Source organism: Devosia soli (genome assembly GCF_000970455.1).
Classification (GTDB): domain Bacteria; phylum Pseudomonadota; class Alphaproteobacteria; order Rhizobiales; family Devosiaceae; genus Devosia; species Devosia soli.
This window is the reverse complement of record NZ_LAJG01000022.1, coordinates 113,163-289,715: the sequence shown is the minus strand read 5'-3', so window position 1 is coordinate 289,715 and position 176,553 is coordinate 113,163. Positions and strand designations below refer to the sequence as shown.

The window sequence follows — 176,553 nt, the reverse complement described above, 5'->3', positions numbered from 1 at the left end:
TGCACCCATCGAAAGTCTTGTAACAACTTCCACCGGAATTGCTTCCAGCTTCAGTTCGCAAGAACCTCGCCGTCCACGTTTCTCTTTCTTCTTTCTTCACAATGTCAAAGAGCTGACCTTCACCCCACAAGGGCCGAACGTCGGTGAGGCAACCGCCTCGGATTTTTATCTCGGCAAAACAAACGCGCCTTCCGGTCGCCCGGCAGCCAGTCTGCCCTGTCAGATTTCGCTAATCAGTGGGAACAACATAACGTCGTTCGCGTCGTCAGCGTCGCGGTTTCTAAGTCAGTCTAAACGAACTGTCAACACCGTTTTTAGAAAATTCAGCAGCGCTGATTTTTCTATGTCGCTTAATTTTCGAAATCTCTTTCGTTTTCAGCGACTTGCTTCCGTGCCCGCCGCCGTTTGGCGCCGCGCTCTTCAGCGATGAGCGGGTTATAGGGGTCACCCGTTTTTCTGTAAACCCCCTTCAATGACAAAAACGACATTTTCGTTCCCGAGCCGCCGTCAGTATGTGGAAAACCCGACTGAACTACCAGAGATTGCAGGCCGTTCCACGCTTTTCGCTTTTGCCCGCAATTTCCTCTCCCGCTTCGGCTTTCATTCCGGCCCCGCCCTCACGTGTGCGCGCGATCAATAACCCGTCCCCGCTTTCGCCGCATTTGCCGATGATATGACAGCCATTGTCATCGGGGCCCGGTCTCCTTAGGCTGCGGCACGCTCCAATGCGAGAGGCGCACCGAAAAGGGCCCCGGGGGAAGACCATTTCATATCAAAGGACGGCGCGTTGAACGCTGCGCAAAGAAATCGCCACGCTTCCCTGCTGCGCGCCAGCGGGTTCGAAGACGGCCCGGCCCTGACGCTCCAGTCGACCGACGGTGACATCCCGCAGGGCCGCGAACTCAGCTTTGCCTGGCTCAGCGGCACGGTGATGACCGGCCTGACCTCCGTGCTCTTGATGGGCGCCGCGCTCTACGTTTCCTTTCAGGGGCAGGACACCTTTTCGACCGCCTATAAGGCGCTGCAGCTCGCTGCACCAAAGATCGAACAGCGCGTCGTCGACAGCACGGCGAAATCCTCGCGCGTTCGCCCCGTCGCGGCAACGCGTTCCGACCTTGAAATAGTCGAGGCTTCGATCCGCCAGGTTGTCGATGGCCGCGAGATCATCCGCAATCAGCCGTTCACCCGGCTGCGGGCGACCCTTGCCACCACCGCGACCAACCTGTCGGCCGATGCACCGGCTTACGATCCGGTCGCAATCCTCAATGCCACCCAGCCCCTCCAGGCCGTGGCGCTTGATCTTAATGCCGACGTTTATGGCACCGATGTCGATGGCGAAGTCGCCGTGCGCCAGGCCGACATGCCCCTGACATTCGTGCCGCCGACCGCGGTGACCGACCAGGTCGCTGCCGACTTCGTGCGCGGCATGGCTGAAGCCACCTTCTATACCGAAGACGCGCCGCCGACTTTGGCCTATGCCGCGCTCGGCCCGAGCCTCAGCGATCTCGCCAAGCAGGACGACGCCGTTACCGCCAATGGCATTGCCGAAAACGTCACCGTGGTTCCCAAGACCACGCTCGGCGGCGATACCGGCCCTGCCCGCACCGAGCGGTTCCTCACCGTGCGCGAAATCGGGCCCCTGTCCGACACGCTGATCCGCAACGGCTTTACCAGCGCCCAGGTCGCGATGGTGCAGAACACGCTCGCCAATCTCATTCCGGCGACTGGCCTGCCGGCCGGCATTCGCCTGCGCATTCTCTATGGTCCGCTGACGAGCGGTTCCAACAGCCTCGTGCCCTATCGCATGTCGATCTACCGGCCTGAGGGCGCCCAGGGCGATCCGCATATCGCCACCGTCGCCCTCAGCGACAATGGTCAATATGTCGTCGGCCTCCAGCCCGACTGGGTCGAGTTTCCGCAGGAAGACATCGAGCAGATCAATGTCGGCAACCTGCCCACCGTTTATCGCTCGATCTGGGAAACCGGCCGCAAGCACGATCTCGACGACGAAACCATCCAGCGCATCGTGGGTATGTTCGCCTATGACGTCGACATGACCAAGCGCATCTCGGCCGGTGACACCATCGATATCCTCGAGACCCAGGATTCGCCCGATGCCAAGCCCGAGCTTCTCTATGTCGCCCTGACCCTGTCGGGCACCAAGCGCCAGCTTTACAGGTTCGCGACCGAAGACGGTACGGTCGATTTCTACGATCCGGACGGGGAAACCGGAAAACGCTTCCTCAACCGCCGTCCGCTCGAAGGCGGCGGCACCCTCCGCTCGCGCTTTGGTTATCGCGTCCACCCCATCTTCCATACGCGTAAGCTTCACACCGGGGTCGATCTTGCCGCCAAGTCCGGCACGCCGATCTATGCTGCCGGCGACGGGGTGATCTCCTACTATCGCTGGCAATCGGGCTACGGCAACAAGATAGAAGTCCAGCACGTCAACGGCTATGAAACCGCCTATGGCCACCTTTCGCGCTTCGTCGATGGCCTCGGCGTCGGCTCGAAAGTCCGCCAGGGCCAGGTCATCGGCTATGTCGGCTCCACCGGACAATCGACCGGCCCGCACCTCCATTTCGAAATCCTGATAAACGGCAATCTCGTCGATCCGCTCAGCGTCAAGCTGCCCAAGGACAACGTGCTCGCCGCGCAATACAAGGACTCGTTCCGTCAGACCATGGCGCAGATCGACGAATTGATGGCCCGGAACGATGCCACCCCTGTCAAAGTCGCCGACGCCCATTAGCTATTCGGGCCGCGCCACCCAGACCGCGAGTTCATTGCCGCCCGGCTCGCGGAAATGAAACCGCCTGCCGCCTGGAAAATCGAACTGCGGCCGCGTGATCACGCCACCCGCCGCCACGACGCGCCGCTCGGCATCGTCGAGATCGTCGCTGCGTATGATCGCCATGGTGGCGGCAACTCTTTCGGCCGCCTGATCGACGCCCCCGTCGATCCCCGCGCCTTCGATTCCGTCATAATCAGGACCATAGCTCACCGCGCCCCAGCCGAAGGCCGCGCGAAAAAACCCGCTCGTCGCCGCCCGGTCGCTTGATGGAAATTCGATATAGTCGATCTTATCTGCCACACCCGCCTCCCGTTGTTCCCATTTTGTTCTAGTCCAGAGTCGTGTGTGGGACAAGCCGGATTCCGAATCCGCATTCAAAAAAGGGCTGGTCTGTCGACCGGCCCTTTCTCGATTTGATCAGCTCACGCTGCGGCGTCTTGCTGTCCGGCCCCGCCGGGGCGTAGCACGATGCCCTCGTCGTCCGCATCGACCAGCACGTGTGCGCCATCCGAGACCTTGCCCGAGAGAATCTCCTCGGCCAGTTCGTCCTGCACTTCGCGCTGGATGACGCGCTTGAGCGGCCGGGCGCCATAGGCCGGATCATAGCCCTCATGGGCGAGCCAGTCGCGCGCCTTGCCGGTGAGCTCGAGGGAAATATCCCGATCGCGCAGCAGCTTTTCGAGCCGCCCGAACTGGATATCCACGATCGAGCCCATATGCTCGCGCCCGAGGCGATGGAACAGCAGGATTTCGTCGATGCGGTTCAAGAATTCCGGACGGAACGCCCCCTTGACCGTATCGAGCACTTTGCCGCGCACCAGCTCCACCGATTCCCCATCCTTGAGATCGACGAGGTACTCGGCACCAAGGTTGGATGTCAGGATGATCACCGTGTTGCGGAAGTCGACCGTACGCCCCTGCCCGTCCGTCAGCCGCCCATCGTCGAGCACCTGGAGGAGAACATTGAACACGTCCGGATGCGCCTTTTCGATCTCGTCGAACAAAACGACCTGATAGGGCCGGCGCCGCACCGCTTCGGTGAGGACGCCGCCTTCGTCATAGCCGACATAGCCCGGAGGGGCGCCGATCAGCCGCGCGACTGAGTGCTTTTCCATGAACTCGGACATATCGAGCCGCACCATGGCGGTCTCGTCGTCAAAGAGGAATTGCGCCAGCGCCTTGGTCAGCTCGGTCTTGCCGACGCCGGTTGGCCCCAAGAACATGAACGAGCCGATCGGCCGGTTCGGATCCTGCAGGCCTGCCCGCGAGCGGCGCACCGCCTTGGCCACGGCCGCCACGGCCTCCGACTGCCCGATGACCCGGGCGCCAAGCGAAGTCTCCATATGAAGGAGCTTTTCGCGTTCGCCTTCCATCATCCGGTCAACCGGAATGCCGGTCCAGCGCGATACCACCTGCGCAATATCGGTCGGCTCGACGGTTTCCTTGGCCATCACCGGATCGGGCTTGCCATCGCCATTCGGATCATCGGCCGTTTTCAGCCGCTTTTCGAGATCGGGAATGACGCCATAGGCAAGCTCACCCGCCCGCGCCAGATCGCCCTGCCGCTGCGCGATTTCGAGTTGCGAACGCGCCGCGTCAAGCTCTTCCTTGAGCTTGGTCGACCCTTGCAGCCGTTCCTTTTCCGCCAGCCATTTCGACGAAAGCGCCTGCGCCTGCTCTTCGAGCCCAGACAGGTCATGTTCGAGCCGTTCGAGCCGGGTCTTCGAGCCGTCGTCGGTTTCCTTCTTCAGCGCCTCGCGCTCGATTTTGAGCTGCATGATGCGCCGATCGAGTTCGTCAAGCGCCTCGGGCTTCGAATCCACAGCCATACGCAGCCGCGCTGCCGCCTCGTCCATCAGGTCGATGGCCTTGTCGGGCAGGAAGCGGTCGGTGATATAGCGGTTCGACAGTGTCGCCGCGCTCACCAGCGCCGAGTCGGCGATGCGAATGCCGTGATGCAGCTCGTACTTTTCCTTGAGCCCACGCAGGATCGAGATCGTATCCTCGACCGTGGGCTCGGAGACGAACACTGGCTGGAAACGCCGGGCCAATGCCGGATCTTTTTCGACATGCTTGCGATATTCATCAAGCGTCGTCGCGCCGACGCAGTGGAGCTCACCGCGCGCCAAGGCGGGCTTCAAGAGATTGGACGCATCCATCGCCCCGTCCGCCTTGCCGGCACCAACGAGCGTGTGCATTTCGTCGATGAACAGAATGATCTGCCCTTCGGCCGACTGCACTTCCGACAGCACCGATTTCAGACGCTCTTCGAACTCGCCGCGATATTTCGCGCCGGCAATCAGCGCGCCCATGTCGAGCGCCAGGAGGCTCTTGTTCTTCAATGATTCCGGCACGTCGCCGTTGACGATGCGGATGGCGAGGCCCTCGGCGATCGCCGTCTTGCCGACGCCGGGTTCACCTATAAGAACGGGATTGTTCTTGGTGCGGCGGCTCAGCACCTGAATGGTGCGGCGAATTTCCTCGTCGCGCCCAATGACAGGGTCGAGCTTGCCTTCGCGCACATCCTGGGTCAGGTCGCGGGCATATTTCTTGAGCGCATCATAGGCGTTCTCGGCCGAAGCGGAGTCGGCCGTCCGGCCCTTGCGGATTTCTTCAATCGCCGCATTGAGCCCCTGGGGCGTTAGGCCGGCGGAGGCAAGGATCTTGCCGGCATCGGTATCCTTTTCGACCACGAGCGCCAGCAGCAGCCGTTCGGCCGTGACATAGCTGTCACCAGCCTTCTGCGCGGCGCTTTCGGCCGTGTCGAACACACGGGCAAGCTCGCGGCTGAGATAAAGCTGGCCGGCATCGCCCGAAACTTTTGGAATCTTGTTGAGCGCCGCTTCGACTCCTGCGCGCGCCGCCTTGGCGTCACCGCCGGCGCGTTCGATCAGACCAGAGGCAAGGCCCTGATCATCGTCAAGAAGCACTTTGAGAAGATGGACCGGCGCGAACTGCTGATGGCCCTTGCCCAAAGCTGCCGTTTGCGCGCTCTGGATAAAGCCGCGCGAGCGCTCGGTGTATTTTTCGATATTCATTCAACTCTCCTTGTCTCGCTCGCCACCCAGCCCTCAAAGGCACCGGCATGACGACGGAAGCGTCGGTGATGAAACGCCCGGACCGGACGTTTGGCAGCTCAGGTGATGTCCACTTTCAGCGTCGCCAAACGACCAGCTTCGATGTCGGCACGCCGCATCATCGAAAAGATATATGGGAAGGATTTTTGGGGCGGCAATGGTCCTGCCGCAGCCAAATAGGCGCAAAAATCGGAGCCTCGATCAGCGCGCACCAGGCTGCAGAAAACCATTGCAACGGCCGGTGCCGCGCGCCATCACATCGTGCCCAAAGCACCGCCCAGCAAAAAGGCCGGGCACACCGCCCGGCCTTCTCGTTTCAAATCGCCTATGATCTTTGCCACCACCGCCCCGCCTCACCCTTCATTGGGTAAGGCTGGCAGGGAGTGCGGGAGAAGGTATTTCACCCACCAACCCAGCGGCCAAAAAATCACTCGGCAGCGTTCGCCGTGCTGCCACCGGTCAGGAAGGCCGGCAATTCGCCGACATCTGGCTGGGGTGCATTGGCCGGGTCGACATTGCCGTCCTGGCCTGTCGGACGACGGCGGCGCGGGCGGCGTTCGCGCTGCTTGCGCGGCGCGGCTTCACCTTCGGCGGCCGGGGCCGCGGCACCGGCTTCGGCCGGTTCGGCCGCTGGCTGGTCGCCGTCTTCCGCCACCGCAGGAGCCGCGACGGGCGCCGGCTGGGCAGCCTCTTCATTGGCGTCGTTGCCGCTATGGTTCTGCACCGGCTGGGGCGAGGAGAAGCGCGAATTGATGTCCGAGACATCGTCATCGAACTCGTTGTCGTCCTGGCTCTGGCCATCGCGCTGGCCATTCATGGCCTGCTGGGCGGAGGAAACGATGCGGAAATAATGTTCGGCGTGCTGGAGATAATTCTCCGCCATCACCGAGTCACCCGAGGACTGGGCATCGCGCGCCAGCTGCAGGTATTTTTCGGCGACATGAGCCGCATTGCCGCGGACTTTCACGTCCGGGCCGTTGCTCTCATAGTTACGCGACAGCGGGTTGACGTGCTTGCGTCCGCCGTTCCGGCCACGCTGCCGGTTCTTGTTCTGGTTTGGTCTCATCGGGTCGCTTTGTCTAACTCTAGATCGGTAAGCGTCACATCTGGGCGGACCGGATATCATCCGGCCTGGCCCCACATCCCGCGGTCATCGCTGTGGATGGGGTATACTGGTTTCATGAAAACCGTATGCTCTCGGGCGGCGCTTCCCGGAAAATTCCGCCCTGATCTTCTACTTGCGCCGAGCCTTCGGACAAGCGCGGCTCAAGCCGCATCACTATTGAGATCGGGTGTGATCGCCGCGGCGCCCATGATGCGCCAGTGACAGCACGGTCAAACTAGCCGCTTTGCGCAGTTTTGACCAGCAGAAAGTGTCTTTCTTCAGTCTAGGACGCTTTTGTATCTTTCAGGTGGTGCGCCGAAACCACACGATCAAGCCCCGCAAGGTCCTTGTGAACCGAAATCTCGGAAAATCCCGCAGCCGCGAAAAGCCCGCTGACTGACTCGCCCTGGTCGAAGCCGATCTCGACCAGCACCCGCCCATTCGGCCGCAGCCAGTCCCGCGCTCCGTTCGCTATCACCCGATAAGGCGCCAAGCCATCCGGCCCGCCATCGAGCGCCAGAAGCGGATCGAAATCCTTCACCTCCGCCGCCAGCGTCTCGACCACGGCAGTTTCGATATAGGGCGGATTGGAGAGAATGAGATCGAACCGCTCTCCGGAACCAAGAGCCCCAAACCAATTCCCTTGAAGCAAGGTCAGCCGCCCCTCGACCCCATGCCGCTTGGCATTATCCCCGGCCTGCGCCAGCGCCTCCATACTCAGATCCGTCGCGACCCCGACCGCATCGGGCCGATTGATCAGAACCGAGATCGGAATACACCCGGTCCCGGTCCCCATGTCGAGCAGGCGACCGCCCTCGGGCAAAGCCTCAAGCGCCAGATCGACCAGCAATTCCGTATCCGGCCGCGGCTCGAGCGTCGCGGCATTGAGCCCGAAATCGAGCCCATAGAACTCCCTGTGCCCAATGATCCGCGCCACCGATTCACCCGAAAGACGTCGTTCGAACACTTCGGCGAGGCTCGATGTTAACGTGCTGCTAACAGTTTCGCCCTCTTTGAGGGCCAATTGCAGTGCATCGAGCCCGAGCACATGCCCCACCAGAAGCTTGGCGTCGAGCGTCGGCGTCGCAAAGCCTTTTTCGGTCAATTCGTCCCGCCACCGCCGCCAAAGCGCGCCGATGGTGACGGTCTCGCTCAGTTCGAATTCTCCATCGCGGCCAATTGCGCCGCCTGGTTCTCGGTGATCAGCGCCTCGATCAATTCATCGAGCGCTTCGCCCGCTATCACCTTGTCAAGCTTATACAAAGTCAGGTTGATACGATGGTCCGTCACGCGTCCCTGCGGGAAATTATAGGTGCGGATCCGCTCTGAGCGATCGCCCGAACCCACCTGCCCCTTGCGCTCGGCCGAACGCGCGCTGTCGCGCTCTTCGCGCTGCATTTCATAAAGCCGCGAGCGCAACACCACCATAGCCTGCGCCCGGTTCTGGTGCTGCGACTTCATCGCCGAGGTGACAACTATCCCCGTCGGCAAATGCGTGATGCGAACCGCTGAGTCGGTGGTGTTGACGTGCTGTCCGCCAGCGCCCGAAGCGCGCATCGTATCGATGCGGATATCTTCGTTTCTGATTTCAATATCAATGTCTTCGACCTCGGGCAGCACCGCCACCGTTGCTGCCGACGTATGAATGCGCCCCGAGCCTTCCGTCGCCGGCACGCGCTGCACGCGATGGACGCCGGATTCGTACTTCATCCGCGCATAAACGCCCTTGCCCGAGACATTAGCGATGACTTCCTTATAACCCCCCATTTCCCCGGGGCTCTCCTCCATCAGCGTGACTTTCCAGCCGCGCAAAGAGGCATAGCGCTCATACATGCGAAAGAGGTCGCCCGCGAACAAGGCCGCCTCGTCGCCGCCCGTGCCGCCGCGGATTTCAAGGATGATCGACTTTTCGTCCGCCTCGTCCTTGGGCAGCAGCATGATGAAGATCGTTTGGGTTAATTTCTCAATCTTTTCATCGAGTTCCTCGAGTTCCGCTTCGGCCATTTCGGCCATTTCCTTGTCCGCGCCCTTGGCCAGGGCTGCGGCTTCGGCGCGGTCCATCAGCGCCTTTTTATAGGCATTGATCTCGGCAACGATGGGGGAAAGGTCGGAATGCTCTTTGCTGAGCTTGGCCAGTTCGTCCGGGCTCGCGCCGCCCGAAAGGGCCGCCTCGATGTATTGGAAACGGGTGGCAAGCGCGTCGAGCTTATCCTCGGGCAAAGCGGGCATGCAATAATCTTTCGGGCACAAGAGCGGCCTTGGATAGTCGCGAGCGCCAGCAATCGCAAGAGGCACCAAGGCCAATGGAAGATGGATGGACCACCTCACCCCATGGGCAAGTTTTGTTTTTCCACCCATTCGGTCAGCAATTCACGGATGGCAACACCGTCGGCGCCCACGGTCAAAGCTGCAGCCACCGAGTCCTGGATCGGCTTGAGATCGAGGTTGAGCACCATTTCCTTGATCGGCCCGATCGAAGCCGGCCCCATGGAGAGCCGCGTCATGCCGATCGCCATCAGTGCCAAGGCTTCCATCGGCCGCCCGGCCAGTTCGCCGCACATGGTCACCGGCTTATTGTGCCGCCGCGCCGCATCGACAACGAGCCTGATCGCCCGCAGACGCGGCAGGCCGATCGGATCGTAGTTCTTGGAAACACGGGGATTGGCGCGATCGGCGGCTGTCAAAAACTGCACGAGATCGTTCGAGCCGATCGACACGAAATCAGCCTCGGGCATGATCTGGTCGAGCTCGAAGAGCAGCGACGGCACCTCCACCATGGCGCCCAGCTCAAGCCGCGACGGCACTGGTTCGCCCGCGCGCCGCAGCCTTTCCATTTCCTTGAAGACGACAAGCTTGGTCTGCCGGAACTCAAAAGTTTCCGTGACCATGGGCACGAGGATTTTCAGCTGGCGCCCGCGCGCGGCGAGCAGCAACGCCCGGACCTGCGTGCGCAACAGACCCGGCCGATCGAGCCCGAGGCGGATCGAGCGATAGCCCATGGCCGGGTTTTCCTCGGCCATCGAGCGGAGATACGGCACGACCTTGTCCCCGCCGATATCGAGAAGGCGGAAGACAATCGGCCGATCCCCGGCGATTTCCATCGCTTCAGCGTAGAGATCGACCTGTTCCTGCAAACGCGGCAGCTTGCTCGCGATCATGAACTGCAATTCGGTGCGGAAGAGCCCGACCCCGGCAGCGCCGGTATCGTCGAGCATGGGCAGATCAGCCACGAGCCCGGAATTGTGGAGGAGCGTAATATCGACGCCGTCTTTGGTGACGCTCGGCTTGTCCTTGAGCGCGGCATAATGGGCCCGGCGCTTGGCCGAAATCCGCACCTTGTCGATATAGGTCTGCTCGACATCGGGCGTCGGCCGCAGATGCACCTGCCCTGCCGAGCCATCGATGATGATATCGTCGCCCGTTTCACACATCGAAACGATCGAATCCGCCTGGCCCACGGCAACGAGCCCGAGCGAACGCGCAACGATGGCGACGTGCGCCGTCGATCCGCCCTCTTCGAGCACGAGCCCGCGCAGCTTCTTGCGATCATATTCGAGCAGTTCCGCCGGCCCCATATTGCGGGCAACGAGAATGGCATTGTCCGGCAGCTCGCGCTGCCCCTGCTGGTTGGTATTGGTCAGGACGCGCAAGAGCCGATTGGCGAGATCGTCGAGATCATGGAGCCGATCGCGAATATAGGGATCGGTCTGGCGCAGCATGCGCGCGCGCGTGTCGTTCTGCACGCGCTCGACCGCGGCTTCCGCCGAAAGTCCGTTCTCGATCGCCTCGGTCAGCCGGTTCACCCAGCCGCGATCATTGGCGAACATGCGATAGGTTTCAAGGATCTCGCGGTGATCCGAGCTCGGCTGCATGTCGCCATGGTCGAGCATGGCATCGATCGAGACGCGCATGCTGGCCAAGGCGTTGTCGAGCCGTAGCTTTTCAGCGTCCGTGTCCTCGGCGATAAAGTTGACGACGACGACGCGCGGATCGTGGAGCACGACCGTGCCCAGCGCAATTCCATCGGTAAAGCTGACGCCGTTGAACATGCGGGGACGCCTGAGGTCGATATCGGAGCCCGGCTTGATCAGATTGTCGAAGTCGGAAGTGGCCACCATTTCCGCAAGGATTGTGGCCGTAGTCAGCATGGCCTCGGTTTCGTCTTCGCCGTAATGCCGGCGCTCGGCATTTTGGACGACCAGAACCCCCAGGGTTTGCCCCGCTCTCAGCACCGGCACGCCGAGGAATGAATTATATTTGTCCTCGCCCGTTTCCGGCCTATAGGCAAAGCCGGGATGGCTCGGCGCATCGTCAAGGCTGAGCGGTTCAGCCTCTGATGCGATGAGGCCCACGAGCCCCTCGCCGAGGCGAAGCGTCGTCATGTGGACCGATTCGGCCTTGAGACCCTTGGTGGCGAAAAGTTCGAGCGCGCCATCGTCGCGCAGCACGTAAAACGAGCAGACATCGGCCCGCATGTTTTCGGCGATCAGGCCAACAATCTTGTCGAGGCGCGCCTGCGAAGCCAGAGGCTCCGCCATGGTTTCGCGCAATTGCCGCAGCAGCACCCTTGGGCCGCCTATGGTCGTGACCATCCCGTCTTCGGCAGCCCCGCCGAGCCGCCCCCCTTGATCGGACGCGGCCCCATTCCCCCTCGAAACGGGATCAGGCGTCCTTCTTATCCAATCCGTAATAGGTGTGCAGCGCGCGAACCGCAAGCTCAGCATATTCTTCGTCGATCAACACCGAGGTCTTGATTTCCGAAGTCGTGATCAGCTGGATATTGATGCCCTTGTCGGCCAGCGCCTTGAACATGGTCGACGCGACACCGGCATGGCTGCGCATACCGACGCCGACGACCGAGACCTTCGCCCCGCCCTTCGAGCCCGAAAGGCGCGCATATTCGAACTTGCCGCCGTTTTCTTCGAGCGCGCGAACAGCCTTGTCATATTCGCTGTCGGGCACGGTAAAGGTGATGTCGGTCGTCGCGCCATCATCGGCGATGTTCTGGACGATCATGTCGACGATAATGCCTTCGTCGGCGAGCTGGCCGAAGATGGCTGCAGCCACACCGGGCTTGTCCTTGACGTCGCGCAGGGTGATCTTGGCCTCGGCCTTGGCGAGCGTCACGCCCGAAACGATCTGCTTTTCCATGATCTCATCCTCATCGCAAACGAGCGTGCCGGGAACACCGGGCGACCCATCGGGCGCAATCTGGGGCGCATTGGGGTCATCAAAACTGGAGCGCACCAGAAGGCGAACCTTGTGCGCCATGGCCATTTCAACCGAGCGGATCATCAGGACCTTGGCGCCGAGCGAGGCCATCTCAAGCATTTCCTCAAAAGAAATCTTGGTCATGCGCTGGGCCTTGGGGACGATGCGCGGGTCGGTCGTGTAAACGCCGTCCACATCGGTATAGATATCGCAGCGATCCGCACCGACGGCTGCCGCGACCGCCACTGCGGAAGTGTCCGAACCGCCACGGCCCAGCGTCGTCACCCGGCCATGGGGCGAAATGCCCTGGAAGCCGGTAATCACCGGCACCCAGCCATCGCTCATCCGCTTGTCGAGTTCGGTCGGATCGATCCCGGTGATCCGCGCCGCGCCATGCGAGTCGTCGGTATGGATCGGCACCTGCCAGCCCGCAAAGGAGCGCGATTGAATGCCCATTTCTGAGAGGACGATCGCCATCAGGCCGGCTGTCACCTGTTCGCCAGAAGCCACGACGGCATCATATTCGCGCGCATCGTGGAATTTGCTCGCGTCATTGACCCAGCCGACCAGTTCATTGGTTTTGCCCGACATGGCCGAGACGACGACGGCGACTTCGTTGCCGGCTTCGATCTCGCGCTTCACATGGAGAGCGGAATGGCGGATGCGTTCGATATTGGCCATCGAAGTGCCACCGAACTTGACGACGATACGGGCCACTGGCTTCCCCGGCTAAAGCGATAAGTCAAAGCACTCTCCGCCGAACCCGGCGGTACGCTTTCATTAGCGCGGGGAAATGCCACAAACCGGCGATGGGATCAACTGGGATCGCAACCCCTGCGGCACCGCGTGCCTTGAATGGTGGCCTCAAGCTGGGCCATATGAGGACAAAGGAGTGCCCCATGTCCGAAACCACCATCAACGACGCCGAAATCGCCAAGTTTACGGCCATGGCCGAGGAGTGGTGGAACCCCAAGGGCAAGTTCAAGCCGCTGCACAAGTTCAACCCGGTGCGCCTGAGCTATATCCGCGACAATCTCATCAGCCATTTTGCCCGCGACACGACCGTGATGCGCCCGCTCGAAGGCTTGAAGATCGTCGATATCGGCTGCGGCGGCGGCTTGCTCTGCGAGCCGCTGACCCGGCTCGGCGCCACGGTCACCGGCGTCGATGCAGCCGAGCGCAACATCACAATCGCCAAAATCCATGCCGAAAAATCCGGCCTCGACATCGACTATCGCGTGACGACCTCCGAGGCCCTCGTGGCGGCCGGCGAGAAATTCGACGTCGTCCTCAATATGGAAGTCGTCGAACATGTCGATAACGTCCCGCTCTATATGAAAAGCTGCGCCGATCTCGTCGCGCCAGGCGGCCTGATGTTCACCGCCACCCTCAACCGCACCGCCCGCGCCTATGCTTTGGCCGTGGTCGGTGCTGAATACGTCCTGCGCTGGCTGCCCAAGGGCACACATGACTGGCGGAAGTTCCTGACGCCTGACGAGATCCACAGCCTCATCACGCGCAATGGTCTGAAAGTGATCGAAGACAAGGGCGTCGTCTTCCACCCTATCGCCGATGAATGGAAACTCTCGGACGATACGGGCATCAATTACATGGTCCTCGCCAACCGTCCCGCCTAAAAAAAAGAGCCCGCTCGATGCGGGCTCCTTATTCACGCCTTGAGGAGATCGTCCTTGCGCACGTTGAGGATCAACCGATCCCCCTCGACGCGATCGATGTGCTCGGGGAAAATATAGCGGTCCGACGCAAACAGCCCGTCGGCATCGAGCCGCACGAAGCCTTCGCGCAAGGCTTTTTCCTGCAGTTCGCGGGGCAGGTTGTCGCTAGGGTTGAAGATATCGGCGAGCAGTGTCGACATCGTATTGGTCTCTTCTTCGAGCACCGGACTCACGCCTGCCGCATCGACCTCTGGTTGGTCTGGCGCTTCATCGGTAATGCGGAACGTCTCGACCTTGCCGATCGAATGCATCGCGCTGTCATAGACCTTCATGCCCTCGGCGATTGTGTTTGGAATGGCGTCCATAATGTTTCCTCCAGTTCAATGGAGGGCGAACGCAGGGCCGAGGGCGGCGTTCCATTAACCATATCGGGCTCAAGATGTGATCGGACGATTCGGGAACGCGCGGATGCTCGTTGCATTCTCCACGTGTCGATTACGAGTTTGCCCATGCTGCGTTTTGCCAAGGCTGTCGCCATTTTATGCCTCAGCGCCACCACGCTCTGTTTCTCTGGTGCGGCACAGGCGCAGGCGACTTGGGACAACCCCGAAGAAGCCGTGTTCGTCATGGGCGGCCGCTTTACCAGCGACTATTTCTCCGATGCGCTGACCGTCTGGGACAATGCCTACGAAGACAACTTCTTCGCTGGCGTTGGCTACCAGCGCTTCATCTACGAATATTCCGACTTCAAACTGGGTTTTGAAGCCGGCATTGGCCTTCGCGGCGGATACCGATCGTCACTCGAAGTCTGGACGGGCGCCGTCGCGCGGCTCGATATGTTCCAGATCGGCGACATCAGCATCGTTCCATCCCTGACCGCCGGCTTTTCACTCGTCACAGATACGATCGGCGTTGAAAGCGAACGCGCGGCCCGCATCGGCCACAACGTGCCTATCCTCTACTACCTCGGCCCCGAAATCGCCATCGGCCACGCCGCACACCCCGAATACGAGGGGTTCTTGCGCCTGCAGCACCGCTCGGGCGGATTCGGCACCATTGCCAACATCGACGGCTCCAACGCAGTCGTCGCCGGTTTTAGATACAAGTTCTGACGCGGATTCTGTTTTGAGGTACAGCCGACAAGCCGATCCGCACCGGAGCGAATTCGGTGCTGGGTCGGGCCGTGAGATACCCACTCTGTCGAACTTGGTCTATCTTTGGCCGATCTGGCTTCATCCCGGCCAATCTTGCCCGATACAGCCAAGTCTCGCCTAACGCGGCTCGGACTAGCCTAACTTCGCCGAACCCCTTCCTCTGCCACGCTCAGCACACTCCCTCTGCTTACCCCACGCACGCTCCCCTTACCCAACTCCCGCCAACCTCCCCACCCTCCGTTACCCCTCAAGTAAACAGCACCGTACCTCCGTACCCCTCAAGTAAACAGCACCGTACCGTACGGTACGGTACGGAAAATCCTTGAAGCCGTCCTGGAATGGGTCTAAAGAAGTCGACCAATTCCGGCCCCACCGGCGAAAACTTCGAGGAACCGCCATGCCCGTCTATCGCTCCCGCACCACCACTCATGGCCGCAACATGGCCGGCGCTCGTGGCCTGTGGCGCGCCACCGGCATGAAGGACGGCGATTTCGGCAAGCCCATCATCGCGGTGGTCAACTCCTTCACCCAGTTCGTGCCCGGGCACGTGCACTTGAAGGATCTCGGCCAGCTTGTGGCCCGTGAAATCGAAGCCGCTGGCGGCGTCGCCAAGGAATTCAACACCATCGCTGTGGACGACGGCATCGCCATGGGCCACGACGGCATGCTCTATTCGCTGCCGAGCCGCGACATCATCGCTGACTCGGTCGAGTACATGGTCAACGCCCACACTGCCGACGCCATGGTCTGCATTTCCAATTGCGACAAGATCACGCCCGGCATGCTGAACGCAGCCATGCGCCTCAATATCCCCGTAGTCTTCGTTTCCGGCGGCCCGATGGAAGCCGGCAAGGCCATCGTCAAGGGCAAGCTACAGGCGCTCGACCTCGTCGATGCCATGGTGATGGCTGCCGACGACCATTACACCGACGAGGAAGTGCAGGCCGTCGAAGAAGCTGCCTGCCCCACCTGCGGCTCCTGCTCGGGCATGTTCACCGCCAATTCCATGAACTGCCTCACCGAGGCCCTGGGGCTTTCCCTGCCCGGCAATGGCTCGACCCTCGCGACTCATTCCGATCGCAAGCGCCTCTTCCAGGAAGCCGGCCACCTGATCGTCGACCTTGCCCGCCGCTACTACGAGCAGGAAGATGAGTCTGTCCTCCCGCGCTCTATTGCAACGAAGCAGGCCTTCGAAAACGCCATGGCCCTCGACATCGCCATGGGCGGCTCAACCAATACCGTGCTCCACATCCTCGCCGCAGCCCATGAAGGCGGCGTCGATTTCACCATGGACGATATCGACGCCCTGTCGCGCCGCGTCCCGGTGCTCAGCAAAGTCGCGCCGGCCAAGAACGACGTGCACATGGAAGACGTCCACCGCGCCGGCGGCATCTTTGCCATCCTCGGCCAGCTCGATCGCGCCGGCCTCATCAATCGCAAGGAGCCGACCGTTCACGCCGCGACCATGGGCGACGCCATCGACAAGTGGGACATCTCCCGCACCAATTCTGAAAGCGTGCGCCAGTTCTACATGGCTGCCCCCGGCGGCGTGCGCACGACCGAAGCTTTTTCCCAATCCAACCGCTGGGCCGAACTCGACACCGACCGCACCAATGGCGCCATCCGCTCGCCGGACCATCCCTTCTCCAAGGATGGCGGCCTCGCTGTCCTCAAGGGCAATATCGCGCTCGATGGCTGCATCGTGAAAACCGCAGGCGTCGATGAATCGATCCTCAAATTCACCGGCCCCGCCCGCGTTTTTGAATCGCAGGACTCGACGGTGAAAGCGATCCTCTCCAACGAGATCAAGCCCGGCGACGTGCTGGTGATCCGCTATGAAGGCCCCAAGGGCGGCCCTGGCATGCAGGAGATGCTCTATCCCACGAGCTACCTCAAATCGAAGGGCCTCGGCAAAGCCTGTGCGCTTCTGACCGACGGCCGCTTCTCCGGCGGCACCTCGGGCCTGTCCATCGGTCACGCCTCACCGGAAGCGGCCGAAGGCGGCGCCATTGGTCTGGTGCGCGAAGGCGACATCATCGAGATCGACATCCCCAACCGCACTGTCAACGTGCTGGTGTCCGATGCTGAAATGGCCGCCCGCCGCGCCGAGCAGGACAAGCTCGGCTGGAAGCCGGCTCACCCGCGCAAGCGCAAGGTGACCACCGCGCTGAAGGCCTATGCAGCCCTCGTGACCTCCGCCGCCAAGGGCGCCGTCCGCGACACCAAGGCCATCGACAAGCTCTGGAACTAGCGCTTGGTCTTTATCGCCTACATAAATTTGGCGCGCCGCACCGATCGGCGCGCCACCATGGAGGCGCAATTCGACCGTCTCGGCCTTGACGCCGAGCGCATCGAAGCCATCACCCCGGCTGATATCCCGCCCGCCCTGATCGAGCGCCACACGAGCCGCCGGCATGTCGAACATGTCCGATTGACCGAACTCAGTTGCACCCTCAGCCACCACAAGGCATTGAAGGCCTTCCTCGCGACCGAGGAAAATCACGCCTTGATCCTCGAAGACGACGTCGTGCTCGCGCCTGCGGTCAAATCACTGATCGCCACCGATCTCGCCGGCTTCGATATCCTCCGGCTCGAAACCTTTTTCGATCCCCAACACCATTTTCGGTCCGGCGCGGTCGCTATCTGCCCCTTCAAGCTCCATCGCATTGCCAGTCGCTGCGCCGGCACTGCCGCCTACATCGTCAATCGCCATGCCGCGTCCGATATCCTGCGCCACGAAGCGGCCCGGTCTCGGTCCTATGATTTCGTCCTGTTCTTCCCGTTCAGGCCGCCCGGCTCGCGCCTCGCCGCCATGCAGGTCATCCCCGCTCTCGCCGCCCAGGATCATCGGCTCCAGCCAGAAGCCTATGCCAGCGACATTCAGCAGGCAGCCGACACCCGCCCGCCCAAGCCGGCCCACCTTCGGCCGTTTCACGCGATCGCCGAATTCTGGCTCTCCGATCTCAGCATCAACTTGGTCAAGACAGCCAACCGCGCGCTCGGCCGCACTCGCCGCGAAGTTGTGCCCGTAAGCCTTGATTGATCGACCGCACGAGGCGCCCTATAGGATCGCGCATCCTTCCGCGATCGCCGCGCCGAGAGCTCTTCATGCGCCTCTACTACATCAATCTTGATCGCCGCACCGATCGGCGCGCCGAGATGGAAGCCAAGTTCACCCGGCTTGGATTGACCGCCGAGCGCGTGTCCGCCGTTACCCCAGCGGAAATTACCGCTGCGCAGCGCGAAAAATATTGCGATCCGCGCCAGCGCCATTGGATGACCGATGTCGAGCTCTGCTGCAGCCTGAGCCATATCAAGACACTGGAGCGCTTCCTTTCGGAGGGCAGCAGGTACGCTGTGGTGCTCGAAGACGATGCGATGCTGTCCCGGCGGCTGCCGGCATTCCTCGAAGCCTTTCAAAAGGCACAGCCGCCAATCGATCTCTTGCGCCTTGAAACCGACCTTAACGGCCAGCGCCTCATGCCAAAGCCGGAATCAACTCTGGCCGGCATAGAGATCCGCCGCGCCTGGAGCTGGGCCGCCGGCAGCGCCGCCTATGTGGTCACGCGTGACGCCGCCCGGACGATCGTTGACAGCCATGATCTCCTGCGCCTTCAGGTCGATGGCGCCCTCTTCAATCCTTATACGGCCCTCGGCCGCCGGCTCGTCATGCGCCATTGCCTGCCCGGTCTTGCAGTTCAGGACGATCGCCTCGATGCTTCGCGCAAGGATAGCGATATCGCCATGGCCCGCGCAGCGCATGCGGCCCCTCGTCCTCTACCCTTGCCGACCCGTGCCTGGCGTACAGTTTCCGGCATTTTCGAAACCGAAATACTGCAGGGATCGCAGCGCCAGTTTCACACGCTTTTCGGTGGCGCGCGCAAAATCCCGGTACCCTTCGCAGCCGAGTGAATAAGGCTGCGACATTTCCGTGACAGCCCGGTCCGACCGTGCTAAAGCCGCGCTCAGCCACTCAGCGGTCTGCCAAGACAGCTGATCTGGTCAGGCTCGATAGCGGGGATTCCACCCTCCCTATCGGGCCGACCCTGATCCCTTACATCATCGGCTGGCCCTGCTCTTTCAAGGATCGAGCGGGAAGCCCATGTCGTCGCCTAGGCTCCGATCAAAGAAGTCGAAAGAGCCTTGGGCGACAGGCTGCGCCTCTTGTCGCCTTGGGCGACAGGCTGCGCCTCTTGTCGGCATCGAGCCGTATGCCTTTGTCGGTCGTGCTGAGCGAGAAAGCGCCGCCATCCCCGTCGAAACGACCGTGAACGCGCGGCGGCTAAGCTGATAGGTAACAATAGGGGCCGGAGACTCTAGCCTCCGGCCCTGCGCTGGATCGCGCCGCCTACTTGCTCTTGCCGGCGATCGCGTCGAGCGTGGCAAAATCTTCATCGCTGAGTTCGAGTGCAGCGGCAGCGACATTGTCTTCGAGATGCTTGACCTTGCCGGTGCCAGGAATGGGCAGCATCACCGGCGAGCGCTTCAAGAGCCAGGCGAGCGCGATCTGGCTGCCTGAGGCATTATGCTTCTTGAGGATTTCGCGCGCCTTTTCGTGGCCTTCGACCAGCTCGCCGCCGGCCAGCGGGAACCAGGGGATGAAACCGATCCCGTTCTTTTCGCAATAGTTCAGTACCTCCTCGCTCTGCCGGTTGGCAAAGTTGTAAAGGTTCTGGACGGTCGTGACCTTGAAGTATTTTTGAGCTTCCTCGATGTCGGCAACGCTGACTTCGGAAAGGCCGGCATGGCGGATGATGCCTTCCTTCTGCATGTCGGCGATGACGCCGAACTGGTCCGGCCGGGGCGTCTTGGGGTCGATGCGGTGGAGCTGCCAGAGATCGAGGCGCTCGAGCTTGAGACGACGTAGGCTCATCAGCGCGCCCTGGCGCAGGAATTCCGGCCGGCCGAGCTGCGGCCATTCGTTCGGGCCCGAACGTGTCAGGCCGCCCTTGGTGGCAACGATCGTGCCTTTGTCATAGGGCGCCAGCGCCTCCCCGATCAACTCTTCGCTGATATAGGGGCCATAGCTTTCTGCAGTATCGATGAAATCGACGCCGATCTCCGGCAGGCGCTTGAGAACGCGGATTGCTTCTTCGCGATCTTCCGGCGGGCCCCAGATGCCCTTGCCGGTGATGCGCATGGCGCCAAAGCCGAGGCGATTGACCTTGAGGTCGCCGCCGATGGCAAAGCTGCCCGACAGGCTTGCGTCGAGTTGAGCCATCTTAGTCTCCATTGGTAAGCTGAAATTTGAAAACGTCAGTTGTCCTCGCCCACATCGGGCAAGGGCAGGAAATCAACGCCGTCTTCGATCAAACCCATAACTTCGTCGCGGGTTGCCTCGCCGTAGATGCCGCGGGCCTCCGCTTCCTCGAAATGGATCTTGCGCGCCTCCTCGGCGAATCGCTCGCCGACATAATCGGCTTCCGTCACGACCTTCTTGCGATATTCGCGCAGCATCTCGCGGAACTTGATCGCGTCGGGATGGGCCGCCGAAAGTGGGATGCGGGGGTTATCCGTCCTCGCGACGGCCGGCGCCATCGGCGCTTTCTCGATCTTTGCTTCCCCGCAAACCGCGCAGGTGACGATGCCGCGGTTTTGCTGCTCTTCATAGGCTGCAGCGCTCTTGAACCAGGCGTCGAAGCGATGCCCGTTCGAACATTGAAGTGCGTACTGGATCACGGTGTTATCGTTCGTTGGAGGCGCCAGGGATGCGCCCTCTCATCACCATATAGGGGCCGCAATCAGGCCTGCAAACCCGGCTTGGCAAAATCGCGCGCATTGGCGAGGGCTGGAATGCGCTGACGTGCTTCGGCCACGGCCTTGGGATCGATCTCGACAGCGAGAATGCCGGGCTCGTCATGGTCGAGCTCGCCGACGATCCTGCCCCAGGGGTCGATCACCAGGGAGTGACCATAGGTGGCGCGGCCATTGGCATGGTTGCCGCCCTGCGCCGCCGCAATCACATAGGACCCGGCTTCGATGGCCCGCGCCCGTAACAGCACATGCCAATGGGCCTGTCCGGTTGGTACCGTGAAGGCTGCCGGAACGGCGATGAGATTTGCGCCGGCATTGGCCAGCGTATTGTAAAGGCGCGGGAACCGCATGTCGTAGCAGATCGAAAAGCCCAGTGTGAATTCGCCGACCGGCGCCGTCACGGCCGCATCGCCGCCTTTATAGGTCGCGCTTTCGCGATAAGCGTTGAGGCCGGCAATGTCGGCGTCGAAAAGATGGATTTTGTCATAGGTCGCAACCTGCTCTCCGCCCGGCCCGAAAAGCACCGAGCGGTTGGCAAAGCGCCCGTCCTCGAGCGGAATGGGCAAGGATCCGATATGGATATGCATACCCAGTTCCTTGGCAAGGCTGCCGACCTTGCCCAGTTGCGGATGCCCATCGAACGGCGCTGCCACCGAGCGGAGCTGATCGCGGTTCTCCGGAAAGATCATCGTCACTTCCGGGGTCAGCGCATATTCGACGCCCTGCGCCGCCGCCTCCTTCAGAAGCGGCACGAGCGCGGCAAAATTGGCTTCCGGATCAAGGCCGGAACGCATCTGGATGGCGGCGATTTTCATGACGCTGGAACCGTGGAAGACTTACTGGGCAAGAAGCGGGTCGAGACCGCCCGCGCGATCGAGCGCGGCCATATCGTCATACCCTCCGACATGGGTTTCGCCGATGAAAATCTGCGGAACGGTGCGCCGTCCATTGGCGCGCTGTGTCATCTTTTCGCGCAGCGCCGGATCGAGCACGGTGATCTCGGTATAGTCCGCACCCTTTTCGTTCAGCAGCGATTTGGCTGCATGGCAATAAGGACAGGTCGGGGTGGTATAGATTTCGATCTTGGCCATGGCCGGGGCTCCGGAAAATCAGGGTTTGGTTTATCTTATATGGGTACTTCCTCGCCCCTGACAACGCGGGCGAAGGTCAGAACGTCTACGGCTTCCGCCCCGCCGCGCAGCAGCGTGCGGGTCACGGCCTTGACGGTCGCGCCGGTCGTATAGACGTCGTCGATGAGCACAACGCGCCGCCCGCGCAATCGTACCACCGCGTCTGCATGCGTCGAAAACGCCCCCTGGACATTGCGCGCCCGGCTGTCGCCCGAAAGGCCGATCTGTGACCGGGTCTTGCGGTGGCGCCTGACGAGATGGGGATCGACATCGAGCCCAAGGTGCCGCCCGAGCTGCCGCGCCAGCAGCAGCGATTGATTGTAGCGCCGGAACCGGATGCGGCTTGGATGCAGAGGCACCGGCACGAGCAGCGGCCGCGCTGCCCAATAGTCGTGGCCCGCCCGCGCCATCAATCGCGCGCAGATGTCCGCCAGTTCGGTGCGATCGCCATATTTGAGCCGTGTCACTAGGCTCTGCGCGGTTTCGCCATAGCGCACCGCAGCCCGGGCGCGCGCAAAGGGCGGCGGATCGGCCAAGGCTTCGGCACTGAGGGCATCGGGCCCGACAGCCACCTCGAACGGAATGCCGAGCACGGGGCAAAGCGGCGCGGTGATGGGCTGCAGGGTGCGAAAACAATCCGGGCACAGCCCGTGGCTCGCAGCGATCGGCCCACCGCAGGCCGCGCAGATCGGCGGATAGAGCTGGTCGATCAAGGCGCCGATGGTCCACCCCAGGCCGCGCCGCAATCGGTAGGGCAGACCTGCTGCTTTGACTTCCCGCTCGCCGCTCTTCATAAGATCCCCCATGCCCAGGCCCGCCCGGCCAGTTGTTTTCGGAAGTTCCGGCATGTCCCAGCCGCCCCGCCTCTTTGACCCCGGCCAGATCGCCCGCAATCTCGCGCGCCGCAAAACCCGCGACAATTTCGTGCGCGATCTGGTGTTCGATGATCTGGCGGATCGTCTCGGCGCGCATATGCGGGATTTTACCGATGCGGTGCTGATTGCGCCCGACGTCGATCTCCTGCCCGATCGCATCGCCACCGGGTCCGGCATCGTCACTCTCCATCGTGTCGAGGCGTTCGGTTCGGACGATTTTCCCGCACTTCCCCATGGCGAATTCGATCTCATCGTTTCGCTGCTGCATCTCCAGGCGGTCAACGACGTTCCTGGCCATCTTGCCCGCTTGCGCGCGCGGCTGCGGCCCGATGGGCTGCTGCTGGTCGCCATGATCGGTGGGGATAGCTTCAGCGAATTGCGCGAAGCCTTTCTCGCCGCCGACAGCGCCGTCACTGGTGGCGCCTCGGCGCGCATTGCGCCGATGATCCAGGTGCGCGATGCCGGCGCCCTCCTCCAGCGCGCAGGCCTTGCCTTGCCCGTCGCCGATGTCGAAACCCACACGGTGCGCTATGCCAATGCCTTTGCCTTGATGGGCGAACTCAAGGCGCTGGGTGCGGCCAACCCGTTGACCGACCGGCCCCGCAACTTCGCGACGCGCACGCTTCTCACCCAGTCCGCCGCCGCTTATCAGGAGGCCGCCGGCGATTCGGATGGGCGCATCCGCGTCACCCTCGAAATCGTCTGGCTCGCCGGTTGGGTGCCGCATGAAAGCCAGCAAAAGCCGCTGCGCCCCGGCAGCGCCAAGGTCAGCCTCGGGGATCTGCTGAAAAAGGACTAGAATGGACCAGCTCAAGGGCCACATCGTCATCATTTCCGGCTCGCCCGGTTCGGGCAAGACCACCACCGCCCAAGCCATCGCCCATCACCCCGGCATCGCCAAGGTTCATGTCCACAGCGATGATTTCTGGGGCAACATCAAGACCGGCCATATTCCGCCCTGGCTGCCTGAAGCCGACGCGCAGAACCATATGGTCAATCAGATTGCTGCCGATGTCTGCGCCCGCTATGCCGAAAATGGCTATCTCGTCCTTCTCGACGGCGTCGTCCGCCCCTCGTGGCTCCCCGCCTTCGAGGCACTTGGGCTTCCGGTGCATTACCTCGTCCTCCGCACCTCGGTCGAAGACGTGGTCACCCGCTGCCTCGCGCGCGGCGGCGACAGCCTGACGGATCCGGCGGTCGTCACCGACCTTCACGGCCAGTTCGCCGCTCTCGGCGCTTATGAAAACCATGTCCTGCCGACCACTGGTCTTGATCGCAAAGCCACCATCAACGCCGTGATTGCCGCCCTTGAAAGCGGAGCTTATCGTCTCTCCTGACGGCTTTGGGAGGACAGGATGAAGCAGTGCAAGGTGATCCGCGGCGGCGCGGGGTTTCATGGCAAGCAGGGCATGGACTATTTTGCCGGCGTCTCGGCCGAAAGCGCTGGCGCCAGCGGCATTTGCCTTCACATGCTGGTCCTGCCCCCTGGCGGCAAGGCCAAGCCGCATTTCCACGAAAACCACGAAACGGCGATCTTTCAGCTCGAGGGTTCGACCTCGTTCTATCATGGGCCCAATCTCGAATTTCTCGATGAGGTCCGTGAGGGAGACTATGTCTATATCCCTGCCGGCGTCCCCCATCAGCCCTTCAATCCCACCGGCAAGACGGCGCGCGCCCTCATCGCCCGCACCGATCCCAAGGAACAGGAAAGCGTCGTGCTGCTGCCCCAGAGCATGAGCCGTATCTAGGGGACTTACCAAAAATTAGCCTTGCTCGCTTAAAACCGGGGACAAGGCCCAAAAGGGCATCAGGGGGGATACGATCGAGTTGGTCCGCGAAGGCGGTCACAGGAGCCCCATGTCCCTCAAACATATGCCGATCCTGCAGAAGTTTCTCCTCACCATCGTGGTTATGGCCGCTGCCGCCGTGATCCTCGGCACGGTGAGCTGGCGGGAAATTACCACTCTCAAGAACACCATGCTCGAAGTCGGCGCCAAGGAAGAAGCCGCGCGCGAAGCCATGGACCTGCGCATGGATATCATCGCCATTTCACGCATGACCTATCAGCTGGCCATGGCGCCCGAACGCGCGGCGGATTTTACCGCCGAGCGCACCCGCCGCACCGAGGAGATGCTGGCCCGCTTCCCCAAGATCGAAGCCGCGGCCGATGCCCGCGAGCTCGAGCTACTTGCCAATATCAAGCCGGTCATGTCGGCCTATTTCGATAAGATCGACGCCATGCTCGCGGTCGCGCCAGGCGGCGACATGACCCGCATTCGCACTACCCTCGATGAAGCGCTGGCGGCCCAGAAGGTCGTGACCGACACGGTCAAACTCTACAGCACCTATTCGGGCGAGTTGATGGCTTCGATGCGCGCCGACGCCGAAGCCAGCGCCTATCGCGGGCTGACGATCGTCATCGCTACTGCCGCAACCGGCATTCTCCTGGGCCTCATCCTCTCTATCCTCATCGGTCGCCGGGCCATCGTGGCCCCGGTGCGCGCCCTCACCGAGAAGATGGAGCTCCTTGCCGATGGCCAGCTCGATATCGAGATCGAGGAAGCCACCCGTCGCGATGAAATCGGCAATATGGGCCGGGCCGTCGAAATCTTCCGCGAAAACGCCCGCCAGATCGCCGCCCTCAGCGCCGAAGAGGCCGAGCGCGCCCGTGGCCTTGCCGATCGCGCCAGGGTCATGGACCGCATGGCAGGCGAGGTGCACACCGTCGTCAGCGCCGCCAGCCGCGGCGACTTCTCCCATCGCGTCTCGACCGATTTCGGCGACAATGGCCTTGATGCCATTGCCTCGAGCGTCAATGGCCTCATCGAAACCGTTGATCGCGGCATTACCGAGAGCGGCACGGTGCTTTCCGCGCTTGCCCAGGCGGATCTCAACCAGCGCGTCAACGGCCACTACGAAGGCGCCTTCGCCCGCCTCAAGACCGACACCAACGCGGTGGCCGATCGTCTTGCCGAAATTGTCAGCCGCCTTCGCTCCACGTCGCGCACGCTCAAGACGGCGACCGGCGAAATCCTTTCCGGCGCCAACGATCTTGCCGAACGCACCACCCGCCAGGCGGCAACGATCGAGCAAACTTCGGCCGCCATGGAGCAATTGGCCTCAACCGTGCAGCAGAACGCCCAGCGCGCCGGCGAAGCCAGCCGCGCCGCCAGCGCCCTCACCCAGGCAGCTGAACAAGGCGGCGCGGTGATGGCCGATACGACCTCCGCCATGGAGCGTATTTCCGGCTCCTCCGCCAGCATTTCCAACATCATCGGCATGATCGACGACATCGCCTTCCAGACCAATCTCCTCGCGCTCAACGCTTCGGTCGAAGCTGCTCGCGCCGGCGAGGCAGGCAAGGGCTTTGCGGTGGTCGCCGTCGAAGTGCGTCGTCTCGCCCAATCGACAGCCGAAGCCTCGCGCGACGTTAAGCAATTGGTCGAGCAAAGCACCCGCGAAGTTGCCGCCGGATCGCAACTCGTCATCGATGCGGAAAAAAAGCTCAACTTGATGCTCGACATGGCTCGCTCGAGCAATAGCCTTCTCGATGGCATCGCCCGCGACAGCCGCGAGCAGGCCTCCGCCATCGACGAAGTCGCCGTCGCCGTCCGCCAGATGGACGAAATGACCCAGCACAACGCGGCGCTCGTTGAGCAGACCAATGCCGCGATCGAACAAACCGAAGGCCAGGCGACCGAGCTCGACCGCATGGTCGATATTTTCAAACTCGGTCACGACGCCGTCCCGGCACAACGCGCCTCGGCTCCTCGCGCCTCAGCCCCGCGGGCCAAACCAGCACCGCAAAAAGCTGCCGCCGGCCGCTACTTGTCACAGGGCAATGCCGCCATCTCGGAAGACTGGAGCGAATTCTAGGCGCTCGCGCCTGCCAATCCCCCCTGTCCAACATCCTCCAGCAAAAGGGGGAGGTGCGAAGCTGTTGGGTGAGGCACCATCCAACCTCGACCGCGATCCAACACCTCCCCCTTGATAGGGGAGGATGGATGGGGGTTCGGATGCCTCAGCCCGCATTTGCGGCGCACTCCCTTTGGCCAACGCTGCCATCCCGTAAAGCCAAGGCGCATTCCAGACTGCTGTAGCCTGAGGATATCTCAGTCGACCTCGCCGACCCGGTCCGCCCGCTGATCTTCCCTCGGGCCTGACCCGAGGGCCAGCGCGAGAGCCAAAAGCGCCTTGGCGTGGACGGGCGACCCGCGGGTCAAGCCCGCGGGAAGTCCGGAGGGTCGGCCAGATCCGTCCAGATGAGCCCCATTCAGGGGCGCTGCTCCTATCAACCGATCGCTTGCACCAAGACCACGGCGCCGCACCGGCCGCTAACCGTCGCAAGGCAATCCAGCCATTTCGGGAGACGTGAGCGCGTTTCAGGCCCTCGCGCTTGCGAAACAAGCCAAATAACAAAAAGACCGGCATCGCTGCCGGCCTTTTCAACTTCCGTTCCAAAAAACCGCTTATGCGGCTTCTTCGTCGCTTTCGCTTTCCGCGGCATCGGCCTTGGTGCGCTTCGGGCTCTTGGCGAGCTGCTTTTCGATGAGCTGCACGGCCTCGGTCAGCGTCAGCTTGTTGACGGCGCTGATTTCACGGCTCATGCGGTCCATGGCCTGCTCGAAGAGCTGGCGTTCGGAATAGCTCTGCTCGGGCTGGTCATCGGAGCGATAAAGGTCGCGCACGACTTCCGAGATGGCGATCAAATCGCCCGAATTGATCTTCGCTTCATATTCCTGGGCGCGGCGCGACCACATGGTGCGCTTGACGCGAGCACGGCCGGTGACGGTGTGCAGAGCGTTGTTGACCTCGTCTTCTTCGGCGAGCTTGCGCATGCCGACAGACTTGATTTTACCCACGGGCACGCGAAGGGTCAGCTTGTCTTGTTCGAAGCTGATCACGAACAGCTCGAGCGTCAGGCCAGCGACCTCTTGCTCTTCGATGTTGGCGATCAGGCCGACGCCATGGGCTGGATAGACGATATACTCACCCGTCTTGAATCCGAGCCTCTGCTGAGACTTCTTGGCTACCATAAGCTGGAACTCCTTGTTGACGCCCCAGAATGACCAGTTCTTCGCGGCAAAGACTGTCCATCCACACTACTGCCCCTTGTGAGGGCCGGATTGCAGCACGAGCACCCATGGACTTCGGTTCCGCTTTGTTCCGAAGCACCACGCAACAGGAGATGTTGTGTCAAAAAAATCGTGCCTTGCGGCACGCTCTGGGTGAAGGGCTTGACTGCATTTAGAGGGACCATAGCACAAAAAATCAGCAAAATCAAAAGGAACGAATCGCGGGCCTCCGCGTTCGCTCGACTTCGCCTCCAGTGCGATGAATCTGTGACGAATCCAGGCGCCTCTGCCACTTAACTGGCGGAAAGGCAGCCTCAAGGAAGCCTCAGTCGCCTTCGCCGGCCTTTTCGGAGAAGTACTTCTCGAATTTGCCCGTTTCACCATCGCGTTCCTTGGCCTCGGGCAGCTCGTCGCGGCGCTCGGTCAGGTTGGGCCAAACGGCAGAATATTTCCGGTTGAGTTCGAGCCAGTTGTCGAGCCCGCTTTCGGTATCCGGCTTGATGGCTTCGGCCGGGCATTCCGGTTCGCAGACGCCACAATCGATGCATTCATCGGGATGAATGACCAACATATTCTCGCCCTCGTAGAAACAGTCCACCGGGCACACTTCCACGCAATCGGTGTATTTGCAGGCGATGCAATTGTCAGTGACGATATAGGTCATGGAAAGGGCAGTCCTTGGCGGGCATCGCGGCCGGGGCGGGCCGGCGACAGTCTCAACGGATTTGGTGCTAAACTCTTTTGGCTTTTCGGGCAAGGCGCTAGCGCGAGACGGATTGGCGCAGAAATCGGGTCTCGCAGAAATTCCTGTCTAGTCGTCTTCGTTCCGTAAGGCGTCGGTCTCGCGGCGCTCTTTTTTCGTTGGCCGCCCGGCGCCCGTCGGGCGCTCGGCGATGGCTGCATCGAACGCGCTGCGTTCGTGCCGGGGCGGCGCAGGCGGGGACATATCTTCGTAAAGCCCCTGCGCCTCGCTCGCCGGCCCGCGCCGCGTTCCGGGATCGAGAATGCGCCAGACGAGCACCCGGCCATGGAGCGACATCGTCAAGACATCGCCCGCCCCGATCTTGTGATCGCTGCGGTCTGTCTTCTCCGAATTGACGCGAATGGCGCCCGATTCGATGATTTTTTGCGCCAGTGTCCGCGATTTGACGGCGCGCGAGAAAAACAGGAACCGGTCGAGCCGCTCCTTGTGGAGAGGTTCGCCCGGCCCGGTCAAAAAGGCTTACTCTGTCTTGCCGCGCAGGGCGGCAAGAGCGGCGAATGGACTGTCCGGATCGAAGGCAACCTTACGTTCCTCACGCGGCGGGCGCGCATTGCCGCGATCGGGGCGCTCGTTCTTGTCCGGACGCTGGCGATCTTCGCGCTGGGGACGGGTATTTGCCGGGCGGGTATTGCCATTGGGACGCGCTGCAGTTGCTTCACCCTCCGGACGACGCGGGCCCTTGGGGCGCGAGCGATCCGGACGGCCACGACCTCCCCCCTTGCCTTCGGCGCCCTCGCCATTTTCAGGGCGACGGTTGTTCTGCCGGCGGCCATTGTGGTTGTTGTCGTTATGGCGACGACCGCCGGGGAACCAGATCTCGTCGAATTCCGGCTCGGCGGGCACGGCAGCTTCAGCTGCCTTGGCTTCGTCGATGACGCCTTCGTCGGCAGCGGGCGCTTCTTCTACAACTGCTTCCACAGCCGCTTCTGCGACCGGCACTTCTTCGCTTGGAGCATCGATATCCGTCGTGTTTTCAGCCAGCACCGCGTCGAGCGCCGGCGCTTCCGCCCCGATTTCGGCGTCGGCAACGGGCGCTGCAGCCTTTGGCGTGCGGCGCACGCGATAGCCGAGCGAAGTCAGGATCGAGGCAAAGTCTTCGCCCGAGCACCCCAGCAGGCTCGTCATTTCAACTGTCACGCGGAAGCCATTGCCTTCCGCGGCGCCAGCCGGCGGCTCGCCCTGGAACCGGGTAGGGTCGATGGCGATCAGCGGCCGGATGATATCGGCAAGACGCTCCAGAATATCGACGCGCACCGCGCGCTTGCCGGCCACCTTGAAGCCGGCGATCTCGTAAAGCCGCGTATCGACTTCCGGATCGACAAGGAAGGAGGTGCGACCCGACAGCACGATATGAGGAATATCGGTCACGCCCGGCTGGCGGATGCCGCCATTGCGCAATGCAAAGAGAATCAGCGCCAGTTCGCGCGGCGCCGGCTTGAGCGAAAGCGGCAGATAGATGTGGTAGGCGCCGAACTTGATGCCGAGCTTGCGCATCTTGCCGCGGACGTCCTGGTCGAGGTTCTTGACCTCGTCGGCCACCTGCCCGCGCGGCAGAAGGCCCAGATGCTCGAAAAGCTGGAAGGCGATACCGCGCGCCGGACCATCGAGATCGGCTGGCGCTTCGAGCGCCATGACCTGTTCGAGCGTCGTATTGATATGGTGGCGCAGCCAGAGCCCCAGACGGTCCTGCACGCGCTCGAGATCGGTGCCGGTCAGCGATTCGTCGGCAAGGATCAGGATGCGCGGGCGATAAAGGCTGTCGCCCTCGACCAGTTCGGCAACGATGTCGCCGCGCCAGCGCAGGCGCCCGTCGGTTGCCAGCACGAACTCTTCGTTCGGCGCACCCGCCAGCCTGTCGGCGCGATTGCGGATCTCTGGAGCCACGACCTGATCCGCGGCATTGCGCGTGCCCTTGGCGTCAAGTTCGCCATCCATACGCGCCAAAGTGAAGCGGAAGCCTTCGAGCGTGCCGAGAAGATGGCCCTCAAGCCTCACTTCGCCGCGCTCATTGATCTCGGGAGATACCATACGTTTGTCTTTCAGATGGCGGAGCAGCACGCTGGTGCGCCGGTCGACGAATCTCTGCGTGAGACGCTCGTGGAGCGCATCACTCAGGCGATCTTCAATCTCTCGGGTCTTTTCGCGCCAATGTGATGGGTCTGCAAGCCAGTTTTTGCGGTTGGCGACAAAGGTCCAGGTCCGGATCTGCTTGATCCGGTGACTAAGTGTCTCGATGTCACCCTCTGCATTGTCGCAAAAGCGCACCTGCTCGGCAATCCAGTCTGCATTGACCGATTCATTTTGCCTCAAATCCGAAAAAATCCGGGTGACGATCTCGCCATGCGCGGCCGGCGAAATTCCCTGGTAGTCGGGAATCTGACAGCATTCCCAGAGGAGTTTGACCGCTTCGTGGCCGCGCGCCAGCGCGCCGGCTTCGTTGCGCGACAAAAATTCCAGCGCCAATTGATCGGTGGCGATCGGCACGCGGGTCAGCGTCTTGTCGTCCGGGGATTTCTCAAGGCTCGAGCGCAGCCGGTCGATCGAGGAAAAATCCAGCACCGAATTGCGCCACTGCAAAACCTTGATCGGCTCGAAGTCATGCGTTTCGAGCTGCACCACCAGCTCCTCGTCGAACCCATCGGTGCCGCCGGTGACCCCAAACGTGCCATTGCGCTTGTGCCGCCCTGCGCGCCCGGCGATCTGCCCCATCTCGGCCGGTGTCAGCGGCCGGCTCTGGCGCCCGTCGAATTTCATGTCGTCGGCAAAGGCGACATGGTGGATGTCGAGATTGAGCCCCATCCCGATGGCATCGGTCGCAACGAGAAAATCCACGTCGCCATTCTGGTAAAGCTCGACCTGCGCATTGCGCGTGCGGGGGCTAAGCGCGCCCATGACCACCGCCGCCCCGCCCCGCTCGCGGCGGATCAATTCGGCGATCGCATAGACCTGCCGCGCCGAGAACGCGACGATGGCGCTGCGGCTCGGCTGGCGCGAAATCTTTTTCGATCCCGCATACATCAGCTGGGAAAACCGCGGCCGCTCGATGATCTCGGCATGCGGCAACAGCTTGCGGATGACATTGGCCATCGTCCCCGAGCCGAGCAGCAGCGTCTCGTGAAAACCGCGTGCCTTGAGGATGCGATCGGTAAAGACGTGTCCACGATCGAAATCCGTCGCCGTCTGGATTTCGTCGACCGCCACGCAGTCGACGTGAATATCCATCGGCATGGCTTCCACCGTCGCCACCCAATAGCGTGGCTTTGCCGGCACGATGCGCTCTTCGCCCGTCACCAGCGCCACGGCCCCCTCGCCGACCCGCTCGACGACGCGGGCATAGACCTCGCGCGCCAGAAGACGCAGGGGCAGACCGATCATCCCGGTGGGATGGGCCAGCATGCGCTCGATGGCAAAGTGGGTCTTGCCGGTATTGGTCGGCCCCAAGATGGCCTTAACCGACTGGGAAGGTGCAAAAGTCATTGCTTCTCAATGTAGGGTGCCAAACCGCCTCTGGCGAGAGGGCGGAAACATTGTCCCACGAAAGCACGTCTTTTTGTGACACCTGCCCGCCCGGTTAAGCTTTGGAACGCAGCAGGAACGAACAGGGACAGAATCGGTTTCGCAGCGATAATCCCGGTTTGTTCACCGCCACAGGTGGTGGTGCGCCACCACGGGACCCACTACCGCCTCATCAAAGCCCGCTTCACGAGCACGACTAGCAAAAATCCGCTTCATCTTCCCTACCAAATCGTAAAAATCGGCTCGCTACGGCCCTTCGTGAATGCGCCCTTACCGTGCCCATCCACCAAATTTTCTCACCCATTAGTCCTTCGCTTCCCAGTCTCTGCCCGGGAGCTTGGACAATCTTTACCCATTTTCATTTGACCGTCCCAACTTGGGTCGCTCCAGCATCGCTGGCCAATCCGAATTGCTCTAGAAAGGTCCTAAAATCTCCGCCGTCCCAGGACGGTGCAGTTTTGGCAGCACAATGCTCCCGGCCTTAACCTTCGGTGCAAACCCGGAACGAACAGGGTCAGAATCAGGGCCAGGCCCGAAATGCCCGTTTGTTCCCGGCAACCCTTGGGGGTGGTCGGCCCGCCGAGACACAAGTCCGCGGTTGCGCGCCCTCAACCGAGCAAAAACCCGTTCACCCCGCTGAACAAGGCGTTAAATTCGGTTCTCGACTCGCCTTTCCTGCTGCTTCGTTAGTGCAAAGAAAAAGGGCGCCGCAGCGCCCTTAACGTTTCGATCCAGCATTTCCGCGGAACAAAACCCGCAAAATTGGCAAAAAACCCTTTGACCGTCCCGCCCCGGGACAGCGCCTCAGCTTTCGGCTTTGACCAGAACCATCGAGAGATCCCCCATCGAAGTGCCCAAAAGCACGCGGTAGGGGATATAGAAGCCTGTTTGGCCCAGTGGCATGTACCAGACGAGGATGCGGCTCTGGTCGGCCAGATAGGCGGTCATCTCGTTGCTTTCGTAATGTCCCGAGATCGGCTGATAATCGATCGAGCAGAGCACCACAGGGCCCTGATAGCCCGTCCGCGGCGAAGTCGCTTCGTCCTCGCTCACATAGCTCATGTTGAGGTTGAACCGCTCGACGCCGGTAAAGATCTTCATCCGCTTGTCGCAAAGCCCCTTGTCGAGGGCGCCTGCCTTGAGGACGAAAGCCGAAACGAAATCGCCCACGCCGGTCAGGTGGCTGCGCTCGATGGGAACGCGATCATATTCGACGACCGGCGGCTCGACCTTGAACGAGGATACGTTCTGCCCGGAAAAGCCGACATCGACCGTGAAGGTCTCGCCATTGGCCCGCGTTTCGAGCGCAAAGGTTTCCGAGCGCAATGCGTTGCCGGCTGAGCTCCCCTTGGCCGTGACATTGGCCGTGCCGCTCGCAACGATCGCCCCAAGGCCTGCGACATTGGCCTTTACGTCGAGCGTATAGGTGCTCCCCGTATCGTTGAGGTCCACTTGCATCATGGCGACATTGATGCCGCCAAGGGTGAGGATATAACTGGCCGAAGCATCGACTTCGGCGGCATGGGCCCCGTAAAGACCAAGAACAAGGGCAAGGGCGGCAAGGCTGGTTCGGATCAAGATAGGCGTCTCGTCTCGTGGCGGAGGCTCGACTGCCGGCCGTTCCGCGAATCACCGGTGAGGGCTCAACGTGCCGCCCTCGCGCATGACTGGCAAGGCGCTCGCAGGCCTTTGAGGCCGGTTTGGCTTGACGCGCCGGGTCATATTCTCTAAGACCCCGGCAGATTTCATCACAATCGAGGCCCGTTGCGGGATTTCCCGCCACGCAGGACCTTTACACAAATAGGAATTCTATAGATGGCACGTCGCTGCGAACTCACCGGCAAAGGCGTTTTGATGGGCAACACGGTTTCCCACGCGCTCAACCGTCACCGTCGTCGTTTCCTCCCGAACCTGATCAACGTCACGCTGATCTCCGACGCGCTGCAGCGCCCGGTCAAGCTGCGCGTTTCCGCAGCTGCCCTGCGTTCGGTCGAGCACCGCGGTGGCCTCGATGCGTTCCTCCTCAAGCAGGATGATGGCGATCTGTCCCCGCTGGCTCTCGGCATCAAGAAGGAAGTGCGCGCGGCCCTCGCCGCCTAAGCGCCTCCGCTCCCAGGTTCAAGCCGCGCGTGCCAAAAGCCGCGCGGCTTTTGTTTTATGTAAGCCCATCAATGCCGCTCCGGTCTGTTGCCGGCCCGCGGCTCACAGAGGTGCATTCTGATGCTGTCTCGTTTTTTCCTGGCGGTTCTCGCCATGGTCGTGGTCGTTGCCGCGTCCAATATCCTGGTGCTCTATCCGTTTCAGGTGCAGCTTGGCGGGGTCAACCTCGCCGATCTTTTGACCTGGGGCGCTTTCACCTTCCCCTTCGCCTTTCTCATCACCGATCTCACCAATCGCTATGATGGGTCGCGCAATGCCCGCCTCGTCGTCCTCGTCGGTTTCCTCGTCGGGCTTGCGGTGTCGTTCTATCTCAGCTTCAATCCACTGCCTTGGAACGCTGGCGGCCCGCCGGCCACCACCCAGCGCATCGCGCTTGCCTCGGCCTCGGCTTTCGTTGTCGGCCAATTGCTCGATATCGGCGTCTTCTCGCGTCTTCGCGCTGCACGGTCATGGTTCCTGCCGCCGCTGATCGGCTCGCTCCTCGGCTCCATGCTCGATACCGGCATCTTCTTCACCGTAGCCTTCTCGCCGGCCCTTGCCGGGGTCGATACGCTTTTCGGCCTGCCCGATGGTTCGCTGCCCTTCCCCGCACCCTTCCTCGGCGTCGGGCCTGAAGTGCCGCTCTGGACTTCGCTTGCCGCCGGCGACTTCCTGGTAAAATTCCTCGCCGCGCTGGTGCTGCTCGCGCCTTACCGGGCGCTGATGGGGCGGTTCAAGCCGCTGCCGCCGCTCGGCAAGACGACGCTCGCCTGAGGGCGTCAGCAGCTGACGCGAATTTCCGCAAAGCCGGTGGTGGCCTCGTCGCCACCGGAGGTCACCGCGATCATGCAGGCAGTGCCATTGAGCGGCACGCTCGAGCCGGATGGCACGGTCGTGCCGTCCTTGAGCGAAATATAGCCATTGCTGACATTCATCACGTCAACGCTCGCTTCGGTGCCGCACACGGGATAGCTGTCCCCGGCTGCAACCAGCAGCCGCGTGCCCGAAGGCAGGCAGTCGCCATCGCTCTCGGCTGAAACGACCGGCGCGCCGGCAATCGGCGGCAGCGTCGCCGGCTGGGTGCCGCCGGCGCCTGGTTGGGTGCGCCAGTTCTGTTCGAGCACCGCCAGACGATTTTCGAGCGCTGAAAGGGCTGAGGTGTCGGCGGGCGCTGCAGCTCCCGGGCTCGCCGCGGCATTGGTTCGCTGCGCATAGAGATCGAGACTGAGGCGCACCTGCGCGATTTCCTTGGAAACGCGCAGCATTTCGCGCTGCATCTCGGTATAGATCCAGACGCTGGTGCCCAAGGCCGCCAGTCCGACGATCGCGGCCACCCCGGCAAGAAAAACCCCTGGCCGCGCCCGGCGGCGCCGGCGGTTCGGCACGTCGAGAGCGATCGCGCCGAGCTTTTCGCTTGCGGCAACACGCATATCGGGCGTTACCGCACCAATTTCGACTTCCGGCACTTTCGGCTCGGTCGGCTTCGGGTCCACCCGGCAGCTCCTCGCTTGATATGCGGTTGCAGGTCCCACCAAAGTGGGGCCGAACTAAGCCCGCCGCAAGCTTACTGGGACACCGGCGGCAGCGGCGCCGGGGCGGGCGCAGCAGGTTGAGCCTGGCCAGCGCCAAAGACATTGCCGATGCTGCCGAAAAAGCCGCTCACCGCTTCGCCGCGCGCCTTGATGGCCGCCTGTTCGGCCACTTGCCGCTCGACCACATTGGCCGCGTCGGCTAGCGCCTTGGTGTCGGCGACCTTGCGCGCTTCGACTTCGGCATTCTGCGTCACTGCCGGGCACGGCCCCATGGCATCGAGACCGGTCGCAGTCGGGTTGAACACATAGCGCTTTTCACACACATCCCAGGCCGGCGGCGTCTTGGTCACGTCAAAGAGGTCGTAGCCTTCCTTGATGTTGCGCCAGAAGTCGACATGCGGGCTCGAAGCGTTCTGTGCCAGCGCCGCGGTGGTCATCCGGAAGGGAAAGATCTGCACCTGAAAGCTCGGATTGCCGCCCTTGAACGACTCGCGGGCAAGGGCATAGATTTCGGCAATACCGGCATCGGTCATGGCGTAGCAGCCGACCGACTTGCAGTCCCCGTGCACCATCAGGTTCGAGCCGGTGCGTCCATTGGCCCGATCGAACTTGTTGGGAAAGCCGGTGTTGAAGGCGAGGTAATAGTTCGAGTTCGGGTTCATCAGGCCCGGCGAGATATTATAAAAGCCTTCCGGACTCTGATAATCGCCTTCCTTGAATTTCGGGCCAAGATTGCCCGAATAGGAGCAGATCTCGTAGGTCTTGAAGATCTTGTACTGCCCCGAGGTCGTGCGCTTCCACACCTCGAGTTGCGCTTCTTTCTTGAAGATGCGGATCACCATACCCTCGCCGGGCGAGGATCCCATGTCCTGCAGCGCCTTTACCAGCGCCGGGGCGAGCGGAATATTATGACGATTGTCCCCGCCCTTGACGAAGTTGGAGCAGGCGGCAAGGCCGATGCCCAACCACAAAATGATGATGATTGCGCCGACACGGTTAAAAAAGCTGGCAGTCACGAAACAGGGCCCAAAATTCGGCCTCCGGTGGAGGCAATGGTTAGCGCAGCATGAGTGGGCTGGGTGAATGAAGCCTTTACCACGGGCATTTCCTTGCCGAAAAGCACCCGCTTTTCACGCAATAGTGTGTGCACGGTTGGCCCTATGGCTAGCTGAGAATGCCCCGGCTCGGCCGTCATTGCCGGGCATGTCCCGGCAATCCATCTCCTCTCCGCTCAATCATGCCGAGAGATGCTTCAAGCAAAACCCCCGCTCTCGCGGGGGTCTTTTTAAGTTCAGATATTCGTGCCGATCGCCAGAAACTTTTCGCGGCGATGCTCGCGCGTTTCGAGCCGCGACTTGTTGCCGAACTCGTTGAGGAAGTCCTGGATCGCGACGCGGGTCGATTCCATTACCTGGCCATGATGGCGGTGCGCACCGCCCGTCGGCTCGGGAATGATGCCGTCGATCACCTTGAACGACAGCAGGTCCTGCGCCGTGATCTTCTGCGCCGTCGCCATGTCCTGCGCCTTGGCAGCATCGCGGAAGAGGATCGAGGCGCCCGCTTCCGGCGAAATCACCGAATAGATGGCGTTTTCGAGCATCAGCACGCGATTGGCCGTGGCAATGGCAATCGCGCCGCCCGAGCCGCCTTCGCCGATGATGATGGCGATGTTCGGCACGCCGAGTTCGAGACCCTTCTCGGTCGAACGGGCGATGGCTTCCGCCTGCCCGCGCTCTTCCGCGCCGATGCCGGGATAGGCGCCGGCCGTGTCGACAAAGGAGATCACCGGAATATTGAACCGGTCGGCCATGTCCATGATGCGCACGGCCTTGCGATAGCCTTCGGGGTTGGCCATGCCGAAATTGTGCTTCAACCGCGTTTCGGTCGAATTGCCCTTTTCCTGGCCGAGAATGGCAACTGGCTCGCCGTTGAACCGGCCGAAGCCGGCCTGCAGCGCCGCGTCCTCGCCGAACTTGCGATCGCCGGCAAGCGGCGTCCATTCGGTAACGAGCGAAGACACGTAGTCGGAAAAATGCGGCCGCTGCGGATGGCGCGCCACCTGCGTCTTCTGCCATGGCGTCAGGCGGCGATAGATTTCCACCAGCGCTTCTTCCGCGCGAGCGGAAAGCCGGTTCACTTCCTCGTCGATCGACACCGCCTGGTCGGTAGCGGCCAATGACTTGAGTTCGGCGATCTTGGCTTCGAGATCGGCGACCGGCTTTTCAAAATCGAGATAAGACTGCATCCCACCCGCCAGTATGGGTCGCTCAGCTGACCCTGATTGTTTGAGGCACGGCTCTTGCGCCCTAAAGTGGCCGGAAAGTGGCGACGGTTCAATGCCGAGTCAAGTTTGAGAAGGCAAATGCCTGGGAATTACCGCGTGTTCCCGCTTAACGGCGGCTCAACGTTAACGCGCTGCTAACGGATGATGCGTCTCGACCAACGTTTTAAGCTTCTCGTCGAGCACGTGCGTATAGATCTGCGTCGTCGAAATATCGGAGTGTCCGAGGAGCATCTGCACGACGCGCAGATCGGCCCCACCGGCCAGCAGATGGCTCGCAAAAGCATGCCGCAAAACGTGCGGAGCCACCCGCGAAGACGAAATTCCCGCCCGCGCCGCCAGCCCCTTCAAGTCCCGTGCAAACACCTGCCGCGACAGGTACCCTGCCTCCCCCTTGGCCGGAAAAAGCCAGGGAGATCCGGGCTCTAGGCTTGCAAGCCAGGCCCGTACCGCGTCGCGCGCCCGATCGTTCATCGGCACCACGCGCTCCTTCCCGCCTTTGCCGCGGACGGTCAGAAAACTCGCTTCCCGCATCACCGAGGCACGCTTGAGCGCCACCAGTTCGGAAACGCGCAACCCCGTCGCATAAAGCATTTCGAGCAGGCAATAGAGCCGCCGCGCCGCATCCTGCCGCGCCGGCGTCGTCTCCTCATTCGCCTCCGCCTCTGCAAGGCTCAAAAGCTTGTCGACCTCGGCCACCGAAAGCACTTTCGGCAATGGCTGCCGCGTCTTGGGGCTTGCAACGATTCGCGTCGGATCGTCCCCCCGCAGGCCATCGGCGCATAAAAACTTGTGGAACTGCCGGATCGCCGACAAGTGCCGCGCACTCGAAGACGCCGACAAACCCTCGGCTTTCAACCCATCGAGATAGGCCATGACCGTCTCGCGCGGACAGGTCAGGAGCGTCTGTTTCTTGCCCGCGACGAACCCGGCATAATTCGCCAGATCCCGGCCATAGGCGGCAATGGTATTGGCCGCCGCCCCGCGCTCGGCGCTCATCATTTCAAGAAAAGCACCGATCAGGTCGCGGCTCATTGGGCCGGTGTCTCGCTCGGCGTACTGGTCACGTTCGGCGCCGGCAATCCCGGCCGTGTCGGCGCCGTTTCACCCAAAAGTTCGCGTGCCGGCACGTTTATCGTCCGCTCCTTCGGCTGCGGCTCGACAAAGGAAACGAGCGCGAACATGCCCGCATAAACGAGCCCGGCCAGAAAGAGGATGGTGATGAGCAGGCGAAAGAGTGTCGGCATGTCAGTCCAATCGGCATTGACACCAACTCTGGCACAGAAAGGTTTCGTTTCGGTAGGCAAAATCGCAGGGCGCTTGACTTCCCACACCCGGACCGGTTCAAGCACAATTGTACGGAGGGCGTCGCGCGTGAGCAAATCGGAGACCAGTGCGCGCTCGGCGCGCGCCAAAGCACTGGCCGAGCGCCTTGCTGGTAGGCCGGTTGTTCTCGTGGGCATGATGGGCGCGGGCAAGACCACCGTTGGCCGGCGCCTTGCCACCCGTCTGGGCCGCCGTTTTCTCGATAGCGACGAGGAGATCGAGAAAGCCGCGCAAATGACCATCCCGGAGATTTTCGCCCAGCGCGGCGAACCTGAATTCCGGGCGGGCGAAATGCGGGTCATCTCCCGGTTGCTCAAGGAAAACGATCTCGTCCTCGCAACCGGCGGCGGCGCTTTCGTCAACAGCGAAACCCGGCGGCTCGTCAAGGACGGCGCGGTGTCCGTCTGGCTCAAGGCCGACCTCGACATCCTTTTCGAGCGCGTATCCCGTCGCTCCAACCGCCCGCTGCTCAAGACCGCTGACCCCCGGGCCACGCTCGAAAAGCTGATCGAAGATCGGTACCCCATCTATGCGGAGGCCGACGTGACGGTCTTGAGCCGCGATGTGCCGCAAGACAGCGTCGCCGCTGACATCATCACCGCCCTCCTCAACCACCTGCGCTGAAAGCTTGGTTCATGGCCCAAATCTCTCACACAGTGCACGTCGCCCTGGGCGAGCGGGCCTATGACATTCTGATCGGTCCCGATCTGCTCGACCACGCCGGTGCGATCCTTGGCGAAAAATTCCCCGGCTGCCGCTATGGCATCGTCACGGACACCGAGGTCGCCAGGGCCCAACTGCCGCGGCTCCTCGCCAGTCTCGATAAGGCGGGCCTCGCCCACCAGACGATCACTGTCCCGGCCGGCGAAAGCACCAAGAGCTGGGAGCACGTGCAAATCGTCGTCGAAGGCCTCCTTGCCGCCAAGCTCGAGCGCAACGATCTCGTCATCGCGCTCGGCGGCGGCGTGGTCGGTGATCTTGCCGGCTTTGCTGCCTCGATCACACGCCGCGGCATGGATTTCGTCCAGATGCCGACCTCCCTCCTGGCCCAGGTCGATTCTTCGGTCGGGGGCAAGACAGGCATAAACTCACCCCATGGCAAGAATCTTGTCGGCGCCTTTCACCAGCCAAAGCTGGTCTTGGCCGATCTTTCGGCGCTCGACACCTTGTCGCCGCGCCAGTTCGCTGCCGGCTATGCCGAAGTCGTCAAATATGGCCTCATCGATGATCCCGAATTCTTTGAGTGGCTGGAAGCCAACCACGCCGAGATTTTTGCCGGCGGCCCGGCCCGAGGCGAAGCCATCGCTCGGTGTTGCGCCCATAAGGCGCGCGTCGTGATCGAGGACGAGCGGGAAACCGGCGTCCGTGCCCTCCTCAATCTCGGGCACACCTTTGGCCATGCGCTCGAGAAAGACACCGGCTATTCCGACCGCCTACTTCATGGTGAGGGCGTGTCGATCGGCATGGTGCTGGCCCATACCTTCTCCAACCGCCTCGGCCTCGCACCCGGTCAGGATGCGGGCCGCGTTGCCGCCCACTTGCGAAAATCGGGGCTACCCACCACATTGGCCGACATCCCCGGATCCTTGGGCTCGACGGAAACGTTGATGGCCGCCATCGCGCAAGACAAAAAAGTCTCGCGCGGGGCACTGACTTTCATCCTGACGCGAGGCATAGGACAGGCCTTCATCGAAAAAAATGTCGATCCCGCCAAGGTTTCGGCATTTTTGGAAGAGATGCGGAAAGCCTGATCGTTTCGCTGCGGTTTGCGAGCGGCGTTATGAAGTCGGTGGATTGCCGGGATAAACTCCGGCAATGACGACAAAGGGCTAAGCCTGCTGCTGACCAGCCGGCAGAACCTCGATATTGAGTGCATGGACGCGGTCCTTGAGCTCGGCGTCCAGCGTTTCGAATACCGCGCGGTGTTGCGCCACGCGGCTCAAGCCGTCAAGATCGCGGGTCGCGATTCTGACTCGGAAATGGGTCTCGCCCCCTTCGCGCCATCCGGCATGGCCTCGATGTTTGTTCGATTCGTCGATCACTTCGAGGTGGAGGGGTGAGAACCGCTCGGTGAGTTTTGTTATGATCGTGTCCCTCGTGGACATGAGGCAGGCTCCGCTTGAACTTTTGTGCTTTCACCTAGGTGCTATGAAACAGCAATCCAAGCTTTTTGAATCCATCCGCATCCGACCGCGCCGGGAAGAAAAGCCCGAGCCGGCTGAATTCACCTGTGAATGGGAGGGATGCGAAGAGGCCGGCGAGTATCGCGCGCCCAAGGGACCGCGCAGCGAGGGGCAGTACCATCACTTCTGCCTCGAGCACGTCCGGCACTATAATAAGGCCTTCAATTTCTTTGCCGGCATGAGCCAGGAAGAGTTGGACGAAGCCCTGACGACCCCGCCCAAGGCCGAGTCGCGATCGAGTTTTGCCACCGGCAATCCGCAGAATGCCCGCGCCGCTGGCCGCACGGCAAGCATGCGTCCCGGCGACAAATATGGCGACCCTTTCGGAGTCTTCGCCAAATATCGCTATCGCCAGTCCCAGCGCCCGGCCGCCGAGCGGGTAAAGCCTCTCAACGAAAACGATCGGCGCGCCCTGGAACAACTGGGCTTTTCCGGACATGCCAAGTCGGACGACATCAAGCACGCTTACAAAAACCTCGTGAAGATGCACCATCCCGACGTCAACGGTGGCGATCGTTCATCGGAAGAAAAGCTGCGAACCATCATTGCCGCCTATTCCCATCTCAAGAAATCGGGCTTCGTTGCACGCTGATTGCAGTCTGGCGCGGCGGGTCGCAAACGTGACAGTTTGGCTACCAGCACGTCAGCATTGCTGCTATAGAGCCCCGGGCGAACGCGCCTCCCGCCAAAGAATTTTCGAAATCCACGAGCCCTAGCCATGACCGAGTTCACCAATCTCCCCGACACCGAATACAAGGCACGCGACCTTTTCGGCATCGATACCGATATGGTGGTCAAGGGCTATGCCGAGCGAACCGATCACGTCCCGCCTGTCGACCCCGATTATCTTTTTGACCGCAACACCACGCTCGCGATCCTTGCCGGCTTCGCTTACAATCGCCGCGTAATGATCCAGGGCTATCACGGCACCGGCAAGTCGACTCACGTCGAGCAGGTCGCGGCGCGCCTCAACTGGCCGCTGGTCCGGGTCAATCTCGATAGCCACGTGTCGCGTATCGACCTCGTCGGCAAGGACGCGATTGTGCTCAAGGACGGCAAGCAGATCACCGAATTCCGTGATGGCATCCTGCCCTGGGCCGTGCAGAACAACATCGCGCTCGTCTTTGACGAATACGACGCCGGCCGCCCGGACGTGATGTTCGTGATCCAGCGCGTGCTGGAGCAGTCGGGCCGTCTGACGCTCCTTGACCAGAACCGCGTGATCGTGCCCCATCCGGCCTTCCGCCTGTTCTCGACCACCAACACCATCGGTCTTGGTGACACCTCGGGCCTCTATCACGGCACCCAGCAGATCAACCAGGGTCAGATGGACCGCTGGAGCCTCGTCACGACGCTCAATTACCTGCCTCACGACAAGGAAGTCGGCATCGTTCTGGCCAAGAACAAAACCTATGCCGAAACCGAAAAGGGCAGGAAGCTCGTTTCCAACATGGTGCGCCTAGCCGATCTGACGCGCTCGGCCTTCATCAATGGCGACCTTTCGACCGTGATGAGCCCGCGCTCGGTGATCACCTGGGCTGAAAATTCCCAGATCTTTGGTGGCGATGTCGGCTTCTCGTTCCGCTTGACCTTCCTCAACAAGTGCGACGAGCTCGAGCGCCCCGTGGTGGCCGAGTTCTACCAGCGCGTGTTCGGCGAAGATCTGCCGGAATCCTCGGCGAACCTCGCCGTCACCGCTTAAGAAACAGCCTCCCGAGCGCTCGGGAGGCCCCCTCATGCGGCCCTGCGGGCCACCTTTTCCTCCGGGAAGGGCAACGCGGCGGCCGTTCCAGCTCCGAAGCGCATCCTCGAACTGTTCCGCGAGAGGGTTGGGCAAAGGGGTCAATCGGACGAGACGACCATGGCACAGCCCCCGCGCAACAAGCCCAATAAGCCCGACCAGACCCAGGCCTTCAAATCGGCCATGGGCGCCACGGTGCGGGCCATTGGCGCCAAGGCTGAACTGGAAGTCACCTTCACGGCCGACAGGCCGCTGCTGACCTCGGACAAGGCGCGGCTCGCCAACCTGCCGCGGCTGCCGACCAAGCGCGATATCGCCATTGCCCGCGGGCAAGGCGATGCCATGGCCATGCGTCTTGCCAGCCACGATGCCGATGCGCACCGCAAGCGCTCGCCCATGGATCCGCAGGCGCGGGCCGCTTTCGATGCGCTCGAACAGGCCCGCGTCGAATCGCTCGGCGTTATCCGCATGCCGGGGATGGGCGGCAACATTCACGAGATGCTGGAAGATCGCCTCTTCCGCGCCAATTTTGCAGAAATCGACGATAAGGCCGAAGCCCCGCTCGCCGAAGCGCTGGGCTTGATGCTGCGCGAAAAGCTTGCCGGCGTGCCGGTGCCGCCATCGGGTCATGCGCTCGTCGATCTCTGGCGGGCGGAAATCGAATCCAAAGCCGGCGGTTCGCTCGACAAGCTGCTCGCGACCTATGAGAACCAGGAAGATTTTTCCAAGGCAGTCAAAGCCGTTCTTCGTGATCTCAATCTGATCGCTGAAAGCGACCTCGACGACGGCGATGCCGCCAACGAAGACGAGACCAATGACAGCCAGCCCGAGCAGGCCCAGGGCTCGGACCAGTCGCCCGAGCAGGGCGAAGGCGAGAACGAGCAATCCGAGGCCGAAGAAGACCAGCAGGCCGGCGAGAGCGAAGAAACCGGCGACGTCGAAGGCATGGAAGCCGATATGGCCGACACCGACGACGACGCGGAGGCCGAGGCCGGCGAAGATGCGCCCATGCCACCGCCCGCCAAGGACGGCGGCGAGCGTCTTTCCAACCAGTTCAACTATAAGGTCTTCACCACCAAGTTCGACGAGATCGTCAAGGCAGCCGAACTTTGCCCGCCTGACGAACTCGACCAACTGCGCGCCTTGCTCGACAAGCAGCTCGAGAACCTGGCTGGCGCGGTTGCCCGTCTCGCCAACAAGCTGCAACGCCGCCTGATGGCCAAGCAGAACCGGAGCTGGCAGTTCGATCTCGAAGAAGGCCTGCTCGATACCGCGCGTTTGACGCGAGTAGTCACCGATCCCATGCAGGCCCTGAGCTTCAAGGTCGAGAACGACACCGATTTCCGCGATACGGTCGTCACGCTCCTGATCGACAATTCCGGCTCGATGCGCGGCCGTCCGATCACCATTGCAGCGATCTGCGGCGATATCCTTGCGCGGACCCTCGAGCGCTGCGGCGTCAAGGTCGAGATCCTTGGCTTCACCACCCGCGCCTGGAAGGGCGGCAAATCGCGTGAAGCCTGGCTCGAAGCCAATCGCCCGCCCAACCCCGGCCGCGTCAATGATATCCGCCACATCATCTACAAGGCCGCAGACGAGCCGTGGCGCCATGCGCGCCGTAATCTCGGCCTGATGATGCGCGAGGGGCTCCTTAAGGAAAACATCGATGGCGAGGCGCTCGAATGGGCGCGCAAGCGCCTGATGGCCCGGCCCGAGCAGCGGCGCATCCTCATGGTGATTTCGGACGGCGCGCCGGTCGACGATTCCACCCAGTCGGTCAACGCCGGTAATTATCTCGAAGCACACCTGCGCCAGGTGATCGAGGATATCGAAACGCGTTCGCCCATCCAGCTGGTTGCCGTTGGCATCGGCCATGACGTCACGCGCTACTATCGCCGTGCGGTGACCCTGCTCGATGCCGAAGAGCTTGCCGGCGCCCTGACCGACGAACTGGCAGCGCTCTTTGACGAGGAAATGCCCGGACCGGCAAGGCGGCGCGCCCGCTGATGTTGCGTCGGGCCGCCTCGCTTCTTGTGGTCCTGGCCGTGGCACAACCCACCATGGCGCTCGATGTCACGGTGACGGCCGCTCAAGTCAGCCGCTTCAAGGGAGCGCAACTCGACCAGCCTGTCGACAAGCTAATCTTTCGGGGCGGCCTGACGCTGCAGTCGCAGGACGATCTTTTCGGCGGCGTTTCGAGCATTACAACGACCGGACCCGACCAGAACGTTGCGTTCGTCACCGATCGTGGTCAGTTCGTCTCCGGCAAATTGGCCTACGACCAGGACGACCGGCTCCTCAGCCTCATCGGTGTTACCATGGACCCGATACAGAATTCGCGCGGCGCGCCCCTCCCCCGCCAATATGCGCGCGACGCAGAGGGCATGGACACGGTTTATCGCGATGGACAGCCGGTGGCCGTTCGCGTCAGCTTCGAAAATCTGACGCGCGTTGCCGATTTTGCCATCACCGATGGGCGCCCGGGCGGCCCGGCGCGGGAACTCACCATTCCCCAATGGATGACCGACCTTCGGACCAACAAATCCCTGGAATCGATCTGCATTGCGCCTCCGGCATCACCCATCGCCGGATCGACCTTGCTCCTCACCGAAGAAGCGCTCGATGAGAACGGCAATCATCGGGGCCACTTCCTTGGCCAGAACGACAAGGGGCCGGTGACTTACCGCAATTCCCCGATCGTCAATCCCACCGACTGTGCTTTCCTGCCCAATGGCGATCTTCTCGTCCTCGAGCGCGGTGTCGCTCTTTTCAGCTTCGTCATGAACCTCCGCCGCGTTCCGGCTGCCGAGGTGCGCCCCGGCAACCTAATGCAAGGCGAGCTTTTGCTGTCGGCCGAAGGCGGCGAGATCGACAACATGGAATCGATCATGGTCCACGTGACCCCGGGCGGGGAAACGCGCATTCTTATCGGCTCGGATAACAATTTCAACGATTGGCAGCGTCAGTTGCTGCTGGAGTTCGCGCTCCCGGACTAGGGCACTGGCCTGGACGCAGCCTACACCTTCATCGTCATCACCCGGATTGTCCGGGCAACCCGTTTCGCCTCTGTATGGACAACAATGACAAGCCCGGTGGTAACGACGCCGGACTCATCGGAGGCACCATAAAACAAAAGGAGCCCCGGATTACTCCGGGGCCCCACTCTCGATAGGACACGAAATCAAACGAAAGCGCCGTGGCAGTGCTTGACCTTCTTGCCTGACCCACAAGGACAAAGTGCGTTGCGCGACAGCCCCACCAGCAATTTGGGATCGAGCGGCTTTAACGACGGGTCTTCGCCCGTGGCGCCAAGGCTCGCCGCGATGGTCGGGCTGACGTCGTCCGCATCGTTTTCGCCGGTGATCGGATCGATATGGGTTTCGGTCAGACCGCTGAGATCAGGGGCCGGCGCCGGATCGGGCTGGCGCATCTGGATTTCGATGTGGCTCAACTGCGTGGTGACGAGTTCGCGGAGGTTGCCAAGCAGCGCCTGAAAGAGCTCATAGGCTTCCTGCTTATATTCGTTGAGCGGGTCGCGCTGGGCGATGCCGCGCCAGCCGACGACCTTGGAGAGATGGTCGAGCATGACGAGATGCTCGCGCCAGAGCCCGTCAATCGACTGGAGGAGGATTGACTTTTCCACCTGGCGCATCACCGGACCATATTTGTCCGCCTTGGCCTGGATGAGCCCATCTGCAGCCTCGCGGATACGGGTTTCGACCGTTTCGGCATCGATGCCTTCTTCCTTGGCCCATTCGGCCATTGGCACATCGATATTGAGATAGGTCTTGGCCGCTGCCTGCAGCTGCTCAGTGTTCCACTGTTCGGGGTAGGAGCGCGGCGGAATGGCCTTGGCGACGATATTGTCGACCACGTCATGGCGCATTTCGGTGACCGTCTCGCTGACGTCTTCGGCATCCATGAATTCAAGGCGCTGTTCGAAGATCACCTTGCGCTGATCGTTCATCACGTCATCGTATTTGAGGATGTTCTTGCGAATGTCGAAGTTGCGGCTTTCGACCTTGCCCTGCGCGCGCTCGATCGCCTTGGTGACCCACGGATGGGTGATGCTTTCGCCCTGTTCGAGACCGAGCTTGCCCAGCATGGAATCCATCGATTCCACCGGGAAGATGCGCATCAGGTCGTCCTGCAGCGACAGGTAGAATTTGGAGTGGCCCGGGTCGCCCTGGCGGCCGGAGCGGCCACGCAGCTGGTTGTCGATACGGCGCGATTCGTGCCGTTCGGTGCCGATCACCATCAGGCCGCCGGCAGCAAGAGCCTTCTGCTTTTCATCGGCGATCTTGGCCTTGATCTCGGCGATCTTGGCTTCGCGGGCCTCGCCCTCGAGATCCTTGGCCTCGCGCTCGATGCGCATTTCGAGGTTACCACCGAGCTGAATGTCGGTGCCGCGGCCAGCCATGTTGGTTGCAATGGTGATCGCACCCGGCAGACCGGCATCGGCGACGATGAAGGCTTCCTGCTCGTGGTGACGCGCGTTAAGCACGTTCATCTGCCCAACGTTCTTCTTGCGGAGAATATCCGCGAGCATTTCCGATTTTTCGATCGAGGTCGTGCCCACGAGCACCGGCTGGCCGCGGCTCTGGCATTCCTTGATCAGCTCGGCAATGGCATCGAACTTTTCTGCGGCGGTGCGGTAGATCGCATCGTCTTCGTCGATACGCTGCACCGGCAGGTTGGTTGGAATGGTGACGACGCCGAGATTGTAGATATCGGCGAATTCTTCCGCTTCCGTCGAGGCCGTACCGGTCATGCCGGCAAGCTTTTCGTAAAGGCGGAAATAGTTCTGGAACGTGATCGACGCGAGGGTCTGGTTTTCTGCCTGGATCTTGACCTTTTCCTTGGCTTCGAGCGCCTGGTGCAGGCCTTCCGAATAGCGGCGGCCCGGCATCATGCGGCCCGAGAATTCGTCGATGATGACGACTTCGCCGCCCTCGGGCGTATCGCGGACGATATAGTCCTTGTCCTTGCGGAAGAGCTTATGGGCGCGAAGAGCGGAATTGGCGTGGTGGACGAGCGCGACGTTTTCGACGTCATACATCGATGCGCTCTTGAGTAGTCCTGCTTCCGATAGCGCGGCTTCGAGCTTTTCGACGCCCTGGTCGGTGAAGGTCGCGGCCCGATGCTTTTCATCGAGCTCGAAATCGCCGTCCCCGATAATCGGCATCAACGCGTCGATCTTCATGTAAAGCTCGGAGCGGTCTTCGGAGGGGCCGGAGATGATTAGCGGCGTACGCGCTTCGTCGATGAGGATCGAGTCCACTTCATCGACGATCGCGAAAGCATGTCCGCGCTGCACCATCTGGTTGCGCGCATATTTCATGTTGTCGCGCAGGTAATCGAAGCCGAATTCGTTGTTGGTGCCGTAGGTGATGTCGGCCGCGTAGTTTTCGCGCCGCTGCTGGTCGGTCAGGCCATGGACGATGATGCCCGTCGAAAGACCAAGGAAGTTGTAGATCTGGCCCATCCAGCCGGCGTCGCGGCGGGCGAGGTAATCGTTGACGGTGACGACGTGAACGCCCTTGCCGGCCAGCGCATTGAGATAGACGGCCAGCGTTGCAACGAGCGTCTTGCCTTCACCGGTGCGCATTTCGGCGATGGCGCGATCGTTGAGCACCATGCCGCCGATGAGCTGCACATCGAAGTGCCGCATGCCGAGCACACGTTTCGAGGCCTCGCGGACCGTTGCAAAAGCGGGGACGATGAGATCTTCCAGATCGGCCCCCTGCTCGAGCTGGGCCTTGAACTCGGCAGTGCGCGCACGCAGTTCCTCGTCGCTCAGCTTGGCCAGCTCAGGCTCGAGGGCGTTGATCGCGGCCACCTTGCCCTGGTAGCGCTTGACCTGCCGATCCGACGGCGATCCGAAAATCCGCCGAGCGAGCGCAGCGAGAGCCATGGGTGTTCATCCTTTAATTTCTGTGGCGTGGCGAAAGGGGCGGGCAGCTAATGAACCACGGGCGCCATCGGCCCATCTCGCCTCGTCACAACTCTGGGAGGCCGTTTTGGCTCCCCGTGTGGATTGATCCGTGGAAAGCGAGGGCAGACGGCCCAGCTCCACGCTTTGAAAAAGCGGCTGAGATGTAAGAGTGGGGTCTTGTCTTGTCAATGTTGGCGAAATGGGCCACACCTTGCCCGCCCGGCTTTCCCTGACCTGTGCACGGTTCGGTGAAGCGCCCGGCGAGCGGCACATTTTGGCCCCCTTGTCGTGTGAGGCAGGGGCGCATTAGAGGTGGCGCCCAGCGCCAATCGATCACACCGGTCCGCAGCCGACCGGCCAAGGAGATCCCGGATTCTCATGTTGACCCTGTCCACGCGTTTCATGCGCACCATCAGCCTCGCCGCCCTTTTGCTTGCTGCGCCGGCCGCGGCCACCTACGCGCAGGACGCAGCCGCGCCCGCCGAGGCTCCTGCCGCCGAGGCACCGGCAGCGACCGTAACGCCTGAAACCGTCATTGCTACCGTTGGCGGCGAACCGATCACGGAGGGTGATCTCAGCTTCGCAGCCGAAGACCTGTCCCAGGATCTGGCGCAGATGCCGCCCGAGCAGCGCCGGGCCTTTCTGCTCCGCGTGCTCATCGACATGAAGGTCATGGCTGGCGCCGCCAAGCAGGCTGGCATGGACCAGACCCCGATCTTTGCTCAGCGTCTCAAATATCTTGAAGAGCGCGCTCTTCGCCGCGCCTACTTCGCCGATGCGATCGCCAACCAGGTGACCGAAGAAGCCGTGCGCGCCGAGTACGACACCTATGTCGCCCAGTTCCAGCCGCAGGAAGAAGTCCACGCCCGCCACATCCTGGTCAAGACCAAGGAAGAAGCCGACGCCATCAAGGCCGAGCTCGACGCCGGCGGCGATTTCGAAGCGATCGCCAAGGAAAAGTCGATCGACCCGGGTTCAGGCGCCAATGGCGGCGACCTCGGCTTCTTCTCGAAGGGCATGATGGTCCCCGAGTTTGAAACGGCCGCCTTCGCGCTGGCCAATCCGGGCGACGTTTCGGCACCTGTCGAATCCCAGTTCGGCTGGCATATCATCAAGCTCGAAGAAAAGCGCGAAAGCCAGCCGCCCGCCTTTGAACAGGTTGCCCCGCAGATCCAGCAGCAGGTGCTGATGCGCGTCTTCAACGAAAAGGTCGAGCAGCTGATGTCCGGCGTTACCGTCGACGTCACCGATCCCGAACTCAAGGCCGCCATGGAAGCCGAGGACGCCGCTGCCGCCGCTCCTGCGGAAGGCGAAGCAGCGCAGCAGTAATTTGCGCCCATATTGATTTTGAGCCATCCGGTTTCGATCGGGTGGCTTTTTTGTGGGCGGGCCGAAGCTGGTGCTAGCGCTTGTAGCCCGCGCAGCCCATCAACACGCCGTCCACCACGCCTTCGATCGAGCCCATCGCCTCGTCGAGCCGGTTGATCAGCAATTGGTGCCAGGCAAAGGAAACGACCATGTCGATGATGAGCCGTCCATCGACATCCTTGGCAACCTCGCCGCGCGCCTTGGCGCGCTCGATGATCACTTCGGTCGCTTTCTTGCGCTCCTCCTGATAGGCGTAAAGTGCCTTCGCCGCGTCCGGGTCGTTTTGCGCCTCGACGATGATGGCCCGATAGACCGTGCCGCAAAGACTATCCTTCCAGAACCCCAGCAGATGGTTCTGCAACAGCGCGATGAGATCGCCACGCACCGAGCCGGTGTCGGGAAACCCGCGTGCATTCTTGAACCGCCGATAGACGTCGAGCATGAGGAGCGTCCGGTTGGGCCACCAACGATAGATCGTCGGTTTTCCTGCCCGCGCCCGCCGCGCCACTGCTTCGATTGAAAATCCACCGATGCCGGATTCCTCGAGGACGGCTTCTGCGGCATCGAGGATGGCTTCCTGGCTCGCCGGATTGCGCCGCGCGCCGATGGATCGGCGGGCTCTGTCGTCGGTGTCTTCAGTTGTAGTGTTCATGGCTTCTATATGGGTCAAAATAACTTCGAAGAAAAGACTTGAACGAAACGGCTCGTTTCGTTATTTAACGGAACGTACCGTTTCGATAGAGGTTCTAGCATGTCCTTCTCCGCCCGCGCCCGCATGGCCTTCCTGATGACTTTTGCGGTCTATCCCGTCGTTGTCCTTTATGCCACCGTCGTCGCCGCGCTCACGCCCGGCTGGGAATTCTGGCAGCGCAGCATGATCCTCGTCCCCTTCATGGCAACGACGATCGTTTTCTTTATCGTCCCCTTCATCCAGACCCGCTTCGGCGCCTTTATCGCCGGCAAGAAAAAAGCCATCGCCTGACCGGTGCTATCCCTCGGGTCCATCCCGAGGGCCACTTCCTTGGGCTTGTTCGTCTTGCGTCTGCCACACCTTTGGGGCACACCGGAGCGGTTCGATTTACCGCTCAAGGTTCTGACATGGCTGCGCATCCGGTTTCCCCCCTTGCTCCAAAATCCTATCCGGATCTGCCGGCCATCGAGGGCGTGCGCTTTGCTACGGCCGAAGCTGGCATCAAGTACAAGAACCGCACCGACGTTCTGCTGATGACCTTCGATGAAGGGACAACCGCTGCCGGCGTTCTCACGCGCTCGAAATGCTCTTCTGCAGCCGTCGATTGGTGCCGCACCAACCTGCCCGGCGGCAGGGCGCGCGGCCTCGTGGTCAATTCGGGCAATGCCAATGCGTTTACGGGCAGCAAAGGCAGGGAGAGCGTGCAGCTCACCGCCGAATATGCGGCCAAGGCCCTTGGATGCTCGACCGAAGAAATCTTTCTCGCCTCGACCGGCGTTATCGGCGAACCCCTGCCTGCAGCCAAATTTGCCGGCGTGCTCGATGAAGCTGCGACGCGTCTCAATCAGACGCCTTGGATAGAGCCAGCCAAGGCCATCATGACGACCGATACGTTCCCCAAACTATCGGGCGCCTTGCTCGACATCGATGGGGTCTCGATCAAGATCAACGGCATTGCCAAGGGCTCGGGCATGATCGCCCCCGATATGGCGACCATGCTGTCCTTCGTTGTCACTGATATGCCGATTGCGGCGCCCGTGCTGCAGGCGCTCTTGTCCAAGCACGTGCAAAAGAGCTTCAATTCCATCACCGTCGACAGCGACACCTCGACCTCCGACACCCTTTTGGCTTTTGCAACAGGCAAGGCCAAGATCGATCCGATCCAGAGCCTTGATGATCCGCGTGCTGAGATCTTCGGTCAGGCCCTTTTCGACGTTCTGTTCGAGCTCGCCATCCTGACTGTCCGCGATGGCGAAGGCGCCACAAAGCAAGTTGCCATCAATGTCGAAGGCGCCACTGACGACGCCTCCGCTTTCCGCATCGCCAAGGCCATTGCCGATAGCCCGCTCGTCAAAACCGCCATTGCCGGCGAAGACGCCAATTGGGGCCGCGTTGTCATGGCCGTGGGCAAAGCCGGCGAACCGGCTGACCGCGACCGCCTCGCCATTCGCTTCGGTGACCTGCTCGTCGCCGAAAACGGCGAACGTGCCGCCGGCTATGACGAAGCGGCAACCTCCGCCTATATGAAGGGCGAGGAACTTGAGGTAACCGTCTCCCTTGGCCTCGGCACCGGCGCAGCCACTGTCTATACCTGCGACCTTACTCACGGTTACATCACCATCAACGGCGACTATCGGAGCTGATTTTTTCGGCGACGATAGCAACTAGGGGCAAGAGCCCATGGCCCTCACCCACACGATGTCACCCCGGCGAAGGCCGGGTCCCATCCTGAGATCTCAAGATGGATCTAGGCCCAATTCTGGGATGACAGCCGGTGATTTTGGCCGGAAACCAAGAAACCCATGACCCAATTCCCCCTTCCCTCCGTCGACACCTTCGAGCGCGCCGGCCTTGAATGCTGGCCCGGCATTGACGTGAAATGGGACGGCAATTGGGTGCGTCGCGCCGCCGGCGGCTATACCAAGCGCGCCAATTCGGTTCAGTGCTTTGATCCCAATGACGACGCCGATGTGGAAGATCGCATCATCGGCGCCAGCTCCTGGCTTGTTGTCCGCGGCGTTAAGCCGGTCTTCCGCATCACGCCGCTCTCTGCTCCAGCCCTTAATGAGGCTTTGGACGAAGCCGGATGGCAGACCATCGACCACTCCTATCTCTACGCGATGGAACTTGGCGACCACGCGCCCGATCCGAAGGGCAGACTGCTTCCTCTTCTCGATCCGGCCTTTCTCGCCGCCCAGCAAAAACTGCAGGGCCATGACGATGCGATGATGGCACGGATGACGGCGCTTCTCGCCGTCATGGCTGTTCCGGCCACGGGAATTGTCATCGAGCGAGACGGTCAAGCCGTGGCTGCAGGCCTGATGGCTATTTCCAACGGCATCGTCATCACCGGCAATGTCATCACCGACCCCACGCGCCGCCGCCAGGGTCTTGCCGGCGCCATGATGCGCACTGGCCTTCATTGGGCAAGGGAGAAAGGCGCTAAAATCGCTGCCCTCAATGTCCAGGCGGATAATCTCGGCGCCCAGGGCCTCTACCAGGGCCTCGGCTTTGCTCATCAATACGACTATAGCTATCGCATCCCCGGAGCCGCCAAGTGAGCGAAGCCAAACCGATCCTTCTCGTCGTCGCTTGCGCGCTGGTGGACACCGACCGTCGGGTCCTCATCGCGCAGCGCCCCGAAGGCAAGCATATGGCCGGCATGTGGGAATTTCCCGGCGGCAAGGTCGAGACCGGCGAAACCCCGGAAGCCGCATTGATCCGCGAATTGCGCGAGGAACTGGCCGTCGAAACCAAGGAGGCCTGCCTCGCGCCGCTATCCTTTGCCAGCCACTCCTACGAGCAAATGCATCTCTTGATGCCGCTCTATGTCTGCCGTCGCTGGCAGGGCACGCCGACGACCAATGAACACAAGGCCCTCAAATGGGTCCGCCCGCAGGCGCTGCGGGATTACCCGATGCCGCCCGCCGACGAGCCGCTCATCGCGGCTCTCTGTGATTTGCTTTAGCAAAGCCTAATTCGGCCCTACGACCTTGTACCGCTCGCCAACTTTGACCGGATCACCCGGATAAAGGTTGTTGAGGATATAGAAGAGGTCGCGTCCACCCGGAATGCCGGCCATCTGCGCGGCGAGCTTGTCTGCCGTATCGCCGGCCTTGGCCGTCACCACGCGCATCGATAGCTTGCGGATCTGGTTGAGATCGGCGGCTTCGGCGCGGCGGAAACTCTTGATCGTCGCGTCGGCTCCGGCTGCAAAGCGCTGGCTGTCGGCCTTGGCCGCGAAGATGAAGCGATAGACCGCCCCGTCGAGCCGCATAACCGCCACGCGGAAGAACCACTGATCCGTCTGCGCCAGGCCCGACGCCATCTCGATGCCGTTATAGGTATGCGAAGTGACCGTTTCGGACTTGAGCCCGGCAATCCAGCCCGACTTCAGATAGTCCGTCAGAGGCATGTTCGGCTGCACATCGGCGCTGTCGAAACGCACCGCTTCGCCGTCCCCGGCTACGCCGACCACCGCGCTCTGCGCCGTTTGCAGCGTATAGCCCTGCGGCACGGTGAAGGTGAACTTCGAACCCGACTGGATGAAGCGATTGCCAACGATTGAGCCCTGCGATGGGCTGTCGCCAAAAGCCAGTCCCGAAATCGCCGCCATGTAGCCGTTGCGGTCGGTTTCGCCGACACTGGCCGAGCCAAACATCTGCTGCGACGTTTCCACAGCCTTCTGGATGCGCTGCGGCGTCGACGGGTGCGACGAAAGGAACCCGTCGTCTCCCGCCTTTTCGCCAGCCGAGAACGCCGCGAACCGGCTCATGACACCGAGGAAGCGCGAGGCCGCCTGGGGGTCGAACCCTGCCTTGCCGGCAAACTTGATGCCCTCGCGGTCGGCCTCCAGCTCCTGGCTCTGGCCGAAAGCAGCGAGGGATTCACGCGTCCGGTTTGCCGTCGCATCCGTCGACGTGTCGCCGCCAAAAATGCCGGTGACGACGCGATCGACAATCTGCGTCGTCCGCGTCTTGTCTGTGCGTGCCCGCGCATGGCGCAGTGTTACGTGGGCGATTTCGTGCGCCAGCACTGCCGCCAGTTCGCTCGTATCCGAAGCCAGCGCCAGAATACCGCGCGTCACATAGATATAGCCGCCCGGCAACGCGAAGGCATTGACCTCGGACGTATCGAGAATCGTCACCTGGAATTGCGCATTGGGTTGATTGGCGGCCGCGAGGAGCCGTCCGACGATCCGCGCCACCATGATCTCGGCTTCGCGGTCGGAATAAACCCCACCATAGGCAGCAATAATGCGCGGATGCTCGCGACGCCCGATAACGACGTCGTCGGGTTCGGTCCCCTCCGGCACCACCATGGGGGCGGGATTATCCCCCGTCTTGGTGACGGCAACGGATTTCCCGGTCAGCGACGAGCACGACGCGACAACCAGGACGGACAGGGCTAGCGCGCCGAGGCGCAGGGACTTGGACAGAGAAAGCGCCGTCATCGCGTCGCCAAAACCTCGATCTGCTCGGGATGGGTAATTTCGATGCGTGGACCATCCCGATCGTCCACCCATCCTCTGATTCGAACCAGCGCCCCCTCAAGCACTGTCGGATCCATCCCATCCGCCTCGAAAAGGCGCAGGGCCGGACCCTCGATCACGGCGGTAAAGTCTTCTTTCCAGAAGCGCCCGAAATTGAGATAGACACGAGAGCCGGATCGGTCGGCCAGGAGCACCCGGCCTTCGACCAGTTCGTAATGTCCAACCCGATTCAGTAACTCGCCCGGTCGGTCCGCCGCCCGCACGCTGTAATAGGGATTGGTCCAAATGCCAAGCCGGTCCGTGCGCGCCCGTGCCTCGGCGGCGAAAAGCAGATCGAGGCAAGCCCGGTTGTCAGGAAAGGAATAAACCCTGGCGAGCCCCTTCTCGACCATGAAAAGCTGCGCCCAGATTTCTCCGTCTGCCGTCTCGACGAATAGATGCGCAAGGGTCCGGTCGTAGCGGTCGATTCTCTCTCCTCCAAAGCCGAGGCGCACCGATTTATCGAGCGTCAACTCGGAAAGGACCTTTTGCGCCTCAGGGGCCAACGGCCACGTTTCAAAACCCTCCCGGCCGAGCGGCAGTTTCGGCGCCTGCGTGCCGATCATCCTGACCCGGCGCCCATCGTCGAGCACCACGGTATCCCCATCGGTGACTTCGACGACCCTCCCGCCCGGGGCCATGTCGAGGGCTTCGCAGGCAATGGCGGAATTGGCCAGCAGGGCAAAAGCGGCAGTCGACAAAAGCGTGGTCACGCGCAATCCCGGCCTTTGAAACACTTCGTTCACCATAAGGACTAATAAGGCAAAAAAGCATTACCAGAACCTGACCACAGCCCAACACAACCCCAAGATTGCCAATCACATCGCACTCAGCCAAGCTTGCGGCGAAGGGAATGGGGCCATGAGCAAGACAGGAACGATCCGCACGGGAACGGCAGGCTGGGTTTTCGCACCCTGGCGCGGCACTTTCTTTCCAGAAGGCCTCGTTCAAAAGAAAGAGCTCAACTATGCGAGCCGGCATCTGACGAGCATCGAGATCAACGCCACATTCCGTGGCAACCAGAAGCCCGAGAGTTTTTCCAAGTGGGCGGCTGAAACGCCTGAAGGTTTTCAGTTCTCCGTCAAAGGCCCGCAGCTTGTCACCCATATCAAGCGGCTCAAAAACGCAACCGATGCGCTCGCCGGCTTCTTCGCCTCCGGTCCCTTGGCCCTTGGGGATCGCCTGGGGCCTTTCGTCTGGCAGTTGCCGCCCAATCTCAGCTACGATCCCATAAGCTTTTCAGTTTTCCTCGCTGCTCTGCCACGCGACATCGACAGTTATCTCGCCTTGGCGAGCAAGGCGGACGGCGCTAAGGCGCCGCCCTATCTTGAGGCCAATGGCCTCACAGCTTTCCGCCACGCCATCGAGATGCGCCATCTGAGCTTTTATACGGCAGAGGTCGATGCGCTGCTGCGCGAACATAACGTCGCCCGCGTCATTGCCGATACGATCGACAATCCAAGCCGCGAGCTGACCGCCGATTTCGCCTATTGCCGCCTGCAAGGCCCAGCCCGCCCAGAGCCCACTGGTTACGAGGACGCAGACATCGACGATCTCGCCACAACCATTACCGGCTGGCGCGATGGGGGCATAGACACCTATGCCTATTTCGTCCACGAGGACAAACTGCATGCGCCGGCAAATGCCATGGCGCTTGCGGCCAAACTCGGTATCGCCCCAAACACTTGATCACGTCCCCGTGCTCCGCTGGTTTTTGCCGCAAAGCGGGGCTATCGCACCAACTCCAAGCGTCACTTGAGAATTTTCATGGCAACTCTGGCCTCTCGCCCCCTCGACAAGCTCGCCACCGGCGCAGCATTTTTCCTCGGCTTCGCGACCATTCTGGGAGCCCTTGGCAGCCAATATATCGGGGGCTTGCAGCCGTGCGAGCTCTGCCTCGAACAGCGCCTTGCCTATTATTGGGGCCTGCCGCTCCTCGCGCTGATCTTCATTCTCTGGAACCGCCTGCCGCTGCCTGTCTGGTATATCGCCATGGCCATCGCCACCGCGATCTTCGCCTGGGGTACCTATATGGGCGCCTACCATGCCGGCGTCGAATGGCACTTCTGGCCCGGCCCAACGGCCTGCACCGGCGTCGGCGGCCCCATGAGCTTTGACCAGCTCAACAACATGACGCCCGTCATCGGCTGCGATGTTGTCCAGTTCCGCTTCCTCGGCATTTCGCTCGCCGGCTACAACGCCCTGATCTCGCTGGTCATGGTGGTGCTCCTGATCGCCGCGATGGTGTTTCAGGCACGCCGGAAGGGCTAGTCAGCGATCAGTTTTGCCCAAGTGCAATATCCACATCCATTGCACTAGAAATGATGCGGACGATGACAACTTCTGCGCCATTGACCTGATAAATGATGGAATATCTTTCATAGATACGCCTTCGGTATCCAATGGCCTCGTAGTTCTCTAGCTGTGCGAATCGGAAAGGTGTGTCGGCTAAAGCTAGGCACACCTTCAAAAGCTCTTTGGCAAATGAGAGGGCGCGCAGCGGGTTATCTGCCGCGATGAAATCCGTAATCGTCTCGATGTCCGCTTCCGCAAGGTGAGAGACGGTTACATGCATCAGCCACTCACCTTCGCCATGGATTCATACTTGGCGATAAGGCGCTCGAAAACTTCCTCGATCGGCTTGGTTTTACCAGCGTCGATATCCGCTTGCCCCGCCGCCAGCGCGGCGTCCAGTTCCCGCAATCGCGCCTCGCGCTCCTGCACCAGCCGCACGCCTTCGCGCAAAACTTCGCTCTTGGAATTATACCGCCCGTTTTCGACGAGATCATTCACGACCTTTTCGAGTGCTGCACCCAGATCTGCACTGATCGCCATGGCTCAATCTCCATCATTGGCACCAGCCAATAATAGTTATTAAGACCAAAACCCGCAAGCCTAGGGCTCGAGCTCGATGTCCCAATAGAGATAATCGAGCCAGCTCTTGTGCAGGTGATTGGGCGGGAAGGCCCGACCATTATTGTGGAGATCATGCACGGTTGGCGCAAAGGGCGCCTGGTGCGGAAACATCTTGATCTCGCTCGGCAGCCGGTTGGCCTTCTTGAGGTTACACGGGGCGCAGGCTGCCACCACGTTTTCCCACGTCGTCAGCCCGCCCTTTGAGCGCGGAATGACGTGATCGAAGGTCAGGTCATCACGCGAGCCGCAATATTGGCACTGGAAGCGATCGCGCAAGAAGACGTTGAAGCGGGTAAAGGCCGGATGCCGCGCCGGCTTCACATAATCCTTGAGCGAAACCACGCTCGGCAATCGCATTTCGAAACTGGGCGAATGGATAACCGTGTCATAATGCGACATGATGTTTACACGCTCGAGGAACACCGCCTTGATCGCGTCCTGCCAAGACCATAGCGAGAGCGGGTAATAGCTGAGCGGCCGAAAATCGGCGTTCAACACGAGAGCGGGACAGGCCTCAGGCGACACATGGATGGTCACGAGAGTCTCCCGGAACGGGAATCTGTTAAGTCCATAGCCCCTTTATACTAAGCTCTTTGTGTCAGAGCTGTGAAGCGGGGATGAAGGACTTATTTCGGGACAATTTTCGCGATGAAATCGCTGGCAAAGCTCAAGCCATCGGGCGAAATCCCATGGCCTACGCCGCGACTGACATGATAGTTCACATCGAAACCCGCCTCGGTCAGCACGGCATTGGCATCGCTTGAGAGATTGGGATCGACCACCTGATCTATGTCCCCGTGAACAAGGCAGATCGGCGGCTTGGCGAGACTATCGCCACCGAGCCCGTCGGGCGGCAGATAAGCGCCTGAAAAGCCGATAACGCCCATCAGTTGCTCCTTGAGCGCGGTGCCGGTGTGAAGCGCCATCATGGCCCCTTGGCTAAAGCCAGCAAGAATTGTGCGCTCGGGCGCAATGCCAGTCTGCGCCCAGAGATCGCGCAGAAATTCCTCGATCACCGGCCGCGCTTCCAGAATGCCGCGCTGCCGCCCAGCGACGCGATCACCGGTCCAGTCGATCGAAAACCACTGAAACCCGCTCATTCCCGTCGGCGTCGGCGCATTGGGCGCGACGAACAGCGCGCCCGGCAGCAGGTTCTGCCAATGCGGCGCCAGGCCAATGAGGTCATTGCCGTCGCTGCCATAGCCATGCAGCAGCACCACTGCGCTATCGGGCGCCTGCCCATTGGCCGGCGCCATCATCGGACCCGAAAGCTTGGTCATAGGAGAATTCCTTCCCGGTCCCGCATCATCGCGAAATAGCGCCAGAACAATAAAGCCGCCGCCGAGCGATGCGGCGACCAGTTTTGGGCCATGCCGATCATCTCCTTGATCGTCGGACGCTCGTCAAGGCCAAGGCCATGATGCGCCGCCTTGAGCAAAGCCAGGTCGCCAGCGGGAAAAATATCGGGATGCGCCGCACAAAAGAGCAGATAGACCTCGGCCGTCCAGGGCCCGATACCCTTGAGCGCCACCAGCGCCTTGATCGCCTCTTCCGCAGGAAGCGCATCCACTTCGGCAAAGTTGAGTTCGCCCGCCATCACCGCTTCGGCAATCGTCCGCACTGCAACAAATTTGCCACGCGAAAACCCAGCGCCCCGCACCGTCTCCTCGTCGAGCAGCAGGTAACTCTCGGGCTCCAATGCCCCGGGCAATTGTTCGAACCGCCCCCAGATCGCTGCCGCGCTCTGCACCGAAAGCTGCTGCCCGCAGATCACCTTGGCCATGCCGGCGAAACCCTTGGGATTGACCCGGGGCAAGACCGCTCCGACCCGCTCGCGCAAGGGGATCAACTGAGGCACCAAAGCCATCAGGCTATCGAGATGGGCTGCAACGCCCTCCGGCGTATCGATCCGCGGTGACGCGCCCGGCGCGAAAGTGCTAACTGCAACAACCATGTCAAACCAACCGCTTCTTCGCTTCGCCCCGAGCCCGAACGGGCGCCTCCATCTCGGCCACGCTCTTTCTGCGTTCGTCACCTGGACGGCCGCCAAAACCTGGGGCGGCACCGCGCTTTTGCGCATCGAAGACATCGACATCAACCGCTGTAAACCCGAATTTACCGAAGCGATTGTCGAGGATCTCCATTGGCTTGGCCTCTCCTGGCCCGAGCCGGTCATGATCCAGTCCGAGCGCTTTGAAGTTTACGCCGATGCCGCGAACCGGTTGCGCCAGCGTGATCTAATTTACCCCTGCTTCTGCACCCGCGCCGAAATCGTCGCCAATGCCGACGCCACCGATCCCGATGGCGCGCCGATCTATCCGGGCACCTGCAAGCATCTCTCCAATGCCGAGCGCATCGAGCGCTTCCAGCGCGGCGACCCCGTCCAGTTCCGCCTCCATACCGATCTTGCGATCGAGGAGGCCGGCATGCTGACCTATACCGTCATCGGCCCGACGCTGACCGATCGTCCCCAAATTCGCTACGCCCGCCCCCAGCGCTGGGGCGACGTCGTCCTTCAGCGCAAGGACATCGGCACCAGCTATCACTTCAGCGTCGTCGTCGACGATGCGGCCCAAGGCATCACCCACATCACCCGCGGCCGCGACATGGAAGCGGCGACCGACATTCACGTCCTCCTCCAGATGGTGCTGGGCTATTCGACGCCCAACTATTACTTCCACCGTCTCCTCCTCGGCGACGATGGCCAAAAACTCTCCAAATCTAAAAACAGCCAAACCCTCGCCGATCTGCGCAGCGAGGGTTGGACACCTGACGATGTTAGGCGAGCTGTCGGCTTCTAAATTGCCCGTCCAATAGGCTGAATGTCCTCTCACACTCCAAACGGTCCCTCTTCCTACCAAGGGGAGGCTAGGTGGGGGTCATGCCGCCTTCTTCGCCTCCACCAATTCCTCGACCGTCGCCGCAACAGCCACTTCGAACGGCGTCGCAAAATCCGCCCCCAGGATCGTATCGAACTGCGGATCGACGAGCTCCATCTCATGGGTCCAGAGATAGCGCATGCGGTGCAAATCCCGCATCACGGGATTAACGAGCCCCATCATCGCCAATACCCACCATGGGAAAGCCGCCACTTTCACCTTTTGCGGCAGCGCCGCTTCGATCGCCGTCATCACCTGGCGATGCGAGACCCAATTCCCGGCAAAGTGGAAATTCTCGAACGCCTGCAAGCTCTCGCGCTTTTCAGCCAGCACCGCAAAGGCCCGCGCCAGATCGGGCAGATAGGCCCAGCTATGGCGCATATCGAGATCACCCATGTGATAGATCCGGCCCTTGCTCAGATCCATCAACATGCCATCGCCGAACCATTCGCCGCGATTGCCCGGCCCGTAAAAATCCCCGCCCCGCAAGATAATCGCCTGAAACTTGCCTGCCGCCGCAGCCTCCCGCAGCATGGTTTCGAGTTTGATGCGGATCTCTCCGCGCGGCGCCTCGGCACTTTGCCGCGTCGCGGGCGAAACGACCCGGTCTTTAGCCCGATAGTTGTAGATCGTGCCCGGAAACAGCAGCGTCTTGCCACTCGTCCCCAGCGCGTCGATCACCACCTGCAATTGCTTTTCCGACCGCCCATTGCCCCATTGGTCATAGGGCAAGTGCAGTGCATAGACGACGACATCGGCTTCCGCGATCGCGGCCCGCACCACCGCCACATCATCGGCATCGCCCGCGAAAAACGCCGTGCCGCTGACCGGACGACGATTAGTCCGCCCCAGTCCCGTCACGTCCCACCCCGCATCGCGAAACGCGATCATCGCCGCATTCCCGATATGGCCATTGCTGCCGAGGACAGTCACTTTACCCTTGCTCATTCTTCAGCTCCATTGTGCGATTGCTGAAGCGCACTCTGCGCGCTACAGATATCTATAGCGATTGCGCAAATTTCGAGATTTGATATTCACCAATGAATAGAGAGCCAGACTGGTCCCTGTGGCGCAGCTTTGCCGCCGTCATCGAAAACGGCTCCCTCTCCGGTGCCGCGCGTGCCCTTAGATCCAGCCAACCCACCATTGGCCGCCACGTCGAGCTCCTCGAAGACCAACTCGGCGTTCAGCTCTTTGAGCGCAGTCTTTCCGGCCTAAAACCCAATGAAACCGCGCTCAAACTTTATGGTCCGATTTCCCGCGCCAAGGGCGAATTGGCCGAAGCCTCAATGATGGCTGAAGGCGCGCAGGACGATACCGGCGGCACAGTCCGCATCACCGCGAGCACCATGATTTCAAACTACGTGCTGCCCGAAATTCTCTACGCGATACGCCTTCTCTACCCCCGCATCGCGCTCGAGATCGTCCCCACCGACGCTGCCGGCAACATCCTCATGCGCGAAGCCGATATCGCCGTGCGCATGTTCCGGCCCACGCAGCTCGAACTGGTCACCAAACACCTCGGCGATATTCCGGTCGTTCCTGTCGCCCATCAGCGCTATCTCGCGCGCCGCGGCCGGCCAACCCGCATCGAGGACCTCTGGCAACACGATCTTCTCGGCTTCGACCGCTCCGACGCCATCATCCTCCACGCCCAAAAGCTCGGCTTTCCGCTGACGCGCGACAATTTCGTTCTCCGTTCGGATGATCAGCCCCATCTCTGGGAAGCCATCCGCGCCGGTCTCGGGATCGGGTTTGGTCAGGCCAATCTGGCGCGGCAAACGCCGGGGCTCGAAGTCCTACCCATCGATCTGGCGATCCCGCCCCTCCCCATATGGCTGACGACGCACCGGGAACTGTTCACCTCGCACAGCATTCGTGCCATCTATGACGCATTGGCGGAGCGCCTTTCCGCCTATATTCAGGGCTGAACGCCACAAGTCAGGTCTTCATGGACACTCTTCTCAATATCGGCATCGCGCTGGCCCTCCTGTTCGTCATCATCGTTCTCGGCATGGGCCTCTGGAACATGACCAAGGGCGGTTCGGCCAATACCAGCCAGCGCCTCATGCGCCTCCGCGTCATGGGCCAGGCCGTCGCCATCCTCCTTCTCATGGGCGCCCTCTTCTTCTTCGGCGGCCGCGGCGGCTAAGCCATCATCCCACCCACAGACGCACCCCTCCCCCTAGAGGGGGAGGTCGGGTGGGGGTGGCGCAGAGCCACTGATGCAGCACGCAAACAACTGACGTCTTGGCGAAAGGAAAAAACCCTGTTCCTCCCCCTCCATGACGTCAACCCGCACCGCCACGTCGGCTTCCCCTATGTCACCTATGGCCTCATTGGCCTCAACATCCTGATCTTCGCCATCCAGATGCTGATGCCGCACTCGGCCGTCGACGAGGCGGCCATCCGCTTCGGCATGATCCCGATAGTCGTCCGCGATCTCTACCCCGCCCCGCTGCCCTGGCTGCCGGATTGGGCAACGCTCTTTACTTACGCCTTCCTCCACGCCGATTGGCTGCACCTTCTCACCAACATGCTTTTCCTCTGGGTCTTTGGTGACAACATCGAGGATGCGCTGGGCCACATCCGCTTCCTCGTCTTCTACTTCGCCTGCGCTGTCCTCGCCGCGCTCGCCCATCTTGCGTTCAACTGGTCCGGCAATGGCCCCCTCATCGGCGCGTCCGGCGCCGTCGCCGGCGTCATGGGCGCCTATATCCTCCTCTTCCCCCATGCCCGCGTCTTTGTCCTGGCGCGTATCGTCATACCCATCCCGCTGCCCGTCCCTGCCTTCTGGATGCTCGGCTTCTGGGTCGCCACCCAGCTTTTCTATGTCCTCATAGGATCGACTGAACCCGTCGCCTGGTGGGCCCACATCGGCGGCTTCCTGGCCGGCATCGCCCTCGCCCCGCTCATGCGCCGCAAAGGTGTCCCATTGTTAAGCGGGCGCTGACGCCTGGGCTCCGCAGATACTTTCTTTACCCAAAGCTCCTAACCTGACCCGCGTCTCGTAAGTATCGCGTCAGGACAAGCAGAAATGGATACCGACCTCGCCTCCAGCCTCATGGCGGCTCGTAGCGCCCAGACGCATCAGTCGGTCCAGATCGCGATCGTCAAGAAGCAGCACGACATGCAGACCCAGCTTCTCGATATGCTGCTGCAGCCAGCCCAGGCCGTTCTCCCGCCTGGTCAAGGCACGCAGATCGACAAATCGGCGTAACGCCGATGGCCAGCGCCATCGCCACCAATCCACATGCCATGGTCACCCGCCTCGCTCTCCGCGATGGCGCCAGCACCAATTCGCTCCTCGCCCAGGTCGCCAAATCCCGTGGCGAGATGCTCTCCGCCCAAGCCGAAGCAGCCCGCTCGGAAACCCCGAGCAAAGCCATGCTCGCGCCCACCAATGGCGCGGAAGTCGATCTTTTGGTTTAAGGCGCTTCCCGCATTGCCTGCATTAGGCTCATGCCAAAACTGATCCACCGTCATTGCCCGGCTTGTCCGGGCAATCCATTGCGCTGCTAGATGGACCACCGGGACAAGCCCGGTGGTGACGATGGTGCGCATTTAACGAGCACTTGGCCTCAGCGCCGCGACAAGCCTGGCGCTCTCCCGCGGCCACCAACCACAGCCTACCCCCTGAGCCCAATCAACGCCTCGATCACCGCCTTGCCATCGCGGCTGTTCCACTCAGCCGGTCCCTGCAACACCGCGATCTCACACCCTTCCGGATCGAGCAGCAGCGTCGCCGGCAGGCCCACCGCCACCGCCTCGCGCTTGAGCCGGTCGAAGGCCGCAAACGTATTATCCGCATAAAGCGGCAGGTTCTGGAATTTTCCCTCGGCCAAAAACTCTTCGGCCTTGCCGAGCCCACCCTCGCCGATATCGAGATTGATCGGCACGACCTGGAACTTGTCCGAATTGTATTCGCCGGCAATCGCGTCGAGCGCCGGCATTTCTTCCCGGCACGGCACGCACCAGCTCGCCCAGAAATTGACGAGCAGCGACTTCCCCGAAAAGTCGGCCAGCGTCATCGCCTTGCCGCTCTCGTCCTTAAAAGCCATGTCTGCATAGCCCCGGCCTTCCCCTGTGCCCATGAGCGCGGCGAGTTCACCTGTAGCTGCCGCATCGACCACCTGCGCCTGCGCGATCTTGGCGGGGCAGGAGTTGGCCGAGGCGGTGTTGCCGAGATAAACCCACGCCGCTATAGCTAGCGCCAAGCCCGCGACCCCTACGCCCAGAAGCGCCGGTACTGTCCGGCGGGCTGGTTTGGGCTGGCTGGATTCCGACATGGGTAACTCCCGAAAGGCATAAGATGAGCAACAAGATGTGGGGTGGCCGTTTCGCTTCCGGCCCCGACGCCATCATGGAAGAAATCAACGCTTCGATCGGTTTCGACCAGCGCCTTTTCCGCCAGGATATTGCCGGATCCAAAGCCCATGCCACAATGCTCGCTGCCACTGGCATACTGACGCAGGCCGATCGCGATGCGATCCTTGCGGGTCTAGACGAGGTGCTCGCCGAAATCGAGAACGGCTCGTTCAAATTCTCGCGGGCCCTCGAAGACATTCACATGAACGTCGAATCGCGCCTCCGCGAAAAGATCGGCGATGCCGCCGGCCGCCTGCACACGGCTCGCTCCCGCAACGATCAGATCGCGACCGATTTCAAGCTCTATGTCCGCGATACCATCGATCACCTGGTCGCCCAGATCCACACACTGCAGCTGACCCTCGTCAAGCGCGCCGAGGAAGAGGCCGAGACCATCCTGCCCGGTTTCACGCATCTCCAAAACGCCCAGCCGGTGACCTTCGGCCATCATCTCCTCGCCTATGTCGAAATGCTCGGCCGCGATGCCGGCCGCCTCACCGATGCGCGCCGCCGCCTCAACGAAAACCCGCTTGGGTCAGCCGCCCTCGCCGGCACGCCTTATCCTATCGATCGCGACATGACGGCCACGGCCCTCGGCTTTGACCGCCCCACGGCCAATTCTCTCGATGCCGTCGCCGACCGCGATTTTATTCTCGAGACGCTCGCCGCCGCCGCCATCTGCGCCATGCACCTTTCCCGCTTTGCCGAAGAAATGGTCATCTGGTCCTCGGCCCAGTTCGGCTTTATCCGTCTCTCGGACAAGTTCACCACCGGCTCGTCCATCATGCCGCAAAAGCGCAATCCGGACGCCGCTGAACTCGTGCGCGCCAAGATCGGCCGCATCATGGGCTCGCTGAATTCCCTGCTTGTCGTCATGAAGGGCCTGCCGCTCGCCTATTCCAAGGACATGCAGGAAGACAAGGAAGTCGCCTTCGACGCCCTTGACGCCCTCTCCCTGTCCCTCGCCGCCATGACCGGCATGGTCGCCGACATGGCTCCGAACCGGGAAAAGATGCACGCCTCGGCCTCCGCCGGCTTTTCGACCGCCACCGACGTGGCCGATTGGCTCGTCCGCGAACTCAACATTCCCTTCCGCGACGCCCACCACATTACCGGCCAGATCGTCGCCCTTGCCGAACAGAAGAACTGCGGTCTTGAAGGCCTCACCATCGAGGATTTTAAGACCATCGATCAACGCATTGATAGCCGCATCCATAAGGTGCTGACCGTCGAGGCCTCGGTCGCCGCACGAAAATCCTACGGCGGCACTGCCCCGATCAACGTCCTCGCCCAGGCCGCCCGCTGGAAATCCACCCTCACCGGCGAAGACCATGAGCCCCGCCCCCTCTCCAAGAAGAAGCATGGCGGCCATGGCGATGGCGGGGTTGAGTAAAGCGGCGAACTAGCCCACATTTTTCCTTCTCCCCCAAAAGGGAGAAGGAGCCCCGCATGCCCAAGACAAAGCGACAGATGCGCCTCACGCCGCGCCATGTCGCCTATCTCCAGCCCGAAGTTATCGTCGAAACACTGCCGGCTCCGCCCGAAGGCCTGACCGAAGCCACCGAAGCCGATCACCGCGAAACCATCGCCAAGTTCTTCGGCCCGGAAAGTCACGACGAAACCTGGATCTTCGCCTATGGCTCCCTGATCTGGAAACCGGCCTGCGATTTCGTCGAAGTCCGCACCGGCCTCCTCCATGGCTGGCATCGCGCCTTTTGCCTCGGCTGGAACAACCGCTTTCGCGGCTCGGACGAAAATCCCGGCCTCATGCTCGCCCTCGATCGTGGCGGCGCCTGCAAGGGCGCCCTCTATCGCCTGCCATCCAAAGGCCGCGACGAAAATCTGATAAAACTCTTCGAGCGCGAAATGGGCTGGAAGCCCACCGCCTTCCCCCCGCGCATGGTCAATGTCCGCACCGTCGATCGCACCATCCGCGCCCTCACCTTCTGCATCGATCGCAACTCGGGCCGCTACGTTTCCAGCCTCTCCGAAGCCGAAATCGCCGACGTCCTCGCCAAGGCCACCGGCACCCGCGGCTCCATGGCCGAGTACCTATTTTCGACCGTCGAACACCTCGAACAGATGGGGCTCCACGACCCCCACCTCTGGCGCCTCCAGAACCTCGTCGCCGAACGCATCGAAGCCGTTTATGAGACGGATCGAGAAGTCTGACTTTTGTTTTTTGGGCGCTTCGCTTACGACAGCCCCAAGTACATCCACACACTCGGTTGTCATCCCGGCGAAGGCCGGGACCCATCCTGAGATGCAGCAAAAATCTCAAATCTCAAGATGGGCCCCGGCCTTCGCCGGGGTGACAGTCTGAGCGGGGGATAAAAAGGGCAAAAATGGTCCACCACTTCAACCACCGCGACGGCACGCTTTATGCCGAGGACGTCAATATCAACGACCTCGCCGAAAAGGTCGGCACGCCACTTTACGTCTATTCCGCCGCGACCCTGCGCCGCCACGTCCGCGTCGTCCGCGAAGCCTTTGAGGGCATCCCGACGCTGATGGCCTATGCCATGAAGGCCAATTCCAATCAGGCTGTTCTCACCCTGATGGCCAAGGAAGGGTGCGGTGCCGACGTCGTTTCGGGCGGCGAACTCCAGCGCGCTCTCGCCGCCGGCATTCCGGCCGAAAAGATCGTCTTTTCCGGCGTCGCCAAGACCGTCGCCGAAATGCGCCAGGGCCTTGCCGCCGGCATCAAGTGTTTCAATGTCGAAAGCGAACCCGAGCTTGAACGCCTTTCGATGATCGCGAGCGATATGGGCCTCACCGCCCGCGTCTCCGTCCGCATCAACCCCGATGTCGATGCCCGCACCCACGCGAAAATCTCGACCGGCAAGAGCGAAAACAAGTTCGGCATCCCGTTCAAGCGCGCCCGCGAAGTCTATCAGCGCATCGCTGAACTGCCGAACATCGAAGCCGTCGGCGTCGACATGCATATCGGCAGTCAAATCACCGATCTCGAACCTTTCGGGAACGCCTTCGGCCTCATGGCGGAACTCGTCGAAACGCTCCGCGCCGATGGCCACACCATCCACCATGTCGACGTGGGCGGCGGCCTCGGCATTCCCTACCACCACGATCAGGAAGCCCCGCCGCATCCGGAAGCCTATGCCGCCGTCGTCCGTGACAAGGTCGGTCAGCTCGGCTGCACCCTCGTCATCGAACCCGGCCGCCTCCTCGTCGGCAATGCCGGCGTGCTGATCACCAAGGTCGAGTATGTCAAGGAAGGCGCGTCCAACTTCATCATCGTCGACGCCGCGATGAATGACCTGATCCGCCCCACCCTCTACGAAGCTCACCACGATGTCGAACTAGTAAACCAGTCCAACCTGCCGCCCATCACTGGCGACATCGTCGGCCCTGTCTGCGAAACCGGCGACTACCTCGCCAGGGGCCGCACCATCCCCGGTGTCAAGGAAGGCGATCTGCTCTCCATCATGAGCGCCGGCGCCTACGGCGCCGTCATGGCCTCCACCTACAATTCCCGCCCCCTGATCCCCGAAGTTCTGGTCGACGGCCCCCGCTGGCACGTCATCCGCCCGCGCAAGAGCATCGAGGAATTGCTGGCGCTCGATAGCGTCCCAGATTGGCTGTGAGATACTAACTACCCCAAGCACAAGGTCATTTTAGCGCAAGTGGGAATCTCATTTTCGGCGCACTGGAATGTCAAACCATCGTCACCACCGGGCTTGTCCCGGTGGTCCATGCCTCCGCAAGATGGATTGCCGGGACAAGCCCGGCAATGACGGGTCATTAGGGCCAAAACCCGCCCTACTCTTCCCGCGCCTGCCTTGCCAGCGACAGCACTTCGACCGGCCGCCCCTCGAGCGCATCCTCGACCTTGGCCAGCAGTTCCGCCAGCGTAAACGGCTTGACGATCACGTCATAGACCAGCGCCTCGAGCCCATGCGCCCGCTCGCGTTGGTCGGCAAAGCCAGTCATCAGCACGATCGTCACATCCGGAAAAGCCGAGCCTACCTGCAAGGCCAGCGCAATGCCATCCATCACCGGCATCTTGATGTCCGACAGCAAGAGGTCGAACCGCCCCCCTTCCGCTTCCATAGTCTCGGCGGCAAGGCCGCCATCTTCTTCGGCAACGACCTCATGCCCCTTCATCGTCAGCGCGCTGACGACAAAGGCGCGGACGGAGGGATCATCTTCAGCGACAAGAATACGGGCCATAGCCATTCTCCGCGCGACAGCCAGACCGCTTCAATAAGCGGTAACGAGCGCCACGCCTGTGGTGAATATAGGAAATTGCAGCTCAGTGGTGAACCGCAGGGGCTGAAGCTTCAACAGGCGATTGCGGCGCGCCATGCGCCTGTTCGGGCGCTGGTTCATGCGGCGGAATCATGCCGCCGGGTGAGGGAGCCGGTTCATGTGCACCAGCCTCTCCATGCGCCTCCTGAGGCGGAGCACTCGGCGGCGGCGGCGCCTGTTCGCCACCGGACCCGGAAGATCGTCCGCCGGCAAAGCTGATCCGCACGCGCGCGGCATCGGGCGGCGGCAGCGGCAGCCGCGTATCGAAAGTGGCTCTCTCCCCCGCCATCAGGTCGCGAATGCGCGGCGCGACGCTCCACTCGTAAACGGGGTGCCCCTGCGCATCGAGCAGGCTGACGAGAACCGGCGGCACCGCGACCGGATCGGGCTTTAGCCCTACGATCTGCGCCGAAACCACCAGCACTTCCTTGCCTTCGCTCAATTGCCGCATCGATTGCAGCGTCGACAGTTCGAGCCCGACGACATTCACGCCCAACCCGACTGCCTGATAGATCCCGGCAAGATCGGGATTGCGCTCGACGATCGGCACCCGGCCGAAATAGGCCCCAGCCAGGAGGGCAACGATAAGGAAAGCGCCCGCCCCGCGCGCATAGCGCCGCAACCGCGCCATCGGCAGGCGCGACACCATCGCGTTCTGGCGCCGCGACAGCGCCTTCTGCCGCTCGCGCACTTCCGCCGCGCTCTCGCGCTTTTGCGCGGGCCGCGTCACTTCGACCGGATCGATCGGCCGCGTCACATCGCCGACGACGGATTTTTCCTCCGTCTCGATCGCTGCGTCGAGCGCGTCTTCGGCCATGTTTTCGAAAAGCTTGTCCGATTCGGCATCTGGAACCGACGGCACGAGCCTCAGATCGGGCTTGGGATCGGCCGGGAGAGCCGCCTGCTGCCAGGATTGGTGGCACGAGGCGCATTGCACCTTACGGCCAGCCGAGCCGATGGCCTCATAGGTCACCTGGTATTTCGTCTGGCAATTGGGGCAGGTAATGATCATCGAACCGGCGCAACCGTATGAGGCTTGCCCAGACCCTATCCCCGCTTGGGTTAATACTCCTCAAACCCATGAAAGAACACAATTGTGCCGCTTTCCCCCATGCAAAGCGGTAGCTCATGCCGCGTGGTGCGCCCGTGGCTGCTATGATTGGCCGCAATGTGATTCGCACGACGCGGCAAGACCACCGGACGAGCTGGGGAGCACCCGTTCTTGATCGAATTTTCCGATGTCGGCCTGCGCTATGGCAATGGTCCCGAAATCCTTCGCGATCTGACCTTTTCCATTGAGCCCGGCTCGTTCCATTTTCTGACCGGCCCGTCGGGCTCGGGCAAGACCAGCCTCCTGCGGCTTTTGCTGCTGGCGCTCAAGCCCAGCCGCGGCAAGGTCACCATGCTCAATGAGGACGTCGGCAAGCTCGACCGCGACAGTCTTCTGCAGATGCGCCGCCACATCGGCATCGTCTTCCAGGAATTCCGCCTTCTGGACCACCTGACGACCTTTGAAAACGTTGCCCTGCCCTTGCGCGTCCTCGGCCAGCCGGAAAGCGAATATCGCCCCAACGTCACCGAACTTCTCGAATGGGTTGGTCTCGGCGAGCGCATGCACGCGCTCCCCACCGTGCTTTCGGGCGGCGAAAAGCAGCGCGCCGCCATTGCCCGTGCCGTGATCGCGCGCCCAAAGATACTTCTTGCCGACGAACCCACCGGCAATGTCGATCCCGACCTCTCGAGCCGCCTCGTCCATCTCTTTGCCGAGCTCAACCGCACCCTTGGGATGACCATTATCCTGGCCACCCATGAATTACCGCTGCTTGAGCGCTTTTCCTATCCGCGCATGGTGCTCAACAAGGGGGCACTGACCATCCATGATTAAGCAGCTCCTCGCCCGCTTCACCCGCCGTGGCGCCGCAGCCCCCATCGTTCCCGAGCATTCCGTTGCCGGCCGCACGCTTTTGCTGCTCATCACCATCATGAGCTTTCTTTCGGCCGTGACGCTTGGCGGCGTGGTGCTGGTGCAGAAGTCGGCCATCGCCTGGTCCGCCGATGTTGGCCGCGAGATGACCATCCAGATCCGCCCCGTCGAGGGCGAGGTGATGGACAGCAACCTTCGCACCGCGGTCACCCTGGCCCAGACGACCCCCGGCGTTGCCGGCGCCCGTGCCCTGACTGTCGAGGAAAGCCAGGCCCTCCTCGAGCCCTGGCTCGGCGCCGGTCTTGATCTTTCCGCCATCGAAATCCCGCGTCTCATCGTCGTGCAGCTCGCCGATCCGGTGGATGCCGATATCGAACAGCTCCAGCGCAACCTCCAGGCCATCAAGGGCGCGAGCCTTGATACCCATGCCGCCTGGCGACAGCAGCTCAACACCATGGCCGGCACGGTCGTCGTCTCCGGCCTTCTCGTCCTCGGCCTCATCGGCGTTGCCACCGTTCTCGCCATCATCTTTGCGACTCGCGGCGCCATGGCGTCCAATCGCGAGATCGTCGACGTGCTCCACTTTATCGGCGCCTCCAACAAGTTCATTGCCGGAGAATTCCAGGGCAGGTTCCTCTCCATCGGTCTTCAAGGCGGCTTTCTCGGCGCTCTCCTCTGCGCGCTGTTTTTTGCGCTCATCAGCATGGCCGCTGGCTCGGTCTTGCCCAGCGAGGCAACGACCCAGGTCGGCTTTATCTTCGGAGCCTTTGTCCTCGGCATTGATGGCACGATCGGCGTGGCGCTCGTCGTCCCGGCAATCGCCGCACTGACTGCGATCACCTCGCGCCTCACCGTGCGCCGTTATCTTAGCGAAGCCTCCTGAAGGGCATGCCTCTCGCCTTGAGGCGTCATCACCGCTATGGAGTGAGCCACCTATTGATGCGTCCGGAGACCCAATGCCCGTCAAAACCGTGATCCAGGCGATCCGCACGGCGCTCTTTTATGTCGTCTTCATCGGCCAGACGGCCGTCATCGCCATCGTCATCGGCATTATCGGGCTCATCGCCGGCCGCACCCGCTTCACCTGGGCCCTCGCGCGGTACTGGTGCTGGTCGAACCTGCAATTCCTGCGCTTCATTGCCGGGCTCAAGACCGACGTTTCAGGCGCGGAAAACATCCCGCCCGGCGGCTGCATCATCGCCTCAAAACACCAGTCGGACTGGGACGTCTTCGCCATTTTCCCCCATACGATCCGCCCGGCCTACATCGTCAAGAAAGAGCTGATGAACATCCCGTTCTTCGGCTGGGCCGCCCGCTCGCTCGATTGCATCGAGATCGATCGCAGGAAAGGCGCCGGAGCCATTCCGCAGATGATGCGCCAGGCGCGCGAGGCCTTGGACCGGGGATGCCGGATCGTCATCTTCCCCGAAGGCACGCGAAAGGCGCCGCTGGCTCCGGCCGATTACCGTCAGGGGATCGTGCGCATGTATACCGAGCTCAACGTCCCGGTGGTTCCGGTTGCTCTCAATTCGGGGCTCTTCTGGGGGCGAAATTCGCTTGTCATCTGGCCAGGCCTCGCCCAGGCCGAGTTTCTCCCCGCCATCGAGCCCGGTCTTGCGCCGGATGTTTTCGTAGAGCGAATGCGCACCGCAATCGAAGTGCGATCGACCCAATTGAGCCTTGATGCCGTCGATTCGGGGCTCGCGCGTCCCATCGATGCCAGGCTTGCGGAGCGCATCGCTGTGGCCCGCGCAACGGCATCCGCATCTTGACCCGATAAAGCCACAAAGCACCACATCTAGTAGCATTTATTCGCAACTTGACTGAGTCGCGAGTTTTGTTCTAATTTTGTTCTGCTCCGGCAGGGGGAACAATATGCTTTCTTGGATTGATGCGGGCTTCGAGCCGGCTGGGCAGCAGGAGCGGATGGTATTGTGGCTGGGTTTGTCCGGCCGCACCTATAAGCTCGAAAGCCAGAATCTGCGCACCTTCATTCTCAATGGTGCCGATCTCTATCTCATTGCGCGCGGCAACACCGTGCTCTGGGTCGGCTGCGGCCTCGATCTTGTTTCCGAGCCAGCCATTCGCCTGCGTTTCCGCAATGCCTTGCGTCGGGCAGACGGCGTCCATCGCCTCCAGCGTCCGGAAGCAGACAACGAACGTCTGTCGCTGATTGCCGATCTTGAAGGCGCGGTGCCCGTTCCGCTCGATCAGGCGGCCTGACCGGTCTCGTCGTCTGTCTCGAGCCGCCGGGCGAGATCCATGAGCACCCGATCACGAATGCCGAGGCTCTCGAGATGCCGCGCGGTATTGATCACATAATCGACGTTTCGGCCCGAAATTCCCACGCCAACCCGTACCATGGCGAGCTGTTCTTCAAGGGAAAGCTGTCCGGCGAACTGCTCGTGCCGTTCGTCGACGACAAAGGTGAGCGCTGATACCCGCCGTCCGTCATCGAGCACCACTGGCCGCATGACGTCGCGGTAGACCATGGTCACCTGTTCGCGCGCTTCAAGATAAGCCCGGACCGACACCCAGTTTTCATCGGCCACTTCGAACACCATGCCGCGCACCGAACCGCCACGCGTCAGGCCGAAGACCAGTCCGGGCCGCTCGATCGTACCGCGGTGATGATGGGAAATGATCGAGAGAGACCGATGCGCGCCTTTGAGGCGGCCAAGATGGGTCGACACAAAGGGAAAACCGGGGTTCCAGATCAGGGAACCATAGCCGAAAACCCAATGCGATGATGCTTCGGTCGTGTCCTGCATGCTCATCTCGCCGCAAGCGTAATGGGGCCTCTTCTTGGCCACAAGCCTAACTTAGTCAGGTCTACTATGAACAAAGGCGGAAGCATGACGACCCGCTTTTGCATTTCCCGCCCTCAGAGATAAAACCGGTTCATGAAAAAGCGAATCATCATTCTCGCCGCCTTTATCCTGGTCGTCATCGCTGCAGCGAGCGGCGCCTGGTATTACTTTGCCGGCCAGGTACGCCAGCAGATCGAACTGCTCGCCTTCGCCGACGGCGAGACCAGCCCGCAGCTAAGCTGTGCCAGCCTTGGCGTCACCGGCTTCCCCTTCGCTTTCGATGTCGATTGCACAGACGCCGTGATCGTCAGCGGCGACGTGATGATGGAAGTGCCTGGCATTCGCGCCAGTGCCATGGTCTATGACCTCACCCATTTCCTCGCTTCGGCCAAGGGGCCGGCCGAAGTTTCCGATGCCTTTACCGGTCAACGATCGGAACTCTCCTGGACTGGGCTTGAAGGCAGCCTGCGCCTTGTCGGCAATCGCATTGCGCGCCTTTCCCTCGTTGGCGATGAACTCGCCTGGACCGATCGCCTCGTCGGCGAGACGCTCCTTGCCAAATCCTCTCACGCAGAACTCCACCTTCTCGATATGCCCGAGGCGTTCGACGCGACCAACAATCGTGCAGGCCTGGCGCTTTTCATGACGGCCGACGCACTCGAACTGCCGCCGCTCGCCCTGACCGATACCCATGTCGAGATCGAAGCCGAAGCGACCGGGCTTCCTGGTGATCTGTCAACCCTCGGCGCCACGCCGATCCTTCCAGCGTGGCAGCAGGCTGGCGGCGCTCTCAAGATCGTCGCCATCCGCATGAACGACGCATCGGGTGATCTCACTGCCTCGGGGGATCTGGCACTCGATGCGCAGGGCCTCCTCAATGGCTCGATAGCCATCGACTCCCTCGGGGTCGCTGAACGCATCGGCCCGATGATCGAAGAGCCTTGGCGCACTCTCGTTCTCGGCGTCCCCGGCGCCGATGGCCGCCACACCAACCAGCTCAATTTCCGCTCCGGCGCCCTCTCCTCGGGCCTCATCCCCATCACGACCATCCCGCCACTCTTCTGATTTCAGGCACGCAAGTCCCCCCACCAGCACGCCCTCTCCCCATACAAGGGGAAGCTGGGCGGGGATGGCGATAATGAGCGGTGGGCAAGGCGAGCCTCGCCGAATCCGCCAAACCCCATGTTGCCAAAGTCCGGCAACTATTCTATAGAGCCCGCAATCCCAACAGAGACGTGTCTCTGGGCCGCTTTCGGCGGCGCAACGATTTTGAATTCGGAGTACCGACCATGGCAGTGCCAAAACGAAAGACCTCGCCGATGAAGCGCGGCTTCCGCCGCTCGCACGACGCGATTGCCAACCCCACCTATGTCGAAGACAAGGATTCGGGTGAGCTGCGTCGTCCGCATCACGTCGACCTCAAGACCGGCATGTATCGCGGCCGGCAGATTCTCGCCGTCAAGAGCTAAGCCGAAAGGCTTGCGACGCTGATGCGCGCGACCTGATTTTTGAAGCGGCCGATCTCGCAAGGGATCGGCCGCTTTGTTTTTTCAAAGACTGATCCCGCCGACAAGAGCGGCAAACTCCGGAGAGCCTTCCATGACCACACGTGTTGAATCGGACACGATGGGCACCATCAATGTGCCGAACGACAAGTACTATGGAGCACAGACGGCCCGGAGCCTCGCCAATTTCGACATTGGCGGGGAAAAGATGCCCAAGGAAATCATCACTGCCTTTGCCATCCTGAAAAAGGCGGCGGCGATCACCAATACCAAGCTCGGCCTCCTCGACGAACAGCTGCGCGACCTTATCGTCGCTGCAGCCGACGAAGTCATCGATGGCAAACTCGACGATCATTTCCCGCTTGTCGTCTGGCAGACGGGTTCCGGCACCCAATCCAATATGAACGTCAACGAGGTCATCTCCAACCGCGCCATCGAAATGGCCGGTGGCACCATGGGTTCGAAAAAACCCGTGCATCCCAATGACCACGTTAACATGAGCCAGTCGTCCAACGACACCTACCCCACGGCCATGCACATCGCTGCGGTCGAGGCTGTGGTCAATTATCTCTTCCCGCGCGTCAAAATCCTGCGCGATACGCTTCATGCCAAATCCGAAGAGTTCATGGATGTGGTCAAGATCGGCCGCACCCATCTCCAGGACGCGACGCCCCTCACCCTTGGCCAGGAAATGAGCGGCTGGGTCGCGCAGATTGACCTCGCTATCAAGGCCATCGAAGCGACGCTCCCGCAGCTGCGCGAATTGGCGCTGGGCGGCACCGCCGTCGGCACGGGGCTCAACGCCCACCCCGATTACGCCGTCGCCGTCGCTCAAGAAATTTCGACCCTTTCGGGCCATGAATTCGTCACCGCCCCCAACAAATACGCCGTCATGGCCGGCCACGATGCCTTTGTGGGCACTTCGGGCGCCTTAAAGCAGCTCGCCGTCGCCTTCATGAAGATCGCCAATGACGTGCGCTGGCTCGCTTCCGGTCCTCGCTCGGGCCTTGGCGAACTGACCATTCCGGAAAACGAACCTGGCTCCTCGATCATGCCGGGCAAGGTCAATCCGACCCAGTCCGAAGCCATGACCATGGTTGTCGCCCATGTCATGGGCAATGACGCCGCCATCGGCTTTGCCGCTAGCCAGGGCAATTTCGAGCTCAACGTCTTCAAGCCAGTCATCGCCTACAATTTCCTGCAGTCCGTGCGCCTCCTTGCCGACGCTGCCAAGTCGTTCAACGACAATTGCGCCATCGGCATCCAGCCCGACCGCAAGCGCATCAAGCAGCTCGTCGATCAGTCCCTCATGCTGGTGACCGCGCTCAACCGCAAGATCGGTTACGACAACGCCGCAAAAATCGCCAAAACCGCGCACAAGAGCGGCGGCACCCTGCGCGAAACCGCCATCGACCTCGGCCTCCTCACCGGCGAAGAATTCGACGCCGAAGTAAAGCCCGAACAGATGGTCGGCCCGCTAACGATCAAGAAGTAGCCCGCCTCTGATCGCGCCTCATGGCGTGAGCGTTCAGTGACCGTCATTGCCCGGTTTATCCGGGCAATCCACCTCGCCTCCGCATGGACCACCCGGACAAGCCGGGTGGTGACGATGAGAGGCGCTTACAGCGTGTCTTCCGGAGCATCTCGTCATGACCTCGCGCCCCATGGCCAAAACGAGCCTCAAATGGTCGATGGTCGAGGAAAACCTCTCCATCCTCGACAAATTCAAGCTGCTCACCGATCTCGGCTTTGACGGCATCGAACTCGATTCGCCAAACGATCTCGATCAGGCGCAAATCCTCGCCGCCCGCGATGCCACCGGCCTCGCCATCCCCGGCGTCGTCAATTCCGCCCACTGGAAAACGCCGCTCACCGATCCCGATCCCGCCGTGCGCGAAGCCTGCGTCGCCGCCAGTATCGAAGCTATGAAACAGGCAAAGAGCTACGGCGCCGAAACCATGCTTTTGGTCCCCGGCGTCGTCAACGCCACGACAAGCTACGCCACCGCCTATGACCGAGCCGTTGAAGGCATCGACCGGCTCCTGCCGCACGCGGAAGAAATCGGCATTTCCATCGCGCTCGAAAACGTCTGGAACAACTTTCTTTTGAGCCCGCTCGAGGCCGCCCATCTCATCGACGGCTTCGACAACCCCCGCCTTGGCTGGTATTTCGACGTCGGCAACGTCATGCGCTACGGCAGCCCCACCGACTGGATCGAAGCCCTCGGCAGCCGCATCTTCCGCGTGGACATCAAGGAATATAGCCTCACCAAAATGAACGCCGAGGGCCCCTGGAAGGGCTTCGAAGTTGAACTCGGCGAAGGCGACATCGACTGGCCCGGCGTCAACAGCGCGCTGTCCAAGATCGGCTATAACGGCTGGGTCTCCGCCGAAGTCCCCGGCGGCAACCGCCATCGCCTCGCCGACATCAAGGCACGGCTCGATCGGATCGTCGGGCTATAAGTCGCCAGACAATGGTGAGGTCAAACCCTCAACCTTCCCCACCGTCATTGCCCGGTTCATCCGGGCAATCCATGCCCCCACAAAAATGGACCGCCCGGACAAAACTGGCGGTGACGACGGATTGAGATATCGAGTTGAAAAACCTCAGCCCCCCAACTCCGCCAGCATCCGCCTGATATTGTTGAGCCCCACCTCACACCCAAACAGCGTCGGCTCCGCCCCCTCATATTCCAGCGACAAGAACCCATCATACCCTGAAGCTACGAGACTTCTCAGCAGCGCCGCGACATCGAGATCCCCGTATCCGAACACCGACCCGCGAATAAACTGCCCGCCATGGGTCCTGAGCCAACCCGGCCCCGGCTCGCGCGTCCGCACATAAAAATCCTTCACATGCACAAACGCCGCCCGCCCCAGCGTCCGCTCGGTCGCGACATAGGGATTGTCGTCGACGCATAAAAAATTCCCCACATCGACCGTCAGCTTGAAATTGGGATGGTCCACGGCATGGACGAGCCGCAACAGCCGCTCCGCCCCGTTCATGAAAAACCCATGGTCCTCGACGCTGGTGACGACCCCATGCTCGGCCCCAAAAGCAGCGATTTCCCGGCAGACCGCGACCAGCCCCTCGAACTCGCGCTCGAATTCAGCTGTATCGGCTAGCCGATGCGCCCAGGGCACCACGTCATGGCGCAGAAAACCCGCGCCCAACCGCTTGCAAAGCAGCACGTGTCGCTTGACGGTTTTGATTTCGGCGCGGCGCGCCCCATTGCTCGAAAGAAAATTCGCCCCAAGGCAAATGCCTGAAACCGGCACACCCGTCCGCGCCGCCGCGGCCTCGATCCGGCGGAGCGTCTCCTCCTCGGCGCTAAGATCGTACCCAGCTTCCTTGCCCGCCCCGGCAAAGGAAAAGGTCGCGATTTCGAGATGCTCTGCACCTTGCGCCTCAAGCCAGTCGAACAGACCTTCGATGGTCAGGCTGCCATTCGCGAGCAGCGGGCGGAAGCTGTATGACGACAAACCCAGTTTCATGGCGCGCTCCTCAACGAAAATCCGTGTTCGCCGCGATCGCGGCTTTACATACCAATCCAAACCATTAATACCAATTACATACCAGCATTTCGGATGGGAATGAAAGCCATGGCTCCGCAATCAACCGATGTCGTGATCATTGGCAGCGGCCCCACCGGCAGCGCTTATGCTCGGATCATCCGCCGCGATTGGCCTGAAGCGCGCATCGTCATGGTCGAAGCCGGCCCGCAGATCCTGCCCGAAGTCGGCGGTCACCTCGACAACGTGCTCGATCTCGCCGAGCGCGCAAAACTCGAAATTCTCGCCCAGGGCGGCGATCGCTCCCCGCGCATGTCGATCAGCAAGGAAGAGTGGGAAGCCCGCCGCGCCGGCGGCTTCGACGCCTCCCTCCTCCGCCGCTCCGGCCTCTTCATCGCCAATGAAGGCGATGACGGCGAAGGCCTCTTCGCCGGCTTTTCCGCCGCCAATGTCGGCGGCATGGGCACCAAATGGTCAGCCGGCACGCCGACCCCGTCGCAAGCCGAGCGCGTGCCCTTCATCCCCGCCGATGAGCTCGAAGCCGCCCTCCGCACCGCCGAAGGCCTCCTTGGCGTCCACAAAGACCCGCGCGGTCCCGATCCCGTCGCGGTGGCCATGCGGGAGCGTTTGGGCCAGCAATTCAATCCCGGCCGCACGCCCGATCGCTTCGTCCAGCCCATGCCCATGGCCGCCACACCCGGCCCCAATGGCCCGCGCTGGCATGGCACCGACGTCATCCTCGGCAACCTGGTCAAGGAGCCGGAAGACACCTTCCGCATCCTTGCCGACACCACCTGCCGCAAGGTGATCCACGAAAGCGGCCGCGCCACCGGCGTCGTCCTCGCCCGCACCGGAACCGACGAAACCTGGACGCTCTCGGCCGGCACCGTCGTCGTCGCCTGCGACGCGCTCCACACGCCACAGCTCCTCCACGCCTCGGGCGTTCGCCCCAAGGCACTCGGCCACTATATCAACGATCACTATATCGTCTCGCAGATCGCCGAACTCGATACCGACGCGCCCATGCAGGCCATGAGCTGGATCCCGGCGACCAACGAACTTCCCTTTTCGGTCACCATCGCCCCGGCGAGCCTTCACACCATGCCGAAATCGGCGGACCTTTCCGGCCAGCCTATCGGCATGGGGGTCTTCTGCCCCGCCGATATCGACGAGAAAAACCACGTCGCCTTCGACGATTCCAAACTCGACTGGCATGGTCTGCCCGCCATTTCCATCCGCTGGACCCAGTCCGAAGGCGACAGGAAACGTCTCGAATGGGCCAAGCAAACCGCCCTCAAAGTCGCAGAAATCATCGGCCGCCCCGCTCCGGGCTTTGCCACCTTCGTCCAGCCCGTCGGCAGTTCGCTCCACTATCAGGGCACGGTCCGCATGGGCGAAAAGGACGACGGCACCAGCGTCTGCGACCGCAACAGCCGCGTCTGGGGTTTTGACAATCTCTATGTCGCCGGCAACGGCGTCATCCCAACGGTAACGGCCACCAATCCGACGCTCTATTCCACCGCCCTCGCCACTTTCGGCGCCCGCCAGATCGCTGCCGCACGCCGCAGCCTATAACCGAAACCGGCCGTGTCACCGGCCCGTCCCCTCTCCCCTGAGGGGAGAGGGTTAGGGTGAGGGGTTCACCCCCCTCTGGCGACCAAAGATTTTCAACCCCTCATCCGGCGCTTCGCGCCACCTTCTCCCCTCAGGGGAGAAGGGAAAGGGCCCCAGCGCCCCAATGTTTCGGGAGACTAAAATGACCGAGAAAAAGCTGAAAGTCCTGGTCGTCGGCCTCGGCCAGATGGGCAAGAGCCACGCCATCGCCTACCATACCCATCCCGGCTTCGAGATCGTCGGCCTCGTCAATCGCTCGGCCCCAACCCTGCCAGCCGAACTGACTGGCTATCCCCTGCGCACCGACTACGCCGCTGCGCTGGCCGAGTTCCAGCCGGATGTCGTTGCCATCGCAACCCACACCAATACCCATGCCGACTACGCCGTCGCCGCCATCGAAGCCGGCGCCCATGTATTCGTCGAAAAACCCCTCGCCGCCACCACGTCCGATGCGCAGCGCGTCGTCGACGCAGCGACCGCCCACAACCGCAAGGTGGTCATCGGCTATATCCTCCGCCACCACCCCTCCTGGACGAAGCTCATCGAAGAGTCGCGAAACCTCGGCGGCCCCTATGTCTTCCGCATGAATCTCAATCAGCAGTCCTCTGGCCCCGCCTGGGACATTCACCGCTCGACCATGGAGACCACCTCCCCGATCGTCGATTGCGGCGTGCACTATGTCGACGTCATGTGCCAGATCACCGATGCAAGACCCGTCGAAGTGCGCGGCATGGGCGTCCCCCTCGCCAGGGGCCTGCCGGCCGGCATGTACAATTACGGCCATTTCCAGGTGCTCTTCGACGATGGCAGCGTCGGCTGGTATGAAGCTGGTTGGGGCCCGATGATGAGCGAAACCGCCTTCTTCGTAAAAGACGTCATCTCGCCCAACGGCTCCGTCTCCATCGTCATGGACCAAGGCGCCGCCTCTGCTGACATCAACGCCCACACCCAAACTTCGCGCATCCTCGTCCACCACGCGGGCCTTGACGCCAACAACAAGCCTTCCCGCCCCGACGACTGGCTCGACATGCACGGTGAACCCGACCACCAGGGTCTTTGCGATCGCGAACAGGATTTCGTCTACCGCGCCATCACTGACAATATCGACCTGACCCGCCACATGAACGACGCCGTCACCTCGCTCCACATCTGCCTCGCAGCGGACGAGAGCGTCCGGACAGGGCTTGCGGTAAAGCTCTAGTCGCTACCAACGCGTCCGCCGACACCCCCTCCTGCGCCCCCCCTAATCAAGGGGAACGTGTCGGGCATTGCCCAACACTCGATGCCGCACCTCCCCCTTGATGGGGTAGGCCGGGAGGGGGGCGGGAGCCACTATGCCAACCGCTCCTCCACCGCCCCGTGATCCACCCACAATTTCATCCCAATCCACCGTGTCATCGTGAGTTTGGCGGGCCCGTTGCCCATAAAAATTGAACCGCCTCAACCCCATCTTCCACCACCCTGGTGGTTGCCATTTCGCGCGGCGCGCCTTAGCAACCTGATCACCCGAGGAGGAAGGCCATGACCGATAGAGTCGAAGGCCGCTGGGCTGAAATCTTCACCCCGCGCTATGCAACCGTGACGCTGATTCTGTGCCTGGGCGTCGCCCTTCTCGCCTTCAATGCTTTTCTCGCTTCGATTTCCCTGCCCACCGCGGTGCAGGAAATGGGCGGGGTAGCCCTGATCTCCTGGGCCCTTACGCTTTTCCTCGTCTTCGCCATCGTCGGCGGTTCCGGCGCGGCGCTCCTTAAGCAGCGTCTTGGTTCGCGGACGGCACTGCTCGTTTCGGCCGGAATTTTTCTCCTCGGCACCCTCGTTGCCGGCACGGCCACCTCCATGCCGCAGGTCCTTTTCGGCCGCGCCCTGCAGGGTCTTGGCGAAGGCGTCGTTTCCGCCGTCTGCTTTGCGCTGATCCCTGAACTCTTTCCCTCGCGCCTCGTCCCCAAGGTCTTCGGCCTTCAGGCCATGATCTGGGCCATCGCGGCTTTTGGCGGTCCGGCGCTTGCCGGCGTCCTCACCGAAATGGTGTCTTGGCGCGCCGCATTTCTTGTCAATGTGCCGCTGGTGCTGATCTTTGCCGCCATGGTCATGGTCAAGGTGCCCGCGCAATTGGCTGAAGATCGCAACAGCGTCCGTTTCCCTGGCCTGCGCCTTCTGGCCATCGGCAGCGGCATTATGCTTGTCGCCCTCGCCGCGCTGGCGGCGCCGCTTCTCGCCACGGCGCTCCTTGCCGGCGCCGTCGCTCTTCTCGTGCTCGCCGTCATCCTCGATGGTCGCGCCCAAACCCGGCTGATGCCGCCAGATGCCTTCCGGCCGATCTCGGTGGTCGGGACGGGCCTCTGGATCGTTCTTCTCATCAATATTGCCGGTGCCGGATCAGCCGTGTATCTCGTCCTGGTGGTCCAGGAGATCTGGTCCTACGGCCCGACCGCTGCAGGCGCTCTTGCCGCCGTTTTGGCCGTTGCCTGGAGCGGATCGGCGATCACCGTTGCCAATGTTCGTAGCAAGGAAACCCGCAAGACGCTGATCCGCATCGGCCCTGCCATGATCGGGACCGGACTTCTCCTGGTTCTGGCCGGTCTCCAGCTCGATCAGGTCGCGGTTCTGGTCATCGGGCAATTGGTCATCGGCTCAGGTTTTGGCATGTGCAATGGCTATATCAACCTGACGATGATGGAAGCGGCGAGCGATGCAGAACGCGACCGCACCTCGGCGCTTGTGCCGACGACCCAATCGGCCGGCAATGCGATTGGAGCGGCTCTAGCCGGCGTTGCCGCCAATTTAGCTGGCCTTGCTGCCGCCGGTTCGGCAGAAGCGGTCAAGTTCGCCATCATTCCCGTCTATGCTCTGGGCGTAGCAACTGCGGTTCTGGCGCTTGTTGCGGCCTGGCGCATGGTATCGATGATCCGTCCGCAGGACGCTGATTCGAGCTTTGCCGTCGGCTGACCGAGGAGGTTTTCTTGCCCAGTCTCGCCATTGTCGGTACCGGCGCCATCGGCGGCACCGTCGCTGCCTGGCTTGCACAGGATCCTGCGCTCGACCTGACGCTCTGCGCTCGCACGCCTTTCGATAGCCTCGAAGTGACGACCCCGAACCGCCTGCTGAAAGCCGCGCCCCGTCTCGTTACCGACCCGGCGGACGTTGAACCGGTCGATTGGGTGCTGGTGGCCACTAAGACCTATGATGCGGATTCCACCAAACCCTGGCTCGACCGCCTCCTCGGGCCGCAAACGCGGGTGGCCGTCATCCAGAATGGGGTCGAGCATCGCGCGCTTTTCGCCCATCTCGTGCCCGCCGAACGCATCTTGCCCGTCATTATCAATCTGCCCGTGGCGCGGACCGCTCCCGGCCGCATGGTCCAGCACCGCCGCGGCGTCGTCGCTGTTCCCGACACCGCGGAAGGACGCACCTTTGCCGGCTTTTTCGCCAACACTGAAATCGAGGCGGCAGCCCATCGCGATTTTACCACCCAGGCCTGGCTCAAGCTGACCGGCAATGCGATTGCCATCGTGCCAACCCTGACGCTCCGCGCTACCGGTCCCGTCTGGTCGCCTGAGCTTGAACGCATCGTGCGCGGTGTCGTTGAGGAATGTGCGGCGGTTGGCCGCGCAGAAGGCGCCATCATCCCGCAAGACTTCGTCGAAAAGACTATCGAGACCTCGCGCACCATGCCCGAAGGCGCCACCGGCGGATCGCTGCACGCCGACCGCCTCGCCGGCAATCGCCTCGAACTCGATGCGCGCAATGGCGTTATCGTCCGGCTGGGGCGCCAGCACGGCATTTCGACGCCGATGAACGAACTTCTCGTCACCCTACTCGGTGCGTCCGGCGCCCCCTGGATAAAAGGGCAAGCGCTCTAAGCGCCCTTCCACCGCCGGACAACCTCTGGCATCCTTACCGGACCAATCGGAGCCTTGCCATGACGGAAACCGTCGTCTTGCCCACACGTTCGGCGCCGCGCCGCAGCAACAGCCTCATCGTGCCGCTGCTGGTCGTGCCGTTCGTGCTTTATAATATCGTTGTCTTCTTGTTCTTTGGCGCCAATCCGATCAATTGGGGAGCAGGTCTCTTCTCCATCCCCATGCCGTCCAATATGCCATGGGCCGTCACCGCCGGCGATCTCTTGCTGGTTCTTGGCATCATCATGCTCTTTTTCGAAGTGCTGAAGTCGACCCAGACGGCGCGCAACTCGATTATCGAGCACATGTTGTCCATGCTGCTCTTTGTGGTCTTCCTCGTCGAATTCCTGCTGGTCGGCGCTGCCGCCAGTTCGGTATTCTTTTTGTTGATGGTGATGAGCCTGATCGATGTGGTTGCCGGCTTCACCGTCTCCATCACCAGCGCCAGCCGCGACGTCTCGATGAACTGAAACAAAATTCCCCGCTTTTGGGGCGGGGATTGATTTCAGGCGACGACCGTCTTGCGATAGCCTTCCGGCATGCGACGAACCGCACTCGTCGCGCTCTGGCGATAGGCACCGACCGCATTGATCGGCCGCCGCTGTGCCACTGGCGCCGCGCGTCCGACGATAAGCTGGCTCACGAAGGCGGCAGTCGGCGCAAAGCGCGGGAGCGACGACTGTTCACGCGAAATGTCGATGCGGATGGGCAGGCCGGGACGAGCTGTTTCGCGATCGGTCATATCTGGCATTCCCTGTTCCGTTTCGGGCCGCCCGTCTCGTTTTGAGACGAATTGACGGCCCCATGCCCCTTAAGGAGCAAACGGCGTGCCAGATGTTAACGGATTGTTAACAGATTACGATCCCCAAACCTCAGAAATTGTCCTTTCCCTTGCGGATGGCGGCAAAAACTTCGGCGGGGTCTTTGCCCTCGAGACCATAATGCCGGGCTAGTTCCGGCGCGTCGGCACGCAGGAAGGGATTAGCCCGCTTGTCCTCGCCGAGCTCGAACGGAATCGTCGGTTTTCCCCCTTGCCGCAAGGACTTAACGACATCGGCGCGCTGCTGCAGCGCCCGATTGTGCGGGTCGATGCTGAGTGCAAAGCGCGCATTGCTTTCGGTATATTCGTGGCCGCAATAAACCAGCGTATCGTCGGGCAGCGCGCGGAGCTTCTTCACCCCCTCCCACATCGGTCCCGGCGTCCCCTCGAACATCCGTCCCACCCCGAGCGAAAACAGCGCATCGGCAGAAAAGAGATGTTTTCCAATGGGTTCGAAGTAGACGATATGCCCAAGTGTGTGACCGGGCGTTGCAATGACGTCGAAACGCGTTTCACCCAGCTCGACCTTATCCCCGTCCCCAACCAGCACATCGAGCCCCTCGATCTTGTCCGCCTCCGCCCGCGGCCCGACCACCCGGCAGCCAAACGCCGCCTTGAGTTGGGCAATCCCTTCCACATGGTCGACATGGTGATGGGTGATAAAGATATCCGACAGCGTCCAGCCGGTGCGGATCAGCGCATCCTCGATCGCATTGGCCTCCGGCGCATCGAGCGCCGCCGTGCGGCCGGTTGACTCGTCATGCAGCAGGTAGCCGAAATTATCGCTGCGGGCGGAAAAGACATCCACGATCAATGCCATAGCCGGCTCCTCGGGTTTGGTCGATGTTGTTGAACTGACCTTGAAAGGTAGGGCTGCGGCTCCGAGATGACAACCGCAGGGTTGGACAACTCCACCGATCCTTGGCTAGAGTTTGTCCATGACCAGCGATGTAGGCCGCCTGATCGAATATTATCGATCGCCCCTCGGGCGCATTTCCCGCGCCCTCGTGCGTGAGCAGATCATTTCCCTCGCTGGCGACGTTAAGGGCAAGCGCATCCTGGGCCTAGGCTTTGCCACCCCTTATATGCGCTTCGCACTGAAGCCGGCAGAACGGGTCTTGGCGCTGATGCCGGAGCGCCAGGGCGCTTCCGCGTGGCCGCGCGAAGGCCCGTCTCACACCGTGCTCTGCGATCCGCTCGAAATGCCGCTGACCGACGCCGCCGTTGATCTGACCATCGCTGTGCATGCGCTCGAACATGTGTCTGACGCCGAGGAACTAATGCGCGAACTCTGGCGCGTCACGGCACCAAATGGCCACCTGATCATCGTCGTGCCACGGCGGCGTGGCATCTGGGCCCAGCGTGACGCCACCCCTTTCGGTCAGGGCAATCCCTATTCCGGCGGCCAGCTTGAAAAGCTTCTCCGCGACCATTCTTTCGTGCCCGAAGCCTGGCGAGATGGACTGTTCATGCCGCCGATGCAGTCTTCCCTCGTCCTGCGCTCGGCACGCTTTTTCGAACGTGTCGGCCGCCTCTTCGGCCCGGCGATGAGCGGCGTGATCTGCGTTCGAGCCCGCAAGGAAGCGTTTCCGGCGGTCCCCCGTCGCAAGCGCGCCGAGCGCTATGTCCGCCTTCCCGGCATGGCGCCGGCAACGGCGCGCTCAGGCTCCTGAGCGAGAGAGGCTTTGCCTTTCACACCCCTTTTGCATATGGTCCGCGCGGCCTTTCCCGCCCGTCATCAAAGTGCGCCATGACCGATCCTATCCGCCCCACCCCGCAGCCCGGAATCTTGGACATTGCCCCCTATCTTCCTGGCAAATCTGGCGCGCCCGGCAGCAAGGTGGTCAAGCTTTCAGCCAATGAATCACCACTTGGCGCCAGCTCGAAGGCCATCGCCGCCTTTGCGAGCGCTGCCGAGCATCTCGAGATTTATCCGGAGGGCTCTTCCCGCATCCTGCGCGACGCCTTGGGTGAAGTGCATGGCGTCGATCCGGTCCGGATCATTTGCGGCAATGGTTCGGACGACCTCTTGCACCTTTTGGCTCAGACATATCTCGGCAAGGGCGATGAGGCGGTGATGAACCGCTTCGGCTTTTCGGTCTATCCGATCATCACCATGGCCACCGGCGCAAAGATCGTCATGGTCGATGAAGACGATTACACCGCCGATGTCGACGCCATTCTCGCCGCCATCACCGAACGCACCAAGATCATCTGGCTGGCCAATCCGAACAATCCGACAGGCACCTACCTTTCGGATAAGGACGTACGGCGCCTTCACGCGGCCTTGCGTCCGGATATCCTCCTCGTCATCGACAGCGCCTATGCCGAATATGTCACCGCCGCCGATTATTCGGTCGGCCTTGACCTCGTCGGCGAAGCTGAGAACGTGGTCATGGTCCGCACCTTTTCCAAGATGGGCCTTGCCGCCGCGCGGATCGGCTGGATGGTTGGTCCGGAGCACATCATCGACGCGCTCAATCGTATCCGCGGGCCGTTTAACGTCAATTTACCCGCGCAATTGGCCGGGGCTGCCGCAACGCGGGATGTGGAGTTCACCGACAAGCTGCGCGCCCATAATGCCAAGTGGCGCCAATGGCTGACAGCCGAGCTTGATGGCAACGCGATGCGCGTCTTGCCCAGCCAGGCCAATTTCATCCTTGTGCTTTTCCCCGATGCCGAAACCGCTGCACGCGCTTTCGGTACGCTGCTGGCCGGTGGCTATGTCGTGCGTGAAGTCGGCCAGTCCTACGACATCCACAACGGCCTTCGCATCTCCATCGGCTCGGAAGAGGCGATGCGAGGCGTTGCAAGAATCCTCAAATCGATGGAAGCCGCCCAATGAGCGCCCATTTTCGCAAGCTTGCGCTGATCGGCATCGGGCTGATCGGATCGTCCATCGCCCTTGCCGCGCGGCGCCAGGGCCTCGTCGATGTCATCGCCATCGCCACAAGGCGCCAGGAAACGCTCGACGAAGCGCGAGACCTCAAGCTCGGCGATATCTATACGCTCGATGCGGCTGAAGCCGTGCGCGGCGCCGACCTCGTCATTCTCTGCGCGCCAGTGGGTGCCTACGACGCGCTGGCCCGCATCATCGGCCCCGTGCTGGAACCCGGCGCCATCATTTCCGACGTCGGCTCGGTCAAGGAGCATGTGGTAAAGGTCGTGGCACCCCACCTGCCGAAGACAGTCTATTTCATCCCTGGCCACCCAATCGCCGGCACCGAGCATTCCGGCCCCTCCGCCGGCTTTGCCGAACTTTTCGCCGGCCGCTGGTGCGTGCTGACACCCGGAGCCGACGTGCCCGCAGACAAGACCGAGAAACTCGCTGCCTTCTGGCGCGCCATGGGCTCGAAGGTCGAGAGCATGGATGCGGCGCACCACGACATGGTGCTCGCCATCACGAGCCACATTCCGCATCTTGTCGCCTACAACATCGTCGGCACCGTCGCAGACCTTGAAACCGCGACCCAGTCCGAAGTCATCAAGTTCTCAGCCTCGGGTTTCCGTGACTTTACGCGTATCGCCGCCTCCGATCCGGTCATGTGGCGCGACGTGTTTCTGACCAATCGCGATGCCGTCCTCGAGATGCTCGGGCGCTTCCTTGAAGATTTGTCGGTGTTGCAGCGCGCTGTCCGCACTGGTGACGGTGCGTCCTTGGAAGCGATGTTTACCCGCACGCGTGCCATTCGTCGCTCGATCATCGATGCCGGCCAGGAAACGACCGCCCCCGATTTTGGCCGCCCGCACGAAGCACCGCCGGAGCCAACTGTGACCTTCGTGCGTGAGCACGGCGGCGGGGATGACGCCTAATCGCTAATATGACGTCAAAAGTTGCAAAAATTGCGCAAGTTGCACCTTGAATGGTAGGCGCAATGCGCATTTTATAGGCGGGCTTTGATTTGCCCGATCGCTGGCCGACGGTTCTTCCCGCCACCCCTTCGGGTCCCACATTTTTGATGTCTGGATACTGTCTTGCCTACCCTAAAGGCTGGCCGCGCCCGTTCACGCGGCGATGCGCGGGTTCATGTCGCCGCCGTCCATGACGGCAAGGGCCGGAACCCATTGGTGCGGATCACGATCTTCTCGCTGCGGCACTATTGGCAGGCGAGTCTCGCCATCGGCGCAACCATCATTGCTTCAGTGCTGCAGCTGATGATCCCACGCCTTTTGGGGCATGCTGTCGATCAGGCACAGAATGTTTTGAGCGTCGCGGCAGACGGGGCCCAGCAGGCCCTCCTCTGGAGCGCAGCGACATTGCTGATGGTTTCTGTGGCGCGCGGCTTTTTCACCCTCGTCCAGAACTATTTCTCGGAATCGGTGGGGCACCATGTCGGCTATGAGCTGCGCCTCGCGTTCTACGACAAGGTGCAGCGGCTTTCCTATTCATACCATGACCGGGTCCATTCGGGTGACTTGATCACGCTTGGTCTCTTGGATCTTGATGGCGTCCGCATGTTTTTTGCGACAGGGCTTGTGCGCACGATACTGCTGACGGTGCTGATCGGTGTTGGCGCCTATATGCTGCTGACGACAGATGTGGTGCTGGGCCTCTTGGCCCTGAGCTTTGTGCCATTTGTCGCCTGGCGCTCCTCGGTCGCGCAGCTGACGCTGCGGCACACCTGGATCGTGCTGCAGGAAAAGCTCTCGACCCTCACCCGCGTGATGGAAGAGAACCTTGGCGGCATCCGTGTCGTTCGCGCGTTCTCAAGCCAGAAATTTGAACTCAACAAGTTCGATTCTGCCTCGGAAGCCGCCTTGGCTCTGGCCCATGACCGTGTGATGATCCGCGTCAAGAACACGTCGATGATGACCTTTTCATTCTTTGCCGCCATGGGGCTCGTGCTCTGGGTTGGCGGGACAAAGGTGATCGCAGGCGAGATGACGGTCGGGACGCTCGCGAGCTTTTTGACCTTCATGACCATCCTGCAGATGCCGGTGCGGCAGCTGGGGTTGATGGTCAATTCCTTTGCGCGCGCCGATACCTGCGGGCAGCGGTTTTATGATTTCATCGACGAGGCCGAAGAGATCGTCGACAAGCCAGGCGCCGTGCCGCTCGAAGTCACCAAGGGCACGCTGCGCTTCGAGGATGTGCATTTCACCTATACCGGCGCAGTGCATCCGACATTGACCGGTGTCAGCTTCGAAGGGCATGCGGGTCAGACCATCGGTATCGTCGGCGCGCCGGGGAGCGGCAAGTCGACCATCGCCCACCTGATCCCACGTTTTTACGATGTCTCGTCTGGCCGCATCACCATCGACGGGCAGGACGTCCGCGACGTGACGGTTGAATCCTTGCGCCGCCAGGTCGGCGTCGTGCAGCAAGACTCGTTCCTTTTCACGACAACCATCGAGAACAATATTGCCTATGGCGATCCGTGGGCTAAGGAAACAAAGATCGAGCGGGCGGCCGAGAGCGCCCAGCTCCACAACTACATCATGGGGCTTCCCTCCGAATACGACACCGTGGTGGGCGAACGCGGTGTCTCGCTTTCGGGCGGCCAACGCCAGCGCCTGTCGATTGCGCGCAGTCTCGTTTTGCAGCCGGCGGTGATGGTATTCGACGATTCGACTGCTGCCATCGATGCGGGAACCGAGCATCGGATCCGCGCAGCCATCAAGGCCTATGCCAACGATCGTGTGACCATCATCATCGCCCACCGGCTTTCTTCGCTCATGCACGCCGATGTCATCCTCTTCCTCGAAGATGGCAAAATCGTCGAGCGCGGCAGCCATGCCGAACTCCTCGCGCAAGGCGGACGCTATCGGGCGCTTTATGATCTGCAGACACGGCCGACCGAGGATGTTGATATCGATATCGGGGAGGCTGCCCAATGAGCGTGATCGAGGACGACGAACGCGACAGCGCCCGTTTCCCGGGCCAGCGGCCGCCACGCGCAAGCGTCGGTAGTCACAAGATCGAGGAAGAGGTTTTCGGCAAGGCCTATGATCCGAAAACCGTGCGCCGTATCTGGGCCTTCGTAAAACCTTATCGCCGCAAGATCTATCTGTCGGTTGGCGCGGTGCTGGTCTTTACCGCCACCCAGCTCTCCATCCCGCTCATTATCGGCTGGGCCATTGATGGCGGCATGGTCGCAGGCGGCAATACCAATAATCTCGTCACCGCGGTTATCGCCTTTGCCATAGCTGTGCTGCTCAATTTCGGCGCTTCCTATGTGCAGGAAACCCAAGTGGGCGAGGTCGCGGAAAATGTGCTCTTCGACATGCGCCGGGCCATGTTCGCGCAGCTTCAGCGTGTCTCGCTCAGTTTCATGGACAAGACCGAAGTCGGCCGCCTGATGAGCCGCCTGCAGGGCGACGTCAATTCCATGCAGGAATTTCTCGAAACCTCGGTCATTTCCGTGGGCGACATCGTGCTGCTGATCGGCATCGTCGTCGTCTTGCTGACGCTCGATCCATGGCTGGGACTTCTGACGCTCGTCACCATGCCGATCCTTTTCATCGTCCGCATCTTCTGGCTGCCGCCAGCCAAGCGCGCCTTCTGGGCGGCACACGAAACCAATTCGCTGACCAACGGAGCCATGGCCGAAGGCATCAATGGCGTGCGGACGGTGCAGAACCTGGAACGGCAGAAGGTCAATTTCGATCTTTATGATGATAAGGCCTATCACAACCTCGAAACGCAGCTGACCGGATCGAAATTCGCTCAGGTCATGGTGCCCATCGTCGATAGTCTCACCGGCATCTCGATGGCCACGGTGGTTCTCGTCGGTGGTTCTCTGGTGCTCAACGGCTCGCTGCAGGTCGGCGTCATTGTCGCCTTCCTTTTCTATATCCAGCGTTTCTTCGATCCGATCCGCTCACTGACCATGCAATATTCGATCATGCAACGCGCCATGACCTCTGGCCGCCGCATTACCGAAGTGCTCGACCTGCCAGTGACCATCACCGACAAGCCGGGCGCGGTGGAATTAACAAGCGACATGGACGGCTCGGTCGCCTTCAACGACGTGGTCTTCGGCTACGACCCCGATCGGCCGGTGCTCAAGCATGTCTCTTTCCGCGTCAATCCTGGAGAAACGGTCGCACTTGTCGGGCCTACGGGTTCGGGTAAAACCAGCGCCATGGCGCTTGTCCATCGCTTTTACGAAGTTCAGGGCGGCGCAGTGCTGGTGGGCGGGCACGACGTACGCAATGTCACTCAGGAAAGCCTGGGCGAGCAGGTCGCCATGGTGCTGCAGGAGCCATTTCTCTTCACCGGCACCGTGTTTGAGAACATTCGTTACAATAAGGCGTCAGCAACCCGCGACGATGTTATCGCAGCGGCTAAGGCGGTGGGCGCGCATGAGTTCATCGAACGCCTGCCGGATGGTTATGACAGCAAGCTCGAACAGCGCGGCTCCAATCTGTCGCTGGGCCAACGCCAGCTTCTCAGTTTCGCCCGTGCACTGGTCGCCGACGCGAAGATCCTCGTGCTCGACGAAGCGACGGCCAATATCGACTCCTACACCGAGCGGCAAATCCAGAAGGCGCTCGAAACCCTGCTCGAAGGCCGCACCGGCCTTGTGATTGCACACCGCCTCGCGACCATTCGCGGCGCAGATCGGATCATCGTCCTGCAGAACGGGGAAAAGATCGAGGAGGGCAACCACGACCAGCTCATGGAGCTGGGTGGGCTTTATTCGCGGCTTTACAATATGAACTATGCCAGCTTCGACGACATTCCGGACGAGCTGGTGGCAAAAGCCAACGCAAAGGCGGCGAGCACGTAAAACAAAAAAGGCGCCCGACAGGACGCCTTTTTCATATTTTCAAAAATTAGAGCCGGCGAGCACGCCCATCGACGGTATTGCCGTATTTGCCAGCATAGACGCGGGCCGGCACAGGCAAGCGGGAGACGATCCAGCTGACCATGAGCGGGACGAGAACGATATCATCGACCCAGCCCACGAAGGGGATGAAGTCCGGGATGATGTCCAGCGGATTGACGAGATAGAAGGCAACAAACAGCGTCGCCGCCTTCAGATAGAGCGGGGTCTCGGCAGCCCAAAAAGCCTTCCAGAGCTGCACAATTTCCTTGCGGAACAGAACGAGGCGGGGGAGGAGCATCTTTATCATGCACCTTAAATGGCCCCGCATGATTTCGGTTCAAGAGACGCTCGATCACGAATTTGAGTCGCGTGCAGATTTGCCGTCCGGTGCCGGCCCGAAATGCGCATCGACAAAGCTGAGAGTTTCGCCGATGCGTGCCCGCCAGAGGTCCCAGGAATGGTCGCCGTCATAGATGCGGAAGGCAATAGGAACGACATCGGCCATCAGCGTTTGATAAAGCGCGATGGCGCCGCGCCAGAGCTTGTGGCAGAGTTTGCTGCTTCCTGAGGGCGTTGGCTAAAAGCGTAAAGACGTTCTCCGCATTGAATCGGCGGGGATCGAAGGGTTCACCAAAAGCGCCGGAAAAATGCGGCCCGGCCGGGGGCAGGTCCACGCCTGTGGTTAGCGTATCCTGATCGGCCCAATGGAAATAGGTGCTATCGATGATGAGGTCGATGTCCTCGGGCGGCTTGTCGAGGTCCTCGAAAGGCACGTTTTCCCAAATGGCAGGGGAAAGCGCGGCGATGGACGAATAGAGGTCGGCGTGACCTATGCCGAGCCGCAGCGCGCCGGCGCCGCCCATAGAAAGCCCGGCAATGGCTCGACCCGCTTTGTCGGCGCGTACCGGGAAATCCACCTCGATCTTCCGGCGCAGTTCTAGCGTTATGGCGGCTTCGACATCGTCCTTGCCGCCTAGAGGACGTGTATTGACATACCAATTGTTTCCCGCGGCCGGCATCACGACCAGCATGGGCTTTACCGTACCTTCTGCGATCAGCGCATCGAGCGTTGACTGCAGGTTTCCGGCACCGATCCAATCGTTCTGATTTCCGCCAAGGCCATGCAACAGGTAGAGGGCCGGCCAGCCTTCCTCCGGCGGCGTGCCATCCGGTCGATAGACATTGACCGCCATCGGCTGAGCCATCGAGCCAAGATTATAACTCTTGGTCACGATGGTGCTTGCTTGGGCAGCGCTGGCCGATAGCATGCAAAGGCCGACGGCAAGCGTGGCCCAGAAGTGTTTTGCGCCGATCAAGTTCATGAGACGGTGCCCAATCCTTGCTAGAGACACGAAACGGCAATATTGCGCGCCCATCTTGTCGGGCTTATGTGTCTTTGAGCAAGTTCGAAGGTGATCTCATGGCCGGTCCGGCACCCCGCAGAAAATCGGTAGGCGTCAATGTCGGCGGGGTCATGGTCGGTGGCGGCGCACCGGTCGTTGTCCAGTCGATGACCAATACCGATACGGCCGATATCGATGCGACCGTAAAGCAGGTGATGCAACTGGCGCGCGCCGGTTCGGAGATCGTCCGCATCACCGTCGACCGTGACGAAAGCGCAGCAGCAGTACCGATCATCCGCGATCGCCTTGCCGTCATGGGCTATGACGTGCCGCTTGTCGGCGATTTTCACTATATCGGCCACAAGCTTCTGACCGACCACCCTGCCTGCGCCGAAGCGCTGGCCAAATATCGCATTAATCCGGGCAATGTGGGCTTCAAGGCCAAGCGCGATACCCAGTTCGCAACGCTGATCGAGATCGCTAATCGCTATAACAAGCCGGTGCGGATCGGGGTCAATTGGGGCTCGCTCGACGAAGAGCTACTGACAAGGCTAATGGATGAAAACGCCGTTTCGGAGGCGCCGATTTCCGCTGCCGCCGTGCAGCGCGAGGCGATCATTCAGTCTGCGCTTCTTTCAGCCGCCCGTGCGGAAGAACTGGGCATGCGCCGCGACCAGATTCTCCTCTCGACCAAGGTGTCGGATGTCCAGCATCTGATCGCCGTCTATCAGGACCTCGCGGCCCGTTGCGATTACGCATTGCACTTGGGACTGACCGAAGCAGGCATGGGCTCAAAGGGCATCGTTGCGTCTTCGGCTGCCTTGGGCATTTTGTTGCAGCAAGGGATCGGCGATACGATCCGTATTTCCTTGACCCCAGAGCCGGGTGGCGATCGCACGACGGAAGTAAAGGTCGCCCAGGAGCTGCTGCAGACCATGGGCTTCCGCCAGTTCCTGCCCGTCGTGGCTGCGTGCCCGGGGTGCGGACGGACCACCTCGACGACCTTCCAGACGCTCGCGAAAGATATCCAAGACCATCTTAATGTCTCGATGCCCGAATGGCGCGAGCGCTATCCGGGCGTCGAAACGCTTTCGGTTGCGGTGATGGGCTGCATCGTCAACGGGCCGGGAGAATCGAAGCACGCCAATATCGGCATTTCCCTGCCGGGCACCGGCGAAACCCCCGCAGCGCCTGTCTTCGTCGACGGCGAGAAGGTCGCGACGTTGCGCGGTGCGGACGTCGCCGACCAGTTCAAGGTCATGGTAGCTGACTATATCGAGCGCAAGTTCGGCACAGGGCGACAGAACGCGGCCGAATGAACGAACGCAACACACGGCGCATCTTCTGGATCGCTATTCTCATCATTGTCCTCGGCGCGCTTAAACTCACCGGGCATCTGGGCTGATCAGGCCGCTTCTTTCCATTCGGGAAGCGGGAAGAGGCGGTCGTAGACCCAATTGAAGACGAATGCATAGGCCATATAGAAGATCGCCAAGGCGATATCCATGATCAGCGCCTGCCAGATCGAAATCTGCAGATACCAGGCAACGAGTGGAAGCATGATCGCGAGAAGCCCGAGCTCGAAGAGAACGGCGTGCGCTACACGGATGCCTGTGGTTTTGGCCGTGCCACCCGTGAACCGCTGCATCGCGTGGTCGAAGCCTAGATTGTATATATAGTTCCAGAGCATCGCGACAGTGGCGCTGGCAACGACGACCACGGCGGAATCGCTACCGGGCAGGTGAAACGCCAAGGCGGCCAGCGGTGTCGCGATAATGATTCCGATGAGCTCGAAGCTGACGGCGTGTCGGATACGATCTGCAGTTGTCCGCATGGGATGTCCCCTTGAATATCGGGTCGTCCCGAACGTGCACCCAATCAGGGGAGGTCGTCCTCACGAGCGAAGATATAGATTTTGCCCCTCCAGCCGGCAAGGTTTTAACGAGCATTTCCGATATTCGGCGGGCGCAAAGCAAAGACTCCGGCGCGCACGGGGGCGCCGCCACCCATGTCTGGGACGCGATATTCGGCAAGAAGGTCGAGATGATCGAGCGGCAGATCGCGGCGAAAAGGATCGCCGACGAGCACCGTTGTGGCTAATGCCTCCGCTTGGAGGATAGGCAACGTATGGCTGGCGACAGCTGCATCATAAAAGATATCGCCGGCCAGAATCAGGTCCACGGCGGGGACAGCCGAACCGCTCCATGGGGCCAGTGCGACACCATTGGCTTCGGCATTGAGCGTCATAGCGGCGAGGGCCAGAGGATCGGTCTCCAAGGCCCAGACTTTTGCCGCCTGAGCCTTGGCGGCCGCAATGCCGACGAGGCCCGAGCCGGCACCGAAATCGAGCACGGTTTTGTTCGCGACGATCTCCGGGTGCTGCGCCAGATGAACCGCGAGTGCCGCACCGCCAGCCCAGGCATAGGCCCAATAGGGTGGGTCGTCCGCACGGCCCCGTTGCGCCAAAAAAGAGATCAATCCGCTTTGCGGCGTTGGGCGATAGAGCGCTATATCGGGGCGGAAAGAAAGCGGGGCGAGCGTGAACCGCTCGCGAATATAATCTGCCGGGCTCACTCGGGCAGCTGGCAAGCATCCACCCAAGTGTTGCCGCAGAGCTCAGCGAGCCGAGGGACCGTCAGGCGGACCGAAGCATGGGTGTCTCCGCCCGCCGGGATGACCACGTCGTAAATTTTGAGCGAGGTGTCGAGGTAGATTGGGAGCGCAGCGGGCAAGCCGAAGGGACAGACGCCGCCAACCGGGTGGCTCGTCAACCGCAACACATCCTCGGCGCCCAGCATGCGTGGGCGACCGCCAAAGGCGGCTTTGGATTTCTGATTGTCGAGCCGTGCATCCCCGCGCGTGACGAGCAAGACTTCCTCGTCCCGGATACGAATGCAAAGCGTCTTGGCGATCTGGCCGGGTTCGACGCCATGGACAACCGCGGCGAGCGGGACGGTGGCCGTCGATTCGCTCGTGACTTCCACAGCGAGGTCCGGGGCGCGGACAGCAAGATCGGCGCGGACGGATTCAAGACTCATCGGCAAGGGACTCAAAAAAGATCGGCAAGGCGAGTTTCGTATTTGAACCGCGTCTTTTCGCGGATCGGTGTCGTTACGGCGCGGCGGAGGAAATCAAGCGGAATGTTTTTGGTCGTATCGAACGCCATGAGTTCGGAAACGGTGATTCGTTCGCCGGCATAGGGCGTAACTGTGATCTCCATTCCAGCCTCGACGCGACCGGGCTGCAGCACCCGGCAATAGGCGCCGGGACGGTTGGCCCGATGGAAACGCTTGACCCAGAACTTGTCGCCCATTTTGGCGGCGAAGGTCATGCAGGGCGTGCGGTGGTAGGTCACCTCGAGCAGGCAGTCACCGATTTGGTAGCGGTCGCCAATGGCCGTTCCAGCGCTGACCGGGCCCTCGATGACGAGGTTCTCCCCGAAGAGGCCCGGTGCGGTCGCTATGCCGTCCCGCGCCCACCAATCATAGTCGCCCTGGAAATAGATGTAGATCGCCTGATCGGCCCCGCCATGGTGCTTGCGGTCGAGGATTGCGTCATCGGCAATACCATTGGCGCCGATCGTCACAGGGCCATCAAGCGGATGTTTGTTGATGCCGGTAAGCGGGGAGTAATCGGCGATATGTTCGGCTTTCCCGGAGCACACGGCGAGAACCTTGGCCATGTCAGTTTTTCCGGCTGGCAAAGAATCTTGCCGTCGCGCGAAGGCCGTCGGCCTTGGGACCGAAAGTACGCAGGGCAAGAAGGGCCTCATTGACCGTGTTGTCGAGCACTTTCCGCGCGCCATCGAGGCCGAGGGTCGAGACAAGTGTCTGCTTTCCAGCCTCGGCATCCTTGCCCGTCGCCTTGCCCATGGCTTCGGGGGTGGCCGTAACGTCCAGAATATCGTCGGCAAGCTGGAAGGCCCGGCCGGCCGCTTCTGCGTAAGCGGTAAGGGCAGACAGGGCGCGAGCATCCGCCCCGCCAATGATTGCGCCCATACGCACGCTGGCCCGGATCAGGGCGCCTGTTTTCATGGCCTGCATGATGCCGATTTCGCCATCGGAAAAGCCGCCCTTTTCCCCTTCGATGTCACGCATCTGCCCGCCCACCATGCCGCCGGCACCGGCGCCAAGCGCCAGTTCGGTGACAAGGCGGATCCGGACGGCCGGATCGGCATGGGTAGTGGGTTCTCCGAGAAGGGCGAAGGCGTGGGTAAGGAGCGCGTCGCCAGCAAGGATGGCAGTGGCGTCGTCATAGGCCTTGTGAACAGTGGGCCGGCCCCGGCGCAGGTCATCGTCGTCCATGGCGGGCAGATCGTCATGGATCAGCGAATAGCAATGGATCATCTCTACCGCGAGGCCGGCAGGCAATGCCGCTTCGGGCGCAACCGAAAAGATCGCCGCGGCCTGCCGCACCAGAAGCGGGCGCAGGCGCTTGCCGCCTTCAAGGCTGCCGTGGCGCATTGCGGCGACGACGCGATCGGCAGCCGGACCAGGACCGGAAAGCCGCGGCCCAGTCAGGTAATCGGAAAGGCCGGCTTCAACGGCCCGGGCGCAGGCAGCGCTGTCGGTGGAAAAGTCGTACATGCCATGTTGCTAACCCGTTGCCGATGAAGCGGCAAGGGCTTGGCCGCAGAGGCAAGCCTCGCTATCACGATCGCATGGCAAAGCGGACAAAAGGCATCCGGCGCATATTGCGCCTTCTCGGCAGTGCCATTGTGCTGCTTGTCGCGATTCCTGTCGTGCTGACGCCGGCTTATCTTGTCGTGGACCCTGTTTCCGTGCCGATGATCGAGCGCTATTTGACCGGTCGCCCTGTAATCCGGACCTGGCGCGATATCGACGCGATTTCCGACCGTGTCAAAGCCTCTGTCGTCCTGTCCGAAGACGGGCAATTCTGCCGGCACTGGGGTGTCGATCTTGGCGCGCTGCGCGAAGAGGTCGATAACTTTATTGCCGGTCGCCCCGCCCGTGGCGCCTCGACACTGACCATGCAGGTCGCGCGCAATCTCTTCTTGTGGAATGACCCGGACCCTATCCGCAAAGTGCTCGAAGTGCCGCTTGCGATCTATATCGACTTTGTCCTGCCCAAGAAGCGGATCATGGAGATTTATCTCAACATTGCCGAATGGGGACCACAGGGCCAGTTTGGCGTGGTTGCCGGCAGCGAGAATGCCTTTGGCCGGGAGCCGCAGAATCTCGATTGGCGGACAGCGAGCCTCCTCGCCGTGACCCTGCCCAATCCGCTGGTGCGCAATCCAGCTCGGCCAAGCAATGGCCTGTTGCGCATTGCGGCAATTGTCGAAGAGCGCGCTCGCACCTATGGCGAGCGCGCAGGCTGCGTCGGTCCTTCGGGGCGCCTGTCCCTCTGACGGCGCCCTGCCCTAGTCGAGCCGAACCAAAAGGTCTTTGGCGTCGATCTGATCGCCTGGCTTGATCAGCAGCTCGGCGACGACGCCATCGACCTCGGCGTGGATCGCCGTTTCCATCTTCATGGCTTCGATCGAGCAGAGCACGTCGCCCGCCTGAACGCTCTGGCCTTCCTTGACGGCAAGGGTCGAGATAACGCCCGGCATGGGTGCGCCGACCTGCTTGGGATCGCCCGCTGCTGCCTTGGCGCGCGCCTTGACCTCGCCCGCCTTCAACCGGTCCGGCACGGTGATGGTACGCGGCTGGCCGTTAAGATCAAAGAAGACGCGGACTTCGCCCTTTTCATTTGTCGGAGCTCGGCCGAGATAGTTGACGACCAGCGTCTTGCCCTTCTCGATATCGACGAGCAGTTCGTCGCCTTCTTCAAGCCCATAGAAATAGACCGGGGTGGGCAAGACTTCGGTTGGCCCATAACGCTCCTGGGTCTTTTCGAAATCGGTATAGACCTTTGGATACATCAGATATGAGGCAAGCCGGAAATCATCGACCGGCACGCCGACCTCTTGCGAAACCTTCTTGCGCTCGGCTTCGAGATCGACATCCTTCAAATAGGACCCCGGCCGCTCGGTCAGCGGCGTGCGCCCCTTGAGCACCTTCTTCTGCAGCTTTTCCGGAAAACCGCCGGGCGGCTGGCCGAGATCGCCGGCAAAGAAGCCGACGACAGAGTCGGGGAAGGCAATGTCCTTGTCCGGATTTTCGACGTCAGAGCGCGAAATCCCGGCCGAAACCATGGCCAGCGCCATATCGCCGACCACCTTAGAGCTTGGCGTCACCTTGACGATATCGCCGAACATCTTGTTGACGTCCGCATAGGTCTGGGCGACATCGTGCCAGCGCGTTTCAAGCCCGAGCGAGCGCGCCTGTTCCTTGAGATTGGTGAACTGACCGCCCGGCATTTCGTGGAGATAGACTTCGGATGCGCCGCCCTTGAGATCGCTCTCGAAGGCGCGGTACTGGGTGCGCACCGCTTCCCAATAAAACGAGATCTGGCGGATCGCCTTGGGATCAAGCTTGGGATCGCGATCACCACCTTCGAGCGCTGCGACGAGCGAGCCCAGCGTCGGCTGCGAGGTGGTCGATGAGAGCGCATCCATTGCCGCATCGACAGCATCGACACCGGCTTCCACTGCCGCCAAGACCGTCGCCGCCGAAGCGCCTGAGGTGTCGTGGGTGTGGAGGTGGATCGGCAGATCGGTCTCGTTGCGCAGCGTCTCGATCAGCTTCTTGGCGGCAGCCGGCTTCAAGAGGCCAGCCATGTCCTTGATCCCAAGCACATGGACGCCAGCGGCCTCAAGCTCCTTGGCGAGGCCGACGTAGTACTTGAGATCGTATTTGGAGCGATCGGGATCGAAGAGATCGCCGGTATAGCAGATGGCGCCTTCCGCCACCTTACCCTCTGCCGCCACCGCTTCGATCGAGACGCGCATGTTCTCGACCCAGTTGAGGCAGTCGAAGATGCGGAAGATGTCCACCCCGCCCTTGGCCGCCTGCTTGACGAAGAATTTGACCACATTGTCGGGATAGTTGGTGTAGCCGACGCCATTGGAGCCGCGCAGCAACATCTGCGTCAGGATGTTCGGCGCGCCTTCGCGGACCCGCGCCAGGCGCTCCCATGGATCTTCGTTGAGGAAGCGCATCGAGACGTCGAACGTGGCGCCGCCCCAGCATTCGAGCGAGAAGAGGTTTGGCAGGCCACGCGAATAGGCCTGAGCAATGCGCGTGATATCGAACGAGCGCATGCGTGTCGCGAGCAACGATTGGTGCGCGTCGCGCATGGTGGTGTCGGTAAAGAGCACGCGGCCCTGACTCTTCATCCATTTGGCGAGACCGACCGGACCATCGCGATCGAGCACCTGACGACTGCCTTCGATGGCCGCGAGCGGCGGGAAATCCGGCACGAAAGGCGCAGCGGCATCGGCCGGGGGCCGCGGACGATCGCGCACCTCGGGATGGCCGTTCACCGTCACGTCGGCGATATAGGAGAGGAGCTTGGTCGCGCGGTCGCGGCGCGGCTTGAAATTGAAGAGTTCCGGCGTCGTGTCGATGAACCGCGTCGTATAGCGGTTTTCGACGAAGTCCGGATGCGTAATGATGTTTTCGAGGAAAGCGAGATTGGTCGCGACGCCGCGGATACGGAATTCGCGCAAGGCGCGATGCATGCGGGCGATAGCTTCTTCAGCGCTCGGCGCCCAGCACGTCACCTTTTCCAAGAGCGGATCATAGTAGCGCGTGATGACAGCGCCAGCATAGGCGGTGCCGCCATCGAGACGCACGCCAAAACCGGTCGCGCCGCGATAGGCGGTGATGCGGCCATAGTCCGGAATGAAATTCTGTTCCGGGTCTTCCGTTGTCACGCGGCACTGAATGGCATTGCCGTTGAGCCGGATGTTTTCCTGAAGCGGCACACCGGATTCGGGCGTCCCGATCACTGCGCCATCGAGCAGATGAATCTGCGCCTTGACGATATCGATGCCGGTCACCTCTTCGGTAACCGTATGCTCAACCTGGATGCGCGGATTCACTTCAATGAAGTAGAACTTGTCGGTATCGGCATCCATCAGGAATTCGACGGTGCCAGCCCCGCGATAATTAGCGGCATTGCCGAGGCGCACCGCGGCATCGGTCAGGCTCTTGCGCACTTCGTCGGAAAGATACGGCGCCGGCGCGCGCTCCACCACCTTCTGGTTGCGACGCTGCACCGAGCAGTCGCGCTCAAAGAGATGGACGAGATTGCCATGGTCGTCCCCGATGAGCTGCACTTCGACGTGGCGGGCCCGCTCGATCAGCTTTTCGAGATACATCTCGTCCTTGCCGAACGCGGCTTTGGCCTCGCGCTTGCCTTCGGAAACTTCGTTGACGAGATGAGCTTCGTCCATGATCCGGCGCATGCCGCGACCGCCACCGCCCCAAGAGGCCTTAAGCATCAGCGGATAGCCGATCTCGGCGGCCATACGCTTGACTTCATCCATGTCGTCCGGCAGCGCATCCGTCGCCGGCACGACCGGCACATCGGACTTGATCGCCATATTGCGCGCCGCGACCTTATTGCCAAGATCGCGCATGGTCTGGGCGCGCGGGCCAATGAAGATGATCCCGGCATCGTCGCACGCATCGACGAATTCAGGCGATTCCGACAGGAGGCCATAGCCGGGATGAATCGCATCGGCGCCCGAAATGCGGGCGATCCGAATATACTCTTCAATCTGAAGGTAAGCTTCGACCGGGCCCTTGCCCTTGCCGATTAGATAGGCCTCATCGGCTTTGAACCGGTGCAGCGCCAATTTGTCTTCTTCGGCATAGACCGCGACGGTCTTGAGCCCGAGTTCATTGGCGGCACGAAACACGCGGATGGCGATTTCGCTGCGGTTGGCAACGAGGATTTTCTTGATTGGCATCGATTTAAATTCCGAGCGAGAGAGGGCGGGGACTTGTCTTGGAGTCCGGCTCAGCTAAGTCAGTGGCTCGGATGGCGGGCCATCCTTGCCGCCAAAGTCGTTCGTGTCAGCTTCTCGAAAGCATGCCGGCGAGATGGCTCATGTCGTAGCCGGCCTCGGCCGCCTGCGAGATGATCTCGGACGCATCCATTTCACCCGCCTGGCTCAACGCCCAAAGAGTCGTGGAGCGCGTCCCGGAACGGCAGAAGCAGAATACCGGGCCGTCGTTCCCCTCGAGCGCGGCCTTGGTTTTCTCGACGAGGTCGGGATTAACCCCGTCTCGCCCCAGCGGAATGGCATAATAGGCGAGACCGGCGGCCTTGGCGGCCACTTCAATCTCGGCGCCCGCCGGCTGGTCAGGCGATTCACCATCAGGACGGTTATTGACGATGGCAGTAAAGCCGAGGGATTTGAGCGTGGCGACATCTTCCGGGTAAATCTGCCCCGAAACGCTGACGTGATCGTTGATCCGCTTCAAGTCCAAGTCGCTACTCCCATTTCGCCCATTGGCTTCCCGCCTTCCTTATATCCACCGCGACGCAAGCCATGCAACTGCTGCGTAGGTCGGAGAGGGATGCACTGGATGGATCAAGCGGCAGAGGCAATATCGAGGCGCGACAAAGCCTGCGGCCGCCCAAGGAAATAGCCTTGGAAAGCAGAACATCCGGCGAGGCGCAGCTTTTCGAGCTGCTGCTCGGTCTCGACGCCCTCAGCGATGACATCGACCTGCAGCGACCGAGCGATGTCGCAGATCGCCCCGACGATCATCGCGTCGATCCGGTTGTCGCCGAGATTGGCGACGTAGGATCGGTCGATCTTGATGATGTCGAAGGCGAAACCACGCAGATATTGAAGGCTGGCGTGCCCCGCCCCAAAATCGTCGATGGCCACCTTGAGCCCGAGCGTACGAATGGCGTCGAGGTTGGCCTGTTCGACCGCGCCTGCGATCATCGGCACATTCTCGGTAATCTCGACGATCAGCCGTGTCGGATCGATCCCGGCTTCCGCAACCATCGCGCCCAGCTGGCGGGCAAAGTCCGAGCGGCGTAACTGGGCGGGCGATACATTGACGGCAACCGGCGTGCCCAGCACGGCAAGATCGGCACAAGCGCGTCGCACCACCCATTCGCCGAGCTTGTCGATTAGGTCGCTTTCTTCGGCAATGCCGATGAACTGGATCGGCGGAATCATGCCGCGCACCGGATGCCGCCAGCGCAGCAGTGCTTCATGCGAGCGCACCCGCATATCCGTGCCGAAAACGGGCTGATAGTGCAGTTCCAGCTCGTCCATCAGCAGCGCCGCCCGTAGTTCGCGCTCGACGAAGCGGCGATGGCGCTCGTCGCCTAGCATATCGGGATCAAAGGCGATGACCTGCCGGCGACCGGCCTTCTTGCCCTTGTAGAGCGCGAGATCCGCCTTGGCGATGAGATCATCGACGTCAGATGCATCGATCGGCGCGAGGGCAAGTCCGATGGTGGCTGAAAGTCGCGTCGGACGGCCCGCGATTTTGACGGGCTCGTCGAGCCGACACAGCAGTTCTTCGGCTAGGCGACGTAACGCGCCGCGGTTGTCGCAATCGGCAATAGCGATGCCGAATTCGTCGCCGTCAAGCCGGCCGACCAGCGCGCCGGGCATCACTTGGGCAATGGTCTTGGCCAGATGCGCCAATGCGGCATCCCCGGCGCTATGGCCGCTGCCGTCGTTGAGGACTTTGAGATTGTCCATGTCGAGTAGCATATAGCCCAGTGACTTGTCCGAGCCGTGATGCACGTCCTTGCGCAGCGCTTCCATGAAATAGGAGCGCGTGAATACGCCGGTCAACGCGTCGCGATGGACAGACGCCAGAACCGCGCGCGTTTCACGTCCGGCATGGCGGAGGCTGAGGCGGATCATGCGATGGCCGATCACCAGTGTCCCGAGCCCGGCCAACACGAGCCCAAAGGCGAAGAAGATAAGCAATGGATCGACGGCACCAGTACGCGACCCAGCCGAAATCAGCGCCGTCCCGGCCGCCCCAATCAGCATCAGGCCGACAAGGATGGCAACGGTTCGATAGTCGGAGAGGATCGACATAAACTGGTCGACCTGACGGATATCCTGTTCGGTCGCCTTGCGCAGCAGGGCCCGGTTTGGTCGGGAAGATCCGCGCGCTGAACGGAAAACACCGCGCGTTTTGATCACAAAATTCATAACAAGATCACAGGCATATATCAGACCTGGCTTCACACTACGCGAAACCACCCGTCGTTGAATGACGGTTCCGTGACAAAACTGCAGCGCCGCTTTGAATGGTCAAAGACTAGTAAAATACTAGGGGGTTGTCCCGACCCAAGCACCCCATAGATCGCGCCGTTCGGACACGAACCGCTCGGCAACCGCTTCAACAGTCGCGCCCGGCTCGCTCGCTTGGGCAAGAAGCGTGTTCATTTCGCTCAAGGCAATGGACGAGCGCTGGAAGTAGGAGGCGATGGTGGGTGCCTCCGTAAATACCCACTCGGCAACCGCAACAACGACCATTTCGGCAGGGAAAGAGGAAGGCTGCGGCGTGGTGCAGGAAGCCAGCGCCAGGCACTTCATCGCCTCCTCATTGTAGGCACCCATGTCGAGCGCGCGAAAATCGAGCTGCGCCAGGATGGCGTTGGGCTGCCAGTAATAGAAAACGAAGTTCTCCTGCCGGCTGACTGCCTCGGCAATCAGCGCATCCATTTCGAAGCGATTAGCCGGCACCACCACTTCGACGAGATCATCGAGTTCATAGGCGGCGATCAGGTTGCGATTGATCACCGAACAGGCCCAGTCGGCCGGACAGGAAATGAAGCGCACCGGCGTTTCGCTGGTCTTTGTCGAAAGAAGCGGCTGCAGGCCCGCCGCAGCAGGCGTTTCGGGAAAGCTGCTAGCCATATAGGCGGGGATGAACCACCCTTCGACCGTCGTCTCGGCGAAGGTCGGCGCCCCGCTACGCAGCATTTGCGCCTCGATGGCGCCGTTCCAGACATCGGCGATCCGGGTCACCCACATCTCGGGCGCCACGGCTGGCTGGCCGGTCGATCCCATTGACGATGTGGTGGCCGCAAGATCGCCGGGAATGACCCGCGCCTCGCAGCCGAAAGTCGTGTTGAGAATGCGGGCATGGATTTCGGCAAGAAGCGCTGCGGACGGCCAGGTCATGCGCGCAATAGTCATCGGCTGGGTGCCGCAGACCGGCGGCGGCGTGGCCGGCCCGGCTTCAGCCGGTTCCGTCTCATCCTGCGTCTGGTCCTGCGCGCTATCGAGAACGGTGATCTGCGCCAGCGCCGGGCCGGCTGTCAACGCCAGCAAAAGGCCGCCAATGAAAGAGTGCAAATGCCGCATGCGGATCCTCATTCCAACGCTGCAAGTCTATGCGCAATCCACTTTGCTTAAGCAACCGCGAGCGTTCACCATTTTGCCCAAGACCCCCGGTGACTCGCCCCACGAAAATGTGCAACAGTCCCTGCCAGCGGGGCGCGTGGGCGCCCCCGACATCCGTTGCGCCGCCGCAAGAAGGAGGCCGTGTAAGGCCACCCGGCGCGCAATGCAAACAGAGGGACGTTCATGTTCAAGAAAACCTTGACCCTGGCGGTCGCCGCCACGACCCTGGCCATTGCCGCTCCGGCACTGGCCCAGGACACCGGCGCCACCATCGGTTTCATCGGTGGCTTTACCGGTCCGATCGAATCGCTGACCCCGCCGATCTTTGCCGGCGCACAGTTGGTCGTGAACCAGATCAACGAACAGGGCGGCATTTTGGGAGGCGAACTCAAGCTCATTTCGGCGGACGGCGCTTGCGACGCGACTGCTGCCGCTGCCGCGGCTGACAAGCTGATCAACACCGACAATGTGACCGGCATCGTCGGCGCACTCTGCACCGGCGAAACCATCGGCGCGTTCAACGGCTCGGGTCTTTCGGGCAATGTCGTCTTCATCTCGCCAGCCTCGTCCGCTCCGGCCCTGACGACGCTCGAAGACAACGACCTCGTCTATCGCACCACCCCGTCCGACGCGCTCCAGGGCGTCAAGATGGCGGACCTGCTGCTCGCCAAGGGCATCAAGGACATCGCCATCACCTACGTGAACAACGACTACGGCAAGGGCTTTGCCGACGCACTGTCGGCCGCATACACTGCTGGCGGTGGCACCGTTGCTGCAAACCTCGCACACGAAGAGGGCAAGGCAGACTATCGCGCCGAACTCGGCAACCTCGTTGCGTCGCAAAACTTGGTGATTCTCGCCTACGCAAACGCGTCGGGCAACACGATCCTGCGCCAAGCCGTTGAATCGGGCAATTTCACGACTTTCGTCGGTGGCGACGGCATGGTCGGCGATGACCTGCTCGCCGGTATCGATCCGTCCGCCGTCGAAGGCCTGATTGCAACCCGCGCCGGTGCCCCGACCGGTGAAGCCGTCGACATCTACAACGCCTTCACTGCCGATGGCTTTACCGCCAACGCCACCTACGCTCCGCAGGCCTATGACGCAGCCTTCCTTCTGGCGCTCGCCATCGAGAAGAACGGTTCGGCTGAGCGCGAAGGCCTGTCGGATGCGCTGCGCGACGTCGCTTCGGCTCCTGGCGAAAAGATCCTGCCCGGCGAATGGAAGAAGGCTGTCGAGCTGATCAAGGCCGGTACCGACATCGACTATGAAGGTGCCGGTGGCGCCCTCGACTTCGACGAAGCCGGTGACGTCGACGGCATCATCGTCGAACTCGCCGTTGAAGGCGGCGCATTCGTCGAGAAGGGCCAGATCCAGTAAGCGGGGCCCGCTGAAAAACGGAAGCCCGGGAGCGATCCCGGGCTTTTTTGTTTGGTAGCACAAAACCCGAAACGCCGATTGCAGCATCTCTATGTCTGACCGAGATACCAAGCCTGTTCTGTCGTCCTTGCCCGGCCTGTCCGGGCAATCCATTTTATCGCTGCGTGGACTACCCGGACAAGACGGGTAGGGACGATGCGCCGAGGGGGCACATCAGTCAATCGACGGTCCCTTGTCCCAGCCCGCCGGAAGCCGCTCCACGACGACCTGCCGCATGTCGGTCCGCACGGTGATCGAAAAATGCTCAGCCTGCATGACATCTAAAATCTTGCGTGGTCGATATGCGCAAATACAAATCCCGCCGCCGTGCCGAAGGCTTGGATAGACCACGCCATCCTCGCCCGCAGCCCGCAGACCCTCGCCAAAGGCCTGGCTTGGTCCATAGTCCTCGGTGAACAATTCGGGCCGTTCGCCTGCGCTCGTCTCCCGATACGTGCCCTCGATGCGCGCTCTGTAGACCCTAAAGGTCCGCTGACCTTCAGCCTTGCCGCGCGCAAAAGCCTCGCGCCGCAAATGATGGCCCACTTCGGCAATGCCGGTCTCGACCCGCGCCGCAGCATACCAGGCGCCCAAATCGGGCCCCGAAAACCGCGCGCCCATGGGCGGCGCATGGAGAAAGGCCGCCATGACGATGGATGCATTGGGCCGGCCGAAAACCCAATCCGATTTCGGCAGACGTGCAATTCGCTCCGTCACCTGCCGGTCATTGGTCCAACCGGCCAGTTCCAATACCGCCTCAAGATCCTCGGCCGATGCAACAGTTTCAAAAAGCCCGATCGGCGGAAATTGCGAGGGGATAAGCCGATAGCTGACCTCTGGCGTGGAAACATCCATCGTCAGCGCCAAACAATATCGGCGTCCGTTGTCGGGTTGAAGACGGCGTCGATGCCATTGGGGGGCATATAGAGCCCGCCCCGCGCCGCATCGAGGAACCGCCGCACCTGCATGATCCCGTCCATGCTGCCATTGGTGATAAGCGCCAGCGGCGTCTGCCCGCCAAAGACTGGTGCAAGATGCGGCCCCTTGAGCCAGTCGAGGCCAGCCGTCTTTGTGGCGAACAGCACGCCCAGCGCCTGATGGACACCAAGAAGCGCCGACAGCCGCATCAGCGTATCGACATCAAGCGTCACCGACCCGCCCTCACGCGCCAACCGCATCCAATTATGATAGGTCGAGCGTGAGGGGTAGCCGAGCACCAGCCGCCGCTGCTCTTCGCTCAAACCCCAATCCTCAGCAATATTGAGAAAGGTGCGCAGCGCCGGGCCGCTCAGCCGCTTCCGATTGGCTGGGGCAAAGCGCTCCGCTACCAAGAGTGGCACATCCTGACCGACGAAGGGCCGATGGCTTTCTGCTAGTCCTGATCCACGCATCTCGATCTCCTGACACCAACCTAGTCCAGAAGACCGCATTCTTCAAGCCAATAGTCCAAATTTGGACATCAGCCTTCGCGTTTGACCACTTCGGGTATCAGGCCGCGCGGGGCAAAGCGCAGAGCAATGGTGATCACCAAGCCAAGAACAAAGACGCGCATCTGTGCTGACCGTGCTTCGATCTCCGGGATGGCGCCCCAGCCGAACTGGGTCGACCAGCTGCTGACGAAATCGAACACGGCCTTTGAGAGCGGTTCGGAAATCACCCAGATCAACCAGAGAAGAATTGCGCCGAACAGCGCCCCCCAATTATTGCCCGCGCCGCCAACAATCACCATGACCCAGATAAGGAAGGTGTGGTTGATCGGCTGATAACTTGATGGATCAAAGATCTGCACGAAGCTGACCAGCATGGCGCCGCCAATGCCCATCAATACCGAGCCGAAAACAAAGATTTCGAGCTGTCGCGCAGTGACGTTCTTGCCCATGGAGGTTGCCGCGATATGATTGTCGCGGATGGCGCGCATCATCCGGCCCCATGGACCGGCATAAGCGCGAGAAATCAGCCACATGACGAGCGCAAGAACGATGATTGCGAGCAGCAGATAGCCGGCTCGGGCCGAGAGCAGCGCGCTATAGCCATCCATGCCATCGGCCTGGAAAGCCTGCGGCAGCGGGGTGGGCCACGGGATCGGCGAAACGGTCAGGGTGCCGCGGGTCAGCCAGTCCATATTCTTGATCAGCGCCCGGATGATTTCCGAAATACCGATCGTGGCGATGGCGAGATAATCGGTGCGAAGACCAAGACAGATTTTCCCGACAATATAGGCGATGCCCGCAGCAAGAATGCCGCCAAAGATCCAGCCGAGAACCGGATGGCCGCCAAGCCCACCGACCCAGCCGCCGCCCGCGGCCGATTCGATATAGGCCGCGGCCGGATCGATCTGGCTGCGATAAAGGCAATAGCCGACGAACCAGGCTATAACGGTCAGCGCGGTCTTCCACTTGCCGCTGATACCAATGCGATCCGATTTCCGGGCCGCCAACACGATCAATGCCCCGACCGCAAAGGCCAGCAGCGCCTTGCCGAGCATGGCCGGACCTTCACCGGCCCAGAAGGCCGGATTGACCGGGAAGGAGATGAAGGTGACGGCCGCCCCGCCCACCATGAGAAAGCCCATGATGCCGAAGTTGAAGAGCCCGCCATAGCCCCACTGGATATTGAGCCCAAGCGCAATCAACGCATAGGCTGCCGCCTCGACGAGGCGTGAGGAGGTAAAGGGCAGACCCATCACCCAGCCGACCAGAAGGATCAGGACGAACAGGCCGCCGAAAAGCGTCAGGGAACGCTGGATCATGAGGAGGCTCCCTTGAAGATACCGGTGGGCCGGACGAGAAGCGTGACGACGAGGATCACGAAGGCCACGGTGAGCTTATATTCGGTCGGCACCAGCGCTAGGGTCGGCGGCAGCTGCATCCAGTCCGGCAGGATCGCATTGAGCGGCCGCAGCACCATGGTCCAGTTGAACACGGCCAGCGTTTCGGCAAAACCGATGAGCAGACCGCCAGCAATGGCGCCATAGGCCTGGCCAAGACCACCAACGATAGCGGCGGCAAAGATCGGCAGGATGATGTTGAAGGCCAAGTCCGGCTTCAGCGTCACGTCGAGCGCCAGCATCGTGCCGGCCATGCAGCCGAGCGCCCCGGCGATGATCCAGGTGACGCGGACGACGAGCGCGGTATTAATGCCCGAAACCTGCGCGAGATCGGCATTGTCCGCCATGGCGCGCATGGCCTTGCCGAGACGCGAACGCGTCAGGAAGAAGTGCAGCGCCAGCACCGACACGAAGGTGACGAGGATCATCAGAATCTGCGGCTCGGTGATCACCAGCGGCCGGGTCGAACCGATGCTCGCAAGGTCAAAGCGAAAGACTTCCTTGGGTTCATTTTCAAAAAAGGAATACGAGCCGGCGCCGAAGAACAGGCGAATAAGACCCTGGATCATCAGCGTCACGCCGATCGAGGCGATCAAGAGCGTCACCGGCTTGGCGCCACGCTTCCTGAGCGGAGCATAAAAACCCTTGTCGATGCCGAGTGCCAGGATGGCGGCGAGAACCATGGCGATGGGCAGGACCACGAAACCGGTCGGGATCGGCGTCACAATACCCCAGGCCGCAAAGGCAGAGGCAAGGAGAAAAGCGACAAAAGCGCCGCCGGTCATCAGCTCGGAATGGGCAAAGTGCGCAAAGCGCAAAATGCCGAAGATCAGCGTGATGCCGATGGCCCCGAGCGCATAGATGCAGCCCAGAACCAGACCGGAGATGATCACCTGATTGGTGAAGAAAACGAGTTCGGTCACGGCTCAGCCCCCGAGGAAAGACTTGGCGACTTCCGGGTCGGCGATCAGCTCCGCCCCGGTGCCGGTGAAGCGGTTCTGACCGCTGGCGAGGACAAAGCCCTTGGACGCGAATGCCAGCGCTTGCCGCGCATTCTGCTCAACCATGAGAATGCCGACGCCTTCCTTGTTGACGCGCTGAATGGTCTCGAAAATCTCGATCACATAGCGTGGGGAAAGACCGGCCGAGGGCTCGTCGAGCATCAGAAGGCTGGGCTTGCTCATCAGCGCGCGGCCCATCGCCACCATCTGACGCTGCCCGCCCGAAAGCTCACCCGCCGGCTGCCGGCGCTTCTCGCGCAGCACGGGAAACATCTCGTAGACCCATTCCATCGTACTGGAAAAATCATCGGTCCGGGTAAAGGCACCCATTTCGAGATTTTCTTCCACCGACATGGAGGTGAAGACGTTCTTTTCCTGCGGCACGAAGCTGAGGCCCTTGGGCACAAGCTTGTCGGGGAGGGAATTGGCAATGTTCTCGCCACCGAAATCGATGGTGCCGCCAGTGACCTTGAGAAGGCCAAAGATCGCCTTGAGCGTTGTCGATTTGCCCGCGCCATTGGGGCCGACGATGACGCCGATATCGCTCTTCTCGATGGCAATATTGACGCCATTGAGGATCGGCGCGCCGCCATAGCCGCCGACGACATGTTTCAGTTCAATCAAAGGCATCAACGGGTCTCCCCGACCCAGAGGGCCGCGTAAGCGAACAGTGGGAACCGGTTTTCGGACAAGGAGACCCGCATTAAGAGACCACCTCGGCAGGCGAGCCGAAATAGGCTTCGACGATTTGCGGATTGGCGCGGATTTCGGCCATCGGGCCTTCGGCGATCTTTTCGCCCTGTGCCATGACAATGACGGGGTCGCAGAGCCGGCCGATCAAGTCCATGTCGTGCTCGATGACAAAGAACGTATAGCCGAGCTCACGATTCATCCGCTCGATGTTCGAGGCCAGATCGTTGAGGAGACTCTTGTTGACGCCCGCTGCGACTTCGTCGAGCAGCACGACCTTAGCATCGACCATCATGGTGCGGCCAAGCTCGAGCAGTTTTTTCTGGCCGCCGGACAGATTGCCGGCGAGTTCGTTGCGCACATGCCCAAGCTTCAAGAAGTCGACGACATCGAGTGCCTTCTTGCGCACGGCCGTTTCGCGGCTTTTGACCAATCCTGGCCGGAACCAGGTATCGAGCAGATGCTCGCCTGGTTGATCGCCCGGCACCATCATCAGGTTTTCGAGCGCGGTCATCTGCGAAAATTCATGCGCGATCTGGAAAGTGCGCAGCATGCCGATGCGGAAAAGCTGGTATGGTTTCATACCAGTGACATCTGCCCCGTCGAATATCACCTGGCCGCTATCGGGCACGATATTGCCAGCGACCATATTGAAGAGGGTCGATTTGCCCGCGCCGTTGGGGCCGATCAACCCCGTGATCGATCCACGCCGGACCGAAAGCGAGCAGTCGTTGACGGCCAGGAGGCCGCCAAATCGTTTTGTGACGTTGCGAACGTCAATCACCAAGTCGGTGGTCACCAAACGGCCCCGAATGTTCCTGAAATGTCATGCCTGCCCGGTTCAATCCGGGCAAATTTGCGGCATCTGTTCACAAGAGCGCCGGGCGGTCAACGCATTGCAGCCGGCGCGCTGGACAAAAAGCCGCCAGCCGCGCGTTTTTTCCGCGAGAACGGTTTATTCCGAATCCGTTCGGTCTACGAGGAAGGCCAGGACCGCATCGGCGGTCGAGCGGTTGTTGGCGAGCGGCACGTCGTAAAGCGTTGCCAGACGGGTCAGCGCCTTGACGTCGACGTCGTGCGGTTGGGCCGAGAGCGGATCGATGAAAAAGATCAGCATGTCGAGCTTACCTTCGCAGATCATCGCCCCCAGCTGCTGATCCCCGCCCAGCGGGCCGCTCTTGAGCAGGCTTACGGTCATCCCGGTCGCCGCCATCACGCGGCTGCCGGTCGTGCCTGTTCCCCAAAGCTGATGCTGGCTGAGTTTGGCCTTATGCCGCTCGGCCCAAGCACAAAGATCGTCCTTCTTGTCGTCATGCGCCACAAGGCCGATTCTTGCCATGCTGTTCTCCCCAGCCCCGAGGTTTCAAAGCACGGCTCAGGCAGAAAAGGCAATGGCTTTCAGGCAGCCAACCCCCGCTGCATTGGACGTCGATCCTGGCGGAAAATGTCGACAATGGTGTCGAGCTTGACCGCCTGCGCCTCGGTCTGCTCGATGGCGGCATTGGTTTGTTCAACCAGCGCCGCGTTGTGCTGGGTCATTTCATCCATCACGCGAACGGCGTCCGCCACCTCATCGAGCGCGCCTGATTGTTCGCGGCTGGCGCGTGCCATGGCGTCGATCAATCCAAAGCTATCCTCAGCGCCCTTCAGGATATCTTCGAGCTTTCGCGCTGCCTGATCGACGAATTGCGCGCCTGTGCGCACTTCGCCGGCGCTCGTCTCAATAAGGGCTTTGACGTCTGCGGAGGCCTGCGCGGCTGATTGCGCGAGGCGCCGCACTTCGACGGCAACGACGGCAAAACCCTTCCCTGCATCGCCCGCACGCGCAGCTTCCACTGAAGCATTGAGGGCGAGCAGATTGGTCTGGAATGCGATGTCGTCGATAAGTCCAATGATGTTGGAAATCTTGGCCGAGGACGCTTCGATTGCCGCCATGGCGTTGGTCGCATCATGCATCACGGCTCCGCCGCGGGTTGCGTCCTGCGCCAGATTGCGCGCCGTCTCGCTGGCCGTTGCGGCACGCTTGGCATTTTCGGCAACGGTCGAGGCAAGCTGCTCGACAGCCGCCGATGTTTCTTCGATGGTCGCCGCCTGGCGCGTCGTCCGCTGCGACAGATCGTTGGCACCCGCCAGAATCTCAGAGGTGGCGGTGCGAAGCGACTGCGAAGCGCTGTTGAGGCCCGAGACGATCTCTTCCAGCTGAGTCAGCGACCGGTTGAAAGCTTTCCGCAAATCCTCGTACTGGCCGGTAAAGATGCTGTCGATGCGCCCGCCGAGATCGCCATTGGCCATGCGCGCGAGGCTTTCGGTGAGGAGCGCGATAATGCCTTCGGCGCGCTTGCGTTCCGAAATGTCTGTCGCAAACTTGATGACTTTGACGACTTTGCCAGAAGCGTCGAATATTGGATTGTAACTCGCCTGGATCCAGACTTCCTTGCCGCCCTTACCAAAGCGCTGGAACTCGGCTGACACATATTCGCCGGCGCGTAGCCGCGTCCAAAAATTCTTGTAGTCGCCGCTTGCTGCATAGTGCGGATCGCAGAACATCGCATGATGCCGGCCGACGATCTCGTCGAGGCGATAGCCGACCGTTGAAAGGAAATTTTCGTTGGCTTCGATCACCGTACCATCGAGTTTGAAGGCGATGACCGCCTGAACCCGGGAAATGGCGTTGATCTGGGCTGCATGGTCTGCCGACAGGGTCATTTGCTGGGTAATGTCGGTCGCGAACTTGATGACCTTGATCGGCTTGCCTCGCTTGTCGAAGACCGGATTGTAACTCGCCTGGATCCAGACTTCGCGTCCGCCCTTGGCGAAACGCCTATAGGCACCCGATTGGAAACTGCCGCTGCGCAGGCCAGCCCAGAAAGCCTTGTAGTCCTCGCTTGCCGCATGGTCGCGGTCGCAGAACATGGCGTGATGCTTGCCGGCTATTTCCTCAAGCCCATAGCCCATCGCGTCAAGAAAGTTCTGGTTCGCAGTGATGATCGTGCCATCCAGATCGAACTCGATCACCGCCTGGCTCCGGGAGATGGCCGCACATCGCGCTTCAAGGTCACGCAGCGAAGCGTTCTGGCCGATGCCCATGGTCCACATTGTCTGCCTCTTTCCGAGGGCGACAACCCGCGCTGCCCTCTCGTTTGAGGCTGCGCCGCTGCAGTTAACAAAGGCTTTCAGGCGAAGTAATTTTTACCCGAACACGAATCCAACAAATAGATTTCGCGGGCAGACTAACAACCATTCACGATGGCATAGTCGAGCGATCCACAACGGAATAAATACGGTCCGTATTTTTGCCGATTGGCGAGCTTATTCCGTGTTAACGCCTATCATTCTAGCGTTTGGGCGCCTCCAACAGGCTCTTGTCCCAGAGAAAGCAAAGAGGCGCCAGAAGGCGCCTCTTTGTGTTGGAGATCATCTCACCCTTTCAGAATTCGTCCCAGTCTGCCGAAATCGCGGCGCTGCCTTGGCTCAGATACTTGTTGGCAGCTTTGGCTGGGCCAACCGGCCGAGCATGCGCGGTGGAACGCAAAGCGGCGGGCGCGGCATTTTCGGATCGATCACCAGTGCGGAATACCGCAACGATCCGATCGAGTTCGCTGGCCTGGGACTCGGTCTGCTCGATGGCGGCGTTGGTTTCTTCCACCAATGCCGCATTATGCTGGGTCATCTCATCCATCTGGCGGACGGCAATTGTGACTTCTTCGATGGCTGCTGCCTGCTCCCGGCTATCGCGAGCGATACCCTCCATTAGTGCGGAGTTGGACCGCGCCGCTTCGAGCATCGCAGCGAGTTTGGCCGCGGCTTCCTGAACGAGCTTGGTGCCGGCATTGACCTCGCCCGAAGACGTCTCGATCAGGGCCTTGACGTCGGATGAAGCCTGCGCAGCCGATTGGGCAAGACGGCGCACTTCCACCGCCACCACGGCAAAGCCCTTGCCCGCATCGCCAGCACGTGCCGCTTCGACGGACGCATTGAGCGCCAGGAGATTTGTCTGGAAGGCGATGTCGTCGATAAGCCCGATAATGTTGGAAATCTTTGAGGAAGAGGCCGAAATCTGCTCCATCGCCTCGGTGGCGCGGCTCATCACCTTGCCGCCCTCTTCAGCTGTCTTGCTGACGAGTTGCGTGCCGGCATTGGCGTCGCGCGCCCGATCGGCGTTCTGCATTACTGTGTTGGCGAGTTGCTCCATGGCGGCCGATGTTTCTTCGATGGTCGCCGCTTGCTTCGTCGTGCGCTCGGAAAGATCGTTGGCGCCCGAAAGGATTTCGCCGGTGGCCGTCTTGATCGAGCGAGACGTCATCTTGAGTTGGCCGACGACGTCGCTCAACGTTTCGGCTACCGCATTGGCGTCATCCTTGAGCTTGGCGAAGGCCCCGGTGAAATTGCCCTGCATGCGGACGGTCAGATCGGTGCGAGCCAGCGCGCCGAGAACGATTCCGGTCTCGGACACACCGCTATCCACGGTTTCGACGAGCGCATTGACGCTCCGGGCAAGGCCGTTGAGCTCGGCATCGGGAAATTCGGCATGGACGCGCTTGCTGAAGTCGCCGGATATAGCAGCGTCCACCACTTCGCCGAAGGCCGCCTGAAGATCGGTCATCATCGCCCGGCGGCTTTGTTCGTCTGCAACGATGCGCGCGGCTTCCGCCTCGGTCATCTGGCTGATCTTGAGCCCGTTTTCCCGGAAGACTTCGACGGCGCGCGCCATGTTGCCGATCTCGTCTTTGCCCTGCTGATTAGGCACGGTGAGATCATACTTGCCAGACGCGAGTTCGTGCATGATGGCCGTCATGCGCTGAATGGGCTTGGAGATGAAGCCAGCACCGAACCAGACAAGTCCGAGAGCGGCCACGATCACACCAATCGAGGCGAGAATAGCGAGGTTCCGCGTCCGGTCGACCCCGGCATAGATCGCTGAGACCGGCACGGTCATCACCATGGTCCACTGCTCGGGCACGCCTGCAAACCGCATCGGCGCCGTCAACGCCATCTGCGTCACGCCATTTTCGTCGACATATTCACTTCCGGCCTGGAGACTAGGATCCGCCAGTGCTGCAGCAATCTCGGGAGCCACGGCGGTACCGGGCAGCGCCGGATCGGGGTTGGCGATCCAGAGATTGTTATTGCTGACGATCTGCACCGACCCGACATCGAGCGGCTTGAGGGCATTGACGACATTGGCGATGGTATCGAGCGCGATGTCGGCGGTAACGATGCCTATCGGCTTGTTGTCCTTATGGACGACCGCGCTGACGGTACTCATCAGGACCGTCTTTCCGCCAACGGTATAGCTATATGGCGGGGTCAGGGTGTTGCGATCTTCCTTGAGCGGCGTGTCATACCAGTCGCCGGTGCCGGCCTCGGGCGACATGTCGAGCTGCTCGACGATGATCGACCCGTTGGGACGGGCGAAATAGGGCACCATACGGCCCGTCGCGTCCGAATAGGCATGGCCGATGAAATCGGCATCGCGACCGTCCGGCTGGTTAGGCTCAAAGGCCAGCGTCACGCCCATGAGATCCGGGCGCCGTTCGAGCGCACGGGTCATGATGCGGCCTAGTTGATCGCGATCTACCGGCGCGGTTTCGATAGCGCCTTCGATCGAAGCGACGACGCCTTGCGCCATGCTGACAACGCCGCCGATCTGGCCTGACGCCATTTCGTTATAGGCGGCCAGCTGGGCAATCGCCCGCTCGCGCGCTTCTTGGCCTGCGGTCTGATACATCAGCGCAATGCCACCCGCGACGATGCCGGCCAGCACAAGCGCAAAAAGCACGCCGGCCCCAGTCACCAGCTTGGCCCGAATGGAAAGATCGGAAAACTTCATTTCAACGCTTTGCCCCACCACCCTGCGGGTGAACATTCCTATCCAGCAGCACAGTACCGATCGGGCAGTTCAGGCCAAAGCGCACAGCACCTGTTACGGTGCCGGCCAAGGGCCGCCATGTGGACGAGCCGCGATCTGCAATGTCCTGCGTCTAGCGGGAAGAAAACCACGATTTAGGTTAAGCGCGGGTAAAACAAGCGCCGGGCAAAGTGGGTTTTGTCAGTATTTCCGGGCCTTTGCGCCAGTTTCCCAACCCCGACAAAATCAGTAGATCGGGGCCGATTTTACGACGCAAAGTCCTGTCGGAAATTAAAATTCATCCCAGTCGGCAGAGATAGCGGCATTGCCCTGGCTGCGCAGAGCAGGTGCGGGATGTTTTATTTTTGCAGCTGCTCGCGCCGGAGCAGCTCGCGACACATGTCCGTCGAGCCTGAACACATCAACGATCCGATCGAGCTCACCAGCCTGCGCTTCGGTTTGTTCGATCGCCGCATTCGTCTCTTCGACGAGAGCCGCGTTGTGCTGGGTCATCTCGTCCATCTGCCGCACGGCGGCGTTGATTTCCTCGATGGCCCCCGCCTGGTCGCGACTGTCCTTGGCGATTGCTTCGAGCGATGTGGTGTTGCTGCGGATGGCCCCGAGCACCGAAGAGAGCGTCTTAGCCGCTTCCTCGACGAGGCGCGAGCCGGATGATACCTCGGTCGCGCTTTGTTCGATCAGCACCTTCACTTCGGCCGAAGCCTGTGCTGCCGACTGGGCGAGGCGCCGCACCTCGACGGCAACCACCGCAAAGCCCTTGCCGGCATCGCCTGCCCTTGCTGCCTCGACCGAAGCGTTGAGCGCCAGAAGGTTGGTTTGGAAGGCGATGTCGTCGATCATGCCGATGATGTTTGAGATCTTGCCCGAGGATTGGGTAATCCGCTCCATGGCATCGGTCGCATCGCGCATGGCTTGACCGCCCTGTTCCGCGGTGCGCGCCACGTCTCCTGCGGCATGGCTCGCATCCTGGGCCCGCGCTGCGTTCTGCATCACGGTGGTCGCGAGTTGCTCCATGGCAGCAGACGTTTCTTCGATCGTCGCGGCCTGCCGTGTGGTCCGTTCGGAAAGATCGTTGGCGCCGGAAAGAATCTCGCCAGTCGCCGTCTTGAGCGATCCTGACGTCGCCCGCAATTGGCCTACGACATCGGTCAATCGATCGGCGACGGCGTTGACGTCGGACTGAAGCCGGGCAAAGGCGCCCTGGTAGTCGCCTTCCATCCGCAGGGTCAGGTCGGTATTGGCGAGCGCTGAGAGCACCGTTCCGGTTTCACCGACGCCGCGGTCCACCGTTTCGACAAGGCCATTGACAGAGCGCGCCAGCGAATTGAGTTCGTCATCCGGGAATTCGGCATGGACACGCTGCGAGAAATCTCCTGCAATGGCGGCATCGACAACATCGCCAAACGCGCGCTGCAGTTCCGTCATCATCTGCTGGCGGCTTGCTTGTTCGTCTATGATGCGGGCGGCTTCTGCCTCGGTCATCTGGCTGACACGAAGGCCATTCTCGCGGAACACCTCGACATGCCGCGCCATGGCGCCGATTTCGTTGCGGCGATCAAGATACGGCACTGGCGTTTCAAAGCGCCCCTCGGCGATGGCTTCCATGGTGGCGGCAAGTCTTGGCACGGGCTTTGTCAATTGCCGCGACATCAAGAGAGCAAAGGCTCCGAGGACGACGAGCAACACGGCGCCGACCGTGATCATGCCCGGGACTGAGGCACGCGCGACCTCTTCGGCAGCGTCGATATCCCCACCGACCCAGAAGGCGCCCAGCAAGGTATTGTCGAGCTTATGGATCGGATAGAACTCGCCCCAATAGCTTTTGCCCAAAAGTTCGATGGTGCCTTCATAAGGCAGGCCCTGCGCCAGCGCCGTCTGGGCCGGACTATTGGGATCGACGGGAAAATCGACCGCCCTCTCCTCCCCTTCCCCGGCAAAGCTCGATGTCTTGGCAAAGAACTGCCCGCTCGTCGCATCGAGCGAAAAGATCGCGGCCTCTCCGCCAGTCACACGGGTCACCGAGTCGATGGTCTGGTTGTCGTAAAAGCGCGGAATGCTGTAAGTCTGGAAGGCGCCGATGCTGTTGTCTTCCGCCCACGTTACGATCGAGCTCGCGAGGCGTTTTTCGAGGATGGTGGCAGCCGTCTTGAGATCGGTTCGCTGCTGCTGCTGGGACTGGCTCAGCGCCTGCGCCCGCATGTTCATGTAGTTGCTGACGGAATATGCGGTAATGGTCACCACTATGCTGCCGACGACGAGCGTGGCGATGGCAGTCGTGAGCTTGATACTGCTCAGCGCAGAAAAGATCTTCATTATGTCCCCCGAACGCCTTGCCCGACTTTCCTCCGCAACGCGTAGGCAACACTGTAGTGAGTTTGAGGTTAAAAGAGCGTTTCTAGTATGGTAGCAAAGGTTTACCCAACAAAAAGGGCGCCGGAGCGCCCTTTACGATTGCAGTTCCGAAGCTTTTAGAATTCGCTCCAGTCGTCGGCTTTGACAGCGGCATTGCCGTTCGTCAGATAGGATCTTGTCACCGACTTGAGTTTGTCTTGCAGACCACGGGCGCCGCTGGCCGGCGGTTCCGCCAAGTTTATGCGCGACGAGCTCTGCTCGGTTGTCGTGAAAATATCGACGATGCTGTCGAGCTTGGTCGCTTGGGCCTCGGTCTGCTCGATAGCTGCATTCATCTCTTCGACAAGCGCCGCGTTGTGCTGGGTCATTTCGTCCATCTGCCGGACGGCTGCATTGACCTCCTCGATCGAGGAGGCTTGCTCGCGGCTCTCCTTGGCGATGCCGGTCATCAGCGCGTTCGAGGACCGCGCCGTTTCGAGCATGGCCCCGAGCTTGCCGGCGGCATCGCCGACGAGGCGCGTGCCGATCTGCACCTCACGTGCGCTCTGCTCGATCAAAGCCTTGACGTCGGACGAGGCGCTGGCTGCCGACTGGGCGAGGCGCCGCACTTCGACGGCAACGACCGCAAAGCCCTTGCCCGCTTCCCCTGCCCGCGCCGCCTCGACCGAGGCGTTGAGCGCCAGGAGATTGGTCTGAAAGGCGATATCATCGATCATGCCGATGATATTGGAGATTTTCGACGAGGAGCTGGTAATTTTTTCCATTGCCTCAGTCGCCTGCGCCATAACCTGGCCGCCCACTTCCGCCGAGCGAGTGACTTCGCTCGCTGCGGCGCTGGCTTCCTGCGCGCGTGCTGCATTCTGCATGACGGTCGCGGCAAGTTGCTCCATCGTGGCTGACGTTTCTTCGATCGTCGCGGCCTGCTTGGTGGTGCGTTCCGAAAGATCGTTGGCGCCGGAAAGGATTTCCCCAGTTGCCGTCTTGAGCGTTCCCGATGTGGCGCGCAGTTCACCCACCACATCGCCGAGGCGATCGGCCACCGCATTGACGTCGGCCTTGAGCTGGGCAAAGGCGCCCTTGAAGTCGCCTTCCATGCGATGGGTGAGGTCGGTATTGGCAAGCGCGGAAAGCACGATACCCGTCTCCCCGACGCCGCGATCGACCGTCTCGACGAGGCCGTTGACCGAGCGCGCCAGCGCATTGAGTTCGTCGTCGGGAAATTCGGTATCGACGCGGCGGGAGAAATCGCCGGCGATCGCTGCATCCACCACGGCGCCGAAGGCACGCTGGAGCTGCTGCATCATCGCGGCGCGCTCTGCCTGGCCACGCACGATGGCGGCCGCTTCGGCCTCGGTCATCTGCGCGATACGCAGTCCGTTCTGGCGGAAAACCTCGACGGCCCGGGCCATTGCGCCGATTTCGTCGCCGCGCTGGCCGCCGGAAACGTCGAGCGACAGGTCGCCTTCCGCGATGGTTTCCATGGTGTGGGTCAAGCGCGAAATGGGACGGCTGATCGAGCGGGCAAAGAAGAATCCGACGATCGCTGCGATGGCAAGGAGCACGCCTCCGACAAGGAAAGTCATGTTCCGCATGCTAACGACGGGGGCGTAAGCTTCCTCTACCGGTTGTACTGCCGTTACCACCCAGTTAACGTTGGCGACGCTAACGGGTGCAGCGCGCACCACCATGGGTGCGCCACGGTAGTCGGTGCTGATGCCCTCGCCGGTTTGCCCTGAAAAAGCACCGGCGACGACATCGGATGTCAGCGTTGTCGTCAGAACGTCCGTCCCTTCCGTCCGCGGCGACTCACTGCGCAGGAGCCCGTCCTGTCCGACGAGAACCACCTCGCCGGTCGTGCCCATGCCCGAAAGGCTCGCGATACGGGTACTCAAGGCGGCGGGCGAAATCGCCAGCACCATGACGCCCATGTTCTCGTCCTTGTCGAAGACCGGCATGGCCATGAAGCTTTCGGCGATGCCGGCCGGACCATAAACGGAGAAATCGATGAAAGCGGCGGCGCCGTCCGGCAAATCCTTGGCGGCGGCAAAGACCTGGCCGAGGCCCGAGGCGGCAAGCGCCGGATCGGTCACGACATTGCCGGCAAAGTCCATGTTCTTGGCGACCGAATAGACCACATCGCCAGCCGCGCTGATAAGCAGCACGTCAGAATAACCCCGCTCTTGCTGGAGAGTGCGGAAACCGGGGTGGAAACGCTTGTGTGGCGCATCATAGGTCGCGCCCTTGGCGCCGACGCTGTCGACTGCGGCACGATCGGAAGGATTGGGGTTCTCTGTGACATAGGCCGCCTGCAGCTGCTGCGCAGCGCGTTCCTTAAGGCCCATGCGCAGCTCTTCGACGGCACGCGTCAGGTTCTTGATAGCGGTGACCGTGTCCGAACGCTGCACGAAGAGGCGAAGATCAACCTCGGCGCTGTCGAAGTATTCGGTGACGAGCGTCGACGCGGTGGTGAGGGATGCCTGCATGGACTGGTCGCGCTGTTCCTGCACGGTGCCAAGACCGATCAGGTAACTCGCAATGCCCACGCCTGCACTGACAACCAGCGCCGAACCAACCAACGCCAACGGCAGCTTCTGCGCAATTTTGAGTTGCGGAAAAAATTTCACTCTTGCTTCCCCCCGAGAGCCGGTCCGCCTTGTTTGCGTTGTGCCCGGCTGCGTCCCCAGCATCGGTTGCACCGCCACCAGGTCGGACAAATCCTTTCTGCAATCGTTACATATTTAGGTTTAACTACTTATTACGGCCGTATCTTCCGAAGCCAAAAAGCAAAACGCCCGCAGACCTTGCTGCGGGCGTTCAAGAACTGGCTGAGCGATGAACTTAGGTCAGCGCGCCGATGACGGCTTCGATACGCTTCTTCATTGTCGAGACGTCGAACGGCTTGATGATGTAATTGTTCACACCAGCCGAGATCGCTTCCTTCACCTGCTCTGCGTCAGACCGGCCGGTTGCCATGATAAACGGCATTGCCTGGGTTTTCGGGTGCTTGCGGATAACCTTGAGCAGCGTCAGACCATCGATATCGTCCATGTTCCAGTCGGAAATGATCAGGTCGATATTGGTGGATTCAAGCTTGCCGAGGGCATCGCGGCCCGACTTGGCTTCGGTGATTTCCTTGAAGCCGAGCTGATTGAGAATGTACTTACAGATGCCACGCATGGACTGCTGGTCATCAACGATCAGAACGCTGACAGCACTGGCTTTGGGCATGGATCTCTTAAACCTCTTAAGCGCCGGGGCTGGGGGACCCGGTATTTCAAGCCATCCTAGGCAACAAGGGTTACAATTCTCTCAATCCAAACCCGCAGATAGTCTGGGTTTCGATCACGCTGCCGACCGCAGGCGGACAAGCGCATTGGCGAGCTTTCCGGCGATGAGTTCGACCGGCGCCTGCTCGACCACCGCGCCCTCTTCGAAAGCGACGCGCGGCATGCCATAGACCAGTGCCGAGGCCTGGCTTTGTCCCACCGTATAGGCGCCGGCATCGCGCATCAGCTTGAGACCTCGCGCCCCATCCCGGCCCATGCCGGTCAGGATCGCGCCGACAGCCATGGAGCCGACAGCCTTGGCGACCGATTCAAAGAGCACATCGACGCTTGGACGATGGCCGCTTGCGAGTTCATCCTGGCTGAGGCGAGCCTTGAGTTGCCCCGAGGAGCGCTCGACGCGGAGGTGATAGTCGCCCCGCGCGACATAGGCGTGACCGCGTTCGAGCGGCTGGCGATCTTCCGCTTCCGTCACCTTCAGGGCGCAGAGCTCGTCGAGCCGCGCAGCAAAGCGGCCGGTAAAGCCGGCCGGCATGTGCTGGGCAATAACGATGGGCGGGCAATCGGCAGGCATATTGGTCAGAACGGTGCGGATGGCTTCCACGCCACCGGTCGAGGCGCCGATGGCGATCAAGGCGCCTTCGGGCGCGGCGGCAGTCTTGACCGCAACCTTGGGCGCTTCGATACGGACGGCGGCGCCCCGCACGTCGGTGCGGGCGGCATCGCGGATCTTGTCGCGAAGACCCGCGCCGAAGGCGTCTAGCCCACCGGCAAATTCGGCACTTGGCTTGGCGACGAAGTCGACCGCGCCAAGTTCGAGAGCGAGCAATGTTTCACTCGCGCCTTTCTTGGTCAGCGTCGACACCATCACGACCGGCATCGGCCTCAGGCGCATCAATTTTTCAAGGAAATCGAGCCCGTTCATGTTGGGCATTTCGATGTCGAGCGTCACCACATCGGGATTGAGCTGCTTGATCTTTTCGCGCGCCTCGATCGGATCGGTCGCGGTGCCGACGACGGTGATGTCGCCGTCCCGGGTCAGCATGCGCGCGAGCACCTCGCGGATAAGCGCCGAATCGTCGACGACCAGAACCTTGATGGTCATGCTGCTTCTCGTTTTTTCATGCCCGTGCGGGACTGATAAATGGTCTTGCCGACGAGGCGGAAACCCTCGCCGCCCGAACCAAGGTTTTCCGAATGCCCGATATAGAGGAAGCCCTCGGGCGCAAGGAGTTTGCCGAAGCGGCCGAACACCATGCCCTGCGTCGGCTTGTCGAAATAGATCGCCACGTTGCGGCAGAAGATGGCGTCGAACGGCCCTTTCATCGGCCATTCGGCGATCAGATTGAGAGGCTTGAACGAAATCAGTTCGCGCACGGCCTCTGGCACCTGGATCGTGCCGTCATTGAGCTTGTGGAAGGGGCGCGCGCGCTCGGCACTGAGCCCTGAAAGTTCGTTTTCAGGATAGATGCCGCGTGCGGCCTTGGCGATCACGGCGGTATCGATGTCGGTTGCCAGGATTTTGAAATCCCAGCGCTTGAGTTCGGGCAACGCACCGAGAAGGTCCATCGCGATCGTATAGGGCTCCTGCCCGGTCGAGCAGCCGGCCGACCAGATGCGAAGGCGGGAGCCGCGTGGCCGCTCGCTTATCAGCGAGGCGACATAAGTGCGCAGATGATCGAAATGGTGATCCTCGCGGTAGAACCGCGTCAGATTGGTCGTCAGCGCGTTTACGAATTCCTGGCTGTCCGCTGCCGATGCGCCTTTTTCGAGATAATCGACATAGGCATCGAAACTGCCGAGCCCGAGCGCCCGCACGATCTTGGAAAGGCGCGAGACCACCAGAGTGCGCTTGGCGTCGCTGAGGGAAATGCCGGCGACCTTATAGACACGACTCTTGATGCGCGAAAACTCGCGCTCGCTGAGGGAAATCTCTCCCTGATCCATGCAATCTTCCCCGACCGTTCCGCTCGTGGCGCCGCGGCGAAGTTGCCGCTACGCAAGTCTGTTTCGCTTTGAGCGCCAGGCTGTCGAGCGAAGACGATAGTGGCTGGATCATTCCTTAGATTGAGTAAATTCGCGGCTCTGGCGCACACCAATATTTGGTGGCGAGCAAACGAACACTCAGAACAATTCGATATCGTCGACCGGCGCCGGCACGACGACGCGGCGACTGGCGAGCGCCATTTCCTCGCGCGCCACCGTTGCACCCACATCGCTATCGAGACGCTTGATGAAAGCCCGGCCCGAATGGGGCTTGAAGAGCACACGCCGCGCATAGGTGCCACCGAGATCCGTCCCCACCGCGACATAGCCTTCGTCGGCTAGAAACTGGCGGACGAACTCGATGTTCTTGGCGCCGACATCGTCGAGTGCAGAATTGATCTTGCCGCCGCCGAAAACCTTGATCTCGAGGTTGGATTTCTTGCCGGTGCCCTGCGACAGCACCTTGTTGATGAGCTGTTCCATCGCAAAGGCGCCGTAGCGCGCCGAAGCCCCATACCGGTCCTTGGCTGAACCGGATTGTTCGGCGAGGAGAAAATGGTTCATGCCCCCGACATTGGCGACGCGATCCCGGACGCAGGCAGAAATGCACGACCCCAGGACCGTCGAAAACGTCACGTCAGGCGCTGCCGACACGTGACAATCTCCCTGGTGGACCGTGGTCACAACGCCTCTGTCGAATTCGGGAGGCAGGGAGCTGTTCTGACCCATTTGTCTATGAGTATCCGTCTGGTCTATTCGTTCCGAGCTTAGCTTTAACTCGTTAGCCAAACGCTAACCACGACCCGCGCAGAACCGCTGTGCTGCCCGACTGGCAAGAAGCGGTTTAGGAATAGTGGGCTAGGGTCATCCGGTAGGTTCAAGGATAGACGGTATGTCACTGCAGAAACTGGCACGAGAGCTGGACGAGACTGCCCGTCAGTCCGCCGCCATGATCCAAGGCATTACCGAAGCCCTCGACCTTCTGACCGAAGCCAATGCCAGCAAATCTGCCTCCGTGCGCGAAGCGATGAACATGATCGTCACCGCCCTTCAGGGTCAGGACCGCATCGAGCAGCGCTGCCGCAACATGGCCCTTGCCGCCCGCCAGTTTTCTCTGCTCCCCCCGACCGCGCCGGAAAGCGTCTATGATGAGATCTGGCAGGGACTGACGCTCGATGAACTTCGTGTGCCGGCGCTTTCAGGCGTTGCCGCCAATGCCGCAAGCGGCGAAATCGAGCTGTTCTGACGCCTCGAATCCGCTCCTACGCCCTTTTCTATCCCGGGCTCAAGCGTCTCGCCGCATGCCACAGAATAAGCCCATGAGCACCGATCGCGACGGCGAGCGCCAGAACGTGCCAATACCACGCGACGCCCTTAAGGCTCACGGCGGCGATCAGCCAGACCGAGAGCGGCAATAACAGGAGGACAGCAGTGACAAGACCGGGATTGGACCGCCTCATCTTTATTGCCGGTGCCACATGGGCCGGAACATTGAGAAGTGCGGCATAGGCTGGAACAAGCCCAAACCCGATATCGACCGCAGCCGCGAGGGCCATGGAGAAGGCGAAAAGGGCCCACACACCGGGCACATTGACGACGAAGATGTCAAAATTGGTCAGTACGGACCGTCCACCGCCGATCTCGCGATCGAGGAAATCGCGAAGCCGGTTGCCGAAATGCTCCTCTGCCTGATGGAGCATGTAGGCCGGCATCATGAGAAAGACCAAGAGGAGCGGCAACGGCAGATATCGAGCAAGACCGATTGAGCTGATTGCGAGCATGAGCGCGGCAAGAAATCCGCCATAAACCCAATCATCAACGAGCTTGCTCACCACCGGTCCTTGCCTCCACGCCAAACAAAAGGCGCCTTGCGGCGCCTTTATCTTCGACTGACTTGCGCTCTGCTTATGCGTCGAGCTTGGCGCCACTGACGACTGAGTGAAGGTCGATCAGGCCAACCATGCGGCTGTCATGGGTGACGATGCCGTTGAGGAGTTCGGTGTCGATGGCATTGCCTTCGGGCACATTGTGGATGTCGTCGCGGCTGACGGTGAGAATGTCGCTGACAGCGTCAACCAGGATGCCCACCCACTTGTCGCCGACGCTCATGACCACAACCACATGGTTCTTGGTCGGGGAGGTCTGGCCATCGCCGAAGCGGGCACGCAGATCAAAGATCGGCACGATGGTGCCGCGCAGGTTGATGACGCCGCGCACGAATTCACGCGTATTGGGCAAGGGCGTCGCGCCGTTCCAGGCGCGGATTTCGCGCACGGTGGTGATCTCGACGCCATAGGTCTGTTCGCCGATGGAAAAGGCGATCAATTGCAGGGTGTTCTGGCCCGCAAGAGCCGTCTTGTCACCATTGTCTTCGCGGAGGCTGAGCGCTTCCATTTGTCTGGCCTTTCTGCCGCCCTTTGGGCCGGTTACTCACTGCGGCGGCCAGCGGCCGCCGTTACTCGCATCGGCCCTAGGCCGCCTTCTGATGAATATGGGTTGCGCGCAGGCCCTGTACGTCGACGATCAGCGCTACATTGCCATCGCCAAGGATCGTGCCGCCGGCAATGCCATCGACCTGCTCGAAGTTCTCTTCGAGCGACTTGATGACGACCTGCTGCTGGCCGATGATATCGTCCACCACCAGCGCCACCTTCTGACTGCCTTCGCTTTCGCACAGCACGACGAAGCGATCGTCGAGCTGCTTGGTCGAATGCATGGAGAAGCGCTGGGCCACATCGATGACCTGCACATATTCCCCGCGCACCTGCAGCACCTGGCCGCCGGACGGAACGCGCTCGAAATTGGCGCCGGAGCACTGCATGGTCTCAACGATCGAGGAGAGCGGCAGCACATAGGGACTTTCGCCGACCTTGACGAGCATGACATCGAGCACCGCCAGCGTCAGCGGCAGCCGCAGCGTCATGCGCGATCCCTTGCCGGTCCAGGAGCGGACATGGACGGAGCCGCCGATCTTCTTGATGTTGGACAAGACGACGTCCATGCCGACGCCGCGGCCGGAAATATCGCTAACCGCATCGGCGGTGGAGAAGCCCGGCGCAAAAATAAGCTGGTCGATCTGCTCGTCGGTCGGGGTCATGTCGGCTGCAACGAGTCCCTTGTCGCGGGCAAGCTGCAGCACCTTTTCGCGGTTGATGCCGGCGCCATCGTCCTCGACGATGATGAGGATATTGCCGCCGGCCTGTTCGGCGGAAAGCCGGATGGTACCGATTTCCGACTTGCCCATCGCCTTGCGCTTTTCCGGACTCTCGATGCCGTGGTCGGCAGAGTTGCGGATCATGTGCGTCAGCGGATCGGACAACTGCTCGATCACAGTCTTGTCGATTTCGGTGTTTTCACCGATCGTTTCCAGCTTGATCTTCTTGCCGGTCTTGGTCGCGAGTTCACGCACAAGGCGCGGCATGCGCGAGAACACGGATTTGACCGGCTGGGCACGGATGGCCATGACCGAATCCTGGAGGCCGCGCGTCGTCTGGGCGAGAACCTCGAGACCACGAACCAGTTCGGTGTAACGGGCGCGAAGATTTTCATCCATCTGCTGGGTCAGCATGGATTGAGTGATGACGAGCTCGGAGACCATGTTGACGACGCGGTCGACCTTGTCGAGATCGACGCGGATCGACTGTACGCCGACACTGCGATTGCCGCCGTCTTCGCCGCCTTCGGCCTGGGCCGCAGGCTTGGGCGCTGCAGGCGGCTTGGGTGCACTGACCGGAACCGGACGCGGCGGCGCGGTGGCGACGATCTCGCTCGCCAAGTCGGCAAAGCTGAGACCAGGCTCATCGGCCTTGGGAACCTCGGCAACCGGAGCGGGCGACGGGGCGGCCGGCGCAACAGTGGGCGTCGGCGCAACTTCGTCCTCGGTCAGGGCCATCAGCTCGTGCTGCGGCGCCTTGGGCGCTGCGGCGGCAGGCGTATCGGGCGCGGCAATGGCCGGCGGCGGCACGGCGTGGCCGAGCGACACGATTTCGATGGAGCAATCGCCATCGACGAATTCAAAGACTTCCCGAATGGCGGCTTCGGTCAGGTCCGGCGCAAAGAGCGTGATTTCCCAGGAGCAATAGACGCCAAAAGGCTCGAAATCGCTGAGCGCGGGAATATCGGTCAGAAGCGCGCGAACGTTGAATTCGCCCAGGGCTGCCAATTCGCGGAACAGCAGGAGCGGATCATTGGCGCGCGCATAAAGCTGGCGGTAGGGCGTGAAGCGCACTTCCCAGTGCCCCGGCTCGATCGGCATAGGCGGGGCGTCGAACGTATCGGGCTCTGCAGCGCGGGCCGGGGCGGCCTCGGGCTCGTGCTTGTCGACAGCGAGCTCGACGCGCACGGGGGTGAATTCAATATCGAATTCCTCGATGATCTCGCCGCTCCATTCATCGTCGCTCTGCCCGCTCTGGCCACGCGCGATGGCGTCGAAGCGCTGCTTTTCCTCCATGCCGTAATCGGCATCGAGTTGTTCCCCGGTCTGGGCGGCATTGATGTGGTCGGCAACGATATCGTTGGCGCGAATGCAGAGGCTGACGACATCGTCCGTCATCTCGACCCGGCCATCGCGCACATAGTCGAGGAGTGTTTCATAGGCATGGGCAAAGCCCACGAGGCCGGAAAAGCCGAAGGCACCGGCGCCGCCCTTGATCGAATGAATGGCGCGGAAGACCGCATTCAGCCGGTCGGCGTCGCGTTCGCCCGCCTCGATCGCGGCGAACTGCTCTTCGAGCTCATTCATCAGCTCCGAGCATTCGTCGAAATAAGTGGCCTTGAAGTCATCTAGGTCGCTCATGGCGCCGTACCAGCCTTATAGGGTAGTTAGTGGACCACGCGATGGATGACGCTGATCAGCTTGTCGGGGTCGAAGGGCTTGACGATCCAGCCGGTGCCGCCAGCGGCCTTGCCCTGGTCGCGCTTGTCCTGGCTGGTCTCGGTGGTGAGGATCAGGATGGGCAGGCTTTGATATTGCCCCGAGGCCCGGACGTTCTTGATGAACTCGATGCCATCCATGACCGGCATGTTGATATCGGTGATGACGACATCGACGTCATGGCTGAGCAGCACGTCGAGCCCCTGCTTGCCGTCTTCGGCCTGCAACACTTCGAAACCGGCATTGCTCAGCGTATGATGCAGCATCGCCAGGATGGTTCGAGAGTCGTCCACGGTCAAAACGCGCAAGGTCATTGTTTCATCATCCCGGAAAACTGGTCGCCGAGGCCAAGCCGATCGATCGCGGCCAACATGGCGGCGCTCGGCGCGTCGACAGCAAATTCATTGTGGTTTCGGCGAGCAGTTTCCGCGGCGCTGATCAGCATCAGCAAGCCATTGGTCGACACGCGCTGCACAGCGCTCGCCACCACGGTCACCGGACCGTCTTCGATCGCGTCGATCAGCTTGTCGCGAATTGCGTCCAATGCGTCGAGGTCGATGACCTCTGGCAAGGCGACCGCCATTGCTTCCTGTTGTGCCATCGTGTGGCCTGCCCCCGGAGTTCTCTCCTTGCCCATAATCGAATGGAACGGTTTAAGAAGTGCTAACCTAAAGCGCCCGGAAATCAGGTGCTTGCCGATGATGGCGAGTGCTAGTACCAGTCGGCTCGACAACCGGATTATGCCATGACGCCCAAAATTGCCTTGACCGGGCTTGCCCGCGACCTCGCCGCCCGTGCCGAAGCCGGCAAGCCCGTCAGGGTCGGCGTCATCGGCTCTGGCGAAATGGGTACCGACCTCGTCACCCAGATGAGCCTGATGCGGGGCGTCGAGATGGCTGCGATCGCCACCCGCCGTCCGCACACTGCGCTCGAGGCCATGACCATCGCTTATGGCGACGACAGCCACGGCAAGGTCGTCGATACGCCGAGCGCCGCAACAGCCGCGATCGAACAGGGCAAGATCGCCATCACCTCGGCCGAAACCCTGGTCACGACGCCCAATATCGACGTCGTTATCGACGCCACCGGCAAGCCCGGCGTCGCCGCCGATTTCGATCTCACCGCCATGGAGCACGGCAAGCATCTGGTGATGATGAATGTCGAAGCCGACGTCACCATCGGGCCCTACCTCAAGGCGCAAGCGGATCGCTTGGGTGTCGTCTATTCGGTAGGTGCCGGGGACGAGCCATCATCCTGCATGGAGCTGATCGAATTCGTGTCGGCGCTCGGGCTCGACATCGTCGCAGCCGGCAAGGGCAAGAACAATCCCTTGAAGCACGATGCCGTCCCCGATGATTATCGCGAGGAAGCGACCCGCCGGAACATGAACCCGCGCATGCTGGTCGAGTTCGTCGATGGCTCCAAGACTGCCGTTGAAATGACAGCCATCGCTAACGCCACGGGCCTGATGCCCGACATTCCGGGCATGCACGGCCCCAAGGCCGACCGCGACGACATGGCCAAGGTACTGATTCCCAAGGCCGATGGCGGGATTTTGAATTCCTCGGGCGTCGTCGATTTCACTATCGGCAAGGGCGTTGCCCCCGGTGTCTTCGTCATCGTCAAGGCTGAGCATCCGCGCATCATCGAGCGCATGGACGATCTTCATATCGGCCACGGGCCCTACTACGCCTTCTTCCGGCCCTATCACCTGACGAGCCTTGAAGTGCCGCTGACCTGCGCGCGCATCATGCTCACCGGCAAGCCAGACATGGTCCCCTTGCCGCGCCCCGTCGCCGAAGTCTGCGCCGTCGCCAAGCGCGATCTTCTTCCCGGTGAGCCGCTCGATGCCATCGGGGAGACCTGCTACCGCTCCTATGCGATGACGGCGACCGACGCCCGGGCCAAGGGCGCCCTCCCTGTCGGCCTCCTCGAAGGCGGCAAGGTCACCGCTGCGGTCAAAAAGGGCGAGCTTTTGACGACCGCCAACAGCCAGCCTGACACCTCAACGCGCCTATTCGCGCTGCGTCAGGCGCAGGACCGGATGCTGGGCTATATCGCCTAGGGGTGCTCAGCGACCGCGAATGGCGATCTTGCCCTTGCGGCCGGGCTCGCCACTGGCGCGGGCGGCTTCGGCGACTTCGCTGATCGGATAGGCTTTTTCGATCGGCAGATCGAGCGCGCCCGAGGCGGCATCGGCAACGAGCTCCCCAAGCAATACACCGATCCGCTCCGGCGCCACCGGCGGCTTGGCGCCCCAGAAACCTTTGACGGTAATGCCGCGGAAGAGAAGGTCCGAAGGGGAAATCTTGAGCGGGCGGCCGGTCATGGCGCCGAAACTGACGAGCTGGGCGCCATCGCTGGCAACGCTGAGCACCTGCATGGCGCCATCGCCACCGAGCGACTCGATGGCGCGGACCACCGGGGCACCACCCGTGATCTTGCGAGCCTCATCCTGCCAGCCATCGGTATCCGTAGCGACGACATTGTCGATGCCGAGGGCCCCAAGTTCTTCAACCGCTTCTGCACGGCGGACGAGCCCCAGAACATTAATCCCCTTCTGCTTGCCATATTGCGCGACGAGCTTGCCGACCGCACCATTGGCTGCGTTCTGCACGATCCAATCGCCGGCCTTGAGATCAAGACTCTCGATCAGCATCTTGGCACTGAGCGGCATCGAGACGAGCTGGCAGGCGGTTTCGTCGCTGACCCCGTCCGGCACCGGGACGAGACGCGCGGCCTGACCGAGGTAATATTCCGCCCAGGTCTTCTCCCCGCCCCCGGCGACGCGCTGGCCGACCTTGAGATTGGTGACACCCTCACCCAAGGCTTCGACAACACCCACGGCCTCGGTGCCAGGCACGGCAGGAAGCTGGGGCTTGAAGCCATATTGGCCCGAAATGGTCATCAGGTCATGATTGTGCACGGGCGACAGCACCATGCGGATCAGCACCTGCCCCGGGCCGGGTTGGGGCTTTTCGGTCTCGCCGGCAGAAAGCACTTTTTCTGGCGAGCCGAACTCGGAATAGGTGGCGCTCAACATGGCTCGAGAAACTCCTGAAATCATCTGAGGCTGACATAGGCCTCTCTCACCGGCGTTCAACCCCGTCTTGTTTTCGCCCCGGCCATCGAATAAATGCTGACAAAGTTATTCAGGATTATGCCATGACCGATCCGCGCGCCCCGCAACGCGTCCGCCACGAGACCAAGCTCCGCCTTTTGACGGTGGCGTCCGTCACCGACATTACGCCGCTGATGCGCCGCATCCGGCTCAAGGGCGACATGGACGGGTTTGCTTCGGTGGGGCATGCCGATCACATCAAGGCGTTTTTCTTTGCTGAAGGCGTCGCGCCGGCTCTGCCGCCCGTCGGTCCCAACGGCGTCGAGTTTCCGCCCGGCCAAAGACCGGAGATGCGCGACTACACTCCGCGTAACTGGAGCCTTGAAGAAGGCTGGATCGAACTCGATTTCGTTCTTCATGGGGACGGCCCGGCTTCGAGCTGGGCGGCAGCAGCTGCGCCCGGCAAGACGTTGGTGATCGGCGGACCGCGCGGGTCTCTCGTCGTTCCAACAGCGTTCGACTGGTACCTGCTGGTGGGGGATGAAACAGCGCTCCCCGCAATCGGCCGCCGCATCGAGGAATTGCCACCCGGCTCCGACATCGTTGCGGTCATCGAGGTCGCTGCCGCTGCCGAAGAACAGGCGTTCGAGACCAAGGCAAATCTCACGCTCGCCTATGTCCATCGCAATGGCGCCGCGGCGGGGACGACGAGCCTTCTGCTTGACAAGATCAGGACCCTGACCTTTCCCGAAGGAGAAGCCTACGCCTATATCGCGGGCGAAAGCGCCATGAGCAAAGCAGTGCGCCAGCACCTGACTGACGAGCGTGGCTTCAACCCCGAATGGGTCAAGGCCGCAGGCTATTGGCTGCTGGGCACGGCGGACGCGCACGAGCCTCACTGATGCTGAGATTTGCTGCGGCAGATCAATGCCGCAGTGATGCGGACTTACTTGGTCTTGGTTTTGCCGCTTGATGCCGGCTCTGCATTGTTCTGCAGATCATCCATGAAGACCTGCCACTCCTTGTAAGCGGCTTCCTGGTCGGGGAGCGGTTCGCGCGAGCCGCCTTGAAAGACCAGTTCGCTCAACACCTGCTCGACGCCGGGGCCTTTTTCTTCGCAGGTCCCGGGCTTGTCGAGGGCGTCGAAGGCGGGCTTGTAAAAATAGGTGTCGTAGTCGTCGGTGCTGAGCTTGAGTTGCCCATAGGCGAGGATGTCGGCCGAATCCGTCAGTAGCGACCATTCGGCGTCGGTTATGCCAAAGCCTTCGCAATTGCTCGACACGACATTGGCCATCACCACGGCTTCGAGAAATTCCTCCGCGCGATGATCGGTGTAGGACGACAGATCGGGCAATTGCACATAGACCTTGCCGTCAGCCAGAGCAGTTCCGGTGCCTAAGGCCAGCAAAACACTGCCCGTGATCAGTTTCTTCAGCATCGCGGATCCTCCTTGGTGGTGGGATCGACCCTAAGGGGCAACGTGGAGAAAAAACGGCAATGGCCAAAATTTACTTCGCAAATGCCCCGATTGACGCCCGCTTTTATTCGTCGTTGCTTTCCCGGATGGTTCGGGAGGGGCGTAATGGATATAGTCGGGCTTGTGATTTTGGCGGTGGTTGCACTTGGATTGGCGCTTTTCGGCGGCAAGCGGCAATACCGCAAACGCTCGAAAACACCCCACCCCTTTTCGCAGCGCCCATCCAAGCCAGTTTTGGTATCGGCCACGCGCCCGGCAGATGCGGTCGATCAATTGCGCAACGTCATTGGCGCGCCGTTTCAGAAGCGCCGCCTGATGTCGCGCGGCGAATATGAGGTTTTCCGCACGATCGAGCGGCATTTGCCCAATTGCGGACCCGGCTTCCGCATAATGGCGCAGCCAAGCATGGGAGAATTCCTCGCTTCTCCCGATACGGGCGCCTTTCTCAGCATCAATTCCAAGCGGGTCGACATGCTGGTGATCGACACTTTCGGCATGCCCGTCGTTGCCATCGAACACCAGGGCAATGGCCACTATCAGGACGACGCGGCGGCACGCGATGCCGTCAAGCGCGAGGCGCTCCGCCGCGCCGGCGTGGAGCTTGTCGAAATCTTCGATTATCACAGTCCGGCCGACATCTGCCGGCTGACCGGCGAAGCTATCGCGCGCAACAAACCGCCCGCTTCGCCCGATGCAATCCCGACGCGCCCGGCAGCAGGACAGACCTGATCACAGCCGCCCGGGCTGTCCGCCGACATGCTGAACGGCGCGTGCACCATTTTCGATACCGCGTTCGAGGCACATCTCAAGCTGGAGAGGCGCCATCAGCGCCGCGATGAAGCCAGCCGCAAAGGCATCACCAGCGCCTGTCGTGTCGACGACCGGGACGACCGGTGCGGGACGACTGAGCTCGATGCCACCCTTGCTGCCCACTGTCGCACCATCGCGTCCGCGCTTGATGACGACGGATTTAAACTGCGCCCCAAGCCTCTCCATCTGTAGCGCAAGGTCAGCTGTCCCGGTCAGCATCTCGGCTTCATCGGCGTTGGCAAAAATCCAATCTGCCATGCCGACCCAGCCAAGGAAAACCGAGGGCCCGACTTCGCCCAAAAAGCCGATCGATGCCGGATCGATGGCAATCTGGGTTCCACGCCGGCGTGCCCTCGAGAGCAGCGACTGCACCGCCGCCCGCGGCCCCGGAGCGAAAAAACTATAGCCTGACACCAGCAACAGGCCGGTATTGTCGAGCAGACTGTCCGGCAGATCCTCCGCCGAAAGATTGAGATTGGCCCCGCGATCCGTCAGGAAACTGCGCTCGCCGCTCGGATCGACCAGTGTCACGAGCATGCCGGAATGGAGCTTTTCGTCACCGGCAAGATAGGGCGTTACCCCGCAAAGCCGAAACCGGCCTTCGTGGCTCGCCTTGTCGACCATGCCGACCCGCGCCGCGAAGGCCACCTCGACACCTGCAGCCCCGAGCCACACCGCCTGGTTGGCGCCCGACCCGCCCGGCCGCGTCTCGATCGCCGCGCGCCGGTCCGAACCGATCACCACCGGCCCCTCGGGCCGTACGATGACGTCGGTCATGACGTCGCCGACGACGAGAACGCGTTTGCTCATGCGCGGCGAACGGGCGCTTTGCCGGCCTGCACCTTGGCAAGCGCCACGGCAATTTCGCCAGCAACGCGCGCATTGTTCTTGACGAGCGCGATATTGGAGACGAGCGACTTGCCTTCGGTCAGTTCGAAAATCCGCTGCAAGAGGAACGGCGTTGTCGCCTTGCCCTTGATGCCCTTGGCATCGGCATCGGCCAGCGCCTGCGCGATAAAGCCTTCAATCGCGCTCGCTTCCCAGGCGTTTTCCTTTGGGATCGGATTGGCAACAAGAACGCCGCCCATGTCGAGATCGGCCTGTATTGCCAGCATCTTGGCAACGCCTTCGGCATCGTCGAATCGGTGATCGACGCCAAAGCCGCTTTCGCGCGCCCAGAAGGCGGGGAAGTGATCGGTGCCAAAGCCCAGCACCGGCACGCCATTGGTTTCGAGCACTTCGAGCGTCTTGGCGATATCGAGGATCGACTTGGCGCCCGCGCAAACCACTGCCACCGGCGTCCGTCCGAGCTCTTCAAGGTCGGCCGAAATATCGAAGCTGTCCTCGGCCCCGCGATGCACCCCGCCGATGCCGCCGGTCGCAAAGACTTTGATCCCGGCCAGCGCCGCGATCTGCATCGTCGTCGCAACGGTTGTCCCGGCCATCGCGCCGCTTGCGAGCAAAGCTGCGACATCGCGCCGGCTGGCTTTCGCGGCCTTATGGCCTTCCTGGGCGAGGCGCTCGAGGTCTTCTCCCGAAACGCCGACGCAGAGCCGCCCATCCATGATGGCGATGGTGGCCGGCGTTGCGCCGGTTGATCGCACCACGTCTTCCACTTCCTTGGCCATGGCCAGGTTCTGCGGATAGGGCATGCCATGGGTGATGATCGTGGATTCGAGCGCCACGACCGCCTTGCCGGCAGTCAGCGCGGCCTTTACGTCCGCCGAAATCGAGAGATAGGCCTTGCCGGTCATCGGCGCCCCCTGAAAATGTTGAGGCGGAACTGTCTCCGCCGGTTTGGATCGAGGTTTTGCGCTTGCCGCTTTTGCCGGTCAAGCCTGATAAAAACTTCTGTTGGTGCGTCTTGTCGCCCCAGAAAAATGGCTTTAGTTTGCCCCTATGCGAGCGGGAAAGGGCACTTCGCTGACCAGATCATTTGTTGATGGCGCGCGTCTTGCGCCTCGATATTCGCCCAAGACTGGGCCGATCGCAGCGACCCTTCCGGGTGCCCTTCGGCGCCCCCGCGTGACGCGTTACCTTATGCAGTCTGTTTTCGCCCCGGGCACTCAAAGATGAGCGCTCGGGCTTGAACGCGGGTTTTCCGCGATGCCTGCCGCTTGCGGCACAAGACCGCCCTGCCCCGGGGCAAACGCCTATACTGAATATCCATCAGGAGCTTTGAGGTTATGAACAAGACGCTCGCCCTCGCCTTTGGCGCCCTTCTGGCCGCAAGCCCTGCCCTTGCGCAGGAAGAACCGGTCCTCAACGTCTATAACTGGTCCGACTATATCGCCGAAGACACCATCGCTAATTTCGAGGCGGAGACCGGCATCAAGGTCAATTACGACGTCTACGACAATAACGAGATCGTCGATGCCAAGCTTCTGGCCGGCAATTCCGGCTATGACATCGTCGTTCCTTCGGGCAACTTCCTCGAGCGCCAGATCAAGGCAGGCCTGATCCTGCCGCTCGACAAATCCAAGCTTCCCAACCTTGCCAATCTCGATCCCGCCGTCATGGCGACCGCGGCGAGCCAGGACCCGGACAATGCCCATGGCGTGCCCTATATGATCAACACGATCGGGCTCGGCTATAATGTCGCCAAGGTCACCGAAGCGCTTGGACCCGATGCCGACCTGACGAGCTGGGACTTGCTGTTCAAGCCCGAGGTCGTTTCCAAGCTCGCCGATTGCGGCGTCGCGGTGCTCGACAGCCCATCCGAAGTGATCGGCATCGCGCTCCACTATCTTGGCCTAGATCCCAATTCGGAAAGCGAAGAAGACCTCGCCAAGGCCGAAGAGCTGCTCAACTCGATCAAGCCCTCGATCCGCTACTTCCACTCGAGCCAGTACATCGACGATCTCGGCAATGGCGAAATCTGTCTCGCGCTCGGCTATTCCGGCGATATCTTCATTGCAGCCGACGCCGCCGCCAATGCCGGCCAGGGCAACGAAGTCAGCTACCTGATCCCCAAGGAAGGTGCGGCAACGCTCTTTGACTTCCTCGCGATCCCGGTCGATGCCCCGCATCCGGACAACGCCCACAAGTTCATCAACTACATCCTTGAGCCGCAAGTCGTTGCGGCGATCACCAATTACGTTTTCTACGCCAACCCGAACCTGCCGGCGCTCGAATTCGTCGACGAGGAAGTCAAGTCGAACCCGGGCATCTATCCGCCGGCCGAGACAATCGCCAAGGCTTTCGTGATGAAGGCGCATTCGCCCGAATTCGAAGAGGTCTTGACCCGCACCTGGACCCGCATCAAAACGGGTCAGTAACATTCGTTGGGGCGATCCATCCGGGTCGCCCCTTCACTCTTTTGCGTAGAGTCAGCCATGGCCAAGAAGCCGCAGCAGCTTGCAATCGACACGCGTCCATGGCGCGACACTGCAAACCATAGGCCGTTCGTTCGGATCAAGAACGTCACGAAGAAATTCGGCGACGTGCTCGCCGTGCACGATGTGTCGCTCGACATTTACCGCTCCGAACTCTTCTGCCTCCTCGGCGGTTCGGGCTCGGGTAAATCGACCCTGTTGCGCATGCTGGCCGGCTTTGAGCAGCCGACATCGGGCACCATCGAAATCGATGGCCAGGACATGACCGATGTCGCGCCCTATAACCGCCCGGTCAACATGATGTTCCAGTCCTATGCGCTCTTTCCGCATATGTCTGTCGAGCAGAACATTGCCTATGGCCTAAAGCGCGATCACCTCCCCAAGGGCGAGATTGCCGATCGCGTCGCCGAACTCCTGAGCCTCGTCAAGCTCCAGGATTATGGCCGCCGCCGCCCTCATCAGCTTTCCGGCGGCCAGCGCCAGCGCGTCGCCCTTGCCCGCGCTCTCGCCAAGCGCCCAAAACTCCTGCTCCTCGACGAACCCCTTGGCGCGCTCGACAAGAAGCTGCGCGAAGAAACCCAGTTCGAACTGGTGAAAATCCAGGAATCGCTCGGCGTCACCTTCATCGTCGTCACCCACGACCAGGAAGAGGCCATGACGCTGGCAACCCGCATCGGCGTCATGAACCAAGGCGAAATCGCCATGATCGGCGAACCGACCGACATCTACGAATTTCCCAATTCCCGCTTCGTCGCCAATTTCATCGGCTCGGCAAATATGGTTGAGGGTACGGTCACCGAGGACGAGCCAGGCCATGTCCGCATCCGCTCGGCGGAGCTCGGCTGCGATATTTATGTCGGCCACGGCGTCGATTGCGCGCCTGACCAGCTTCTCTGGTGGGCCATCCGCCCTGAAAAGATGGCACTGAGCCGGGAAAAGCCGTTCACCGCGCACGATGCCAATGTCACGGCCGGCATCGTCGAGGAAATCGCCTATCTTGGCGACATCTCGGTCTACCAGGTCGCGCTCGAAAGCGGCAAACGCATCCGTGTCAGCCAGACAAACTCGGTCCGCGGCAACCCCGACGCCATCACCTGGGACGAGAAGGTCTATATCACCTGGAGCGACAATGCCGGCTCGGTGCTGACGGTATGACCGCCACTCACGACCCCACCATCCCGCCACCGCGCCGCCTGAAGCCCTGGAACGCCGTCGAACGCGGTCTTGCCAAAGTCGGCATTTCCGGTCGCATGCTGGTGCTGATTGCGCCGGCGCTTTGGCTCTTGATCTTCTTTCTCGTGCCGTTGGCCGTGGTCTTCGGCATTTCGCTGGCCACCAAGCAGTTCGGCCGTCCACCCTATTCGGCCCTTCTCTCGACCGAGGACGGCACGGTGCAGCTCACCCTGCACCTGTCCAACTACATCCGCCTCTTTACCGACAATCTTTATGTCGCGGCCTATCTCTCCTCGATCCGCATCGCTGCGATCTCGACCATCATCACTCTCCTCGTCGGCTATCCGATGGCCTATGCCATCGCGCGCGCGTCCGATCGGTGGCGCAACATCCTGCTGATGCTGGTGATCCTGCCGTTCTTTACCTCGTTCCTCCTGCGCGTTTATGCCCTGACCGGCTTTATGCGGGGCAATGGCGTCATCAACCAGTTCCTCGGGCTTTTCGGCATCGAGCCTCTCGTGATGATGCAGACCGATTTCGCCGTCTATGTCGGCATCGTCTACACCTACCTGCCCTTCATGATCCTGCCGCTCTATACGACGCTCGTAAAACTCGACGTGTCGCTGTTTGAAGCCTCCGCCGATCTCGGCGGCCGCCCGTTGCGCACCTTCCTCTCGATCACCCTGCCGTTGTCGCTGCCGGGCATTATTGCGGGCTCCATGCTGGTCTTCATTCCGGCCATCGGCGAATTCGTTATTCCCTCGCTTCTCGGCGGGCCAGAAACCCTGATGATCGGCCGCGTCCTTTGGGACGAGTTCTTTACCGCCGCCAATTGGCCCCGCGCCGCCGCCGTGGCCGTTGCCATGCTGGTCGTTGTTGTCGTGCCCATCATGCTGATGCAGCGCGCCCAGAGCGCCGTGGTGGAGAAGTAGCATGTTCCGTCGTGGCTGGTTTCTTCCCATTGCAGCGGCCCTCGGGTTCTCGTTTCTTTACGCGCCGATCGTTTCGCTCGTCATTTTCTCCTTCAACGAAAGCCGTCTCGTGACCGTCTGGTCCGGCTTTTCGACCAAATGGTATGGCGAGCTTTTCCGCGATCCGCAGATGCTGGGCGCGGCATGGCTGAGCCTGCAGATCGCAGCACTCAGCGCCAGCATCGCGCTCGTCCTCGGCACTCTGGCGGCCGTCGCCCTCGTGCGCTTCCGCCGCTTCCGTGGCCGTACGCTTTTTTCCGGCATGGTCTCGGCGCCGCTCGTCATGCCCGACGTCATCACCGGTCTTGCGCTCCTGCTGCTCTTCGTCGCCATGGAAAGCTTCATCGGCTGGCCGCGCGGCCGCGGCATGCTGACCATCGTCATCGCCCATTCGACCTTCTGCATGGCCTATGTCTGCGTCGTCGTGCAGTCGCGCTTGTCCGACTTCGACCGGAGCCTTGAGGAAGCCGCCATGGACCTCGGCGCCTCCCCGGTCCGCACCTTCTTCGACATCACCCTGCCGATCATCGCGCCGGCTCTGGTCTCGGGATGGCTGCTCGGTTTCACCCTGTCGCTCGATGATCTCGTGATCGCCAGCTTCGTTTCCGGCCCCGGCTCCTCGACCCTGCCCATGGTGATCTTCTCGAAGGTCCGCCTCGGCGTCTCCCCGGACGTCAATGCGCTCGCCACCATTATCATCGGCATCGTGGCAACCGGCGTCCTCATCGCGACGATCATTCAGCTGCGCTCCAAGCCGAAAAAAGCCAGGGCTTAGCCCTGGCTATTGCAGCTCGTCCCAAACCCTGCGCAGCGGCGGCGGCAGAACGGCCCCGATGCGCTCGGCATCGAACGGCTCACTCTCGGTCTTGATGACAAGAATGATGTCCCGCGTTATCCCTGCCGGCATGTGAACATGCGGCAAGAGCCGCCGGGCGAGCGCCGTCTCGAAGGCGGCAAGATCGGGCGTGTCGATCGCCTCGCATGGAGTCCAGTCCTGATAGAAAATGCCGCGCTGGACAGCCGGGAGGTGGTTGCCGAACCGCGCGATATCGGCAAGCGGCAATCGCGCCCGCAACTCGTGCAAAAAACCGCGCAGGCAGGCAAAGGTAACATTGTTCGTCTCGAGCATCGCCCGGTCCTTCAGCGCAGCCTGCCAGCGCGCGATGCTTTCATTGGCATATTTGACGTCTCGAGGATTGGTCATGCCAGGAGCCTCCATTTCGCCGCCCCTTTCGGCCCGGCGCGCGCTTGAATCTTTTGTGACTAGACATCGCGCTTTTCGAGGCGCAAGCTCCTCATATGTTCAACCAACGTGAAGGAGGTGATCCAGTGTCTTTTGAGAATGTGGTGCTCGAGGTCCTGGGAATATCGGTGCAGTCAGGGAGTGATCTCGGCTAGCGCGCGCCTCCTCAGGCTCAGCGCCTGTAACTCAGGGAAGGGTCGCTCCGCGGAGCGGCCCTTTTCCTTTTCGGCGGACGGCGTGGCCGCGCGAGGGCTTGACGGGAGGCCGTGGGCCATTGATACCCCTCCCCCATATCTTCATCCGGAGGCCCGCCTTGTCCTCGGCCAATTTCGTCCTGACCCTTTCGTGCAATGACCGCCCGGGCATCGTCGCCGCGGTCACCACCGAACTTGCGGCGCTCAACGCCAACATCGCTGAATCCAATCAGTTCTGGGACAAGGAAACCGGCCGCTTCTTCATGCGCCTCGCCTTCACCGCGCCCGATGGCATGGGCCGCGACCGCATTGAAAAGGCGCTACGCTCGCCCATCGAGCGCTTCGACATGAAAACCGCGCTCAGCGACGAAAGCCGCCGCAAGCAGATCGTCGTGCTGGTCAGCAAATTCGACCACACGCTCCTGCACCTTCTCTACCAGATCCGCGTCAATTGGCTCGATGCCGATGTCGCCGCCATCATCTCCAATCACGTCGACGCCCAAAAGATCGCCGAAGACGCCGGCATTCCCTATCACTACCTGCCTGTCACCAAGGATACCAAGGCCGAACAGGAAGCCCAGGTGCTCGAGATCGTCAAATCGACCGGCGCCGATCTCGTCGTCCTCGCGCGCTATATGCAGGTGCTCTCGGACAATCTCTCGACCCGCCTCTATGGTCAGGTGATCAATATCCACCACTCGTTCCTGCCGAGTTTTAAAGGCGCGAGACCCTATCACCAAGCCCATGAGCGCGGCGTCAAGATCATCGGCGCCACCGCCCATTACGTGACGCCCGATCTTGATGAGGGTCCGATCATCGAGCAGGAAACCGCCCGCGTCACCCACGCCATGAGCCCCGACGACCTCGTCGCCGCCGGCCGCGACATCGAAAGCCGCGTCCTCGCCCGCGCCGTCAAACTGCACCTGGAAAGCCGCGTTATGCTCAATGGCAAGAAGACGGTAGTTTTCGGCTGAGGGCGGGCGACCACCAATCTCGCCAACCTCGTCATTGCTCGGCTTGTCCGGGCAATCTATCTTTTGGAAAGCATGGACTACCGGGACAAGCCCGGTGGTGACGATCGAAGGAGGCCCCTCAAGCCACCTCGTCCACCGGCAAATCCTCGAGATTGAGCGAATCCGCGAGGCTCGTCCGATCCAGGACGGCACGCGTTGCGAGCGTCACGCGTTCGAACACATGCCGGATTTCGCAGGAGCCCTCGTCCTTGCAATCCTCGCATTTGCGATAGGCGATCTTGGAAAGGCACGGGAGCGGTGCGATCGGCCCATCGATCAGCCGAAGCACTTCGCCATACATGATCTCTTCAGGCGCGCGCACGAGTTCATAGCCGCCCATGCGGCCGCGCCGGCTGGTGACGATGCCGGCGCGCTTGAGCTCGAGAAGGATCTGCTCGAGGAATTTCTTGGGAATCGCCTGATCGCGTGAAATTTCGCCGATCATCCGGCTTTCGCCCCGTCCCGCGCGCGCCAGAGCGACAAGGGCCCGGAGCGCATATTTGGCTTTTTGCGAGATCAGTCCCGACATTTTTCCTCTTAGCCTCTGGGCTCCGGCGTCACCGGCGGCACCACCGGTTCGTCGTCCTTCTTGGCCTCATCCTGTTCGGCTTCGTCCGTCTCTTCCGGCAAGGGATTCGCTGGGGGCGCATCGGCTATGACGGCGGGCGCATCGGAAGACGGCGCCGGGTCCACATCTTCGGACGACGCCTCCGGCAGAGGGTCTTCGATGATCAGCGCGGGCTCGGAGGAGGGCACTGGCTCAGGCGCTGCCTCTGGCTCCGGCGCAACCACCGGCTCAGGCTTTGCCTCGGACTCTGGCGTTGCCTCCGGCCCGGGCAATGCGTTGGCCTCCGCCACTTCGACGGGCGCAGATGGCGGGATGACCACGACTTCATCGATTGCCGGCGGCGGCTCGCCGATCGACGGCGTTACCTCGGTCAAGGCGGTTTGAGGCTCGACGGCGATCACTTCGGCTGGAGGAACGGCTTCGTCGGGCTCGTCCGTTAGCCGGACTTCGGAAGGCTCTTCGATCTGCGCGGCCTCGAGGACGGGAATGACGGACGCAGCCTCCTCGCCGGCTGTCTCTGAACGAGCCGCATCCGTCGAAACTTCGGGTGCCGTGATAGGCTCCGACTGCTCCGGCGCCGCTTCGACGATCGCCGCACCTTCAGCTTTGTCACTCACTGGCTGGTCAGATGGCTCGACAAGCGGATCGGGCGCAAGGCTCGGGTCAGGCTCGGACACCGCAACGGGTGCCGCCGTTACCGCCGTCAGCGTCGCAGCGGCCTGGGCAATGATATTGTCGCTTGGCGGCAGCGGTTTTGCCGGCTCCGTTGGCTCAGCCACGGCCTTGGTGTCCTCGCCGCGCAGTAGAGCCAGGATGCCTTTGCCGATTTCGCGCTCGCCACGGATGACGGTGGTCGCGCCAAGCCCGCGCAAGAAGCTCTCTTCTTCTTCTGAATAAGCACGCGCGATGATGCTGATGCCCGGATTGAGCTTGCGGCCGCTTTCGCAGACCGTTCCCGCTTCGAAGGCATTGGAAATCGCAACAAGAAGGTTTTTGGCGCCCCCGAGGTTAACGAGTTTCAAGACGTCCTGGCTCGCGGCATTGCCATAGACAACCTCGAGCCCGGCCGCGCGGGCCGCCGCAACGTCATGGTCGGAATCCTCGATGACGACGAGGTCCCTCTTGGCCTCCTTGAGCCCATCGGCAACGATGCGCCCCACCTGGCCATAGCCGACGAGGACAGTGTGGCCGGTCAGAGTCAGGGGTTCGACGACATCATCATCCGGCCCCGGCGCACCGCGCTCGATTGCGGCTTCGGACGGAATGTCTGTCGTTGCCGGGCCAGCGGCGGCAAGGGTGGGTTCGCGCGGCTCGACCCGCTCGGTGGATGTGGCGACACGCGACGCTGGCAGCCGCGCCTCGATCCGGGGTCGCAGCAATTCCGCTGCCCAGAAGATGATAGGATTAAGGACGATGGAGATCAATGCACCGGCAAGGATCAGGTCCTGACCCTCGGGGGGCATGATGGCGAGCGCCACGCCCATGCTGGCCAAAATGAAGGAAAATTCGCCGATTTGCGCCAGGCTCGCCGAAATCGTCAGCGCCGTGCCCACCGGCCGCCCGAAAATGAGCACGATGGCAAATGCAGCCAGCGATTTGCCGATGACGATGATGAACACCGTCGCCAGCACGGGCAGTGGATTGGTCAGGATGATCGAGGGATCGAACAGCATGCCGACAGAGACGAAGAACAGCACCGCAAAAGCATCGCGCAGCGGCAGCGTTTCGTTGGCGGCGCGATGGCTGAGCTCGCTTTCCGACAGGATCATGCCGGCAAAGAATGCGCCGAGCGCCAGCGACACGCCGAAGAGCACGGCGGAACCGAGCGCCACGCCCAGAGCAATGGCAAGTACGGCGAGGCGAAAGAGTTCGCGGCTGCCGGTATGGGCGGTCGCATGGAGGGCCCAGGGAATGATGCGGCGACCGACGATCAGCATGAAGCCGACAAAGGCCGCGACCTTGACGACCGTGAGCACCAGAACGCCCCAGATGCCGATGCTGGTATTAAAGATGCGCTCGACGAACGAGACGAAAGGGTCATGAAGGCCGGTATCCGTGCCATTAAGGCTCGCGACGGCGGGTATCAGCACCAGGGCCAGAACCATGGCAAGATCTTCGACGATCAGCCACCCAACCGCTATCCGGCCCCGTTCACTCTCGATCAGCCGCCGATCCTGCAGGGCCTTTAAAAGCACCACCGTCGAGGCGACTGAGAGTGCAAGGCCGAAAAGGAGCGACCCGCCGAGGTCCCACCCGAGAAGCAGTCCAAGCCCTGCACCAAGTGCCGTGGCAACGGCGATCTGGGCAATGGCGCCCGGAATGGCGAGCGCGCGAACGCTCATCAGGTCCTTGAGCGAAAAATGCAGGCCCACGCCGAACATGAGAAGAATGACGCCAAGCTCGGCAAGTTCGGCTCCGAGCGCCTGATCGGCGACAAAGCCGGGCGTATTCGGGCCGACCAGGACACCGGCGAAAAGATAGCCAACGAGCGGAGGAAGCCGCAGCCGATTGGCCAACATCCCGAAAATATAAGCCAGCACCAAACCCGCGACGATCGTAGTGATCAAGGGGGTATCATGGTGCATCAGCGTTCCTCCGGTCGGTATTGGCTAAAATCTCTATTGTCACAATGGGGTATCGAACCCCGCCGCGCAAGCGCCACACCCGGCAAAGTGCTAAACCATTGGGCTGATAGGCGGTAATTTTATTAAGGCGCCAAGTGTGTCTGAACTTGGGTAAGGCGAACGAAAAGCCGGAAGCGATCAGCTGACGATCGTGATGCGCTCGGCGGCACGGGTGATGCCGGTATAAAGCCAGCGCGCCCGCTCCTCGCGGAAAACGAAGCTTTCATCGAAGAGATACACATTGTCCCATTGGCTGCCCTGCGCCTTATGGACCGTCAGGCAATAGCCGAAGGTGAATTCGTCGAACTGCCGCCGCTCGGTCCACGCCATGGTCTCTTCTTCGCCGGAAAAGAAAGCCTTGTGGGTGAGAACGCGGGTTTCACCCTTTCCTTCGTCATCGGCCAGCATCAGCGACCATTTCCCGTTCGACCGCCGCGTCGTATCCGTCACTATCCATATCTGCCCGTTGAGCAGGCGTTTCCGCGGATTGTTTCGAAGACACACCATGCGGTCGCCGACCACCGGCTCGTGGAAGGGCAGCCCCTTGAGCTCCCGCAGGCGGTCGTTATAGGTCAGGCGTGTCTTGTTGCGTCCGACCAGCACCTGATCGGCTTGCATCACCGCATCCCGGTCCACCTGATCGCGCCCGACGACGATGCTTTCGCCATAGCGCCCGTGTTCCAGAAAGCCGCCTTCGCGAACCGCCATCGATAGCTGAATGATTGGATTATCCGCCGCCTGCCGATGGATTTCGGTGAGCATGATGTCTGGCTCGACGGCGGTGAAAAACCCCGCTCCCTGCACGGGCGGCAACTGGAACGGATCGCCGAGCACCAGGATCTTGGTGCCGAATGACAAAAGGTCGGCGCCGAGCTGCTCGTCGACCATCGAAACTTCGTCGATAACGATGAGGTCCGCGTCCGCTGCGGGGCTTTCCGGATCGAGCACGAAGCGCGGCTCGCCCTCCTTCTCGCTGACGAGCGTATAGATGAGCGAGTGGATGGTCTGGGCGCCCTTGCAGCCGCGCTTGCGCATGACCATCGCCGCCTTGCCGGTAAACGCCGCATATTTGACCGAACGCACATCCTGCGCGAGATGGACGGCAAGCGTCGACTTGCCGGTGCCGGCCCAGCCGAACAGGCGAAAGACCTGCGGGCCATTCTTGTCCTTGAGCCATTTGGATACGGCAACCAGCGCCGCATCCTGCTGTCCCGACCAGACCGGCGTCGACATCAGGCGATCACCGTCCGCACGGTGCCGACGCCTTCGATCATGCCCTCGATCACATCGCCCTTGACCACGGCACCGACGCCGGCCGGGGTGCCTGTCATGATCAGGTCTCCGGCCCTGAGGGCGACGAAGCCGCTGAGATAGGCGATGGCTTCGGGCACCGTCCATATCTGGTCACTGAGGTCGCCGCGCTGCCGTTCAGTGCCATTGACCGAAAGGGTGATCGCGCCCTTGGCAGGATGGCCGATGGCGCCTGCCGGTTGAATGGTGCCCATAGGCGCCGAATGGTCGAAGGCCTTCGCCATTTCCCAAGGACGGCCAGCCTTCTTCGCGACCGCCTGCAGATCGCGCCGCGTCATATCGATGCCGGCGGCATAGCCAAAAACGTGCTCGAGCGCGTACGCTTCAGCGATGTCACGTCCATCCTTGCCGATGGCAACGACGAGCTCGATCTCGAAATGCAGGTCCGCGGTTTGCTGCGGATAAGGCATGTCTTCGCCATCGATCAGGATCGCATCGGCAGGCTTGGCGAAAAAGAACGGCGGATCGCGCACGTCATTGCCCATTTCCTTGATGTGCTCGGCATAATTCCGCCCCACGCAGTAGATGCGCCGGACAGGAAAGAAGGAACCACCATGGACCGGCACGACCACCGGCTGCGGAGCCGGAAAAACAAGATCAGCCACGCGAAAACTCCTCGGCATAGGGCGCAATAAGGTCAAGATCGACAGGCCCGAGCCGATCCTGCGCCGTGAAGGACTGGTGCCAATAGGGATAAAGCAGCGGCGGGCGGCTGGCATCGTCTAGCCGCTTGCGCTCTTCCGCCGTCAAGTTGAGTCTGGCTGCGGCAATATTGTCGGCAAACTGCTTTTCATCGCGTCCGCCAATGATCGCCGAAGTGACGCCAGGACGGCCAAGCAACCAGGCCAGCGAAACCTGTGCGCCTGACACGCCGCGTTGCCCGGCAATGTCGACGATGACGTCGATCACCCCATAGAGCTTTTCCCAGTCATAGACCGGTGGCTCGCGGAACCCGCCGACATGCCGCCCGCTATCGGGGGCACTATCGCGGCGATATTTGCCGGACAGGAGCCCGCCGGCGAGCGGCGACCACACGAGAATTCCGAGCCCCTGATCCTGCGAAATCGGCACGAGTTCGTATTCGGCATCGCGCGAATGGAGCGAATAGTGGATCTGCTGGGACACGAAGCGCTCGCCCTGGCGCTTCTCCGTGGCCATCAGCGCCTTCATGATGTGCCAGCCCGAATAATTCGAGCAGCCGATATAGCGGACATGACCATGGCGCACGAGCGTATCGAGCGATTCCATGGTTTCCTCGATGGGCGTCATCCCATCCCATTCGTGGACCTGGTAAAGATCGATCACATCGGTCTTGAGGCGCTTCAGGCTTGCCTTGCATTGCTCGATGATGTGATGGCGCGAAAGGCCGACCTCGTTGGGGCCACCCCCCATCTTGAACCGCACCTTGGTCGCTATCAGCGCTTTTTGCCGGCGGCCGTTCTCGCGTAGCACATCGCCCAGAATTTCTTCGGAAACGCCGGCATTATAGACATTGGCGGTGTCGTAGAGATTGATGCCGGCATCAAGACAAAGGTCGACCTGGCGCGCTGCGTCCGCGGGGCTCGTATTGCCGATCTTCTGGCTGCCGCCGAACGTCATGGTGCCCATGGTCAAAACGGAGACCTTGAGCCCCGAGCGCCCGAGATAGCGATACTCCATCGGCCATTCCTCCTTTGTTCCGCTGGTAGGGCTAAAGGGTGGAAGGATTCGGGTCAATCGCCACCACGGCTCCCTCTCGCAGAATCGATGTTTTTGCGGCAGATTTCGGCCGATCCTGGGGAGGAAATTCATGCGTATCCGCCATTTGCTTTTTGCCGTACTGGTCAGCCTGGCTTCGCCGGCGCTGGCGCAGGATGCCGGCCGCTATGCAGGCGACTGGCAGGTCACGACCGGGGACGGCGGAACCGGCATGTGCCGGATCAACCTCGCCACCAGCAGCGGGACATTCGGATATTGGGCAACGAGCCTGGGCTGCCTCGGTCCTCTCGCCATGGTCAATGGCTGGCGGACGGAAGGGGGCAATGTTCACCTTCTCGGCTATGACGGTAATGCGGTCGCGACGTTTTCACCCAATGGCCGCGCCCTCGACGGCCGATCCGCCAATGGCGAACCCATGGTGCTGGCCCCGCTGAGCGGACAGAACGTTGCCTCGAACATGCCCGCTCCAGCGCAGAACTGCATACGCCATCCCGCCAGCGGCTATTGCGCCGACGCTACCGATATCGCTGTGCCGACGAAGTTTCCGCTCTGGGTGCGCGGCGCGCATCTGCTCAACATTCGGGCCATGCCGGACGGAAACAGCCAGCTCATCGGCCAAACCCAGCCGGGGCAATGCTTCATGATCGATTCCTGCCAGGCAACACCCGAAGGCATTCGCTGCCATATCGCGCCGGGTCAGAACGGCTTGCCGACGGGCTACGTTCTCAAGCACTTCACCGACGAGAATGGCACCTTCATCGGCTTCCAGAACTTTTGCTGAAGAGCTTTCCATGAGCGGCACGGCGGATTAGAGGAAGGGCCACGTCCTTCCGAAAGCCAGTCCTTGCGGCCGCCAACACCGATCGTCTCCGTTCTTCTTGTTGCCCTCGGCATGGTTTTCACCCAGACCGGTGCGAGCTTTGCCAAGATGCTGTTTCCGCTGGTCGGCCCATTCGGCGCCACCGCCCTGCGGCTGACGCTTGGTGCTCTCGCCTTGATGCTGGTGTTCCGGCCATGGCGACACCAGCTTGATGGCAAGCAGAAGCGAGCGGTCCTTCTTTATGGCGTCGTCATGGGAGCCATGAACCTTTTTTTCTACGCAGCGCTCGAACACATACCGCTCGGTATAGCGGTGGCGCTCGAGTTCACCGGTCCGCTAGCGGTCGCTCTCGTCGGCGCGCGCAAGCCGCTCGATTTTGCCTGGATTGCCCTGGCGCTCGTAGGATTTGTTTCCCTGCTCCCCTGGGGTGGGTTCGCGGGCGACATTTCGCCGGTTGGCGTCGCGCTCGCCCTCAGCGCCGGAGCCTGCTGGGCCGGTTATATCATCTTCGGGCAAAGGGCCGGGACAGGCGGGGGCGCCCATATCGCAGCGCTCGGTGTCGCGACCGCAGCCCTGATCGCGCTGCCCTTTGGCATCGTTACGGCGGGGCCGCTCCTGTTCGATCCGGCCATCCTGCCGCTCGGGCTTGCGGTGGCGCTGTGTTCGAGCGCCATTCCCTATGCGCTCGACATGATCGCACTGCCCCAAATCCCCGCGCGGCTCTTCGGCATCCTGATGAGCGGCCAGCCGGCACTGGCAGCCATTTCAGGCCTTGTCATCCTGGGCGAGACGCTGAGCATGCCGCAGATCGCCGGCATGGCCGCCATTATCGTCGCATCCATCGGCGCCACCGCCACCATCACCCGGCCAGCCCCGCCTACCGCCTAAGAGGCTGGATTTATCGTTCCGGATGCGCATAGTTGCGGGCGGGAAAACGAGGTGCCTCATGCTTTATGCTGTCCTTTGCTACAATGACGAAAATCGTGTTTCCACCTGGACCAAAGAGGAAGACGACGCCTGCATGGTGCGTCTTGGAAAGGTGCAGGACGAGCTGAGAAGCGTTGGCAAGCTAGGCCCGGTGGTGCGCCTCCAAAACACGACCGAAGCCAAGACGCTGCGCAAGGCTTCGGGAGAGCCAGTCGTGTTCGATGGTCCCTTTGCCGAGACCAAGGAGCAGTTTCTGGGCTTTTACGTCGCCGAGTGCGAGACGATCGATGAGGCAGTCGATTTCGCCAAGAAGCTTGCGGTCGCCAATCCCGATTCCGGCTCTTACGAAATACGGCCCCTCCGCATTTATCTGCCAAGCGCCCTGCCGGCCGAATGAGCAGGCTTTGCTTAACTACGAAGGGCGTTAAGCGAAGAAAATTAAGGGTGTTGCGTCTATAGTTACTGGCTGAAACGGCCAGCTCTGCGAGACGCATGTACCAGACCCGTAAAACCGATGCTGTGGCAACGCCGCCCGGAAGCGCCAGCGTGCGCACCGTGACGTTCGGCACGAGTTATGACGGTGTCGAGCGCCGTCAGGCACCGCCGCCGCCGGCCAATCCGCTGGCTGGTATTACGCCCGTCATCATCCTCGGCTGGGTCCGGCGCTTCTGGCTCATCGCCCTTGCCCTTGCCGTGCTCGGTGCGCTTGCCGGTTTTGCCGCCGGCACGCTGATCCCGCCGCGTTACACCAGCTATTCCGATATCCTGCTCGACCCGAACAACCTTCAGCTTGTCGACGACGACGTCTATGGTCGTAGCGCCACCGCGGAAGCCCAGGTTATCGACGTCGAAAGCAAGATGCGCATCCTGACCTCGATCAGCGTGCTTGGCCGGGTCGTCGACCAACTCAATCTCGTCAATGACCCCGATATCCTTGGACCCGGAGATGTCGCGCCGGGTGGCGATGCACGCATCGCGGCAATCCTGGCGCTCGGCGATCGCGTGCGCGTCAGCCGCGAAGAACGCTCCTATGTGGTGACGGCGTCGGTCTGGGCCCGGACGCCAGAAAAATCCGCCGCCCTCACGGACGCCATTGTCAGCGCCTTCCTCGTCGAGCTGGCCGAAACCGAAAGCCAGGGGGCGCGCACCGCCTCCGAAGCGCTGAGCCAGCGCCTGACGGAATTGCGCGACGACGCGGCAAAGGCCGAGGCCGCGGTGGTCGATTATCGCCAGCAGAACGGCTTGCCGATGACCACCAGCGACAGCCAGCTCAGCACGCAATCAGCCGTTCAACTCAACACCCAGGTCGATACCGCCCGGGAAACCCTGATCACTGCCGAAGCGCGCTATGCCGCCTTGGCCGCCGGAAACGAGGGCGCCGGCGCCCAGGAATCCGAACTTCTCGCCGAACTGCGCACCGAATATGCGACGACCAAGAAGAACGTCGATTCCCTTGCGGCTACGCTTGGCCCGCGTCATCCGAGCCTGACGACCGCGCGCGCCGAACTCGATGCTCTCCAGGGTGAGATCGACCAGGAAGTCGCTCGTATCGTCGAAGGCGCCCGCACCGACCTGCAGCGCGCCCGGGATGTTTTTGACCAGCTCAGCAATGCGGCCGGCGCACAGCTGGGCAATGTCTTTTCCGACGAAAAGGCGCAGCTCGAGCTGCGCCAGCTCGAACGGACGGCGGCATCGGCCGTCGCCATCTATGAAGCCTATCTCAATCGAGCCGGCCAGGTCGCCGAACGCAGCCAGCTCAATACGTCCAAGGTCAGGGTGATCTCGCCAGCCGTGGCGCCGCTCGTGCGCTCCTATCCGCCACGGACCATGATGCTGGTCATTGGCGGGTTTATCGGCGGCCTTATGGCCGGCTTGGCGGTTGCCGCTGGCCTGGGCTTCCTCCTGCACATGAGGCAGCGGCGCGTGATCGCCTGACAGGGTCCAAGGGCCCAAAGATAAAGGCCGCCCCGAAGGCGGCCTCTTTTTACTTTGAGTGGAAAATGATCTGCCAGAGGGCAAGCGGATTGGTCTTGAGATAGCGGCCGAGGAGGCGCCGCGGCTCGAGCATGGCGCGATAGGCCCACTCCAGGCCGGCATCCTGCATCCACTTCGGCGCCCGGCTGTTCTTGCCCGAGAGAAAATCGAAGAGGCCGCCCGCCGTCTTGACGACGCCGACGCCGCGCATGCGTTCGATGTTACGCGCAACGAAAGCCTGTTCCTTGGGCACACCGAGGCAGACCCAAAGAATGTCGGGCTCGCTCTTGACGATTTCCGCGATTACCTCGGCTTCCTGCTCTTCGGTGAAATAGCCATCGCGGGCACCAGCAAAGATCAGGTTCGGATAGTCGCGGCGCATATTGGCGACAGCGCGGCGATTGATTTCGGCAGTCGCGCCAAGGAAGTAATACCGAACACCCGCCTTCTGGGCGAGGCGCGACACGGCGTGGACAAGGTCGGTTGTCGCCACACGTTCCTTGATCTCGTCGCTCGCAACAATGCCCGAAAGCCGCACCATGGGCATGCCGTCGGCATGGATCTGGTCTGCCTTAAGCAGCAGGTCCTTGAAGGCATTATCTTCTGAAGCAAGCGCAATCACCTGGCCATTGGCCGAGGTGGAATAAAACGGCAGGCTGTTCTGGCCGCGTGCATAAAGCGCCGTGCGCACCAGCATGCGGGCCGACTCTTCCATGCCGAGAACGGACACGGGAAGACCGCCGATGACGGTGGTCGGCTCTTCTATCGTGCTGCCCAGATATGTCAGGTCGAACGGACGCATTTACACGCCTCGGTTTGGGGTATCCCACTCCTTGCCACGACGGGCGACGCGATAAAACTGAACTCCGTAAACACCGCCAAGGGCAGGTTTATGAATTGGATTGCATTGAATCTATTTGGCTATTCGGCATCCATCCGTGCCAGGATCGAGGTCCAGAGCGACGCGATTTCGGCAGCGGCATCAAAAGCCTCTGCGCCTTGCTGGCGTGCGTCGAGCACTGCTTGTGCAACGGTTGCGACATCGGCATTTGCCGGCACAAGACGAAGAGCGCCGACAGCGATGAGGCGCTGGAAAAGGCCGTGATGATCAAGCGCTGCGGAGTAGGCCGGGGCGTTGACCACGACAGGTTTTCCAGAGAGCGCTGCCGCTAATACGCTGCCACGCCGCGCCGTCAGGCCTTCGGGAAAGAGGTAGCAGAAGACATCGACCTCGGCGAAAATCGCTGCTAGTTCGGCATCGGTATCGACATAGCCGGTCACCGTTGTCCGGTTGGCAAGATCGAGGCTGTGGACCGCTGCCTCAAAATCCTCCTCAACGCGATCCTGTCCCTTGATGAAGGAGCCGATGAAGACAACGCCGACGTCGTGACCTTCATCGATCAGGTGCGCTGCGACCTTGAGGACCACATCCGACTGCTTTTTGGGGTAGATCGAGCCGAATTGCGCAAGAATGAATCGGCCCATGCGCCTTTGCGCGGCAAGCGCCAAGCTGTGCTCGGTTGTCTCCGGGACTGCCGGAGACCCAATATTAGGCGGTATCGGCACGATCTGCCGCTTCCGGGTGGTGAAGCGAGCGAGCCGCGTCCCTGAGAATTCGTCGGCAATCTCGGGCGAGGAGAAGCAAAGCCGCGTTGCCAGCACCACCACCGGCGCCAGAACGATCCGCCGTTTCCAGTCGAGCGCGAGCCACTCGTGGAGGAAAACGACAACGTCTTTCCCCAAGACCCGCGTGGCCAGCGCGGCCAGGGCGGGGCTGAAGAGTTTTGGCTTCCATCCCACGATCGGGAAATTGAAGATCACGGCGTCGCGGTCCGCGAGTGCCTTTTGGAGCGCAACCAGGTCGCCATCGAGCACGTGGGTCTTCGCCCGATGGCCGAAATGCTGAGCCAGAAGCCGGGTAAAGGCTTCGACGCCGCAAAGCTCGGCCGCTTCGGAGATGAAAACGAGATAGCGTTGGTTCACGAAGGCCTTCCGAACTCCGCGCATCTGAGGTGCGGCGGGTAACCCAACCTTATAATCCGCCACGTTAACGTGCGCTTGCTGGCCTCTGGCCGTATTGCGGAGACGCACATGGCTGCCTCGATCTCGCTGATCACCCCGAGCTATTCGGGCGACTTTGATGCCTGTCAGTTGCTGTGCGAGAGCATTGATCGCTTCGTTACCGGCTTTGATATGCACTATATCGTCGTGGGCGACGAGGACCTGGCGCTGTTCGGGCCCCTTGCCGGCCCCAGGCGCCGGATCGTTCCCAATTCCGCATTATTGCCGAAAGCCTACCCAGTCGGCCGCTGGCGTGGCCGGCGGTATTGGTGGGCGCCTGGCTTCGGACTGCCGGTTTATGGCTGGCATCTGCAGCAGCTGCGCAAGATCGCGATGACGCTCAAGCAAGAGAGCGACTGGATCATGTGCGTCGATTCCGACAATTGCTTCTGTCGCCCATTCGATCTGTCCGAAGTGACACGCCGCAAGACGGTGCCGCATTTCGTGACGCCCAATGGGATCAAAGAGCATCAATCAAATCACGCCAGGTGGCTGGCCAACGCCTATTCACTGCTTGGCCTGCCGGAACCGAACATTCCCGGCGACGACTTCATCGGTCAAATGATCGTCTGGGAGGCAAAGGCGGCACACCAGATGGTCGAGCGGATCGAGACCGGCTCGGGCAGACCCTGGTGGTCGGCGATCGTCAGGAAGCGGCAGTTTTCCGAATATCTGATCTATGGCGCCGCCGTCGCTGGTGACCCGGAGATCGCCAAACGGCACGAGCGCATGACCTCTTCCTGGTGCAAGACCTATTGGGACGGTCCGGCGCTTGATGACTCTGGGCTCGTTGCCTTCATCGGACAGCTCGGACCAACCGAAAAGGCAATAGCCATACAATCCCATACCGGCACGCCAATCGAAGTGATCCGCCGGGTCGTCCTGAGCTAACGCTTGGCCTTATAAGGCGTGGGCAGCAGTCCAAGGCTTGCCATGATCCGGCCGATCGGCAGCAAGAATGGGTGACTGGCGCGTAGCCACGAGCCGGTCCTCACAAGCATTCCGAGGCCGCGGAGGACGCCGAGGCCAAGGCTCCCGGCATTTTTCGCCCAAACCAGGCCTGCGCTCATGTGCGAGCGATCGACGACATAGTTGATGCTGCCAGTGCGGATCGACCGTCGCGTCAGGAACTTGGCGGTCACGCGCTCGGCCGGGACGAATTCGTGGATCACTGCCTCTTCGCACCACCAGGTGGTAAAGCCCGCGAGCTTGCAGCGGGTGAAGAATTCCATGTCGCCGCCGCCAAGGAAATTGAAGCGAACGTCAAACGGCGGCTTGGGCATGGCTTCGAATACGCGACGATGGACGAGGCAATTGCCCGAGCCATGAATCTGGTCCACCTGGCGGGTGACGCCATCGATCGAGAAAAACAAGGGATGCCGTGACACAGCGTCCGACACAGGCACCTCGAAGCGGCGGATCACCGGGCCGCCGACAATATCGGCCTTTTCTTTTTCAGCCGTACTGACGATCGCTGAAAGCCAACCTGGCATGGCTTCCTCGTCATCATCGATCATCAGGAAGTAATCTGCCTCGGGAAATGCTGCCTGCGCCGCGGTGAAAGCCTGATTGATGGCGTAGCAGTTGCCCTGATTGGCTTCCGTCAGGACAAGATTGGGAACGGCGTCGGCCGAAAGAATGGCCCTTGCATGCTCCGCCCCCTCGGCCTTGGCTGCATCATTGTCGACGACGACGACGGCGAATGCAAAGTCGGTCTCCTGCTCTAGAACCGAGCGCACTGTCCGCTCAAGCCAATCTGGGCGGCGGAAGGTCGGGATGCAGACAACGGCTTTGATTGCGCGCGCAGGAGCTGACGACTTGCCGCTCTCCATCTTAATTCCTCACGACCGCGCCGGAGAATTGCATCGGCCCGCCAATCGGCTTTTCCACCAGATGGGCGTAGGCCTGCAAGCGCAGACCAAAGATTGCAAGCAGCATGGTAAACCAGATCGGACCACTATTGTCGAAGAACGGGCTCTCAAAGGAGCTCGAGAACAATGCGAACATCCAGATGCGCGTATAAAGTCGGGTCAAATCCGGATCAGCGCCGCGCTGGATGGCGAGCGAGGCGTGTCGCGCAGGCAGCAGGACAAGCCAGATGATGACGAGGAGGAGGAGTGGAATCCCGCCATTGATCAGCTGTTCGAGATAAGCGTTATGCGCGTTGGCCGCGGTCACGGCCCAGGTCGCAGCAGATTGATTGCCGTAGAAAAGCGCATCGGTTTGCCAGAACGACTGAAACCCATAGCCGGTAAATGGCCGCGCGCCGATCGCTCCGAGGGCCAGCTCCCATATGGAAGCGCGATCGGTAAAGGTCGCGTCGATCCCGAGCCCGCTGACGAAATCCTTGATCGCCGGCACGGCGACAACCGAAAGGATTGTTGCATTGAGAACGAATAGACCGCCAGCGACCAGGAGATAACGAAAGATGCCCGCTCTCTCGAACAGCCAGACGAGAATGAGAATGGCCGGCAGCATTGCTCCGGAAGTCTTGCCGCCCGAGTTGAGCAAGAAAATGCCGGCTAAAACTGCGAGCGCCAGCCCGGCCCAGTAAGACCGCGTCTTCATGAGATAAAGGCCGAAGAACACGGCGAAGGCCATAGCGGCGGACGCAACGTTCTTGTGTCCGAAATGGCCGCGCCAGTCTCCGGCAAGGGCGGTTTCAGCCGCATCTGTAGCTTGGTGTATGCCCCGCGCCGGCACAGCCAGGACGCCGAAATAGGAAAGCCCGACGGCAAAGAAGATGCAGAAGCCAACAAGCTTTGCAAACTGCGCATTGTCCCGGGGCAACAGCAAGACGGCGCTCGCCGAGAGCACGACCAGCGCCGAATAGATCGTTCGCCGCAGCGCGGCATCGGGTGTGTCGGAAAAAAGGATCGACATCGCAATCCAGAGAAAGACCAATGCAACCGGCCCGTAGGCGCGGAGCGCCAGCTCGCGCGCGGGATGGAAAAACAGCATGGTCAGCACAAGGAGCGACATGCCCAGAACGATGAGCTGATTGAAGGCATTGGAGCTCTCGCCATAGGCGGCGAGCTGGCTCGACGTAGTGGGGCTTGGGAGCGGATCGAGCCCGATCCAGAAGTAGCAAAAGACGACGACGAACAATGCCGATGCAAACCATCCGCCTTGCGGATTATAGGGTTCTGCATTGGGATCGGACACCATCGTCTCCATAAGGCCAGTCGTGGCCGCCGCCTCAAAGCCAAGTGGGGCGGGCTGGCGATAGGGTAAATCTGCCAGCAAAGTCTGGACAATTCCTTCATGAGAAACAGCAAATTAGCCCACCATTAACGGTGCGGCCCTTGGCTGCATGAGAAAGTGCGCCAATCCGGGTATTGTGCGGCGCGATGCTGGTAGTGTTGCCAGCCAGACCGATCGAAAAGAGCAGATTTATGCGCAGACGAGACTTTGTCCTCGGTGCACTCGGCGCTGGAGCCCTTTCATATGCGCAACCTGCAACGGCCCTGGCGCAACAAAGGCATCTTGCAATTCCATATGGCGCTGCCATCCGCGACGGTGTGATTGCCGAAGACCCGCTCTATGCTCAAGCGGTCATCGATTACTGCCAGGTGGTGGTGGGCGAGGGTAATCTCAAATGGGGGACTGTTCAGCCGGAGCGCGGCACCTTCGATTTTCAACTCGCCGACGATCTTCTCGCCTTTGCCACCAAGAATGGCATGGAAATGCGCGGCCACTGCCTGGTCTGGTATGCCGGAAACCCCGATTGGGTCGAGACTATCGCCAGCGCCGAAGAAGCGCGGACTGAAATGGTGCGCCACATCGAAACGGTGATGGGTCACTATAAGGGCCGGGTACGAAGCTGGGACGTTGTCAACGAACCGATTGCCGATGCCCCGACAACCGGTGCGGTCTATCGCGATTCCGTATGGCTCAAACATCTCGGGCCGGAATACGCCGATCTTGCGCTTCGCACGGCCGCAGCCGTTGATCCGGAAGCGCAACTGGTCATCAACGATTATGACTTCGAGCAATCGAGCGACAAGGGACGCGCCAAGCGCAAGGCCTTTCTCGATATGGTGCGCGGCCTGCAATCACGCGACGTGCCTCTTCACGCCGTAGGTTTGCAAGGCCATATTCAAGGCCAGATCCCGATCGACAAACCTGGCTTGACCGCCTTTGTCGCAGAGCTTGCCTCCATGGGACTTTCGGTGCTCGTCACCGAGCTTGACGTCATCGACAATCTCCTGCCTGGCGCTGAGCTCGAGCGCGACGGCATTATCGCCCAGCGCGCCAAGGACTATCTCGATGCAATCGCCGCCGCGAAGCGGCCAGATATGGTGCTGACCTGGGGAATTACCGACAAGCACACCTGGGTGCCGATTTGGTTCAGTCGGGACGATGGCCTGCCAAATAGGCCCTTGCCCCTTGATGCCGACTATAAGCCCAAGGCGCTCATGGACGTCATCCAAGATTTTTGCGCGGAATAACGGGAACGATGTTCCGCCAAGTCTCCATTTACATGATCGCCAACATCGTCTCGGCGCTGTTCGGCTTTGCATCGGTCGTGATCTTCACGCGCGTCCTCGCGCCTGAAGAATACGGCGTCTACATCGTCGGCTTCGGCATTGCCGCGATGATCTCGGCGCTCGCCTTCGGTTGGATCAAGGCATCGGTCGTGCCCTTCACCGCCGACGAGAGCGGCACCGATATTCGCGCCACTGCGGGGTCGGCTTTCCTTGCGCTGGCCCTTCTCGTTCCGGCCCTCTATTTCGGCATCGGCGCCTTCACGCCTGACGCGAAGAGTTATCTTCTCCCTGCGATCCTGCTCGCTTTCGGTATCGGGTTCTTCGAATTCTATCTGGAAATCTTTCGCGCCCGGCAGGCGACAGGCCCTTACCTCTGGGCCACCATCCTTCGCGCTGCGCTTGCGCTCGGGCTGTCGCTCATTCTCGTCATGCTCTTTAATTGGGGTGGCGTCGGCATCCTGAGCAGCATTGCCTTGTCCTACTTTCTCGCAGCCGCATTCTATTCGGTCCTGATCTGGCGCGGCCCGCGCCGGCCGTTCGATCGATCGCTGCTTCGCGCCATGCTCGCTTTCGGTATACCGATGACGCTTTCGGGCACGGTCTTCGTCTTCCAGAGCATGATCGACCGGCTCGTCGTGGCGAGTTTTCTCGGCGAACACGCGGCCGGACTTTATGGTGCCTCCGCCGACCTCGTCCGGCAGATCCTGCTTTTTCCTGGCGTCGCAATCGGAACAGCCGTCGCCCCGATCGCCATCAGGCTGATGGCGAAGAACGACGCCCAGGCAGTCGATCGACATATGGTGGACAGCACGGAGCTGCTCCTTGCCGTTCTGGCGCCAGCCATTGCGGGGCTTGCCATCGTCGCGCCGAAGCTCGCCGCTCTGGTTCTGGGCGAAGACTTCCGGCTCGACGCCGGCCAGCTAATCCCGATCGTCGCCTTTGCCTGGCTTTTCCGCTCGGTTTCCTACCAGCTGCTGCATGTGAGCTTTCAGATCCAGAAAAAGGCCGGGCTCATGTTGGCCCAGGGCATTGCCATATGTCTTATCAGTGCTGCCTGCCTTTATGCTTTGGTCCCGGCCTTTGGGCTAATAGGAGCTGCCTGGTCAATCGTAATTTCGGAGGCCTTCGGCGTCGTTATCGGTTATGCCTTGAGCCGGCTTGCCTACCCGTTGCCAATCGACGCCAGACCTGTAATCAAGGTCGGGCTCGCAACGCTTGGCATGGCCCTACCGACCTTTTTCCTTGATCGCGCTTTGCCGGGGCAAGGCCCTGTCGAAATCGCGCTGCCTATTCTTGCCGGCATCGTCCTTTACGCGGCAGCCGTATTCGGGCTCGATATTGCCGGTATTCGCACGCGCCTTCGCGCCCGCAGCGGAACGGTGCCCGCGGCCTGATCGCGGAATAGCTAAAATTATACCTTTTGACCAAAGGGTCCCTCAACCCTCTTTCGAGATTGGCTGCGCCGCGCCCCAACTAAGCCCTTCCCATTAGCCGAAATTAACAGGTTGGGCCGCTAGGTTTATCCCGTTCAGAGCAGCATTCCGGGTGGAAAAACTCTGATCGCAAGCTCCGCGAAGGGAGCGAAACAGAGGCGCCGAAAGACGCCGTGTTGGGCAGGGTGCGATATGAACATCAGAGTGCAGAACAGCAAGGAACTGCCACTGGCAGTAGACCTAGACGGCACGCTTATTTCGGCGGACCTGCTTTGGGAAGGCGTGTTTCAACTTCTCAAGAAAAACCCGCTCTTTGTCTTCATGCTTCCGGTCTGGCTGCTGCAGGGCAAGGCACACCTCAAGGCCGAGATCGCGCGCCGCATCGATTTCGACGCAAGCCTCCTGCCCTATCGCCAGGAATTTCTCGCCTTTCTGCAGGCTGAAAAAGCCGGCGGCCGCGAGCTGGTGCTGGTGACCGCGGCAGCGGCGCCTTTTGCCAAGGCAGTGGCGGCCCATCTCGGCATCTTCAACGCCGTCTATTCCTCGAGCGATACGGTCAACCTCGCGCATGGGCGCAAGGCCGATCGGCTCGTCGAACTCTTCGGTGCCGGCGGCTTCGACTATGCCGGCAATGATCGCGCCGATATTCCGGTTTTCGACAAAGCCCGTGCCGCCATCGTCGTGGCGCCGGACGCGACCGCCAACCGCTATCAACGCCGCACCTCTTCGCAACGCTTCGAACGGACGAAGCCGAGCCTTAAAACCTATATCAAGATGCTGCGGGTGCATCAGTGGCTGAAGAACCTTCTGGTTTTCGCCCCGGCGGTGCTGGCGCACCAGATCACAAATCCAATGGTGCTGTTGCCTTCCCTGATCGCTTTCATCGCCTTTTGTGCCGCAGCGTCCTCGATCTATATTGTCAACGACATCCTCGACCTACCGCTTGATCGCCAGCACGCGACAAAGCGCAATCGGCCTTTCGCCAATGGCACGCTGAGCATTCCGTTTGGTCTTGCCGTTTCGGGCGGATTGATGGCGATAGCGGTTGCCTGCTGCTTCTTCCTGCCGCCGGTCTTCGCTCTCGTCATCGGCCTCTACATTGCGTCGACGACGGCTTACTCGCTCGCCGTCAAGCGGATGCTGCTGATCGACGTCCTATGCCTTGCCGGGCTCTACAGTCTGCGCATCATCGGCGGCAAGGCCGCAGCTGACCTGCCGCTTTCGTTCTGGCTTATCGCCTTCTCGATGTTCTTCTTCCTCTCGCTGGCGCTCGTGAAGCGCTATGTGGAGCTGCAGACATCCAAGACCAGCGAGCGTGATCGGATTGCCGGCCGTGGCTATCGTCCCGAGGATATCTCGATCGTGGGAACCGCGGGCATCGCCTCGGCTTTCACTGCCACGCTCGTCCTCTCACTCTATATCCAGAGCCAGGAGATCATCGGCTACTATTCCTCGCCCTGGCTGATCTGGCCGCTCGTCCCCATCGTCCTCTACATCATCATCCGCATCTGGATCCTCGCTTATCGGCGCGAGCTTCACGACGACCCGGTCGTCTTCATCGCCACCGACTGGCGCAGCCAGATGTTTGTGATGTTCGGCGTTGCGCTGATGGTTGCCGGGAGCTTCATGTGATGGCGGCCTTCGACAGCTTTGGCCGCGTCGCGCGCCATCCTCGGCAGGCAACGACCCTCGAAGTGGCAATCGCCTCTTTCGAGAAAGGCACCGGGCCAACCATACTGCCGTTCGGCAATGGCAAATCCTATGGCGATACCTGCCACAACGATGCCGGCCTGCTCGTGCCGATGCGGAGCCGCCGCGCCATCCTCGGCTTTGACACGGACACGGGCCTCCTGACGGCAGAAGCCGGCGCGACGCTCGAAGAGGTCATCGCCCATGCCGCCCCGCATGGCTATTTCCTGCCGGTGACGCCCGGCACGCGCTATGTAACGCTCGGCGGCGCCATCGCCAATGACGTGCATGGCAAGAACCACCACCTGCGCGGCACCTTCGGCTGCCATGTCGCGAACCTGACGCTGCTGCGCTCGGACGGGATCACCTATACCTGCTCGCCACGCGAGAACTCGGACCTCTTTGAGGCAACCATCGGCGGCATGGGCCTGACGGGACTTATCCTTTCTGCCAGCCTCCGGTTGATGAAGGTTGGCTCGCTCGATGTGATCGAAGAGATCACACCATTCTCCGGGCTCGAGAGCTATTTCGACCTGGCCGAAGAGGCCGACGCCAAAAACGAATATGCGGTCGCCTGGATCGACCAGCTTTCGGGCAGCAACCGGGGGGTGCTATTGACCGGCAATCACGCCGGCAATGGCAATTTCGCAACCGAGGAGAAGGCGACACGGCTCTCCGTGCCGTTCGAAATGCCCTTCTCGATGCTCAATGGCGTAAGCCTCAGCGGCTTCAACTTCGCCTATTTCCACGCAAAGGCCCGCAAAAGCGGACCGCACCCAAGTTCCTATGGAAACTTCTTTTATCCGCTGGACGCGGTCGGCAACTGGAATCGCCTTTACGGCCCCAAGGGTCTTCATCAGCATCAAAGCGTGATCCCGTTCGAGGCGGCAAGGACGGCCATTCCGGCCATGCTCGAGGCCAGCCGCAAAGCCGGGCAGGCTTCATTTCTTACGGTGCTGAAGCGCTTCGGCGCGACGCCGTCGCCTGGCGTTCTTTCCTTCCCAAGGCCCGGCTACACCCTGACCATGGATTTTTCCAACCGCGGCGTTGCAACGCTCAACCTTCTCGCGACGCTTGACCGGTTGACGGTCGAAGCCGGCGGCCGCGTCAATCCATACAAGGATCAGCGCATGAGCCCCGAGACCTTTGCCGCTGGGTTCCCCGATTGGCAGGCGCTCGAGCGCCATCGCGATCCACGCTTCCTTTCCGACTTCTGGCGACGCACGGCGCTCGCCCTTTCCCATCACACACCGGCGCTGGCCGCCGAGTAGAGGACAAAAATGGCTTACCTTCCCTTCATCCTCTTCACCGTCTTCACCAATGCGGCCGCCCAGCTCATGCTCAAGGCCGGCATGAGTTCGATGGGGTCGATCAGCTTTACGGCCGATACCGCCATCCTGCGCATCTTCCAGATCGTCTTCAACCCTTGGGTCTTTGCCGGGCTGACGACCTTCGTCATCTCCATGGCCTCGCACCTTTATGTGCTCTCCAAGGTAGATATCTCCTTCGCCTATCCCTTCCTCAGCCTGGCCTATGTGGCCGTCGCCATCTTCGCCTGGCTCGTTTTCAAGGAAGACTTGGGTGCCCTCAAGATCGCCGGCATCGCGCTCATCTGCGTCGGCACGGTGCTGATCGCCCAAGGCGGAACGGCTCATCATGACGCGACCGAAACGGTCGCCAGCCTCGATCAGGTCCGGACCTGATCCTTACCCACGAACACAACACACTTTGGAATGGGACAGATCATGAGACACATCATTTTCGGCGGTGACGGTTTCGTCGGGCGGCACCTGGCGCCACGCCTTGCCAACGAAGGCCATGAGGTAGTCGTCGCCGATATCGTTAAATCCGACCTGCCGCATTATCGTGACGTGCGCTTCGTCAAGACCGATGTGACGAGCGAAGTCTCGATCCGCGAGCTCGGGATCAAGCCCGACGACATGGTCTATAATCTCTCGGCGAAAATGCTTTCGCCGATCCAGGTGCGCGCCAAGCGCCACGATTTCTTCTTCCCGGTGAACTATTACGGCACAGAAAACATCATCCGCGCCATGGATGCGGCCGGGGCCAATCGCCTCGTCCATTTCACGACGGACATGGTCTATGGCCACACCTATACCTGGCCGCAAAAAGAGGACCATCCCTGCGCTCCTCTGGGCGAATATGGTCTTTCCAAATACAAGACCGAGCTTCTCGCCGCCGATTGGCGCCAGCGCGGCATGAACATCACCATGTTCCGCCCCCGCCTCATCATCGGCCCAGGCCGCCTCGGCATCCTCGCCAAACTTTTCAAGCTGATCGACATGAGCCTGCCGGTGCCCATGATCGGCTCGGGCAAAAACCCCTATCAGTTCATCTCGGTCTTCGATTGCGCTTCGGCCGCGCACGCTGCCTTTACCGCCGGCGTCCCGAACGAAGTCTATAATCTCGGCTCGCTCAATCCCCCAACGACGCGCCAGCTTCTCACCAAGCTGATCAAGCACGCCGGCTCACGCTCGCTGCTCGTCCCCACCCCCGGCTGGGCCGTCAAGCGCACGCTCGATTTGCTTGATCTTCTCAACATGCCGATCATGGATCCAGAGCAATATCTGATCGCCGACGAGATGTGCATTCTCGATGTCTCTAAGGGCGAACGCGAACTCGGCTGGGTCCCGCAATATCGCGACGAAGACATGCTCATCGCCGCCTATACCGAATACCGCAAGAAACTGGCCGGCAACGAGCCCGCCGCCATCACTCAATCCAAGGCCGCGTGAGGAAAACCCATATGTCCAGTGCCATGAACCTCCCCCTGCCAGAAACCAAGACGGTCAAGCCAAAGCTCCTCAGCGTCGAAGACGCCAAGGCCCTCGACATCAAGACAATCAACGATCTCTTCGCCCAGCACATGAATCCCGGCCAGCTTCACTTCATGAAGCTGTTGGGCTTTCACAAGATCAAGATCGAGCGCGCCGAGGGCATGTATTATTACGACCAGACCGGTCGCAAGATCCTCGACTTCTTCGGCGGCTTCGGCTCGCTCGCCTTCGGCCACAACCACCCGCGTATTCTTCAAGCGCGCAAAAAGTTCGCCGAAGAAAAGCGCCAGGAAATCGCCATCGCCTTCCTCTCGCAATATGCGACGGCCCTTGCCAGCAATATCGCCGCCTGCTCGCCCGGCGATCTCGACATGGTCTTTCTGGGCTCCTCGGGCTCGGAAGCCATGGAAGCGGCCATCAAGGTCGCCGAGCGTGCCGCCGGTCCGTCGCGGCCAAAGATCGTCTACGCGGAAAATTCCTTCCACGGCAAAACCAAGGGCGTGCTCTCGATCACCGATGGCGCCCTCTACCGCGGCCAGTTCAAGCTGACCGACAACACGGTTCGCGTGCCCTTCGGTGATATCGATGCCATCGAAGCCGTCTTCAAATCTGATCCGGCCATCGGCACGATCGTTCTCGAAACCGTCCAGGGCGGCGGCGGCATCATCACGGCAAGCCTAGAGTTCTGGACAAAACTCCGCGCCCTTTGCGACAAATATGGCGTCCTCTGGGTCGCTGACGAAGTGCAGTGCGGTTTCGGCCGCACCGGCAAATTCTACGCCTTCGAGCATTATGGCGTTGTCCCCGACGTCACCGCCTTGGCCAAATCCCTCGGCGGCGGCAAAGCAGCCGTCGGCGCCATGATCGCCAAGCGCGACGTCTATATGAAGGCCTATGGCACCAATAAAACCGCCATGATCCACGCCATGGCCACCTTCGGCGGCATTGGCGAAGCCTCGGTCACCTCGATCGAAGCCATCAACGTGCTCTACGATGAAGGCCTGATCGACAATTCAGCCGAGGTCGGCGATTACCTTCTCGAAAAGCTGCGTGGTCTTCAGGCCAAATACCCGACGCTCCTCAAGGACGTGCGCGGCCGTGGTCTCATGGTGGGCCTCGAATTCCACGACTTCTCGCAGACCCTGCCGCTCGTCCTCCGCCCGGTCGTCGCCGCGCTCGACGATAAACTCAAGGGCTCGCTCCCCGGCTTCATCGGCAGCCACCTCCTCCGCGATCACGGCGTCCTCGTGGCCTTCACCGAATACAACCGCAACGTCATTCGCTTGGAACCCCCGCTGATCTGTACCCGCGAAAACGTCGACGAGTTCATCACGGCACTCGACGAGGTGATGTCCCGCGGCGTGGTCAAGATCGTGACGGACTTCGTCCGGGCCCAGGTCGGCTGATCTCGATGCAAACGACGAAAAAGGGGCGGACCGTGGTCCGCCCCTTCCTTTATGCGGTGCCGGTCTTACGATGTCGGCAGAAGGCCAGGGCGCAGCAACAGATCCCAGCATGGATGGATTGAAACAACCTGCCGGTTCTTGAGCGCTTCGCTGTAGATGGCTTCGAGCGCCAGGCGACCCGATGTGACAGGGCATTTCGGACGCACCACCGCATCTGTTGCGTCGATGGCCGCTCTGACTTCCGCCGTCATCGGCGGAATGGTGCGAGATGGATCCGCCCCGATCTGGATATGCCGCGTCGCGTCACGATCAAGGACCCAAGGCAAAGGGTTGGTGAATTCAAGCGTCATCAGCGTACCAAGCCGCACATTGTTTGCAGCTTCGAAATCAAGGACCGCCTGCGCTCCTGCCGCAAGATCGATGAGATAGTAGAGCTGGAAGTCGAGTTCGGTGTAGTAATTCCAGCTAGGCCCCGGCTCACCGGCAACGCTTTTGTAAGCGTCAGCATAGTCGATATAGTGCGAAACGTCCCACTGGGCGCGGTCGATATGATCCGGACGCGCTGCGACCTGCTCCATATTCTTCAAGATCGGCAAGTTCAGCGTATCGTAGGTAGGCATCACGGCGACGGAGCGCAGGGCACGATGCGCGACTGTGCTGATCGTCGGAACGACGGCAAAGGCGGCGAGCGCAAACAGCACCGCCTGCGAACGCTTTTCATAGCGCTGGAAGCGCGGCCAGGCCATCAGCAGCACCGGCCAGAGGAAAATGAATTCCTGACCGCCGCCGGTATTCTGCGTTTCAAAGGCAACACCGGCGATCGTAACGACACCGAGCCACCAATAGCTCCGATCGAGGAACCGCACGCTGCTCTCGGTACCGCTGAACGAGAGCCAGGCCATTATTGCGCACATCACACCCACTGGCAGGAGGACGTTGAGCTTGGCCGACACAACTGTGAGCACACGCGAGGCCCACCCGCCCTCATTAAGACCGACGAGCTCCGCAATGCTGCCAAGATAGGAGGAGACGAAGTGCACGGCGAACTCGCTGATCGCGAGCGGCACGAGAAAAATCACAGCTGCCAGCAAGACGTGGCGCAGGGCGATCCGGCCCGCCAGAAGAGCGAAAAGGCCGATCAACCCACCGGCGAGAAACGCTGTGATCTTGGTGAGGAAGAGTGCCAGCATGGCAAGCGCGCAGAACCATGCAAGCTTGCGCCCGTCCTTGACGAACAACAGGCCCGACACGAGCACGTAGAGCATGACCGAGGCGTGCCGGTTGTAGATGCTGTAGCCGTCTAGCGTCGGAAACGAGCTGTAGGTCAGCGAATTGACCGGCGCGACGGCGAAAACCACGAACGGGATCAGGAGCGCGAAGGCTAGGCCATAATTGCGCTTGGCCGCGTCTCCAACGACAACAGCCATCAGCGGCGCGGCGACCGCCAGGAAGCACCACTGCGCCAGCAACAACAACTGCGCGCGTGGAAATAGGTCTAGTCCCCAGCCAAAAAGATAGTAGACCAGGGGGCCAACTGGAGCCTGGAAATCCACATTGGGAATTTGCCCCATGGCGATGCGCTGTGCTGCATCGAGATAGATGTAAGTATCCCAATACATCGGACCGATCGCCGCCGATAAAGGCAGGCTCAGCAGCAAGGCGATGAGGATGAGGGTAAGCGCCAGCCAGACGAGTGGATGCCCGATGAGTCGCACGAGTTGATTTGGGCGTGTCTCGTCCCATCCAATAGACGCCATAAGATTCCCCCCGGTCACCATGTGATGTGCATGGAGTGATCTATCACACGCAAATACTGCTAAGTGACTTACGCTGAACAAATTCCGTCGCAGAGGTTAATGCGGCATGCCCAATTGCATCCATTAACCTAAGCTTTGCTCTGGCCTGATATTTTTCGGCCGGCAATGGTATTGCTGCGTTCTACAATTGTGGTTCCCAGTGCATTTGACACATGAGCATCTCTTTACAGCAAGCCGACTCCCGGCGGCGGAAGCGTTTCACGCTTTCTGGGCGCACTACCCTGAGCGCCGTTGTTGGTAGCGCCGAAGGCCTGGTCGCAGGCTTGCTGAGCCTCACGCTGGCTTATGCCAATCAGACGCATATCGTTCTGGTGCTGGCCGTCACTGCAAGCCTGATCTACGGCGCGCTTGCAGCGCCCAGGGCGCAGAAATTCCTCGCGTACCCGGATTTCCGCCAGCCGTTTGCTCTTCATGCCGTGTTCAGCTGGATTGCAGCGGCCGGCATTGGGTTCCTGGTCGCCCTTGGTAGTTCGCGATGGGACATTGATTTCGGCCCTGTGTTCTGGGGCTGGCTGCTGATCACGCCGATCGTGCTGACGGTGCTCCGCGTCTATATCTATCGCCAGATCGCCCGCATGCTGATGCGCGGTCAACTTCAGGTGGAGCGTTTCGGTATCATCGGCGACAGTGCTTCTGTCGAACACCTGCGCGCCGATCCGCGCGTTTGGCAACAAGGCGGCCAGGTGGTCGCGAGCTTTGTTCTGCCCGACGGTCTGGGAGGCACCCTGCCTCCTGCGCGACTTATCGCCGACTTTGCACGCTCGTGCGTCGAGAAGAATTGCCAGAATATGCTGGTCATCGGCGATCTGGATGATCTCGACGGAATTGGTCAACTCCTCGCCCCGTGCCGTCCCTTTGCCCTCGATTTCCTGCTCTATCCCAAGGCGAGCCTTGAAGGCCGCAAGATCAATCTGGTCGATATCGTGCCACTCGGCTCCGTCAGTTCGCTGCGGCTGCTGAGCGCGCCGATGAATGACAGCGGGCGCTTCTTCAAGCGGGCGTTCGATATTCTCGCCTCAAGTTGCGGGCTGCTTCTGCTTTCCCCCATCCTCATCGCCGTTGCTATTGCCATCCGCGCGACAAGTCCGGGGCCCGCACTGTTTCGGCAGGAACGCCGCGGTTTCAATGGACGCAACTTTTCGATTTACAAGTTCCGCTCCATGCGCGTGATGGAAAGCGGCCATGCCATGACCCAGGCGCAAAAGAACGATCCGCGCGTAACGCGCATCGGCGCCTTCATCCGGCGCACCAGCATCGATGAACTGCCGCAACTCATCAATGTCCTCAAGGGCGAGATGAGCCTTGTCGGGCCGCGGCCCCACGCGATTTCGCACGATGACGAACTCTCGGGCAAATTCGAACTTTACGCCCAGCGGCAGCGCATCAAGCCCGGTATCACTGGCTGGGCCCAGGTCAACGGCTTCCGCGGCGATACCTCGACGCAGGACAAGATCGAAGCCCGTACGCTGCATGATCTTTATTACGCGGAAAACTGGTCGCTGCTTCTCGATATCTGGATCGTCATCCTCACCGTCTTCTCCCCGCGCACCCGGCAGAACGCTCACTAGAGCCTCGGCCGATGCGTAGTTTTTCGCATTCTGCATGCGGGTTTGGGGAATATTAACCACGTTGGCGCATGATCAGCCTGAACGGAACAGGCGATGACCGACACACTTTCCCACCCGGCCGACCAACCCGATACCGATAGTTCGCTCGTGATGGCGATCGTGCCGCGCTTGCCCCGCATGGTCACAGCAACGGCCGTGGTCATGTTCGCGACCTTTGCCGGCATTCAGTTCCTGCCGCAAAAGTTTGAAGCAAGGATCGATCTGACCCTGCCCCCCGGCAGCGCCATGGATGCCGAGGCCGATCGCCTGCTGGCCCAGGGGCAATTGGCCGACATCGTGGCGCGCCTCCCCGCCGACAGCATTGCCGATCTCCGACAGAATGGCGGCGGTGTTCTCGACACCACGACGCTTCTTCGCCAACGCCTGATGGTGCGCCCCGGGGAAACCGGCACCTCGCTGCAACTGGCCGCCACGGCAGGTTCAGCCGCACGCGCCCGCTCGATCGCGGAAGCGACGAGGGCAAGCTACCTGGCGCTGGTAACGCCACCCGAGGCCATGCCATCTGCCATCGAGGCCAAGCCTGAGGCAGCCTTGGTCAAGCCGGCTTCCATGCCGATGAGTGCCGACAGCATCAAGGCGCTGCAACAGCGGCTCGATCAGGCCTTCGCAGACCGCATCAAGCTCGAAGGGCGTGCCGAACGGATCAAGGCTCTCGTTGATCAGGGCAATCTTGCGATGCTCGCGCTCGACGCAGAGAACATGCCGAGCCTTGGCCGGCGCCTCGATGACCTCGCCGCACTCGAAGCCGAACAGCAAAAGCTGTCCGTCACGCTGCTGCCCAATCACCCGACCATGCGCACGCTCAACGAAGAGGTCGATCGCATGCGGTCCGATCTCGCGACCCAGGTGCAAAGCCTGTCCGAAATGGTCGTGGCCGATCGCGATGCTGCCCGCCGTCTTGAGGACGGTCTGCGCGATGAACTGCTGACGGCGACGGCCGAAGTCAAGGCCGACGACACCATAAAGACCGGCGCCATTCCCGAGCAGCAAAAGCCGGTGGTGACGCCCTTGCCACGCGCCGTTCGCACCGATCTCGCACTCGGTCTCGTTGGCAGCCTCGCCTTTCTTGGCCAGCTTGGCTTCGTCGTCATGACCCGGCCGCGCAAGCCGAGCGAGGAAGACCTGGACGATGCGGCAGACGACATGCAAATGGTCGAGCCGGCTCTCGACACGCCGCTGCCCCCGGCGCAGCCCGAGCAACAGCTCCAGCCTGAAGCGACGCAGAATGCCACCTATACTGCCGAAACCGAACACAATTGGCTGACGACAACCGCCATGACCGATATCGGCATTGGCGCAAACTGGCTTGGCGCAGAGCCTGCCGCGCCAGTTCAGCCCCCAGAGCCCAGGCCGCGTCCTGCCAAGACCATGCCTGCGCCCCTGCAGATACCGCCCGACGACGGTTCCATGGCCGAACTGGGCGCCGCGCGCATCCTCGCCATTCGCACCACGAGCGGCGTGCCGACGCGCTCGCGCGAGCTCTTCGCCTTCTATAAGTCCCTCGGCAAGCGCGTGGTGCTAGTCGATGTATCGACGCGCCGGCGCGGCAGTGCACCGGGCATCAGCGACCTCTCTCTCGGCAAGGCCAACTTTGCTGACGTCATCCACGGCAGCGGGCTTTATGAAGCAGCGCTCATTCCATGGGGCCGGCAGGCCGAGTTCGATCCGCAGGCGCGCTCCGTACGCATTCTGATCGGTGCGCTATCCGATCTCTACGACGTCGTCGTGCTGACACTCGATCGGGACCTGCCCTCCGCCAATGCGCCTTTGACGGCGCTCTGCGACATGACGATCGATGCGGGGGAACTGCCTCTGGCCAGCCGCGTCGCCTAGCCGAACATCAGGTGGCGGATCTGGGTGTAGTCGATCAGCGACTGCATCGACAGGTCCGAGCCATAGCCGGAATTCTTCATGCCGCCATGCGGCATTTCTGTTGCCATGACGCCATGGGTATTGATCCAGGTGACGCCATATTCGAGCGCGTTGGCAAGGTTGAGCGCCGTCTCCGTATCGCGCGACCAAACCGAGGAACCGAGGCCGTATTCCGACGCATTGGCCCAATCGAGGGCAGTGTCGAGCCCATCGCAGGGCGTCAGGCTGACAACGGGCCCGAACACTTCCTTCTGAACGATTTCGGACTCGATGGGCGCAGCGACAAGCGTCGGCGCGTAGAAAAACCCAGCCTCGTCGGCCGCCGTCCCCTGGATGACGTCACCATCGCGCCGGGCGCGATCGACAAAGCCGGCGACGCGGTCGCGCTGGCGTTCGCTGATCAGGGGACCAAATTCGACGTCATCCCTTTCGGGTTTTCCATAGACCAGCGACCCGACCATCTTTTCGAGCTTGTCGGTCAGCGTCTTGGCAATGGAGCGCTCGACGAAGATACGGCATGCGGCCGTGCAGTCCTGTCCGGCGTTGTAGAAACTCGCTTCGCGCAGCGTCTCGACAAGTTTGTCGAGGTCCGCATCGGCGGCAACGATGACCGGCGCCTTGCCGCCCAATTCAAGATGCGTGCGCTTGATCATCGGCCCGGCGGCGGCCTGCAGAACGGCGCGGCCCGTGCGCACGTCGCCGGTGAGCGAAATCATCCGCACGAGATCATGCGATATCAGCCGCTGCCCAACCTCGGGCCCATTGCCGCAGATGACATTGACGACACCGGGCGGCAGCACCTCGGCAAAAATTCCGGCCAGCGCCAGAAGACTGAGCGGGGTCAGCTCGGACGGCTTGATGACAACCGTATTGCCCGCGGCAATGGCCGGAGCGATTTTCCAGGCCGCCATGAGCAGGGGATAGTTCCATGGCGCGATCTGCGCGATGACCCCGATAGGATCGCGCCGGACAATGCTGGTGCGGGTCGATGAGCGATAATTGCCGGCAGCGGGCGCCGGCACGTTTCGTGCAGCCGTCGCAAAAAAGCGGAATACATCGACCACATTGGCAATTTCGCCAGTCCGCGCATAGCGCAAGGGCTTGCCGGCATTGCGCGATTCTATTTGGCCCAAGGTGTCGGCGTTCCGTTCGATCCGATCGGCAATGGCTAGAAGCGCGAGGCTTCGTTCCTTCGGTGTGGACTTCGACCAGCGCTTGAAGGCTCGCGCCGCGGCTTCGACCGCGAGGTCGACCTGCGCTGCGCTGGCCGATGGCACAGAGGCCAGAACCGTCCCGAGTGCCGGCTCGAACGCCGTTTCATCCGGACCTTCGCCTAGGACAAAATCGCCATCGATGAAAAGCCGGGTTTCGAACTGCTGCATCAGGTGGTTTCCGAGCCGGGTGCGGGGAGATAATTGGCGCGGGCAACTTCGCCCAGATATTTCCAAAAGGCCAGATCGTGCGGGCGGCCTTCCGGCTGCCATTCGGGATGCCACTGGACGGCGAAAACCGGGGCTGGCGTCTTGAGCGCCGAAATGGCTTCGATTACCCCGCTCGGCCCGGTCGCATTGGCGACCAGCCCTTCCCCAAGCCGGTCGATGGTCTGAAAGTGGACGCTGTTGACCTTCAGCGCCGTCGCGCTGGCAAAGCGCTGCAGCACCGAGCCTGGTGCGACCTCAATATCGTGGCCATGGGCGAAAGTATCTTCAAGATTAGCCCCGTCAGGCGCGTGATGGAGATCCGCTCCGCGCTGCGCCCGCATGTCACGCAGCGTGCCGCCAAGCGCCACATTGATTTCCTGGAGGCCCCGGCAAATTCCGAAAACCGGCTTGCCGGCCGTGATGGCCGCGTGAATGAGCGCGGCGCCGAATGTATCGCGCCCCGGATCCGTCGGCGCCATTGCCGGGCTGTCGGACCCGTAGCGGCGCGGCTCGATATTCGATCCGCTGCCGGTCAGAAGCAGTGCGTCGAGCCGTTCGACAATTGCGGCAGCATTGTCTTGATCCTGATTGGTGGGGATGACCATCGGCACGGCTTGGGCATGCTGCTCGACGGCTTCGAGATAGCGGTGCTTGACGGCCTGGGCCGGTTCGCCCTCCACAATGCGTTCGCATGCGA

168 protein-coding genes and 1 pseudogene (1 of these 169 cut by a window edge) are annotated in these 176,553 nt (G+C 61.4%); 80 read left to right on the top strand and 89 right to left on the bottom strand.

Annotated features, from left to right (window positions below; genetic code table 11):
* Positions 1–430, top strand: a 430-nt coding sequence (locus VW35_RS21845; protein ID WP_210165913.1) for a hypothetical protein, incomplete at its 5' end; no start/stop codon positions are given.
* Between the two features lie 357 nt (positions 431–787).
* Positions 788–2,752 carry a M23 family metallopeptidase gene (locus VW35_RS12250; protein ID WP_046143323.1) on the top strand — a complete coding sequence of 655 codons (1,965 nt, stop codon included), beginning with the start codon at positions 788–790 and terminating at the stop codon, positions 2,750–2,752.
* On the opposite strand, the gene VW35_RS12245 is transcribed toward VW35_RS12250, so the two are convergent.
* The gene (locus tag VW35_RS12245; protein WP_046143322.1) at positions 2,753–3,094 is read right to left on the bottom strand and encodes a VOC family protein; all 342 of its coding nucleotides are present in this window, start codon (positions 3,092–3,094) and stop codon (positions 2,753–2,755) included.
* A gap of 122 nt (positions 3,095–3,216) precedes the next feature.
* Positions 3,217–5,832 (bottom strand): ATP-dependent chaperone ClpB, encoded by a 2,616-nt coding sequence (clpB, locus tag VW35_RS12240; RefSeq protein WP_046143321.1) that lies wholly within the window; start codon positions 5,830–5,832, stop codon positions 3,217–3,219.
* 47 nt (positions 5,833–5,879) lie between these two features.
* Between clpB and VW35_RS21330 the strand changes: the two genes are divergently transcribed.
* Positions 5,880–6,242, top strand: a complete 363-nt coding sequence (locus VW35_RS21330) for a hypothetical protein (protein ID WP_152662575.1) — start codon at positions 5,880–5,882, stop codon at positions 6,240–6,242.
* Between the two features lie 56 nt (positions 6,243–6,298).
* On the opposite strand, the gene VW35_RS12235 is transcribed toward VW35_RS21330, so the two are convergent.
* The 5 genes from VW35_RS12235 to VW35_RS12215 form a co-directional block, all read right to left on the bottom strand.
* Positions 6,299–6,937: a DUF4167 domain-containing protein gene (locus VW35_RS12235; RefSeq protein ID WP_052951689.1), complete on the bottom strand. Its 639-nt coding sequence runs from the start codon at positions 6,935–6,937 to the stop codon at positions 6,299–6,301.
* Between the two features lie 322 nt (positions 6,938–7,259).
* The gene (prmC, locus tag VW35_RS12230) at positions 7,260–8,114 is read right to left on the bottom strand and encodes a peptide chain release factor N(5)-glutamine methyltransferase (RefSeq protein WP_046143320.1); all 855 of its coding nucleotides are present in this window, start codon (positions 8,112–8,114) and stop codon (positions 7,260–7,262) included.
* Between the two features lie 14 nt (positions 8,115–8,128).
* On the bottom strand, positions 8,129–9,205 hold the full coding sequence (prfA, locus tag VW35_RS12225) for a peptide chain release factor 1 (RefSeq protein ID WP_046143319.1): 1,077 nt from the start codon (positions 9,203–9,205) through the stop codon (positions 8,129–8,131).
* Between the two features lie 95 nt (positions 9,206–9,300).
* On the bottom strand, positions 9,301–11,568 hold the full coding sequence (gene ptsP, locus VW35_RS12220) for a phosphoenolpyruvate--protein phosphotransferase (RefSeq protein ID WP_046143318.1): 2,268 nt from the start codon (positions 11,566–11,568) through the stop codon (positions 9,301–9,303).
* Between the two features lie 70 nt (positions 11,569–11,638).
* Complete coding sequence (locus VW35_RS12215) at positions 11,639–12,904, bottom strand: aspartate kinase (RefSeq protein ID WP_046143317.1); 1,266 nt, start codon at positions 12,902–12,904, stop codon at positions 11,639–11,641.
* Positions 12,905–13,086: 182 nt separating this feature from the next.
* Between VW35_RS12215 and ubiG the strand changes: the two genes are divergently transcribed.
* Positions 13,087–13,824 carry a bifunctional 2-polyprenyl-6-hydroxyphenol methylase/3-demethylubiquinol 3-O-methyltransferase UbiG gene (gene ubiG, locus VW35_RS12210; protein ID WP_046143316.1) on the top strand — a complete coding sequence of 246 codons (738 nt, stop codon included), beginning with the start codon at positions 13,087–13,089 and terminating at the stop codon, positions 13,822–13,824.
* A gap of 32 nt (positions 13,825–13,856) precedes the next feature.
* On the opposite strand, the gene VW35_RS12205 is transcribed toward ubiG, so the two are convergent.
* The gene (locus tag VW35_RS12205) at positions 13,857–14,228 is read right to left on the bottom strand and encodes a hypothetical protein (protein ID WP_046143315.1); all 372 of its coding nucleotides are present in this window, start codon (positions 14,226–14,228) and stop codon (positions 13,857–13,859) included.
* A 144-nt stretch (positions 14,229–14,372) separates the two neighbouring features.
* Between VW35_RS12205 and VW35_RS12200 the strand changes: the two genes are divergently transcribed.
* From VW35_RS12200 to VW35_RS12185, 4 genes are all read left to right on the top strand, one after another.
* Positions 14,373–14,975, top strand: a complete 603-nt coding sequence (locus VW35_RS12200; RefSeq protein ID WP_052951687.1) for a hypothetical protein — start codon at positions 14,373–14,375, stop codon at positions 14,973–14,975.
* A gap of 439 nt (positions 14,976–15,414) precedes the next feature.
* The gene (gene ilvD, locus VW35_RS12195; RefSeq protein WP_046143314.1) at positions 15,415–17,268 is read left to right on the top strand and encodes a dihydroxy-acid dehydratase; all 1,854 of its coding nucleotides are present in this window, start codon (positions 15,415–15,417) and stop codon (positions 17,266–17,268) included.
* Positions 17,269–17,271: 3 nt separating this feature from the next.
* Positions 17,272–18,060, top strand: coding sequence for a glycosyltransferase family 25 protein (locus tag VW35_RS12190; protein ID WP_046143313.1), 789 nt, complete (start codon positions 17,272–17,274; stop codon positions 18,058–18,060).
* 65 nt (positions 18,061–18,125) lie between these two features.
* Positions 18,126–18,929, top strand: a complete 804-nt coding sequence (locus tag VW35_RS12185; protein WP_046143312.1) for a glycosyltransferase family 25 protein — start codon at positions 18,126–18,128, stop codon at positions 18,927–18,929.
* Positions 18,930–19,365: 436 nt separating this feature from the next.
* On the opposite strand, the gene VW35_RS12180 is transcribed toward VW35_RS12185, so the two are convergent.
* From VW35_RS12180 to VW35_RS12160, 5 genes are all read right to left on the bottom strand, one after another.
* Positions 19,366–20,238 carry an aldo/keto reductase gene (locus VW35_RS12180; protein ID WP_046143311.1) on the bottom strand — a complete coding sequence of 291 codons (873 nt, stop codon included), beginning with the start codon at positions 20,236–20,238 and terminating at the stop codon, positions 19,366–19,368.
* A gap of 35 nt (positions 20,239–20,273) precedes the next feature.
* Positions 20,274–20,696, bottom strand: a complete 423-nt coding sequence (locus VW35_RS12175) for a DUF1178 family protein (RefSeq protein ID WP_046143310.1) — start codon at positions 20,694–20,696, stop codon at positions 20,274–20,276.
* 62 nt (positions 20,697–20,758) lie between these two features.
* A complete protein-coding gene (locus VW35_RS12170; RefSeq protein ID WP_046143309.1) occupies positions 20,759–21,586 on the bottom strand; it encodes a carbon-nitrogen hydrolase family protein in 828 nt (275 codons plus the stop codon).
* A gap of 21 nt (positions 21,587–21,607) precedes the next feature.
* Positions 21,608–21,862, bottom strand: coding sequence for a glutaredoxin 3 (gene grxC, locus VW35_RS12165; RefSeq protein WP_046143308.1), 255 nt, complete (start codon positions 21,860–21,862; stop codon positions 21,608–21,610).
* A gap of 35 nt (positions 21,863–21,897) precedes the next feature.
* The gene (locus VW35_RS12160; protein ID WP_244465891.1) at positions 21,898–22,707 is read right to left on the bottom strand and encodes a ComF family protein; all 810 of its coding nucleotides are present in this window, start codon (positions 22,705–22,707) and stop codon (positions 21,898–21,900) included.
* Positions 22,708–22,747: 40 nt separating this feature from the next.
* Between VW35_RS12160 and VW35_RS12155 the strand changes: the two genes are divergently transcribed.
* The 4 genes from VW35_RS12155 to VW35_RS12140 all read left to right on the top strand — a co-directional run bounded on the left by VW35_RS12155 (position 22,748) and on the right by VW35_RS12140 (position 26,652).
* Entirely contained in the window at positions 22,748–23,575 is an 828-nt protein-coding gene (locus VW35_RS12155; RefSeq protein ID WP_046143307.1) for a methyltransferase domain-containing protein, read from the top strand.
* A gap of 1 nt (position 23,576) precedes the next feature.
* Complete coding sequence (locus tag VW35_RS12150; protein WP_046143306.1) at positions 23,577–24,113, top strand: AAA family ATPase; 537 nt, start codon at positions 23,577–23,579, stop codon at positions 24,111–24,113.
* An 18-nt stretch (positions 24,114–24,131) separates the two neighbouring features.
* Entirely contained in the window at positions 24,132–24,524 is a 393-nt protein-coding gene (locus VW35_RS12145; RefSeq protein ID WP_046143305.1) for a cupin domain-containing protein, read from the top strand.
* A 109-nt stretch (positions 24,525–24,633) separates the two neighbouring features.
* Positions 24,634–26,652, top strand: a complete 2,019-nt coding sequence (locus VW35_RS12140) for a methyl-accepting chemotaxis protein (RefSeq protein ID WP_046143304.1) — start codon at positions 24,634–24,636, stop codon at positions 26,650–26,652.
* Between the two features lie 593 nt (positions 26,653–27,245).
* On the opposite strand, the gene VW35_RS12135 is transcribed toward VW35_RS12140, so the two are convergent.
* From VW35_RS12135 to VW35_RS12115, 5 genes are all read right to left on the bottom strand, one after another.
* A complete protein-coding gene (locus VW35_RS12135; protein ID WP_046143303.1) occupies positions 27,246–27,812 on the bottom strand; it encodes a CarD family transcriptional regulator in 567 nt (188 codons plus the stop codon).
* A 364-nt stretch (positions 27,813–28,176) separates the two neighbouring features.
* Entirely contained in the window at positions 28,177–28,515 is a 339-nt protein-coding gene (gene fdxA / locus VW35_RS12130) for a ferredoxin FdxA (protein ID WP_046143302.1), read from the bottom strand.
* A 147-nt stretch (positions 28,516–28,662) separates the two neighbouring features.
* A complete protein-coding gene (locus VW35_RS12125) occupies positions 28,663–29,067 on the bottom strand; it encodes an RNA-binding S4 domain-containing protein (RefSeq protein ID WP_046143301.1) in 405 nt (134 codons plus the stop codon).
* Positions 29,068–29,073: 6 nt separating this feature from the next.
* Positions 29,074–32,091, bottom strand: a complete 3,018-nt coding sequence (locus VW35_RS12120) for a helicase-related protein (RefSeq protein ID WP_046143300.1) — start codon at positions 32,089–32,091, stop codon at positions 29,074–29,076.
* An 843-nt stretch (positions 32,092–32,934) separates the two neighbouring features.
* Positions 32,935–33,708, bottom strand: a complete 774-nt coding sequence (locus VW35_RS12115) for a DUF3108 domain-containing protein (protein WP_046143299.1) — start codon at positions 33,706–33,708, stop codon at positions 32,935–32,937.
* Between the two features lie 237 nt (positions 33,709–33,945).
* Between VW35_RS12115 and rpmB the strand changes: the two genes are divergently transcribed.
* A complete protein-coding gene (rpmB, locus tag VW35_RS12110) occupies positions 33,946–34,230 on the top strand; it encodes a 50S ribosomal protein L28 (protein WP_046143298.1) in 285 nt (94 codons plus the stop codon).
* 120 nt (positions 34,231–34,350) lie between these two features.
* Positions 34,351–35,043 carry a queuosine precursor transporter gene (locus VW35_RS12105; protein WP_046143297.1) on the top strand — a complete coding sequence of 231 codons (693 nt, stop codon included), beginning with the start codon at positions 34,351–34,353 and terminating at the stop codon, positions 35,041–35,043.
* 5 nt (positions 35,044–35,048) lie between these two features.
* On the opposite strand, the gene VW35_RS12100 is transcribed toward VW35_RS12105, so the two are convergent.
* The 5 genes from VW35_RS12100 to VW35_RS22285 form a co-directional block, all read right to left on the bottom strand.
* Positions 35,049–35,762 carry a hypothetical protein gene (locus VW35_RS12100; RefSeq protein ID WP_046143296.1) on the bottom strand — a complete coding sequence of 238 codons (714 nt, stop codon included), beginning with the start codon at positions 35,760–35,762 and terminating at the stop codon, positions 35,049–35,051.
* 71 nt (positions 35,763–35,833) lie between these two features.
* Positions 35,834–36,817, bottom strand: a complete 984-nt coding sequence (locus tag VW35_RS21815) for a L,D-transpeptidase family protein (protein WP_200896894.1) — start codon at positions 36,815–36,817, stop codon at positions 35,834–35,836.
* Positions 36,818–37,092: 275 nt separating this feature from the next.
* Positions 37,093–38,046 carry an acetyl-CoA carboxylase carboxyltransferase subunit alpha gene (locus VW35_RS12090; RefSeq protein ID WP_046143295.1) on the bottom strand — a complete coding sequence of 318 codons (954 nt, stop codon included), beginning with the start codon at positions 38,044–38,046 and terminating at the stop codon, positions 37,093–37,095.
* A 162-nt stretch (positions 38,047–38,208) separates the two neighbouring features.
* On the bottom strand, positions 38,209–39,117 hold the full coding sequence (locus VW35_RS12085) for a site-specific tyrosine recombinase XerD (RefSeq protein WP_046143294.1): 909 nt from the start codon (positions 39,115–39,117) through the stop codon (positions 38,209–38,211).
* Entirely contained in the window at positions 39,114–39,329 is a 216-nt protein-coding gene (locus VW35_RS22285) for a hypothetical protein (RefSeq protein WP_425283767.1), read from the bottom strand. The genes VW35_RS12085 and VW35_RS22285 overlap by 4 nt, the downstream gene beginning before the upstream one ends.
* Positions 39,330–39,456: 127 nt before the next feature.
* On the opposite strand from VW35_RS22285, the gene VW35_RS12075 reads away from it, so the two are divergent.
* Together VW35_RS12075 and aroB are read left to right on the top strand one after the other, a co-directional pair.
* On the top strand, positions 39,457–40,032 hold the full coding sequence (locus VW35_RS12075) for a shikimate kinase (protein ID WP_046143293.1): 576 nt from the start codon (positions 39,457–39,459) through the stop codon (positions 40,030–40,032).
* Between the two features lie 11 nt (positions 40,033–40,043).
* Complete coding sequence (gene aroB, locus VW35_RS12070) at positions 40,044–41,159, top strand: 3-dehydroquinate synthase (RefSeq protein ID WP_046143292.1); 1,116 nt, start codon at positions 40,044–40,046, stop codon at positions 41,157–41,159.
* A 78-nt stretch (positions 41,160–41,237) separates the two neighbouring features.
* Here aroB and VW35_RS12065 read toward each other — a convergent pair whose 3' ends face one another.
* On the bottom strand, positions 41,238–41,513 hold the full coding sequence (locus VW35_RS12065; protein WP_046143291.1) for a BolA family protein: 276 nt from the start codon (positions 41,511–41,513) through the stop codon (positions 41,238–41,240).
* Positions 41,514–41,556: 43 nt separating this feature from the next.
* Here VW35_RS12065 and VW35_RS12060 point away from each other — a divergent pair, with 43 nt between their 5' ends.
* The 4 genes from VW35_RS12060 to VW35_RS12045 all read left to right on the top strand — a co-directional run bounded on the left by VW35_RS12060 (position 41,557) and on the right by VW35_RS12045 (position 46,328).
* Positions 41,557–42,183: a J domain-containing protein gene (locus tag VW35_RS12060; protein ID WP_046143290.1), complete on the top strand. Its 627-nt coding sequence runs from the start codon at positions 41,557–41,559 to the stop codon at positions 42,181–42,183.
* Positions 42,184–42,309: 126 nt separating this feature from the next.
* Positions 42,310–43,293 (top strand): cobaltochelatase subunit CobS, encoded by a 984-nt coding sequence (gene cobS / locus VW35_RS12055; protein ID WP_046143289.1) that lies wholly within the window; start codon positions 42,310–42,312, stop codon positions 43,291–43,293.
* A 159-nt stretch (positions 43,294–43,452) separates the two neighbouring features.
* Positions 43,453–45,339, top strand: coding sequence for a cobaltochelatase subunit CobT (gene cobT / locus VW35_RS12050; protein WP_046143288.1), 1,887 nt, complete (start codon positions 43,453–43,455; stop codon positions 45,337–45,339).
* Positions 45,339–46,328: an esterase-like activity of phytase family protein gene (locus VW35_RS12045; protein WP_046143287.1), complete on the top strand. Its 990-nt coding sequence runs from the start codon at positions 45,339–45,341 to the stop codon at positions 46,326–46,328. The genes cobT and VW35_RS12045 overlap by 1 nt, the downstream gene beginning before the upstream one ends.
* Positions 46,329–46,513: 185 nt before the next feature.
* Here the strand turns inward: VW35_RS12045 and secA are convergent, their stop codons facing one another.
* Positions 46,514–49,246: a preprotein translocase subunit SecA gene (gene secA / locus VW35_RS12040; protein WP_046143286.1), complete on the bottom strand. Its 2,733-nt coding sequence runs from the start codon at positions 49,244–49,246 to the stop codon at positions 46,514–46,516.
* A gap of 399 nt (positions 49,247–49,645) precedes the next feature.
* Between secA and VW35_RS12035 the strand changes: the two genes are divergently transcribed.
* Positions 49,646–50,596, top strand: a complete 951-nt coding sequence (locus VW35_RS12035; protein ID WP_046143285.1) for a peptidylprolyl isomerase — start codon at positions 49,646–49,648, stop codon at positions 50,594–50,596.
* A 73-nt stretch (positions 50,597–50,669) separates the two neighbouring features.
* On the opposite strand, the gene VW35_RS12030 is transcribed toward VW35_RS12035, so the two are convergent.
* A complete protein-coding gene (locus tag VW35_RS12030; protein WP_046143284.1) occupies positions 50,670–51,287 on the bottom strand; it encodes a TetR/AcrR family transcriptional regulator in 618 nt (205 codons plus the stop codon).
* A 99-nt stretch (positions 51,288–51,386) separates the two neighbouring features.
* On the opposite strand from VW35_RS12030, the gene VW35_RS12025 reads away from it, so the two are divergent.
* The 4 genes from VW35_RS12025 (at position 51,387) to mutT (ending at position 54,294) form a co-directional block, all read left to right on the top strand.
* On the top strand, positions 51,387–51,617 hold the full coding sequence (locus VW35_RS12025) for a hypothetical protein (protein WP_046143283.1): 231 nt from the start codon (positions 51,387–51,389) through the stop codon (positions 51,615–51,617).
* A 116-nt stretch (positions 51,618–51,733) separates the two neighbouring features.
* Positions 51,734–52,969 carry a bifunctional glutamate N-acetyltransferase/amino-acid acetyltransferase ArgJ gene (gene argJ, locus VW35_RS12020; RefSeq protein WP_046143282.1) on the top strand — a complete coding sequence of 412 codons (1,236 nt, stop codon included), beginning with the start codon at positions 51,734–51,736 and terminating at the stop codon, positions 52,967–52,969.
* Between the two features lie 159 nt (positions 52,970–53,128).
* Positions 53,129–53,887 carry a GNAT family N-acetyltransferase gene (locus VW35_RS12015; protein WP_046143281.1) on the top strand — a complete coding sequence of 253 codons (759 nt, stop codon included), beginning with the start codon at positions 53,129–53,131 and terminating at the stop codon, positions 53,885–53,887.
* Positions 53,884–54,294 carry an 8-oxo-dGTP diphosphatase MutT gene (mutT, locus tag VW35_RS12010; RefSeq protein ID WP_046143280.1) on the top strand — a complete coding sequence of 137 codons (411 nt, stop codon included), beginning with the start codon at positions 53,884–53,886 and terminating at the stop codon, positions 54,292–54,294. The genes VW35_RS12015 and mutT overlap by 4 nt, the downstream gene beginning before the upstream one ends.
* 6 nt (positions 54,295–54,300) lie before the next feature.
* Here mutT and VW35_RS12005 read toward each other — a convergent pair whose 3' ends face one another.
* Positions 54,301–55,779, bottom strand: a complete 1,479-nt coding sequence (locus tag VW35_RS12005) for a M48 family metalloprotease (protein ID WP_046143279.1) — start codon at positions 55,777–55,779, stop codon at positions 54,301–54,303.
* Complete coding sequence (locus VW35_RS12000; protein WP_244465890.1) at positions 55,776–56,570, bottom strand: thermonuclease family protein; 795 nt, start codon at positions 56,568–56,570, stop codon at positions 55,776–55,778. Before VW35_RS12000 ends, VW35_RS12005 begins: the two co-directional genes overlap by 4 nt.
* 148 nt (positions 56,571–56,718) lie before the next feature.
* Between VW35_RS12000 and VW35_RS11995 the strand changes: the two genes are divergently transcribed.
* Positions 56,719–57,546, top strand: a complete 828-nt coding sequence (locus VW35_RS11995) for a DUF72 domain-containing protein (RefSeq protein ID WP_046143278.1) — start codon at positions 56,719–56,721, stop codon at positions 57,544–57,546.
* Positions 57,547–57,624: 78 nt separating this feature from the next.
* Positions 57,625–58,128, top strand: coding sequence for a disulfide bond formation protein B (locus VW35_RS11990; protein ID WP_046143277.1), 504 nt, complete (start codon positions 57,625–57,627; stop codon positions 58,126–58,128).
* Between the two features lie 7 nt (positions 58,129–58,135).
* On the opposite strand, the gene VW35_RS11985 is transcribed toward VW35_RS11990, so the two are convergent.
* From VW35_RS11985 to VW35_RS11965, 5 genes are all read right to left on the bottom strand, one after another.
* The gene (locus tag VW35_RS11985; RefSeq protein ID WP_046143276.1) at positions 58,136–58,432 is read right to left on the bottom strand and encodes a type II toxin-antitoxin system RelE/ParE family toxin; all 297 of its coding nucleotides are present in this window, start codon (positions 58,430–58,432) and stop codon (positions 58,136–58,138) included.
* Positions 58,432–58,692: a type II toxin-antitoxin system ParD family antitoxin gene (locus VW35_RS11980; protein WP_046143275.1), complete on the bottom strand. Its 261-nt coding sequence runs from the start codon at positions 58,690–58,692 to the stop codon at positions 58,432–58,434. Before VW35_RS11980 ends, VW35_RS11985 begins: the two co-directional genes overlap by 1 nt.
* A 60-nt stretch (positions 58,693–58,752) precedes the next feature.
* Positions 58,753–59,310 (bottom strand): HNH endonuclease, encoded by a 558-nt coding sequence (locus tag VW35_RS11975; protein ID WP_046143274.1) that lies wholly within the window; start codon positions 59,308–59,310, stop codon positions 58,753–58,755.
* 89 nt (positions 59,311–59,399) lie between these two features.
* The gene (locus VW35_RS11970; RefSeq protein WP_046143273.1) at positions 59,400–60,053 is read right to left on the bottom strand and encodes an alpha/beta hydrolase; all 654 of its coding nucleotides are present in this window, start codon (positions 60,051–60,053) and stop codon (positions 59,400–59,402) included.
* Positions 60,050–60,727, bottom strand: a complete 678-nt coding sequence (locus VW35_RS11965) for a DNA-3-methyladenine glycosylase family protein (protein ID WP_046143272.1) — start codon at positions 60,725–60,727, stop codon at positions 60,050–60,052. Before VW35_RS11965 ends, VW35_RS11970 begins: the two co-directional genes overlap by 4 nt.
* Between VW35_RS11965 and gluQRS the strand changes: the two genes are divergently transcribed.
* Positions 60,726–61,574, top strand: coding sequence for a tRNA glutamyl-Q(34) synthetase GluQRS (gene gluQRS / locus VW35_RS11960; protein WP_046143271.1), 849 nt, complete (start codon positions 60,726–60,728; stop codon positions 61,572–61,574). The genes VW35_RS11965 and gluQRS overlap by 2 nt on opposite strands.
* A 78-nt stretch (positions 61,575–61,652) precedes the next feature.
* Here the strand turns inward: gluQRS and VW35_RS11955 are convergent, their stop codons facing one another.
* Positions 61,653–62,600 (bottom strand): NAD-dependent epimerase/dehydratase family protein, encoded by a 948-nt coding sequence (locus VW35_RS11955; protein WP_052951686.1) that lies wholly within the window; start codon positions 62,598–62,600, stop codon positions 61,653–61,655.
* Between the two features lie 92 nt (positions 62,601–62,692).
* On the opposite strand from VW35_RS11955, the gene VW35_RS11950 reads away from it, so the two are divergent.
* The 5 genes from VW35_RS11950 to VW35_RS11930 all read left to right on the top strand — a co-directional run bounded on the left by VW35_RS11950 (position 62,693) and on the right by VW35_RS11930 (position 65,084).
* Positions 62,693–63,583 (top strand): LysR family transcriptional regulator, encoded by an 891-nt coding sequence (locus VW35_RS11950; protein ID WP_046143269.1) that lies wholly within the window; start codon positions 62,693–62,695, stop codon positions 63,581–63,583.
* A 20-nt stretch (positions 63,584–63,603) separates the two neighbouring features.
* Positions 63,604–63,804, top strand: a complete 201-nt coding sequence (locus VW35_RS11945; RefSeq protein ID WP_046143268.1) for a twin transmembrane helix small protein — start codon at positions 63,604–63,606, stop codon at positions 63,802–63,804.
* Between the two features lie 219 nt (positions 63,805–64,023).
* Positions 64,024–64,605 carry a rhomboid family intramembrane serine protease gene (locus VW35_RS11940; protein ID WP_210165912.1) on the top strand — a complete coding sequence of 194 codons (582 nt, stop codon included), beginning with the start codon at positions 64,024–64,026 and terminating at the stop codon, positions 64,603–64,605.
* A gap of 84 nt (positions 64,606–64,689) precedes the next feature.
* A complete protein-coding gene (locus tag VW35_RS11935) occupies positions 64,690–64,872 on the top strand; it encodes a putative motility protein (RefSeq protein ID WP_046143266.1) in 183 nt (60 codons plus the stop codon).
* A 5-nt stretch (positions 64,873–64,877) separates the two neighbouring features.
* Complete coding sequence (locus VW35_RS11930; protein WP_046143265.1) at positions 64,878–65,084, top strand: hypothetical protein; 207 nt, start codon at positions 64,878–64,880, stop codon at positions 65,082–65,084.
* 197 nt (positions 65,085–65,281) lie between these two features.
* Here the strand turns inward: VW35_RS11930 and VW35_RS11925 are convergent, their stop codons facing one another.
* Positions 65,282–65,941, bottom strand: coding sequence for a TlpA disulfide reductase family protein (locus tag VW35_RS11925; protein WP_046143264.1), 660 nt, complete (start codon positions 65,939–65,941; stop codon positions 65,282–65,284).
* 23 nt (positions 65,942–65,964) lie between these two features.
* Here VW35_RS11925 and argH point away from each other — a divergent pair, with 23 nt between their 5' ends.
* From argH to lysA, 3 genes are all read left to right on the top strand, one after another.
* On the top strand, positions 65,965–67,413 hold the full coding sequence (gene argH, locus VW35_RS11920) for an argininosuccinate lyase (RefSeq protein ID WP_083982708.1): 1,449 nt from the start codon (positions 65,965–65,967) through the stop codon (positions 67,411–67,413).
* A 56-nt stretch (positions 67,414–67,469) separates the two neighbouring features.
* Positions 67,470–68,192 (top strand): gamma-glutamylcyclotransferase, encoded by a 723-nt coding sequence (locus VW35_RS11915; RefSeq protein WP_046143263.1) that lies wholly within the window; start codon positions 67,470–67,472, stop codon positions 68,190–68,192.
* Between the two features lie 173 nt (positions 68,193–68,365).
* Positions 68,366–69,625 carry a diaminopimelate decarboxylase gene (lysA, locus tag VW35_RS11910; protein ID WP_046143262.1) on the top strand — a complete coding sequence of 420 codons (1,260 nt, stop codon included), beginning with the start codon at positions 68,366–68,368 and terminating at the stop codon, positions 69,623–69,625.
* A 175-nt stretch (positions 69,626–69,800) separates the two neighbouring features.
* Here the strand turns inward: lysA and VW35_RS11905 are convergent, their stop codons facing one another.
* Both VW35_RS11905 and VW35_RS11900 read right to left on the bottom strand, forming a co-directional pair.
* On the bottom strand, positions 69,801–70,211 hold the full coding sequence (locus VW35_RS11905) for a response regulator (protein WP_046143261.1): 411 nt from the start codon (positions 70,209–70,211) through the stop codon (positions 69,801–69,803).
* An 82-nt stretch (positions 70,212–70,293) separates the two neighbouring features.
* Positions 70,294–71,301, bottom strand: a complete 1,008-nt coding sequence (locus VW35_RS11900) for an MJ0042-type zinc finger domain-containing protein (RefSeq protein WP_046143260.1) — start codon at positions 71,299–71,301, stop codon at positions 70,294–70,296.
* Positions 71,302–71,511: 210 nt separating this feature from the next.
* Here VW35_RS11900 and VW35_RS11895 point away from each other — a divergent pair, with 210 nt between their 5' ends.
* From VW35_RS11895 to VW35_RS11880, 4 genes are all read left to right on the top strand, one after another.
* Positions 71,512–72,174 carry a cell division ATP-binding protein FtsE gene (locus tag VW35_RS11895; RefSeq protein ID WP_046143259.1) on the top strand — a complete coding sequence of 221 codons (663 nt, stop codon included), beginning with the start codon at positions 71,512–71,514 and terminating at the stop codon, positions 72,172–72,174.
* Positions 72,167–73,096, top strand: coding sequence for a cell division protein FtsX (locus VW35_RS11890; protein ID WP_046143258.1), 930 nt, complete (start codon positions 72,167–72,169; stop codon positions 73,094–73,096). The genes VW35_RS11895 and VW35_RS11890 overlap by 8 nt, the downstream gene beginning before the upstream one ends.
* 73 nt (positions 73,097–73,169) lie before the next feature.
* Positions 73,170–73,985: a lysophospholipid acyltransferase family protein gene (locus VW35_RS11885; protein ID WP_046143257.1), complete on the top strand. Its 816-nt coding sequence runs from the start codon at positions 73,170–73,172 to the stop codon at positions 73,983–73,985.
* 103 nt (positions 73,986–74,088) lie between these two features.
* Positions 74,089–74,436, top strand: coding sequence for a hypothetical protein (locus VW35_RS11880; RefSeq protein ID WP_046143256.1), 348 nt, complete (start codon positions 74,089–74,091; stop codon positions 74,434–74,436).
* On the opposite strand, the gene VW35_RS11875 is transcribed toward VW35_RS11880, so the two are convergent.
* The gene (locus VW35_RS11875; RefSeq protein ID WP_152662573.1) at positions 74,424–74,984 is read right to left on the bottom strand and encodes a gamma-glutamylcyclotransferase; all 561 of its coding nucleotides are present in this window, start codon (positions 74,982–74,984) and stop codon (positions 74,424–74,426) included. The two genes, VW35_RS11880 and VW35_RS11875, sit on opposite strands and share 13 nt — an antisense overlap.
* A gap of 132 nt (positions 74,985–75,116) precedes the next feature.
* Here VW35_RS11875 and VW35_RS11870 point away from each other — a divergent pair, with 132 nt between their 5' ends.
* The 4 genes from VW35_RS11870 to VW35_RS11855 all read left to right on the top strand — a co-directional run bounded on the left by VW35_RS11870 (position 75,117) and on the right by VW35_RS11855 (position 78,990).
* Positions 75,117–76,088, top strand: coding sequence for a DUF2125 domain-containing protein (locus tag VW35_RS11870; RefSeq protein WP_046143254.1), 972 nt, complete (start codon positions 75,117–75,119; stop codon positions 76,086–76,088).
* 224 nt (positions 76,089–76,312) lie between these two features.
* Positions 76,313–76,492 (top strand): 50S ribosomal protein L32, encoded by a 180-nt coding sequence (rpmF, locus tag VW35_RS11865; protein ID WP_035086813.1) that lies wholly within the window; start codon positions 76,313–76,315, stop codon positions 76,490–76,492.
* Between the two features lie 130 nt (positions 76,493–76,622).
* Positions 76,623–78,023, top strand: coding sequence for a class II fumarate hydratase (gene fumC, locus VW35_RS11860; protein WP_046143253.1), 1,401 nt, complete (start codon positions 76,623–76,625; stop codon positions 78,021–78,023).
* 154 nt (positions 78,024–78,177) lie between these two features.
* The gene (locus VW35_RS11855) at positions 78,178–78,990 is read left to right on the top strand and encodes a sugar phosphate isomerase/epimerase family protein (RefSeq protein WP_046143252.1); all 813 of its coding nucleotides are present in this window, start codon (positions 78,178–78,180) and stop codon (positions 78,988–78,990) included.
* Positions 78,991–79,134: 144 nt separating this feature from the next.
* Here the strand turns inward: VW35_RS11855 and VW35_RS11850 are convergent, their stop codons facing one another.
* The gene (locus VW35_RS11850) at positions 79,135–80,022 is read right to left on the bottom strand and encodes a sugar phosphate isomerase/epimerase family protein (RefSeq protein WP_046143251.1); all 888 of its coding nucleotides are present in this window, start codon (positions 80,020–80,022) and stop codon (positions 79,135–79,137) included.
* A gap of 108 nt (positions 80,023–80,130) precedes the next feature.
* Here VW35_RS11850 and VW35_RS11845 point away from each other — a divergent pair, with 108 nt between their 5' ends.
* The 5 genes from VW35_RS11845 to VW35_RS11825 all read left to right on the top strand — a co-directional run bounded on the left by VW35_RS11845 (position 80,131) and on the right by VW35_RS11825 (position 86,023).
* On the top strand, positions 80,131–81,615 hold the full coding sequence (locus tag VW35_RS11845; RefSeq protein ID WP_161796902.1) for a GMC oxidoreductase: 1,485 nt from the start codon (positions 80,131–80,133) through the stop codon (positions 81,613–81,615).
* Positions 81,616–81,796: 181 nt separating this feature from the next.
* Positions 81,797–82,855 (top strand): Gfo/Idh/MocA family protein, encoded by a 1,059-nt coding sequence (locus VW35_RS11840; RefSeq protein ID WP_046143249.1) that lies wholly within the window; start codon positions 81,797–81,799, stop codon positions 82,853–82,855.
* Between the two features lie 320 nt (positions 82,856–83,175).
* Positions 83,176–84,600, top strand: a complete 1,425-nt coding sequence (locus tag VW35_RS11835) for an MFS transporter (RefSeq protein ID WP_046143248.1) — start codon at positions 83,176–83,178, stop codon at positions 84,598–84,600.
* Between the two features lie 14 nt (positions 84,601–84,614).
* A complete protein-coding gene (locus tag VW35_RS11830; RefSeq protein WP_046143247.1) occupies positions 84,615–85,514 on the top strand; it encodes a 2-dehydropantoate 2-reductase in 900 nt (299 codons plus the stop codon).
* A gap of 59 nt (positions 85,515–85,573) precedes the next feature.
* Positions 85,574–86,023 (top strand): hypothetical protein, encoded by a 450-nt coding sequence (locus tag VW35_RS11825; RefSeq protein ID WP_046143246.1) that lies wholly within the window; start codon positions 85,574–85,576, stop codon positions 86,021–86,023.
* Positions 86,024–86,058: 35 nt separating this feature from the next.
* Here VW35_RS11825 and VW35_RS11820 read toward each other — a convergent pair whose 3' ends face one another.
* Together VW35_RS11820 and gloB are read right to left on the bottom strand one after the other, a co-directional pair.
* Positions 86,059–86,295, bottom strand: a complete 237-nt coding sequence (locus tag VW35_RS11820) for a hypothetical protein (protein WP_046143245.1) — start codon at positions 86,293–86,295, stop codon at positions 86,059–86,061.
* A 130-nt stretch (positions 86,296–86,425) separates the two neighbouring features.
* Complete coding sequence (gene gloB / locus VW35_RS11815) at positions 86,426–87,193, bottom strand: hydroxyacylglutathione hydrolase (protein ID WP_046143244.1); 768 nt, start codon at positions 87,191–87,193, stop codon at positions 86,426–86,428.
* Positions 87,194–87,311: 118 nt separating this feature from the next.
* On the opposite strand from gloB, the gene VW35_RS11810 reads away from it, so the two are divergent.
* From VW35_RS11810 to VW35_RS11790, 5 genes are all read left to right on the top strand, one after another.
* Positions 87,312–88,046, top strand: coding sequence for a class I SAM-dependent methyltransferase (locus VW35_RS11810; protein ID WP_046143243.1), 735 nt, complete (start codon positions 87,312–87,314; stop codon positions 88,044–88,046).
* Positions 88,047–88,123: 77 nt separating this feature from the next.
* Positions 88,124–89,218, top strand: coding sequence for a histidinol-phosphate transaminase (hisC, locus tag VW35_RS11805; RefSeq protein ID WP_046143242.1), 1,095 nt, complete (start codon positions 88,124–88,126; stop codon positions 89,216–89,218).
* A complete protein-coding gene (locus VW35_RS11800) occupies positions 89,215–90,186 on the top strand; it encodes a prephenate/arogenate dehydrogenase family protein (RefSeq protein WP_046143241.1) in 972 nt (323 codons plus the stop codon). Before hisC ends, VW35_RS11800 begins: the two co-directional genes overlap by 4 nt.
* A gap of 162 nt (positions 90,187–90,348) precedes the next feature.
* Positions 90,349–92,211 carry an ABC transporter ATP-binding protein gene (locus VW35_RS11795; RefSeq protein WP_046143240.1) on the top strand — a complete coding sequence of 621 codons (1,863 nt, stop codon included), beginning with the start codon at positions 90,349–90,351 and terminating at the stop codon, positions 92,209–92,211.
* On the top strand, positions 92,208–94,106 hold the full coding sequence (locus VW35_RS11790; protein WP_046143239.1) for an ABC transporter ATP-binding protein: 1,899 nt from the start codon (positions 92,208–92,210) through the stop codon (positions 94,104–94,106). The genes VW35_RS11795 and VW35_RS11790 overlap by 4 nt, the downstream gene beginning before the upstream one ends.
* Before the next feature lie 46 nt (positions 94,107–94,152).
* Here VW35_RS11790 and VW35_RS11785 read toward each other — a convergent pair whose 3' ends face one another.
* Positions 94,153–94,443, bottom strand: a complete 291-nt coding sequence (locus tag VW35_RS11785; RefSeq protein ID WP_200896892.1) for a YkvA family protein — start codon at positions 94,441–94,443, stop codon at positions 94,153–94,155.
* 169 nt (positions 94,444–94,612) lie between these two features.
* Entirely contained in the window at positions 94,613–95,467 is an 855-nt protein-coding gene (locus VW35_RS11780) for an alpha/beta hydrolase (protein ID WP_244465889.1), read from the bottom strand.
* 98 nt (positions 95,468–95,565) lie between these two features.
* Here VW35_RS11780 and ispG point away from each other — a divergent pair, with 98 nt between their 5' ends.
* Positions 95,566–96,807, top strand: coding sequence for a flavodoxin-dependent (E)-4-hydroxy-3-methylbut-2-enyl-diphosphate synthase (ispG, locus tag VW35_RS11775; protein WP_046143367.1), 1,242 nt, complete (start codon positions 95,566–95,568; stop codon positions 96,805–96,807).
* An 86-nt stretch (positions 96,808–96,893) separates the two neighbouring features.
* Here ispG and VW35_RS11770 read toward each other — a convergent pair whose 3' ends face one another.
* The 5 genes from VW35_RS11770 to VW35_RS11750 all read right to left on the bottom strand — a co-directional run bounded on the left by VW35_RS11770 (position 96,894) and on the right by VW35_RS11750 (position 100,074).
* A complete protein-coding gene (locus VW35_RS11770; protein ID WP_046143237.1) occupies positions 96,894–97,322 on the bottom strand; it encodes a PACE efflux transporter in 429 nt (142 codons plus the stop codon).
* Positions 97,323–97,426: 104 nt separating this feature from the next.
* Complete coding sequence (locus VW35_RS11765; RefSeq protein WP_244465888.1) at positions 97,427–98,077, bottom strand: class I SAM-dependent methyltransferase; 651 nt, start codon at positions 98,075–98,077, stop codon at positions 97,427–97,429.
* A complete protein-coding gene (locus VW35_RS11760) occupies positions 98,059–98,526 on the bottom strand; it encodes a YbaK/EbsC family protein (RefSeq protein WP_046143235.1) in 468 nt (155 codons plus the stop codon). Before VW35_RS11760 ends, VW35_RS11765 begins: the two co-directional genes overlap by 19 nt.
* Positions 98,527–98,537: 11 nt before the next feature.
* On the bottom strand, positions 98,538–99,170 hold the full coding sequence (locus VW35_RS11755; protein ID WP_046143234.1) for an MOSC domain-containing protein: 633 nt from the start codon (positions 99,168–99,170) through the stop codon (positions 98,538–98,540).
* Position 99,171: 1 nt separating this feature from the next.
* Complete coding sequence (locus VW35_RS11750) at positions 99,172–100,074, bottom strand: polyprenyl synthetase family protein (protein WP_046143233.1); 903 nt, start codon at positions 100,072–100,074, stop codon at positions 99,172–99,174.
* 74 nt (positions 100,075–100,148) lie between these two features.
* Here VW35_RS11750 and VW35_RS11745 point away from each other — a divergent pair, with 74 nt between their 5' ends.
* Complete coding sequence (locus VW35_RS11745) at positions 100,149–100,859, top strand: biosynthetic peptidoglycan transglycosylase (RefSeq protein WP_046143366.1); 711 nt, start codon at positions 100,149–100,151, stop codon at positions 100,857–100,859.
* Positions 100,860–100,871: 12 nt separating this feature from the next.
* On the opposite strand, the gene pyc is transcribed toward VW35_RS11745, so the two are convergent.
* The 4 genes from pyc to VW35_RS11725 form a co-directional block, all read right to left on the bottom strand.
* Positions 100,872–104,312 (bottom strand): pyruvate carboxylase, encoded by a 3,441-nt coding sequence (pyc, locus tag VW35_RS11740; RefSeq protein ID WP_046143232.1) that lies wholly within the window; start codon positions 104,310–104,312, stop codon positions 100,872–100,874.
* Positions 104,313–104,418: 106 nt separating this feature from the next.
* Positions 104,419–104,835: a protein tyrosine phosphatase family protein gene (locus tag VW35_RS11735; protein WP_046143231.1), complete on the bottom strand. Its 417-nt coding sequence runs from the start codon at positions 104,833–104,835 to the stop codon at positions 104,419–104,421.
* A gap of 104 nt (positions 104,836–104,939) precedes the next feature.
* Positions 104,940–106,541, bottom strand: a complete 1,602-nt coding sequence (locus VW35_RS11730) for a putative bifunctional diguanylate cyclase/phosphodiesterase (protein WP_052951684.1) — start codon at positions 106,539–106,541, stop codon at positions 104,940–104,942.
* Positions 106,542–106,661: 120 nt separating this feature from the next.
* Positions 106,662–107,702 (bottom strand): glycine betaine ABC transporter substrate-binding protein, encoded by a 1,041-nt coding sequence (locus VW35_RS11725; protein ID WP_046143230.1) that lies wholly within the window; start codon positions 107,700–107,702, stop codon positions 106,662–106,664.
* A gap of 222 nt (positions 107,703–107,924) precedes the next feature.
* On the opposite strand from VW35_RS11725, the gene VW35_RS11720 reads away from it, so the two are divergent.
* Positions 107,925–109,121, top strand: a complete 1,197-nt coding sequence (locus VW35_RS11720) for an ABC transporter substrate-binding protein (protein ID WP_046143229.1) — start codon at positions 107,925–107,927, stop codon at positions 109,119–109,121.
* Positions 109,122–109,334: 213 nt separating this feature from the next.
* Here VW35_RS11720 and VW35_RS11715 read toward each other — a convergent pair whose 3' ends face one another.
* From VW35_RS11715 to VW35_RS11645, 15 genes are all read right to left on the bottom strand, one after another.
* Positions 109,335–110,015: an RES family NAD+ phosphorylase gene (locus tag VW35_RS11715; protein ID WP_046143228.1), complete on the bottom strand. Its 681-nt coding sequence runs from the start codon at positions 110,013–110,015 to the stop codon at positions 109,335–109,337.
* Between the two features lie 2 nt (positions 110,016–110,017).
* Positions 110,018–110,551 carry an antitoxin Xre/MbcA/ParS toxin-binding domain-containing protein gene (locus VW35_RS11710; RefSeq protein WP_083982700.1) on the bottom strand — a complete coding sequence of 178 codons (534 nt, stop codon included), beginning with the start codon at positions 110,549–110,551 and terminating at the stop codon, positions 110,018–110,020.
* Positions 110,552–110,619: 68 nt separating this feature from the next.
* Complete coding sequence (locus VW35_RS11705; RefSeq protein WP_046143227.1) at positions 110,620–111,909, bottom strand: branched-chain amino acid ABC transporter permease; 1,290 nt, start codon at positions 111,907–111,909, stop codon at positions 110,620–110,622.
* Positions 111,906–112,910, bottom strand: coding sequence for a branched-chain amino acid ABC transporter permease (locus VW35_RS11700; RefSeq protein ID WP_046143226.1), 1,005 nt, complete (start codon positions 112,908–112,910; stop codon positions 111,906–111,908). Before VW35_RS11700 ends, VW35_RS11705 begins: the two co-directional genes overlap by 4 nt.
* A 3-nt stretch (positions 112,911–112,913) precedes the next feature.
* Positions 112,914–113,618 (bottom strand): ABC transporter ATP-binding protein, encoded by a 705-nt coding sequence (locus tag VW35_RS11695; RefSeq protein WP_046143225.1) that lies wholly within the window; start codon positions 113,616–113,618, stop codon positions 112,914–112,916.
* Between the two features lie 73 nt (positions 113,619–113,691).
* Complete coding sequence (locus VW35_RS11690; protein WP_046143363.1) at positions 113,692–114,477, bottom strand: ABC transporter ATP-binding protein; 786 nt, start codon at positions 114,475–114,477, stop codon at positions 113,692–113,694.
* Between the two features lie 156 nt (positions 114,478–114,633).
* Positions 114,634–115,017, bottom strand: coding sequence for a methylglyoxal synthase (locus VW35_RS11685; protein ID WP_046143224.1), 384 nt, complete (start codon positions 115,015–115,017; stop codon positions 114,634–114,636).
* Positions 115,018–115,076: 59 nt separating this feature from the next.
* Complete coding sequence (locus tag VW35_RS11680) at positions 115,077–116,774, bottom strand: methyl-accepting chemotaxis protein (RefSeq protein ID WP_052951683.1); 1,698 nt, start codon at positions 116,772–116,774, stop codon at positions 115,077–115,079.
* Positions 116,775–117,105: 331 nt separating this feature from the next.
* On the bottom strand, positions 117,106–119,544 hold the full coding sequence (locus tag VW35_RS22030; RefSeq protein WP_152662571.1) for a methyl-accepting chemotaxis protein: 2,439 nt from the start codon (positions 119,542–119,544) through the stop codon (positions 117,106–117,108).
* Positions 119,545–119,817: 273 nt separating this feature from the next.
* The gene (locus VW35_RS11670) at positions 119,818–121,860 is read right to left on the bottom strand and encodes a methyl-accepting chemotaxis protein (protein ID WP_052951681.1); all 2,043 of its coding nucleotides are present in this window, start codon (positions 121,858–121,860) and stop codon (positions 119,818–119,820) included.
* Between the two features lie 155 nt (positions 121,861–122,015).
* Positions 122,016–124,523 (bottom strand): methyl-accepting chemotaxis protein, encoded by a 2,508-nt coding sequence (locus tag VW35_RS20645; RefSeq protein WP_052951680.1) that lies wholly within the window; start codon positions 124,521–124,523, stop codon positions 122,016–122,018.
* Between the two features lie 214 nt (positions 124,524–124,737).
* A complete protein-coding gene (locus VW35_RS11660) occupies positions 124,738–125,127 on the bottom strand; it encodes a response regulator (RefSeq protein ID WP_046143223.1) in 390 nt (129 codons plus the stop codon).
* A gap of 114 nt (positions 125,128–125,241) precedes the next feature.
* Entirely contained in the window at positions 125,242–126,288 is a 1,047-nt protein-coding gene (locus VW35_RS11655) for a protein-glutamate methylesterase/protein-glutamine glutaminase (protein ID WP_046143222.1), read from the bottom strand.
* Positions 126,285–127,130: a CheR family methyltransferase gene (locus VW35_RS11650; RefSeq protein ID WP_046143221.1), complete on the bottom strand. Its 846-nt coding sequence runs from the start codon at positions 127,128–127,130 to the stop codon at positions 126,285–126,287. The genes VW35_RS11655 and VW35_RS11650 overlap by 4 nt, the downstream gene beginning before the upstream one ends.
* A gap of 177 nt (positions 127,131–127,307) precedes the next feature.
* Entirely contained in the window at positions 127,308–127,823 is a 516-nt protein-coding gene (locus VW35_RS11645; protein ID WP_052951679.1) for a hypothetical protein, read from the bottom strand.
* A 238-nt stretch (positions 127,824–128,061) separates the two neighbouring features.
* Between VW35_RS11645 and VW35_RS11640 the strand changes: the two genes are divergently transcribed.
* Entirely contained in the window at positions 128,062–128,415 is a 354-nt protein-coding gene (locus VW35_RS11640) for a hypothetical protein (RefSeq protein ID WP_046143219.1), read from the top strand.
* A 28-nt stretch (positions 128,416–128,443) separates the two neighbouring features.
* On the opposite strand, the gene VW35_RS11635 is transcribed toward VW35_RS11640, so the two are convergent.
* The 5 genes from VW35_RS11635 to VW35_RS11615 form a co-directional block, all read right to left on the bottom strand.
* Positions 128,444–129,001: an HXXEE domain-containing protein gene (locus VW35_RS11635; protein WP_152662570.1), complete on the bottom strand. Its 558-nt coding sequence runs from the start codon at positions 128,999–129,001 to the stop codon at positions 128,444–128,446.
* Positions 129,002–129,074: 73 nt separating this feature from the next.
* Entirely contained in the window at positions 129,075–129,563 is a 489-nt protein-coding gene (locus tag VW35_RS11630; RefSeq protein WP_046143217.1) for a chemotaxis protein CheW, read from the bottom strand.
* A 76-nt stretch (positions 129,564–129,639) separates the two neighbouring features.
* Complete coding sequence (locus tag VW35_RS22160; protein WP_046143216.1) at positions 129,640–131,964, bottom strand: chemotaxis protein CheA; 2,325 nt, start codon at positions 131,962–131,964, stop codon at positions 129,640–129,642.
* 26 nt (positions 131,965–131,990) lie between these two features.
* Positions 131,991–132,356 carry a response regulator gene (locus VW35_RS11620; protein WP_046143215.1) on the bottom strand — a complete coding sequence of 122 codons (366 nt, stop codon included), beginning with the start codon at positions 132,354–132,356 and terminating at the stop codon, positions 131,991–131,993.
* Positions 132,353–132,643, bottom strand: coding sequence for an STAS domain-containing protein (locus tag VW35_RS11615; protein WP_210165911.1), 291 nt, complete (start codon positions 132,641–132,643; stop codon positions 132,353–132,355). The genes VW35_RS11620 and VW35_RS11615 overlap by 4 nt, the downstream gene beginning before the upstream one ends.
* Before the next feature lie 144 nt (positions 132,644–132,787).
* On the opposite strand from VW35_RS11615, the gene VW35_RS11610 reads away from it, so the two are divergent.
* Positions 132,788–134,107, top strand: coding sequence for an NAD(P)H-dependent oxidoreductase (locus VW35_RS11610; protein ID WP_046143213.1), 1,320 nt, complete (start codon positions 132,788–132,790; stop codon positions 134,105–134,107).
* A gap of 6 nt (positions 134,108–134,113) precedes the next feature.
* Here VW35_RS11610 and VW35_RS11605 read toward each other — a convergent pair whose 3' ends face one another.
* Entirely contained in the window at positions 134,114–135,085 is a 972-nt protein-coding gene (locus VW35_RS11605; protein ID WP_046143212.1) for a zinc-binding dehydrogenase, read from the bottom strand.
* A gap of 122 nt (positions 135,086–135,207) precedes the next feature.
* On the opposite strand from VW35_RS11605, the gene VW35_RS11600 reads away from it, so the two are divergent.
* Positions 135,208–136,005: a siderophore-interacting protein gene (locus VW35_RS11600; RefSeq protein ID WP_046143211.1), complete on the top strand. Its 798-nt coding sequence runs from the start codon at positions 135,208–135,210 to the stop codon at positions 136,003–136,005.
* 44 nt (positions 136,006–136,049) lie between these two features.
* On the opposite strand, the gene VW35_RS11595 is transcribed toward VW35_RS11600, so the two are convergent.
* Positions 136,050–136,541: a hypothetical protein gene (locus VW35_RS11595; RefSeq protein ID WP_052951678.1), complete on the bottom strand. Its 492-nt coding sequence runs from the start codon at positions 136,539–136,541 to the stop codon at positions 136,050–136,052.
* Positions 136,542–136,685: 144 nt separating this feature from the next.
* On the opposite strand from VW35_RS11595, the gene VW35_RS11590 reads away from it, so the two are divergent.
* Positions 136,686–137,309, top strand: a complete 624-nt coding sequence (locus VW35_RS11590; protein WP_052951677.1) for a DUF2726 domain-containing protein — start codon at positions 136,686–136,688, stop codon at positions 137,307–137,309.
* Here VW35_RS11590 and VW35_RS11585 read toward each other — a convergent pair whose 3' ends face one another.
* Both VW35_RS11585 and VW35_RS11580 read right to left on the bottom strand, forming a co-directional pair.
* Entirely contained in the window at positions 137,310–138,200 is an 891-nt protein-coding gene (locus VW35_RS11585; RefSeq protein WP_046143210.1) for a carbohydrate kinase family protein, read from the bottom strand. It lies immediately after the preceding gene.
* Positions 138,197–139,144 carry a pseudouridine-5'-phosphate glycosidase gene (locus VW35_RS11580; protein WP_046143209.1) on the bottom strand — a complete coding sequence of 316 codons (948 nt, stop codon included), beginning with the start codon at positions 139,142–139,144 and terminating at the stop codon, positions 138,197–138,199. The genes VW35_RS11585 and VW35_RS11580 overlap by 4 nt, the downstream gene beginning before the upstream one ends.
* A 408-nt stretch (positions 139,145–139,552) precedes the next feature.
* On the opposite strand from VW35_RS11580, the gene VW35_RS11575 reads away from it, so the two are divergent.
* The 4 genes from VW35_RS11575 to VW35_RS11560 are packed head-to-tail and all read left to right on the top strand — an operon-like array spanning position 139,553 to position 143,644.
* Entirely contained in the window at positions 139,553–140,668 is a 1,116-nt protein-coding gene (locus VW35_RS11575) for a polyamine ABC transporter substrate-binding protein (RefSeq protein ID WP_200896896.1), read from the top strand.
* Positions 140,669–140,725: 57 nt separating this feature from the next.
* A complete protein-coding gene (locus VW35_RS11570) occupies positions 140,726–141,880 on the top strand; it encodes an ABC transporter ATP-binding protein (protein ID WP_046143207.1) in 1,155 nt (384 codons plus the stop codon).
* Positions 141,877–142,830 (top strand): ABC transporter permease subunit, encoded by a 954-nt coding sequence (locus tag VW35_RS11565; protein WP_052951676.1) that lies wholly within the window; start codon positions 141,877–141,879, stop codon positions 142,828–142,830. The genes VW35_RS11570 and VW35_RS11565 overlap by 4 nt, the downstream gene beginning before the upstream one ends.
* 1 nt (position 142,831) lies before the next feature.
* Entirely contained in the window at positions 142,832–143,644 is an 813-nt protein-coding gene (locus VW35_RS11560) for an ABC transporter permease subunit (RefSeq protein ID WP_046143206.1), read from the top strand.
* 6 nt (positions 143,645–143,650) lie between these two features.
* Here VW35_RS11560 and VW35_RS20640 read toward each other — a convergent pair whose 3' ends face one another.
* Entirely contained in the window at positions 143,651–144,073 is a 423-nt protein-coding gene (locus tag VW35_RS20640) for a DUF2267 domain-containing protein (RefSeq protein WP_161796900.1), read from the bottom strand.
* A gap of 352 nt (positions 144,074–144,425) precedes the next feature.
* Between VW35_RS20640 and purU the strand changes: the two genes are divergently transcribed.
* Positions 144,426–145,280 (top strand): formyltetrahydrofolate deformylase, encoded by an 855-nt coding sequence (purU, locus tag VW35_RS11550; protein WP_046143205.1) that lies wholly within the window; start codon positions 144,426–144,428, stop codon positions 145,278–145,280.
* A 118-nt stretch (positions 145,281–145,398) separates the two neighbouring features.
* On the opposite strand, the gene VW35_RS11545 is transcribed toward purU, so the two are convergent.
* The 5 genes and pseudogenes from VW35_RS11545 to VW35_RS11525 all read right to left on the bottom strand — a co-directional run bounded on the left by VW35_RS11545 (position 145,399) and on the right by VW35_RS11525 (position 151,481).
* A complete protein-coding gene (locus VW35_RS11545) occupies positions 145,399–145,839 on the bottom strand; it encodes an RrF2 family transcriptional regulator (protein ID WP_046143354.1) in 441 nt (146 codons plus the stop codon).
* 782 nt (positions 145,840–146,621) lie between these two features.
* Positions 146,622–148,472 (bottom strand): annotated as a pseudogene (locus VW35_RS11540) (cation:proton antiporter domain-containing protein); the annotation flags it as partial.
* A 177-nt stretch (positions 148,473–148,649) separates the two neighbouring features.
* Positions 148,650–149,744, bottom strand: a complete 1,095-nt coding sequence (locus VW35_RS11535) for an ATP-dependent DNA helicase (protein ID WP_046143204.1) — start codon at positions 149,742–149,744, stop codon at positions 148,650–148,652.
* On the bottom strand, positions 149,744–150,427 hold the full coding sequence (locus VW35_RS11530) for a fumarylacetoacetate hydrolase family protein (RefSeq protein WP_244465887.1): 684 nt from the start codon (positions 150,425–150,427) through the stop codon (positions 149,744–149,746). The genes VW35_RS11535 and VW35_RS11530 overlap by 1 nt, the downstream gene beginning before the upstream one ends.
* Positions 150,420–151,481: an aldo/keto reductase gene (locus VW35_RS11525; protein ID WP_046143202.1), complete on the bottom strand. Its 1,062-nt coding sequence runs from the start codon at positions 151,479–151,481 to the stop codon at positions 150,420–150,422. Before VW35_RS11525 ends, VW35_RS11530 begins: the two co-directional genes overlap by 8 nt.
* Positions 151,482–151,611: 130 nt before the next feature.
* Here VW35_RS11525 and VW35_RS11520 point away from each other — a divergent pair, with 130 nt between their 5' ends.
* From VW35_RS11520 to VW35_RS11505, 4 genes are all read left to right on the top strand, one after another.
* A complete protein-coding gene (locus tag VW35_RS11520; RefSeq protein WP_046143201.1) occupies positions 151,612–152,301 on the top strand; it encodes an AprI/Inh family metalloprotease inhibitor in 690 nt (229 codons plus the stop codon).
* Positions 152,302–152,364: 63 nt separating this feature from the next.
* Positions 152,365–153,228 (top strand): EamA family transporter, encoded by an 864-nt coding sequence (locus VW35_RS11515; RefSeq protein WP_046143200.1) that lies wholly within the window; start codon positions 152,365–152,367, stop codon positions 153,226–153,228.
* Positions 153,229–153,286: 58 nt separating this feature from the next.
* Positions 153,287–153,664, top strand: coding sequence for a YciI family protein (locus VW35_RS11510; protein ID WP_046143199.1), 378 nt, complete (start codon positions 153,287–153,289; stop codon positions 153,662–153,664).
* A 95-nt stretch (positions 153,665–153,759) separates the two neighbouring features.
* Positions 153,760–155,202: a GumC family protein gene (locus VW35_RS11505; protein ID WP_052951673.1), complete on the top strand. Its 1,443-nt coding sequence runs from the start codon at positions 153,760–153,762 to the stop codon at positions 155,200–155,202.
* 49 nt (positions 155,203–155,251) lie between these two features.
* On the opposite strand, the gene VW35_RS11500 is transcribed toward VW35_RS11505, so the two are convergent.
* Together VW35_RS11500 and VW35_RS11495 are read right to left on the bottom strand one after the other, a co-directional pair.
* Positions 155,252–156,043: a WecB/TagA/CpsF family glycosyltransferase gene (locus VW35_RS11500; RefSeq protein WP_046143198.1), complete on the bottom strand. Its 792-nt coding sequence runs from the start codon at positions 156,041–156,043 to the stop codon at positions 155,252–155,254.
* A 119-nt stretch (positions 156,044–156,162) separates the two neighbouring features.
* Positions 156,163–157,224 carry a glycosyltransferase gene (locus tag VW35_RS11495; protein WP_244465886.1) on the bottom strand — a complete coding sequence of 354 codons (1,062 nt, stop codon included), beginning with the start codon at positions 157,222–157,224 and terminating at the stop codon, positions 156,163–156,165.
* Between the two features lie 108 nt (positions 157,225–157,332).
* Between VW35_RS11495 and VW35_RS11490 the strand changes: the two genes are divergently transcribed.
* On the top strand, positions 157,333–158,193 hold the full coding sequence (locus VW35_RS11490; RefSeq protein ID WP_046143196.1) for a DUF6492 family protein: 861 nt from the start codon (positions 157,333–157,335) through the stop codon (positions 158,191–158,193).
* Here the strand turns inward: VW35_RS11490 and VW35_RS11485 are convergent.
* Both VW35_RS11485 and VW35_RS11480 read right to left on the bottom strand, forming a co-directional pair.
* Entirely contained in the window at positions 158,190–159,134 is a 945-nt protein-coding gene (locus tag VW35_RS11485; RefSeq protein ID WP_046143195.1) for a glycosyltransferase family 2 protein, read from the bottom strand. The genes VW35_RS11490 and VW35_RS11485 overlap by 4 nt on opposite strands.
* Position 159,135: 1 nt before the next feature.
* Entirely contained in the window at positions 159,136–160,467 is a 1,332-nt protein-coding gene (locus tag VW35_RS11480) for an O-antigen ligase family protein (RefSeq protein ID WP_244465885.1), read from the bottom strand.
* Between the two features lie 230 nt (positions 160,468–160,697).
* On the opposite strand from VW35_RS11480, the gene VW35_RS11475 reads away from it, so the two are divergent.
* The 7 genes from VW35_RS11475 to VW35_RS11445 all read left to right on the top strand — a co-directional run bounded on the left by VW35_RS11475 (position 160,698) and on the right by VW35_RS11445 (position 169,118).
* Positions 160,698–161,753, top strand: coding sequence for an endo-1,4-beta-xylanase (locus VW35_RS11475; protein WP_046143194.1), 1,056 nt, complete (start codon positions 160,698–160,700; stop codon positions 161,751–161,753).
* Positions 161,754–161,761: 8 nt separating this feature from the next.
* Positions 161,762–163,186, top strand: a complete 1,425-nt coding sequence (locus VW35_RS11470) for an oligosaccharide flippase family protein (protein WP_046143193.1) — start codon at positions 161,762–161,764, stop codon at positions 163,184–163,186.
* Positions 163,187–163,417: 231 nt separating this feature from the next.
* On the top strand, positions 163,418–164,857 hold the full coding sequence (locus VW35_RS11465) for a UbiA family prenyltransferase (RefSeq protein WP_046143192.1): 1,440 nt from the start codon (positions 163,418–163,420) through the stop codon (positions 164,855–164,857).
* Positions 164,854–166,185, top strand: coding sequence for an FAD-binding oxidoreductase (locus tag VW35_RS11460; RefSeq protein ID WP_152662568.1), 1,332 nt, complete (start codon positions 164,854–164,856; stop codon positions 166,183–166,185). The genes VW35_RS11465 and VW35_RS11460 overlap by 4 nt, the downstream gene beginning before the upstream one ends.
* Positions 166,186–166,194: 9 nt before the next feature.
* Entirely contained in the window at positions 166,195–166,617 is a 423-nt protein-coding gene (locus VW35_RS11455) for an EamA family transporter (protein WP_046143190.1), read from the top strand.
* Between the two features lie 42 nt (positions 166,618–166,659).
* On the top strand, positions 166,660–167,670 hold the full coding sequence (locus VW35_RS11450) for an NAD-dependent epimerase/dehydratase family protein (RefSeq protein ID WP_046143350.1): 1,011 nt from the start codon (positions 166,660–166,662) through the stop codon (positions 167,668–167,670).
* A gap of 11 nt (positions 167,671–167,681) precedes the next feature.
* Positions 167,682–169,118 (top strand): aspartate aminotransferase family protein, encoded by a 1,437-nt coding sequence (locus tag VW35_RS11445; RefSeq protein ID WP_152662567.1) that lies wholly within the window; start codon positions 167,682–167,684, stop codon positions 169,116–169,118.
* Positions 169,119–169,183: 65 nt separating this feature from the next.
* On the opposite strand, the gene VW35_RS11440 is transcribed toward VW35_RS11445, so the two are convergent.
* Complete coding sequence (locus tag VW35_RS11440) at positions 169,184–170,875, bottom strand: hypothetical protein (protein ID WP_244465884.1); 1,692 nt, start codon at positions 170,873–170,875, stop codon at positions 169,184–169,186.
* 212 nt (positions 170,876–171,087) lie between these two features.
* Here VW35_RS11440 and VW35_RS20635 point away from each other — a divergent pair, with 212 nt between their 5' ends.
* Complete coding sequence (locus VW35_RS20635; protein WP_052951672.1) at positions 171,088–172,503, top strand: exopolysaccharide biosynthesis polyprenyl glycosylphosphotransferase; 1,416 nt, start codon at positions 171,088–171,090, stop codon at positions 172,501–172,503.
* A gap of 93 nt (positions 172,504–172,596) precedes the next feature.
* Positions 172,597–174,396, top strand: a complete 1,800-nt coding sequence (locus tag VW35_RS11430; RefSeq protein WP_046143189.1) for a hypothetical protein — start codon at positions 172,597–172,599, stop codon at positions 174,394–174,396.
* Here the strand turns inward: VW35_RS11430 and VW35_RS11425 are convergent.
* Both VW35_RS11425 and VW35_RS11420 read right to left on the bottom strand, forming a co-directional pair.
* The gene (locus tag VW35_RS11425; protein ID WP_046143188.1) at positions 174,393–175,817 is read right to left on the bottom strand and encodes an aminobutyraldehyde dehydrogenase; all 1,425 of its coding nucleotides are present in this window, start codon (positions 175,815–175,817) and stop codon (positions 174,393–174,395) included. The genes VW35_RS11430 and VW35_RS11425 overlap by 4 nt on opposite strands.
* A protein-coding gene (locus VW35_RS11420) for a gamma-glutamyl-gamma-aminobutyrate hydrolase family protein (protein ID WP_046143346.1) crosses the window boundary here: on the bottom strand, positions 175,817–176,553 show its 3' portion. 31 nt of this gene lie beyond the right edge of the window; the window shows 737 of its 768 coding nt (coding positions 32–768); the start codon falls outside the window, past its right edge; it ends in the stop codon at positions 175,817–175,819. The genes VW35_RS11425 and VW35_RS11420 overlap by 1 nt, the downstream gene beginning before the upstream one ends.

Bases quoted from the DNA above. Each gene is read 5' to 3' on its own strand.
- clpB (WP_046143321.1), bottom strand. From the start codon at position 5,832: ATGAATATCGAAAAATACACCGAGCGCTCGCGCGGCTTTATCCAGAGC.
- VW35_RS21330 (WP_152662575.1), top strand. From the start codon at position 5,880: ATGACGACGGAAGCGTCGGTGATGAAACGCCCGGACCGGACGTTTGGC.
- VW35_RS12235 (WP_052951689.1), bottom strand. From the start codon at position 6,937: ATGAGACCAAACCAGAACAAGAACCGGCAGCGTGGCCGGAACGGCGGA.
- prfA (WP_046143319.1), bottom strand. From the start codon at position 9,205: ATGCCCGCTTTGCCCGAGGATAAGCTCGACGCGCTTGCCACCCGTTTC.
- ptsP (WP_046143318.1), bottom strand. From the start codon at position 11,568: ATGGTCACGACCATAGGCGGCCCAAGGGTGCTGCTGCGGCAATTGCGC.
- ubiG (WP_046143316.1), top strand. From the start codon at position 13,087: ATGTCCGAAACCACCATCAACGACGCCGAAATCGCCAAGTTTACGGCC.
- VW35_RS12205 (WP_046143315.1), bottom strand. From the start codon at position 14,228: ATGGACGCCATTCCAAACACAATCGCCGAGGGCATGAAGGTCTATGAC.
- VW35_RS12200 (WP_052951687.1), top strand. From the start codon at position 14,373: ATGCTGCGTTTTGCCAAGGCTGTCGCCATTTTATGCCTCAGCGCCACC.
- ilvD (WP_046143314.1), top strand. From the start codon at position 15,415: ATGCCCGTCTATCGCTCCCGCACCACCACTCATGGCCGCAACATGGCC.
- VW35_RS12185 (WP_046143312.1), top strand. From the start codon at position 18,126: ATGCGCCTCTACTACATCAATCTTGATCGCCGCACCGATCGGCGCGCC.
- VW35_RS12180 (WP_046143311.1), bottom strand. From the start codon at position 20,238: ATGGCTCAACTCGACGCAAGCCTGTCGGGCAGCTTTGCCATCGGCGGC.
- VW35_RS12170 (WP_046143309.1), bottom strand. From the start codon at position 21,586: ATGAAAATCGCCGCCATCCAGATGCGTTCCGGCCTTGATCCGGAAGCC.
- grxC (WP_046143308.1), bottom strand. From the start codon at position 21,862: ATGGCCAAGATCGAAATCTATACCACCCCGACCTGTCCTTATTGCCAT.
- VW35_RS12160 (WP_244465891.1), bottom strand. From the start codon at position 22,707: ATGGGGGATCTTATGAAGAGCGGCGAGCGGGAAGTCAAAGCAGCAGGT.
- VW35_RS12155 (WP_046143307.1), top strand. From the start codon at position 22,748: ATGTCCCAGCCGCCCCGCCTCTTTGACCCCGGCCAGATCGCCCGCAAT.
- VW35_RS12150 (WP_046143306.1), top strand. From the start codon at position 23,577: ATGGACCAGCTCAAGGGCCACATCGTCATCATTTCCGGCTCGCCCGGT.
- VW35_RS12145 (WP_046143305.1), top strand. From the start codon at position 24,132: ATGAAGCAGTGCAAGGTGATCCGCGGCGGCGCGGGGTTTCATGGCAAG.
- VW35_RS12140 (WP_046143304.1), top strand. From the start codon at position 24,634: ATGTCCCTCAAACATATGCCGATCCTGCAGAAGTTTCTCCTCACCATC.
- VW35_RS12135 (WP_046143303.1), bottom strand. From the start codon at position 27,812: ATGGTAGCCAAGAAGTCTCAGCAGAGGCTCGGATTCAAGACGGGTGAG.
- fdxA (WP_046143302.1), bottom strand. From the start codon at position 28,515: ATGACCTATATCGTCACTGACAATTGCATCGCCTGCAAATACACCGAT.
- VW35_RS12120 (WP_046143300.1), bottom strand. From the start codon at position 32,091: ATGACTTTTGCACCTTCCCAGTCGGTTAAGGCCATCTTGGGGCCGACC.
- rpmB (WP_046143298.1), top strand. From the start codon at position 33,946: ATGGCACGTCGCTGCGAACTCACCGGCAAAGGCGTTTTGATGGGCAAC.
- VW35_RS12105 (WP_046143297.1), top strand. From the start codon at position 34,351: ATGCTGTCTCGTTTTTTCCTGGCGGTTCTCGCCATGGTCGTGGTCGTT.
- VW35_RS12090 (WP_046143295.1), bottom strand. From the start codon at position 38,046: ATGCAGTCTTATCTCGATTTTGAAAAGCCGGTCGCCGATCTCGAAGCC.
- VW35_RS12085 (WP_046143294.1), bottom strand. From the start codon at position 39,117: ATGAGCCGCGACCTGATCGGTGCTTTTCTTGAAATGATGAGCGCCGAG.
- VW35_RS22285 (WP_425283767.1), bottom strand. From the start codon at position 39,329: ATGCCGACACTCTTTCGCCTGCTCATCACCATCCTCTTTCTGGCCGGG.
- aroB (WP_046143292.1), top strand. From the start codon at position 40,044: ATGGCCCAAATCTCTCACACAGTGCACGTCGCCCTGGGCGAGCGGGCC.
- VW35_RS12065 (WP_046143291.1), bottom strand. From the start codon at position 41,513: ATGTCCACGAGGGACACGATCATAACAAAACTCACCGAGCGGTTCTCA.
- VW35_RS12060 (WP_046143290.1), top strand. From the start codon at position 41,557: ATGAAACAGCAATCCAAGCTTTTTGAATCCATCCGCATCCGACCGCGC.
- cobS (WP_046143289.1), top strand. From the start codon at position 42,310: ATGACCGAGTTCACCAATCTCCCCGACACCGAATACAAGGCACGCGAC.
- cobT (WP_046143288.1), top strand. From the start codon at position 43,453: ATGGCACAGCCCCCGCGCAACAAGCCCAATAAGCCCGACCAGACCCAG.
- VW35_RS12045 (WP_046143287.1), top strand. From the start codon at position 45,339: ATGTTGCGTCGGGCCGCCTCGCTTCTTGTGGTCCTGGCCGTGGCACAA.
- secA (WP_046143286.1), bottom strand. From the start codon at position 49,246: ATGGCTCTCGCTGCGCTCGCTCGGCGGATTTTCGGATCGCCGTCGGAT.
- VW35_RS12035 (WP_046143285.1), top strand. From the start codon at position 49,646: ATGTTGACCCTGTCCACGCGTTTCATGCGCACCATCAGCCTCGCCGCC.
- VW35_RS12030 (WP_046143284.1), bottom strand. From the start codon at position 51,287: ATGAACACTACAACTGAAGACACCGACGACAGAGCCCGCCGATCCATC.
- VW35_RS12025 (WP_046143283.1), top strand. From the start codon at position 51,387: ATGTCCTTCTCCGCCCGCGCCCGCATGGCCTTCCTGATGACTTTTGCG.
- argJ (WP_046143282.1), top strand. From the start codon at position 51,734: ATGGCTGCGCATCCGGTTTCCCCCCTTGCTCCAAAATCCTATCCGGAT.
- VW35_RS12015 (WP_046143281.1), top strand. From the start codon at position 53,129: ATGACCCAATTCCCCCTTCCCTCCGTCGACACCTTCGAGCGCGCCGGC.
- VW35_RS12005 (WP_046143279.1), bottom strand. From the start codon at position 55,779: ATGACGGCGCTTTCTCTGTCCAAGTCCCTGCGCCTCGGCGCGCTAGCC.
- VW35_RS11995 (WP_046143278.1), top strand. From the start codon at position 56,719: ATGAGCAAGACAGGAACGATCCGCACGGGAACGGCAGGCTGGGTTTTC.
- VW35_RS11990 (WP_046143277.1), top strand. From the start codon at position 57,625: ATGGCAACTCTGGCCTCTCGCCCCCTCGACAAGCTCGCCACCGGCGCA.
- VW35_RS11985 (WP_046143276.1), bottom strand. From the start codon at position 58,432: ATGCATGTAACCGTCTCTCACCTTGCGGAAGCGGACATCGAGACGATT.
- VW35_RS11980 (WP_046143275.1), bottom strand. From the start codon at position 58,692: ATGGCGATCAGTGCAGATCTGGGTGCAGCACTCGAAAAGGTCGTGAAT.
- VW35_RS11970 (WP_046143273.1), bottom strand. From the start codon at position 60,053: ATGACCAAGCTTTCGGGTCCGATGATGGCGCCGGCCAATGGGCAGGCG.
- gluQRS (WP_046143271.1), top strand. From the start codon at position 60,726: ATGTCAAACCAACCGCTTCTTCGCTTCGCCCCGAGCCCGAACGGGCGC.
- VW35_RS11965 (WP_046143272.1), bottom strand. From the start codon at position 60,727: ATGGTTGTTGCAGTTAGCACTTTCGCGCCGGGCGCGTCACCGCGGATC.
- VW35_RS11955 (WP_052951686.1), bottom strand. From the start codon at position 62,600: ATGAGCAAGGGTAAAGTGACTGTCCTCGGCAGCAATGGCCATATCGGG.
- VW35_RS11950 (WP_046143269.1), top strand. From the start codon at position 62,693: ATGAATAGAGAGCCAGACTGGTCCCTGTGGCGCAGCTTTGCCGCCGTC.
- VW35_RS11945 (WP_046143268.1), top strand. From the start codon at position 63,604: ATGGACACTCTTCTCAATATCGGCATCGCGCTGGCCCTCCTGTTCGTC.
- VW35_RS11940 (WP_210165912.1), top strand. From the start codon at position 64,024: ATGCTGATGCCGCACTCGGCCGTCGACGAGGCGGCCATCCGCTTCGGC.
- VW35_RS11935 (WP_046143266.1), top strand. From the start codon at position 64,690: ATGGATACCGACCTCGCCTCCAGCCTCATGGCGGCTCGTAGCGCCCAG.
- VW35_RS11930 (WP_046143265.1), top strand. From the start codon at position 64,878: ATGGCCAGCGCCATCGCCACCAATCCACATGCCATGGTCACCCGCCTC.
- VW35_RS11925 (WP_046143264.1), bottom strand. From the start codon at position 65,941: ATGTCGGAATCCAGCCAGCCCAAACCAGCCCGCCGGACAGTACCGGCG.
- argH (WP_083982708.1), top strand. From the start codon at position 65,965: ATGAGCAACAAGATGTGGGGTGGCCGTTTCGCTTCCGGCCCCGACGCC.
- VW35_RS11915 (WP_046143263.1), top strand. From the start codon at position 67,470: ATGCCCAAGACAAAGCGACAGATGCGCCTCACGCCGCGCCATGTCGCC.
- lysA (WP_046143262.1), top strand. From the start codon at position 68,366: ATGGTCCACCACTTCAACCACCGCGACGGCACGCTTTATGCCGAGGAC.
- VW35_RS11905 (WP_046143261.1), bottom strand. From the start codon at position 70,211: ATGGCCCGTATTCTTGTCGCTGAAGATGATCCCTCCGTCCGCGCCTTT.
- VW35_RS11900 (WP_046143260.1), bottom strand. From the start codon at position 71,301: ATGATCATTACCTGCCCCAATTGCCAGACGAAATACCAGGTGACCTAT.
- VW35_RS11890 (WP_046143258.1), top strand. From the start codon at position 72,167: ATGATTAAGCAGCTCCTCGCCCGCTTCACCCGCCGTGGCGCCGCAGCC.
- VW35_RS11885 (WP_046143257.1), top strand. From the start codon at position 73,170: ATGCCCGTCAAAACCGTGATCCAGGCGATCCGCACGGCGCTCTTTTAT.
- VW35_RS11880 (WP_046143256.1), top strand. From the start codon at position 74,089: ATGCTTTCTTGGATTGATGCGGGCTTCGAGCCGGCTGGGCAGCAGGAG.
- VW35_RS11875 (WP_152662573.1), bottom strand. From the start codon at position 74,984: ATGCAGGACACGACCGAAGCATCATCGCATTGGGTTTTCGGCTATGGT.
- VW35_RS11870 (WP_046143254.1), top strand. From the start codon at position 75,117: ATGAAAAAGCGAATCATCATTCTCGCCGCCTTTATCCTGGTCGTCATC.
- rpmF (WP_035086813.1), top strand. From the start codon at position 76,313: ATGGCAGTGCCAAAACGAAAGACCTCGCCGATGAAGCGCGGCTTCCGC.
- fumC (WP_046143253.1), top strand. From the start codon at position 76,623: ATGACCACACGTGTTGAATCGGACACGATGGGCACCATCAATGTGCCG.
- VW35_RS11855 (WP_046143252.1), top strand. From the start codon at position 78,178: ATGACCTCGCGCCCCATGGCCAAAACGAGCCTCAAATGGTCGATGGTC.
- VW35_RS11850 (WP_046143251.1), bottom strand. From the start codon at position 80,022: ATGAAACTGGGTTTGTCGTCATACAGCTTCCGCCCGCTGCTCGCGAAT.
- VW35_RS11845 (WP_161796902.1), top strand. From the start codon at position 80,131: ATGGCTCCGCAATCAACCGATGTCGTGATCATTGGCAGCGGCCCCACC.
- VW35_RS11840 (WP_046143249.1), top strand. From the start codon at position 81,797: ATGACCGAGAAAAAGCTGAAAGTCCTGGTCGTCGGCCTCGGCCAGATG.
- VW35_RS11835 (WP_046143248.1), top strand. From the start codon at position 83,176: ATGACCGATAGAGTCGAAGGCCGCTGGGCTGAAATCTTCACCCCGCGC.
- VW35_RS11825 (WP_046143246.1), top strand. From the start codon at position 85,574: ATGACGGAAACCGTCGTCTTGCCCACACGTTCGGCGCCGCGCCGCAGC.
- VW35_RS11820 (WP_046143245.1), bottom strand. From the start codon at position 86,295: ATGACCGATCGCGAAACAGCTCGTCCCGGCCTGCCCATCCGCATCGAC.
- gloB (WP_046143244.1), bottom strand. From the start codon at position 87,193: ATGGCATTGATCGTGGATGTCTTTTCCGCCCGCAGCGATAATTTCGGC.
- VW35_RS11810 (WP_046143243.1), top strand. From the start codon at position 87,312: ATGACCAGCGATGTAGGCCGCCTGATCGAATATTATCGATCGCCCCTC.
- hisC (WP_046143242.1), top strand. From the start codon at position 88,124: ATGACCGATCCTATCCGCCCCACCCCGCAGCCCGGAATCTTGGACATT.
- VW35_RS11800 (WP_046143241.1), top strand. From the start codon at position 89,215: ATGAGCGCCCATTTTCGCAAGCTTGCGCTGATCGGCATCGGGCTGATC.
- VW35_RS11790 (WP_046143239.1), top strand. From the start codon at position 92,208: ATGAGCGTGATCGAGGACGACGAACGCGACAGCGCCCGTTTCCCGGGC.
- VW35_RS11785 (WP_200896892.1), bottom strand. From the start codon at position 94,443: ATGCTCCTCCCCCGCCTCGTTCTGTTCCGCAAGGAAATTGTGCAGCTC.
- VW35_RS11780 (WP_244465889.1), bottom strand. From the start codon at position 95,467: ATGAACTTGATCGGCGCAAAACACTTCTGGGCCACGCTTGCCGTCGGC.
- ispG (WP_046143367.1), top strand. From the start codon at position 95,566: ATGGCCGGTCCGGCACCCCGCAGAAAATCGGTAGGCGTCAATGTCGGC.
- VW35_RS11770 (WP_046143237.1), bottom strand. From the start codon at position 97,322: ATGCGGACAACTGCAGATCGTATCCGACACGCCGTCAGCTTCGAGCTC.
- VW35_RS11760 (WP_046143235.1), bottom strand. From the start codon at position 98,526: ATGAGTCTTGAATCCGTCCGCGCCGATCTTGCTGTCCGCGCCCCGGAC.
- VW35_RS11755 (WP_046143234.1), bottom strand. From the start codon at position 99,170: ATGGCCAAGGTTCTCGCCGTGTGCTCCGGGAAAGCCGAACATATCGCC.
- VW35_RS11750 (WP_046143233.1), bottom strand. From the start codon at position 100,074: ATGTACGACTTTTCCACCGACAGCGCTGCCTGCGCCCGGGCCGTTGAA.
- VW35_RS11745 (WP_046143366.1), top strand. From the start codon at position 100,149: ATGGCAAAGCGGACAAAAGGCATCCGGCGCATATTGCGCCTTCTCGGC.
- pyc (WP_046143232.1), bottom strand. From the start codon at position 104,312: ATGCCAATCAAGAAAATCCTCGTTGCCAACCGCAGCGAAATCGCCATC.
- VW35_RS11730 (WP_052951684.1), bottom strand. From the start codon at position 106,541: ATGAATTTTGTGATCAAAACGCGCGGTGTTTTCCGTTCAGCGCGCGGA.
- VW35_RS11725 (WP_046143230.1), bottom strand. From the start codon at position 107,702: ATGCGGCATTTGCACTCTTTCATTGGCGGCCTTTTGCTGGCGTTGACA.
- VW35_RS11720 (WP_046143229.1), top strand. From the start codon at position 107,925: ATGTTCAAGAAAACCTTGACCCTGGCGGTCGCCGCCACGACCCTGGCC.
- VW35_RS11715 (WP_046143228.1), bottom strand. From the start codon at position 110,015: ATGGATGTTTCCACGCCAGAGGTCAGCTATCGGCTTATCCCCTCGCAA.
- VW35_RS11710 (WP_083982700.1), bottom strand. From the start codon at position 110,551: ATGCGTGGATCAGGACTAGCAGAAAGCCATCGGCCCTTCGTCGGTCAG.
- VW35_RS11705 (WP_046143227.1), bottom strand. From the start codon at position 111,909: ATGATCCAGCGTTCCCTGACGCTTTTCGGCGGCCTGTTCGTCCTGATC.
- VW35_RS11695 (WP_046143225.1), bottom strand. From the start codon at position 113,618: ATGCCTTTGATTGAACTGAAACATGTCGTCGGCGGCTATGGCGGCGCG.
- VW35_RS11685 (WP_046143224.1), bottom strand. From the start codon at position 115,017: ATGGCAAGAATCGGCCTTGTGGCGCATGACGACAAGAAGGACGATCTT.
- VW35_RS11680 (WP_052951683.1), bottom strand. From the start codon at position 116,774: ATGTGGACCATGGGCATCGGCCAGAACGCTTCGCTGCGTGACCTTGAA.
- VW35_RS22030 (WP_152662571.1), bottom strand. From the start codon at position 119,544: ATGTTCACCCGCAGGGTGGTGGGGCAAAGCGTTGAAATGAAGTTTTCC.
- VW35_RS11670 (WP_052951681.1), bottom strand. From the start codon at position 121,860: ATGAAGATCTTTTCTGCGCTGAGCAGTATCAAGCTCACGACTGCCATC.
- VW35_RS11660 (WP_046143223.1), bottom strand. From the start codon at position 125,127: ATGCCCAAAGCCAGTGCTGTCAGCGTTCTGATCGTTGATGACCAGCAG.
- VW35_RS11655 (WP_046143222.1), bottom strand. From the start codon at position 126,288: ATGACCATCAAGGTTCTGGTCGTCGACGATTCGGCGCTTATCCGCGAG.
- VW35_RS11650 (WP_046143221.1), bottom strand. From the start codon at position 127,130: ATGGATCAGGGAGAGATTTCCCTCAGCGAGCGCGAGTTTTCGCGCATC.
- VW35_RS11640 (WP_046143219.1), top strand. From the start codon at position 128,062: ATGTCACTGCAGAAACTGGCACGAGAGCTGGACGAGACTGCCCGTCAG.
- VW35_RS11630 (WP_046143217.1), bottom strand. From the start codon at position 129,563: ATGGAAGCGCTCAGCCTCCGCGAAGACAATGGTGACAAGACGGCTCTT.
- VW35_RS22160 (WP_046143216.1), bottom strand. From the start codon at position 131,964: ATGAGCGACCTAGATGACTTCAAGGCCACTTATTTCGACGAATGCTCG.
- VW35_RS11620 (WP_046143215.1), bottom strand. From the start codon at position 132,356: ATGACCTTGCGCGTTTTGACCGTGGACGACTCTCGAACCATCCTGGCG.
- VW35_RS11615 (WP_210165911.1), bottom strand. From the start codon at position 132,643: ATGGCACAACAGGAAGCAATGGCGGTCGCCTTGCCAGAGGTCATCGAC.
- VW35_RS11610 (WP_046143213.1), top strand. From the start codon at position 132,788: ATGACGCCCAAAATTGCCTTGACCGGGCTTGCCCGCGACCTCGCCGCC.
- VW35_RS11605 (WP_046143212.1), bottom strand. From the start codon at position 135,085: ATGTTGAGCGCCACCTATTCCGAGTTCGGCTCGCCAGAAAAAGTGCTT.
- VW35_RS11600 (WP_046143211.1), top strand. From the start codon at position 135,208: ATGACCGATCCGCGCGCCCCGCAACGCGTCCGCCACGAGACCAAGCTC.
- VW35_RS11595 (WP_052951678.1), bottom strand. From the start codon at position 136,541: ATGCTGAAGAAACTGATCACGGGCAGTGTTTTGCTGGCCTTAGGCACC.
- VW35_RS11590 (WP_052951677.1), top strand. From the start codon at position 136,686: ATGGATATAGTCGGGCTTGTGATTTTGGCGGTGGTTGCACTTGGATTG.
- VW35_RS11585 (WP_046143210.1), bottom strand. From the start codon at position 138,200: ATGAGCAAACGCGTTCTCGTCGTCGGCGACGTCATGACCGACGTCATC.
- VW35_RS11580 (WP_046143209.1), bottom strand. From the start codon at position 139,144: ATGACCGGCAAGGCCTATCTCTCGATTTCGGCGGACGTAAAGGCCGCG.
- VW35_RS11570 (WP_046143207.1), top strand. From the start codon at position 140,726: ATGGCCAAGAAGCCGCAGCAGCTTGCAATCGACACGCGTCCATGGCGC.
- VW35_RS11565 (WP_052951676.1), top strand. From the start codon at position 141,877: ATGACCGCCACTCACGACCCCACCATCCCGCCACCGCGCCGCCTGAAG.
- VW35_RS11560 (WP_046143206.1), top strand. From the start codon at position 142,832: ATGTTCCGTCGTGGCTGGTTTCTTCCCATTGCAGCGGCCCTCGGGTTC.
- VW35_RS20640 (WP_161796900.1), bottom strand. From the start codon at position 144,073: ATGACCAATCCTCGAGACGTCAAATATGCCAATGAAAGCATCGCGCGC.
- VW35_RS11535 (WP_046143204.1), bottom strand. From the start codon at position 149,744: ATGTCGACGCCGGTCTGGTCGGGACAGCAGGATGCGGCGCTGGTTGCC.
- VW35_RS11525 (WP_046143202.1), bottom strand. From the start codon at position 151,481: ATGGAGTATCGCTATCTCGGGCGCTCGGGGCTCAAGGTCTCCGTTTTG.
- VW35_RS11520 (WP_046143201.1), top strand. From the start codon at position 151,612: ATGCGTATCCGCCATTTGCTTTTTGCCGTACTGGTCAGCCTGGCTTCG.
- VW35_RS11510 (WP_046143199.1), top strand. From the start codon at position 153,287: ATGCTTTATGCTGTCCTTTGCTACAATGACGAAAATCGTGTTTCCACC.
- VW35_RS11505 (WP_052951673.1), top strand. From the start codon at position 153,760: ATGTACCAGACCCGTAAAACCGATGCTGTGGCAACGCCGCCCGGAAGC.
- VW35_RS11500 (WP_046143198.1), bottom strand. From the start codon at position 156,043: ATGCGTCCGTTCGACCTGACATATCTGGGCAGCACGATAGAAGAGCCG.
- VW35_RS11490 (WP_046143196.1), top strand. From the start codon at position 157,333: ATGGCTGCCTCGATCTCGCTGATCACCCCGAGCTATTCGGGCGACTTT.
- VW35_RS11485 (WP_046143195.1), bottom strand. From the start codon at position 159,134: ATGGAGAGCGGCAAGTCGTCAGCTCCTGCGCGCGCAATCAAAGCCGTT.
- VW35_RS11475 (WP_046143194.1), top strand. From the start codon at position 160,698: ATGCGCAGACGAGACTTTGTCCTCGGTGCACTCGGCGCTGGAGCCCTT.
- VW35_RS11470 (WP_046143193.1), top strand. From the start codon at position 161,762: ATGTTCCGCCAAGTCTCCATTTACATGATCGCCAACATCGTCTCGGCG.
- VW35_RS11465 (WP_046143192.1), top strand. From the start codon at position 163,418: ATGAACATCAGAGTGCAGAACAGCAAGGAACTGCCACTGGCAGTAGAC.
- VW35_RS11455 (WP_046143190.1), top strand. From the start codon at position 166,195: ATGGCTTACCTTCCCTTCATCCTCTTCACCGTCTTCACCAATGCGGCC.
- VW35_RS11450 (WP_046143350.1), top strand. From the start codon at position 166,660: ATGAGACACATCATTTTCGGCGGTGACGGTTTCGTCGGGCGGCACCTG.
- VW35_RS11445 (WP_152662567.1), top strand. From the start codon at position 167,682: ATGTCCAGTGCCATGAACCTCCCCCTGCCAGAAACCAAGACGGTCAAG.
- VW35_RS11440 (WP_244465884.1), bottom strand. From the start codon at position 170,875: ATGGCGTCTATTGGATGGGACGAGACACGCCCAAATCAACTCGTGCGA.
- VW35_RS20635 (WP_052951672.1), top strand. From the start codon at position 171,088: ATGAGCATCTCTTTACAGCAAGCCGACTCCCGGCGGCGGAAGCGTTTC.
- VW35_RS11430 (WP_046143189.1), top strand. From the start codon at position 172,597: ATGACCGACACACTTTCCCACCCGGCCGACCAACCCGATACCGATAGT.
- VW35_RS11425 (WP_046143188.1), bottom strand. From the start codon at position 175,817: ATGCAGCAGTTCGAAACCCGGCTTTTCATCGATGGCGATTTTGTCCTA.